General features: G+C 68.8%; 189 protein-coding genes, 2 tRNA genes, 1 rRNA gene and 1 riboswitch. Of the genes, 110 read left to right on the top strand and 82 right to left on the bottom strand.

The features are described 5' to 3' along the window. The 3 genes from rrf to AC1DB8_RS13340 form a co-directional block, all read left to right on the top strand. Positions 1–86 (top strand): 5S ribosomal RNA (gene rrf / locus AC1DB8_RS13350); the annotation flags it as partial. 221 nt (positions 87–307) lie between these two features. After that, positions 308–1156: an SDR family NAD(P)-dependent oxidoreductase gene (locus AC1DB8_RS13345; RefSeq protein WP_476893287.1), complete on the top strand. Its 849-nt coding sequence runs from the start codon at positions 308–310 to the stop codon at positions 1154–1156. A gap of 92 nt (positions 1157–1248) precedes the next feature. Continuing rightward, entirely contained in the window at positions 1249–1551 is a 303-nt protein-coding gene (locus AC1DB8_RS13340; protein ID WP_476893286.1) for an excalibur calcium-binding domain-containing protein, read from the top strand. 210 nt (positions 1552–1761) lie between these two features. Here AC1DB8_RS13340 and AC1DB8_RS13335 read toward each other — a convergent pair whose 3' ends face one another. The 8 genes from AC1DB8_RS13335 to AC1DB8_RS13300 form a co-directional block, all read right to left on the bottom strand. Then, positions 1762–3585 (bottom strand): putative bifunctional diguanylate cyclase/phosphodiesterase, encoded by a 1824-nt coding sequence (locus AC1DB8_RS13335; protein ID WP_476893285.1) that lies wholly within the window; start codon positions 3583–3585, stop codon positions 1762–1764. A gap of 187 nt (positions 3586–3772) precedes the next feature. After that, the gene (locus AC1DB8_RS13330) at positions 3773–5932 is read right to left on the bottom strand and encodes a putative bifunctional diguanylate cyclase/phosphodiesterase (protein ID WP_441418556.1); all 2160 of its coding nucleotides are present in this window, start codon (positions 5930–5932) and stop codon (positions 3773–3775) included. Between the two features lie 35 nt (positions 5933–5967). Continuing rightward, positions 5968–7755: a putative bifunctional diguanylate cyclase/phosphodiesterase gene (locus tag AC1DB8_RS13325; RefSeq protein WP_476893284.1), complete on the bottom strand. Its 1788-nt coding sequence runs from the start codon at positions 7753–7755 to the stop codon at positions 5968–5970. Positions 7756–7964: 209 nt separating this feature from the next. Continuing rightward, a complete protein-coding gene (locus AC1DB8_RS13320) occupies positions 7965–9353 on the bottom strand; it encodes a UDP-glucose dehydrogenase family protein (protein ID WP_476893283.1) in 1389 nt (462 codons plus the stop codon). Then, positions 9350–10531, bottom strand: a complete 1182-nt coding sequence (locus tag AC1DB8_RS13315; protein WP_476893282.1) for a glycosyltransferase family 4 protein — start codon at positions 10529–10531, stop codon at positions 9350–9352. Before AC1DB8_RS13315 ends, AC1DB8_RS13320 begins: the two co-directional genes overlap by 4 nt. A 463-nt stretch (positions 10532–10994) precedes the next feature. Next, on the bottom strand, positions 10995–11243 hold the full coding sequence (locus tag AC1DB8_RS13310; protein ID WP_476893281.1) for a hypothetical protein: 249 nt from the start codon (positions 11241–11243) through the stop codon (positions 10995–10997). After that, positions 11236–12684, bottom strand: a complete 1449-nt coding sequence (locus AC1DB8_RS13305) for a flotillin family protein (protein ID WP_476893280.1) — start codon at positions 12682–12684, stop codon at positions 11236–11238. The genes AC1DB8_RS13310 and AC1DB8_RS13305 overlap by 8 nt, the downstream gene beginning before the upstream one ends. 202 nt (positions 12685–12886) lie before the next feature. Beyond that, entirely contained in the window at positions 12887–13354 is a 468-nt protein-coding gene (locus AC1DB8_RS13300) for a DUF4383 domain-containing protein (RefSeq protein WP_441418550.1), read from the bottom strand. A gap of 201 nt (positions 13355–13555) precedes the next feature. Between AC1DB8_RS13300 and AC1DB8_RS13295 the strand changes: the two genes are divergently transcribed. Next, positions 13556–14878 carry a cell division protein PerM gene (locus tag AC1DB8_RS13295; protein ID WP_476893295.1) on the top strand — a complete coding sequence of 441 codons (1323 nt, stop codon included), beginning with the start codon at positions 13556–13558 and terminating at the stop codon, positions 14876–14878. Between the two features lie 34 nt (positions 14879–14912). Here the strand turns inward: AC1DB8_RS13295 and AC1DB8_RS13290 are convergent, their stop codons facing one another. Continuing rightward, positions 14913–15344: a hypothetical protein gene (locus AC1DB8_RS13290; RefSeq protein ID WP_476893279.1), complete on the bottom strand. Its 432-nt coding sequence runs from the start codon at positions 15342–15344 to the stop codon at positions 14913–14915. 39 nt (positions 15345–15383) lie between these two features. Between AC1DB8_RS13290 and purN the strand changes: the two genes are divergently transcribed. After that, positions 15384–15950: a phosphoribosylglycinamide formyltransferase gene (gene purN / locus AC1DB8_RS13285; RefSeq protein ID WP_476893278.1), complete on the top strand. Its 567-nt coding sequence runs from the start codon at positions 15384–15386 to the stop codon at positions 15948–15950. 56 nt (positions 15951–16006) lie between these two features. On the opposite strand, the gene AC1DB8_RS13280 is transcribed toward purN, so the two are convergent. Then, a complete protein-coding gene (locus AC1DB8_RS13280) occupies positions 16007–17359 on the bottom strand; it encodes an MFS transporter (RefSeq protein ID WP_441418546.1) in 1353 nt (450 codons plus the stop codon). Positions 17360–17519: 160 nt separating this feature from the next. Here AC1DB8_RS13280 and purH point away from each other — a divergent pair, with 160 nt between their 5' ends. Beyond that, positions 17520–19205: a bifunctional phosphoribosylaminoimidazolecarboxamide formyltransferase/IMP cyclohydrolase gene (gene purH / locus AC1DB8_RS13275; RefSeq protein WP_441418545.1), complete on the top strand. Its 1686-nt coding sequence runs from the start codon at positions 17520–17522 to the stop codon at positions 19203–19205. Between the two features lie 514 nt (positions 19206–19719). Here the strand turns inward: purH and AC1DB8_RS13270 are convergent. Further along, a complete protein-coding gene (locus tag AC1DB8_RS13270; protein ID WP_476893277.1) occupies positions 19720–20694 on the bottom strand; it encodes a trypsin-like serine peptidase in 975 nt (324 codons plus the stop codon). A 270-nt stretch (positions 20695–20964) separates the two neighbouring features. Between AC1DB8_RS13270 and AC1DB8_RS13265 the strand changes: the two genes are divergently transcribed. After that, positions 20965–23184 carry an NADP-dependent isocitrate dehydrogenase gene (locus tag AC1DB8_RS13265; protein ID WP_476893276.1) on the top strand — a complete coding sequence of 740 codons (2220 nt, stop codon included), beginning with the start codon at positions 20965–20967 and terminating at the stop codon, positions 23182–23184. A gap of 130 nt (positions 23185–23314) precedes the next feature. On the opposite strand, the gene AC1DB8_RS13260 is transcribed toward AC1DB8_RS13265, so the two are convergent. The 8 genes from AC1DB8_RS13260 to AC1DB8_RS13225 all read right to left on the bottom strand — a co-directional run bounded on the left by AC1DB8_RS13260 (position 23315) and on the right by AC1DB8_RS13225 (position 34325). Further along, the gene (locus AC1DB8_RS13260) at positions 23315–23905 is read right to left on the bottom strand and encodes an SRPBCC family protein (RefSeq protein WP_441418542.1); all 591 of its coding nucleotides are present in this window, start codon (positions 23903–23905) and stop codon (positions 23315–23317) included. 166 nt (positions 23906–24071) lie between these two features. Next, positions 24072–24593: a mucin-associated surface protein gene (locus AC1DB8_RS13255; RefSeq protein ID WP_476893275.1), complete on the bottom strand. Its 522-nt coding sequence runs from the start codon at positions 24591–24593 to the stop codon at positions 24072–24074. Next, entirely contained in the window at positions 24590–25873 is a 1284-nt protein-coding gene (locus tag AC1DB8_RS13250) for a serine/threonine-protein kinase (protein WP_476893294.1), read from the bottom strand. Before AC1DB8_RS13250 ends, AC1DB8_RS13255 begins: the two co-directional genes overlap by 4 nt. Positions 25874–27746: 1873 nt before the next feature. Continuing rightward, a complete protein-coding gene (locus tag AC1DB8_RS13245; RefSeq protein ID WP_441418540.1) occupies positions 27747–28817 on the bottom strand; it encodes a Gfo/Idh/MocA family protein in 1071 nt (356 codons plus the stop codon). A 152-nt stretch (positions 28818–28969) separates the two neighbouring features. After that, positions 28970–30070: a substrate-binding domain-containing protein gene (locus tag AC1DB8_RS13240; protein WP_441418539.1), complete on the bottom strand. Its 1101-nt coding sequence runs from the start codon at positions 30068–30070 to the stop codon at positions 28970–28972. Positions 30071–30133: 63 nt separating this feature from the next. Next, a complete protein-coding gene (gene mmsB, locus AC1DB8_RS13235; RefSeq protein WP_441418538.1) occupies positions 30134–31402 on the bottom strand; it encodes a multiple monosaccharide ABC transporter permease in 1269 nt (422 codons plus the stop codon). Between the two features lie 45 nt (positions 31403–31447). Beyond that, the gene (mmsA, locus tag AC1DB8_RS13230) at positions 31448–33004 is read right to left on the bottom strand and encodes a multiple monosaccharide ABC transporter ATP-binding protein (RefSeq protein ID WP_175323572.1); all 1557 of its coding nucleotides are present in this window, start codon (positions 33002–33004) and stop codon (positions 31448–31450) included. Positions 33005–33134: 130 nt separating this feature from the next. Further along, positions 33135–34325, bottom strand: coding sequence for an ROK family transcriptional regulator (locus AC1DB8_RS13225; protein ID WP_441418537.1), 1191 nt, complete (start codon positions 34323–34325; stop codon positions 33135–33137). A 240-nt stretch (positions 34326–34565) separates the two neighbouring features. Here AC1DB8_RS13225 and AC1DB8_RS13220 point away from each other — a divergent pair, with 240 nt between their 5' ends. After that, positions 34566–35384 carry a nitrilase-related carbon-nitrogen hydrolase gene (locus AC1DB8_RS13220; RefSeq protein ID WP_476893293.1) on the top strand — a complete coding sequence of 273 codons (819 nt, stop codon included), beginning with the start codon at positions 34566–34568 and terminating at the stop codon, positions 35382–35384. On the opposite strand, the gene AC1DB8_RS13215 is transcribed toward AC1DB8_RS13220, so the two are convergent. Beyond that, positions 35363–37114, bottom strand: a complete 1752-nt coding sequence (locus tag AC1DB8_RS13215) for a PucR family transcriptional regulator (protein ID WP_476893274.1) — start codon at positions 37112–37114, stop codon at positions 35363–35365. The genes AC1DB8_RS13220 and AC1DB8_RS13215 overlap by 22 nt on opposite strands. Positions 37115–37274: 160 nt before the next feature. Between AC1DB8_RS13215 and AC1DB8_RS13210 the strand changes: the two genes are divergently transcribed. Further along, the gene (locus tag AC1DB8_RS13210; RefSeq protein WP_441418535.1) at positions 37275–38813 is read left to right on the top strand and encodes an amino acid permease; all 1539 of its coding nucleotides are present in this window, start codon (positions 37275–37277) and stop codon (positions 38811–38813) included. Next, on the top strand, positions 38810–40534 hold the full coding sequence (locus AC1DB8_RS13205; protein WP_476893273.1) for a flavin monoamine oxidase family protein: 1725 nt from the start codon (positions 38810–38812) through the stop codon (positions 40532–40534). Before AC1DB8_RS13210 ends, AC1DB8_RS13205 begins: the two co-directional genes overlap by 4 nt. Before the next feature lie 67 nt (positions 40535–40601). On the opposite strand, the gene AC1DB8_RS13200 is transcribed toward AC1DB8_RS13205, so the two are convergent. Continuing rightward, on the bottom strand, positions 40602–41120 hold the full coding sequence (locus AC1DB8_RS13200) for a gamma carbonic anhydrase family protein (protein WP_441418533.1): 519 nt from the start codon (positions 41118–41120) through the stop codon (positions 40602–40604). 106 nt (positions 41121–41226) lie between these two features. Here AC1DB8_RS13200 and AC1DB8_RS13195 point away from each other — a divergent pair, with 106 nt between their 5' ends. Beyond that, positions 41227–41715, top strand: a complete 489-nt coding sequence (locus tag AC1DB8_RS13195) for a DUF2231 domain-containing protein (protein ID WP_441418532.1) — start codon at positions 41227–41229, stop codon at positions 41713–41715. A gap of 91 nt (positions 41716–41806) precedes the next feature. On the opposite strand, the gene AC1DB8_RS13190 is transcribed toward AC1DB8_RS13195, so the two are convergent. Together AC1DB8_RS13190 and purU are read right to left on the bottom strand one after the other, a co-directional pair. Next, positions 41807–42220 carry a class I SAM-dependent methyltransferase gene (locus AC1DB8_RS13190; protein ID WP_441418531.1) on the bottom strand — a complete coding sequence of 138 codons (414 nt, stop codon included), beginning with the start codon at positions 42218–42220 and terminating at the stop codon, positions 41807–41809. A gap of 66 nt (positions 42221–42286) precedes the next feature. Beyond that, on the bottom strand, positions 42287–43147 hold the full coding sequence (gene purU / locus AC1DB8_RS13185; protein ID WP_441418530.1) for a formyltetrahydrofolate deformylase: 861 nt from the start codon (positions 43145–43147) through the stop codon (positions 42287–42289). A gap of 31 nt (positions 43148–43178) precedes the next feature. Beyond that, a riboswitch (ZMP/ZTP riboswitch) is annotated at positions 43179–43264 on the top strand. A 171-nt stretch (positions 43265–43435) separates the two neighbouring features. On the opposite strand from purU, the gene glyA reads away from it, so the two are divergent. From glyA to AC1DB8_RS13130, 11 genes are all read left to right on the top strand, one after another. Next, complete coding sequence (gene glyA, locus AC1DB8_RS13180) at positions 43436–44737, top strand: serine hydroxymethyltransferase (RefSeq protein ID WP_441418529.1); 1302 nt, start codon at positions 43436–43438, stop codon at positions 44735–44737. 4 nt (positions 44738–44741) lie between these two features. Next, positions 44742–45683 (top strand): bifunctional methylenetetrahydrofolate dehydrogenase/methenyltetrahydrofolate cyclohydrolase, encoded by a 942-nt coding sequence (locus tag AC1DB8_RS13175; protein WP_441418528.1) that lies wholly within the window; start codon positions 44742–44744, stop codon positions 45681–45683. Positions 45684–45855: 172 nt separating this feature from the next. Beyond that, positions 45856–46806 (top strand): ABC transporter ATP-binding protein, encoded by a 951-nt coding sequence (locus tag AC1DB8_RS13170; RefSeq protein ID WP_441418527.1) that lies wholly within the window; start codon positions 45856–45858, stop codon positions 46804–46806. Beyond that, the gene (locus tag AC1DB8_RS13165) at positions 46799–47665 is read left to right on the top strand and encodes an ABC transporter permease (protein WP_441418526.1); all 867 of its coding nucleotides are present in this window, start codon (positions 46799–46801) and stop codon (positions 47663–47665) included. Before AC1DB8_RS13170 ends, AC1DB8_RS13165 begins: the two co-directional genes overlap by 8 nt. After that, entirely contained in the window at positions 47662–48522 is an 861-nt protein-coding gene (locus tag AC1DB8_RS13160) for an ABC transporter permease (protein ID WP_476893272.1), read from the top strand. Before AC1DB8_RS13165 ends, AC1DB8_RS13160 begins: the two co-directional genes overlap by 4 nt. 40 nt (positions 48523–48562) lie before the next feature. Then, complete coding sequence (locus AC1DB8_RS13155) at positions 48563–48919, top strand: VOC family protein (protein WP_476893271.1); 357 nt, start codon at positions 48563–48565, stop codon at positions 48917–48919. 87 nt (positions 48920–49006) lie between these two features. Beyond that, positions 49007–49579, top strand: a complete 573-nt coding sequence (locus tag AC1DB8_RS13150; protein ID WP_441418523.1) for a hypothetical protein — start codon at positions 49007–49009, stop codon at positions 49577–49579. A gap of 10 nt (positions 49580–49589) precedes the next feature. Then, positions 49590–50423: an exodeoxyribonuclease III gene (locus tag AC1DB8_RS13145; protein ID WP_441418522.1), complete on the top strand. Its 834-nt coding sequence runs from the start codon at positions 49590–49592 to the stop codon at positions 50421–50423. A 16-nt stretch (positions 50424–50439) separates the two neighbouring features. Then, positions 50440–51561, top strand: coding sequence for a tryptophan--tRNA ligase (trpS, locus tag AC1DB8_RS13140; protein ID WP_476893270.1), 1122 nt, complete (start codon positions 50440–50442; stop codon positions 51559–51561). Positions 51562–51565: 4 nt separating this feature from the next. After that, positions 51566–52243: a 2'-5' RNA ligase family protein gene (locus AC1DB8_RS13135; protein ID WP_441418520.1), complete on the top strand. Its 678-nt coding sequence runs from the start codon at positions 51566–51568 to the stop codon at positions 52241–52243. Next, positions 52188–53351, top strand: coding sequence for a YihY/virulence factor BrkB family protein (locus tag AC1DB8_RS13130; RefSeq protein WP_476893269.1), 1164 nt, complete (start codon positions 52188–52190; stop codon positions 53349–53351). Before AC1DB8_RS13135 ends, AC1DB8_RS13130 begins: the two co-directional genes overlap by 56 nt. Here AC1DB8_RS13130 and AC1DB8_RS13125 read toward each other — a convergent pair. From AC1DB8_RS13125 to sdhC, 5 genes are all read right to left on the bottom strand, one after another. Further along, positions 53308–54078, bottom strand: a complete 771-nt coding sequence (locus AC1DB8_RS13125) for an alpha/beta hydrolase family protein (protein WP_476893268.1) — start codon at positions 54076–54078, stop codon at positions 53308–53310. The two genes, AC1DB8_RS13130 and AC1DB8_RS13125, sit on opposite strands and share 44 nt — an antisense overlap. A gap of 92 nt (positions 54079–54170) precedes the next feature. Continuing rightward, positions 54171–54953, bottom strand: a complete 783-nt coding sequence (locus AC1DB8_RS13120) for a succinate dehydrogenase iron-sulfur subunit (protein ID WP_138770016.1) — start codon at positions 54951–54953, stop codon at positions 54171–54173. Position 54954: 1 nt separating this feature from the next. Continuing rightward, on the bottom strand, positions 54955–56754 hold the full coding sequence (gene sdhA, locus AC1DB8_RS13115; protein WP_441418517.1) for a succinate dehydrogenase flavoprotein subunit: 1800 nt from the start codon (positions 56752–56754) through the stop codon (positions 54955–54957). Between the two features lie 123 nt (positions 56755–56877). Next, complete coding sequence (locus AC1DB8_RS13110) at positions 56878–57342, bottom strand: succinate dehydrogenase hydrophobic membrane anchor subunit (RefSeq protein WP_175323591.1); 465 nt, start codon at positions 57340–57342, stop codon at positions 56878–56880. A gap of 3 nt (positions 57343–57345) precedes the next feature. After that, positions 57346–57726 carry a succinate dehydrogenase, cytochrome b556 subunit gene (gene sdhC / locus AC1DB8_RS13105; protein WP_412882392.1) on the bottom strand — a complete coding sequence of 127 codons (381 nt, stop codon included), beginning with the start codon at positions 57724–57726 and terminating at the stop codon, positions 57346–57348. 269 nt (positions 57727–57995) lie between these two features. On the opposite strand from sdhC, the gene AC1DB8_RS13100 reads away from it, so the two are divergent. From AC1DB8_RS13100 to AC1DB8_RS12985, 24 genes are all read left to right on the top strand, one after another. After that, positions 57996–59153, top strand: a complete 1158-nt coding sequence (locus tag AC1DB8_RS13100) for a mannose-1-phosphate guanylyltransferase (RefSeq protein WP_441418516.1) — start codon at positions 57996–57998, stop codon at positions 59151–59153. Between the two features lie 84 nt (positions 59154–59237). Then, positions 59238–60437: an amidohydrolase gene (locus AC1DB8_RS13095; protein WP_441418515.1), complete on the top strand. Its 1200-nt coding sequence runs from the start codon at positions 59238–59240 to the stop codon at positions 60435–60437. A gap of 301 nt (positions 60438–60738) precedes the next feature. Further along, positions 60739–61131, top strand: coding sequence for a MarR family winged helix-turn-helix transcriptional regulator (locus AC1DB8_RS13090; protein ID WP_441418573.1), 393 nt, complete (start codon positions 60739–60741; stop codon positions 61129–61131). 76 nt (positions 61132–61207) lie between these two features. Beyond that, positions 61208–61639, top strand: coding sequence for an organic hydroperoxide resistance protein (locus AC1DB8_RS13085; RefSeq protein WP_441418514.1), 432 nt, complete (start codon positions 61208–61210; stop codon positions 61637–61639). Then, positions 61636–62661 (top strand): NADP-dependent oxidoreductase, encoded by a 1026-nt coding sequence (locus AC1DB8_RS13080; protein WP_476893267.1) that lies wholly within the window; start codon positions 61636–61638, stop codon positions 62659–62661. The genes AC1DB8_RS13085 and AC1DB8_RS13080 overlap by 4 nt, the downstream gene beginning before the upstream one ends. A gap of 306 nt (positions 62662–62967) precedes the next feature. Then, positions 62968–64077, top strand: a complete 1110-nt coding sequence (locus tag AC1DB8_RS13075; protein ID WP_441418512.1) for a BMP family lipoprotein — start codon at positions 62968–62970, stop codon at positions 64075–64077. A 170-nt stretch (positions 64078–64247) separates the two neighbouring features. Continuing rightward, positions 64248–65861 (top strand): ABC transporter ATP-binding protein, encoded by a 1614-nt coding sequence (locus tag AC1DB8_RS13070; RefSeq protein WP_441418572.1) that lies wholly within the window; start codon positions 64248–64250, stop codon positions 65859–65861. Then, a complete protein-coding gene (locus AC1DB8_RS13065; protein ID WP_476893266.1) occupies positions 65854–67278 on the top strand; it encodes an ABC transporter permease in 1425 nt (474 codons plus the stop codon). The genes AC1DB8_RS13070 and AC1DB8_RS13065 overlap by 8 nt, the downstream gene beginning before the upstream one ends. Next, positions 67275–68612 carry an ABC transporter permease gene (locus AC1DB8_RS13060; protein ID WP_441418510.1) on the top strand — a complete coding sequence of 446 codons (1338 nt, stop codon included), beginning with the start codon at positions 67275–67277 and terminating at the stop codon, positions 68610–68612. The genes AC1DB8_RS13065 and AC1DB8_RS13060 overlap by 4 nt, the downstream gene beginning before the upstream one ends. A 2-nt stretch (positions 68613–68614) precedes the next feature. Beyond that, complete coding sequence (locus tag AC1DB8_RS13055; protein ID WP_441418509.1) at positions 68615–69058, top strand: cytidine deaminase; 444 nt, start codon at positions 68615–68617, stop codon at positions 69056–69058. Then, positions 69055–70389: a thymidine phosphorylase gene (locus AC1DB8_RS13050; protein WP_476893265.1), complete on the top strand. Its 1335-nt coding sequence runs from the start codon at positions 69055–69057 to the stop codon at positions 70387–70389. The genes AC1DB8_RS13055 and AC1DB8_RS13050 overlap by 4 nt, the downstream gene beginning before the upstream one ends. A gap of 151 nt (positions 70390–70540) precedes the next feature. Then, a complete protein-coding gene (locus tag AC1DB8_RS13045; RefSeq protein ID WP_476893264.1) occupies positions 70541–71191 on the top strand; it encodes a DedA family protein in 651 nt (216 codons plus the stop codon). 182 nt (positions 71192–71373) lie between these two features. Then, complete coding sequence (locus AC1DB8_RS13040; RefSeq protein WP_441418506.1) at positions 71374–72090, top strand: DedA family protein; 717 nt, start codon at positions 71374–71376, stop codon at positions 72088–72090. Positions 72091–72122: 32 nt separating this feature from the next. Beyond that, a complete protein-coding gene (locus AC1DB8_RS13035; RefSeq protein WP_441418505.1) occupies positions 72123–73304 on the top strand; it encodes an adenosine deaminase in 1182 nt (393 codons plus the stop codon). 76 nt (positions 73305–73380) lie between these two features. Next, positions 73381–74058, top strand: coding sequence for a MazG nucleotide pyrophosphohydrolase domain-containing protein (locus tag AC1DB8_RS13030; RefSeq protein WP_441418571.1), 678 nt, complete (start codon positions 73381–73383; stop codon positions 74056–74058). Between the two features lie 128 nt (positions 74059–74186). Beyond that, on the top strand, positions 74187–75467 hold the full coding sequence (gene eno, locus AC1DB8_RS13025) for a phosphopyruvate hydratase (RefSeq protein ID WP_441418504.1): 1281 nt from the start codon (positions 74187–74189) through the stop codon (positions 75465–75467). A 123-nt stretch (positions 75468–75590) separates the two neighbouring features. Continuing rightward, positions 75591–76340 carry an FtsB family cell division protein gene (locus tag AC1DB8_RS13020; RefSeq protein ID WP_476893263.1) on the top strand — a complete coding sequence of 250 codons (750 nt, stop codon included), beginning with the start codon at positions 75591–75593 and terminating at the stop codon, positions 76338–76340. A gap of 123 nt (positions 76341–76463) precedes the next feature. Then, a complete protein-coding gene (locus AC1DB8_RS13015) occupies positions 76464–77156 on the top strand; it encodes a DUF501 domain-containing protein (protein ID WP_441418570.1) in 693 nt (230 codons plus the stop codon). Beyond that, positions 77153–78103, top strand: a complete 951-nt coding sequence (locus AC1DB8_RS13010; protein ID WP_441418502.1) for a Ppx/GppA phosphatase family protein — start codon at positions 77153–77155, stop codon at positions 78101–78103. The genes AC1DB8_RS13015 and AC1DB8_RS13010 overlap by 4 nt, the downstream gene beginning before the upstream one ends. A 119-nt stretch (positions 78104–78222) precedes the next feature. Beyond that, entirely contained in the window at positions 78223–79638 is a 1416-nt protein-coding gene (locus AC1DB8_RS13005; RefSeq protein ID WP_441418501.1) for a S8 family serine peptidase, read from the top strand. 38 nt (positions 79639–79676) lie between these two features. After that, on the top strand, positions 79677–81131 hold the full coding sequence (locus AC1DB8_RS13000) for an NAD(P)/FAD-dependent oxidoreductase (protein WP_441418500.1): 1455 nt from the start codon (positions 79677–79679) through the stop codon (positions 81129–81131). Positions 81132–81266: 135 nt separating this feature from the next. After that, the gene (locus AC1DB8_RS12995; RefSeq protein ID WP_441418499.1) at positions 81267–82244 is read left to right on the top strand and encodes an N-acetyltransferase; all 978 of its coding nucleotides are present in this window, start codon (positions 81267–81269) and stop codon (positions 82242–82244) included. 31 nt (positions 82245–82275) lie between these two features. Continuing rightward, positions 82276–82349 (top strand) — tRNA-Leu (locus AC1DB8_RS12990). Positions 82350–82632: 283 nt separating this feature from the next. Next, on the top strand, positions 82633–83985 hold the full coding sequence (locus AC1DB8_RS12985) for an ABC transporter substrate-binding protein (protein WP_441418498.1): 1353 nt from the start codon (positions 82633–82635) through the stop codon (positions 83983–83985). A 538-nt stretch (positions 83986–84523) separates the two neighbouring features. Here the strand turns inward: AC1DB8_RS12985 and AC1DB8_RS12980 are convergent. From AC1DB8_RS12980 to AC1DB8_RS12965, 4 genes are read right to left on the bottom strand one after another with little or no spacing between them, the layout of a single operon-like run. After that, positions 84524–85297, bottom strand: coding sequence for an ABC transporter ATP-binding protein (locus AC1DB8_RS12980; protein WP_175322834.1), 774 nt, complete (start codon positions 85295–85297; stop codon positions 84524–84526). Then, positions 85294–86430, bottom strand: coding sequence for an ABC transporter ATP-binding protein (locus tag AC1DB8_RS12975; protein WP_441418497.1), 1137 nt, complete (start codon positions 86428–86430; stop codon positions 85294–85296). Before AC1DB8_RS12975 ends, AC1DB8_RS12980 begins: the two co-directional genes overlap by 4 nt. After that, positions 86427–87395, bottom strand: a complete 969-nt coding sequence (locus AC1DB8_RS12970) for a branched-chain amino acid ABC transporter permease (RefSeq protein ID WP_476893262.1) — start codon at positions 87393–87395, stop codon at positions 86427–86429. Before AC1DB8_RS12970 ends, AC1DB8_RS12975 begins: the two co-directional genes overlap by 4 nt. A gap of 9 nt (positions 87396–87404) precedes the next feature. Next, positions 87405–88700, bottom strand: a complete 1296-nt coding sequence (locus AC1DB8_RS12965) for a branched-chain amino acid ABC transporter permease (RefSeq protein WP_441418495.1) — start codon at positions 88698–88700, stop codon at positions 87405–87407. 511 nt (positions 88701–89211) lie between these two features. Here AC1DB8_RS12965 and AC1DB8_RS12960 point away from each other — a divergent pair. Further along, positions 89212–90135 (top strand): Bax inhibitor-1/YccA family protein, encoded by a 924-nt coding sequence (locus AC1DB8_RS12960; RefSeq protein WP_476893261.1) that lies wholly within the window; start codon positions 89212–89214, stop codon positions 90133–90135. A gap of 107 nt (positions 90136–90242) precedes the next feature. Here the strand turns inward: AC1DB8_RS12960 and galK are convergent, their stop codons facing one another. Both galK and galT read right to left on the bottom strand, forming a co-directional pair. Continuing rightward, entirely contained in the window at positions 90243–91403 is a 1161-nt protein-coding gene (gene galK / locus AC1DB8_RS12955; protein ID WP_476893260.1) for a galactokinase, read from the bottom strand. Beyond that, positions 91400–92563, bottom strand: a complete 1164-nt coding sequence (gene galT, locus AC1DB8_RS12950) for a galactose-1-phosphate uridylyltransferase (RefSeq protein ID WP_476893259.1) — start codon at positions 92561–92563, stop codon at positions 91400–91402. Before galT ends, galK begins: the two co-directional genes overlap by 4 nt. A gap of 83 nt (positions 92564–92646) precedes the next feature. On the opposite strand from galT, the gene AC1DB8_RS12945 reads away from it, so the two are divergent. The 4 genes from AC1DB8_RS12945 to AC1DB8_RS12930 all read left to right on the top strand — a co-directional run bounded on the left by AC1DB8_RS12945 (position 92647) and on the right by AC1DB8_RS12930 (position 96931). Then, a complete protein-coding gene (locus AC1DB8_RS12945) occupies positions 92647–93651 on the top strand; it encodes an aldose 1-epimerase family protein (protein WP_441418491.1) in 1005 nt (334 codons plus the stop codon). Positions 93652–93745: 94 nt separating this feature from the next. Further along, entirely contained in the window at positions 93746–95089 is a 1344-nt protein-coding gene (locus AC1DB8_RS12940) for an AI-2E family transporter (protein WP_441418490.1), read from the top strand. Between the two features lie 3 nt (positions 95090–95092). Continuing rightward, entirely contained in the window at positions 95093–96331 is a 1239-nt protein-coding gene (gene ilvA, locus AC1DB8_RS12935) for a threonine ammonia-lyase (protein WP_441418489.1), read from the top strand. A 9-nt stretch (positions 96332–96340) separates the two neighbouring features. Then, complete coding sequence (locus AC1DB8_RS12930) at positions 96341–96931, top strand: rhomboid family intramembrane serine protease (protein WP_441418488.1); 591 nt, start codon at positions 96341–96343, stop codon at positions 96929–96931. A gap of 78 nt (positions 96932–97009) precedes the next feature. Here AC1DB8_RS12930 and greA read toward each other — a convergent pair whose 3' ends face one another. Both greA and AC1DB8_RS12920 read right to left on the bottom strand, forming a co-directional pair. Further along, positions 97010–97504 (bottom strand): transcription elongation factor GreA, encoded by a 495-nt coding sequence (gene greA / locus AC1DB8_RS12925; protein WP_138769984.1) that lies wholly within the window; start codon positions 97502–97504, stop codon positions 97010–97012. 224 nt (positions 97505–97728) lie between these two features. Further along, positions 97729–98187, bottom strand: coding sequence for a DUF4307 domain-containing protein (locus AC1DB8_RS12920; protein ID WP_476893258.1), 459 nt, complete (start codon positions 98185–98187; stop codon positions 97729–97731). A 96-nt stretch (positions 98188–98283) separates the two neighbouring features. Here AC1DB8_RS12920 and mca point away from each other — a divergent pair, with 96 nt between their 5' ends. The 4 genes from mca to AC1DB8_RS12900 all read left to right on the top strand — a co-directional run bounded on the left by mca (position 98284) and on the right by AC1DB8_RS12900 (position 102462). After that, on the top strand, positions 98284–99189 hold the full coding sequence (mca, locus tag AC1DB8_RS12915; RefSeq protein ID WP_441418486.1) for a mycothiol conjugate amidase Mca: 906 nt from the start codon (positions 98284–98286) through the stop codon (positions 99187–99189). A gap of 81 nt (positions 99190–99270) precedes the next feature. After that, positions 99271–99615 (top strand): hypothetical protein, encoded by a 345-nt coding sequence (locus tag AC1DB8_RS12910; RefSeq protein ID WP_476893257.1) that lies wholly within the window; start codon positions 99271–99273, stop codon positions 99613–99615. Next, positions 99593–101788 (top strand): thioredoxin domain-containing protein, encoded by a 2196-nt coding sequence (locus AC1DB8_RS12905; protein WP_476893256.1) that lies wholly within the window; start codon positions 99593–99595, stop codon positions 101786–101788. The genes AC1DB8_RS12910 and AC1DB8_RS12905 overlap by 23 nt, the downstream gene beginning before the upstream one ends. Next, on the top strand, positions 101785–102462 hold the full coding sequence (locus tag AC1DB8_RS12900) for an HAD family hydrolase (RefSeq protein WP_476893255.1): 678 nt from the start codon (positions 101785–101787) through the stop codon (positions 102460–102462). Before AC1DB8_RS12905 ends, AC1DB8_RS12900 begins: the two co-directional genes overlap by 4 nt. Before the next feature lie 139 nt (positions 102463–102601). Here AC1DB8_RS12900 and trhA read toward each other — a convergent pair whose 3' ends face one another. Beyond that, positions 102602–103243, bottom strand: coding sequence for a PAQR family membrane homeostasis protein TrhA (gene trhA / locus AC1DB8_RS12895; protein ID WP_441418569.1), 642 nt, complete (start codon positions 103241–103243; stop codon positions 102602–102604). Positions 103244–103499: 256 nt separating this feature from the next. Between trhA and AC1DB8_RS12890 the strand changes: the two genes are divergently transcribed. Further along, positions 103500–104261, top strand: coding sequence for an isoprenyl transferase (locus tag AC1DB8_RS12890; protein ID WP_346959534.1), 762 nt, complete (start codon positions 103500–103502; stop codon positions 104259–104261). Between the two features lie 235 nt (positions 104262–104496). After that, on the top strand, positions 104497–105939 hold the full coding sequence (locus AC1DB8_RS12885) for a PhoH family protein (RefSeq protein WP_476893254.1): 1443 nt from the start codon (positions 104497–104499) through the stop codon (positions 105937–105939). Positions 105940–106161: 222 nt separating this feature from the next. Here the strand turns inward: AC1DB8_RS12885 and AC1DB8_RS12880 are convergent, their stop codons facing one another. Further along, the gene (locus tag AC1DB8_RS12880) at positions 106162–106809 is read right to left on the bottom strand and encodes a GNAT family N-acetyltransferase (protein WP_476893253.1); all 648 of its coding nucleotides are present in this window, start codon (positions 106807–106809) and stop codon (positions 106162–106164) included. Positions 106810–106905: 96 nt separating this feature from the next. On the opposite strand from AC1DB8_RS12880, the gene AC1DB8_RS12875 reads away from it, so the two are divergent. The 3 genes from AC1DB8_RS12875 to AC1DB8_RS12865 all read left to right on the top strand — a co-directional run bounded on the left by AC1DB8_RS12875 (position 106906) and on the right by AC1DB8_RS12865 (position 108752). Next, entirely contained in the window at positions 106906–107478 is a 573-nt protein-coding gene (locus AC1DB8_RS12875; protein WP_476893252.1) for a prepilin peptidase, read from the top strand. Between the two features lie 9 nt (positions 107479–107487). Beyond that, positions 107488–107958 carry an NUDIX hydrolase gene (locus AC1DB8_RS12870; protein ID WP_441418479.1) on the top strand — a complete coding sequence of 157 codons (471 nt, stop codon included), beginning with the start codon at positions 107488–107490 and terminating at the stop codon, positions 107956–107958. Positions 107959–108083: 125 nt separating this feature from the next. Then, the gene (locus AC1DB8_RS12865) at positions 108084–108752 is read left to right on the top strand and encodes a VWA domain-containing protein (RefSeq protein WP_476893251.1); all 669 of its coding nucleotides are present in this window, start codon (positions 108084–108086) and stop codon (positions 108750–108752) included. A 115-nt stretch (positions 108753–108867) separates the two neighbouring features. Here AC1DB8_RS12865 and AC1DB8_RS12860 read toward each other — a convergent pair whose 3' ends face one another. The 3 genes from AC1DB8_RS12860 to AC1DB8_RS12850 all read right to left on the bottom strand — a co-directional run bounded on the left by AC1DB8_RS12860 (position 108868) and on the right by AC1DB8_RS12850 (position 111673). Continuing rightward, entirely contained in the window at positions 108868–110304 is a 1437-nt protein-coding gene (locus AC1DB8_RS12860) for a class II fumarate hydratase (RefSeq protein WP_441418477.1), read from the bottom strand. A 64-nt stretch (positions 110305–110368) separates the two neighbouring features. After that, positions 110369–110983: a carbonic anhydrase gene (locus tag AC1DB8_RS12855; protein ID WP_441418476.1), complete on the bottom strand. Its 615-nt coding sequence runs from the start codon at positions 110981–110983 to the stop codon at positions 110369–110371. A gap of 9 nt (positions 110984–110992) precedes the next feature. Then, positions 110993–111673: a DUF4245 domain-containing protein gene (locus AC1DB8_RS12850; protein WP_476893292.1), complete on the bottom strand. Its 681-nt coding sequence runs from the start codon at positions 111671–111673 to the stop codon at positions 110993–110995. A 221-nt stretch (positions 111674–111894) separates the two neighbouring features. Here AC1DB8_RS12850 and glpX point away from each other — a divergent pair, with 221 nt between their 5' ends. Together glpX and galE are read left to right on the top strand one after the other, a co-directional pair. After that, complete coding sequence (gene glpX / locus AC1DB8_RS12845) at positions 111895–112917, top strand: class II fructose-bisphosphatase (RefSeq protein WP_175322845.1); 1023 nt, start codon at positions 111895–111897, stop codon at positions 112915–112917. A 115-nt stretch (positions 112918–113032) separates the two neighbouring features. Further along, complete coding sequence (gene galE, locus AC1DB8_RS12840) at positions 113033–114007, top strand: UDP-glucose 4-epimerase GalE (RefSeq protein WP_476893250.1); 975 nt, start codon at positions 113033–113035, stop codon at positions 114005–114007. Positions 114008–114009: 2 nt separating this feature from the next. On the opposite strand, the gene AC1DB8_RS12835 is transcribed toward galE, so the two are convergent. From AC1DB8_RS12835 to AC1DB8_RS12815, 5 genes are all read right to left on the bottom strand, one after another. After that, a complete protein-coding gene (locus tag AC1DB8_RS12835; protein WP_476893249.1) occupies positions 114010–114969 on the bottom strand; it encodes a lipid II:glycine glycyltransferase FemX in 960 nt (319 codons plus the stop codon). A 3-nt stretch (positions 114970–114972) separates the two neighbouring features. Continuing rightward, entirely contained in the window at positions 114973–116238 is a 1266-nt protein-coding gene (gene manA / locus AC1DB8_RS12830; RefSeq protein WP_476893248.1) for a mannose-6-phosphate isomerase, class I, read from the bottom strand. A gap of 69 nt (positions 116239–116307) precedes the next feature. Then, complete coding sequence (locus tag AC1DB8_RS12825; RefSeq protein WP_476893247.1) at positions 116308–117939, bottom strand: LCP family protein; 1632 nt, start codon at positions 117937–117939, stop codon at positions 116308–116310. Between the two features lie 11 nt (positions 117940–117950). Further along, positions 117951–118475, bottom strand: a complete 525-nt coding sequence (purE, locus tag AC1DB8_RS12820) for a 5-(carboxyamino)imidazole ribonucleotide mutase (protein WP_476893291.1) — start codon at positions 118473–118475, stop codon at positions 117951–117953. A gap of 74 nt (positions 118476–118549) precedes the next feature. After that, complete coding sequence (locus AC1DB8_RS12815) at positions 118550–119743, bottom strand: 5-(carboxyamino)imidazole ribonucleotide synthase (protein WP_476893246.1); 1194 nt, start codon at positions 119741–119743, stop codon at positions 118550–118552. Between the two features lie 214 nt (positions 119744–119957). Here AC1DB8_RS12815 and AC1DB8_RS12810 point away from each other — a divergent pair, with 214 nt between their 5' ends. After that, on the top strand, positions 119958–120530 hold the full coding sequence (locus AC1DB8_RS12810; RefSeq protein WP_476893245.1) for a GtrA family protein: 573 nt from the start codon (positions 119958–119960) through the stop codon (positions 120528–120530). Positions 120531–120562: 32 nt separating this feature from the next. Here the strand turns inward: AC1DB8_RS12810 and AC1DB8_RS12805 are convergent, their stop codons facing one another. Continuing rightward, the gene (locus tag AC1DB8_RS12805) at positions 120563–121291 is read right to left on the bottom strand and encodes a TIGR03089 family protein (RefSeq protein ID WP_476893244.1); all 729 of its coding nucleotides are present in this window, start codon (positions 121289–121291) and stop codon (positions 120563–120565) included. A gap of 372 nt (positions 121292–121663) precedes the next feature. Here AC1DB8_RS12805 and AC1DB8_RS12800 point away from each other — a divergent pair, with 372 nt between their 5' ends. The 3 genes from AC1DB8_RS12800 to AC1DB8_RS12790 are packed head-to-tail and all read left to right on the top strand — an operon-like array spanning position 121664 to position 127399. Then, positions 121664–122209, top strand: coding sequence for a WhiB family transcriptional regulator (locus AC1DB8_RS12800; protein WP_175322802.1), 546 nt, complete (start codon positions 121664–121666; stop codon positions 122207–122209). 29 nt (positions 122210–122238) lie between these two features. Then, positions 122239–125667, top strand: coding sequence for a glycosyltransferase family 2 protein (locus tag AC1DB8_RS12795; protein ID WP_476893243.1), 3429 nt, complete (start codon positions 122239–122241; stop codon positions 125665–125667). Further along, positions 125660–127399 carry a DUF5719 family protein gene (locus AC1DB8_RS12790; protein ID WP_476893242.1) on the top strand — a complete coding sequence of 580 codons (1740 nt, stop codon included), beginning with the start codon at positions 125660–125662 and terminating at the stop codon, positions 127397–127399. The genes AC1DB8_RS12795 and AC1DB8_RS12790 overlap by 8 nt, the downstream gene beginning before the upstream one ends. Before the next feature lie 30 nt (positions 127400–127429). Here AC1DB8_RS12790 and AC1DB8_RS12785 read toward each other — a convergent pair whose 3' ends face one another. Continuing rightward, positions 127430–127930, bottom strand: a complete 501-nt coding sequence (locus AC1DB8_RS12785; RefSeq protein WP_441418466.1) for a metallopeptidase family protein — start codon at positions 127928–127930, stop codon at positions 127430–127432. A gap of 165 nt (positions 127931–128095) precedes the next feature. On the opposite strand from AC1DB8_RS12785, the gene AC1DB8_RS12780 reads away from it, so the two are divergent. The 5 genes from AC1DB8_RS12780 (at position 128096) to AC1DB8_RS12760 (ending at position 133095) form a co-directional block, all read left to right on the top strand. Next, a complete protein-coding gene (locus tag AC1DB8_RS12780; protein WP_476893241.1) occupies positions 128096–128485 on the top strand; it encodes a DUF3499 domain-containing protein in 390 nt (129 codons plus the stop codon). Between the two features lie 82 nt (positions 128486–128567). Then, positions 128568–128816, top strand: a complete 249-nt coding sequence (locus AC1DB8_RS12775) for a Trm112 family protein (RefSeq protein ID WP_441418465.1) — start codon at positions 128568–128570, stop codon at positions 128814–128816. 119 nt (positions 128817–128935) lie between these two features. Then, positions 128936–130414: an adenosylhomocysteinase gene (gene ahcY / locus AC1DB8_RS12770; RefSeq protein ID WP_476893240.1), complete on the top strand. Its 1479-nt coding sequence runs from the start codon at positions 128936–128938 to the stop codon at positions 130412–130414. A gap of 140 nt (positions 130415–130554) precedes the next feature. Beyond that, positions 130555–131781, top strand: coding sequence for a L,D-transpeptidase (locus tag AC1DB8_RS12765; protein ID WP_476893239.1), 1227 nt, complete (start codon positions 130555–130557; stop codon positions 131779–131781). 66 nt (positions 131782–131847) lie between these two features. After that, positions 131848–133095 (top strand): L,D-transpeptidase, encoded by a 1248-nt coding sequence (locus AC1DB8_RS12760; protein WP_476893238.1) that lies wholly within the window; start codon positions 131848–131850, stop codon positions 133093–133095. Positions 133096–133139: 44 nt separating this feature from the next. On the opposite strand, the gene AC1DB8_RS12755 is transcribed toward AC1DB8_RS12760, so the two are convergent. Then, a complete protein-coding gene (locus tag AC1DB8_RS12755; RefSeq protein WP_441418462.1) occupies positions 133140–133946 on the bottom strand; it encodes an RDD family protein in 807 nt (268 codons plus the stop codon). Between the two features lie 172 nt (positions 133947–134118). Between AC1DB8_RS12755 and AC1DB8_RS12750 the strand changes: the two genes are divergently transcribed. Next, on the top strand, positions 134119–135111 hold the full coding sequence (locus AC1DB8_RS12750; protein WP_441418461.1) for a stage II sporulation protein M: 993 nt from the start codon (positions 134119–134121) through the stop codon (positions 135109–135111). 124 nt (positions 135112–135235) lie between these two features. Next, positions 135236–136519, top strand: coding sequence for a TIGR01906 family membrane protein (locus AC1DB8_RS12745; protein ID WP_476893237.1), 1284 nt, complete (start codon positions 135236–135238; stop codon positions 136517–136519). A 99-nt stretch (positions 136520–136618) separates the two neighbouring features. Here AC1DB8_RS12745 and AC1DB8_RS12740 read toward each other — a convergent pair whose 3' ends face one another. Together AC1DB8_RS12740 and AC1DB8_RS12735 are read right to left on the bottom strand one after the other, a co-directional pair. Continuing rightward, on the bottom strand, positions 136619–138448 hold the full coding sequence (locus tag AC1DB8_RS12740; protein WP_476893236.1) for an AMP-dependent synthetase/ligase: 1830 nt from the start codon (positions 138446–138448) through the stop codon (positions 136619–136621). 62 nt (positions 138449–138510) lie between these two features. Further along, positions 138511–140259 carry a dolichyl-phosphate-mannose--protein mannosyltransferase gene (locus AC1DB8_RS12735; RefSeq protein WP_476893235.1) on the bottom strand — a complete coding sequence of 583 codons (1749 nt, stop codon included), beginning with the start codon at positions 140257–140259 and terminating at the stop codon, positions 138511–138513. Between the two features lie 67 nt (positions 140260–140326). On the opposite strand from AC1DB8_RS12735, the gene rsmI reads away from it, so the two are divergent. Next, positions 140327–141244, top strand: a complete 918-nt coding sequence (gene rsmI, locus AC1DB8_RS12730; protein WP_441418457.1) for a 16S rRNA (cytidine(1402)-2'-O)-methyltransferase — start codon at positions 140327–140329, stop codon at positions 141242–141244. 199 nt (positions 141245–141443) lie between these two features. After that, complete coding sequence (locus AC1DB8_RS12725) at positions 141444–142943, top strand: NAD-dependent succinate-semialdehyde dehydrogenase (protein ID WP_441418456.1); 1500 nt, start codon at positions 141444–141446, stop codon at positions 142941–142943. Here AC1DB8_RS12725 and AC1DB8_RS12720 read toward each other — a convergent pair. Genes AC1DB8_RS12720 through AC1DB8_RS12710 form a run of 3 tightly spaced genes read right to left on the bottom strand, consistent with a single transcriptional unit; the run spans position 142940 to position 148008 of the window. Then, complete coding sequence (locus AC1DB8_RS12720) at positions 142940–145477, bottom strand: transglutaminase TgpA family protein (protein ID WP_476893234.1); 2538 nt, start codon at positions 145475–145477, stop codon at positions 142940–142942. The genes AC1DB8_RS12725 and AC1DB8_RS12720 overlap by 4 nt on opposite strands. Further along, a complete protein-coding gene (locus AC1DB8_RS12715; protein WP_476893233.1) occupies positions 145474–146877 on the bottom strand; it encodes a DUF58 domain-containing protein in 1404 nt (467 codons plus the stop codon). The genes AC1DB8_RS12720 and AC1DB8_RS12715 overlap by 4 nt, the downstream gene beginning before the upstream one ends. 15 nt (positions 146878–146892) lie before the next feature. Next, positions 146893–148008 carry an AAA family ATPase gene (locus AC1DB8_RS12710; protein WP_476893232.1) on the bottom strand — a complete coding sequence of 372 codons (1116 nt, stop codon included), beginning with the start codon at positions 148006–148008 and terminating at the stop codon, positions 146893–146895. Positions 148009–148167: 159 nt separating this feature from the next. Here AC1DB8_RS12710 and AC1DB8_RS12705 point away from each other — a divergent pair, with 159 nt between their 5' ends. The 5 genes from AC1DB8_RS12705 to AC1DB8_RS12685 all read left to right on the top strand — a co-directional run bounded on the left by AC1DB8_RS12705 (position 148168) and on the right by AC1DB8_RS12685 (position 154563). Then, entirely contained in the window at positions 148168–149100 is a 933-nt protein-coding gene (locus AC1DB8_RS12705; protein WP_476893231.1) for a TatD family hydrolase, read from the top strand. 282 nt (positions 149101–149382) lie between these two features. Next, a complete protein-coding gene (locus AC1DB8_RS12700) occupies positions 149383–150570 on the top strand; it encodes a ubiquitin-like domain-containing protein (RefSeq protein WP_476893230.1) in 1188 nt (395 codons plus the stop codon). Positions 150571–150710: 140 nt separating this feature from the next. Further along, positions 150711–151619, top strand: coding sequence for a 16S rRNA (adenine(1518)-N(6)/adenine(1519)-N(6))-dimethyltransferase RsmA (gene rsmA, locus AC1DB8_RS12695; protein ID WP_476893229.1), 909 nt, complete (start codon positions 150711–150713; stop codon positions 151617–151619). Positions 151620–151677: 58 nt separating this feature from the next. Further along, complete coding sequence (locus AC1DB8_RS12690; protein WP_476893228.1) at positions 151678–152640, top strand: 4-(cytidine 5'-diphospho)-2-C-methyl-D-erythritol kinase; 963 nt, start codon at positions 151678–151680, stop codon at positions 152638–152640. Positions 152641–152733: 93 nt separating this feature from the next. Continuing rightward, entirely contained in the window at positions 152734–154563 is a 1830-nt protein-coding gene (locus tag AC1DB8_RS12685; protein WP_441418448.1) for an ABC-F family ATP-binding cassette domain-containing protein, read from the top strand. A gap of 454 nt (positions 154564–155017) precedes the next feature. On the opposite strand, the gene AC1DB8_RS12680 is transcribed toward AC1DB8_RS12685, so the two are convergent. Beyond that, positions 155018–155617 carry a TetR/AcrR family transcriptional regulator gene (locus AC1DB8_RS12680; protein ID WP_441418565.1) on the bottom strand — a complete coding sequence of 200 codons (600 nt, stop codon included), beginning with the start codon at positions 155615–155617 and terminating at the stop codon, positions 155018–155020. A gap of 197 nt (positions 155618–155814) precedes the next feature. Between AC1DB8_RS12680 and AC1DB8_RS12675 the strand changes: the two genes are divergently transcribed. From AC1DB8_RS12675 to sufU, 11 genes are all read left to right on the top strand, one after another. Further along, positions 155815–155886 (top strand) — tRNA-Gln (locus AC1DB8_RS12675). Positions 155887–156100: 214 nt separating this feature from the next. Then, a complete protein-coding gene (glmU, locus tag AC1DB8_RS12670) occupies positions 156101–157591 on the top strand; it encodes a bifunctional UDP-N-acetylglucosamine diphosphorylase/glucosamine-1-phosphate N-acetyltransferase GlmU (protein WP_441418447.1) in 1491 nt (496 codons plus the stop codon). 5 nt (positions 157592–157596) lie between these two features. After that, positions 157597–158577, top strand: coding sequence for a ribose-phosphate diphosphokinase (locus tag AC1DB8_RS12665; RefSeq protein WP_175322781.1), 981 nt, complete (start codon positions 157597–157599; stop codon positions 158575–158577). A gap of 293 nt (positions 158578–158870) precedes the next feature. After that, a complete protein-coding gene (locus AC1DB8_RS12660; RefSeq protein WP_476893227.1) occupies positions 158871–159488 on the top strand; it encodes a 50S ribosomal protein L25/general stress protein Ctc in 618 nt (205 codons plus the stop codon). A gap of 100 nt (positions 159489–159588) precedes the next feature. Then, positions 159589–160176, top strand: coding sequence for an aminoacyl-tRNA hydrolase (pth, locus tag AC1DB8_RS12655; protein WP_441418445.1), 588 nt, complete (start codon positions 159589–159591; stop codon positions 160174–160176). Between the two features lie 185 nt (positions 160177–160361). Beyond that, entirely contained in the window at positions 160362–163109 is a 2748-nt protein-coding gene (locus tag AC1DB8_RS12650) for a helix-turn-helix transcriptional regulator (protein ID WP_476893226.1), read from the top strand. A 19-nt stretch (positions 163110–163128) separates the two neighbouring features. Next, on the top strand, positions 163129–165834 hold the full coding sequence (locus tag AC1DB8_RS12645; protein WP_476893225.1) for a helix-turn-helix transcriptional regulator: 2706 nt from the start codon (positions 163129–163131) through the stop codon (positions 165832–165834). A 225-nt stretch (positions 165835–166059) separates the two neighbouring features. After that, positions 166060–168795, top strand: coding sequence for a helix-turn-helix transcriptional regulator (locus AC1DB8_RS12640; RefSeq protein WP_476893224.1), 2736 nt, complete (start codon positions 166060–166062; stop codon positions 168793–168795). A 60-nt stretch (positions 168796–168855) separates the two neighbouring features. After that, positions 168856–171498, top strand: a complete 2643-nt coding sequence (locus AC1DB8_RS12635) for a LuxR C-terminal-related transcriptional regulator (RefSeq protein ID WP_476893223.1) — start codon at positions 168856–168858, stop codon at positions 171496–171498. Between the two features lie 791 nt (positions 171499–172289). Further along, positions 172290–173603: a SufS family cysteine desulfurase gene (locus AC1DB8_RS12630; protein WP_476893290.1), complete on the top strand. Its 1314-nt coding sequence runs from the start codon at positions 172290–172292 to the stop codon at positions 173601–173603. A gap of 12 nt (positions 173604–173615) precedes the next feature. Next, positions 173616–174086 (top strand): Fe-S cluster assembly sulfur transfer protein SufU, encoded by a 471-nt coding sequence (gene sufU, locus AC1DB8_RS12625; RefSeq protein ID WP_441418440.1) that lies wholly within the window; start codon positions 173616–173618, stop codon positions 174084–174086. 43 nt (positions 174087–174129) lie between these two features. Here sufU and AC1DB8_RS12620 read toward each other — a convergent pair whose 3' ends face one another. The 4 genes from AC1DB8_RS12620 to AC1DB8_RS12605 form a co-directional block, all read right to left on the bottom strand. Continuing rightward, a complete protein-coding gene (locus AC1DB8_RS12620) occupies positions 174130–174546 on the bottom strand; it encodes a VanZ family protein (protein ID WP_441418439.1) in 417 nt (138 codons plus the stop codon). A gap of 146 nt (positions 174547–174692) precedes the next feature. Then, on the bottom strand, positions 174693–174914 hold the full coding sequence (locus AC1DB8_RS12615; RefSeq protein WP_441418438.1) for an SCO4848 family membrane protein: 222 nt from the start codon (positions 174912–174914) through the stop codon (positions 174693–174695). Between the two features lie 3 nt (positions 174915–174917). After that, the gene (locus AC1DB8_RS12610) at positions 174918–175415 is read right to left on the bottom strand and encodes a DUF2505 domain-containing protein (protein ID WP_441418437.1); all 498 of its coding nucleotides are present in this window, start codon (positions 175413–175415) and stop codon (positions 174918–174920) included. 48 nt (positions 175416–175463) lie between these two features. Continuing rightward, positions 175464–176987, bottom strand: a complete 1524-nt coding sequence (locus tag AC1DB8_RS12605) for an SDR family oxidoreductase (RefSeq protein ID WP_476893222.1) — start codon at positions 176985–176987, stop codon at positions 175464–175466. Between the two features lie 210 nt (positions 176988–177197). On the opposite strand from AC1DB8_RS12605, the gene mfd reads away from it, so the two are divergent. Both mfd and AC1DB8_RS12595 read left to right on the top strand, forming a co-directional pair. Beyond that, the gene (mfd, locus tag AC1DB8_RS12600) at positions 177198–180836 is read left to right on the top strand and encodes a transcription-repair coupling factor (protein ID WP_441418435.1); all 3639 of its coding nucleotides are present in this window, start codon (positions 177198–177200) and stop codon (positions 180834–180836) included. A gap of 6 nt (positions 180837–180842) precedes the next feature. After that, the gene (locus tag AC1DB8_RS12595; RefSeq protein ID WP_441418563.1) at positions 180843–181670 is read left to right on the top strand and encodes a metal-dependent hydrolase; all 828 of its coding nucleotides are present in this window, start codon (positions 180843–180845) and stop codon (positions 181668–181670) included. Positions 181671–181812: 142 nt separating this feature from the next. Here AC1DB8_RS12595 and AC1DB8_RS12590 read toward each other — a convergent pair whose 3' ends face one another. The 6 genes from AC1DB8_RS12590 to nirB form a co-directional block, all read right to left on the bottom strand. Continuing rightward, positions 181813–182037 carry a hypothetical protein gene (locus AC1DB8_RS12590; protein ID WP_175322755.1) on the bottom strand — a complete coding sequence of 75 codons (225 nt, stop codon included), beginning with the start codon at positions 182035–182037 and terminating at the stop codon, positions 181813–181815. A gap of 64 nt (positions 182038–182101) precedes the next feature. Next, positions 182102–182830 (bottom strand): deoxyribose-phosphate aldolase, encoded by a 729-nt coding sequence (gene deoC, locus AC1DB8_RS12585; RefSeq protein ID WP_441418434.1) that lies wholly within the window; start codon positions 182828–182830, stop codon positions 182102–182104. Between the two features lie 115 nt (positions 182831–182945). Next, the gene (locus AC1DB8_RS12580) at positions 182946–183821 is read right to left on the bottom strand and encodes an FAD-dependent oxidoreductase (protein ID WP_476893221.1); all 876 of its coding nucleotides are present in this window, start codon (positions 183819–183821) and stop codon (positions 182946–182948) included. 148 nt (positions 183822–183969) lie between these two features. Then, positions 183970–185058, bottom strand: coding sequence for a uroporphyrinogen-III synthase (locus AC1DB8_RS12575; protein ID WP_476893289.1), 1089 nt, complete (start codon positions 185056–185058; stop codon positions 183970–183972). A 110-nt stretch (positions 185059–185168) separates the two neighbouring features. Continuing rightward, positions 185169–186203 carry a uroporphyrinogen-III C-methyltransferase gene (gene cobA, locus AC1DB8_RS12570; protein WP_476893220.1) on the bottom strand — a complete coding sequence of 345 codons (1035 nt, stop codon included), beginning with the start codon at positions 186201–186203 and terminating at the stop codon, positions 185169–185171. Between the two features lies 1 nt (position 186204). Then, positions 186205–188928, bottom strand: coding sequence for a nitrite reductase large subunit NirB (gene nirB / locus AC1DB8_RS12565; protein ID WP_476893219.1), 2724 nt, complete (start codon positions 188926–188928; stop codon positions 186205–186207). Between the two features lie 295 nt (positions 188929–189223). Between nirB and nirD the strand changes: the two genes are divergently transcribed. Continuing rightward, on the top strand, positions 189224–189601 hold the full coding sequence (gene nirD / locus AC1DB8_RS12560) for a nitrite reductase small subunit NirD (protein WP_441418430.1): 378 nt from the start codon (positions 189224–189226) through the stop codon (positions 189599–189601). On the opposite strand, the gene AC1DB8_RS12555 is transcribed toward nirD, so the two are convergent. Further along, complete coding sequence (locus AC1DB8_RS12555; RefSeq protein WP_476893218.1) at positions 189598–191346, bottom strand: phospho-sugar mutase; 1749 nt, start codon at positions 191344–191346, stop codon at positions 189598–189600. The two genes, nirD and AC1DB8_RS12555, sit on opposite strands and share 4 nt — an antisense overlap. 244 nt (positions 191347–191590) lie before the next feature. Here AC1DB8_RS12555 and AC1DB8_RS12550 point away from each other — a divergent pair, with 244 nt between their 5' ends. Beyond that, positions 191591–192076 carry an RrF2 family transcriptional regulator gene (locus AC1DB8_RS12550; protein WP_441418428.1) on the top strand — a complete coding sequence of 162 codons (486 nt, stop codon included), beginning with the start codon at positions 191591–191593 and terminating at the stop codon, positions 192074–192076. A 53-nt stretch (positions 192077–192129) separates the two neighbouring features. Here AC1DB8_RS12550 and AC1DB8_RS12545 read toward each other — a convergent pair whose 3' ends face one another. After that, positions 192130–192948 carry a purine-nucleoside phosphorylase gene (locus AC1DB8_RS12545; RefSeq protein ID WP_476893217.1) on the bottom strand — a complete coding sequence of 273 codons (819 nt, stop codon included), beginning with the start codon at positions 192946–192948 and terminating at the stop codon, positions 192130–192132. 82 nt (positions 192949–193030) lie between these two features. On the opposite strand from AC1DB8_RS12545, the gene AC1DB8_RS12540 reads away from it, so the two are divergent. The 4 genes from AC1DB8_RS12540 (at position 193031) to AC1DB8_RS12525 (ending at position 196484) form a co-directional block, all read left to right on the top strand. After that, complete coding sequence (locus AC1DB8_RS12540; protein WP_441418426.1) at positions 193031–194446, top strand: NAD(P)H-quinone dehydrogenase; 1416 nt, start codon at positions 193031–193033, stop codon at positions 194444–194446. A 150-nt stretch (positions 194447–194596) separates the two neighbouring features. Then, on the top strand, positions 194597–195169 hold the full coding sequence (locus AC1DB8_RS12535) for a TetR/AcrR family transcriptional regulator (RefSeq protein ID WP_441418425.1): 573 nt from the start codon (positions 194597–194599) through the stop codon (positions 195167–195169). Continuing rightward, a complete protein-coding gene (locus AC1DB8_RS12530; RefSeq protein WP_476893216.1) occupies positions 195166–196002 on the top strand; it encodes an oxidoreductase in 837 nt (278 codons plus the stop codon). Before AC1DB8_RS12535 ends, AC1DB8_RS12530 begins: the two co-directional genes overlap by 4 nt. Then, positions 195999–196484 carry an SRPBCC domain-containing protein gene (locus AC1DB8_RS12525; RefSeq protein WP_476893215.1) on the top strand — a complete coding sequence of 162 codons (486 nt, stop codon included), beginning with the start codon at positions 195999–196001 and terminating at the stop codon, positions 196482–196484. Before AC1DB8_RS12530 ends, AC1DB8_RS12525 begins: the two co-directional genes overlap by 4 nt. Before the next feature lie 112 nt (positions 196485–196596). Here the strand turns inward: AC1DB8_RS12525 and AC1DB8_RS12520 are convergent, their stop codons facing one another. Next, entirely contained in the window at positions 196597–198054 is a 1458-nt protein-coding gene (locus AC1DB8_RS12520) for a benzaldehyde dehydrogenase (RefSeq protein ID WP_476893214.1), read from the bottom strand. A 169-nt stretch (positions 198055–198223) separates the two neighbouring features. Between AC1DB8_RS12520 and AC1DB8_RS12515 the strand changes: the two genes are divergently transcribed. After that, on the top strand, positions 198224–198763 hold the full coding sequence (locus AC1DB8_RS12515) for a flavodoxin domain-containing protein (RefSeq protein ID WP_476893213.1): 540 nt from the start codon (positions 198224–198226) through the stop codon (positions 198761–198763). Here the strand turns inward: AC1DB8_RS12515 and AC1DB8_RS12510 are convergent. Next, the gene (locus AC1DB8_RS12510; protein ID WP_476893212.1) at positions 198760–199398 is read right to left on the bottom strand and encodes a hypothetical protein; all 639 of its coding nucleotides are present in this window, start codon (positions 199396–199398) and stop codon (positions 198760–198762) included. The two genes, AC1DB8_RS12515 and AC1DB8_RS12510, sit on opposite strands and share 4 nt — an antisense overlap. A gap of 242 nt (positions 199399–199640) precedes the next feature. Between AC1DB8_RS12510 and AC1DB8_RS12505 the strand changes: the two genes are divergently transcribed. From AC1DB8_RS12505 to AC1DB8_RS12495, 3 genes are read left to right on the top strand one after another with little or no spacing between them, the layout of a single operon-like run. Continuing rightward, the gene (locus AC1DB8_RS12505) at positions 199641–200462 is read left to right on the top strand and encodes an amino acid ABC transporter substrate-binding protein (RefSeq protein ID WP_441418419.1); all 822 of its coding nucleotides are present in this window, start codon (positions 199641–199643) and stop codon (positions 200460–200462) included. A 36-nt stretch (positions 200463–200498) separates the two neighbouring features. Continuing rightward, a complete protein-coding gene (locus AC1DB8_RS12500; protein WP_476893211.1) occupies positions 200499–201164 on the top strand; it encodes an amino acid ABC transporter permease in 666 nt (221 codons plus the stop codon). Further along, positions 201151–201975: an amino acid ABC transporter ATP-binding protein gene (locus tag AC1DB8_RS12495; RefSeq protein ID WP_476893210.1), complete on the top strand. Its 825-nt coding sequence runs from the start codon at positions 201151–201153 to the stop codon at positions 201973–201975. Before AC1DB8_RS12500 ends, AC1DB8_RS12495 begins: the two co-directional genes overlap by 14 nt. A gap of 9 nt (positions 201976–201984) precedes the next feature. Here the strand turns inward: AC1DB8_RS12495 and AC1DB8_RS12490 are convergent, their stop codons facing one another. From AC1DB8_RS12490 to AC1DB8_RS12480, 3 genes are read right to left on the bottom strand one after another with little or no spacing between them, the layout of a single operon-like run. Beyond that, positions 201985–203541, bottom strand: a complete 1557-nt coding sequence (locus tag AC1DB8_RS12490) for an FAD-dependent oxidoreductase (protein WP_476893209.1) — start codon at positions 203539–203541, stop codon at positions 201985–201987. Further along, positions 203538–205748 carry a molybdopterin oxidoreductase family protein gene (locus tag AC1DB8_RS12485; protein WP_476893208.1) on the bottom strand — a complete coding sequence of 737 codons (2211 nt, stop codon included), beginning with the start codon at positions 205746–205748 and terminating at the stop codon, positions 203538–203540. Before AC1DB8_RS12485 ends, AC1DB8_RS12490 begins: the two co-directional genes overlap by 4 nt. Beyond that, entirely contained in the window at positions 205749–207194 is a 1446-nt protein-coding gene (locus tag AC1DB8_RS12480; RefSeq protein ID WP_441418415.1) for an MFS transporter, read from the bottom strand. It lies immediately after the preceding gene. 286 nt (positions 207195–207480) lie between these two features. Between AC1DB8_RS12480 and AC1DB8_RS12475 the strand changes: the two genes are divergently transcribed. Then, on the top strand, positions 207481–208893 hold the full coding sequence (locus tag AC1DB8_RS12475; RefSeq protein WP_441418414.1) for an MFS transporter: 1413 nt from the start codon (positions 207481–207483) through the stop codon (positions 208891–208893). A gap of 141 nt (positions 208894–209034) precedes the next feature. Here the strand turns inward: AC1DB8_RS12475 and AC1DB8_RS12470 are convergent, their stop codons facing one another. The 6 genes from AC1DB8_RS12470 to AC1DB8_RS12445 form a co-directional block, all read right to left on the bottom strand. Continuing rightward, complete coding sequence (locus AC1DB8_RS12470) at positions 209035–209766, bottom strand: glutamine amidotransferase (RefSeq protein ID WP_441418413.1); 732 nt, start codon at positions 209764–209766, stop codon at positions 209035–209037. Between the two features lie 34 nt (positions 209767–209800). Beyond that, positions 209801–211612: an acetyl/propionyl/methylcrotonyl-CoA carboxylase subunit alpha gene (locus tag AC1DB8_RS12465; protein ID WP_476893288.1), complete on the bottom strand. Its 1812-nt coding sequence runs from the start codon at positions 211610–211612 to the stop codon at positions 209801–209803. Between the two features lie 191 nt (positions 211613–211803). Further along, positions 211804–212499 (bottom strand): Maf family protein, encoded by a 696-nt coding sequence (locus AC1DB8_RS12460; RefSeq protein WP_476893207.1) that lies wholly within the window; start codon positions 212497–212499, stop codon positions 211804–211806. A 108-nt stretch (positions 212500–212607) separates the two neighbouring features. Next, on the bottom strand, positions 212608–215157 hold the full coding sequence (locus AC1DB8_RS12455) for an MMPL family transporter (protein WP_476893206.1): 2550 nt from the start codon (positions 215155–215157) through the stop codon (positions 212608–212610). A 1-nt stretch (position 215158) separates the two neighbouring features. Beyond that, the gene (locus tag AC1DB8_RS12450; RefSeq protein WP_476893205.1) at positions 215159–215866 is read right to left on the bottom strand and encodes a TetR/AcrR family transcriptional regulator; all 708 of its coding nucleotides are present in this window, start codon (positions 215864–215866) and stop codon (positions 215159–215161) included. Between the two features lie 46 nt (positions 215867–215912). Further along, positions 215913–216281: a YbjQ family protein gene (locus AC1DB8_RS12445; RefSeq protein WP_476893204.1), complete on the bottom strand. Its 369-nt coding sequence runs from the start codon at positions 216279–216281 to the stop codon at positions 215913–215915. Positions 216282–216475: 194 nt separating this feature from the next. Here AC1DB8_RS12445 and AC1DB8_RS12440 point away from each other — a divergent pair, with 194 nt between their 5' ends. After that, the gene (locus AC1DB8_RS12440) at positions 216476–217054 is read left to right on the top strand and encodes a hypothetical protein (RefSeq protein WP_476893203.1); all 579 of its coding nucleotides are present in this window, start codon (positions 216476–216478) and stop codon (positions 217052–217054) included. Between the two features lie 77 nt (positions 217055–217131). On the opposite strand, the gene AC1DB8_RS12435 is transcribed toward AC1DB8_RS12440, so the two are convergent. The 4 genes from AC1DB8_RS12435 to AC1DB8_RS12420 all read right to left on the bottom strand — a co-directional run bounded on the left by AC1DB8_RS12435 (position 217132) and on the right by AC1DB8_RS12420 (position 222448). Then, complete coding sequence (locus AC1DB8_RS12435; protein ID WP_441418407.1) at positions 217132–218583, bottom strand: dicarboxylate/amino acid:cation symporter; 1452 nt, start codon at positions 218581–218583, stop codon at positions 217132–217134. Positions 218584–218856: 273 nt separating this feature from the next. Next, on the bottom strand, positions 218857–220566 hold the full coding sequence (locus AC1DB8_RS12430; RefSeq protein ID WP_476893202.1) for a DUF885 domain-containing protein: 1710 nt from the start codon (positions 220564–220566) through the stop codon (positions 218857–218859). A 53-nt stretch (positions 220567–220619) separates the two neighbouring features. Then, on the bottom strand, positions 220620–220868 hold the full coding sequence (locus AC1DB8_RS12425) for an acyl-CoA carboxylase subunit epsilon (RefSeq protein WP_476893201.1): 249 nt from the start codon (positions 220866–220868) through the stop codon (positions 220620–220622). After that, complete coding sequence (locus AC1DB8_RS12420; RefSeq protein ID WP_441418404.1) at positions 220865–222448, bottom strand: acyl-CoA carboxylase subunit beta; 1584 nt, start codon at positions 222446–222448, stop codon at positions 220865–220867. Before AC1DB8_RS12420 ends, AC1DB8_RS12425 begins: the two co-directional genes overlap by 4 nt. A 346-nt stretch (positions 222449–222794) precedes the next feature. On the opposite strand from AC1DB8_RS12420, the gene AC1DB8_RS12415 reads away from it, so the two are divergent. The 5 genes from AC1DB8_RS12415 to AC1DB8_RS12395 all read left to right on the top strand — a co-directional run. Next, entirely contained in the window at positions 222795–223700 is a 906-nt protein-coding gene (locus AC1DB8_RS12415) for an SDR family oxidoreductase (RefSeq protein ID WP_441418403.1), read from the top strand. 184 nt (positions 223701–223884) lie between these two features. After that, the gene (locus AC1DB8_RS12410) at positions 223885–224802 is read left to right on the top strand and encodes a biotin--[acetyl-CoA-carboxylase] ligase (RefSeq protein ID WP_476893200.1); all 918 of its coding nucleotides are present in this window, start codon (positions 223885–223887) and stop codon (positions 224800–224802) included. Beyond that, the gene (locus tag AC1DB8_RS12405) at positions 224795–225391 is read left to right on the top strand and encodes a PH domain-containing protein (RefSeq protein WP_476893199.1); all 597 of its coding nucleotides are present in this window, start codon (positions 224795–224797) and stop codon (positions 225389–225391) included. The genes AC1DB8_RS12410 and AC1DB8_RS12405 overlap by 8 nt, the downstream gene beginning before the upstream one ends. Continuing rightward, positions 225381–226736: an adenylate/guanylate cyclase domain-containing protein gene (locus AC1DB8_RS12400; protein ID WP_476893198.1), complete on the top strand. Its 1356-nt coding sequence runs from the start codon at positions 225381–225383 to the stop codon at positions 226734–226736. The genes AC1DB8_RS12405 and AC1DB8_RS12400 overlap by 11 nt, the downstream gene beginning before the upstream one ends. Positions 226737–226881: 145 nt before the next feature. Continuing rightward, a partial coding sequence (locus AC1DB8_RS12395; protein WP_476893197.1) for a hypothetical protein occupies positions 226882–227167 on the top strand: 286 nt, incomplete at its 3' end.

The following is a 227167-nucleotide window of genomic DNA, read 5'->3' as shown; positions in this document are numbered from 1 at the left end:
GTCCCATCCCGAACCCGGAAGCTAAGACCCACAGCGCCGATGGTACTGCACCCGGGAGGGTGTGGGAGAGTAGGTCACCGCCGGACAACCATTACAGCCAGGCCCCGACACACAGTGTCGGGGCCTGAGCCTTTTAACACCCCAAACACAGAGCTGAAGGCTTCCATAGCAGCCTGTGGAAGTGCGGGAGCGTGGGGGAGGAACGTGCCACATCTGCGGGAGTGTTGGGTGGGGAGGAACACCTGCCGGCGCTTCAGCGTTGATTACTCTTGAGTAGCTTCAATTAAAAACCAACTCGGGAGATCCCATGACTGCACGGACCATCGTCATCACCGGCGCCAGCGACGGGATCGGCGCGTCCGCGGCCCGGACCCTCGCCGCACGAGGCGAGAACGTCGTCGTCGTCGGGCGTTCGGCCGAGAAGACCGAACGGATCGCGAACGAAATCGGCGCGGACTACTTCGTCAGCGACTTCGCCGACCTGGCGCAGGTGCGCCGGCTCGCCGCGCAGCTGCGGGAGAAGTACCCGCGGATCGACGTCCTGGCCAACAACGCTGGCGGCATCATGGGCACCCGGGAGCTCACGGTCGACGGTCACGAGAAGACCTTCCAGATCAACCACTTGGCACCGTTCCTGCTCACCACCGAACTGCTGGACACCCTGACCGCCAGCAAGGCCACCGTCATCAACACGTCCAGCGCCGCCAATTCGCTCTACGGCCGGCTGGACATCGACGACCTGGAGCTCGCGAACAAATACTCCGCCAATCTGGCCTACGGTAACGCGAAGCTGGAGAACATCCTCTTCACGGCCGAGCTGCACAACCGCTACCACGCAGCCGGCATCTCCACGGCGGCGTTCCACCCCGGCGTAGTGGCCACCAACTTTGCCGCGGACACCACCAGCCCGTTCCGCTTTATGTACCGAAGCTTCCTCAACCGGTTCATGCTGTCCCCGGAGCAGGGCGCTGACACCCTCGTGTGGCTTGCCACGGCCGTCCCGGGGCAGGAGTGGGTCCCGGGCGCCTACTACGCCAAGCGGGCGCTGGCGAAGGCCAACAAGCAGGCCTACGACGCGGAACTCTCCAGGGAACTGTGGGAGCGCAGCACCGCCATGGCGGCCCAGGACTCCGACAGGCTCGACCCCCGCGGCTGAGCCTCCTCCCAATGAACGGAATCGTGGGATAGTCTTTCCCTGCCCCTCGCCGACACGCGGCCGAGGGCTTCATATTGGGGGAGTGCTCGAAGGTGCGCCTGAAGAAACTGATGATTGCCTCGCTGGCTGCCAGCGCCGTCATGCTGAGCGGCACCGCCGTGCCGGCGTCTGCCGCGCCGGCGCCGAAGTCATACAAGAACTGCACGGAGCTGAACAAGGTCTACCCGCACGGCGTGGGCCGCAAGGGCGCCAAGGACAAGACCACCGGCAAGCGGGTCACCACCTTCCGCGTGGACAACACCCTCTACGGCTACAACGACGGCGGCGCCGTCCGGCACCGCGGCGAGTACGACCTCGACCGTGACAACGACGGCATCGCCTGCGAAAAGCGCTAACCCGACCTTTGCGCCGGGGCCCCGCCAGGCGGTGGGGGTCCCGCTGCTGACGTTCCTGCCCGGTTCTTAGGTCGGCCACGGGATGACTCCGCGCCAACCCGGGCTACACCGGGCTGCCGGAGTGCTGCCGCAGGTTAGAACTGGGCGGGAACGTCGGCCGCTGTGCTGCGGGAGCGTCACGTGCGCCGCCGGAGCTGCGGGAGCCGGAGGCTAGCCTGCGGCTTCGACCTTGTCGATCGCCGTCAGGGCGCTTTCCATCGTCCCGGCGAGGTCGCTGGCCGGGGCGGGCTTAGCAAACAGGTACCCCTGCAGCGAGTCGCAGCCCAGATCCATCAGGTACTTGGCCTGTGCCGGCGTCTCGATGCCCTCGGCCGTGACCTTCAGCCCGAGGTTTTGCGCGGCGTTGATCATGGTGCGGAAGAACGGCAGGTGTTCCTTGCCCGTCTTGATCATCGCCACGAAGGAACGGTCGATCTTGACCTTGTCCAGCGGCAGTTCCTTAAGCCGGCCCAGCGTTGAGTAACCCGTGCCGAAGTCGTCCATCGCGATCCGGACGCCGGCCTCGCGCAGCTGCGCCAACTGCCGGAGCACGTCCGAATCGGCGTCGAAGAACACGCTCTCGGTCAGTTCGAGCATGAGCTGGCGCGGGTCCACCCCGGTGGAGGCGACAATGCCCAGCACGTCGGTGGCGAAGTCCCGGTGCTGGAACTGCAGGCCGGAGACATTCACGGCCACGCTGTACGCGGCGTCGCCGGCCAGCCAGGGCCGGATCTCGGCACAGGCGCGGCGCATGACCTCGTCGCCGATCTCGCGGATCAGGCCGCTCTGTTCGGCCACCGGCAGGAACTGGTTGGGCGGCACCAGCTTGCCGTGCCGCTCCCAGCGCGCGAAGGCCTCGAACTGCACCACGGCGCCGAGCCCGGGGGACACCACCGGCTGGTAGTGGACCGAGATCTGCCCCAGTTCCACCGCCTGCCGCAGGCCGGTCTCGCCCTGGGCTTTGTTGGCGGCCGTGTTCAGCATCTCCGGCCGGAACTGCAGCCAGGTGTTCTTCCCCGCCGCCTTGGCCGCCGTCATGGCCGAGTCCGCCTGCCGCAGCAGTTCAGCGCCGTCGTGGGTCTCCGGCGTCTTGGCCGCCAGTCCCATGCTGACCGCGGGCCGCACCATCGATCCGCCGATCCGTGCCGGGACGTACAGGGACTCGGAAATCCGTTTCGCCACGGCTCCGGCATTGAGGCACTCGGTCAGCAGCACCACGAATTCGTCGCCGCCCAGCCTGGCCACGGTGTCGTGCGGCCGGACGCAGTTGCGCAGCCGGCTGGCCACCTCCACGAGCAGCTCGTCCGCGGCGGAACGGCCCAGCATGTCGTTGTAGCTCTTGAAATCGTCCACGTTGATCAGCAGCACGTCCACCGGGTCCGGCCGGCGCAGCGCCGCGGCGAGGCGCTCGTTGAACAGGGTCCCGTTCGGCAGCCCGGTCAGCGTGTCCCGCAGCACGGCCGCCTTGAGCTGGTCGTCGTGCTCCGCGGGAGTGAGACGGGGAAGCACGCCGGTGGTGCCGGGCACCAGTTCTGCCTCCAGCGAGCCGAATGTCCGACGGCGGGGAGCGGCTGCCGCCGCGGCGGCACCCGCCGTGGCTCCGCCGTCGTGCGGGGTTGCGGGTGGTGTGGCGCCGGGGCGGGCCGGGACTCCCGGGCGCACGGAGACTGCGACGGTCCCGGCCGTGCCGGGCGCTGCCGGAAGCGCGGCGCAGGTGATTTGGACCGGGAACTCGGAGGCGTCGCCGCGGCGGCCCGCGCCGGTGAAGGGCGTCCGCCCGGCGCCGCCTTCCAGTCCGGCGAGGACCTTGTGGAAGTCCTCCCGTGCCGACTCGGCAAGCAGCATGCTGTAGTCGGCGCCCAGCAGTTGCGCCCGGGAATAGCCGAAGAGCTGCTCCGCGGCAGTGTTCAGGAAAGCGATGGATCCATCCGGGCCAAGCAGCAAGAGGGCGTCGGGGCTGTGCTCCAGCACTGTCTGTGCAAACGCTGCGTCCATGATGTGTACTGCCCCCAAAAGCGATGGATCTGTGAATGGTGCCGCGCACCGCCGGGAACCGGATTGGGTTCGCCGCGGCCGCGCCTGCTGAAATCATATGTGGTCGCTAGCACAGTCTCATGCCGCCCCGACAGTAATCGTGAAAGCGTGCGAATATGTCGTCCGGTCGCCCAGACAAGGGGCCGAACTAGAGCGCCACTGCCGGCTCCTGCAGGGCCGTGATGGCCTCCGCGGACTGTGCGACGGCCGCCGCCCGGCGTGCCCCGGGCACGGGGCGGGAGAAGAGGTAGCCCTGCAGGGCGTCGCACTCGTGTTCCATCAGGTACCGGGCCTGGGTGGGCGTCTCGATGCCCTCCGCCGTCACCCGCAGGCCCAGGCTGTGGGCCATGTGGATCATGGACGTCAGGATGGGAAGCCGCTCCTCGCCGGTGTGCAGCATGGACACGAACGACTTGTCGATCTTGACCGCGTCCACCGGAAGCTCCTGCAGGCGGCCCAGCGAGGAGTAGCCGGTGCCGAAGTCGTCCAGCGCCACCCGGATGCCCGCGGCGCGCAGGGTGATCAGCTGCTGGATGACGTGGGAGTCGGCGTCGAAGAACACGCTTTCGGTGACCTCCAGGACCAGCTGGTGCGGATCAACCCGGCTCCATGCGGCGATGTCCAGCACCCGCTCGGCGAAGTCCTTGTGCTGCAGCTGCACGCCGGAGACGTTGACGGCCAGGGTCCGCCCGGGGTCCTCCGCCAGCCAGGACTGCAGCTCGGTGCAGCTTTGCCGGAGCACCTCGGCCCCGATGTCGCGGATCAGGCCGCTGCGCTCCGCGGTCTGGATGAAGGCGTCCGGCGCCATCAGCACCCCGTCGCGTTCCCAGCGGGCCAGGGCCTCAAACTGGATCACCTCGCGGCGGTTCGTGGAGATTACGGGCTGGTAGAAGACGGTGATCTGGCCGAGTTCGACGGCGCGGCGCAGCCCCGCGGTCAGCTGCGTGCGTTCCAGCAAGGTGGCCAGCATCTCCGGCTGGAAGTGCACGTAGCAGTTCTTGCCTGCCTCCTTGGCGGCGTACATGGCCACATCGGCCTGCCGCAACAGCTCGGAGGAAGACATGTCCTCGGTGCCGCGCGTCGCCACGCCCAGGCTCAGCCCCGGGCGCATCAGGGTGCCCTCGATGGAGACCGGGGCGTTCAGCGTGGCCACGATCCGCTGCGCGACCGCGTCCGAATCGCCGCAGCCGACCAGCAGCACCACGAATTCGTCGCCGCCCAGGCGGGCCACGGTGCCGTGCGGGCCCACGCAGTTTTGCAGCCGGCGGGAAATCTCCACCAGCATCTGGTCCCCGGCGTGGTGGCCCAGGATGTCGTTGACTTCCTTGAAGTCGTCCAGGTCCAGCAGCAGCACCGCCACCGGTCCGGGGGACTCCAACGCGGCGGTGGCGCGTTCGTTGAACAGCATCCGGTTCGCCAGCCCGGTCAGCGGATCCTGGAACGCGAGGGCCTTCAGCTGATCAGCCTGCTGTGCCAGCTCGTCGAGGGCGCGGCGGGCCTGGTCCTGCGCCACGGTGCGGGAGGTGACGTCGCGGAAGTTCCAGATCCGGCCCACCACCTCATCGGCGACCTTCTGCGGGCGGGAATACAGCTCCACGGTGCGGCCGTCCTGGAACTCGAGGACGTCGTGGCTGTGCAGCTCGTGGTTGGCGTAGAGCTCGGCGACCTTGGCCTTGAAGCAGTCCGGGGCAACCAATTTCTGGGCGATGAATTTGACCAGGGCGTAGGCGTCCTCCTCGGCGAGGATCTCCCGCGGCATGTCCCACAGCCGCAGGTACTGTTCGTTGACGCCGGTGATCTGGCCGGTGTTGGACACCACCACGATGGCGTCCGCCGTCGTCTCCAGCGTCGCGTCCAGGAGCGAGACGGCGCTGCGCCGGCCGGCGTCGTGGTCCTGGCGGTGCGTGGTGTCGCGGACTGCGACCGCCACCGACGTTCCGGCCGGCGTGGTCACGAGCGAGCAGGTGATTTCCAACGGCAGTTCGCGGCCGTCGCGGTGCAGCCCGAGGCCGGGGAAAGGCCTCGTCCCCGACGTCCCTGCGCGGCCGAGCCGGCTCAGAACCCGCAGGAAGCCGCCGCGGTCGTCCTCCACCAGCAGCCGGTTGTGCGCGACGCCGATCAGCTCCTCGCCGGAGTAGCCGAACAGGCGCTCCGCCGCGGGATTCAGATAGGAGATGACCCCCTCCGTGGTGAGTTGCAGCAACGCGTCAGGGCCCTGCGTCAGCAGGGTTTCCGCCAATCCTTGTTCCACGTCGATGCCAGCCCCCGGGCGTTCGTCACTCGAATCCACCGGCAGGGCGGTGGTCATTAAACTTCAAGCATCATAGGGCCATGAGACCCAAATCACAGCACCGACTGCGTTTGGGCGGCAGTGTCGTGGCGCAATGCGGTGATGGTCCGGGCCGACGCCGAGAGCGCAGCGGGCAGACCGGTCGCCGGTTGGGGCCGGGAAAACAGGAAGCCCTGGAGGGAATCGCATCCGCGTCGCATCAGGTACTCGGCCTGTTCCCGGGTCTCGACGCCTTCAGCGGTGACGGTCAGGCCCAGGCCGTGGGCCATGTCGATCATGCAGTTCAGGATGGGGAGCTCCTCGGTACCGGCGTGGATCAAGGCGACGAAGGACTGATCGATCTTGAGCGTGTCCACCGGGAGGTCCTGCAGGCGGCCCAGCGAGGAGTAGCCGGTGCCGAAGTCGTCCAGCGCCACCCGCACCCCGGCGCCACGGAGCTGCACCAGCTGGCGCTGGACCTGGCAGTCGTCGTCGAAGAAGACACTCTCGGTGACCTCCACGACCAGCTGGTGCGGATCCACCCCGCGGGAGCCCGCGGTCGCGAACAGCAGCTCCGGGAAGTTGCCGTGCTGGAGCTGCACACCGGAGACGTTGACGGCGAGGGACCGGGTGGGGTCCGCGGAAAGCCAGGGCTCCAGCTCCGTGCAGCCGCGCAGCAGGACCTCGGTGCCGATTTCGACGATCAGGCCGCTGCGCTCCGCGGCGGGAATGAACTGATGCGGCGGGACGAGGGCACCGTCGCGTTCCCAGCGGGCCAGCGCCTCGACCTTGACAACGGTGCCCAGCCGGGCGGAGACGATTGGCTGGTAATGCACCGCGATCTCCCCGCTGTCGACCGCGGTGCGCAGCCCGGCCTCCAGGTCGGTGCGCTCCAGCAGTGCGGTCATCATTTCCGGGCGGAAGCGCAGGTAGCGGTTCTTGCCGGCGGACTTGGCAGCGTACATGGCGATGTCGGCGCGGCGGAGCAGCTCGGAGGCATCGACGGCGTCTTCGCTGATGGACGCCAGCCCCAGGCTCAGGCTGGGCCGCAGCATGGTGCCATCAATCCAGACCGGCAGCTTGAGGGATTCGACGACCCGCGCGGCGGCCGCGTCGGCGTCGAGCGACCCGACCAGCAGGACCACGAATTCGTCGCCGCCCAGCCGTGCTACAACGTCGTTGGGCCGGACGCAGGCGCGCAGCCGGCGGCCGACCTCGATCAGCATCTGGTCCCCGGCATGGTGGCCGTGGATGTCGTTGACTTCCTTGAAGTCGTCCAGGTCCAGCAGCAGGACGTCGACGGCGGTCCCGTAGGGTCCGGCCAAGGCGTGCGCCAGACGGTCGTTGAAGAGCTGGCGGTTGGAGAGCCCGGTCAGCGGATCCTGGAACGCGAGGGTCTTCAGCTGGCTGGCCTGCTGCGCGAGGTCCGCCATTGCCTGGTTGATCTGGTCCTGGGCTCGCCGGGCCGCGGTGACGTCTCGGAAGCTCCAGACGCGGCCCACCACGCGGTCCTCGACCTTCTGCGGGCGGGAATACCGTTCAAAGGTCCGCCCGTCGCGGAAGCGCAGCACGTCGTGGCTCTCGGCTTCCGGATCGGCGTAGAGGGCCGTGACCTTTGCGAGGAACTGCTCGGGGTCCGTGAGCTGGCCCAGGACGAAGCCCATCACGGACTCGTCGTCGCCGGTGTCCACGAGTTCGCGGGGGATGCCCCACATCGAGAGGAACTGGTTGTTGACGGAGGAGATCCGGCCCTCGGCACTGACCACGAGGATGCCGTCCGCGGTGGATTCCAGTGTGGCTGAGAGCAGGGACATGGCTTCGCGGAGCCGGGCGTCCTCCTCGGGGCGCGCTGAAGTGCTCACGCGGCCGTAACCGGACAAATCTGAGACCAACGATGCTGCATTCTGAATCCTCCCCTCAGAAATCATAGGGGGCGAAGCGCGGGCCCAGCGCCACGGCGCGGGCGTCCGGCGGGTTGCCGCGCTCCTGCTGGGGCCGGGCCGCTTAGGCCGGGCCGCTGGGTCCGGGCTGGGGCCGGACCGCTCAGACCGGGCCGCTGGGGCCGGGCCGCTCAGTCGGCGGTGGCCAGTCGGCCGGCGGCGGCCGCGTCCGCGCCAATTCCGGCGTCGGCCCGTCCCAGGCCCCGCACCGTCCACCCCGCCGCGGTCCAGGCGGCGGCGTCGAGGGCGTTCCGGGCGTCCAGCACCGTCCGGCGTCGGACCAGCTCCCCGGCCGCGGTCGGGGAGAGCGAGCGGTAGGCCTCCCACTCGGTCAGCAGCAGCACCAGTTCGGCACCGTCGAGCGCCTGCTCGACGGCGGCCTCGAAGCGCAGCTGCGGATAGCGCAGCCAGGCGTTGTTGATCGCCGCCGGATCGGTGACGGTGACATGCGCCCCCGCTTCGGCCAGTTGCTGGGCCACATCCAGGGCGGGGGAGTCGCGGATGTCGTCGGTGTCCGGTTTGAAGGCCGCCCCGAGCACGGTTACCCGCCGGCCGCCCAGCTGGCCGCCGCACAGCTCCCGGGCAGCCTCCACGGTGCGGGTGCGCTGGCCGCGGTTGATGCCGTCCACCGTGGCCATCCAGGCGTCCACCGAGTCCACACCCAACGCGGCGGCCTGCACCCGGAGGGAACGGATGTCCTTGGGCAGGCAGCCGCCGCCAAAGCCGAGGCCGGCATGCAGGTACCGGCCGCCGATCCGCGGATCCAGGCCCATCGCCTCGCCCAGCTCCGTCACGTCCGCGCCGGATGCCTCGCAGAGTTCGGCCATCGCATTGATGAAGCTCAGCTTGGTGGCCAGATATGCGTTCGACGCCGATTTGATCAGCTCAGCGGTCGCGAAGTTGCAGACGAGCCGGGGGATGCCGGCGCAGAGCAGCGGCCCGTAGACCGTGTCCAGGGCGGCGGTGACGGCGGCGCCGGCGCTGTTCGGGTGCCGCGCGGATTCCTTGCCGCCCGGCACGCCGTACACCAGCCGGTCCGGCACCAGGGAATCCTTCACCGCCGTGCCCTGGCGCAGGAACTCGGGGTTCCAGCCGAGGAGCACATCCGGGCGCCCGGCCAGCACACCGCGGAGCATGTCAACCGTGCCCACCGGCACGGTGGACTTGCCGACGACAGCGGCATGGGGCGCCAGGAACGGGAGCAACGCTTCGGTGGCGGAGACCAGGTAGCTCAAGTCGGCGCCGTCGGAGGTCTTGGACTGCGGTGTTCCGACGCAGAGAAAATGCAACTGCGCGCCGGCGGCGTCGGCGAAGCTGGTGGAGAAGGCGAGTCGGCCGTTGGCGCGGCCGTCGCGCAGGAGTTCGTCCAAGCCCGGTTCGTAGAACGGGGCGGCGCCGCGGTCCAGCTGGGCCACCTTGGCGGCGTCGACGTCGATCCCCACCACGGTGTGCCCCATCGAGGCCAGGGTGGCGGCGTGCACGGCGCCGAGGTAGCCGCAGCCGATCACAGAAATCTTCACAGGGTTGCTCCTCTGGTGGTTGAACGGGGGCTGGTGGAGCCGGTGCGGGCGGAACCGGGGCTGGCGGAACCGGTGCGGACCGCTTCGTAGTGCCGCACGAGCTCCTCGCCCAGCGCGTGCCAGGTCCGGCCCTGCACCGAGGCGTGGGCCGCGGCGGCGAAAGCGCGGCGCTTGGCGTCGTCGCCCGTAAGGTCTGCCACCCGGGACCGCAGGGCCGCGAGATCACCCGGTTCGTAAAGCCAGCCGGTCCGCGAATTCTCCACCAGGTCCAGCGGGCCGCCGCGGCCGGTGGCGACCACCGGGACGCCGGAGGCCATAGCCTCCTGGATGGTCTGGCAGAAGGTCTCGAACTCGCCGGGGTGGACGAACAGATCGAACGAGGCGACGGCCCGCGCCAGTTCCTCGCCGCCGAGGAACCCGGTGAACACGGCGTCCGGGAGCGCGGCTTCGAGGGTTTCGCGCTGCGGCCCGCCGCCGACGATCACCAGCCGGGTGCCGGGAATATCTGCGAGCACGGCCAGGTCCTCCACTTGTTTCTCGACGGCGAGCCGGCCGACGTAGCCGATGATGCGCTCGCCGCCGGGGGCGACCGAAGCCCGCCACGCGTCGTCGCGCTTCTCCGGGCTGAACCGCCGGGTGTCCACGCCGCGGCGCCACATGTGCACCCGGGGAATGCCGCGGCCCAGGAACTGGTTCCGCGCAAAGGTCGACGGGACCAGGGTGCGGGTGGCGAGCAGGTGGATCTGCTCCACCCGGTTCCAGGCCCAGTTTTCCAGGAACGGGACGCCGTAGCGGCCCGCGTAGCCGGGGACCTCGGTCTGGTAAACGGCGACGGCGGGGATGCCCAGCTGGTGCGCGGCCTGGGCTGCCCGCCAGCCGAGCACGAACGGCGAGGCGAGGTGGACGACGTCGGGGGCGTAGTCGGCAAGGATTCGCTTGACCCGGGCCACACCGCCCAACGCCACCCGAACGTTCGTGTAGCCGGCCAGCGGCACTGACGGGAGCCGGTGCACCCGCGCGCCGTGGACCTCGCCGGGGACCTCGGGGTCCTGCGTGGATGGCGCGATCACCAGCACCTCGTCGCCGCGGTCCTGCAGATGCTCCAGAACCCTCAGGATGGAGTGCGTGACCCCGTTCATCTGCGGCAGGAATGATTCGGCGACTAGTGCGATCCTCACGCCTCCACCGTGGCCGCGGTGGCTGACGGCGCGGGGTCCCCGGTGTGGCCTGCGGGGGAAGAGTGGGTTAACAGGCGTGGGTGGGCCGCGGGTTCCGGGGCCTGGCGGGCCCTTTGGTGTCCCACCGGGCATGCCCGTCGGCCGGACGCGTGTCCGGACATCATCCCAATACGCGCGCTCGCTGCCGCGCCGAATGACGATTATCCAAAAATGGCCGCCAACCAGCTGCCCAGGCGGCCGCTTCTGGCAAATGGATGGTGCCGGAGCGCGCTGGTTCCCGTGGTCCTTCCAGTCCAGGGCCGCCCGTTTGCCGGAGATGGCCGCTAAGCCGGGCCTCGGAGCGGCCACCTCCGGCAAAGGGGCGCGGTTCGCGCTCGGGGCCAGAGTGCTCGACGCCCAGGAGCTCCCCGGAGTGCCCGGTGCCCGGGAATGCCCGCAGTGCCCGGCGCCGCGCCGGCCAGCGTCAGCGGCGCGGCTCGTGCCGCAGCACGTCCGGGAGTTCGTCCACGTAGACCGTCTGGGGCGGCTCGTAGTAGATGACCAGCACCTCGTCCCCGACGGCGAAGACGCTCTCCTTGTCGAACGGGTGGGCATGGAAGGCACTCGTCCCGCCGCGGAACGGCAGCATGACCTCCCCGATGGTGCCGGGCCCCACCCGCCCCGTCACCCGGCCGATCCGGCCGGTCAGGCTGCGGTCGACTTCCTTATGCATCCGGGGCTTTCGGTGGCTGCTTGGCTGCCTGCCGGCCGTCCTGCCGGCCATCTTTCAATGCCGTCCGCAGCGCGGGAAGGTAGTCGCCGACCTGCGCCAGGATGCCGCCGATCATCCGGTTGATGCCCTCCCCGCCGTTGAGGACGGTGAGCTGCCCGACGTGGGCGAACGGCTCCGCGGCCGCGGCGATGATGGCCGGCATGTTCTCGGCCAGCTGCTGCGAGATGACCGCGTCCTGGTTGGTGCCGAGGGCTTCGCCGCGCGCCTTGATGCCGTCGGCTTCGGCCAGCGCTTTGGCCTTGATCGACGACGCCGTCGCGTCACCGCGGGCCTTCGTGGCGGCGGCCTCGGCTTCACCGGTGACGCGGGTGGCCCCGGCGGCGGCCGCGGCAGCTGTCGCATTGGCCTGCGCCTGGAGCTCGGTGCGCCGGGCGTTGACCTGCGCCTCGAGTTCGGTCCGGCGGGCCAGCGCCTCGGCCGCGCTGATGTCCGCGGATTTCTGCCCCTCGGCCTCGGTGCGCTTGGCGTAAGCCTTGGCGTCGGCGGGCTTGCGGATGGTGGTCTGGAGTTTTTGTTCCTCACGGTCCGCCTCGAGCTTGGCGACCTCGGTTTCCTGCACCACCACCTGCTGCCGCGCGGTGGCCTCGGCCAGCGGTCCGGCCTGGGCGGCGTTGGCCCGGGCCCGTTCGGCGTTGGCCTGCGCCTCCGACTGTTTGATCGCGGAGAGGCTCTGGGCGTCGGCGATTTGCGCGGCCGCCTCCGCCTCCCGCTCGGCCGCCTCACGGTTCCGGGTGGCCTCCGCGATCCGGGCTTCCATCTTCACCTGGGCGATGTGCGGCTTGGCGATGTTCTGGATGTAGCCGGTGGGGTCCTGGAGGTCCTTGATCTGGAGCGAATCCACCACCAGGCCGAGCTTTTCCATCTCCACCCCGCTGGCGCTGCGGACCTGCGAGCCGAGCTTGTCGCGCTCGCGGATGATCTCCTCCACGGTCATGCTGCCGATGATGGAGCGCAAATGTCCCTCGAAGACGTTGTAGACCTGGCTCTGCATCTTGGGCTGCTGGCCGAGGAAGCGGCGCGCAGCGTTCGCGATGAACGGCGGCGCGTCGCCGATCTTGTAGATCACCACGCCCTCGACGATCACCTGGATGCCCTGGGAGGTCACGCAGGAGACCTTGAGCTCCGTCTCGTTCAGGGTCAGGGACAGGGTCCGCACGGTCTGCAGGCCGGGAAACACGAGCGCCCCCTTGCCGGTGACGATCTTGAAGTCCATGCCGTCCCGCGTCTCGAGGGTTCCGCGGGTCAGGCCGGAGATGATCAGGGCCTCGTTCGGTTCGGCCACCTTCCACATCAGCTTGATCGCAATCCAGATCACGGCGACGACGACGAGTGCCCCGGCGAGGACCGCGAGGAACGGGATAAAAGCTGAGAAGTCCGGCATGGAAACTCTTTCAGGTCGTTGGGTCAGGCCAGTCTGGGGTGCTGCCGCCGAATAAGTCCAGCATTTGGCGGAACGGCTGGGGCAAAAGAAAGCTGGTGCGGACACCCATGAAGCTCCAGGCGCCCGCACCAGCAGGTAGTACGAATTTGTTGGATTACTGAGAATCGGTCCTCATTCGCGGCTCCCTTTTCCCGGTGTTCGCTTACCGGGTTTGTGCGTCATCGGCCAGATGCCTCGAGAGCAGCCAGCCGGCGCCAATCATTGCCACGCCCAGCACCATGTGGGTCCAGTTGTCCATGGTGTTGAACGCCAGGAAATTGGCCGCCGACCCCACGCCGACGATCAGCCCGTAAACGCTAAAGACGATGTACAGCAGGCCGAAGCCCATGAGGAAGTTCCGGGCTCCCATGCCGTTGCGGGACATGGTCAAGCCCGCGGCGCCAATGGCCAGCTGAACGATGTTCAGCAGCATGGACACCTGGAACAGGCCAAGGAACATGGCCCTGGAATCTGGCCCGAAGAACCTCAGCTCGCTGTACTGCGTGGTGATGCCCGGGATGAACCCCAGGACACCCACGACAAGAAGGACAATACCCACACCCATGCCGACGTTTTGGACATCAGTCCGTCCGAAATGTACGCCGTGTGCATGTGGGGATGCGGTAGTCATTTTCTGCCTCCAACCACTGATTGCGGACACCTTAAATTTTACGGCGGGGTAGCGGAAAAAGCGCCGCCGCAGGGCCACCTGCGGTGGTGCGCTCGGGGCGCGGCGGGCGGCGACGGCAACGTTTCCGGCCGGCTGAAATCGGGGGCCCAAGAGCCTGTCGGAACCCGGCGGAAGGCCCCGCACGTGGCACCATGGAAGACGATGAAACTGCGCGCTGATCAGACCGGGAACCGTGGCCTTCCGATGCCTCTATGGCTGCAGGGGGCGCTGGAGTCCGCGCAGGCCGCCGTGATCTCCGCACTCGTCGTGATCGCACCAATTATCGCGGTCTGGGCCACGGCCGGATTCCGCGAGGGCGGCTTTGAATTCCTCGCCCGGCTGGCCGGCCAGGCCTGGCTGCTGATCCACGGCGTCCCCTTGCTGCTCGAAACCGTCGGCGCCGGAACCGCGGGACGGCCCGAATCCGGCACCCTGTCGCTGATCCCGCTGGGCCTCACGCTCCTCCCGTTCCTGCTCGCCTGGCGCGCGGGGCGGCGGCTGGCCCGCGCCTCCTACACTGACCAGCTCTGGCAGGCGCTGCTCGGCTCCTGGATGATGTACGGCGCCTTCGGATTCGCCACCGGTTTCGTCTGCCGCACCTCCGAGGTCGGTGTCAGCCTGTGGTACGCCTCCATCGTCCCGTTGATCCCCTTCGCGCTCGGCATGGTGATTGGTGCCCGCCGGGAAGCGGGCTCCTGGAGCCGGCTGATCGGCGTCGACGCCGTCGCCTGGCTCTCGCGCACCAGCCAGCACTCGCGCTGGGCAGGCTCCTACCTTGGCTCCGCCGTCAAGGCCGGCTTCGTGGCCGTGATGGCCAGCCTGGCCATGGCTGCCGCCCTCCTCACCGTGGACCTCATCATCCACTGGAACCTCATCATTGCCGTCTACGAGGCGCTCGACGCCGGCCCGGTGGGCGGCGCGGCGCTCACCATCGCGCAGTTGGGCTACCTGCCCAACCTGGCCGTGTTCGCGCTGGCCTGGACTTCCGGCTCCGGGTTCGCGCTCGGCGTCGGATCGCAGGCCGGGCCGCTGGCCACCGCCGTCGGGCCGCTGCCCTCCATCCCGGTGTTCGCCGCGCTGCCCGCCGGTGCGCTGGAGTACGGCTTCGTGGCCCTCGTGGTTCCTGCGCTCGCCGGGCTCCTGGCGGGCTGGTGGTTCCTGCGCGAAGGCGAAAACCACTTCGACGAATGGCTCTCCATCAAGGTCAAGGCGCGCTGGTTCACGGCCACCGTCTCCACGCTGGTCCTGGGCGCCATGATCGGCGCCGTGGCAGGTCTGCTCGCGGCGGCGCTGGCTTGGTTGGCCCGCGGTTCCGCCGGCATCGGACGGCTCACGGAGATCGGCCCGGACCCCCTGACAACGGCGTTGTTCGTGGCAGCTGAAACGGGCATCGGCGTCGTGATCGGCTACGCGGCCGGGCCGTGGCTGGAACGACGGCAGAAACTGCACGAAGCGGATCTGGAACTGGCCGCCGAAGCCGATTAAACGGCGACGTTCCGGGCCTGGCGGGTGGCCGGCGCTAGCGCAGCTGCGTGGGCAGCGAATTCTCCAGCTGGGTCCGGCACGCCGAGGCAGCCTGCTGGGTCAGGGCATGGCGGGCGCACTGCTGGTAGTCCCGGATCTGGTTGAAGAACACCGCGGAGGCCAGCACCATCAGCACCATGACCGCGGAGACCACCAAACCGGAGATGGTGCCGAACAGCACCAGGCGGGATTCCTTGAGCTTCGCCGCACGCACGAGCAGTACGATGCCGAGCACCAGTGCGGCCGCGGTAAGGATTGCGGTGAGCCAGAGGTAGCTGACGTCCAGCTGGAAGACGAAGAACGCCCCAAGCACCGTGACGATAAACGCGCGGAACAGGTTGTGCGTCCGGAGCAGCGATGCCTGGGCCGCTTCGCTCCGGGGATTCTGTCCCCGCTGGGCTCCGCCGGGGTCCTGGGGGGAATTCATATTTTCCAGCGTACGCGAGTGGCCCCATAAGCTAAGTCAATGCGCATAGTTGTCCTCGTCTCAGGCACCGGCTCCAATCTCCAGGCAGTCATCGACGCCGTCAGGGCCGGCGAGCTGGACGTGGAACTCGCCGCCGTTGGCGCCGACCGGCCCGGAACGTACGGGGTGGAGCGCTCCGCGGCCGCTGGGATCCCGACCTTCGTGGTGGATTTCAAGGCCTACCCGGACCGGGCCGCGTGGAATGCCGCGCTTATCGAAGCCGTTGCCGCCTACCGGCCCGACGTCGTCGTGTCCTCCGGGTTCATGCGGATTGTCAGTGCCGACTTCATCGACGCGTTCGGCGGCAAGTACCTGAACACCCATCCGGCGCTGCTGCCGGCCTTCCCCGGCGCGCACGGCGTCCGCGACGCCCTGGCCTACGGCGTGAAGGTCACCGGGTGCACGGTGCACTGGGCGGACGCGGGCGTCGACACCGGCCCGATCATCGCCCAGGAAGCCGTGAGCGTGGACGACGGCGACACCGAGGACACCCTGCACGAGCGCATCAAGACGGTAGAGCGGCGGTTGCTGGTGTCGACGCTGAAGTCGCTCGCCGCTGCGGAGTAGTCCGGCCGCCCAACGGCCTCAGCTGCGAGTTAGTTGGGGGAGCGGTGGCGGGAAAGCTACTCCAGACGGCGCTGCTTGGTTTCCGGGGCAAAGAACGCCATCCACAGCACCGAGATCAACACCAGGCCGCCGGCCAGGGCGAAGGACGTGGCCAGCCCCAGTTCAGGCCACAGGAACGTGGCGAAGATCAACGGCCCGAACCCGGCGCCGAGCCGGGAGAACGTCGAGGCCCAGCCGAAGCCCGAGCCGCGCAGCTCGGTCGGGTAGAGCTCCGACACGTAGGCGTACAGCACCGGGATCGCCACCTGCACCACGAAGCCGAACACCAGCAGCCAGAACACGGCCGCCGTCGGGATGTCCACGACGACGGCGACAATCACCAGCGTCAGCGCCGACAGCGGGCCGGTGATGGCAAGGATCCACTTGCGGCCCGTCCGCTCCACCAGCAGCGCGGCGACCACCACGCCCAGCAGGCCGACGGCGGCCATCGACGCCGTCGTCAGGAACGCCTTGTACTCCTCGAAGCCGGCGCCGATCAGGATCCGGGGCATCCAGGTCAACGACAGGTAATAGACCAGCAGGATGCTGAAGAACAAAGCCCAGGCCGCCGTCGTAATCTTCCAATTGAACTGCCAGAGCGCGCGCAACTGGGTCCAGGCGCTGCCGGCGGAAAGCCGGGGCGCGTCCTGGGGTTCGGGCAGGCTGTAGACCCGGGCCTCGGCGCCGGTGGCCGCGACCAGGTCGTCGATCACCCTGGCGGCTTCCTCGCGGCGGCCCTTGCGGATCAGGAACAGCGGCGACTCCGGGACGCTGCGCCGGATCCAGAACACCAGCAGCGCGGGCAGCACCATGATCAGCATGGTCAGCCGCCAGTCGGCGAAGGCGGCGATCAGCCCGGCCGAGACGAACCCGCACAGCGCCGCACCGATCGGCCACCAGCCATCCATCGCGGTGAGGACCCGGCCGCGCTGCTTGCGGGGCGTGAACTCGCCCACCAGTGCGTAGTCCACCGGGATGCAACCGCCCAGGCCGAAGCCCGCCATGAACCGGAACGCCACGAACCAGAGGAAGTCGGGGGAGAACGCGCCCAGCACCGTGAACACCGAGAAGATCAACAAGGTGGCGGTGAAAGCCTTCTTGCGCCCGATCGTGTCCGCGATGGTGCCCCAGACAAAGGCGCCCACGGCCATACCGATCAGGTTGGAGGTGCCGATCCAGGCCGCGTCGCCAGCGGTCAGGGACCAGTGCTTTGACAGCAACGGAATGAGGATCCCGTTCAGCGTGACGTCCCAGGCATCGAACATGAAGCCCAGGCCGCCGATCAGGAAAATCCGGCCCTGGACCTTCCACCGCCACGGCAGTTCCTGGACCACCTGTTCGCCGCTGGGCACAGTGGTGTAAGTATTCATCTCGCCTCCTGGGAAAACTCTACGTCCCGGCGCGCGCCAGCGGTGAAGCTTCACACTCGGGCGCGCTGGCTCCCGGCGGGGATGCAGAGAGCCATGACGCGATAAACTGGCCGCATCCCCACCACCCGCGGCCGCGCCGCGATATAAGACGGAGACTTTTGTGAGCTTTACGCAGCTTGAGCGTGTATCCATCGACCGTGTTCCCATCCGCCGGGCCCTCATCTCGGTCTACGACAAGACCGGTCTGGAGGAGCTCGCCAAGGGCCTGCACGAAGCCGGCGTCAAGATCGTCTCCACCGGTTCCACCGCCAAGAAGATCGCCGCCGCCGGAATCCCGGTGCAGGAAGTCGAAGAAGTCACCGGCTCCCCGGAAATGCTGGACGGCCGCGTCAAGACCCTGCACCCGCGCGTGCACGGCGGCATCCTCGCCGACCGCCGCGTCCCGGCGCACATGAAGACGCTCGAGGACATGTCGATCGAGCCGTTCGACCTCGTCGTCGTGAACCTCTACCCCTTCGTGGAGACCGTAAAGTCCGGCGCCGCGCAGGACGACGTCGTCGAGCAGATCGACATCGGCGGCCCCGCGATGGTGCGGTCGGCCGCGAAGAACCACGCCGCCGTCGCGATCGTGGTGGACCCGGCCTCCTACGGTTCCGTCGTGGAGGCGGCCTCCTCGGGCGGCTTCGACCTGAAGACCCGACGCCGGCTCGCCGCCAAGGCGTTCGCGCACACCGCGTCCTACGACACCGCCGTGGCCACCTGGACCGCCAGCCAGTTCCTGGATGAAGACGGCGACGGCGTGATCGACTGGCCCGCCTACGCCGGCCTGGCCCTGGAACGCTCCGAGGTCCTCCGCTACGGCGAAAACCCGCACCAGCAGGCCGCGCTGTATGTGGACAAGGCTGCCCCGGCAGGTATCGCCCAGGCCGACCAGCTGCACGGCAAGGCGATGAGCTACAACAACTTCGTCGACGCCGACGCCGCCCTGCGCGCCGCGTTCGACTTTGCCGAGCCCGCCGTTGCGATCATCAAGCACGCCAACCCCTGCGGCGTTGCCGTGGGTTCCGCCGCCGCGGCGGACCCGATCGCCGACGCCCACGCCAAGGCCCACGCCTGCGATCCGGTGTCAGCGTTCGGCGGCGTGATCGCGGCCAACCGCACCGTCACCGCCGGCATGGCCCGGACCGTGGCCGGGATCTTCACCGAGGTCGTCATCGCGCCGGGCTTTGAGGACGAGGCCGTGGAGATCCTTGTCAAGAAGAAGAACATCCGCCTCCTGACCCTGCCCGAGGGCTACGGCCGCTACCCGACCGAGTTCCGCCAGGTCTCCGGCGGCATGCTGGTCCAGGCCACGGACAAGGTCGACGCCGAGGGCGACGACCCGGCCAACTGGACGCTCGCTGCGGGAGAGGCCGCCGACGCCGCCACCCTGGCCGACCTTGCCTTCGCCTGGACGGCCTGCCGTGCGGCCAAGTCCAACGCGATCCTGCTCGCCGCCGACGGTGCCGCAGTCGGGATCGGCATGGGCCAGGTCAACCGGCTCGACTCCTGCCGTCTCGCCGTCGAGCGGGCCAACACCCTGGGTGTCACGGTGGAGTCCGATGTGGAAGGTGCCGGCGGGGCATCTAACACCGATGCCGCCGGCGCTCCGGAACGGGCCCGCGGCGCCGTCGCAGCCTCGGACGCGTTCTTCCCGTTCGCTGACGGCCTGCAGATCCTGATCGACGCCGGCGTCCGCGCCGTCGTGCAGCCCGGCGGATCCGTCCGCGACGAGGAAGTCATCGCCGCAGCCAACGCCGCCGGCATCACGATGTACTTCACCGGAGCTCGGCACTTCTTCCACTAGGGGACATGCTCAACCGCTGCCACCAAGAATGGACATGCCCTTCCTTTCCGGGAGGGCATGTCCATTTTTGTGCTGTCTTTGGTGTGCTTCGGGGTCCAGGGAGCTGAGGCGGCGGGACATGCTCATCCTGCGCGCCAAGGAGCGGGCATATGGGGATTATGTCCACTGGCCGGCGCGTGCGGCGGGCATGTCCACTCGGAGCGCCAAGGAGCATCGCCGACGGGCATGTCCATCCTTCGCAGTTCGGACCGGGCATGACCTCCAGGCCTGACGGACATGCCCATCCTTGGAACCCACGAATGGACATATGGGGGTTATGTCCGGCGGGTGGTCTGAGCGATGGGCATGTCCCTCGGGTGGTCTGAGCGATGGGCATGTCCGGTGGGGGCCAGGCTCAGGAACCAGCACACAGCAACGCGGGGTCACTTGCCGCCCTGTCGAGGGGGAGGGTGGCAAGTGACCCCGCGTTGCCCTATTCCTTTCCTAGGGTGTGGGCGTATTGGGGGTGGGGTTCTTAGGCGGCTGCGGCGGTGCTGTAGGCCTGCTGGATCACCGAGCCCCAGTACGGGCCGTACATCACGGTGGAGCGGCTGCCGTAGCCGTAGCTGTTGATGGAGTTCTGGTAGCCGGAGGAGCTGGTACCGATGAACCAGGGGCCGCCGGACGATCCACCGGTCATGTCGCAAGGGATGCCCTGGGCGTTGAACTGGGGATTGTTGGGATCATCGGAGGCCGGGCCGGTGCAGCTCTTCAACGACTGGCCGTCGAAGGGCGCCGCGGCCGGGTAGCCGTAGGACTTGTAGGTGAGGCCGCGCGCTGCGTTGAACTGGACGCCGGAGGCGCCGACGACGTCGGACAGGTTCTGTCCGTTCAGCGGGGACACGACGGCGAATCCGGTGTCGTACTGCATGTCGCCGGCCGAGCTCCACTGGGTCGTGGTGTAGAGGGCCTTGGCAGCCCACTTGCCGTACGGGGCGGCGCCGTTGAGGTAAGCGGGGACGAAGACGAAGTTGGTGGCGAAGGCCCCCGGACCCTCGTTGACGCAGTGTCCGGCGGTGGAGACGGTGCTCTTGTTGGTGGAGGTTACCGAGTTGCCGGAGCAGACGTAGTTGCTGCCGCCCATCGTGAAGAACACTTTGCCGATGTTGGAGATCGGCGACTCGTCGGCGTGCAGGGTGGTCTTGCCCTTGGCGGCCTTGCCGGAGATCTGCGTGCTGGCACCCTTCTCCACGGTGGCGGCGGAGGACTTGTTCCCGCGGGCCAGAGCCTTGTCCGCCAGCACGTCGCCCGGAATGGCCGACTTCATCCGCTCGGGCGTCCAGTAGTCGGCGGCCCGCGAGCCGTCGACGGACTGGCTGGCCACTTGGGGAGCCTTCTTGTCCTGTGCCGCAACGGTCGAGGCGGTGGCGCCGCCGGCCGCGCAGATGGCCAGGAGCGCCGCGGCGGAGAGGCTGAGCAGGCTGGTGGCCAGAGTCTTGGGTGTTCTCATGGGTGTCCTAACCGGGAGGAATGCGGGGCGGCCTGCGGGTGCGGGCCGCTGTGATGGGTTAGAAACTACGTCAACTTGACGAACATGTAAAGAACTTTGTCAACAACTGTCACAGCAGATTCGCGCAGGGTTAGGCCGGCTGCACGAGTCACGGGGGCGCCGGAGCCCGTCCCGGATAGGCGCCAATGGGGCCACCTCGGGTAAGTTAGAGCCGTTGAGATAACACAAGATTTCCGGATATCCGCAGACTTTCAGGGAGACGCCCGAGCAATGGCCAAGATTATCTATACCCACACCGACGAAGCGCCGATGCTGGCCACCTATTCGTTCTTGCCGATTGTCGAGGCATTCGCGTCGACGGCCGGTGTGGAAGTGGAGACCCGCGACATTTCGCTAGCCGGCCGCATCATCGCCGTCTTCGGCGACTACCTCACCGAAGAGCAGCGCGTCAGCGACGCCCTGGCTGAACTGGGCGCGCTCGCCAAAAAGCCCGAGGCCAACATCATCAAGCTGCCCAACATCAGCGCCTCCGTGCCGCAGCTGAAGGCCGCCATCGCCGAGCTCCAGGGCCAGGGCTACGCCCTGCCGGACTACCCGGACAACCCGGCCTCGGACGAGGAGACGGACATCCGCTCCCGCTACGACAAGATCAAGGGCTCCGCCGTGAACCCGGTCCTGCGCGAAGGCAACTCCGACCGCCGCGCGCCGCTCTCGGTCAAGAACTACGCCCGGAAGAACCCGCACAGCATGGGCGCCTGGACCCCGGAGTCCAAGACCAACGTCGCCCACATGGATGCCGACGACTTCCGCTCTAACGAGAAGTCCGTGGTCATTGAGGCGGATACCAACCTCAAGGTCCAGCTGGTCAAGGAAGACGGCACGGTCAAGGTCCTGAAGCGGGCGTTCCCCGTGCTGGCCGGCGAAGTCATCGACGGCACCGTGATGCGCGCCGCCGCCCTGGACACCTTCCTCGCCGCCCAGGTTGCCCGGGCCAAGGAAGAAGGCGTGCTCTTCTCCGCACACCTGAAGGCCACCATGATGAAGGTCTCCGACCCGATCATCTTCGGCCACGTCGTCAAGGCCTACTTCTCGGACCTCTTTGCCACCTACGGCGATCAGATCGCCGCGGCCGGCCTGAGCCCCAACAATGGCCTCGCCTCCATCCTCAACGGCCTCGAGGACCTCCCGGAAGAGATCCGCGGCGACGTCGAAGCCGCGATCCAGAAGGGCCTTAACGACGGCCCCGAGCTGGCGATGGTCGACTCGGACAAGGGCATCACCAACCTGCACGTTCCCTCCGACGTCATCGTCGATGCCTCGATGCCGGCGATGATCCGCAGCTCCGGCCACATGTGGGGCCGCGATGGCCAGGAGGCCGACACCCTCGCCGTCCTCCCGGACAGCAGCTACGCCGGGATCTACCAGGTCGTCATCGACGACTGCCGCGCCAACGGCGCCTTCGACCCGACCACCATGGGTACGGTCCCGAACGTCGGGCTGATGGCCCAGGCCGCCGAGGAATACGGCAGCCACGACAAGACCTTCGAGATCCAGGCCGCCGGCACCGTCCAGGTGGTCGACGACGCCGGCACCGTCCTGATCGAACACCAGGTTGCCCCCGGTGACATCTGGCGCGCCTGCCAGACCAAGGACGTGCCGATCCGCGACTGGGTCAAGCTCGCCGTCACCCGCGCCCGCGCCTCCGCCACCCCGGCCGTGTTCTGGCTGGACAAGGGCCGCGCGCACGACGCCCGGATGATCGCCAAGGTCGAGGAATACCTCAAGGACCACGACACCGAGGGCCTGCAGCTCGAAATCATGTCCCCGGACGAGGCCACGGCCTTCACCCTGGCCCGACTGCGCAAGGGCGAGGACACGATCTCGGTCACCGGCAACGTGCTCCGCGACTACCTCACGGACCTGTTCCCGATCCTTGAGCTCGGCACCAGCGCCAAGATGCTCTCGATCGTTCCGCTGATCAACGGCGGCGGCCTGTTCGAGACCGGCGCCGGCGGCTCGGCCCCGAAGCACGTCCAGCAGCTGCTCAAGGAAAACCACCTGCGCTGGGACAGCCTGGGCGAGTTCCTGGCCCTCGCCGTGAGCTTCGAGCACCTGGCAACCTCCACGGGCAACGCCCGCGCGCAGGTCCTCGCGGACACCCTGGACCGCGCCACCGGCACGTTCCTGCTGGAGAACAAGTCCCCGAAGCGCAAGGCCGGCGAGCTGGACAACCGCGGCAGCCACTTCTACCTGGCCAAGTTCTGGGCCGACGAGCTGGCACGCCAGAGCGACGACACCGAGCTGGCCGCGGCCTTCGCCGCCGTCTCGGACGCCCTGGCCGCCAACGAGGAAACCATCGTTGGCGAACTGCTTTCGGTCCAGGGATCCCCGGTGGACATCGGCGGCTACTACCGTCCGGACGAAGCCAAGGTCTCCGCCGTGATGCGGCCCTCGGCCAAGTTCAGCGAAGTGCTGTCCCTGCTGGGCTAGCCCGCACAACGCGAACGGCGCACCGGGAGCTCCCGGTGCGCCGTTCGGCGTTTAAGCACCGGCCGGTCCCTGTCCGGCCGACGACGGCGGTGCGTCCCGCCGTCGTCGGACCGTGGCGGCCGGCGAGTGCCTAGCGGTCGGAGATCCTCCGGTCGCCGCCGGCCTCGCTGGCCGGTTCGGTTGCCAGATCCGGGTCCGCGTCCAGCGGCGCTCCGGTCCCCAGCACGTCGTACTCCGGGTCGGTCACCGGCGTCAGCCCGCCCGCTTCCCCGCTGTTGACCCGTTCGCGCCACGCGCCGGTCTCAAAGTCGCGGCCCTCAATGAACTTCTTGAACCGCTGCAGATCCGCCCCCACCTGCCGGGAGTCCAGCCCGACCGCAGCGCCGATTTTCTCGGTTGCAGTGCCGGGCTCCCAACTGAGTTCGACGTCGACCCGGGTCTCCGCCGGTCCCAGCTCCGCGAAGCGCACGGTGCCGGCGTTTCGGGGGCTGTCCAGGCTTTCCCAGGACACCTGCCGGTCGGGGTCCTGGCTGGTGATCCTGGCGTCGTAGTCGCGCTTCACCCCGCCGATGCTGGTCTGGAAGTGGACGGTGGTGTCATCGAGCTGCTGGACGGCGTCGACGCCGCTCATAAACTGCGGGAAGTCTTCGAACTGGGTCCACTGGTTGTAGGCCTGGCTCAGGGGGACGTTGACGGCGATGGATTCCTGGACTGTTGCCATGCTTGCTTTCACTCCTTCGGCTGGCAGGCTGCGGCCTGCGCGTCGTTGCAAGGGACGGATACAAGGTTGGTACAAGTGCTCGGACAGCGGTTGGGTCAGTCAGGCCGTTTCCGGCCTGACTGACCAAGCTAGCCGGATCCGGCTAATTGTGAAAGTCCGCGCGCCGTCAGTGGCCGCCCTTGCCCTTGCCCTTGGGCTTGCTCTTCACTACGGGGACAGGCGCCACGGGAGCCGGCGCCGCCGCTGCCTTGGCCGCGGCGGCCGCCTTCGCGGCTGCTGCTGCCGCCGCTGCCTTGGCTGCCGCCGCAGCCTTATCGGCTGCTGCCTTCTTGGCCGCCGCCGCATCCCGGGCGGCTTTGTCGGCCGCCGCCTGCTTGGCCGTGAGGTCGGCGCGCACGGCATCGATGGCCGCCTTGATGCTTTGGTGGCGTTTGAAGGACACTTGTCCGTCCGCTGCCGCCGCGTCGAGCCTGGCCGTCAGTTCGTCCAGCAGTTTCAATGCGCCGGCGGAGTCGTTGGTGGCTGCGGCCTCGGTCACTGCCAGGACCTGGGACTGGAGCTGACGTGCAGCCGTGCCGTCCAGCTCGGGAGGAGCGCCGCATCCGGTGAGCGACCCTGCGATCAGGGCAGCGGTGAGCAGCGGACCGGCTATGGCCAGGTTCCACCGCGGTTTGCCAGTGGCATTCATGGTTGCACGCTCTTCTGCAGTTGCTTCAGGTGCTCGCCCAAATCGCCGGAGACGGCCGGATAGGGCACGACGGCGGGCGGCTGGGGGACAGTGAGGGAGACGGCGACGGCGGCTGCCGCTAGGAGCGCCACCAAGGCGAGGACGACGGCGATCCTCGTGCGGAGTCGGGCCTGCCGGAAGCGTGCGAGCGGGCGGGCCAGCACGCCTGCGCGGCGCGCCGGGGCGTCGTCCGGGGTCAGTGCGTGGTGCCGGCGGGTTCCGGGCCTGATGCCCGGGGCCTGGCCGGCCGAGCCCGCCGCTGTGTTTTGGACAGGGTCCTGAGCTGTGTCCTGGACAAAGCCCCGAACTCCCGTCGCCGAGCGCGGCGGCCTGGCGGGCGGTGCGGGCAGTACCCTGGTCCGTTCTTCGGCTAGCAGGCCCGGCAAGGAGTCGGGGGAGACCAGGGCCTGGCGCAACGCAGCCTCCAGGTCGGCCGCCGCGGGCCGGTCCAGGGGGTCCAGTGCGGTCATGGCCCGGATCAGCTGGGCCCACTCGGCCGGCACCGCGTCAGGAATAACGGGGGCGCGGTGCAACCGGGCCACTGCCGACTCGACGGCGCTTCCCGGGTACTCCACGGAGCCCTTGATGCACTCCAGCAGGACCAGTCCCAGCGAGTAGATGTCGCTGGCCGGGCCCATGTCGGCGCCGCGGGCTTGCTCCGGACTCAGGTAGGCGGCCGTTCCCACCATCGTTCCGGTGGCGGTGAGCCTGGTCCCGTCGACGATCCTGGCAATGCCAAAATCGGTCAGCTTTGGCCGCAGCGGTTCTCCGGGTCGGACCTGCACCAGCAGGACGTTGGCCGGCTTGATGTCGCGGTGGATGATTCCGAGGGAGTGGACGTAGGCGAGGGCATCCGCGAGTCCCGCGCCGATCACGGCAAGCTCGTCGAAAGGGACCGCGCTGTGCCGGATCCGGCTCCGGAGGTCCTGGCCCTCCACCAGTTCCATGGTCAGGAAGGGCCTGGGCTCGTCCGGGATCCGGGTGTCTGTGCCAGCGTCGAAGAGCGTTACGAGGCTCGGATGGTTCAGTGTGGCCAGGAGTTCGATCTCGGCCTGCTGGCGCTTGAGCTCATCGGCCTCCGCGGATTGCGGGGCGAAGAGCTTGAGCGCGACGTCCCGGCCCAGGTTCTGGTCCCGGGCAGAGTACACGGACGCCATGCCGCCCCGGCCGATCACTTCGCCCAGACGGTAGCGGCCGCTCAGGATCTCGGTCGTGACCTCACTGGGTAAAGCGTCCACGATGTTCCCCGTCTTTCGTCCTGGCGCCGCGGTGGCGTCCCTAAAGAATAATACGGGTGCGGGTATCGGGTTCCGGCACGGGCCGCATCGTTCAGCTGTCGTCTGTGGTGGCGGTTTCACCTTTCTCGCGAAGGGAGGGGGTGCCGCCGGAGCCTGCGAGGCCGTTGAATCCCCCAGCGGACCCAACGACTTCGCTCCGGCGGCAATAGACCTGGACGGGAGCGGCCACGCGTTACGGTGGCCGTCCCGCGGGCGGAGCTTGCGCCGGCGTCGGGCGCAGCAGCCGGCGTGGGCATTGCCGCAGGGATGCGCGATGGGTGGGGGCCGGACCGGACGCGAGGAGCGCTGAGACGGCGCGCCTAGGCGAAGCGTTGGTGCCGGGTATCCGGTCGCGGACGGTGGTGTCCATGGGGAAATCTCCTGAATGACTGGTGGCGGGCGTGCGTGGCAGCCCGAAGGACCGTGCTCTGCGCAGGAAAGTGGCAGAGGACGGCCCTACTAGTCAGGAGAAGATCCGGGATCGGCGGCGACAGCAGGATGGACGTGCTGTAGCGGGCCGCTGATGGGGTCGGTGCCCATTGGTGGGATGAGGAAGAACGCGCTTGGCGTCCACGCAGCAGCGCCGGAAGGCCCGCTGGACGTGGAACCGCTGCCGGACCCCGACCCTGGGGTCGGCGGGAGCGCAGCGGGGGCAGGCAGCCCGGTGTCGCCGCCACGGGGCCGGGGCGCGTCATTGCCGCCCGTGGGCGCCGCGGGGGCACCGTCTCCGGTCGACCGGGGGCTCGCAGGAGTTCGGTTTCCTGCCGCCAAGGCACCCGGCAGGCTGCCGCGGGCCGGGACGTCCGGCAGGGTCAGGGAGGGAACGTAGCCGTAGCCCGCCGCAGGGTAAACGGCCTGAAGGCCGCGCGGCCGGTCCACAGCCGCCGGGCTTTGCTTCAGCAAAGGATCAGCGCTTGCCGGGGTAACTGCGGCGGTCTTTCGTGGCGGGACAAGCGGTGCAGGGCCGGCCCCGACCTGGCCCGGGACGACCACGGGGACGACTACCGGCACCGGTACCACCGCAGGCGGGGTGGCCGGGGGTACCGTGCCGGGGACGGATCCGCTCACTGGGGGCGCTGGCTCGGGAGCGGACGGGACAGCCGGGAGGTCTCCGGCGCCGGTGTCGGGAGCGGTGACCGGAACAGCCGGGTCCGTAACGGGTGCCGGATCACTGGAAGGGGCGGGCGCAGGCTCTCCGGGCGGGACCGGGGCGGGAGCCGGGGTGGGCTCGGCCGGGGGACTGGCGACCGGCTCACTGACCGGTGGGACGGGGGCCGGAGTCTCGGTAACCTGGGAGGCCGGTTCGGGCTGGGCAACAGGCAACACCGGTTGCGGGACGACAGGAGGTGCGTCGGACTCCGCAAGCGGCACAACGGGTTGCACGACGGCGGGCGCCGCGACAACTGGCGCCGGGACAGCCGGCACAGGTACAGCCGGAGGCGAAACCGGCGCCGAAACCGGAGCCGGGGTGACGGCAGGCGCAGTCGGGGCCGGAGCCGACGGTGCCGGGCTTACGGGTGCTATCGGGTCATCGGCCTTCGGGAATTGGATCATGGTCACGACGGCCGAACCGGGGGCGGGTGGAACTGCGCTGGAGACCTTGAGTTCGTCGGCGTTGGCCGAGGCGGCGGAGAGCGCCAGCCAGGACAGTCCGGCTCCCAAGGCCAGCAGCCCCCGTCGCAGGAAGCGGCGCGCACGGGGACGGCTGGCTGCAGATTCCATGCGCAACACACCTCCCCGAAATCCATCGACGATTGGCCTACAGAGTAAGTCCGGGGGCCGGGGCGAGTCCATAGCCCACGGCAAACTTGGGCCCACAAAGCCCGGAAATTCCGGGTCAGCGCACGTCGTTCGGGTAGCTCACTCCCAGCTGGGCGCGGACGCCGTCGAACAGCCGCATGGTGTTGAGGGAGTCCTCCAAGGGCATCACCGGACTCTCGGTGAGGCCCTGCTGGATGCATCGGGTGACCTCGCGGAGTTCGTAGCTGTAGCCGCGCCCCACAACGCTGAACTGTTCGGTGCGCGGCTCCTCGAAGCCGACCCGCACGACGAGTTCCGTGGGGTTGTTGACCGAGCCCAGGCTCTGCAGGAACCCCTGGCTCCCGGCCACCGTGGCGGCGCGCGGCCCATGGGCCAGAAGCGAGGAGGTCAGCTGCGCCTGCGCCCCGTGGTGATAGCCCAGGGTCAGCGCGTTTTGGGCGTCCACGCCGTCGTCATTGATCCAGCCGGTGGCACTGACCGTCTGCGGGAAACCCAGCGTGCCCAGCGCCCACAGCAGCGGATAGATGGTGATGTCCAGCAGGGCTCCGCCGCCGTCCCTCGGAGCCCACAGCCGGGAGGTGGGGGAGTAGGGGGCCGGGAAGCCCAGGTCCGCGCCGACCCACTTGACCTCACCGATCTCACCCGAAGCAGCGATCTCGAAGGCCCGCTGCATGCTGGGCAGGAACCGGCTCCACATTGCTTCCATCAGGAACAGGCCCTTGTCCCGCGCCAGCTCCACGAGCTCGGCCGCCTCCCGGGCGTTCACGGTAAGGGCCTTCTCGCACAGCACATGCTTGCCGGCCCGCAGGGCCGCCAATGCGATTTCGTGGTGGTGGGCGTGCGGCGTGGCGACATAGACGACGTCGACGGCGTCATTGGCCAGCAGCCGGTCGTAGCCGGCCACGCCGTCGTGGTCCCCGTAAGCCCGGGCAAATCCATAGTCAGCCGCGAACGCATCGGCCGCTGCCTGGCTGCGCGAGCTCACCGCGTAGAGCTCCGCGTCCGGGAGGAGTTCGAGGTCCCGGGTGACGGCGGCGGCGATCCCGCCGGTGGCGACCACACCCCACCGCAGCCGGGCGCCGGTGGCCGTCCGCGGGTCCTGGTCGGGTTGGTTGGACAGCCACGGCTTCGCGATAGGGGCAGACATGCTGCCATCTTCTCACCCGGTTGCGGGAGGGGCGGGTCTTTGGCGGCGCGAGCTGCGGGAGGGGCGCGGTTTTGGGGTACAAAAAGGCCCCGGCCCTCCCGCGGTGAACTGGTCACTGCGGGAGAGCCGGGGCCCGGTTTTAGAGCGTCAGACTACTTGGTGATCGGTCCGAGTACCGGATCGTCGACGTAAGCGGTCTTAACGTTTTCCTTGGTCACGATGACCGGCTCCAGCAGGTATGCCGGGACGGTCTTGACCTTGTTGTTGTAGGACTTGTCATCGTTGATCTCAGGCGTCTTGCCGGCCTGGATGTCCTTGACCATGGTGATCGCGTGCTCGACGAGCTTGCGGGTGTCCTTGTTGATGGTGGAGTACTGCTCACCGGCCATGATGGACTTCACGGACTCAACTTCGGAGTCCTGCCCGGTGACGACCGGCAACGGCTTGCCTGCGGCCTTGACCGAGGTCAGGATGGCGCGGGCCAGCGTGTCGTTCGGGGACAGCACGCCGTCCACGGAGGCGCTGCCGTAGGTGCCGGCGAGCAGGGTGTCCATACGGCGCTGGGCGTTCTCAGCCTTCCAGCCCTGGGTAACGGCCTGTTCGAAGGTCTTCTGGCCCGACTTGACCACGAGGGTGCCGTCGTCGATCTTCGGCTGGAGCACCTTCATGGCGCCGTCGAAGAAGACCTTCGCGTTGGCGTCATCGGGGGATCCGGCGAACAGTTCGATGTTGTACGGGCCCGAGGGCTTCTTGGCCTTCATGCCGTCCAGCAGGGCCTGGCCCTGCAGCTCGCCAACCTTGAAGTTGTCGTATGCCACGTAGTAGTCCACGTTGGGGGTGTTCAGGAGCAGACGGTCGTACGCGATGATCGTGGCGCCGGCGTCCTTGGCCTGCTTGAGCTGGGTACCCAGCTGGGCGCCGTCGATGGCACCCACGATGATGACCTTGGCACCCTTGGTGACCATGGCGCTGATCTGGTTCTGCTGTTCCGAGACGCCGCCGTTGGCGAACTGCACATCTGCCTTGAAACCGGCACCCTTGAGGCCGTCGTTGAACAGCTTCTCCGCCAGCACCCAGTTTTCACTGGTCTTCTGGGGGAGTGCGACGCCGATCGAGGAGTCCTTGGGGAACGCCTCGGCGCCGCTGCTCGCGCCACCGGACGTTCCGCTGTCGGAACGGCCGCAGGCTGTCAGCGCCAGTGCCGCAATAGCAGCGATCGCTGCTGCCTTTCCTGCTTTACCAATCATTTGCATTGCTTGGTTCACTTTCTATAGATGGTGTTCGGAGAATCAGGGGTATCGGGGCCAAGAAACCGGTCAGGCTTCCTTGGCAATGACCTCTTTGGTGGAGGTGGTTTCGTCGGGCTTGATCTCGTTGCCGCGGCCGAAGTTCTTCATCATCATGCCGATGATCGACCGCTTGCCCTGGGACTTGTTGTAGACGTCGAAGGCGACGGCGATCAGGAGCACCAGGCCCTTGATGATCTGGGTGAGGTCGGCGCCGACGCCGAGCAGCTGCAGGCCGTTGTTCAGTACGGCCATCACGAGGCCACCGACGATCGAGCCGATCACGGTGCCGACGCCGCCGGTGACCGCGGCGCCGCCGATGAAGACGGCGGCGATCGCGTCAAGTTCCCAGCCGACGCCGTCGAACGGGCCGGAGGCGGTGGAGCGGCCGACGAAGATCATGCCGGCGAGGCCGGCCAGGATGGACATGTTCATCATGACCAGGAAGTTGATCTTCTTGGACTGCACGCCGGACAGCTCGGCCGCGTGCCGGTTGCCGCCGACGGCGTAGACGTGGCGGCCCACGATGGTCTTGGAGGAGATGAAGCCGTAGACCAGGACCAGTACGGCGAGGATCAGGCCAGGGATCGGGAACGAGGTGCCCGGACGGCCGGTCGCGAACAGGTACGTGGCGTAGAGGATGGCGCCGCAGATCAGGACGAGCTTGGTGACGGTCACCCAGGCTTCGGGAACCTCGGCGCCCAGGGCCTTGGCCTTCCGGCGGGAGCGGATCTCGCTGACGATGACGAATGCCACACCGGCCAGCCCCAGCAGCAGGGTCAGGTTGTTGTAGCCGGTGACCGGCCCGAATTCAGGCAGGTAGCCGGAACCGATGTACTGGAAGTCGGCGGGGACCGGGATGGTGTTGGACTTGCCAACGAACTGGTTGAAGCCGCGGAAGAGCAGCATGCCGGCCAGGGTGACGATGAAGGCCGGGATGCCGACATAGGCGGTCCAGAAGCCCTGCCAGGCGCCGATCAGGACGCCGAGCAGCAGGCCGAACAGGATGCCGAGGTACCACGGGATGCCCCAGTCCTGAATCATCAGGGCGACGCTGACACCAACGAATGCCGCGACCGACCCTACGGAGAGGTCGATGTGGCCGGCGATGATCACCAGCACCATGCCGATCGCCAGGATCAGGATGTAGGAGTTGCCGTTGAAGAGGTTGATCACGTTGCCCGGGGTGAGGGTGTTGCCCCCGGTGGCGATCTGGAAGAAGACGATCAGTGCAACCAGGGCGAAGATCATGCCGAATTGGCGGGTATTGCCGCCAAAGAGCTTCTTGAGCGCGTTCATTTTGTCAGTCCTTGTTGTCCGGAATGTTCTGGATGGTCCAGAGGGTCAGGCAGTCTTGCGGGCGGAAGTCATGAGTTTCATGAGGCTTTCCTGGCTGGCTTCCTCTTTGTTCAGCACGCCGGTGATGGCGCCTTCGAAGATGGTGTAGATGCGGTCGGAGAGCCCCAACAGTTCAGGAAGCTCCGAGGAGATCACGATGACGCCCTTGCCCTGGTTGGCCAGTTGCTGGATGATCCCGTAAATCTCGTACTTGGCGCCGACGTCGATCCCTCGGGTCGGCTCGTCCAGGATCAGCAGGTCCGGGTCGGTGAACATCCACTTCGCCAGCACCACCTTCTGCTGGTTGCCGCCGGACAACTTGGCGACGCCTTCCTCCACGGACGGCGTCTTGGTGCGCAGCGACTTGCGGTACTGCTCGGCGACGGTGAATTCCTTGTCGGCGTCGACGACGTTGTGCTTGCTGATCTTCTTCAGCGCCGCCGAAACCGTGGTGGCCTTGATGTCGTCCAGCAGGTTCAGCCCGAGGGACTTGCGGTCCTCCGTGACGTAGCCGAGGCCCGCGTCGATCGCCTGCTTGACGGTCTTGAGGTGCAGTTCCTTGCCATCCTTGTAGACCTGGCCGGAGATGAAGCGGCCGTAGGAGCGGCCGAAGAGGGAGCGGGCGAGTTCGGTGCGCCCGGCGCCCATCAGGCCGGCGAAGCCGACGATCTCGCCGCGGCGCACGAAGAAGTTGGAGTTCTTGCAGACCAGGCGGTCCTGGATCTGCGGGTGCCCCACGTTCCAGTTCTTGACCTCGAAGAACGTCTCGCCGATCTTGGGTTCGTGCTCCGGGAACCGGGATTCCAGGGTCCGGCCCACCATGCCCTTGATGATGCGGTCCTCGTCGACGCCGTCAGCCTTGACGTCGAGGGTCTCGATCGACTTGCCGTCGCGGATGATCGTGATGGAGTCGGCGATCTGCTCGATCTCGTTGAGCTTGTGCGAAATGATGATCGAGGTGATGCCCCGGCCCTTCAGGCCCAGGATCAGATCCAGCAGGTGCTGGGAGTCCGATTCGTTCAGGGCCGCGGTGGGCTCGTCGAGGATGAGGAGCTTGACCTTCTTGTTCAGCGCCTTGGCGATCTCGACCAGCTGCTGCTTGCCGACGCCGATTTCCTTGACCGGGGTGTCCGGGTCCTCGCGGAGCCCGACCCGGGCGAGCAGTTCGGTGGAGCGGATCCGTGCCTCGGCCCAGTCGATCACCCCGCGCCTGGTCGGCTCGTTGCCCAGGAAGATGTTCTCCATGATGGACAGCTCCGGGATGAGGGCCAGTTCCTGGTGGATGATCACGATGCCGGCGTGCTCGCTGGCCCGGATGTCCTTGAACTGCTGGACTTCGCTCTGGTAGACGATGTCGCCGGTGTAGCTGCCGTAGGGGTAAACGCCCGAGAGCACCTTCATGAGGGTGGATTTTCCGGCGCCGTTTTCGCCGCAGATGGCGTGGATTTCGCCGGCCTTCACCCGCAGGTTCACCTCGGCCAATGCTTTAACGCCGGGGAACTCTTTGGTGATGGAGCGCATCTCGAGAATTATCGGATCGCTGTGCGTGTTGAGGGACGTCATCTGCCCTTACGCCTCCAATGCATGACTTCGTTGTCCGCCCCTGCAAACCGCAGGGCCGTCTGATGGAAAAGTAAACTGGATCACGCCGTTGTCGTCAAGTCTTTAACGCAACGGGTGGGTAACGGCTGCTTTAGTTTCGCCGTATTCCGGCATGTTGGAAGACCAGCGCGGTGGCGCCAAGGGCCTCGGCACGGTCGCCAAGCGAGGACATCGTCAGGGTGGTGGTTTCACCGATGACGGGGACCGCGTGGCGCACCAGGCCGCGCCGGATCGGGTCCAGCAGCAGTTCGCCGAGTCCCGCCAGCGGGCCTCCCACCACGATCACCTCCGGGTTGATGAGGTTCGCGACGTTGCCCAGCGCGCGGCCGACGGCGAGCCCGGCGTCGTCCACCACCCGGAGCGTTGCCGAGTCCCGGGCGCGTGCCTTGCGCACGATGTCCTCCGGGGTCAGCGGTGCGTCCTCGCCCCGGCCCAGCAGCTCGATCATGGTGGTGGTGGAGGCGATGGTTTCCAGGCAGCCGCGGTTCCCGCAGCGGCAGACGAGGCCGTGCTCGTGGATGGTGGCATGGCCGATTTCGCCGGTGATCCCGACGTTCCCGTAGTACGGCATTCCGTTCAGGATCAGCCCGGCGCCGATGCCCGAGCCGATCTTCAGGAAGAGCAGGTTGCTGATGCCGGTGTGCGGGCCCCACGTCACCTCGGAGAGCGCGCCCAGATTCGCGTCGTTGTCGACGAATACCGGCAGATCCAGCGCTTCCTCAAGGCGTTTGAGGATGTTGATGCCCACCCACTCGGGCAGGATGGCGCCCTGCGCCACAGTGCCGGTACGGCGGTCGATAGGGCCCGGGATGCCGACGCCGGCCCCCACCAGGGCGCTGCGTTCCACGCCGCTATTGGCCAGCAGCCGGTCGAGCACCCCGACGGCGGCGGTGATGCCCTCCTCGGCGTGGTGGCCCAGTGGCAACAGGACCGATTCCTCCGCCACCACGTGGTAGCTGAGCGAGGCCAGGACCACCCGCAGGTGGCGGCGGCCGAAGTCGATGCCGACGGCGACGGCACCGTTGCTGTTGAGCCGGACGTTCAGGGCGCGGCGCCCGGAGCTGGTGATCGGTTCGGTGGACGCCAGCCCCGCGTCCTGCATGATCTTGACGATGTTGGAGACCGTGGCGGTGGAGAGTCCGGTCTGCCGGGCCAGTTCCGCCTGGGTGGAAGGGCCGGCCAGCAGGCATTCAATGATCCGCTGCTGGTTCAGATGTCGAAGCGCGGACTGCGACCCGGGGTTTTTAGTGCGGCTCCTCGTTGAGCGCGTTGGTGAGGGCATGCAATGAAGAGTGCCGCATCCGGGGCTTGTAGTCAAGAAGTTAACGCATGGAGTGCGGCGCTACGGGATTCCGGCGGCGCCGCGGGGTGCCACCGGCCTGCGCCCCGCCGCAGGGACGTTCCGCCCTGACCGCCCTCCGACCGGGCGGATTTGCACCAGCCCGGTCTTTCCGGGCCGAGGCTAGGCTGGAACAGAGTCCGCGGCAGGCCTGCGGAAAGTCCGGAGAATCTCGAGGTGGTAATGGTGCTGCTGGCCCTGATGCAAGCGAACTCGGCCGTGCTCGACGTGGCGGCGAACGTGGCGGCGGTCGAGGAGGCTGCGCGTGCAGCATCCGCCGAGGGCGCGCAGCTGCTGCTGACGCCGGAACTCTTTCCGGTCGGGTACGCGCCGATCCGGCTGCGTGCGGCCTTTGATCCTGCCGCGCTGCCGGCGCTCCGCGCGGCCCTGGCCGGGGTGGCCCGGCGGAACCGGATCGCGCTGGTGTACAGCCTGCCCGCCGTGACGCCGGCAGGGGAGTGGCGGATCTCCGCCACCCTGGTGGATGAGTCCGGCGAGGAGTTGCTCCGCTACGAAAAGGTGCACTTGTTCGGCCCCGATGAACGGGAAGCGTTTGCTGCCGCCAGCGAGTCCCCGGATGTCGTGGAGTTCCACGGGTTCAAGACCTCGCTGGTCATTTGCTACGACATCGAGTTTCCCGAGTCCGCCCGGGCCGCCGCCCTGCGCGGCGCCGAACTGCTGCTGGTGCCCACGGCCCTCGCCGGCGGATTCGACGCCGTGCCGGAGGTGCTGGTCCGGGCCCGGGCGCTGGAGAACCAGCTGACCGTGGCCTACGCCAACCACACCGGCGTGGAGGCGGGCTGCGAGTTCCGGGGCGGCAGCATCGTCGCCGGCCCGGACGGTTCCGTCCTGGCCGCGGCCGGACCCGGCGTGGAGCTGCTGTTCGCCGACGTCGGTGTGCCGGCGGACGCCGCCGAGGACGCCGCGGAGCACGGTGCCGACGCCGCGGTGGCCTATCTGCGCGATCGCCGCCCGGAGCTCTACCGTGCCTGGGGGATCTGAGCGGCGGACGTCCGTCCGGCGGAGGTTGAGGCTGCCGGGGAGTCGGTAGCGGCGGCCGCGAAGACAGCCGGGACGGTGGCGCCGACGCCGGCGTCGGCCAGCTCCGGGCCGCCCAGGTACTGCAGCGCAACCCAGAGCTCTGCGCGGGCCTGGGCCTGGTTGAGATCCAGGCCCAGCAGGTCAGCAATGACGCCGAGCTGCCGGCGGACGCTGTTACGGTGCAGTCCCGTGGCCTTCGCGGTGGCGTCCCAGCTGCCGTTCTCGCCAAGCCACGCGCGCAGGATGCCAAGCAGGCTGTCGCGGCGCTCCGGTTCGAGGGCGAGTACGGGTGCCAGCAGGCGCCCGGCCAGCAGGGTGCCGGCCTCGGGGCCGAGCAGGCCCGTCACGGACCAGGTGACGTCGTCCTCCCGCACGCTCCGGCGGCCGGTGAGGACCTGGTTTCGCAGCGAGGAGGCGCGCTGGTGGGCGCCGGCCAGGCCCTCGAAGTCGGTGCCCCCGCCGATCACCAGGCGCCAGCCGAGACGTTCCACCTCGGCGAGCAGCGCGTCGTCGACCCTGAGCCGGGTAATGGCGGCAAAGCCGTAGTCGGTGAGCTCCACAAGTTTGGTGTCGAAGAGCCGGCGCCATTCGAGCAGCTCCCGCACCGGGGCTTCGCCTGTGCGGCGCGGACCGTCCGCCGGCCGGGCGCCCCCGGCGGCGGCGCCGACCCGGACTCCCTGGACGACGCGCAACTGCCCGGACCGGGTGGAGGAAATGCTCTGCGCCAGCAGGTCCTTCAAGCCGGTGACGTGCCGTGCCGTTCCGGAGGCCACGGTCTCCGGATGCAACAGCAACGCCGTGGCCAGCTGGCTCGGGGCCAGGGAACCGCTTGTGCGCTGGCGGACCAGCAGTTCCAGCAGCCCGACGGCGGTGGAGACGACACTGTTCTGGGCCGGGGTCAGCGGTGCGTCCGTGCCGAGGACAAGGGCGCCGAGGTTGGCGTCCCGGGTGCTGCGCAACGGATACCCGAAGACCAGCGAGGAGCCTGCGGCGTCGAATGAATCCATCTCCACCCGGGGACCGCTGCCGGCGAGCAGCCGGGTCAGCAACGGCTGCAAAGCGGCGGAATCGACTCCCGCTGCGGCGCCGGCCTGGAGCCCGGCGGAACCGGCCGCACCGCGGGCCCGGACTCGTCCGTCCGCGCCGAACAACACGGCCCAGACCGGGACGCGCTGCACGAGGGCCGCGAGGAGTTCATGTTCGGGACGCGCAGACAGGACCGCGCGCATCAGTTGCCGGTTGGTGTCGGCCAGTTGGCGGAAAGTCTTGGCGTTGTCGGATTCGAGGAGCCGGGAGAATTCGAGTCCCAGGGCGGCGAAGGGGAGGCTGCCCGGGATGGACACCAGGGTCAGCCCGTGCCGCCGGCAGGCCGCGACCACAGCGTCCGGCACGGCCTCGAAATAAGGTTCCAAGCCGAAGCCGAGCGCCCCGACCCGGGCCCGGACCAGGCGCTGCACGTAGGCATCCACCGCCGCCTCGCTGCCGCCGACGCCCTCGAAGGGAAGGCCGGCGGTAAGCAGGAACTCGCCGTCGAGCAGGTAGGGGGTCGGGTCGGCCAGCTCGCTCGGCTCGACCCAGCGTAAGCGCTCGTCCCCGTTGCCGGCGTCGTGCAGGACCTCCAGCGCCGGGAGCTGGCGCAGGAACTGCGCTAGCGTGACGAAGCCGAAGCGCTCGGCGTCCTCAGCAGCCACGGCCGGGGCCTTTCCGGCGGCGGCCCGGCGCGCCGTGTCCCGGTGCAATATGTCTCATGACTGAAGACTATAGGTCATTTTGCACAACGGTGAGAGGTGGCTCACAGCCCTAGGGTTGGTCTGGGGAAACCGACTACTACTGAAGATAAGGACGTCAACGATGACTGTGCCAACTCTGCTCGGGGAACGCCCACCGGCCGCCGCCAGCCGCCCCGGGCTCGCCGCCCAGCTCCTGCGCCGCAAGCCGATCGGACAACTGGTCCGCGAGGCCGAAACCGGGCACGGCGGCACGCGGCTGGTCCGCAGCTTCGGTGTGTTGCAGCTGACCATGATCAGCGTCGGCGCCACGCTCGGCACGGGCATCCTGGTGATCCTGGGCGAATCGGTCCCGCTGGCCGGCCCGGCCATCTGGATCTCCTTTGCTATCGCCGGCTTGGCGGCCTTGCTCTCGGCCGTGTCGTACGCGGAGATGGCCGGCCTGGTGCCCGCCGCCGGGTCAAGCTACTCCTACACGTATGCCACGATGGGCGAGGGCATGGCCTGGATCTGCGGCTGGTGCCTGGTGCTCGAATACGCTGTCTCCGTGGCCGCCGTCGCGGTCGGTGCGGGCCAGTACGTCAACGAGGCCCTGGCTGTCTTCGGCCTGACGCTTCCGGACACTGTTTCGCAGCCGCCGGGAGCAGGCGGCGTGCTGAACCTGCCCGCGATCGTCATAGTCGTCCTGGCCATGGTGCTCCTGGTCCGCGGCGCCAAGGAAAGCGCCTGGATCAACACCGCGATCGTCCTGGTCAAGGTCGGCATCCTGCTGTTCTTCTGCGCCGTGGCCTTCACCGCCTTCAACGGCGGGCACTTCGAACCCCTGATGCCAATGGGCGCCGCCGGAGTGTCGGCCGCTGCCTCCCGGGTCTTCTTCTCCTACATCGGCTTCGACGCCGCCTCCACGGCCGGCGAGGAAGCCCGCGATCCCAAGCGCGACCTTCCGCGGGCCATCCTGCTCTCCATGCTGATCGTCACCAGCATCTACGTGCTGGTGGCCGTCGCCGCGATCGGCGCCCGGCCCTGGGGCTGGTTCGACGGCACCGAAGCGGCGCTCGTGAAAATCCTGGAGGAAATCACCGGCCAGCCGTGGGTCGGTGTGCTGTTTGCCGTCGGCGCCGTGCTCGCCATCGCCAGCATCGTGCTGACCGTCCTCTACGGACAGACCCGGATCCTGCTGTCCATGTCCCGCGACGGCCTCGTTCCCAAGGTCTTCGGCCGGGTCTCGGCCCGGACCGGCACCCCGGTTGCCGGAACCCTGATCGTGGGCACCGCCGTCGCGCTGACCGCCGGCCTGGTACCGCTCGGCGCCCTCGCGGACGCCACCAGCATCGGCACCCTCTTCGCGTTCGCGCTGGTCAACGTGGCCGTCATCCACCTGCGACGCAGCCGGCCGGAACTCACCCGCAGTTTCCGCGTCCCGCTCTTTCCGCTGACACCGGTCCTCGGCGCCATCATGTGCGCCTACCTGATGGCCAACCTCGGTGCCGAGACCTGGGCGGTCTTCGCTGCCTGGATGCTCGTGGGCCTTGCCGCCTACTTCGGCTACGGCCGGAAGAATTCCAGGGTGGCAGCCCTGAGCCACGAGGAATACCGTGAACTATCCGGCCGCCAACCCGCAAACACCACCCCGACCCAGGAAGTGAAGGCAGAGATCTCATGACCACCGCCACCGAACTGCCGCCGCCCGGTCCGGCTTCCACCCCGGCTCATGTCCCGGCCGGGGACGGAACGCCCGCGGCGCCCATCACCATGCTGAATCCGGATTTCCCGTTCAGCTACGACCACTACCTGGCCCACCCGGACGGCCTGGGATCCGTGCCGCCCGAACTGTACGGGACCGAAGTCGCCGTCGTCGGGGCCGGCCTGTCCGGGCTGGTGACCGCCTACGAGCTGATGAAGCTGGGGCTGCGGCCGGTGGTCTATGAGGCCGACCGGATCGGCGGCCGGCTGAGGACCGCCAGTTTCCCGTCCGCCCCCGGCGTCGTGGCGGACCTCGGCGGCATGCGTTTCCCGGTCTCGGGCAAGGCTTTCTACCACTACGTCGACCTCCTCGGCCTGCAGACCCAGGAGTTCCCGAATCCGCTGGCGCCGGCGACCTCCAGCACCGTGATCGAGCTCGCGGGCCAGAAGTACTACGCCGAGACCGCCGCGGACCTGCCGCCGTTCTTCCTTGAGGTGGCGGACGCCTGGAAGGCGGCCGTGAACGACGGCGCCGCGTTCGCCGAGATGCAGGAGGCCATCCGGGCCCGGGACACGGCCCGGATCAAGGAGCTGTGGAACGCGCTGCTCCCCGAACTGGACGAGCAGACGTTCTACGGCTTCATCGCCGGCAGCGACGCCTTCAAGCAGGCCGGCTTCGCCCACCGCGAGGCGTTCGGCCAGGTGGGCTTCGGTACCGGCGGCTGGGACACCGACTTCCCCAACTCCATCCTCGAAATCCTTCGGGTGGTCTACACCGACGCCGATGATCAGCACCGGCTCATCGCCGGCGGCGCGCAGCGGCTCCCCGAGGCGCTGTGGGAGCACGCGCCGTCGGGCATGGCCCACTGGCCGGACGGCACCTCCCTGGCTTCCCTGCACGCCGGCGCCCCGCGGGGCGCCGTGGACCGCATCGCGCGGGACGGCGACGGGGACTTCCGGGTCCGGGAACGCTGGGGGCGCGAGGCGGCGTACCCGGCGGTGGTGACCACGTGCCAGTCGTGGCTGCTGTCGACGCGCATCCACACGGACGAGTCCCTGTTTCCGGCGCAGCTGTGGACCGCGATCGAGCGCTCGCACTACATGCAGTCCTCCAAGACCTTCGTCATGGTCGACCGGCCGTTCTGGAAGGACATCGACGCGGAGAGCGGCCGTGAGGTCCTGTCCATGACGCTGACCGACCGGCTGAACCGGGCCACGTACCTGCTGGACAACGGCCCGGACCAGCCGGCCGTGATCCTGCTGTCCTACACCTGGAACGACGACGCGCTGAAGTGGCTGGCACTCGATGCCGAAGAACGCGTGAAGCTCATGCTGCACTCGCTCGAGCAGATCTACCCGGGCGTCGACACTGCCAGCCACATCGTTGGCCAGCCGATCACCGTCTCATGGGAGGCCGACCCTAACTTCATGGGCGCGTTCAAAGCCAACCTGCCGGGGCACTACCGCTACCAGCAGCGGCTCTTCACCCACTTCAAGCAGGATGCCCTGGCCGCCGAACAGCGCGGCATCTTCCTCGCCGGCGACGACATTTCCTTCACCGCCGGCTGGGCGGAGGGTGCCGTGACCACCGGTTTGAACGCGGTCTGGGGCGTGGTCAACCATCTCGGCGGCCGGAGCGCCCCGGGGAACCCGGGACCGGGAGAGCTGCTCTCCGAACTGGGCCCGATCGCCCTGGACTGAACGGACTGGACGGAGTGGGTCCGGACTGAACGGCCCGGGTCCAGCCCCCGCGCTGGCACCCGGGCGGTCAGGCGTGCAGTTCGCGGTGGGCGCGGGCTAGCTCCTGGTAGTGGGCGGCGTTGTGCTTGACGCCCTCGAACTCCTCATCGCTCAGTTCGCGGCGGACCTTCGCCGGCACCCCTGCGACGAGTGACCGGGGCGGCACCACGGTGCCTTCCAGGACCACCGCGCCGGCGGCCACGAGCGAGCCGGCGCCGATCACCGCGCCGTTCAGGATGGTGGCGCTCATGCCGATCAGGCAGTCGTCCTCGACCGTGCAGCCGTGCACCACGGCGCTGTGGCCGACACTGACCCGGGCGCCAATGGTGCAGGGGAAGTCCGGGTCCGCGTGCAGCACGACGTTGTCCTGCAGGTTGGTGCCGGCACCCACGGTGATCGCGGCGGTGTCGGCCCGGACCGAGACGCCGTAGAAGGCGCTGGAGTTCTCTGCCAGCGTGGCCCTGCCAATCACCGAGGCGCTCGGGGCAACGAAGGCGGATTCGTGGACGGCCGGGGTGTCACCGGCGAAAGCGTAAACGGGACTCATGCCTCCAGCCTAGGACACCGGCCTCTTGCGGGCAGGGCGGCGCTGAGTAGTATCGGGGCCATTCCAACGCACACCCCTGGAGGTGGCCGAGATGTTCCTGCAGTTGATGAAACGTTTGGAAGGCGCCGATGTGCTCGACCCGGCCGTCCGGGCCGCGGAGCCGCTGGCCTCCCGCCTGATCGCCGACGCCCGGCTCCGGCGCTTCTTCCGCGGCGACGCCACCGGCATCCCGCCGCACGTGATCCTCACCGATGTACCCTTCGGGGCGTGGTTCATGGCGATCTTCCTGGACCTCTTTCCGGACGAGGGCAGCCGACGCGCCGCCCGCCGGCTGGTGGGCCTCGGCCTCCTCGCAGCGGCGCCGACCGGACTCAGCGGCTGGGCGGAATGGGCGCGGGCCGACCCAGCCACGCGGCGCGTCGGCGTCGTCCATGCCGCCTCCAACCTCGCTGCGACGCTGCTCTTCCTGGCGTCTTGGCGCGCGCGGCGCAAGGACCGCCACCGGCTGGGCGTGCGCCTGGCACGGGTGGGCGCCGTCCTGCTGGTTGCGGGCGGCTTCCTGGGCGGCTACATGCGCAGCGTCCGACGCCCCTGACAGACAGACGCTCCCGCGGATCCGGCGGAAATCGGCGGAACGCTCCCGCCACACGTGCGGGAGCGTGTGCTGGAGACGCCGGGGGCGCTGCTCAGGCGGGGGAGCGGAGGACCGTGAAGCCGCGTCCGAGGCCGGGGTGCCCGGGTTCGGGCACGACGACGGCGACCGGCGCCCCGGGTTCCGCCACCCGCCGCAGCTCACGGACGACGTCGTCCCACTCCGACGGCGGCGATCCCGCCAGCGCGTCCACCGCCCAGACGGCGGGGAAGGCTGCATCGGCAAAGGGCAGCGCACGGCCGGTCGCGACGGAGGCGGAGAGCCCCCTGGCCCGGGCGGCATGGATGTTCTCCTCGGAGGCGTCCACGCCGGTGAAGTGGATCCCGGCGCGGACAAAGAGCAGCCCGTCCGCGCCGGAGCCGCAGTCCAGGCCCAGCACGCCCCGCCGGCCCTCGGCCTTGAGGAGGGCGAGAAAACCGGAGAGATTGTCCTGCCGCGTTGATGCCATGGCTCCAGTTAAGGGCGGAGCCGGAGTGAAGACAAGCCCTGGCTGAACGCCCTTAGCTGGACGGCCTTAGCTGAAAACAACGGTCCGGTTGCCGTCCAGCAGCACCCGGTGCTCGGCGTGCCACTGGACGGCCTGGGCGAGCGTGCGGCCCTCGACGTCGCGGCCCATCTGGACAAACTGCTCGGCGGTGCGCCGGTGGTCCACCCGGATGACTTCCTGCTCGATGATCGGCCCCTCGTCCAGGGCTGCGGTGACGTAGTGAGCCGTGGCGCCAATAAGCTTCACGCCGCGGGCATGGGCCTGGTGGTACGGCTTGGCGCCCTTGAAGGACGGCAGGAAGGAATGGTGGATGTTGATGGCCTTGCCGGTGAGCTCCGTGCACAGCTCGTCGGAGAGGATCTGCATGTACCGGGCCAGCACCGTGAGCTCGATGTCGTGCTCGGCCATGAGCTTCCGCAGCGCGTCCTCGGCCTCGACCTTGGTCTCGCGGGTGACGGGGATGTGGTGGAACGGGATGCCGTAGAACTCGGCCAGGCCCGCGAGATCCCGGTGGTTTGAGACGATAGCCGGGATCTCGATCGGCAGGGTGCCGGAACGCTGCAGGAACAGCAGGTCATTGAGGCAGTGCGCCGAGGTGCTCGCCATCAGCAGGGTACGGACCTTCCGCCCGGCCGGGTTAAGGCTCCATTGCATGCCGAAGGCCTGGGCCACCGGTTCAAGCGCGGCGTGCAACTCGGCCGGCGCGGCCGCCGTCGTCGCCTCGACCCGCATGAAGAACGTTCCGGTGCCCTGGCTGCCGTACTGCTGCGAGTCCGTAATATTGCAGCCGGCCACGAGGAGGGCGCCGGCCACGGCGTGCACGATCCCGGGGCGGTCCGGGCAGGAGAGGGTCAGAACGTAGGAGGCAGTCAGCTGGTCTTCAGTCACGAAAGACAGCCTACCCGCGGCTGGGATAGTCTGGACCCGTCGCAACTGGCGTTGGGTGGCTAACCACCAGGGAGCGGCACGCACGCAGACCACGGATCGTACGCCTGGGCCGAGGGTCATGTTTTTCCGGACGGCAGCCACGCTGCCGTCCCGCCGACGGCATCCCCTCAGGGTGCTGCGCCTGCAGTATGGGCCCCGTTTCGGGTGCCCGTAATTTAGCGGCGCCGCGGCGGGCCAGCCGGTAACCTGACCTTAAAGCAGTGACCGTTGCCAAGCCAGGAGTTCTTCGTGACTACTTCCCTTAGCCTTTCCTCAGCAGCCGTGAGCAACCAGCCGCTCGCTGAACTCGACCCCGAAATTGCCGCCGTCCTGGCCCAGGAGCTCGGCCGCCAGCGCGGCACCCTGGAAATGATCGCCTCCGAGAACTTCGCGCCGCGCGCCGTGATGGAGGCACAGGGTTCCGTCCTGACCAACAAGTACGCCGAGGGCTACCCGGGACGCCGCTACTACGGCGGCTGCGAGTACGTCGACATCGCCGAGCAGCTCGCGATCGACCGCGTCAAGGAGCTTTTCGGCGCCGAGTTCGCCAACGTCCAGCCGCACTCCGGTGCGCAGGCCAACGCCGCAGCGCTCTCCGCCATGATCACCCCGGGAGATAAGATCCTGGGCCTCTCGCTGGCCCACGGCGGCCACCTCACCCACGGAATGAAGCTGAACTTCTCCGGCAAACTGTACGAGGTCGCCGCCTACCAGGTCGAGGAAGACAACTTCCGGATCGACATGGACAAGCTCCGCGCGCAGGCCATCGCCGAGAAGCCCAAGGTCATTATCGCCGGCTGGTCGGCCTACCCCCGCCACCTCGACTTCGCGGCCTTCCGCTCGATCGCCGACGAGGTCGGCGCGCTGCTCTGGACCGACATGGCGCACTTCGCCGGCCTGGTGGCCGCGGGACTGCACCCGAGCCCGGTCCCGCACTCCGACGTCGTCACCTCCACCGTGCACAAGACCCTCGCCGGTCCCCGCTCCGGCGTGATCCTGGCCAAGCAGGAGTGGGCGAAGAAGATCAACTCCAACGTCTTCCCCGGCCAGCAGGGCGGACCGCTGATGCACGTCATCGCCGCGAAGGCCGTCGCCTTCAAGATCGCCGGCACGGAAGAATTCAAGGAGCGCCAGGAGCGTGTGCTGGAGGGCGCCCGGATCATCGCCGACCGCCTGAACCAGTCCGATCTCTCCGACGCCGGAGTCTCCGTGCTGACCGGAGGCACCGACGTGCACCTGGTCCTCGTGGACCTGCGCAACTCCCAGCTGGACGGACAGCAGGCTGAGGACCTCCTGCACTCGGTCGGCATCACGGTCAACCGAAACGCCGTTCCCTTCGACCCGCGCCCGCCGATGGTCACCTCGGGCCTGCGCATCGGCACTCCGGCCCTGGCCACCCGAGGCTTCGGCGCCAAGGAATTCACCGAGGTCGCGGAGATCATCGCCACCGCGCTCAAGGCGGGTTCCGCGACCGACGTCGAAGCGCTCCAAACCCGCGTGGACAAGCTTGCCGAGGACTTCCCGCTGTACCCGCAGCACGAGCAGTGGTGATCCGATGACCGCCACTGACTCTGTCCCCGCAGGCTCCGCACCGACGCAGGCGAACACCGCCCGGGTCCTGGACGGCAAGGCGACCGCGGCCGCGATCAAGGCCGAGCTTACCGAACGCGTCGCCGCGCTGAAGACGCATGGGATCGTTCCGGGCCTCGGCACCATCCTGGTCGGCTCCGACCCGGGCAGCACCTGGTACGTGGGCGGCAAACACAAGGACTGCGCCGAGGTGGGGATCACCTCGATCCGCCGCGACCTGCCGGAAGAGACCAGCCAGGAGGAGCTGCTGGCCGTGGTGCGGGAGCTCAATGAGAACCCGGAATGCACGGGCTACATCGTCCAGCTGCCGCTGCCGGCGCACATTGACCAGGACGTCATCCTGGAGGCCATGGATCCGGAGAAAGACGCCGACGGCCTGCACCCGATGAATCTGGGCCGGCTCGTGGCTAACGTCAGCGGGCCCATGAAGTCCCCGCTGCCCTGCACGCCCAAGGGCTGCGTGGAACTCCTGACCCGGCACGGCATCGACCTCAACGGCAAACGCGTCCTCGTGGTGGGCCGCGGTGTCACGATCGGCCGCCCGGTGGGCCTCCTGCTCACCCGCAAGGACGTCAACGCCACCGTCATCCTGGCCCACACCGGCACCGTGGACCTGCCCGCCGAACTCCGGCAGGCCGACGTCGTGATCGCTGCGGCCGGCCAGCCGCACATGATCAAGGCAGAGGACCTCAAGCCCGGCGCCATCGTGCTCGACGTCGGCGTCAGCCGCGTCGACGACGGCACCGGCAAGGCCGTGGTGACCGGGGATGTCGAGCCTGCCGCGGCCGACGTCGCCGCCTGGCTGTCGCCGAACCCCGGGGGAGTGGGGCCGATGACCCGCGCCATGCTGCTGGCCAACGTGGTGGAAACCGCGGAACGCCAGCTGGCAAGCGGGCCCGCCGCCTAGGCGTACTGAGCGCGCAGGGCGCCCCTCCTTCGGGAGCGGGCGCCCTGGCCGTTTAAGCCGGACATCACGGATTGGCAAACGTCTGGAATATTTTACGAAGAGACTCTTTCATAGTTTGCCGGGATCGACTACCGTGTTTCGGGTGTCTGAACTTGTCTCGAAAGAATCCCCTGTGAGCAGCCCCGAAGGATCGGGCTCTCCCCAGTACGTCATTACCGCCGAAAACCTCACCAAGAAGTACGGTGACATCACCGCCGTCGACGGCATCTCCTTCCGCGTGCCCGCCGGCGAAGCCTTCGGACTGCTCGGGCCCAACGGCGCCGGCAAGTCCACCACCATGAAGATGATCGGCGGAGTTTCGCAGCGCACCTCCGGCAGCCTCAGCATCATGGGCCTGGACCCGGAGCAGCACGGCCCCGAAGTCCGCGCCCACCTCGGCGTGGTGCCGCAGCAGGACAACCTGGATGAGGAACTGAAGGTCCGGGACAATCTGCTGGTCTACGGCCGCTACTTCGGCCTGCCGATGAGCTACCTCAAACCCAAGGCGGACGAACTGCTCGAGTTCGCGCAGCTGACGGACAAGGCCAAATCCAAGGTCGACGCGCTCTCCGGGGGCATGAAGCGCCGCCTCACGATCGCCCGTTCCCTGATCAACGAACCGCGGATCCTGCTCCTGGACGAGCCCACCACCGGGCTTGACCCGCAGGCCCGGCACATCCTCTGGGACCGGCTGTTCCGGCTCAAAGAGCAGGGCGTCACCCTGATCCTCACCACCCACTACATGGACGAGGCCGAGCAGCTCTGCGACCGCCTGATCGTGGTGGACAAGGGCAAAATCATGGCCGAAGGGTCCCCGGCGAGCCTGATCCGCGAATACTCCACCCGCGAAGTCCTGGAGCTGCGCTTCGGCTCCGAGCGCAACGCCACGGTCGGCTCCGAGCTCGAAGGCATCGGCGAACGGATCGAGACCCTGCCGGACCGCGTGCTCATTTACGCCCATGACGGCGAGGCCGCCCTGGAGCAGGTGTCCGCCCGGGGACTGCACCCGGTCACCTCGCTGGTCCGCCGTTCCTCGCTGGAAGACGTCTTCCTGCGCCTGACCGGCCGGAGCCTCGTTGACTAATTCAATTAACGCCGCGGCGGGGACGACGGCACCGCCCGCCCTGCGCGCTCATTCGCCGGCCGTCTCGGCAGCCCGCGCCCGCCGCTGGGGCGCCTTCTACTACGCCGAGCAGGTCCTGCGGGTCATGAAGGGCTACGGCTGGACCATCGTCATGTACGGCGTCGGCCAGCCGGTGGCCTACCTCTTCGCCATGGGCGTGGGCCTGGCCACGCTGGTGGACACGAACTCCACGGCGGCCTTCGGCGGCGTCAGCTACCTGGCCTTCATCGCGCCCGCCCTGCTAATTTCCGCCGCCGTGATGACCGCCGCCAACGAGTTCACCTTCCCGGTGTTGGACGGCTTCAAATGGCGCCGGGTCTACTACGGTCCGCACGCCTCGCCGCTGACCCCGGAGCAGATCGCGGCCGGGCAGATCATTGCCGTCACGGTGCGGTTCGTGCTGCAGTCCGCCATCTACTTCGGCGTCGTCGCACTCTTCGGTGCGTCCCCGGGCGCCTGGGGCTGGGTCTCGATCCTGGTGGCCACGCTGGCCGGGCTGTCCTTCGGTCTGCCGCTGATGGCCTACGCGGCCACCATCAAGAACGACAGGGGCCAGTTCGCCATGGTCATGCGCTTCATTGTGATGCCGCTGTTCCTTTTCTCCGGGACCTTCTTCCCGCTGGACACCCTGCCCCTGGCGGTCCGCTGGATCGGCTGGATCTCGCCGATCTGGCACGGCACCGAACTGGGCCGCGTCTTCAGCTACGGCTATCAGGAAGCGCCACTGCTCACCGTGGTCCACGTCGTCTTCCTGCTCGGCCTCGCCGTTCTCGGCTGGGTCCTGACCCGGCGCCAGTTCGCCAAAAGGATGGCATCATGAGCGTACTCGCCGGACACCGCGATCCGGGAAATCAGGCGGGCGGCCAGAGCGTCACCGACGCCGCCCGCAACCGCCGCTTCGGGCCGCTTTACTCGCGCAACGTGCGCGCCGTCGTCGCCCGCGGGCTGATGGCAACCAAGAGCAGCAACTGGATGGTCATGGTCTCCGGATTCTTCGAACCGGTGCTGTACCTGATCTCGATGGGCGTGGGGCTGGGCGCGATCGTCGGCGCAGTGCAGGGTCCCGGCGGGCAGCAGATCTCGTACGCGGCCTACATCGCCCCGGCCCTGCTGGCGGTTTCGGCGATGAACGGCGCCGTCTACGACTCCACCTGGAACGTCTTCTTCAAGATGAACTTCGCGAAGCTGTACCAGGGCATGCTCTACACCTCCCTGGGACCGATCGACGTCGCGATGGGCGAAATTTTCCTCGCCCTGCTCCGCGGACTCATGTACGCCACCGGCTTCACCGCCGTGATGGGCGTGATGGGCCTGATCACCACGCCGTGGGCCATCCTGATGATCCCGGCGTCGGTGCTGATCGCGTTCGGTTTCGCGAGCTTCGGCATGGGCATCACCAGCTTCATGAAGACCTTCCAGCAGATGGACTGGATCAACTTCGTGATGCTGCCGATGTTCCTCTTCAGCGCCACCTTCTACCCGTTGAGCGTGTACCCGCAGTGGATCCAGTGGCTGATCCAGGCGATGCCGCTGTGGCACGGGGTGGAGCTGCTGCGCCAGATCAGCGTCGGCGTGTTCACCCCCGCCACCGCGGTGCACATCGGCTACTACCTCGCCATGATCGTGCTCGGCGTGGCGTTGACCACCGGCCGGCTCCGCAAACTGTTCCTGAAGTGACACAACCGGTCGTCACAGGCCCGGCGCAAAGGAGAACCCCATGATCGGCAAATGGCACGCCCTCGTCATCGACTGCGAGCAGCCGGACACAGCCGCGACCTTCTACCAGCAGCTGCTCGGCATGGTCCGGGTGGACGAGGATGCGGACTGGATCACGATCGGCGACGCGGCCGACCGCCCCGCGCTCGCTTTCCAGCGGGTCGAGCGGCTGGTCCGGCCGCAGTGGCCGGACGCGGACCACCCGCAGCAGATGCACGTGGACGTGATGGTGGGGGACCTCGACGCCGCGGAGGGCGAGGTGCTGAAGCTCGGCGCCACGAACCTGTTCGCCGGCGGAGAGTCCTTCCGGGTCTACTCGGACCCCAGCGGGCACCCGTTTTGCCTGGTGCTGTCCTGACGACGAAGTGACGGCGTAGTTCCCCCGCGCCGTTCGCCCGGGGTGGAAGCGCAACCCCGGGTCCGGCCGGTTTGCGATAATAGGCACATGCGATCTCTGGACAACCCTTCTGCCAAGCCGTCCGCGTTCAACGCGGCCACCGGAAAATTCTCGATGTTCCGCATCGGCGGTCTCGGGATGACGGTCTTCATCATCGCGTTCCTGGTGGCCGTCATCTTCGCGGCGAACCAGAACGACGTCGTGGGCTGGGTTGTCGCGGTCATCGCCGCCTTTTGGCTCGCTCTGGCGTCGTTCGTGGTGTTCAGCATCCAGCGGGCTGCCAAGAAAGCCGGCGCCAAGCTGAACGAGGCGCAGAACGCGTTCAACTCCGCGGTGGGCCGGGCGCCGTCGTCCGGCAGCGCCGACCACGGCGGCACCCGCCTTGTCGGCGACCGCCGCGGAGCGGACGAGGTCCGCGACATGAAGCTGGACCACTCCTTCAAGATTGTCCAGGTGCAGGTCCGCGTGGTGGAGCAGGAACAGGCCAAGGGCGGCGCCGCAGACCAGGACACCATCCGCCGGGCGCTGGAAACCATCGAGATCACGGCCACCAATGCACGGGACATGATCAAGTCCGCGGACGGCACCGACCAGCCGGTCCACGGAACCATCATCGACTAGAGTGGAACGGGTGAGCTCGGCATTGAAGAAGGACCACCTTCGCATCGCATCGGTTAACGTCAACGGCCTCCGCGCCGCCTACAAAAAAGGCATGGCGGAATGGCTGGCGCCGCGTGAGGTCGATATCCTCTGCCTCCAGGAAGTGCGCGCGCCTGATGCGATCGTCCACGAGCTCCTCGGCGAGGGCTGGCACATCCTGCACGCCGAGGCCGAGGCCAAAGGCCGGGCCGGCGTCGCCATTGCCTCCCGTACCGAGCCCGTCGCCACCCGTTCCGGCATCGGCGACGACTACTTCGCGACGGCCGGCCGCTGGGTGGAAGCCGACTACATTGTCCGAGACGCCGCGGGTCAGGCCTCTCAGTTGACCGTGGCCAGCGCCTACGTGCACTCCGGCGAGGCCGGCACCCCGAAGCAGGATGACAAGTTCCGTTTCCTGGACGTGATGGCAAACCGGCTGCCGGAGCTGGCCAAGCACAGCGACCATGCCCTGGTGGTGGGCGACCTCAACGTCGGCCACACCGAGCTGGACATCAAGAACTGGAAGGGCAACGTCAAACGTGCCGGCTTCCTGCCCGAGGAGCGTGCCTACTTCGACCGCTTCTTCGGCGAGGAAATCGGCTGGAAGGATGTTCACAGGGGCCTGGCGGGTAGCGTCGACGGCCCCTACACTTGGTGGTCGCAGAGGGGACAGGCCTTCGACAACGACACCGGCTGGCGCATTGATTACCACATGGCCACGCCCGCTCTCGCCGCCGCGGCGGTGTCAGCAGTTGTTGACCGGGCGCCGTCCTGGGACACACGCTTCTCCGACCACGCCCCGCTGGTAGTGGACTACCGGCTCTAGTCTTAAGGTTCCTCCCATGACCTCTCCTTCAAACGCGTCGACTCTGGCCGGCGTCGACGCCGGCGTCGCACTGGACGCTGTCGTCTCACCCGCCGGACAGGCTCCGGCGGTTCCCGGTGCCAGGCACCGCATTCTCTCCGGCATGCAGCCCTCCGCCGACTCGCTGCACCTCGGCAACTACCTCGGGGCCCTCGTCAACTGGGTGAGGATGCAGGACGAATACGACGCCGTCTTCTTCATCCCGGACCTGCACGCCATCACGGTGCCGCAGGATCCTGCCGAGCTGGCCCACCGGACCCGCGTCACCGCCGCGCAGTACATTGCCGGCGGCGTCGACGTGGACAAGTGCACGCTCTTCGTCCAGTCCCAGGTCCCGGAACACGCCCAGCTGGCCTGGGTGCTCAACTGCATCACCGGCTTCGGCGAGGCCTCCCGGATGACCCAGTTCAAGGACAAGGCCCTGAAACAGGGCTCGGACCAGGCCAGCGTCGGACTCTTCACCTACCCGATCCTGCAGGCCGCGGACATCCTGCTCTACCAGCCGCACGGCGTGCCGGTGGGGGAGGACCAGCGCCAGCACGTGGAGCTGAGCCGCGACCTCGCGCAGCGCTTCAACTCCCGCTTCGGTGAGACCTTCACGGTGCCCCAGCCCTTCATCCAGAAGGAGTCGGCCAAGATCTACGACCTGCAGCACCCGACGGCGAAGATGTCGAAGTCCGCGGAGTCGCCGGCCGGCCTGATCAACCTGCTGGACGACCCCAAGGTGATCGCCAAGCGGATCAAATCCGCCGTGACGGACGCGGAAACCGAAATCCGCTTCGACCGCGAGAACAAGCCCGGCGTCTCCAACCTGCTGACGATCTACTCGGCCATCAGCGGGCAGAGCGTGGAGCAACTCGTCGCCGCGTATAAGGGCAAGATGTACGGCCACCTCAAGGTGGACCTCGCCGAGGTGGTCACGGAACACCTGAGCCCGATCCGGGACCGGGCGAACCAGCTGCTGGACGATCCTGCGGAGCTGGACCGGCTGCTCGCCCTGGGCGCGGACAAAGCCCGGGAGATCGCCTCGGTCACCCTCCGGGACGTCTACGCCAAGGTCGGCTTCCTGCCCTACGCCGGAGCACGGGGAGTCCACTAGCGCAATGTCCTCTGCCAGCAAAGTCACCGCCAACGACACCGGGCGCGCCGTCCACCACAGCGCACGCAAGGGTTCAGGCGCCGCACCCCACCAAAGTGCGGCGGCCGGCAACGGACAGACCCCGGATGAGGGCATCAGCATCGGCGTCATCCTCGGTTTCCCGCGGGAGATCGCCGAGGAACTGCAGCGTTGGCGGGCCTCCTTCGGGGACCCGATGGCCGCGTCCATACCGGCGCACATCACCCTGGTCACCACCACCATGACGCAGGACTGGGAAGCAACCCGCAACCACGTCCGCGAGGTGGCGCGGGGGCAGGAGCCGTTCACCGTGACGATCGCCGGCACCGGGTCCTTCCGCCCGGTATCGCCGGTGGTCTACCTGAACGTCGAGGCCGGTTTCGGCGAGTGCGTCAGGCTGCACCAGCAGCTCCAGACCGGGCCGCTGGAGCGCGAACTGCCGTTTGCCTACCACCCGCACGTCACCGTGGCCCACGACGTGGCCCCGGAAAGCCTCGACGAGGCCGAGACGGCGCTGAAGAATTACAGGGCCAGCTTCCCGGTGGCTAGCATGGGACTTTACGAGCACGACGACAACGGCATCTGGCAGCTACGGGAAGAGCTTGACTTTGGCACCGAACCTGACGACCACCGAGGCGCGGCCGGCGCAACAGGCGCCCGCTGAACCTCCGCTTCCCACCGACCTCGCCCAGCTGAGGCTGGAAGTCATCCGGAAAAGGGTGGACTGGGGCAAGGCTCGGCGCTCCGCCGGCGGAGGCCTGGCCGCGCCGCTGGCCATGGTCCAGTGGCTGCTCGCTCGGCTCAACGTGTTCCGGCCGATGCGGGCCTTCCGGCATTACAACCTGCAGCACGGCCCGCTGATGGGCGCCGGCATCGGCTTCAACATGTTCTTCTCCATCACCGGCCTGCTGGCCACCGGCTTTTCGATCGCCGGGCTGTTGCTGCGCGGCCAGCCGGCGCTGCTGGACAAGGTCGTCGGCAGCGTCGCCACCAGTGCCCCCGGACTGCTCAAGGTCGGCGGCCGGGAGGGGCTGGTGGACCCGCAGGAGCTGCTGAACCCCAGCGGCCTCGGCTGGACGGCGGTGATCGCCGCCGTCGTCACCGTGGTGACCTCGCTGGGCTGGATTGCCGGCCTGCGTGACGGTCTGCGCGGCGTGCTGCGGCTTCCCCCGCTCAAGGTCAACCCGGTCCTGTTGAAACTGCGCGACACCGGCACCCTCCTGCTGCTTGGCGTCGCCCTGGTGATCAGCGCCGGTGCCTCGCTCGTGTTCGGCACCGCCGCCGGCTGGGTGGCCGAACAGCTCCACCTGGACCCGCTGGTGGCCGGCCCGCTGACCACGTCCATCAAGATCGCGGTGCCGCTGGTTCTGGGCTGGGTGACCGCGCTGATCATGTTCCGGCTCGCCGGCGGGCTCAAACTGCAGCGCCGGGCCCTGCTGGAAGGCACCATCCTGGCCGCGGTGGGCACCAGCGTCCTGCAGATCTTCAGCGCCGAACTCCTCGCCAGCGCCGGCAGGAACCCTATCCTCGCGCCCTTCGCCATCATCATCGGCCTGCTCATCTGGTTCAACCTGGTCAGCCAGGTCTACCTCGTCTCGGCCGCGTGGTCAGCGATCCGCGAAGAGGACGCCACAAGCGCCCCGTCCGCCAGGACTGCCGGCTGGGGAGCGCGCCAGGTCCAGCCCGGGAAGACGCCGGCCGAGCAGCGGGAGCGACGCCGCCCGGCGGCTAGCTTCCGGCGTCGAGGTACTGATCGGCCCACGCCGAAATAATCCTGGCGGCGCGGGCTGCCTGGCCCTTGCCGGTGAGCAGGTGATCGGAGCCCTCGAGCGAGACGAAGCTGCGCGGGTGCCGCGCGGTCTGGAAGATGCTGCTGGCATTGTCGATGCCCACCGTGTTGTCGGTGGGGGAGTGCAGCACCATCAGGGGCTTGTGCAGCCGCCGAATGCAATCGGTCAGGTCCGCGTTTTCCAGGTCCTCGACGAAATGCCGGCGGATCTCCACCCGCTTGCCGCCGAGGTCCACCTCGGCGCTGCCCTCGCTCAGGATGCGGTCCAGCGCGGCGTCAAAGACATGCGCGACGTGCTTGGGCGAGAACGGTGCGCCTACCGTGGCGACGGCGTCGAGTTCCGGGATGCTCCCGGCGGCCGCCAGCACCGCGGCCCCGCCGAACGAGTGACCCACGAGCAGCGAGACGGCGCGGCCGGAGTCGCGCATGAACTCGGCCGCCCGGACGGTGTCCGCCACCTTGTGGCTGAAGGACCCCTCGGACCAGAGCCCCGCGGACTCGCCCAGGCCGAGATTGTCGAAGCGGAGCATGCCCACCCCGTTGTCCGCCAGCGCCTTGCACATCCGTGAGGCCGAGGGGCTGTCCTTGCCCAGCGTGAAGCCGTGGGAGAACACGCCCCAGCCTTTTACCGGACCCTCGGGGAGGTCGATGACGCCGGAGAGCAGCTCGCCGGTGGAACCTTCGAAGGACACTTTTTCGGAGCGGGACACGGGGGCCCTTTCATTTAGGGGGCTTACGACGGCGGCGCCCCCACCGGAGGGTGGGAGGCGCCGTCGTCGTTGGAGCTGGTGGCAGGTGTGCGCTAGATCTTGCGGGCCAGGATGGCCTGCTTGACCTCGGCGATTGCCTGCGTGACCTGGATGCCGCGCGGGCAGGCCTCGGTGCAGTTGAAGGTGGTGCGGCAGCGCCACACGCCTTCCTTGTCGTTGAGGATCTCCAGGCGCATGTCGCCGGCGTCATCACGGGAATCGAAGATGAAGCGGTGCGCGTTGACGATCGCGGCCGGGCCGAAGTACTGGCCGTCGGTCCAGAACACCGGGCAGGACGAGGTGCACGCGGCGCACAGGATGCACTTGGTGGTGTCGTCGAACCGTTCGCGGTCCTCGGCGGACTGCAGGCGTTCCTTGGTCGGCTCGTGGCCGCGGTTGATCAGGAAGGGCATGACTTCGCGGAAGGACTGGAAGAACGGCTCCATGTCCACGATCAGGTCCTTTTCCACCGGCAGGCCCTTGATCGGCTCGACCGTGATGGGCTTGGAGGTGTCCAGGTCCTTGAGCAGGGTCTTGCAGGCGAGGCGGTTGCGGCCGTTGATGCGCATGGCATCGGAACCGCAGACGCCGTGGGCGCAGGACCGGCGGAAGGAGACGCTGCCGTCAATCTCCCACTTGACCTTGTGCAGGGCGTCCAGGACACGGTCCGTGCCGTACATGGTGACGTGGAAGTCGTCCCAGGTGGACTCGTCGGAGACCTCCGGGTTGTAGCGGCGCACCCGCAGGTGGACGTCGAAGGACGGGATGTCCCCGCCGCCGCCGACGCCGGCGGGCAGTTCGATCTTGGAGGCTGGCTCAGCGAGTTCAGCGGTCATCTTAGTACTTCCTCACCATCGGCTCGTAGCGCGTAAAGACCACCGGTTTGGTGGCAAGCCGGATGCCGGCAATCGACTCGGCGGAACCGTCCGCCGGTGCGTGGTCATCCTTGTACGCCATGGAGTGCTTCATGAATTTTTCGTCGTCGCGCTCGGGGAAGTCCTCGCGGAAGTGTCCGCCGCGGGATTCCTCGCGGTGCAGGGCCGCCACGGTCATGACCTTGGCGAGCTCCAGCAGGAAGCCCAGTTCCACGGCCTCGAGCAGGTCCAGGTTGAAGCGCTTGCCCTTGTCCTGGACGTTGATGCGCTGGTACCGCTCCTCGAAGGACGCGATGTCCTTCAGGACCTGGTTGAGCGTCTCGGCGGTGCGAAACACCTGCATGTTGGCGTCCATGGTGTCCTGCAGTTCCTTGCGGATCTGGGCCACCTTTTCGGTGCCGTCAGAGGTGCGGACGTGCTCCAGCAGGTTCAGCGTGTAGGCCTCGGGATCCGCGGGCAGTTCCACGAAGTCCGCGGTCTTGGCGTATTCGGCGGCGGCGATGCCCGCGCGCTTGCCGAAGACGTTGATGTCCAGCAGCGAGTTGGTGCCCAGCCGGTTGGAACCGTGCACCGAGACGCAAGCAACCTCGCCCGCCGCGTAGAGGCCCGGGACGACGGTGTCGTTGTCCTGCAGGACCTCGGCGCTGATGTTGGTGGGGATGCCGCCCATGGCGTAGTGCGCCGTCGGGAAGACCGGAACCGGCTCCGTGTACGGCTCCACACCCAGGTAGGTGCGGGCAAACTCGGTGATGTCCGGGAGCTTGGCGTCGATGTGCGCCGGCTCGAGGTGCGTCAGGTCAAGCAGGACGTAGTCCTTGTTCGGGCCGCAGCCGCGGCCTTCACGGACTTCGTTGGCCATGGAGCGGGCCACGATGTCGCGCGGGGCGAGGTCCTTGATGGTGGGTGCATAGCGCTCCATGAAGCGCTCACCCTCGGAGTTGCGCAGGATCGCGCCTTCGCCGCGGGCGGCCTCGGAGAGCAGGATGCCCAGGCCGGCCAGGCCGGTCGGGTGGAACTGGAAGAACTCCATGTCCTCCAGCGGGATGCCGCGGCGGAACGCGATGCCCATGCCGTCACCGGTGAGGGTGTGCGCGTTGGAGGTGGTCTTGAAGACCTTGCCGGCGCCGCCCGAGGCGAACACCACGGACTTGGCCTGGAAGACGTGCAGTTCGCCGGAGGCGAGGTCGTAGGACACGACGCCGGCAACGCGCTTCTGCTTGTACGCCGTGCCGTCCTCGCGGACTGCGTCTTCCTCGACGGTGAGCAGGTCGAGGACGTAGTACTCGTTGTAGAACTCGACGTTGTGCTTGACGCAGTTTTGGTACAGCGTCTGCAGGATCATGTGGCCGGTGCGGTCCGCGGCGTAGCAGGCACGGCGGACCGGAGCCTTGCCGTGGTCGCGAGTGTGGCCGCCGAAGCGGCGCTGGTCGATCCGGCCCTCGGGCGTGCGGTTGAACGGCAGGCCCATCTTCTCAAGGTCCAGGACGGCGTCGATCGCTTCCTTCGCCATGACCTCGGCGGCGTCCTGGTCCACCAGGTAGTCGCCGCCCTTGATGGTGTCGAAGGTGTGCCACTCCCAGTTGTCTTCCTCGACGTTGGCCAGGGCTGCACACATGCCGCCCTGTGCCGCGCCGGTGTGGGAGCGCGTGGGGTAAAGCTTGGTCAGTACTGCTGTTCGCGCACGCTGACCGGATTCGATCGCGGCGCGCATGCCAGCGCCACCGGCACCGACAATGACGACGTCGTACTTATGGACCTGCATACCAGATGCTCTTTCTCTCAAAATTCGCTGTAAAACACCGCCGGCGGAGCCTGCGCAGTGAAGTCTCGTGATCCCTGTGTCCCGCGCGGGCAGGCAAGGATCAGCGCCCGGAGGCCCGGGCCGCTACGGAGCGGGGCAGAACCCGCCGGGCAGCTGCACGCCGTCGACCACTGGGCACGGGTTGAAGGTGAAGATCACCAGCGTGCCGAGGATGATGATGGCTGCGGCCGCGGCATAGAGCACGATCTTCAGCCAGAGACGCGTCGCGTCCTTTTCGGCGTAGTCGTTGATGATGGTGCGCACGCCGTTGGTGCCGTGCAGCATGGCGAGCCACAGCATGGCCAGGTCCCAGACCTGCCAGAACGGGTCGGCCCACTTGCCGGCCACGAAGCCGAAGTCGATCGCGTGGATGCCTTCGCCCACCAGCAGGTTGACGGTCAGGTGGCCGAAGATGAGGACCACGAGGACGACGCCGGAAAGCCGCATGAAGAGCCATGCCAGCATTTCGAAGTTGCCCTTGGACGAACCGCTGCGGCGGTACTGCGGCGCAATCTTGCCGCTGCGCGGACTCTGAATGGTTGCACTCATGGCTTAGTGACCTCCGAGGGCGAGGGACAGGTGGCGGATGGAGAAGCCGACCATGACGATGACCCAGAGGGCCAGGACGGTCCACAGCATCTGGCGCTGGTACTTCGCGCCCTTCTTCCAGAAGTCGACGGCGATGATCCGCAGGCCGTTGAAGGCGTGGAATACGATCGCTGCGACGAGGCCCGTTTCACCCAGGGCCATAAGGGGGTTCTTGTAGGCACCGATCACGGCGGTGTAGGCCTCGGGGGACACACGCACCAATGAGGTGTCCAGCACGTGGACCAACAAGAAGAAAAAGATCACTACACCGGTAACGCGGTGTCCAACCCAGGACCACATGCCTTCACGGCCGCGGTACAAGGTGCCAGCTGGTTTTGTCGGCACTGAATAAACCTCCCTGCAACACAGCGGCGCTGGCATGGGATCCACGCGGGGGGAACGCCTGCTGCGAGAGCACTCGTAAGCTCAAGCCTAAATCTAGGCTTCGCCCTCAGCTTATTCAATTCAGCGGATCGATGGTGACGGCGCCCGGCGCGGTTTTTGACCGCTTTTGAGACGAACGCCACATTTGCTTGCGCCGCCGTCGACTCCGTTTGCGTGCGTTGCGTGCCAACTCCGGGGTGTGCGGGCGGCGTTCCGCTAAAGTAGCCGTGATGACTACAGACAATATGGCCAGCCATGACTCACCCCAGGACGCTGCGGCGGACTCCCCGCTGCGGCGTTTCATCGCGGTGATTCCGGCAGGCGGTGTGGGGACCCGGCTCTGGCCGCTGTCCCGGGCCGCCGCCCCCAAATTCCTGCACGATCTCACCGGATCCGGCAGCACGTTGCTGCGCGCCACCTACGACCGGCTGGAACCCCTCGCCGGCAGCCGCGTGCTGGTCGTCACCGGAACGGCGCACCGCGAGGCCGTGTGCCGCCAACTGCCCGAGGTGCGCGAGGCGGACCTGGTGCTGGAGAGCGAGCCCAAGGACTCGGGTGCGGCCATCGGCCTCGCCGCGGCGATCCTGTTCGAGCGCGATCCGGAAACGATCATGGGTTCCTTCGCCGCGGATCAGGTCATCAGCCCCGACGCACTGTTCCAGGACGCGGTCCGTGAGGCCATCCACACGGCGGCCGCCGGCAAGATCGTCACCATTGGCATCAAGCCCACGCACCCGTCCACCGGCTTTGGCTACATCCGCGCCGGCGACAAGTTGAGTGTGCCCGGCGCCCCGAGCGCCCACACAGTCGTCGAATTCGTCGAGAAGCCCAGCGAGGAAGTCGCCCAGCAGTACGTGGACAGCGGCGAGTACGTCTGGAACGCGGGCATGTTCGTCGCGCCGGTCTCGCTCATGCTCAAGCACCTGGAGGCCAACCAGCCGGAACTCTTCGCGGGCCTGCAGGAGATTGCCAAGGCCTGGGACACCCCGCTGCGCGACGAGGTCACCTCCCGCGTCTGGCCAACCCTGCCCAAGATCGCTATCGACTACGCGGTCGCCGAGCCCGCCGCGGCAGCCGGGGACGTCGCCGTCGTGCCCGGCACCTTCCGCTGGGACGACGTCGGGGACTTCGCCTCCGTGGGCCGGCTCAACAGTGCCAAGGAAGTCGACGACGTCACCGTGATCGGCGAGGGTGCCCGGGTCTTCACTGAGAACTCGAGCGGCGTGGTGGTCTCCGACACCAAGCGTGTGATCGCCCTGATCGGCATCGAGGATGTGGTGATCGTGGACACCCCCGATGCCCTGCTCGTGATGACGAAGGCGCATTCGCAGCGGGTCAAGGCCGCCGTGGACGCGCTCAAGGCCAGCGGCGACACGGACGTCCTCTAGTCCCCTTCAGGTAAGCGGGACTGTACTGCCGTAACCGTCCGACTGCGATGCCGCTATTTTTCTGACTCTCGCTAGAGTGATTGTGTGCGCAATTACACTACTGAAGCTGAGCCAACCACCCTGGTGGGGCCGTGGCTGGAGCCACTCCTGCCGGAGCTGATCGCCTTCCGCCGCGACCTGCACGCGCACCCCGAGCTGTCCTTCAAGGAGTTCCGCACCACGGATAAGCTGGCCAAGCGGCTTGAGGCTGCCGGCCTGACCCCGCGCCGGCTCGAGGGTACCGGGCTGACCGTGGATGTCGGCGAGGGCCCCATCGCCACCGCGCTCCGCGGCGACATTGACGCCCTGCCCATCATCGAGGAGACCGGACTGCCGTTCGCGTCCAAGAACCACGGCGTGACGCACGCCTGCGGCCACGACGTCCACACCACCACGATGCTGGGCATCGCCCTGATCCTGCAGCGGATGCACGACTCCTCGCCGCTGGGCGGCACGGTGCGGATCATCTTCCAGCCGGCCGAGGAGACCATGCCCGGCGGCGCGCACGCGTGCATCGAACAAGGTGTGCTGGAGGGGGTGCCGCGGATCCTGGCGCTGCACTGCGACCCCCGGATCGAGGTCGGCAAGATCGGCACCCGGATCGGCGCCATCACCTCGGCGTCGGACACCATCAAGATTGAACTGAGCGGCCGAGGCGGCCACACCTCGCGCCCGCACCTGACCGAGGAACTCGTCTTCGCCCTCGCGCAGATCGCCATCAACGTCCCGGCCGTGCTCTCCCGGCGCGTCGACGTCCGCAGCGGGGTGTCCGTGGTCTGGGGACACATCTCGGCTGGCTCCGCACCGAACGCCATCCCGGCGAGCGGCTACATGGCCGGCACCATGCGCTGCCTGGACCGGGATGCCTGGCACAGCGCGGGGGAGATCCTCGACGAGGTGGTGCAGCAGATCGCGGCGCCCTACGGCGTCGACGTGCACCTGGAGCACACCCGCGGCGTGCCGCCCGTAGTGAACTCCGAACACGAGACCGCGCTGATCGAGGCTTCGGCCCGGGCCGAAATCGGCGAGAGCTCCGTGGTGCTGACGCCGCAGTCGATGGGCGGCGAGGACTTCGCCTGGTTCCTCGCGGACCTGCCCGGCGCGATGATGCGGCTGGGCACGAAAACCCCCGGCGGCGAGGAGTACGACCTGCACCGCGGCGACTACATCCTGGACGAACGCGCCCTGGGCCTCGGCATCCGGGTGCTCACGGCGGCGGCCCTCCGCACCCTCCGCGACCTCTAGGGCAGGCGCCGGCCGACGCTCCGGAGCCGCACCTTCGCCTGCTCAAGGGCGGGCGTGCCCGCGGAAATTCCCCACCTTTCCCTTCGCGGGGCCGGGACGCGCCAGCGCTGCCTGCGGACACGCCGTCGGCGCCCCTTGAAGTTGGGGAAATCCGGCGGGCGGCTGCACCGGTAAATGCGTTGTGCACAACTCAGTTGTGCGCAACTTAGTTGTGCGCTAAGGTTTTTAGGTGAGCAAAACTGATTCCCCTGCGTCCGCCGGGACCGACGCCCCCCGCCTGGACAGGCAGGTGTGCTTCGCCATGTACTCGGCTTCGCGGGCCGCTACCGCCGTCTACCGGCCCATACTCGAGGAACTCGGACTGACGTACCCGCAGTACCTCGTGATGATGGTGCTCTGGGAGGACCAGCCCCGCAGCGTCCGCGAGCTGGGCGAGGAACTCGGGCTGGACTCCGGAACCCTCTCGCCGCTGCTCAAGCGCCTCGAGTACCTGGGATACGTGGAACGACGGCGGTCCGCGGCGGACGAACGGCGCGTCGAGGTCTTCCTCACTGAGTCCGGCGCCGCCCTCAGCGCCCGTGCCACCGGAATTCCGCAGCGGCTCGCCGATGCCGCCGGACTCTCCGCTAACGAGCTCGACCAGCTCCGCGAGACCCTGGGCCGGCTCACCGCCGCGCTGCAGTCCGGCCGCTGACCGGCCCCGCCAATTGCGGGCTGCGGCCGCGCGGCAACCCCACAAGCTTCCCTTCCCCCAACAGATTGGAATCCCCATGAAGACCCTCTATACGGCCGAAGCACTGGCCTCCGGCGAAGGCCGCGACGGCAACGCGCAGACGTCCGACGGCAAACTCAATGTCACCCTGGCCAGCCCGGTTGAGCTCGGCGGCAACGGCGAAGGCACCAACCCCGAGCAGCTCTTCGCCGCCGGGTACGCCGCCTGCTTCCACTCTGCCCTGCGCCTGGTGGGCCGCCAGCAGAAGGCGGACCTGACCGACTCCGCCGTCGCCGCGAAGATCCACCTCGGCGCCCTCGACGGCGGCTCCGGCTATGGCATCGCCGCCGAACTCGAGATCGCGCTGCCGGCCGTGGACCGCGAAACCGCCGAAGCGCTCGTCGCCAAGGCCCACGAGGTCTGCCCCTACTCCAACGCCACCCGTGGCAACATCACCGTAGACATCACCATCCTGGAGGTCGCCGCATGAGCACCGAGAACAGCACCCTTCCCGCCACCACCCGAGAGATCCAGCTGGCCTCCCGCCCGCACGGCCGCCCCGTGCCGGAGAACTTCCGGCTGGCCGAATCCCCGCTGCCGGAGCTCCAGGACGGCCAGGTCCTGGTCCGCAACCTGTTCATCTCCGTGGACCCCTACATGCGCGGCCGGATGAACGACGTGAAGTCCTACTCCGCGCCGTTCGCCCTGGACGCCGCCATGGAGGGCGGCGCCGTCGGCGAGGTCATCGCCTCCCGCTCGGCCGACCGCGCGGTTGGGGACACTGTGGTGCACAGCCTCGGCTGGCGCGAGTACGCCGTCCTGGACGCCGCCGCGACGACGCCGGCCCGCACCGACCTGGCCCCGGCGTCGGCCTTCCTGGGTGCCCTCGGCATGACCGGCCTGACCGCCTACGCCGGACTGCTCAAGGTCGCCGAGTTCAAGCCGGGCGAGGCCGTCTTCGTTTCCGGCGCAGCCGGCGCCGTCGGCTCGCTGGTGGGGCAGATTGCCAAGGCCATGGGCGCCTCCCGGGTGATCGGCAGCGCCGGCACCCCGGAGAAGGTGGCCCGCCTGCTGGAGCTCGGCTTCGAGGCCGCCTTCAACTACCATGACGGCCCGGTCCGGGACCTGCTGAAGGAGGCCGCGGGGGAGAAGGGCATCGACGTCTACTTCGACAACGTCGGCGGCGAGCACCTCGAGGCCGCGCTGTCCGTGCTCAACGTCGGCGGCCGCGTCGCCATGTGCGGCGCCATCTCTCAGTACAACTCCACCGAGCCGACGCCGGCCCCGCGGAACCTCATGCTGGCCATCGGCAAGCAGCTGACCCTCAAGGGCTTCCTGGTGGGCGGTTACTGGCAGTACATGGGCGAGTTCGTCGAGAAGCTCTCCGGCTGGCTGGCCGACGGCACCGTCCGTTACGACGAGACCGTGGTGGACGGGCTGGAGAACGCACCGCAGGCCTTCATGGACCTGCTGGAGGGCGCCAACACCGGCAAGATGCTGGTCCGCCTCTAAGCTAACTCCGCCTCCAGCGCAGGCGCGAACGTTGCCCCTGGGGCCCCGATTTCCACGATTTCGGGGCCTCACGCGTACGGTCGCGCGGGAACGGCGCAGCGCTTGGTAACAAGTTCTCAACAATCTGTGAAATGGCTGTGAAGTGTGTTACTCGACGTGTTCCATGACACTAAAGTAACTTGCATCAGTGCGCCTCGGCGCAGTGCTGCGAATCCGTCAGTGACAACAGTGTTTCGGGGGAAAACCGGAAGCAGACACTCATTGAACTCCCGTCGTAGCGCCTATCTCTTTCTTCCTGGAGGAACTTTGACGAACTCACTGCGCGCAACTTTCAAGCGCGGTTCAATGGCCGGCGTCGCCACCGCAGGTGCGGCCGCTTTGCTGCTCACCGGTTGCGGGGCTGCCCCGACCGCCAGCAGCACCGCCAGCGCAAGCGCCAGCAACTACACCGGCTGCATCGTGTCCGACTCCGGCGGATTCGACGACCAGTCGTTCAACCAGTCCTCCTACGAGGGCCTGAAGAAGACCGAGAAGGATCTCGGCATCAAGGTCAACCAGGTCGAGTCGAAGACCAACAACGACTTCGAGCCGAACCTGCGCGCCATGGTCACTGCCGGCTGCAACCTGACCATCACGGTCGGCTTCCTGCTCGGCGACGCCACCAAGGCCCAGGCCACGGCGAACCCGGACAAGCACTTCGCGATCATCGACTTCGGCTACGACAAGCCGATCGCCAACGTCAAGCCGATCATCTATGACACGGCCCAGGCTGCCTTCCTGGCCGGCTACCTCGCCGCGGGCACCACCAAGACCGGTACCGTCGCGACCTTCGGCGGCATCAAGATCCCCACCGTCACCATCTTCATGGACGGCTACGCCGACGGCGTGAAGTACTACAACGAGAAGAAGGGCAAGAACGTCAAGGTTCTTGGCTGGGACAAGGCCAAGCAGGACGGCTCCTTCACCGGCGACTTCGAGAAGCAGGACAAGGGCAAGCAGTTCACCCAGAACTTCCTGGACCAGGGTGCGGACATTGTCATGCCCGTCGCGGGTCCGGTCGGCAAGGGTGCAGGCGCAGCGCTGAAGGAAGCCAAGGCAGCAGGCAAGGACGTCAAGCTCATCTGGGTTGACTCCGACGGCTTCCTGACCGCCCCGGATTACAAGGACATCATGCTCTCCTCCGTGATGAAGCAGATGGGCGAGGCCGTTGAGACCGTCGTGAAGGAAGACACGGAAGGCAAGTTCACCAACACGCCTTACGTCGGCACCCTCGCGAACGACGGCGTCCAGCTGGCTCCGTTCCACGACCTGGACTCCCAGGTTCCGGCCGAACTGAAGTCCGAGCTGGACCAGATCAAGAAGGACATCGCCGACGGCAAGCTGAAGGTTGAGTCCGCAGCCAGCCCGAAGGCGTAACTTCCGCCGCTAAGCGCCACGGCCCGGACGGTCCCAGACCGCACGGGCTGTGGCGCTTTTCGTTGCGGCTACTCTTGGCCGCAGCGCTGGCGGCAGGCACTAGGCTGGTTCTGCAGCCCCATCACCCCGTCCGGTCGTGACCCGGACACACTTCGAGATTGGTCAGAGTTTTGAAACTTGAACTCAAGGGGATCACCAAACGCTTCGGCTCCCTGGTAGCCAACGACCACATTGACGTGGTCGTTGAACCCGGGCAGATCCACTGTCTGCTCGGCGAGAACGGCGCCGGCAAGTCCACGCTGATGAACGTCCTCTACGGGCTCTACGAACCCACCGACGGCGAAATCCTCATCGACGACAAACCCGTCAGCTTCCGCGGCCCGGGGGACGCGATGGCGGCAGGCATCGGCATGGTGCACCAACACTTCATGCTGGTCCCGGTCTTCACGGTCGCCGAAAACGTGGCCCTCGGGGCGGAAACCACCAAGGCCGGCGGCTTCCTCAATCTCGATGACACCCGCCGGAAGATCCAGGAGATCTCCGACCGGTACGGCTTCGACGTCGACCCCGACGCCCTGATCGAGGACCTGCCGGTCGGCGTCCAGCAGCGCGTGGAGATCATCAAGGCCCTGGTCCGCGACGCCAAGGTGCTCATCCTCGACGAGCCCACCGCCGTGCTGACCCCGCAGGACACCGACGAGCTGCTGGACATCATGCGCCAGCTCAAGAGCCACGGAACCTCGATCGTCTTCATCTCGCACAAGCTGCGCGAGGTCAAGGCCGTCTCGGACACCATCACGGTGATCCGGCGCGGCAAGGTCGTCGGCACGGCCAGCCCCACGGCCTCGACGACGGAACTCGCCTCCATGATGGTGGGCCGGGCAGTCAACCTGACCCTGGACAAGGCCCCGGCCCGGCCGCAGGAGACCACGTTCCAGGTCAAGGACCTCACCGTGATCGCACCGAGCGGCCAGCACGTCGTGGACGGGATCAGCTTCGACATTGCCCGCGGCGAGATCCTGGCCGTCGCCGGCGTGCAGGGCAACGGGCAGACCGAGCTGACCGAGGCGATCCTCGGCCTGCAGGACCGGGTCCACGGCTCCATCCTGCTCGACGGCGAGGAGTTGGTGGGCCGCAGCGTCAAGGACGTGCTGAAGGCCGGCGTCGGCTTCGTGCCCGAGGACCGCTCGGTGGACGGTCTGATCGGAACGTTCTCGATCGCCGAGAACCTGATCCTGGACCGCTACGACCAGGAACCGTTCGCGAAGGGCATCAGCATGAGCCCGGCGAAGGTGCTGGAAAACGCGAAGACCCGGATCGACGAGTTCGACGTGCGCACCCCGTCCGGCTCGCTCGCCGCGGGCACCCTGTCCGGCGGCAACCAGCAGAAGGTGGTCATGGCTCGCGAGCTGTCGCGCCCGCTGCGCCTCTTTATCGCGTCCCAGCCGACCCGCGGCGTCGACGTCGGCTCCATCGAGTTCCTGCACAAGCGGATCGTAGCGGAACGCGACCACGGCACCCCCGTGATGATCGTCTCCACCGAACTCGACGAAGTGATCGAGCTGGCGGACCGGATCGCTGTGCTTTACAAGGGCAGGCTGGTGGGCATCGTCCCGGCCGGCACCGGACGTGACGTCCTGGGCCTCATGATGGCCGGCCTGTCGCCCGACGAGGCCCACGCCGACAGCACCAAGACCCCGGCAACCGCAGCCGCCGCCCCGGCCGCCGCCGCCCAGCCCGCACAGGAGTCCACCTCCGGCGCCGTAGGAGAGCACCATGACTGAAACCAACCGGCCACGCCACGCGGCTGAATCCGATCCGGCGAAAACCGCGGGAACCGCAGCCCAGCCAACCGCGACGCCGAACACCCCCGACGTCGAAACCGCCGAAACCACCGACGCCACGGACGCCACCACCGCCACCTCGCTGGACACCGCTGGCGGGGCGATGCGCCCCTCGGCCGTCCCGGTCTCGGGCCAGAGCGGCATCGTCCCCGGCGGCCCCGACTCGCTCATGCGCAGAATCTTCACCGGAAGCGGCATGGTCTCCGTGCTGGCCGTGCTGCTCGCGCTGATCCTCGGCGGCCTGCTGATCGCCAGCACGGACAAGGCCGTCAGCGCGAGCGCGGGCTACCTCTTCGCCCGGCCCAGCGACTTCTTCTCCGCCGTCTGGTCCGCCGCTACCCGCTCCTACGTGGCGCTCTTCCAGGGCTCCGTGTTCAACCCCCGCGGCACCGGCGCGGCCGGGCAGTTCGCCCCGCTGATGGAAACCCTCACCATCGCCACCCCGCTGATCACCGCCGGCCTCGGCGTCGCCCTGGCCTTCCGCGCCGGACTCTTCAACATCGGTGCTCAGGGCCAGATCATCATGGCCGGCATCCTCGCCTCGTGGGTCGGCTTCGCCCTGCACCTGCCGATGGGCCTGCACCTGCTGCTGGTCCTCGTGGCCGGCATCCTCGGCGGCGCCCTCTGGGCCGGCCTGGTCGGCTTCCTCAAGGCCCGCACCGGCGCCCACGAGGTGATCCTGACGATCATGTTCAACTACATCGCGCTGTACTTCCTGCGCTACCTGCTCAACACCCCCGCGTTCCAGCGGCCGGGCGAGACCAACCCGATTTCCCCGATCCTGGACCCCAGCGCCGTCTACCCGCAGATTTTGGGCACCCAGTACCGGCTGCACCTGGGCTTCATCCTGGCCATCGCGGCGACCGTCTTCGTCTGGTGGGTGCTGAACCGCTCCACGATCGGCTTCGAATTCCGGGCCGTCGGCGCCAACCCGAAGGCCGCCCTGACCGCCGGCATCAACGTCCCGCGCGCCACCATCCTGGTGATGGCCATCGCGGGCGCCCTCGCCGGCATGTCCGGCGTCGCCCAGGTGGCCGGCACCGAAAAGGTCCTCACCGACGGCGTCGCGGCCACCTACGGCTTTGACGCCATCACGGTTGCGCTGCTGGGACGCTCGACGCCGTGGGGCACCTTCGCCGCAGGCCTGCTCTTCGGCGCCTTCCGCGCCGGCGCCGTCCAGATGCAGATCCAGACCGGAACCCCGATCGACATCGTGCTGGTGGTCCAGTCGCTGATCGTGCTCTTCATCGCCGCCCCGCCGCTGGTGCGGGCGGTGTTCGGCCTGAACCCGCGCAAGAAGAAGGCCGTCAAGGCCAACAAGTCCAAGACGGCAGCAACCACCGGAGTAGCAGCATGAGCACAACAGCAACGTCGCCCCAGCCGGGGAAGCCGCAGCCTGCACCCCTGGACGGAGCTCCCGCGGCCAAGCACCACCACACGGCCGTGACCGCCAAGCCCGTGACCTGGAAGCTCCCGGTCACCCTGCTGGTGCTGGCCATCGTGGCGTTCGTCTTCTTCGGACTGATGGGGCCGCACCAGACCGCCAAGTTCGGAATCTCCACCGGGAGCGACTTCTTCCAGCTGCCGGCCCTGGAGGTTCAGGCCTTCCTCGGCGGCATCGTTCTCTCGGTGATCATGCTGGCGCTGGCCGGCTATGCCGTGTTCCTCAAGACCCGGAACCGCAAGGTCCCGGGCTGGGTCACGATCGCCTTCATCGCGCTGTTTGTCGCCGCGTTCCTGATCTGGGTGGTCGGCGGGGCCCGCACCACCAGCATTTCCCTCGCCGGGCTGATCGCAGGGTCCGTGACCCTGGCCGTGCCGCTGGTCTTCGGCTCCCTGTCCGGCGTGCTCTGCGAACGCGTCGGCGTCGTGAACATCGCGATCGAAGGCCAGCTCCTGGGCGGCGCCTTCACGGCCGCGATCATCGCCACCCTGACGCACAACCCCTTCCTGGGCCTGCTCGCGGCGGCCATCGCCGGGGCCCTCGTCTCCATGATCCTGGCCCTGTTCAGCATCAAGTACGTGGTCAACCAGATCATCGTCGGCGTCGTGCTCAACGTCCTCGTCTCCGGCGTCACCGGCTTCCTGTTCAGCACGGTCATGCAGGCGGACAAGGAGAAGTTCAACTCTCCCGCGCACCTGGATCCGATCACCATCCCGGTTTTGGGCGACATCCCGCTGATCGGCCCGATCCTGTTCAAGCAGTCCTTGATCGGCTACCTGATGTACATCGCCGTGATCGTGGTCTGGGTAGGGCTGTTCAAGACCAAGTGGGGCCTGCGCGTCCGCGCCGTCGGCGAACACCCGCAGGCAGCCGACACCATGGGCATCAAGGTCAACGCCACCCGCTTCTGGAACGTCACCCTCGGCGGCGCCATCGCCGGCATCGGCGGTTCCTTCTTCACCCTCGTGGCGATCGACAGCTTCACCAAGGAAATCTCCGGCGGACGCGGCTTCATCGCCCTGGCCGCACTGATCTTCGGCCGTTGGAACCCGATCGGCGCCTTCTTCGCGGCGCTGCTGTTCGGCTTCGCCGACAACCTGCAAAGCATCGTGACGATCATCGGCACCCCGGTTCCGAGCCAGTTCATGGCGATGCTGCCGTACCTCGTGACGGTGCTCGCCGTGGCCGGGCTCGTCGGACGCTCCCGGCCGCCGGCGGCCAGCGGCATCCCGTACGTGAAGGGCTGACCATGGCTGATCACATTAGCGGGAACGGCAGCCCGGCAGCGGTCCCGGCCGCCGGCGTGGACTGGGCAGCCCTCGAGGCCGCCGCGGTCGCGGCGATGAAGAACGCCTATGCGCCGTATTCGAAGTTCGCGGTGGGGGCAGCGGCCCTCACCGCGGACGGCCGGATCGTCAGCGGCTGCAACGTCGAAAACGCCAGCTACGGGCTCACGCTGTGCGCCGAGTGCACGCTGGTCGGCAACCTGCACATGAGCGGCGGCGGCCTGCTGCGCGCCTTCTACTGCGTGGACGCGGACGGCAACGTGCTGATGCCGTGCGGGCGCTGCCGGCAGCTGCTCTACGAATTCCGGGCCCCGGACATGGAACTCATGACCACACAGGGCATCAAGACGATGGACCAGGTGCTTCCCGACGCATTTGGCCCCCAACACCTGGAGGAAACCCGGTGACACAGACCACCAGCACCACTGCCAGCGGCACTGAAGCCTTCGACGCCGTCGACATCATCCGCATCAAGCGCGACAAGGGCGTGCTCAGCGCCGCCCAGATCGACTGGACGATCGACGCCTACACACGCGGCGCCATCGCCGATGAGCAGATGGCCGCGCTGAACATGGCCATCCTGCTCAACGGAATGGACCGCGCGGAGATTTCCCGCTGGACCGCGGCGATGATCGCCTCCGGCGAGCGGATGGACTTCTCCAGTCTGCGCCGGCCCGACGGCGGCGTGAAAGCCACCTCTGACAAGCACTCCACCGGCGGGGTGGGGGACAAGATCACCCTTCCGCTGGCACCCCTCGTGGCCGTGTTCGGCGTCGCCGTTCCGCAGCTCTCCGGCCGCGGCCTCGGCCACACGGGCGGCACCCTGGACAAGCTCGAGTCCATCCCCGGCTGGCGCGCGGCGCTGAGCAACGAGGAGATGCTGGCCCAGCTGCAGGACGTGGGGGCCGTCATCTGCGCCGCCGGCGCCGGCCTGGCCCCGGCGGACAAGAAGCTCTACGCCCTGCGTGACGTCACCGGCACGGTCGAGGCCATCCCGCTGATCGCCTCCTCGATCATGAGCAAGAAGATCGCCGAAGGCACCGGATCGCTGGTCCTGGACGTCAAGGTGGGCAGCGGCGCGTTCATGAAGGACGAGGCGCGTGCCCGCGAGCTGGCCGAGACCATGGTTGCGCTGGGCAAGGACGCCGGGGTCAACACGGTGGCGCTGCTGACCAACATGAACACGCCCCTGGGCCTCACCGCGGGCAACGCGATCGAGGTCGAGGAATCCGTGGAGGTCCTCGCCGGCGGAGGCCCCGAAGACGTCGTCGAACTCACCGTCCGGCTGGCCGAGGAGATGCTGGCCTGCGCCGGCGTCCACGACGCCGATCCGCGCGCCGCGCTCCGGGACGGCCGCGCCATGGACGTCTGGAACCGGATGATCGAGGCCCAGGGCGGCGATCCGCGCGCCAAACTGCCGGTGGCCAAGGAATCCGAGACCATCTACGCGCCGGCCGACGGCGTGCTGGTGGAACTCGACGCCATGGCCGTTGGCGTCGCAGCCTGGCGCCTCGGCGCCGGCCGCGCCCGCAAGGAGGACCAGGTCCAGGCCGGCGCCGGGGTGCGGATGCACGCCAAGCCGGGCGCCACGGTCCGCGCCGGCGAGCCGCTGATGACCCTGCTGACGGACACCCCGGAGAAGTTCGAACGTGCCAAGGAAGCGCTCGAGCACGCCGCCGTGATCGCCCCCGAGGGCTCCCGCCCGGCCCAGCAACTCATCATCGACCGCATCGCCTGAGGCTCCGGCTGCCGCCTTGCCCTATCACTCCTGGTCCCCAACCCCCGGGGGTTGGCAGCCCCAAGTGATAGGGCAACGGCGCCGGGTCCGGCAGTACACTGGCACCACAGTATTCCGGGAGAAACCGGGCACCGCCGTGCGTTAGGAAACCGTGCAGGCAATCAACGACTTCATCCTGGCCGCCGCAGGCCAACCCTGGGTCCTGTTCCTCGTGTTCGCGTGCTGCCTGATCGACGGGTTCTTTCCCCCGGTTCCCAGCGAATCGGTGGTGGTGGGCCTGGCCGCCGTCGCCGCGGCGGCCGAGGTGCCCAACCCGCTTCTGCTGGTGGCCGTGGCCGCCGCCGGGGCGTTCTCCGGGGACAACATCGCCTACCTGATCGGGCGGGCCACCGGGACCGGACGCTGGGCGTGGATGCGCGGATACCGGGCGCAGCGGGCCTTCCTCTGGGCCGGCGGCGAGCTCCGGAAGCGGCCCGCGTCGCTGATCATGGTCGCCCGGTTTGTCCCGATCGGCCGGGTGGCCGTCAACCTGACCGCCGGCGCCACCAACTATGCGCAATCCCGTTTTGTGGCCCTGACGGTGCTTTCCGCGATGCTGTGGTCCGGCTATTCGGTGGGAATCGGCCTTTTCTTCGGGCAATGGTTCGAAGACAACCACCTGCTCGGCGCCACCATCGCGATCATCTGCGCGATCATCCTCGGCATCGCCGTCGACCTCACCCTGAGCAGGCTTCGCGGCCGTGCGCCGGGGGAGCTGGTCCCGGACGACCCGGACCGGCCCGCGCCGCCGGCCGACGGCTAGGACCGTGCCGGGAACGCCCGCGCCACGGCCGGAAACATCGCTGCGGTGCGTAGCGCAGGACGCCCGGCCCGTGGGACACTTAGGTGCGATTCACGTCACGTCCGTGCCGTGTGCGCCCAGCTGTATCTCATGTCCGTCCCGGGTACGTCCCACCCCTTCAGTTTTCTAGGAGCACAGCCCGCGTGGAGTTCATTAATGAGGCAGTCCTCCATGCAGCAGGCCAGTGGTGGATCTACCCCCTCCTGCTGGTGTTCTTCTTCGTCGACGGCTTCGCCATGGTGGTCCCCAGCGAGACGCTGATTGTCGCCCTCGCCGCGTACTCCCGGCACAGCGGACAGCCCAATCTGTGGATTCTCGGCCTCACGGCGCTCATCGGCGCCATCGCCGGCGACAACATGGCCTACCTGCTGGGGCGCAAAATCGGGATCGAACGGTTCCGCTGGATGCGCAAGCCCAAGGTCCAGCGGGTCTTCGCCTGGGCCCGCTACGAACTGGAAAAGCGCGGCGCGGTGCTGATCTTCACCGCCCGGTACATCCCGTGGGGCCGCGTGGCCGTCAACTACGTCGCCGGCACCACCGGGTTCCCGCACCGCAGGTTCTTCCTCCTGGACGCCTTCGCCTGCGTCACCTGGGTGATCTACTCGCTCGGGATCGGCATTCTGGCCAGTTCCTTCCCCTGGCTGCACCACAACCCGCTCCTGAGCGCCGGGATCGCCGTCGTCTTCGCTATTGTCCTCGGCGTGGCCGTTGACCACCTGCTGCGCTGGTGGCACAAGCGCCTGGGCCGGCACGACGAGCCGGAAGCCGCGGAGGCCGACGCGGCGGACGATGCCGCGGCTTCCGGGTCCGAGCCGGCGCTGACCGCCTGGTCGAAGGAGACCGACGCTTCCCGCAAGTAGCGCGGGGAGCCGTCCGACCCTATGGTTGGAACGTGACTGAGACTATTCTTGACGCTGCCCCTGACCTCGAATTCGACCTGAAGGGCCTTCCCAAGGTTTCCCTTCACGACCACCTGGACGGCGGACTGCGTCCGGCCACCATCATTGAACTTGCCGAAGCGGTCGGCCACACGCTGCCCTCCACCGACCCGGTCGCGCTGGGGGAGTGGTTCCGCGAATCCGCCGACTCCGGTTCGCTGGTCCGCTACCTCGAGACGTTCGACCACACCATCGCCGTCATGCAGACCAAGGAAGGCCTGTTCCGCGTCGCCAAGGAGTTCGTTGAAGACCTCGCGGACGACGGCGTCGTGTACGGCGAAGTGCGCTGGGCCCCGGAACAGCACCTGCAGCAGGGCCTGTCGCTGGACGACGTCGTTGAGGCCGTCCAGGCGGGCCTCGATGCAGGCGTCGACGCCGTCGCCGAGACCGGCCGCGAGATCCAGGTCGGCCAGCTGATCACCGCCATGCGCCACGCCGACCGCGGCCAGGAAATCGCCGAACTGGCCGTCCGGCACCGCTACAAGGGTGCAGTCGGCTTCGACATCGCCGGCGCCGAGGACGGCTTCCTGCCTTCCCGCTTCAAGGACGCCTTCACCTACCTTGCCCAGCACAACTTCCCGGCCACGATCCACGCCGGCGAGGCCGCCGGCCTGGAGAGTATCCAATCCGCACTCGTTGACGGCCGGGCCCTGCGCCTGGGCCACGGCGTTCGGATCGCCGAGGACGTCACCGTCGAGTTCGAAGAGGCCGACGCCGCCGACGCCGACGATGTCTCCGATATCAACGCCGACAGCGACGAGGTCGACGACAACATCGGCCTGGTAACCCTCGGCGAGCTCGCCAGCTGGGTCCGGGACCGCGGCATCGCACTGGAGATCTGCCCGTCCTCCAACCTGCAGACCGGCGCCATTGCCGGCTTCGGCGAGGGCATCGAAAGCCACCCGGTGGACATGCTCTACCAGCTGGGCTTCAACGTCACGATCAACACGGACAACCGGCTGATGAGCGGCGTGACCCTCACCGACGAGTTCGAACTGCTCGTGGAGACGTTCGACTACGACCTGGACGACCTGCTCGAGCTGACCCTGAACGCAGCCGAAGCCGCGTTCCTGCCGCTGGAGGAGAAGGAAGCCCTGGTCGAATACATCAACGAGGCCTACGCCGACCTTGGCTAAGGACTCCAACCCGGTGGACGCGCCGCTCAGGGATTTGTTGCGAACCATCGCCGAGCTGCGCGTCCACTGCCCCTGGATGGGCGCCCTCAGCCACGAATCCCTCGTGGAATACCTCCTCGAGGAGGCCTATGAGGTGGCTGAAACCATCGAGTCAGACGGCGGCGACGCCGAGCTGCGGGCGGAACTAGGCGATGTCCTGCTGCAGGTGGTGCTGCATGCCCGGCTCGCCGAGGAGCGCGGCGCCTTCGACTTCGACGACGTCGCCCGCGGCCTGCGGGACAAGATGGTCCGGCGCAATCCGCACGTCTTCCGCGCCGACGGCTCCCTGCAGGACTCCTTCCCGGCCACGGTCCAGGAGATCGTGCTGAAGTGGGATGCGGTCAAGAAAACCGAAAAGCCCGGCCGGGGCCACGCCTTCGACGGCGTCCCGGCCGCGCTGCCGGCGCTGGCCCGGGCGCAGAAGCTCCAGGACCGGGCCGAACGGGCCGGACTGCCGACTGCGTTGGAGCCGGCGCCCGCGATGGAGGCCCCCGCCTTGGAGGCCGCCGCCTCCGCACCCGCCGCGGGACCACCCGCCCCGGCGACCGAGCGGGAGCTAGGCGAGCTGCTGTTCGGCATTGTCGCGGCCGCCCGGCGCAACGGCCTGGACGCCGAACGCGCCCTGCGCGCGGTCAACCGCCATTTCCAGGAGAGCCAGCCCGGCAGCGAGCCCGGCGGCACCGGCGCGGGAGCACCGAGTCCGGGGACTGGATAGCTTTCCGTAACTTATCCCACTCTCGACTAGGCTAGGGGCGACGAGGACGTCGGTTTCCAGCTTGATCCACCGCTAGATTTCCAGCAGTCAGATTCCCAGCAGATCGCTTCACCCAAAGGAGCATATTCATGGCGCTTATCGATGCCATCCACGCCCGCGAGATCCTCGATTCCCGCGGCAACCCGACCGTAGAAGTTGAAGTCCTGCTCTCCGACGGCCAGATCGGCCGCGCAGCAGTTCCCTCCGGCGCCTCCACCGGCGAACACGAGGCCGTGGAACTCCGCGACGGCGACAAGGGCCGTTACCTCGGCAAGGGCGTCCAGAAGGCCGTCGACGCCGTCATCGACCAGATCGCCCCGGCCCTCATCGGCTTCGACGCGACCGACCAGCGCAGCATCGACCAGGCCATGATCGACCTGGACGGCACGGCCAACAAGGGCAAGCTCGGTGCCAACGCGATCCTGGGCGTGTCCCTCGCCGTTGCCAACGCCGCGGCCGCCTCGGCCGACCTGCCGCTTTACAAGTACCTGGGCGGGCCCAACGCGCACGTCCTGCCGGTGCCGCTGATGAACATCCTCAACGGCGGCTCGCACGCCGACTCCGACGTCGACATCCAGGAGTTCATGGTTGTCCCGCTCGGCGCCGAGACCTTCTCCGAGGGCCTGCGCTGGGGCGTCGAGGTTTACCACGCGCTCAAGGCGGTGCTGCAGTCCAAGGGCCTGGCCACCGGCCTGGGTGACGAGGGCGGCTTCGCCCCGAACCTGCCGTCTAACCGCGCGGCCCTGGACCTGATCCAGGAAGCCATTAAGAACGCCGGCTACACCCCGGGCAAGGACATCGCGCTGGCCCTCGACGTCGCCTCCTCCGAGTTCTTCAAGGACGGCGCGTACCAGTTCGAAGGCAAGGCCCTCAGCTCCGCCGAGATGAGCGCCTATTACGCCGAGCTGGTGGCGGACTACCCGCTGGTCTCCATCGAGGACCCGCTGGACGAGAACGACTGGGAAGGCTGGAAGGCCCTCACCGACTCGATCGGCGACAAGGTCCAGATCGTGGGCGATGACCTGTTCGTCACGAACCCGGAGCGCCTCCAGACCGGCATCGATTCGAAGACCGCCAACTCGCTGCTGGTCAAGGTCAACCAGATCGGTTCGCTGACCGAGACGCTCGACGCCGTATCCCTCGCCCAGCGCGCGGGTTACACGACCATCACCTCGCACCGCTCCGGCGAAACCGAGGACACCACCATCGCTGACATCGCCGTTGCCACCAACGCGGGCCAGATCAAGACCGGTGCCCCGGCCCGCTCCGAGCGCGTCGCCAAGTACAACCAGCTGCTGCGCATCGAAGAGGAACTCGACGACGCCGCACGCTACGCCGGACGCAGCGCCTTCCCGCGTTTCAAGGGCTAGTACCCGCAAGAATCAGGTACCGGTGGCTATGGTGGAAAGACCATGGCCACCGGTTCTGTTTTGGCCCGTTCTTTTTTGGCGGCCTGTTTTGGCCGGTTCGATTGGCCTGTTTGAAGGAGTGACATGGCAACCCGCCGTCCCAAGGTTCCCCGGGCCGCTGCTGCGGCCCCGAAGTCTCCGGCCTCCGGCCGGGGGGAAGCCGACGGCGGCGACGTCATCAGGGCTGATTTCGGCAGCCCGCGGCACGGCATCGAACCCGCCGGCCGGACAGCCGGCCACGACGCCGGACGGCCGGCGTCTGAAGCGCCGGGAACCGGCAAACCCGGCCCCGTCGGCGGAACCGCTGCGCCCGCCCGGACCGGAGCTGCAAAGACCGGCGCTGCGAAGACCGGCGCACGCGAGACCGGGCCAGCCACGCCGGCTGCGGGCAGCGGAGCCGGCACGAAGTCCGGACAGCCCGGGCAAACCGACGGGCTCGATCCCGTCCCGGCCAAGGCCTTCTCCGGACGACTGCTGGCACTCGGCGTCGTGATGATCGCCATCACGATCATGCTGGCGCCCACGGTCAGGATCTTCCTTGAAAAGCGCGCCGAAATAGCTGACCTGGAGGCCGAAATTTCGGCCCAGCAGGCGAAGCAGACGGACCTCAAACGTGAGGTCTCGCGCTGGCAGGACCCGAACTACGTGAAACAACAAGCCCGTGACCGCATTAACATGGTTATGCCCGGCGAAACCGGCTACTGGGTTTACGGCAGCGATCTTCCTGCCGCAACGTCCGGTTCCGGCGCCGCATCAGGAACAGCCACAGACCCGGCCAATCTGCCGTGGGTGGATTCCCTTTGGGACTCCATCAGGCGGTCGGCAACAGACTAGGAGCGGCGCCCGCCGCCGGATTACCGCAACCCGGTAATTCCAACAGGGCAGGAAGGTGCCGCGCCAGTGGACGAGAACCGAGCGGACGATCCCCGGACCGGGAACCCCATCGACGCGACCCCCATGGAAGGGACCCCGGCGACGGGGGATTCCCGCCAGCCGTCGGCCCGCGACCTTGACGTGCTCAGCCGGCAATTGGGGCGGCCGGTGCGCGACGTCGTCGAGATCCCTGCCCGCTGCGTCTGCGGCAACCCGCTGGTGGCGGCCACCTCGCCGCGGCTGAGCAACGGGACGCCGTTCCCCACCACCTTCTACCTGACCCATCCGGTCATCACCTCGGCCGTGTCCAGGCTGGAGGCGGCCGGGTTGATGAATGAGATGAACGAACGGCTCGGTGCCGACGAGGCGCTGGCGGCGGACTACCGTGCCGCGCATGAGGCGTACCTGCAGTCCCGCGCCGAGATCGGCGCCCGGTCCGGCATCGGGGCCGTCCCGGAGATCGACGGGATCTCCGCAGGCGGCATGCCCACCCGCGTGAAGTGCCTGCATGTCCTGGTGGGCCACTCGCTCGCTGCCGGTCCCGGAGTCAACCCGCTCGGCGACGAGGCCGTAGCCGGCATCAGCGAGTGGTGGACCCCGGACCGTTGCTACTGCGACGGCGCGTGGGACACCGGCGGAGAGGCCCCTTCCCAGGACCTGAGCCGGCACGGTCCGCAGGGTCTGCCCGAAATCGTCGGCCGGCCGGCCCCGGTGCGGAAGTCCCGAACCGGGCATGACGAGAACGGCGCCGATATCGCCGCCGGAGCCGGGCAGTGAGCCGCGTGGCCGCGATCGACTGCGGCACCAACTCCATCCGCCTGCTCATCGCAGATGTCGCCGCGGGCGGCGATACCCTGCCGAAGCTGACCGACGTCGTGCGCGAGATGCGCGTCGTCAGGCTCGGCCAAGGCGTCGACGCCACCGGCGAATTCGCCCAGGACGCGCTGGACCGCACCCTCGAGGCCACCCGTGACTACGCCGAGCTGATCCGCCGCCACGGCGCCGGGAAGGTCCGTTTCGTGGCAACATCCGCAACCCGGGACGCCCGGAACCGCCAGGTCTTCATCGACGGGGTCCGGGAACTGCTCGGCGTCGAACCGGAGGTGATCAGCGGCGACGAAGAAGCCGCCCTGTCCTTCGCCGGCGCCAGCAGCGTGCTGCCCTCGCGGGGCAAGGACCCGGTGCTGGTGGTGGACCTGGGCGGCGGCAGCACGGAGTTCGTGCTGGGCGACGCCGACGGCGTCATCGCCGCCAAATCGGTCGATGTGGGCTGCGTCCGGATGACCGAACGGCACTTGCAGGACGACCCGCCCACGGCGGAACAGATCGCCGCGGCGGAAGCCGACGTCGACGCCGCCATCAGCCACGCGGCGCTGACGGTGCCGCTGGAGCGCGCCACCGCCGTGGTCGGCGTCGCGGGGTCAGTGACCACAATCACCGCCCACGCCTTGAAGCTCACCGAGTACTCGCCGGCCGCCATCCACGGCACCGAACTTGGCCTGGACACTGCCCGGGAGGCCTGCACCTCGCTGCTCGAAATGACGCGGGACGCCCGCGCCGCCCTGCCCTACATGCACCCGGGCCGGGTGGACGTGATCGGCGCCGGCGGCCTTGTCTGGCGGCGCGTGCTCGAACGCATGGCGGACGTCACAGAGGGCCGCATCACGTCGGCCGTGACGAGCGAACACGATATTCTGGACGGTATTGCCCTGAGCATCAGCTAGCTCCGCGCCGGCACCAACCCACTCCCGGCCCTGTCCGGCAGCGCCGGCAGGAGCAGCCGCCACCCCTGCCGCGCGCCCGGAACGGTCGCGGCCGCAGCCACACCGCCGATTGGACCCGAATGACCAGAGCAACAGCCCGGCGCCGCCGGACCGCCTCCGCGTTGATGGCCCTGGCTCTTGCCGGCGGCAGCGTCGCGGGAGCGCTGTCGGCTGCCCCCGCTGCACACGCGGACAGCACCCGGGACAAGGAGTACTGGCTCGCCGAGTCCGGCATCAAGAAGGCCTGGGCCGTCTCGAAGGGCGCCAACGTTAAGATCGCCGTCATCGACAGCGGCGTGGACGGCAAACATCCGGACCTCAAGGGCGTGCTGACCGGGGGCACGGACGTGTCCGGGGCGGGAGCCGCGGACGGCAGGAAAAGCATCGGCGCCAAACCCGAGCACGGCACCCTGGTGGCGACCATGCTCGCCGGCCGCGGACACCAACCGGCAAAGTCGACAAAATCCACCGCCCGGCCCTCAGCCACAGCCGGAGTAGGCCCCGACGGGATCGTCGGCGTCGCCCCCGAAGCCGAGATCCTCTCCGTCTCCACCTGGCTCGGATCCGCTAACCCGGGCGGAAAGAGCGACCAGGACCAGATCCCCGCCGCGGTCCGCTGGGCCGTCGACAATGGCGCCCGGGTCATCAACATCTCGCTCGGCAGCACCTCCCCGGAGTGGCCGCAAAGCTGGGACGCGGCGTTCCTTTACGCCGAGCAGAAGGACGTCGTCATTGTCGCCGCCGCCGGCAACCGGGTGGGCGGCAACATCCAGGTGGGCGCCCCGGCGACGATCCCCGGCGTGCTGACGGTGGCCGGCCTGAACCGCAAGGGCGTCGCCAGCATTGACTCCTCGTCCCAGGGCATCAGCATCGGCGTGGCGGCACCAGCCGAGGACCTGGTCGGCGGCCTGCCCGGCGGCGGCTACGCCGAGTGGGCGGGCACTTCGGGCGCAACCCCGATCGTTGCCGGCGTCGCTGCCCTGATCCGCTCGAAATGGCCGGAGATGTCCGCCAGCCAGGTTATTAACCGGATTGTCAGCACCGCGAAGGATGCCGGGCTGCCGGGCAAGGACCCGCTGTACGGCTTCGGCGTGCTGAACGCCGAGGCTGCACTGAAGGCCGATGTGCCGGAAACCACCCTCAATCCGCTGGGTTCGATCTCCGATTGGATCCGTGTGCACCGGCGGGGAAACCCGGTGAGTCCCGCCCCGGCAGCCGAACCCAGCCCCTCGAGTGCGGCGCCGACCCTGCCCGAAGCCACCCTTCCCGTCGCGGAGGCCCCGTCGCCGGCCGACAGCGCCGTCCCGGCAATGGTGGTCCTCGGCTTCGGCGGGCTCTTCGTCTGCATCATCGCCGGGGCCGCCATCCAGCTGCGCCGTGCCCTCCGCGGGCCCGGCACCGCACCCGTGCCGGGCACCGATCCAGGCACCGCCGCGGGCCCCCGCGACCCGGGGGCAGCGGTGCCGGATTCGGTGCAAGACCAGGCCCCGCAGTAGTTAGTGAAGTTTTTCACAAACTACGGTATTCTTGATCCATGGCATCCACCCCTCAGCTCCAGGACCGTCCCAGGGTACTCGTCGTCGGCGGCGGGTACGTCGGCCTGTACGTAGCCCTCAAACTGCAGAAAAAGATCGCGAATGCCGGTGGCATCGTCACCGTCGTTGATCCGCTGCCCTACATGACTTACCAGCCCTTCCTGCCGGAAGTGGCCGGCGGAAACATCGAGGCGCGTCACGCCGTCGTCTCGCACCGCAAGCACCTCAAGCAGACCGAACTGATCCAGGGCCGCGTCACCTCGATCGACCACGCCAACCGTACGGCCGTGGTGGCGCCGGCTGACGGCGGCGAGAACTTCGAGATCCCCTACTTCGACGTCGTGCTGGCCGCCGGCGCGATCACCCGCACGTTCCCGATCAAGGGCCTCGCGGACAAGGGCATCGGCCTGAAGACGATCGAGGAAGCCGTCGCCCTGCGCAACGGTGTCCTGGAGCGCATCGAAACCGGCTCGCTGATGACCGACCCGGCCGAGCGCGCCCGCGCCCTGACGTTCGTCGTCGTCGGTGGCGGCTTCGCCGGCATCGAGTGCATCACCGAAATGGAAGACCTGGCCCGCGCCGCGGTCAAGAAGAACCCGCGCATCAAGCAGGAGGAAGTTCGCTTCGTCCTGGTCGAGGCCATGGGCCGCATCATGCCCGAGGTCACGGCCAAGCAGGCCGAGTGGGTCGTCGAGCACCTGCGCAGCCGCGGCATCGAGGTGCTGCTCAACACCTCGCTGGACAACGCCGAGGGCTCCCTGAAGCTCATCAACCTGCCGGACAAGACCCCTGCCCAGGAATTCGAATCCGACACCCTGGTTTGGACTGCCGGCGTGCAGGCCAACCCGATGGTCCGCTCCACCGACTTCCCGCTGGAACCCCGCGGCCGTGTCCGTGTTCTCCCGGACCTGCGCGTCTCCGGCGACGAAGGCATCATCGAAAATGCCTGGGCCGCCGGCGACATCGCGGCCGTGCCGGACCTCACCGGCAGCGGCCTGCCGGACGGCACCTGCGTCCCGAACGCCCAGCACGCGCTGCGACAGGCCAAGCGGCTTGCCAAGAACCTGTGGGCCTCCCGCTGGGACAAGGAGCTCAAGGACTACAAGCACAAGAACCTGGGCGCCGTCGCCGGCTTCGGCGAATGGAAGGGCGTTGCCAACATCAACCTCGTCGGCCGCATCGGCCTCAAGGGCCCGCTGGCCTGGCTCGCACACCGCGGCTACCACGGCCTGGCCATGCCGACGGTCGAGCGCAAGATCCGCGTGATCTCCGGTTGGTTCTGGCAGCTCTTCCTGGGCCGCGACACCACACAACTGATGGACCTGGACAACCCGCGCGGGGCCTTCGTGGCCGCGGCGACGCCGGCTCCGAAGCCGGCGGCTGCTCCGGCTCCGGCCGCCGATAAGCCGGCCGAAGCGCCTGCGAAGGAAGCTGCCCCGGCCAACTCCAAGTAGCCGGCAGCAAGCCGACGACGGCGGCCGTTCCCCTTCGGGGGAGCGGCCGCCGTCGTCGTTGGTGCCGCCGCCGGCACCGCCTGGATTGCCGGTCGGATTGGCCGTGGGACGGGCCGACCTGCCTAGACTGGGCCCATGACTCCCGCTGAGAAGGACCTGAACACCTTGCTGGCGACCATGCGGCCGGTGGTGCGCGAGGGCGAGTACGTCTATGCGCTGTGGCCGCACGGCAAACCGCTGGCCGGCCACATTGCGGCCGCGGTCCGGGAGGCCGAGGGTTTGACCGTGGTGCTGCCGCGGGCCGACGCCGATGCCCTGGGCCTCAAGTACGACTTCGTGGCGGCCTGGATCACCCTGCAGGTGCATTCCTCGCTCGAAGCGATCGGACTTACTGCTGCCGTCAGTGCCGCCCTGACCGAGGCCAAGATCAGCTGCAACGTGCTGGCCGGATTCCACCACGACCACCTGCTCGTTCCGGTGGCCGATGCCGAACGCGCCCTCGAGGTGCTCCACGAGCTCTCCGCGGACAGCCGCAGCGCGAACGGCGGCGGGCAGTTGCCGGTGCCGAAGCTGGTCCTGCGCGGCGAACAGCCCGAGGACCGGCCGGCGCTCCTGGCCCTCACCGCAGCGGCCTTCTCCATCTCGCCGGTCACGGGCCTGCCGGTTGAAGGGGAGCCGGAGGAAGTGGACCTGCTGCGGCGGCTCTTCGATTGCGGGGAGTACCTGCCGGATTTCAGCATTGTCGCCGAGCTGGATGGTGAGATCGTGGGCCATGTCATCAGCACCCGGGGCAGGGCGGGGGAGCTGGAGCTGCTGGGGCTGGGCCCGATCGGGGTGGTGCCGCGGCTGCAGCGGCACGGAATCGGATCGGCGCTGATGAAGGAAACCATCGACCGTGCGAATGCCGCGGGGGAGCGGGGCATTGCGTTGCTCGGCAGCCCGGAGTATTACGCCAGGTTTGGCTTCGTGCCTTCCACCTCGCTCGGCGTGCAGGCGCCGGATCCGTCCTGGGGCGACCATTTCCAGCTGCTGCCGCTGGCGCTTTGGCCCGGCGGGGTCAGCGGGACGTTCCGCTACGCCGAGCCCTTCGACGGGGTGCCGGCGGCGTCGTAGGGAGACGTGGCCGGGATACCATTGACCGGGCGCCCCAGTAGCCCAATTGGCAGAGGCAGCGGACTTAAAATCCGCGTGTTGTGGGTTCGAGTCCCACCTGGGGCACTTCATAATTGCCGCACTGCGCGCCACAATTGCTGCTCGCGGCCCCGGCAGGCGCCTTGGGGCGCCGGGGGTGGTGGGCCCTGGCGTGGCCTCCCGGGCCGCCCCCAAGCCAATCACCGCGCTTTTCCCGCACGCTGATTTCCTCTATGCAACGAGTGTTATAAGGATGTGACCGTAGTCACTTATTTTCGGGCGGAAATTGCATTAGCTTGAATCTAAATCAGGAACACCTGATCTTTCGCATCAAAGGCCGTTCGCACCTTTAGATCGAGGAGATTTCTCTATGACTTCACTCCCCCAGGTGGCGCCGCGCATCGCTAAGCTCACAGTGCTTAGCCTCGGCGTCGCCCTTCTGGCTACGGCTTGTGGCGGTACGTCCACCGCGCCGGCGTCAAGCGGCTCGGCATCCGCCCAGGCCGCCGGCATCGCTTGCCCGGCCCCGAGCGCAACCGGAGGCTCCACCAGCTCGGCCAGCGCGGCAGGCTCCGTGCCCGCGTCCTCGACCACCACGGATACCCCGCTCAAGATCGGCTCGCTCCTGCCGACCACCGGTTCCCTTGCCTTCCTCGGCCCGCCCGAAATCGCAGGCGTGAACCTTGGCATCAAGGAAATCAACGACGCCGGCGGCGTCCTCGGCAAGCCGGTCCAGGTCATCCACCGCGACTCGGGCGACACCAAGACGGACATCGCCACCCAGTCCACCACCGCGTTGCTGGGCCAGGGTGTCAGCGCCATTGTCGGTGCCGCCTCCTCGGGTGTTTCCAAGACCGTGATCAACCAGATCACCGGCGCCGGAGTCATCCAGTTCTCGCCGGCCAACACCTCGCCGGACTTCACCACGTGGGACGACAAGGGCCTCTACTGGCGCACCGCTCCGTCGGACGTCCTGCAGGGCAAGGTCCTCGGCAACTACATGGCCACCTGTGGCGCCCAGACCGTTGGCATGATCGTATTGAACGACGCTTACGGCACGGGTCTGGCAAAGAACGTCAAGTCGGCCGTTGAATCTGCCGGCGGCAAGGTTGTGGCGGAAGAGCTCTTCAACGAAGGCGATTCCCAGTTCAGCAGCCAGGTGGACAAGGTCCTCGCGGCCAAGCCGGATGCCATCGCCCTGATCACCTTCGACCAGGCCAAGAGCATCGTCCCGCTGATGACGGGCAAGGGCATCAAGCCCACCCAGATCTTCATGGTGGACGGCAACATGTCCGACTACAGCAAGGATTTCAAGGCAGGCACCCTGAAGGGCGCCCAGGGCACCATCCCGGGCACCTTCGCCAAGGATGACTTCAAGAAGAAGCTCCTCGCCATCGATCCGGCGCTCAAGGACTACAGCTACGCAGGCGAGTCCTACGACGCCGTGAACCTGATCGCACTGGCTTCTGAAGCCGCCAAGAGCACCAAGGGCGTGGATATCGCCAAGCAGCTCAAGGCGGTCTCTGAAGGCGGCGAGAAGTGCAACAACTTCGCCTCCTGCGTCACCCTGCTCCGTAACGGCAAGGACATCGACTACGACGGCCAGTCCGGCCCCGTAACGTTCTCCGACGCCGGTGACCCGACGGAAGCCTACATCGGCATCTACGAGTTCCAGGATGACAACAGCTACAAGCCCGTCAAGGAAGAATTCGGCAAGCTGTAAAGCCGCTCTCCAAGACAAACAAGAGACCCCCGTCCCCTCCGGACGGGGGTCTCTTGCGTGCCGGAAGCAGGGAGGGGAGCGGGGGCGAAGGACGCGACCGGGCCTAGGCGTCACGCAGGTCAGTCCTTCGGGCCGCCCCGTTCAGTTCGACCCCGCAGAACCAGCCCAACCCGCCGGGTGGAGGCCCAAGACTCTGCTGCGCGTGACGCCGTCGCATAGCCGGGGAGGGGTTCCGACGGCGCGCTGTGGCCGCCGGGGCTAAAGCAACGGATGGAGGCTACGGAATCGGACAAAGGCTGCTCGGATCCGGGCTGCGTCTGTCCGGAACCGCCGCGGAAACCTGGCTTGGGTGCCGCAGAGCGTTCGGCGAGAGTCACGCAGAGGGTGACGGGGGCAGGCGCCGAGCAAGTGGCTGTCGCCGGAGCCCTGCGGGGACCCTGGGCGCCCGGGACGGCACCCACGGGAACCGGACACGCGCCGGGCATGCAGAAGGGCCGCCACCGGCTGGTGACGGCCCTTCTGGACAGCGATGGCCGGACTAGTCGACCGTGTCCGCCAAGGTGCCCAGGTACAGCTGGATGACCTTGGGATCCTTCATGAGTTCCCGGCCGGTTCCCGTGTACGCGTCCTTGCCCTGGTCCAGGACGTAGCCGCGGTCGCAGATCTGCAGGCAGCGGCGCGCGTTCTGCTCCACCATGATCACGGAGACGCCGGCCCGGTTGATCTCGTGCACCCGCAGGAAGGTTTCGTCCTGCTTGACGGGGGAGAGGCCTGCCGAGGGCTCGTCGAGCAGCAGCACGGCCGGGTCCATCATCAGGGCCCGTCCCATGGCGACCATCTGGCGCTCACCGCCGGAGAGCGAGCCGGCGCGCTGGGCCCGGCGCTTGGCCAGCTCCGGGAACAGCTCCGCGACGAAGTCGAACCGCTTGGCGAAGTCCTTAGGGCGCTGGAACATGCCCATCTGGAGGTTCTCTTCGATGGTCAGGGCCGCGAACACGTTGTTAGTCTGCGGGACAAACCCAACGCCCCGGCTGACCAGCTTGTTGGCCTTCAGCCCGGTGATGTCCTGGCCGCGGACCACCACGGAGCCGGAGTGGACCTTGACGAGGCCGAACATGGCCTTCAGCAGGGTCGACTTGCCGGCGCCGTTGGGACCGATGATGCCAATCAACTCACCCTTGCGGGCCTCGATGCTGCAGCCGTTGAGGATGTTGACGCCCGGGATGTAACCGGCCACCAGGTCGGTGACCTTGACGACCGAATCGCCCTCGTATGCGTTCTTCGCGGCGGTGGCCGCACTCGTGGCGCTCATTCTGTGTCCTTCTCTGTCCGGTTCGGCTCAACGCGGTTCGGCTCTGTCCGGTTCGGCTCGCCGAGGCCCGGTTCCTCGGCACTTCGCCGGCCGTGCGCCGCACCGTTGGCGGTGTCGTGCCCGGGCGCCTCCGTCACGAGCACGTCGGCGGAGATGATGCCCGCGTTCTCGGTGCCGACGATTGATTCCTCGTCCGCCTCGAGTTCGGCTGCGAGCACCTTGATGCCTTCCGAATCGCCAAGATCCACGTCGTGGTGGGCGCCCAGGTAGGCGTCAATCACGGCCGGGTTCTTCATGACCTCAGCGGGCGGCCCCTCGGCCACGATCTTCCCCTCGGCCATCACCACCACCCAGTCGGCGATGTGGCGGACCATGTGCATGTCGTGCTCGACAAACAACACGGTCATGCCCTCGGCCTTGAGGTTCTTGATGTGGTCCAGCAGGGACTGGGTGAGCGCCGGGTTGACGCCTGCCATCGGTTCGTCCAGCATCACGAGCTTCGGACGAACCATCAGCGAACGGGCCATTTCGAGGAGCTTGCGCTGGCCGCCGGAGAGGGACGCCGCGTAGTCGTCCTTCTTGGCGTCGAGCTTGAACTTCTCCAGCAGCACGTTGGCTTCTTCGGTGATCTTCTTTTCCTGGCCGCCCCAGATCCCCTTGAACAGGGCCTTGGAGAGCTTCTCACCGGATTGGTGTGAAGCGCCCAGCCGCATGTTTTCCATGACGGTGAGCTTGCCCATGACCTTGGTCAGCTGGAAGGTGCGGACCATGCCCATGCGGGCCACCTTGTAGGAGGAGACGCCGGCCAGGCTGTTTCCTTCGAACTGCCATTTGCCCGTGTTCGGCGTATCGAAGCCCGTCAACAGGTTGAACAGGGTGGTCTTGCCGGCACCGTTGGGGCCGATCAGGGCCGTGATCTTGTGCCGCGGGATCTCGAGGTATTCGACGTCGACGGCGTTGATGCCGCCGAAGCTGCGGGTGACATTTTCCGCCACCACAATCGGGTCGCGCTTCTTGCAGCCGGGAGCAATCTCGCCGGCCGCAATCGGACGCGTGTCCGTCATGTAGTCGATGCCCTCCGCGGTCTCGGTGGACCCGAGGCCGGGCTTTGGTTCTTCGCTGTGCATGCTCATGCGAACGCCAGCTCCTTCTTATTGCCGAAGACGCCCTGAGGCCTGAAGATCATCAGCAGCATCAGCGCGATGCCGACCAGGATGTAACGCAGCTGGCCGGCCTGGACCGTGTTCAGCCACGTGACCGCGCCCGATTCGATCAAGCCGTACAGCACGCCCTGGGTGAGCGACAGCACGACCCAGAAGATCATCGCCCCGACGACGGGTCCCAGCACGGTGCCGAGACCGCCGAGCAGCAGGCAGGTGTAGAGGAAGAAGGTCAGCTCGGTGCCGTAGTTGGCCGGCTGCACCGCACCGCGGGGGAGGGTGAAGACCATGCCCGCGAGGGCTCCGAGCACGCCGCCGATGACGAGGGCCTGCATCTTGTAGGAGTAGACGTTCTTGCCGAGCGAGCGGACGGCATTCTCGTCTTCACGGATGCCCTTGAGGACGCGGCCCCAGGGGCTGCGCATCAGCAGCCAGACCAGCAGGCAGCAGACGATCACCAAGGCCCAGCCGACGACGCGGATGAAGAAGTCGCGGTTGTTCATCCCGAAGTAGGACCCTTCGGGGAACGGGTTCATGGCGTAGAAGTCGCCTTCGAAGGCGGCCAGGCCGTTGGCGGAACCGGTCAGCGAGGTGAGCTGGTTCGTGGTGACGATGTAGCGGACGATTTCCGCGGCCGCGATCGTCACGATGGCGAGGTAGTCGGCCCGCAGCCGAAGTGTGGGGATGCCGAGCAGCAAGGCGAAGATCGCCGAGCAGACGACGGCGATCAGCAGGCCCACGAAGAACGGCACGTGGAACGTCAGGGTGGAGATGGCGAAGCCGTAGGCTCCCACCGCCATGAAGCCGGCCTGGCCGAAGTTCAGCAGGCCCGAGTAGCCGAAGTGGACCGCCAGGCCGAGCGCGGCAAGCGCGTACGCCGCCGTCGTCGGGCTGAACAGCTCACCGGCAGCGCTGGAAAGAATAAATCCGAAGTCCATGTCTGTCTCCTAACCCACGCGCTCGCGGCGGCCCAGGATGCCCTGAGGCCGGAACAAGAGGACAACGATCATGATGAACAGTGCTCCCACGTACTTGAGGTCGGCGGCGAGGCCGAAGACGGTGGTCAGCTCCACGAAGATGCCGACGATGATGGATCCGAACAGGGCGCCCCAGACGGTGCCGAGGCCGCCGAGGGTCACGCCGGCGAAGATGAGCAGCAGGATCTGCGAACCCATATCGAAAGTGACGCCGGGACGGTAGTACGCCCAGAGAATGCCGCCGAGCGAGGCGAGCATGCCGCCGGTGACCCAGACGATCCGGATAACCGCGTCGACGTCGATGCCGGAGGCCGCGGCCAGTGCCGGGTTGTCGGCGACCGCGCGGGTTGCTTTGCCCAGCCGGGTCTTGAGCAGTACGACGCCGAGGACGGCGATGACCACGACGCTGATGAGCAGGGACCAGAGGTTGTTGGGCGAGATGGAGACCGGCCCGATCTGGATTTCCGCGCTCTGGGCGAAGGGCAGCTGCTGGGTGGCGCCGCCGAAGTAGAACTGGATCACGTAGCGGACGGCCAGGGCGAGGCCGATGCTGACGATCATCATCGGGACCAGGCCGGTGCCGCGGCGCCGCAGCGGCTTCCACAGCCCGGCGTCTTGGACGTAGCCGAAGAGCCCGCCGCCGAGGAGGGCGAGGATGATGGAAAGCCAAAACGGCAGGTTCATGGCGTTGAAGCCGAAGACGAGGACGGCGCCAAGCGTGACCATCTCGCCGTGGGCGAAGTTGGTCAGGCCGGTGGTACCGAAGATCAGCGACAACCCCACCGACGCGAGGGCGAGCAGCAGGCCGAAGCTCAGGCCCGCCACCAGGCGGTTAAGCAGGTTCTGGCCGAAGTCTTCCTGCTGGACCACGATGCCCTTGCCGAAGGCGAAGATCACCGAAAGATTGGATGTCTGGCTGAAGCTGACCTTGCGGGGGTTTTCCTGGCCCTCGGCGAGCTTGATGCCCTGGGGCAGGGTTTTCACGTCCAGTTCGACCTCGTAGGTCCCCTGGGTGGGGACGCCGATGGTCCAGGAACCGTTGGGACCCGATTTGGTTGTTCCGGTAAAGTCGCCGCTCTTAGCGGTGATGCTGACACCGGCGAGCGGGGCGCGGTCATCACCGCGGAGGAAGCCGCTGATGCTGTTTTGGAACGAGGTGCTCGACGGGGATGGTGTCGGCGAGGGGGTCGCGGCCTGGGATGCCGGGGCGACGACGAGCAGAAGGGCGGCCACGGCGGCGAAAAGGGCCCCCACAGCTTTCAGCATTCTGCCGCGCCGTCGCTGCGACAGGCCTCTCGGTGTGCTTCTCAAATTGAAAACCTCCACATGGGGGTGGTCTGGGTTGCGCCATTGCAACCGCTGCGAACGGTCAGGGGACGAGGGTAGAGCGGATACTTCGATGCGATGGAGCGGTTCTTGCTTGTGATGTTCGTCACCCTGTTGGGCCAATGTTACAGGCCGGGCGGGGTAACTAATGCCGCTGCGAGCAGGCAGAACGTCGCGATCGCGTAACAACCGTGAAGCCGGCGCCCAAGCGGGATTTAGCCGAGCTAAAGAAAACTTTTGTTGTTCCCGAGGATTCCTAAACATTCGGCGAAGAAGCGCTTCACCGGGGCGGAAGCAGGGCGGGGGCGGGCCGCCCCAGATCACGGTTTTGTTGCGGCGGGAACCCGAAGGGAACTATCCCTGCCTGCCGGGCGTGGGAATTGGTAGCGTGAGTCATAACGATCCTCACCACCGATCATCACCTACCCCCTTAATTTGGAGGACACCAGCAATGGCACTTGGCGGAAACCCGATCTTCAACGGAAAGAACTTCCGTGGAGCCACCCAGGCACCGCCTGCCCCGCAAGCGCCGTACGGGCAGAGCTACGGCCAGAACAAGTACGGCCAGAACCCGTATGGCCAGGGCCAGTTCGGCCAGACCCAGGCCGGCTGGAACCCGTCGCAGCAGGCGATGAGCAGCGACCAGCTGCAGGACATGTACAACCGCCCGGCGGCCGGACCGGCCGACAGCGGCCGCATGACCTTCGATGACGTCATCATGAAGACGGCGGCCTGCCTCGCCGCCGTGATCGCCGGCGCGGCCGTCACCCTTGTGGTGGCGCAGGGCCTCGCCTCGATGCTGATGATTGTCGGCGCGCTGGGCGGCTTTGTCCTGGCCCTCGTCAACACCTTCAAGAAGCAGCCCTCGCCGGCGCTGATCCTGGCCTACGCAGCCCTTGAGGGCCTGTTCCTCGGCGGCCTGACCCGGATCCTCGACGGGATGTTCCCCGGCGTCGGCCTCCAGGCCGTGATCGGGACGCTCTCCGTCTTCGCCGTGACCCTGGTGTTGTTCAAGAGCGGCAAGGTCCGCGCGACGCCCCGGGCCATGCGCTTCTTCATGATCGCGATGATCGGCTACGCCGTCTTCGCGCTCGTCAACATGGTCATGATGTGGACCGGCGCCGTGCAGACCCCGTTCGGCCTGCGTACCCAGGTGGAGCTCTTCGGTATCCCGCTGGGTGTCTTCATCGGCCTGCTCGCGATCGGCCTCGCCGCGTTCTCCCTGATCATGGACTTCACCAGCATCGAAGCCGGCGTCCGCAGCGGCGCCCCGCAGCGCTTCTCCTGGACCGCGGCGTTCGGCCTCACGGTCACCCTCGTCTGGCTCTACGTCGAGATCATCCGCCTGCTGGCCATCCTGCGCGGCGACGACTAGCCGGCAGCCGCACAACAGCACGACTTACGAAGCGGGCCCCGCCGGATGGCGGGGCCCGCTTCGTGCCTTCCCCCTCGGGCCGGCCTCGGGCCGGCTTCAGGCCGGCTTCAGTCCAGCCTGCGGGCTCCCGCCGCGGGGCGGACGCGGAAGACCTCCGGGGCGGCGTAGCCGGCGCGCCCGAAGGCCCGCCCGACGTCGGAACGCACCCGCTGCTCCGCGCCTGCCGGGGTAAGGGCGATCGCGGCTCCGCCGAAGCCGCCGCCGGTCATCCGGGCGCCGATGGCGCCGCCGGCGCGGGCTGTGTCCACCGCGAGGTCCAATTCGGGGCAGGAAATTTCGAAATCGTCCCGCATCGAGGCGTGCGAGGCGTCCAGCAGCGCGCCGATGGCCTGCGGCCCTTCGCCCTCGAGGCGTTCCACCGTCTGCAGCACGCGGTCGTTCTCGGTGACGACGTGGCGGACCCGATGGAACGTTTCCGTGTCCAGCAGCCCGGCAGCCTCCTCGAGATCCCCGACCCCGACGTCGCGCAGCGCCCGGACGCCGAGCACATCGGCGGCCAGCTCGCAGGACGCGCGCCGGGCCGCGTAGCCACCGCCGGAATGCGAGTGCGAGACCTTCGTATCGATCACCAGCAGCACCAGGCCGGCTGCCTCGGCGTCGAACGGCACCAGCCGGACGCTCTGGTCCCGGCAGTCGAGGAACACGGCACGGCCCGCGGCGCCCCGGAGCGAGGCCGACTGGTCCATGATCCCGGTGGGGGCTCCGACAAAGTCGTTCTCCGCGCGCTGGGTGGCCAGGACCATGTCCTCCACGCTGAGCCCTGCGCCGGTCAGCTCGTTGACGGCCAGGATGATGGCGCATTCGATGGCATGCGAGGAGGACAGCCCGGCTCCCCGCGGCACGTCGGAGTCCAGCAGAAGGTCCAGTCCGGGGACGGCGATACCGCGCTGCTCGAGGGCCCAGAGCACGCCGAGCGGATACTTGGTCCAGCCCCTGGCCGTGGCCGGGTCCAGGACGCAAGCGTCCGCCGTCGTCAGCCCTTGGTTTCCGAACGTGGACAGCATCCGCAGCGTGGAGTCGGGCCGGAGCCGGACGGCCACCCGGGCGGTCCGGTCGATGGCGAACGGCAGCACGAACCCCTCGTTGTAATCCGTGTGTTCGCCGATCAGGTTGACCCGCCCCGGGGCCTGCCAAACGCCGTCCGGTGCGGCCCCGAAGACCTCCTTGAACCGCGACCGAAGTTCCTTGGTGCCCGGCGGGGGGTTCATAGGGTGCTGCTTTCCGTGGGGACTGGGTAACCCGTGGCGGCTGCGTCGCGCAGCCGGGCCGCGACGGCCTCCGGCGTGGTGTCGTTGATGAATGCCCCCATCGCTGCCTCCGAGCCGGCCAGGTACTTGAGCTTGTCCGCGGCGCGGCGGGGCGAGGTCAGTTGCAGGTGCAGGTAGCCGGCGGGGCGTAGCAAACTGTCCAGCGGCGCCTGCTGCCACGCGGCGATGTACGGGGTGGGGGTGGGGTAGAGGGCATCCAGGCGCCGCAGTAGGTCCAGGTACAGCTGTGCGAGTTCGTCCCTCTCTTCGCCGTCGAGGGCGGCGAGGTCGGGGACCTGCCGATGCGGGACGAGGTGGACTTCCATCGGCCAGCGGGCGGCGAAGGGCACGTAGGCGCTGAAATGCCGGCCCTCGAGGACCATCCGGCTGCCGTCCGTGCGCTCGGCGCGCAGCAGCGATCCGGTGAGCGTGTCCCGGCCCCCGGCGTCGTCGTAATGTTTCCGCGCGGCGACGGCCAGCACGGCCGCGCGCGGCGGCAGGTAGGGGTAGGCGTAGATCTGGCCGTGCGGGTGGTGCAGCGTGACACCGATTTCCGCGCCGCGGTTCTCGAACGGGAACACCTGCCGGATCCCGGGCAGCGCGCTGAGCGCCGCAGTGCGGACGGCCCAGGCCTCCACCACGGTACGGGCACGCACCTCGCCGAGGCCGCCGAAGGAACCGGTATGGTCCGGGGTGAAGGAGACCACCTCGCAGCGCCCGCACGCCGGCACGCTGGTTCCCCATGCCGGCTGCGCCGGGAGCTGGCCGAGGTCGGGGCCCAGCGAGGGGAAGCGGTTTTCGAAGACGACGACGTCGTAGTCCGGCGCCGGGATTTCCGAGGGGTTGGCCGAGGTGCTCGGACACAGCGGGCACTCATCGGCCGGCGGAAGGTGCGTCCGGGACTGGCGGTGCGCGGCGATCGCCACCCATTCGCCGGTCAGCGCGTCGAAGCGCAGCTCGCCGGCGGCGGCCCGTCCGTCCAGCTCCCGGCGGTCGTCGTGGGCCCGCGGCCGACGCCGCCGCGTGCCTGAATCGGCGGCTGCCTCCCCGGCGGCATCATCGAAGTAATAGAGCTCCCGGCCGTCGGCGAGGGTGCCTTGGGTGATGCTGTTGGCGCGCATTCCATCATTCGATCAGACTTCACGACTTTCCGGCAAAGCCCCGCCGTGTACGGGCGGGCGCACGGTTCGGTACCGTGGTGCCCATGGACCTCCCTGCTTCCCCGGCCTCCCCAGACCCTTCCGTCGCCGCAGTTTCCGCTGCCGCAATTTCCGCCGCAGGCGGACCGGGCACCTCCACCCGGCGCTACGCGAGCGGCAGGCAATACGAACTGCGCCGGGGCGACGCCCTGGCCGTGGTGACCGAACTCGCGGCCGGCCTGCGGCTCTACAGCCGTGCGGGCACCCAACTGACCGAGAGCTACGGCGACGCCGACATCCCGCCCGGCGCCACCGGGATCACGCTGGCGCCGTGGGCAAACCGCGTGGAAGACGGCATCTGGTACCTCAACGGGAAGAAACAGCAGCTCGATATCACCGAGGTGGCCAGAAACAATGCCAGCCACGGGCTGCTGCGGAACGCCTCCTACGAGTTGGTGGAGGAATCGGAATTCTCCGTGACCCTTGAGGCGGCTGTGTTTCCGCAGCACGGCTACCCGTTCCTGCTGCGGCACCGGGTGCGCTACGAACTGGAGGAGGACCTGGGGCTCACCGTCCGCCAGACGCTGATCAACGATTCGCAGGAGCCGGCCCCCTTCGTCCTCGGCGCGCACCCGTACCTGCGGCTGGGGGAGGTGCCGAGCGAAGAACTCACCGTGACCGTCAGCGGCCGCACCCGGCTGGTGACCGACGAGCGCCTGATTCCGCGCAGCACCGAGCCGGTCGCCGGCGACTTCGACCTCCGGGCGGGCCGGCTCGCCGGGGACCTCGACCTGGACTGCGCGTACACGGACCTGGACTTCGACGGCGGCCTGGCACGCAGCACACTGCGCGCCGCCGACGGCCGCAGCGTAAGCCTCTGGCAGGACGAGCACTGCCGCTACGTCCACGTCTTCGTCACCGGCAAGTTCCCGGGCCGGACCACGGCCGTGGCGCTTGAGCCCATGACCGGACCGGCCAACGCCTTCAACAGCGGCGACGGCCTGGGCTGGCTGCCTGCGGGGGAGTCCTTCACGATGAGCTGGGGAATTACTGCCTCCCTCGGCAGCTAGCCGGCCAAAGCCCCGCTGCCCGTACCCTTGCCCGGATACCCCGGCTCGTTCCGCGCCGTTTCCTTTGCGCGCCGCACTAGGGAATTATGGGGCTATGACGCCAGCTGAGGACGCCACCCAACGACCCGACTCCGAGCTCCCCGGATATGCCGCGCCCGGCCTTTCCGCCCCTCCTGCCGGCCCCGCCGCCGGCGTAGCTGCCGGAGTGCCTGCCGGCCCGGTGCCGGGCGCTGCCCCGACGGCACCGCGGGCCCGCAGCGACCGGGAACTGGACGAGGACATCCCCTACGGCGTGCGGATTGCGGCGTCGTGGGCGTGGCGGATCGGCCTGATCCTGCTTGTCACCGGCGTGCTCGTCTGGCTGCTCAGCAAAATCAGCTTCCTCATCATCCCGGTGATGGTCGCCGCCCTGCTGGCCGGACTGCTCAGCCCGGTCACCCGCTGGCTGCGCAGGCGCCGGGTGCCCAACGGCGCCGCCGTCGCCATCACCCTGCTCGGCTTCATCGGGGTTATCGCCGGCGCGCTCGCCCTCGTCGGCCGCCAGCTCACCGCCGGCTTCGGCGAGCTCTGGAGCCAGGCGCTTACGGGCCTGCAACAGGTCCAGACCTGGCTGGCCGACGGCCCGCTGCACCTGACTGCCGCCCAGATCGACACCTACGTCAAGGAAGGAGCCGACGCGCTGCAGAAGAACAGCAGCAGCATCCTCAGCGGCGCGCTGACCTTCGGCAGCACCGCCGGGCATTTCGCCGCCGGGCTCCTGATTGCCTTGTTCGTCACGATCTTCTTCCTGCTCGAAGGCGAACGGATCTGGGGGTTCCTGGTCCGGCTGATGCCGCGGAAGGCCCGTCCGGCCGTCAACGGCGCCGGCCGGCGCGGCTGGACCTCAATGGTCAGCTACACCCGGATCCAGATGTTCGTGGCCTTCGTGGATGCCCTGGGGATCGGTGTCGGAGCAGCGATCATCGGCGTCCCGCTGGCCCTGCCGCTTGGCGTGCTGGTGTTCATCGGTTCGTTCATCCCGCTGGTCGGCGCACTCGTCACCGGCGCAGTAGCCGTGCTGCTGGCCCTTGTGGCCAACGGCCTGGTCAACGCCCTCATCATGGTCGGTATTGTGCTGCTGGTCCAGCAGCTGGAAGGCCATATCCTGCAGCCCCTGGTCATGGGCAAGGCCGTCTCGCTCCACCCGGTCGCCGTCATCCTGTCCGTCGCCGCGGGTTCCTACCTCGCCGGCATCCCGGGCGCCCTGTTCTCCGTGCCGATCCTCGCCGTAGCAAACTCGGCCATTCGGTACATTGCGGCCAGAACGTGGGAACATGATGGAGAGCTGGCAGCCGCAAGCCCGCAGGGAGCCCCTGCCCTTGCCGGCGCCGGCCAGGACCCGGGCTTCAGGGAGGTCCACCGCCCTGGCGCCGACGCCGGAACCCCTAAAGGAGACTAGTTCGTGAATACCCTCGAGAGCCTGCCCGTCACGTTGGACGATGTCCTGGAGGCGCAGAAGCTGCTCGACGGGATTATTACGCGGACCCCGGTGGAGTCCTCCCGGGCGCTGGGCAGCATCGCCGGCGGCGACGTCTACTTCAAGTGCGAGAACCTGCAGCGCGCCGGTTCCTTCAAGGTGCGCGGCGCCTACGTCCGGATGGCCAAGCTCTCCGCCGAGGAGAAGAAACGCGGCGTCGTCGCGGCCTCGGCCGGCAACCACGCCCAGGGCGTGGCCGTGGCGGCGAAGTCCCTCGGCATCAAGGCCCGCATCTACATGCCGCTCGGCGTCGCCCTGCCCAAGCTTGCCGCGACGCGCAGCCACGGCGCCGAGGTGGTGCTGCACGGCCACAACGTCGACGAGGCGCTGGCCGAGGCCAAGCGCTACGCGGACGAATCGGGCGCCGTCTTTGTGCACCCCTTCGACGACGTCGACGTCGTGGCCGGCCAGGGCACCGTGGGACTGGAAATCCTCGAGCAGATCCCGAACGTGGACACCATCCTGATGGGCGTCGGCGGCGGCGGCCTGCTGGCGGGCGTCGCGGTGGCAGTGAAGGCAAGGGCCAAGGAACTCGGCCGGGAGATCCGGATCATTGGCGTGCAGGCCGAAAACGCCGCCGCCTACCCGCCCTCACTCGCCGCCGACGCCCTCGTCCCGCTCAAGCGCGTCTCCACCATGGCGGACGGCATCGCCGTCGGCCGGCCGGGGCAGCTGCCCTTCAGCATCATCCGCGAGCTCGTCGACGACGTCGTCACCGTCAGCGAGGACGCGCTGGCCCGGGCGCTGATCTTCCTGCTGGAACGGGCCAAGATGGTGGTCGAACCGGCCGGCGCCGTGGGCGTGGCCGCCCTGATGGAAGGCAAGATCGAAAACCCCGGGACCACCGCCGTCGTGCTCTCCGGCGGCAACATCGATCCGATGCTCATGCTCAAGGTCATCCAGCGCGGCCTCTCCGCTGCCGGCCGCTACATGACCGTGCGGATGATGCTGGACGACCGGCCCGGCTCGCTCGCGACCATCGCCCGGATCATCGCCGAAAACGACGCGAACGTGACCGGGCTGGACCACACCCGGGTGGGCGGCTCGATCAGCATGGGCGACGTCTCCATCACCGTCAACCTGGAAACCAAGGGCCACGAGCACTGCGAGCAGGTCCTCGGCGCGCTCCGGGCCGAAGGATTCCAGCCGATCGTGGTGCACTAGGCGGCCGCCGTGCTGGAAGCGTCCAAGGCCGAGCGGCGGGATACCCCCGCTGCCCGGGCCCGGCTGGGCCTGCTGGTGGTGGGCTCCTTCGTGCTGTTGCTCTACGCGATCGAGATCGTCAACTCCCTGACGATGCATTCGCTGAACGCCACCTTCGGACTGCGCCCGCGCTCCGCCGACGGGCTGCTGGACATCCTGACCTTCCCGCTGCTGCACGCCAACCTGGCCCACCTGCTCTCCAACACCCTGCCGCTGATCATTTTCGGGTTCCTGGTGTTCCTGTCCGGCGTGCGGGTCTTCGCCACGGCGCTGGCCTCCAGCTGGCTCGGCTCGGGAGCGGCGGTGTGGCTGATCGGCGGGTTCAACATCACGGTGGGAGCGTCCGGGCTGGTCTTCGGGCTCTTCGCGTTCCTGCTGGTACGGGGCTTCTTCAACCGCCACTGGGGCCAGATCCTGCTCTCGCTGGTGCTCTTTTTGGCCTACGGCGGCATCCTCTTCGGCATGCTGCCCATCGTGGCGGGCTACGTCTCCTGGCAGGCGCACCTGGGCGGGGCCGCCGGCGGCGTCGTCGCGGCCCTGCTGCTGAGCCGGCGCCGGTAGTTAGAGACGATGCGGTAATTAAACGGCGACGCCGGCCTTCCCGTTGCAGGGGAGGGCCGGCGTCGAGCACTGGTGCCGTTAGCCGACGTACGGCTTGGCGGAGATGATCTCCACCGTGATGTCCTTGCCGTTCGGGGCGGTGTAGCTGAGCTTGTCGCCTTCCTTGTGGCCGACGATGGCGGAACCCAGCGGGGACTTCTCGCTGAAGACGTCCAGCTCGGAGTCGCCGGCGATCTCGCGGGAGCCCAGCAGGAAGGTCTCTTCGTCCCCGGCGATCTTCGCCACGACGATCATGCCGGCCTCGACAATGCCGTCGTCGGCAGCGGCCTCGCCCACGTGTGCATCGCGGAGCAGCACGGTCAGCTGGCGGATGCGGGCCTCGATCTTGCCCTGCTCTTCCTTGGCCGCGTGGTAGCCGCCGTTCTCCTTGAGGTCGCCTTCCTGGCGGGCGGCTTCGATCTTCTGAACGATGTCTGCACGCCCGGCGCCGGAGAGGTGGTCCAGCTCTGCCTTCAGGCGGTCAAAAGCTTCCTGGGTAAGCCAAGCTGCAGTTGCGCTGTTGGTGGTCGACACGGACTTCTCCTTTTGATGGTCAAACAAGCTGGTCAAACAAGCAAAGACCCCGCCACGGTGGCCACTTATGGATCTCAGTAACCAGCTCAGCGGGGCAGGGGTATTGATCCATTGTAGTCAATGCTGTGGATAAACCCAAGAACCGCTGCGGCGCAGATCACACTGTGTTACGCCTTGAGCCCTGCCCGGGCCCGGGTTCCGGGCCCGATTCCTTCGGGATGCGGCTACTTCGAGGCGTCCGGAATCCAGCAGTTGTCCACGACGGCGGACACGGCCTGCGATTCGGTGCGGATGGTCACCCGGTGCACGGTGGTGCGGCCGCCGTCGGCGCCGGCATCGACGGCGTTGGGACCGACGTCGACGACCTTCCAGCCGACGACGGCGAATTTGGCATCCAGGGCCTTGACGGCGCACTTGGCGGCCGTGGCCGGATTCTTGGTGACCTGGAAATCCGCCTCGGCCACGGTGGCGTCGGGCGTGCTGTAGCCGATGTCCTTGAAGCTGACGGATTCGGTGGAGGCCGACGTCGAAACCCAGGCCATGAAGCCGATTCCGGCCGCGAGGGCAGCGATCAGGATGTTGCGCTTGGTCCTGCCGCCCAGTGTGCGCTTTTGGCCGCCGTAGCGATTGGCTAGGCTGGTAGGTGCCGGCGCGGGCGCGGCAGGCTGCTCCTCGGAAGTCACCAGTCCAGTTTAGTGTGGATCGGGCAGGGGAATTTCCGCACCGCCGTTCCGCCCGCGCAGCACCGACCCCGCAGAAGAAAGAGGAGCCGTCCAACGATGACAGCGTCCCCCAGCCCGTCAGCCAAGCTTCGGCTGCTCGCCGTCCACGCGCACCCCGACGACGAGTCCAGCAAGGGCGCCGCGACGATGGCCATGTACGCCGCCTCCGGCGTCGAAGTCATGGTGGCCACCTGCACCGACGGCTCCCGCGGCGACATCCAGAACCCGGCGATGGAGAGTGCGCCGCACCCCAAACGGGACATGGCGGGCGCCCGCCGGCTGGAGATGGACAACGCGGCCAAGGTCCTCGGAATCCGCCAGCGCTGGCTGGGCTTCGTCGACTCCGGCCTGCCCGAAGGCGACCCGCTGCCTCCGCTTCCGGTCGGCTCGTTCGCCACGCTGCCGCTGGAGCGGGCCGCCGCCCCGCTGGTCCGGCTGGTCCGCCACTTCAAGCCGCAGGTCATCCTTAGCTACGACGAGAACGGCGGCTATCCGCACCCGGACCACATCATGGCGCACCGGGTCGCCGTCGAGGCCTTCGAAGCCGCCGGCGACCCGGCACGCTACCCCGGAACCGGCGAAGCCTGGGCACCCAGCAAGCTCTACTACGACCGTGCGTTCAGTCCCGAACGCTTCCGCGCCCTGCACTACGCCCTCGAGGAAGCCGGCCTGCAGTCGCCGTACGCCGAGCGGCTCGCGGCCTGGCTTGAGGCGGACGCGGAAGGGCACACCCCGCCCGCGCCCACGCACCCCACCACCACCCAGATCGAGTGCGGGGACTTCTTCGAGGCCCGCGACGACGCCCTGCGCTCGCACCGCACCCAGATCGATCCGGAGGGCTTCTTCTTCGCGGTGACGCCGGCAATGCAGCGGCAGACCTGGCCGTGGGAGGACTACTCGCTGATCCAGTCCCGGGTCCCCACCGACGTGCCCGAGACGGACTTCTTTGCCGGGCTAAGATAGTTCCAGCAGGGACTTCTATGCCGCGTAGAAGAGTGGTACCGGAAGACCCGCAAAAGACGTTCCCCACAGAAGGTTCCCACCGTGCATTCCTTGTTCATCGCCCTGGCGGCTTCCCCGGCACCGACACCGACGCCGTCGCTGCGCCCGGGACTCGACCAGGACCAGGTCACCCCGGGCCTGCTGGGTTTCCTGCTGACCGCGTTCATCGTGGTGCTAACGGCGCTGCTGATTGTGGACATGGTGCGCCGGATCCGTCGGGTCCGTTACCGGGCGCAGGTGGAGGAAGAGCGGGCCGCCGCCGAGGAAGCCGGACAGGTCCAGGCCGGGCAGCCCGGGGGCGGCAGCCTGGGGGGCTACCCGCAAACCGGCGACGGCGCGGACATCCGGCCGGAAGCCAACGGTGATGCAGGTTCCGGGAACCGCTGACCGCGGCGCCTCCGATGCCTCACCCTGGGCGGCCAACGCCCTGGGCGGGGAACCCTCCGCCTATCTCCGCCAGCACGCCGGCAACCCCGTGCACTGGCAACCCTTCGGCGACGAAGCGTTCGCGTTCGCCGCGGCCCGGGACGTTCCGGTGTTCCTGTCGATCGGCTACGCCGCCTGCCACTGGTGCCATGTCATGGCCGGCGAGTCCTTCGAAGACCAGGACACCGCCGACTTCCTGAACGCCAACTTCGTCCCCGTGAAGGTGGACCGGGAGGAACGCCCCGACGTCGACGCCGTCTACATGGCCGCCACGCAGGCCATCAGCGGCGAGGGCGGCTGGCCGATGTCAGTCTTCCTGCTGCCTGACGGCCGGGCCTTCCACGCCGGCACCTACTACCCGCCGCGGCCGATGCCCGGCAGGCCCTCCTTCCGCCAGGTGCTGGAAGCCGTCCGCGAGGCCTGGCTGGAACGCCGCGACGCCGTCGAGCAGAACGCCGCCACGCTGGCGCGCGGCATCGCCGCCGCGCAGTCCGCGTCCGCCGTCCGCTTGGACGCGCCCGCGGCCGTCCTCGACCCGGCCCTGATTTCCGCGGCGGTGCGCGCGCTGGCCCGCTCCGAAGATGCCGCGGGAGGCTTCGGCGCCGCGCCCAAATTCCCGCCGTCGGCCGTCCTGGAGTTCCTGATCCGGCACGCAGCCACGGCCTCCGACACTGCGGAGGCGGCCCGGGACGTGGCGGGCCGCACGCTCGCCGCCATGGCGCGTTCGGCACTGTTCGACCAGCTCGACGGCGGCTTTGCCCGCTACTCCGTGACGCGCGACTGGTCCGTGCCGCACTTCGAGAAGATGCTCTACGACAACGCCCAGTTACTTCGCGTCTACGTCCACTGGGCCCGTCTCGGCGGCACGGACGGGTACCCGGCCGCGGAGGCCGCCGCCGTCGCGGGCAGCACCGCGGACTGGATGCTCGACTCGCTGGGCCTGGCCGGTGCGGCGGCGCAAGCTAGCCAAGGCGGCGCCGAAGGCCCGGCGGCGCTTGCGTCGTCCCTCGATGCGGACACCGTGGTGGACGGGGTGCACTCCGAGGGCGCCAGCTATCTGTGGACCCCCGGAGAACTGGCGGAGCTGCTGGGGCCCGCGGACGGCGCCGCCGTGGCCCGGCTGATGCATGTCTCCGATGCCGGCACCGTGTCCGAAGCCGGGTCGCCGCTGCATCCCGGCCACGCGCTGGACGGCCCGGAAGGCGCGTTGTGGCAGCGGGTCCGGCCCGTGCTGCGGCTGGCCCGCGCGGCGCGGCCGCAGCCTGCCCGGGATGACAAGGTGGTGGCCGGCTGGAACGGGCTGGCCCTCGCGGCGTTGGCCGAGGCCAGTGCCGTGCTGGACCGCCCCGAATTGCTTGGCGCGGCCGAGCGGATCGCCGGCTACCTGGAACGGGTGCACTGGACCCCGGGTCAGGGCGGGGAGCCCGGCCGGCTGCTCCGGGTGTCCCACGACGGGTCTGCCCGCGGGATCGGCGGCCTGCTGGAGGACTACGCCTTTTGCGTGGAGGGCCTGTTCGCGCTTTACGCCGTCTCCGGGCGGACGCGATGGTATGCCCTGGCCGAGGCCATCCTGGCGTCCGCCTGCACCCGGTTCGCGGCCGGTGGGGCGCTGCGAGACGCCGCCGGGGAATCAGCACAGGTCCTCAACGCCCAGGGGGGCCGGGCCGGAATGGATCCCTTCGACAACGCCACCCCCAGCGGTGCGGCCGCATTTGCCGGGGTCCTGCTGTCCTCTGCCGCGCTGTCCGGATCCTCGGAGCGCCGCGCCATGGCCGGAAACATCCTGTCCCTGCTGCCGCCGCTAGCCACCAACGCACCCCGGGTGGCCGGGTGGCTGCTGGCCACGGCGCGGGCCGCGCTGGCGGGCCCGGTGGAAGCCGCCGTCGTCGGGGCCGACACGCCGGAGCGGACGGCGCTGCACCGCGCGCTGCTGCTCTCGCCCAGCCCGGGACTGGTGATTGCGCTCCAGGACCCGGCAGGGGACGCCGGGGGCGGCCAGGTCCCCCTGCTCCGCGGCCGCACTGCGGGGCCGGGCGGGTCGCCGCAGGTCTACCTGTGCCGCGGCATGGTCTGCGACCTTCCGGCGGGTTCGGTCGCCGCGCTCCGTGCCCGGCTGGCTACCATGGCGGAATGACATTTGCCCCGGGGGACCAGGCTCCCTTTGACCTGGTGGTCTTTGACTGCGACGGCGTCCTGGTGGACTCGGAGGTGATCTCGGTCCAGGTGGACCAGCGGGTCCTGGCCGACCTTGGCTGGGAGCTGGAGATCGAGGAAATCGTGCGGCGCTTCGTCGGCCGGAGCGAGGCCAACTTCATCGCCACCGTCGAACGGGAACTGGGCATCGAACTGGCCGAAGGCTGGGACAGGACCTACCAGACGTGGTACCACGATGCCTTCGAACGCGAGCTCACCACCGTCGACGGCGTGGAGGAGGCCCTGGACCGGCTCCGGCTTCCGCACTGTGTTGCCTCCAGCGGCAGCCACGCGAAGATGCGGCGGACACTGGGCCGGACCGGGCTGCTAGACCGTTTTGCCGGCCGGATCTTCAGTGCCACGGAGGTGGCCAACGGCAAGCCGGCCCCGGATCTTTTCCTGCATGCGGCCGGGGTGCTCCGGACCGCGCCGGAGCGCTGCGCCGTCGTCGAAGACAGTGCCTACGGGGTGCAGGCGGCGCGAGCCGCGGGGATGCACGCGTTCGCCTATGCGGGCGGAGTGACCCCCGCGGAATGGCTCGCCGGCCCCGGCACCACGGTCTTCCACGACATGCGCCAGCTCCCGGAGTTGATTGCCGCGGGCCGGCCGGGCTGAGGGTGGCGCCGGCGCTGGATTTCCCCAACTTTGGAGTGGGCGCCCGGTGTGTCGGGCCGGAACCCCGGCGATTCCCGGCGTCTGGAATTCAAAGGCGGGGAGAATTCAGTCGGGCCGGCGGGCCGGCCGGGCTCAGCGGTCAGCCCAGGACGGCGATCGCGATCGCGATGTAGTGCGCGGCGAAGGCAAAGACCGTGAAGGCATGGAATAGCTCGTGGAAGCCGAAGTGCTCGTAGCTGAAATTCGGCTTCTTCAGCGCGTAGAACACGGCGCCGGCAATGTAGAGGGCGCCGCCCACGCAGATCAGCACGGCGGCGGGGGCGCTGGCGGCGAAGAAATCGGGCAGGTAGAACAAGGCCCCGCAACCCAGGGCGATGTAGATCGGCACGTAGAGCCAGCGCGGGGCGTGGGTCCAGAACAAGCGGAAGAGCACCCCGAGCACCGCGCCGGACCAAATCACCCACAGCAGCAGCACGGCCTTGGGCCGGTCCAGGAGCGCCCAGGCCAGCGGTGTGTAGCTGCCGGCGATCACCAGCATGATGTTCGTGTGGTCCAGCCGCTTCAGCACGATTTTGACCCCGGGGGACCAGTTCCCGCGGTGGTAGACAGCGCTGACGCCGAAGAGCAGCACCCCTGTGAAGGCATAGACCGCCGAGGCGGTCTTCAGCTCGGCGGTCGGGGCCAGAAGTACCAGCACCAGGCCAGCGGCAAAGGCCAGTGGCGCCGTGACGGTGTGGATCCAGCCGCGCCATTTCGGCTTGATCATCAGGAGTTCGGCGATCCTGACGGCGGCGTCGTCCACCGGGCTGCTTTCCCGGCCCTTGGGGCTGTTTTCGCTGTGCGCGGACCGCTCGGATCCGGGCTCCGGACTGGTGCTCTCCATGCCGCAATAATAACCTACGGTCCGGTAAGTTACCCGCGGGTAACAAGGTCCGCGGAGGAAAATCGCGACCGCGGTGTGCGCGGTACCTGCCCTCCGGCGGGTAGCCTAGGAATGCACTGACGTCAGACCTCAAGGAAGCCAGGTGAATCTCCGGATGGAACTGCCCGGGTTCCTGTATGGCTTCTACGAGCGCAGCCTCCAACGGTCCCTTGACCCGGAGCGCGTCCCCAAGCACATCGGCGTCATGGTCGACGGCAACAGGCGCTGGGCCCGGCAGTTCAACGCCCCCACCAGCCAGGGCCACCAGGCCGGCGCGGACAAGATCCACGAATTCCTCGGCTGGTGCCAGGAGCTGGGGATCAAAGTCGTCACGCTCTACATGCTCTCCACGGACAACATGAACCGCTCCGGCGAAGAGCTGGACCTGCTGATGGGCATCATCGCCAACACCCTGGACCGCCTCGACGAAGACGCCGACATCTCGGTGCACGCCATGGGCGCCCCGGAACTGCTGCCGGACTACCTCGCCGAGCGGCTCAACAAGCTCACGGCCCGCACCCCCGTGCACGAAAAGATCCACGTCAATGTCGCCGTCGGCTACGGCGGCCGCCGGGAGATCGTCGACGCCGTCCGCGAACTGCTGCACGACGCCGTCGCCCGCGGCGCCGACATCGGCAAGCTGGCCGACGAACTCAGCGTCGACGACATCTCGCGTTTCCTCTACACCCGCGGCCAGCCCGACCCCGACCTCGTGATCCGCACCTCCGGGGAGCAGCGGCTGTCCGGCTTCCTGATGTGGCAAAGCGCCTACAGCGAGTTCTACTTCTGCGAGGCCCTGTGGCCGGCGTTCCGCAAGGTGGACTTCCTCCGCGCGCTGCGCGACTACGCCGGCCGGCAGCGCCGCTTCGGTTCCTGACACGGTTCATCCGGGCTTCACCTGATGTCTTCAAGAATCGCCGAAAAATAGATCGGCAATGCGCGGGCCATGGACGTACGTTAATCCCATCAGCGGGCAAACCGCCGGCTGATCGGGGAGGCCAGTACATGGAGCGGAAGTTCGCACCGGATGTATGGGAGGCCGCGTCCGGCCTCGAGGCCGAGCCGCCTCACCAATAACAATTCCGGGCCAGCGGCCCGGGGCTGGAGTCGATGTGGCTATTTCTGCAGAACTGCCCGGCGTCATTTCCGACCAGGGCAAGAAAGCTACCTCTCGCGCCAAGCGAGCCACTTCCAAGACCGGCGCAGCGCATTCCGACGCTGCCGCCGGTCTTGCTGTTTCCGGGGAAGGAACAGCAAGCCGGGAGGCCGCCCGAAGCTACGTGATCGACACCTCCGTGCTGCTTTCGGACCCGCGGGCGCTGCTGCGCTTCGCCGAGCATGAGGTGATCCTGCCGATCGTTGTCATCACCGAGCTTGAAGGCAAGCGGCACGACCCGGAACTGGGCTACTTCGCCCGCAAGGCGCTGCGCCTGCTCGACGACCTCCGGGTGGAGCACGGCGGCCTGGACCGCGCGATCCCGCTGGGCAACGACGGCGGCACCCTGATGGTCGAGATGAACCACATCTCTGCCGAGGTGCTCCCGGCCGGATTCCGCGGCGGCGACAACGACAGCCGGATCCTCGCCGTCGCCAAGAGCCTCGCCAACGAGGGCCGCGACGTGACCGTGGTGTCCAAGGACCTGCCGATGCGGGTCAAGGCCTCCGCCATGGGGCTGCTCGCCGACGAATACCGCAATGAGCTCGTCAAGGACTCCGGCTGGACCGGCATCGCCGAGATCGACGCCGCCGAGGACGAGCTGGCCACGCTCTACGGCCACGAACCGGTCTTCATCCCGGCCGCGGCCGAACTTCCGGTGAACACCGGCCTGGTGCTTCTCTCCAACCGCGGCTCCGCCCTGGGCCGGGTCGGAGCCGACAAGCAGGTCCGCCTGGTCAAGGGGGACCGGGACGTCTTTGGCCTGCACGGACGCTCGGCCGAGCAGCGGCTCGCGATCGACCTGCTGATGGACCCGTCCGTGGGCATCGTGTCCCTCGGCGGGCGGGCCGGCACCGGCAAGTCCGCGCTGGCCCTGTGCGCCGGCCTGGAAGCCGTCCTGGAACGGCGGGAGCACCGCAAGGTAATCGTGTTCCGGCCGCTCTACGCCGTCGGCGGCCAGGAACTCGGCTACCTGCCCGGCTCCGAGTCCGAGAAGATGAACCCCTGGGCGCAGGCCGTCTTCGACACCCTGGGCGCGTTGGTCAGCGAGGAAGTGGTGGAGGAGGTCATGGACCGCGGCATGCTCGAAGTCATGCCGCTCACGCACATCCGCGGGCGTTCACTCCACGACGCGTTCGTGATCGTGGACGAGGCGCAATCCCTCGAGAAGAACGTCCTGCTCACCGTGATGAGCCGGATCGGCCAGAACTCCAAAATCGTGCTGACCCACGACGTCGCCCAGCGCGACAACCTCCGGGTGGGACGGCACGACGGCGTGGCAGCCGTCGTCGAAACCCTCAAGGGCCACCCGCTCTTCGGCCACATCACCCTCACCCGTTCCGAGCGCTCGCCGATCGCTGCGTTGGTGACGGACATGCTCGAGGGGGCGGAGATCTAGGCCGGCTTTCTTCGGGCCGTGGTTGGGTTCGCCGTGGTTGGGTTCGCCGTGGTTGGGTTGGCCCGCCACGGCCCTTTCGCCGTCGCTTAGACACGTCCCATCGGCCCCGACGGTCGCGGGCGACCTCTGGGGGCCGATGTGCCGCGATGCGCGACTACGCGAAAGGCCCGCGGCGCGGCTGGCGAGCTTCCCATCTGCGCGGGGCTGCAAATTCGCCTCGGGTTATCCGATGCCCAGGAACTTCGCGGTGGGGTCGTGGCCTTGGACTTCCAGGGTCCAGTCGGGGCGTTTGAAGGTATCGGGGGTGAGGCGGACCCGTTGGGAGTCCTGGAGTTTGCCGCCCCAGTTGGCGCGGGTGATGCCGTTGAGCTCGTAGCCGAGGGAGCGGGAGACGCCGAGCGACCGCTGGTTCCAGGCCGCCGCCTCGGATTCGGCGACTTCGGCGCCGAGCCAGTCAAAGGCGTAGAGGGCGACGGCGGCCCGCATTTCCTTGCCCAGTCCGCGGCCCTGGACGCTTTGTCGGAGCCAGGAGCCGGTGCTGACCGTCTTCAGGGTGGCGAAGTCCTTGGCTTCGACGTCCTGGCAGCCGACGAACTCGCCGTCGTGCCAGACGCCTAGCAGCAGGGTCCATTCCTGCGGGGACATATTCCCGCGGCAGCGCCAGTACCACTGCGCCATGTTCGGGCCGAGCTCCCGGGCCGGCATTTCCGCCCAAGGCCGGCTGAACGGGCTGCGGCCTGGTTCGTGGACGCCGCTCAGGGCTGCCTGCACCGCGGCCGGGATGTCCTCGTCGCGGATGGGCCGGAGCGTGAGGCGGGGCGTGGCCAGCGAGAGGGCGAACGGGGGCCAGTAGGAGTCGGGCGCGGTCATCCCGGAAGCCTAACGGCGGGGCGCGGTGGCCGCCAGTCACACGCCGACCCTGGCGGGGAGCGGCACGGACACGGCAAAATCCAGTAGCATCCGAGGGTGATCCATCGACTCGGCGAACTTGGGGGAGCCGCCCCGCTGGCCTTCTGGCTGGCGCTGCTGGCGTGCGCGTACTTCGCCGTCATGGCTGCCCGGCTGACGGTCATCGACGTGCGGCACCACTTGCTGCCCAACCGGATCATCTTTCCCTCCTACGCGGTCGCGGGCGTGCTCCTGCTCGGCGCAGCCGCGGCGCAGGCGGTGGCGGGGGTCCCGGCCGCAGCGTCAGCGTCAGCGTCAGCGCAGGACGCCGGGGCCGGGCTGTTCGGCGTGCCGGGGCTCCGGGTCGTGGCCGGCGGGGCCGTCCTCTGGCTGTTCTATTTCATCCTGCGGGCCGTCTATCCGCCGGGGATGGGCTTTGGCGACGTCAAGCTCGCCGGCGTGCTGGGCATGTACCTCGGGTTCCTCGGCTGGGGGCAGGTCTTTGCCGGAACGTTTGCGGCGTTCCTGTTCGGGGGACTCTGGAGTATGGCGTTGCTCGTTTCGCGGCGCGGAACGCTGAAGTCGGACATTCCGTTCGGCCCCTTCATGCTGGCCGGGACTGCGGCCGCGATGCTGCTGCCCGGAGGTTAGGCTGGCGGGATGGCCACCCCTGAATTCATCCTGAAACTGCGTGAGAAGATCGGCCAGGAACCCCTCTGGATTCCCGGCGCCTGCGCCGTGGTCTTCGACGACGCCGGCCGGGTCCTGCTCGGCCAGCGCGCCGACAACGGCCGGTGGGGCCTGATCACCGGGATCCTGGAACCGGGCGAGGAGCCCGCGCCGGGCCTGCTGCGCGAAGTCCTGGAGGAAACCGGCGTGGTGGCCGTTGCCGAAAGGCTGGTCTCGGTGGACGCCGTTGGTCCCACCACCTACCCGAATGGCGACGTCTGCCACTTCCTGACGCTCGTGTTCCGCTGCCGTTATGTCTCCGGGGAGGCGCGAGTCAACGACGACGAATCCCTCGCCGTGGGCTGGTTCCGGCCCGAAGAATTCCCCGAGCTGATGCCCGGGCATCTGGAATCGATCGAACAAGCCCGGGATCCGGACGGCGCGGCGCACTTCCGGAGCTGACGTAGGCCGGTCCGCCCGGCCGGACCGCGGACATGATTGTCAGAGCCCGGCCATAGCCTGATTCCATCCAGCTCTCCCAGCTGGCGACAGTGGCCCGGGCACGCCCGGGCCGGGAACGGGGAAGCATGACAGATTCAGCACTGACGCACGTATATGTCCTCCTGGACCGCTCCGGTTCCATGGGCTCCATCGCCGATGACACCGTGGGAGGCTTCGCGGCTTTCGTCCGCGAGCAGCAGGCGGTGGCGGGACGATGCAAGCTTTCGCTGGCGCAGTTCGACGACGTCTACGAGCGGGTCTACGCCGCGGTGGACATCCGGGACGTTCCGCCGCTGGTGCTCCAGCCGCGCGGCAGCACGGCCCTGCACGACGCCATGGTCCGGCTGATCGGGGAGGCCGGCGCTGAGCTGGCGGCGCTGCCCGAACCGGAGCGCCCGGGCACCGTGCTCGTGGCCGTGCTCACCGACGGCCACGAAAATGCCTCACGCGAGGCCAGCGGTGCCATAGTCAAGGCCCTGGTCGAACGCCAGCAGCACCAGTGGGGCTGGCAGTTCACCTACCTTGGGGCCAACCAGGACGCCGTCCTGACGGCGCACGGGCTGGGCATCCGGGCCGAGGACGCCCTGACGTACGCGGCCGGCAAGGTGGACGCCGCCTTCTCCGGCCAGTCCGCCAAGACCCGGCGGCTCCGGGAAGCCCGCATGGCGGGTGCCAGCCTGGACGAAGCCGCTGCCTACTCTGCCTACACCGCGGAGGAACGCCGCGCCGCGGGAGGAGAGGTGCCGCTGGAGTAGCACCGCCCGCCTTTCGGATGAGCGCCGTGCCGGCTAAACGCACGACGGCGGCCGGCGCCTTCCGCTGGGAAGGCGCCGGCCGCCGTCGGACGCTACGGGCCGCGGAGCCCGGCGACTAGGCCTTGTGCGGCGGACGCGTCATGGACATGACGTCCAGGGCGGTGTCGAGCTGCTCTTCGGTCAGCTCGCCGCGCTCCAGGAAGCCCATGGCCACGACGGTCTCGCGGATGGTCAGGCCCTCGGCAACTGCCTTCTTGGCGATCTTGGCGGCGTTCTCGTAGCCGATGAACTTGTTCAGCGGCGTGACGATGGACGGCGAGGCTTCGGCGAGGAAGCGGGCGCGCTCCACGTTGGCGGTGATGCCATCGATCATCTTGTCCGCCATGACGCGGCTGGTATTGGCCAGCAGGCGCACGGATTCGAGCAGGTTGGCGGCCATCACGGGGATGCCGACGTTCAGTTCGAAGGCGCCGTTGGTGCCGGACCAGGCGATGGCGGTGTCATTGCCGATGACCTGGGCGCAGACCATGATGGAGGCCTCGCAGATGACCGGGTTGACCTTGCCGGGCATGATCGAGGAGCCGGGCTGCAGGTCCGGGATCGCGATTTCGCCGAGGCCGGTGTTGGGGCCGGAGCCCATCCAGCGGAGGTCGTTGTTGATCTTCATGAAGGAGATCGCGATGTTGCGCAGCTGGCTGGACGCTTCGATCAGGCCGTCGCGGTTTGCCTGGGCCTCGAAGTGGTCGCGGGCCTCGGTCAGCGGCAGTCCGGTGTCGGCGGCGAGGAGTTCGATGACGCGCTCCGGGAAGCCTGCCGGGGTGTTGATGCCGGTGCCGACGGCGGTGCCGCCCAGCGGGACCTCGGCGACGCGGGGGAGGGAGGCGTTGATGCGTTCGATGCCGTAGCGGACCTGCGCGGCGTAGCCGCCGAACTCCTGGCCGAGGGTGACAGGGGTAGCGTCCATGAGGTGCGTGCGGCCGGACTTCACCACGTCCTTGAACTCGATCGCCTTGCGGTCCAGCGAGTCGGCGAGGTAGCCCAGCGCCGGGATCAGGTCGTTGATCAGCGCCGAGGTGGCAGCCACGTGGACCGAGGTCGGGAAGACATCGTTGGAGGACTGCGAGGCGTTGACGTGGTCGTTCGGGTGAACCACCTTGTCGCTGCCGGCTGCCTTGAGCGCGCGGGACGCGAGCTCGGCGATGACCTCGTTGGTGTTCATGTTCGAGGAGGTTCCGGAACCGGTCTGGAAGACGTCGATCGGGAAGTCGCCGTCGTACTTGCCGGCGGCAACCTCATCGGCGGCGTCCGCAATCGCCTGGGCAAGCTCGCCGTCGAGCACTCCCAGCTCTGCGTTCGCCTGGGCTGCAGCCTTCTTGACACGGGCGAGGGCCTCGATGTGGGCGCGCTCCAAGGTCTTGCCGGAGATCGGGAAGTTCTCGACCGCGCGCTGCGTCTGTGCCCGGTACAGGGCGTTCACGGGAACGCGGACTTCGCCCATCGTGTCGTGTTCAATGCGGAATTCTTCAGTGTTCAAGTCTGCTGTGGAAGTCATGGGCCTAGCTTATTCCGCCCAAGCGTCGCACCGAAAACCATGAACCGGCACTGAAACGAGGCCCCTAGAGCTCACCGATCCCGGAGACCAGGTCTGCCCGGCCCTCGGCGAGGCTGTACGCAAGCCCGATCACGGCGGCACGGCCGCTTCCGACGGCGTCGGAAATCACCCGGGAACTGTCCACCAGGCGCTGCGAGGTCTGCTTGACGTTCTCCACCACCATGTCGTTGACCTCGTGCTGGTCGTTGCGCAGCGAGGTCAGCACCGACGGCGTGATCCGTTCGACCAGGCTCCGCATGAAACCAACCGGCATCTGGCCGGTCTCCACGGCGTCCTTGGTGGCGATGACGGCACCGCAGCTGTCGTGGCCAAGGACCACGATCAGCGGCACACCGAGCACGCTGATGCTGTATTCGAGCGAGCCGAGCACGGCGTCGTCGATCACCTGGCCCGCGGTCCGGACGACGAACGCGTCGCCGAGGCCCAGGTCGAAGATGATTTCGGCGGCCAGGCGCGAGTCGGCGCAGCCGAAGATGACGGCGAACGGATGCTGGTTCTCCACCAGGGAGGACCGCCGCGAGGCGTCCTGGTTCGGGTGCGAGGATTCGCCGGCGACGAAACGGTCATTGCCTTCGCGCAGGCGGCGCCAGGCGAGGGCGGGAGTCAGGTAAGTAGCCACGGCCCTACCTTACGACGCCGGGGTGGCCGAGGGGGAAACCGTGGCTGCCGCGTTACCTTCCAGCGACTTAACAACCGCCGCGGCGAGCACCGAGAATTCTTCCAGCTGCGCGGGCCCGGTCAGGATCACTGTGGTCCCGCGGTAATCGAGCACCATGGACTTCTCGCCCTTGCCGGTGTCGCGCAGCTGCCAGTCGCGGCCGCCGGCGGTCCGCGTCCCGGTCACCGGCGCGTTTTTCGTCTGCTGCAGCAGCCAGGTCGGGTTGGCCTGCCGGGTCTGAACCAGCCCGATGAAGGACTCCTTGGGCGTCAGGTAGCCGACCTCCCAGGTGGCCACGCCACTGCCGGAACCGGACTCCCAGCGGGCGTAGTTCGAGCGGAATGTGTCGCCGGTTTCCGGGGTTACCGGTGTGAATCCCGCCACACCCGCGGCGTTTTGCGCGATGGCGCTGACGTTGATGTCCGGACGGTACCCATCGCTCTTGGGCGAAGGGTTCATCAAGACCACCGGCAGGAACGCGCCAATGCTCAGGGCCAGCGCGATGATCATACCGATCACCGAGGCGTTGGCCCGCTTTGCCGCTGCGGCGCGGATGACGGGCTTGACGGGCTGTTCGCCGGCGGCGCTTTCGCCGTCCGGCGTTGCACCAACGGAGGGCGATCCGGGGGCCTCGGGCGACGTGTCCTGCAATTCATTCACCCCTCTATAGTCGCCCATTCCGGACCGATCTCACATTCGGCGGGAGGGCGCCTGCCGAATTCGGGCAGGTTCACGGTTTGGTCATTCCATGACCGATGGAGGCCGCCGCGACTATGATCAGTACCAGACGAATCACCGCGGTGGCCGGAGACCCGATGCCGCGGGTTCAATGATCGCCACTCGAAGAAGAGGTTCACGTGTCACCAGCGTCCATGACCCAGAAGTACTCCACGCTTTCCCCGTCGCTCGCCGTCGGCATCGACGAGCCTGACCGCAACCTTGCCTTGGAGCTGGTCCGCGTCACGGAGGCCGCGGCCATCGCCGGCGGCCACTGGGTCGGTTTTGGCGACAAGAACAAGGCCGACGGCGCCGCCGTCGACGCCATGCGTTCCTTCCTGCAGACCGTCCACTTCAACGGCGTCGTGGTCATCGGTGAGGGCGAAAAAGACGAAGCCCCGATGCTGTTCAACGGCGAGCGTGTCGGCGACGGCACCGGCCCCGAGTGCGACGTCGCCGTCGACCCGATCGACGGAACCCGGCTGACCGCCCTCGGCATCAACAACGCCCTGGCCGTCCTGGCCGTGGCCGAGCGCGGCTCCATGTTCGACCCCTCCGCCGTGTTCTACATGGAGAAGCTCGTCACCGGTCCGGAAGCCGCCGACATGGTGGACCTGCGCCTGCCGGTGAAGCAGAACCTGCACTTGATCGCCAAGGCCAAGGGCGTCAAGGTCAACCAGCTCAACGTGATGATCCTGGACCGGGACCGGCACCGCCCGCTGGTCGAGGAAATCCGCGAGGCCGGCGCCCGCACGAAGTTCATCATGGACGGCGACGTCGCCGGCGCCATCGCCGCGGCCCGTGCCGGTACCGGCGTCGACGCCCTGATGGGCATCGGCGGAACGCCGGAAGGCATCGTCGCCGCCTGCGCCATCAAGTCCCTCGGCGGCGTCATCCAGGGCCGGCTCTGGCCCACCAGCGACGAAGAGAAGCAAAAGGCCATCGACGCCGGACATGACCTGGACCGGGTGCTCTCCACCAACGACCTGGTCTCCAGCGACAACTGCTACTTCGCGGCTACCGGAATCACCGACGGCGACCTGCTCAAGGGTGTCCGCTACTCCAAGGACAAGGTCCTCACCCAGTCCATCGTGATGCGCTCCAAGTCGGGCACCATCCGCTTCGTGGACGGCGAGCACCAGGCCAGCAAGTGGGAAGGCTACGCCCGCAAGAGCTAGCACCAGCGGCACTCAAGAGATCCCGGGACGCGCCCTGCGTCCCGGGATTTCTTATTTGTGCGGCAGTCCGACGTCGGCTTGCCGGGCTCTCGCCGGCATTGGATAGGGTGGAGCCATGACTTGGCTTGTTACTGGCGGCGCAGGATATATCGGTTCCCATGTGGTCGCGGCTTTGCGCGCGGCGTCGATGCCATCGGTGGTGGTGGATTCACTGTCCAGCGGGCACCGGGAATTCGTCCCGGACGGCGTGCCCTTTGTGCACGGGAACATCCTCGATGCCGAGCTGATGGCCCGCACCATGCTCGATCACGGCGTGACAGGGGTGATCCACCTTGCCGGCTTCAAGTACGCCGGTGTCTCCGTGCAGGAGCCGCTGCTCACTTATGAGCAAAACGTCACCGGAACGGCGGAACTGCTCAAGGCGATGGAGCTCGCCGGAGTCGACAAACTGGTGTTCTCTTCCTCCGCAGCCACGTACGGCACCCCGTCCGGGGACATCGTCACCGAGGACACGCCCACCCGGCCGGAATCCCCGTACGGCGAGAGCAAGCTCATCGGCGAGTGGCTCATCCGGGACCAGGGACGGGCCCGGGGACTGCAGCACACCTCGCTGCGTTACTTTAACGTCGTCGGCTCCGGATCACCCGAGCTTTACGACACGAGCCCGCACAACCTTTTCCCGATCGTGCTGCGGGCGCTGACGTCGGGGAAGACCCCGAAGATCTACGGCACCGACTACAACACCGAGGACGGCACCTGCGTGCGCGACTACGTCCACGTCGCCGACCTCGCGTCGTCCCACGTGGCCGCGGCCCAGGCCCTCGCAGCGGGCCGGACACTGGAGCGTGTCTACAACCTCGGATCCGGCGACGGCCTGTCGGTCCGGCAGATCATGACGGCCATGGCTCAAGTGACCGGCATCGACTTCGAGCCGGAGATCGGGCCGCGCCGGCCCGGGGATCCCGACCGGATCGTCGCCGACGGGACCCTGGCCGGCCGAGACCTTGACTGGAAGATGCGCCACTCTGTCGAGGAGATGGTCGCCAGCGCCTACGAGGCGCAGAAACGCGCGGTTTCGGCCGGAAGCTAGCGCTACTTACCGAGCCTGGCGCGCAGGCCCTTGAGGAGCTGGGCGGCCTTGCGGGCGAGCTGGTACGCGCCGTAGCGGACCTTCTTCACCGGCAGGTCCCAGGTTCCGGGGTACGCAATTTCACGGCCGCCAAAGGATTTCTTGAACGCCGTGAATCCGGCCCACTTATGGTCGGGCTGGTCCGCGGGGGCCACGCCCCAGAGGTCCACGTGCGCCAGGCCCTTGTCCTTGGCATCGGCCATCAGCGTGACCAGCAGCGGAATACCCGCGCTGAGCTTCCGGTGCGTGTCATCCAGGGCGGCGTGCGCATAGGTGCGGGTGTCCGCGGAGTCGTAGGCCAGGGCCGCAGCGATCGGCTTGCCCTCGAGTTCGGCGATGAAGAGCGTGGCGGCGCCGGCCGGCATCAGCGAACGTGCAACCTGGGTCAGGTACTCGTCACTTTGCGGCTTGAAGCCGTTGCGTGCCGCGGTCAGGTGCAGGAACTCCAGCAGCACGGAAATCTCCGCGGGATCCTGGCTGGACCGGAAGGTCACACCCTTCTTATGGATGTTGCGGTACAGGTTGCGGTTGACCGGCTTCATGTCCGCCAGGACGCCCTTGAAGTCGCGGTCCAGGTCCACGATCCAGCTCAGTTCGGGCTGCAGGTTCGCCGGCGCGGGCCGCAGGCCGCGGCTGCGCAGCACGGTGCCGGCGTCGGCGGCCGCGAACCCGGCGCTGACCGGTTCCAGCCGGATGCACACCGCCCCGCACCGTTGCGCCAGCGCCGTCAGGGACTCCAGCGCGGCGTCGAAGGCGGCTAGGGACTCGGCCAGCGGCCCGTACGGCACGTACAGCACCTTCCCGGCAGGGTTGCGTTCCTCGACGGCGAGGAAACGCCAGCCCTCCCCGGCCTGCTCGTGCACGGTGCGGCCCAGGGCGCGCTGGACGTCGGCCCAGTGCGGGCCCTGCAGGAAGTAATCCACGGTTCAGGCCTTCATTCCGGTAGAGACGGCAAAGGCCACGGCGGGCCCGGTGGCACCCGCGACGGGGTGCACGTTGACCGGCGCCTCGGCGGCCGGGAGGAATGCCGAAGCGCCCCGCTCCAGCTGCAGATCGCCCTTGGGGGAGTCCAGCAGGATTGCGCCGGACACCACGATGATGACCGCGGCGCCGGCCTGCGCCAGCGGCACGGGTTCCGCGCCGGGGCGCAGTTCCACCCGCTGCAGCGCGAATTCCTGGAACGGCGGCCGATAGATCTCCTGGCCGAGCATCGTCGTCTCCGCGCTGAGCGCCGGCACGCCGACGGCCTCGAAGGCGATCGTCTTCAGCAGTTCCGGCACGTCCACGAATTTCGGTGTCAGCCCGCCGCGCAGCACGTTGTCCGAGGACGCCATCACCTCGATGCCGAGCCCGTGCAGGTACGCGTGCACATTGCCGGCGGGCAGATACACGGCCTCGCCGGGGGCGAGGGAAATCCGGTTCAGCAGCAGCGAGATCAGCACGCCGGGATCCCCGGGGTAGTCCTGGTTGAGGTTCACCACCGTGGTCAGCTCCGCCCCGTGCGATGCCATGGGCGCGCCGGAGACCAGCGCGGCGACGACGGCGGCCGTCGCGGCGGCGACGTCCTCGCCGCCGGCGATCAGCCGCTCGAAGGCTGCCCTAAGGGCCGCCGGTTCGTCGGACCGGGCCAGGTCTTCAAGCAGCCGGGGGAGCAGGGCCGGGACGTCCAGGCCCGCGACCTCAAGGCACTGCACCAGGTGTAGGAACACGGTCCGCGACTCTGCCGCCGGCCGGAACCCGCAGAGGGCCTCGAACGTCGTCAGGGCGAAAATCATCTCCGGCTTGTGGTTGTCGTCCTTGTAGTTCCGCTCCGTGGCGGCCCGGTCGACGCCGGCAGCCTCCTCGCGGGCGAACCCGGCCCGCGCCTGCTCCAGCGTCGGATGCACCTGCAGGGACAGCGGGCGTTCGGCGGCAAGAACCTTGAGCAGGAACGGCAGCCGCGGACCGAAGCGGGCCACGCTTTCGCCGCCCAGATGGTGCTCCGGGTCGCTGGCGATCAGCTCGTCCAGGGCCAGCCGGCCGCCGTCGCCGTCGGCGGCTGCTGCGGTGACTGCCAGCGACGGGGAGTCCGGGTGGGCGCCGATCCAGAGCTCGGCCTCCGGGCCGCCGGAGGCCGGCCGGCCGAGCAGACCGGCGATCGCGGTGGTCGATCCCCAGGCGTAGGGCCGGAGGACGTTCTCAAGTTCGTACACGGAATACCTATCTGCTCATGGCGAGCTGGTGGCTGGAACCTGCTGGAGGGACGGAACAACCGTCCGGACCTAGAGTGGCGCGCACTGGCCGTTGGTGGCCACCAGATTGCGGATGGACTGCTCATCGCCGTTGCGTTTGAAGTCGTTGAGCATTTTCTCCGTGATCGGCTCGCCCTCCGGCGTGGTGGTCACGGGGGTGAAGTCCGACGACGACGGCGACGGCGAAGGCTCGGTGGCTGAGAGTGCTCCGGCCGCGGAGAGCGGTCCGGGCACCAGGGCCGGCTGGCGGATGGAGTCGTCGGCTGCCCCGGCCGCGGGAGCGGGGCCGAGCAACTTGTCCACCGCCTGGTGGATCTTGTTGAAGTCCGGCACCGTGGAGAAGGAGGCGTCGAAGTCCGGCGGCCCGATCGTCAGCCGGCTTACGGGCTGGCCCTTGGACTTCATCGCGAGGTCCACGAAGCTGCCGAGCTGGCTGGCGGAAATGTTGGAGTCGACCACCTTGGTGCCGGCCTTGACGATCCCCTCGAATTTCGCGAGCAGCGTCGCGGGATCCATCTGCTTGAGCATCGCCTGCTGGACGCACTGCTGGCGGGCGATCCGGGCGTAATCGTCGACGAATTCTCGGGAGCGGCCGTACCAGAGGGCGTGATAGCCGTCGAGCTTGTTGTCGCCGGCCGGGATCCAGCCCAGCGGCATGCCGTGGATTCCGTTGGCTTCGTCGATGGTGGGGCCGCTGATCGGGACCCACCCGCCGGCCTTGATCCGGATGCCGCCCATGGCGTCGATGAGTTTGGCGAAGCCGTCCATGTCCACCAGCACATAGGCCTGGACCTTGATGCCGAGGGTGCCGGAAACCGCCTCGAGGGTGGCTTGGGCGCCCGGGTCCTGCACGCCGGGGTAAAGATCCTTGTACTTGTTGGTGACCTCGGTGTTGATGGCGTTGATGAGGCACTCATTGCCGCAGTCGTAGCCGTCCGGGTAGATCTTCCGCATCGGGGAGCCCTCGCTGAACTGCGCGTTCTGGAGGTTGCGGGGGATGGAGATGATCGCCGCCTTGCCGGTCTTGGCGTCCACGCTGATCACGGACAGGCTGTCCGGGCGGCGGCCGGTGCGGTCCGCCCCGGCGTCGCCGCCCATCATCAGGAAGTTGTAGCGGCCTTCGGACGGCTCCATGGCCGGGCCGTTGGCGAAGATCGTGCCGATGGCGTCCCGGCCGACGTTCAGCAGGTACGCCGCGTAGCCCAGGCTGCCGCTGCTGAGCAGCATGGCCAGCACCAAGGTGGCGACGACGGCGGTGCGCGTCCCGGTCTCAAGCAGCACCGGGCGGACCAGGCGCAGCGTATTCAGGAACAGGGCCGCCCAGCCGAGGGCGAGCAGCGCAAGCACGATGACCAGCACCAGCGAGGTGGGGGGATTGGCGATGAAGTTGATCAGCGTCGGGCGGGACACCACCAGCAGGACCAGGGCCGCGATGACCAGGACCCATGCGGTCAGGGTGACGCGGAGCGCGAACCGCCCCAGCCGGCGGTTGCCCGCGACGGTCTGGGCGCTGCCGGGGACCAGCAGCGTCATCAGGATCAGCAGGAAGGCGCGCTTGGCCAGGACCGGCGACGCCGCTCCGGAGGGGTAGCGGACCGGGTCCGTCAGGGCGCTCCGTGGCGGCTGCGACTTTTCCTGCGCAGCGGCGAAACCTTTGCTCATGTGCTGGACCCCTACCGGCCGCCCCGCGTGACGCTGTTTTCGTCCGAGAAGACTTCGGCCACCTTGCTGCGCAGGTTCGCACCCTTCCGGGTGGCGGCGTCGTTGAGTTCCTGGGCAAACTGCACCAGTTCGGACCGCAGCTGGTCCGCGAGGGCGTCCGTGCCCGAGGCCAGCATCCGGACCGCGAGCAACCCGGCGTTGCGGGCGCCGGCGATCGAGACCGTGGCCACCGGCACACCGGCGGGCATCTGAACGATGGACAGCAGCGAGTCCATCCCGTCCAGGGTCTTCAGCGGCACGGGCACGCCAATCACGGGCAGGGGAGTCACGGAGGCGAGCATGCCGGGGAGGTGTGCTGCGCCGCCGGCGCCGGCGATGATCACGCGCAGGCCGCGTTCATGCGCGGTCTGCCCGTAGCGGATCATCTCGGTGGGCATGCGGTGGGCGGAGACGACGTCGGCTTCGAAGGGGATACCGAATTCGGCCAGCGCCTCGGCGGCGGCCTCCATCACGGGCCAGTCGGAGTCGGACCCCATCACGAGGCCCACAATCGGGGCGGCCCCGTTGCCGGAGTTCCGGGAAACGGAGTCTTGGGCTTCGGTGCTGGCGTTCACGCGTTCTCCTCGGGGTTCCCCGGGGCGGCGGCATGCGCCCGTCCGTCCCGGATGATGTTGGCGACGGTCGCGGCCCGCTGCCGGACGGAGTCGACGTCGGCGGCAGAGGCCCCGACCAGATTGACGTGCCCGATTTTGCGGCCAGGCCGCACGGCCTTGCCGTAGCAGTGGACTTTGGCGGCCGGCTCACTGGCGAGGGCCGCGGGGTAGGCGGAGAACAGGTTCTGGTTCGCGCCGCCGAGGAAATTCTTCATGACCACCACAGGTCCCAGCAGGTCGGTGGCTCCCAGCGGCAGGTTCAGGATGGCGCGCAGGTGCTGTTCGAACTGGCTTGTGACCGAGCCGTCCTGCGTCCAGTGGCCGGTGTTGTGCGGACGCATGGCGAGTTCATTGATCAGGAAGCCGGCGCCGACCCCGGGGGTTTCGAACATCTCCACGGCCATGACGCCGGTGACGCCGAGCTCGTTGGCGATCCGGACGGCGGCGTCCTCGGCCGCGGCGGCAACCTCCAGCGGGATGTCCAGGGCGGGGGCGATGACTTCGTCGCAGACGCCGTCGACCTGGACGGTGTGGACCACTGGCCAGGCCCGGGATTCGCCGTCGGGCGTCCGCGCGACCATGGCCGAGAGTTCACGGCTGAACTCCACTTTGGCCTCGGCCAGCAGCGGGCTCATCGCCTCGAACCAGTCGGCCGCGTCCGCGGCTTCGTCGGCGGAGGCGACGATCCGCACGCCCTTGCCGTCGTAGCCGCCCCGCGGCGTCTTGAGCACCACCGGCCAGCCGGCGTCGTCCCCGAAGGCAACCAGATCCTGCACGTCCGCCACGGCGGCCCAGCGCGGGTTGGGAAGCTCCAGCCGGTCGATCGCTGCGCGCATCACCAGCTTGTCCTGGGCGTTGACGAGGGCATCCGGGCCCGGGTGGACGTTGACGCCGGCCTCGATCAGGGCGCGCAGGTGCCCGGTGGGGACATGCTCATGGTCAAAGGTCAGCACGTCCAGGCCGCGGGAGAACTCCAGCAGGTGGTCAAGGTCCGTGTAGTCGCCGACCGGAGCCTTGGCCACGGCCGCGACGGCGGAAACGTCCTCAGCCTCGGCGAGGACACGGAGTTCGAAGCCGAGGGCGGTCGCGGCAGGGGCCATCATGCGGGCAAGCTGGCCGCCGCCAACCACACCGATTACAGGAAAAGTCACATCTCCCAGCCTACCGAACACCTGCGCGGAACCGGCCTTCGCACGCCCGGGCCGCCCAAACAGCCCTCTAAACAGCGGCGTTTTCGGCGCGGTTTGCCGGGCGCCGCCGCGGATTGGGGCCGGCTGGGGGCGCACACCCGGGAAACGGCGCTAAAATGGGCCGTTGGCCATGTGGCCGCCAGATTCCACCAGATTCAAACGGCCATGGAGGGTCATGATTAACACACTTGCAGATCGTGCGCGTGGGCTTGCCTCGCTCTTCTGGCGCGAAGTGGCCAAGTTCGGCGCCGTCGGCGGTGTCGCCTTCATCATCGACAACGGCCTGACGTACTACCTGATGCACGGCGCCATGTCCGACAGCGAGGCGAAGGCCCGCTTCGTCGGCGCAACGGTCGCCACGATCTTCTCCTGGATCGCGAACCGCTTCTGGACCTTCCGCCACCGGCGCCAGGAAAACGTGCTGCGTGAATTCGCCATGTTCGTCCTCATCAACGGCATTGGCATCGGCATCTCCACCGGCCTCACCGCCCTCGCCAAGTACGGCATGGGCATCACGGACAAGAACATGCTTTTCTCCGCCGGCATCGTCGGCATTCTCGTCGCCACGGTGGTGCGGTTCTTCGCCTACCGCTTCCTGGTTTTCAACAAGGAACTCGACGACGAGCCGGAGTTCTCGCACGACCACGAAATCATCGAACGGCACCCGCACGGCCAGGACGCCGTCAGGGTTCCCGGGCAGGGCGTCCAGGACCCGGACGTTCCCGGAGCCGAACCCGACCACCGCTGATCCGGTCCCTCCGCTGACAAGGCCGGCCCGGGTCAGCTCCGGCTGACGCGCTCGTCACTGAGCAGCCGATCGGTCACCGCAACGTGCGGGTGCACCAGCACCACGGAACCATCGCGCTGCCACGCCCCGAGGGACTGCGCCAGGACCGATTCGAGGCCCTCGGCGCCCCGGACCAGCAACCGCTCCCCGCCCTCCGCGGACTCCGCCGCAGGGGCCTTCGCCGGGGCGGCAAAACCCTGCAGCAGCTCGGCGTGGCTGTACGCCCCGCCCGCAGCACCCTGCACGGCCCGGCGGCCGGCTTCCGGGTCCACGTGCGGCATGAAGAAGTCGCCATGGGAGCGCACCTCGGCGGCGTAGTCCACGACGCCGGAAGGCAACTCGCCCAGCCAGCGCATCGCCAGCGCCGGCAGCGCGACCGCCACGACGGCGTCGAACGCACCTTCCGCGGCCGCCGGCCCCGGTTCCGCGGTGGCGAGCAGCTCGGCTTCCGCGGCGTCGAGCACCACCTCCATGCCGAGCTGCCAGGCGGCCAGCGCGAGCACCACGGATTTCCAGTGCGCCGGCAGATCCAGTCTCAACCGCGTTCCCGGCTCAGCGTCCAGCTCGTCCTGCAAGAGATTGCTGGTCTTGGCCACCCAGTTGTCCAGCACCCGGCCTGAGAGTTCCACGCGTTCGGCGTCGGGCCCGTACCAAGTCAACCGGGGCGAGGTCGACTGGCCGGATCGCAGGGCTGTCATCAGTTCGATTGCCGGGATGCTCATGCCCTCATCTTGCCACGGCGGCGGGGGCGTGATCTCGGTCACAGGCGGAGCGGGGACCCGTCCTGGAGGGTGGCAGGGCGGTGGAGGGCGGCGCCGGAAAATCAGCGTAAACGCAGGAGAATCGCAGAAAAAGCACAAGAAAGTGGTCAGCAGGCTGTCAATTCCTTGCCAGCGGGCGGACGGAGCGCGAAAACTCCCGGGCGTGGCGTGCCCCGGCATTCTGACGGGAATTGATTATTATCTCCGCTGCGGCTTGACTCCCGGATACTTACACACGTGTAATTAGGTATCGAAAGCCAATGCGCATCAGGCGGCACACAACCGAGTGTCCGAGGGTCAGGCAAAGGCTGCAAAATCAGAGAGGGAACGCCAATGGGGCTTGCAGAGCGTATCCATGAAGATGAAGTTGTCGCCGGCCAGGCGACGGCAAAATACCGTTCACGCGGGGTGCCGAGTGACTGGTACGTCGACCCGGCCGATCCGGACGCCGCGGAGCGGTACAACGAACACACCCAGGATTCGCTGCAGGACCAGGCCACGGCCTTCCTCGCAGCCCATGAAGCACTTCTGGCGGGGAATCCGGAGCAGGACAATGATCCGCTCGACCCGCCAATGGAACTGCAGACCCTGCACTCCGGAACCACCGCCCAGCCGGTGTGGATCGGGTTGCCGTCCCGGCAGGACTTCGATGACGAAGGCGAGCTCGGATGGCAGACAGACGCACTCTGCGCGCAGACCGACCCGGAGGCCTTCTTCCCTGAAAAGGGAGGCTCCACCCGCGACGCCAAGAAGGTGTGCGGTGCATGCAATGTACGCTCACAGTGCCTGGAGTACGCCTTGTCCAACGACGAGCGCTTCGGCATCTGGGGCGGCCTCTCCGAGCGGGAACGCCGCCGGCTTAGGAAGCGGGCAGTCTAATTCTTCAAGAAGTACGAGTCACCGCCGTTGTGGTAGCCCACAACGGCGGTGACTATCTCCCCAGGACCCTGGCGGCATTGGCGGCGCAGACCCGTCCAGCGGATGCAGCCATCGGGATCGACACCGGATCACGCGACCACTCGGCGGCACTGCTTGAGCAGGCGCTCGGCAAAGCCAGCGTCACCGTCTTCGACCAGGCCAGGACCGGTATGGGCGGTGCCGTCCAGGCCGGACTGAAGGCGCTCGCGCCCTGGCGCGGGGACGCCGGGCACGCCGCCTCCGAGTGGATCTGGTTGCTGCACGACGACGCCGCGCCGGCTCCCGAGGCCCTCGCCGAGCTCCTGCACGCCGTGGAGCGGGCGCCATCGGTCACCGTGGCCGGCTGCAAGCAGCTGGACTGGCACGCAGGCCGACGGCTGATCGACGTCGGACTTTCCACCAGCCGCTGGGCCGAGCGCCTGACGCTGATCGAAGCCGACGAACTCGACCAGGGCCAGTACGACGGCCGCAGCGATACCTTCGCCGTCAACTCGGCCGGCATGCTGGTGCGCCGCGACGTCTGGGAGGAGCTCCGCGGCTTCGACCCTGCCCTTCCGGGCAGCGGCGACGACGTCGACTTCTGCTGGCGCAACCGGCTCGCCGGCCACCGCGTAGTGGTGGTCCCGAGCGCCCGGATCTTCCACGTGTCGCACCGGCCGCACGCCCAGGGCAACGCGACGGCGGCCCGCAAGGCCCAGGTCCACCTGCGGCTCAAGCACGCCTCGGCCTGGAAGGTTCCGCTGCACGCCGTCGGCGCCCTGCTGGGCAGCCTCTTCAAACTTGTCCTCAGCATCGCCGTCAAGGACCCCGGCCACGGATTCTCCCAGCTGCTGGCAACCCTTGGCGCCCTCGGGAGGCCCGCGGCCGTGTACCGCGGCCGGCGCAACGCGGCCCGCACACGGCGCATCCGCCGCTCCGTCATCAAGGGGCTGCAGACGCCGCGGCGCGAGGTCTGGGCGCACCGGCGTTCGCTGATGGAGGCGCTCGGATCCGACGATACCGAGGCGTCGTCCAGGCACGACCCGCTGGCCGAACAGCCGAGCGGTGATTCCGCCGACGACTTCGCCGCCCTGGACACCACCGGGCGCGGCTGGGCGGGAAACGGCGCCCTGCTGGCGCTGCTGCTCACCGCCGCAGCCTCCCTGATTGGCCTGCTGAGCCTGTTCCGCGCCGACGCCGTCACCGGCGGGGCGCTGATCCCGGTCTCGGCCCGCCTCGGCGACATCTGGAACCATGCCTCTGGCTGGTGGATTGCCCTCGGTGCCGGCCTGCCGGGCCACGGCGACCCGTTCGGCTACGTGCTCTGGGGGCTGGGCGTCCTTGGCGCCGGCAACACCAACGGCGCAGTGGCCTGGCTGCTGGTGCTGGCCATGCCGTTGTCCGCGCTGGGGGCCTGGTTCGCCGCCGGCGCCCTGACGCGCCGGCGCAGGCTGCGTCTTGTTGCCGCGCTCATCTGGGCCGGCGCTCCCGCCCTCCAGGTGGCACTCAACCAGGGCCGCCTCGGCGCGCTCATTGCGCACGTGATGATGCCGTTGCTAGTCATGGCCCTGCTCCGCGCCACCGGCTCCGTCCCGGGCCGCGGACGCTACGCCGTCCCCGCGCCGGGCGAGCGGCGCTTCACCGAGGCGCCTCCCGTCAAGCCCGGAATCAACGGCACGCCGTCCTGGACCGCGGCGGCCGCGGCGGGACTGGCGCTGGCAGTCGTTACCGCGGCGGCGCCGTCGCTGCTGCTGCCCTCCTTCACCGTCGTCATACTGTGCGGCGTGCTGCTGCGAGGCCGTGGGCGGACCGTCTGGTGGTCGCTGCTTCCCAGCCTTGCCCTGTTCCTTCCCTTTGCCCTCTCTGCCCTGGACCGGCCGCGGGCCCTGCTGGCCGACCCGGGCCTGCCGCTGGGCTTCGATGCCGCGCCGCTCTGGCAGCAGGCGCTGGGGCAGCCGCTGCGGTTCGAGTCCGGCGCCGGCCTGGCCGGACTGACGGTCTTCGGGCCGGGGGCCGTGCCGTGGGCGCTGCTGCTGGCACTGCTGCTCGGCCTGCCCCTCCTGCTGCTGGCCCTCACCGCGCTGTTCCTCCCGGGCCGGCGTGGGACGGGCCGGCGGCCGCGGCTGGCCCGCAGTTTCTGGGCCGCCGCCGTGCTGATGCTGGCGGGCGGCTGGCTGGCCGGGCACGTCGCCACCGGCGCCAGCGCCGACGTTCTGGTCTCCCCTTTCACCGGGCCGACGGTATCGGCGGCGGCGTTCGCGCTGCTGGGGGCGGCGCTGCTCGGCGCCGAAGCCGTCCTCGACGCCGCAGACGCGACCGCTACGGCCGCGCCGGGCCGGGCGTTTTTGGTTCGCAAAATCCTCATCCGGGGCTCCGCCGTCGCCGCAACGGTGCTCCTGCTCGCCGGGCCCCTGGCCGGGCTCGCCGCGTGGGCCGCGCACAACGTGCTGCAGTCCGACCCGCCTCCGGCCGCCGCGGCCGCCCCGGGCGGGGACGCGTCAGATGCCGCCGCCGGCAGCATCGCGGGGGCGGATGCGGACACCAACGCTGACCATGGCAATGGTGCGCTCGGCACCCGCCGGCTGGTCCAGGCCGGCAAGGCCCGCACGCTCCCGGCGACGGCCATCGACCGCGGCGAGGGATCGGAACAGACCCGGACCCTGGTCCTCTCCGCCAAGGAGGACGGAACGTTCGCGGCCGCGCTCATGCGGGGCGACGGTACCAGGTTGGACGAGCTGTCCGCCGTGGCCTCCGCCCGTCAGGTGATGGGCGAGCCGGGCAAGGAAACGGTCCGGGACGACGACGCCGTCGCGGCTTCCCTGCGCAGCGTGGTCGCCACGATTGCCGCCGGCCAGGGCGTGGACCCCCGCCGGCAGCTCGAGCAGCTCGGCGTCGGGTTCGTCGTCCTGGAGGCCAGCGACAGCTCGGCGGAACTGACGGCCAGCCGGATGGACGCCGTTCCCGGCCTCGTGGCCGTCGGCCAGACCGACGTCGGCTGGTTGTGGCGGATCAGCCCGCTGAGCGAGACGGCTGCCAAGGCCGCCGACGTCGCGCACCGCGTGCGCGTCGTCGACGCTGCCGGCACCACCGTCGGGCTGCTGCCCGCCGGGGTGGTCGCCGCCGACGCGGCCGTGCCTGCCGGGCCCGAAGGCCGGCTGGTGGTCCTCGCCGACCGCGCCGATCCGGGCTGGAGCGCCTGGCTCGATGGCCGGCGCCTGACCGCCACCACCGCCGACTGGGCGCAGGCGTTTACCCTGCCGGCCCAGGGCGGCCAGCTCAGCATCCGCTACGAAAACCCGTGGGCCCTCTGGGCCGGAATCGTCCAGGCCGTCGTGATCGGCCTGACAATCCTGCTGGCCATTCCGATGCCTGCCCGCCGCCCGAACACCGGGCTCTCCAGGGACGAAGGCTCCCTGCGTAAGGAACATCAGCATGCATGACAACCATGGGGCCCCAACGCCTCCGGAACGGCCCGAACCGGCCAAGCAGCCCCAGACACCGGCGGTTGAGAGCCGGCGGGACAGAAGCGCACGCGGCGCCCAGCCGGACACGGCCCACACCGGGGTTACCGCGTTGGCCCGGCTGAAGAGCCTCTCGGGGGCCGTCGGCGGAGTTCTCTCCGCCGCAGTGCTCGTCGCCGCCGGCGGCGGGCTGGTCGCGGCAGCCGCACTCACCCCGCAGGTCACCGGCAGCCGGCCGCTGGAGGCGCCGCTGGCCGCGGTTCCGGCCGGCAGCAGCGTGGGCATCTGCCCCGGACCTGCACGGCTGCTCGAAGGCACGCCCGTCGGCACCGACCCGCAGTTCAGCCCGGAATCGGCGACCGCCAAGAGCGCGGTCAGCGCCGTCGTCATCAGTTCCAGCACCGGCGCACTTCCCGGAAGCCGGCTCGCCGCGCTGGCCGGCAGCCGGCTGGTGGAACTTGCCAAGGCCACCCCTGCCACCGCGGGGCCGGCCGCAAGCCCCGCCCCGGGCGTCCCTTCGGCGCTGCGGGCCGGCGTGGTGCCGCAGCGCGCTGTCGACGCCGTCAGTGTGCTCAGCGCGGATGCCCAGGGAAACCAGCAGCCCTCTGCCGGGGCCGTGATGAGCTACACGGCCACGGACGGGGATCTGCGCGGCACGGCTGCCGCCGCCTGCCAGCGTCCGGCCAACGACCTGTGGCTGGTCGGGGCGAACACCGCCCTCGGCCGGACCGCCGTGCTGAACCTCAGCAACGCCTCCGGGACGCCGGCTACCGTCAGCCTGGATCTCTTCGGCGCCAAAGGCCCCATCCAGGCCCCCGGCAGCCGCGGGCTGCTGGTCGCGCCGGGCAGCACCCGGTCCATCATCCTGGCCGGCCTGGCGCCCGGGCAGGACCAGCTGAGCGTGCGGGTGCGCAGCACCGGCGGCCCCGTCGCAGCCGTCATCCAGCAAAGCGTGCTGCGCGGGCTGACCCCCGGCGGGGTGGATTTCATTTCGCCGGGAACGGCCCCCGCGACCCGCCAGGTCATCTCCGGCATTGATATCCAGAACCCGGACGCCCTGGCGGCGCTGGCCGCCAAAACCGGCTTTGCCGACGCCAAACCTGCCCTGCAGATCACCGTCCCCGGCGCCGCGGACGCCGTGGTGGAAGTGAAACTATTCGGGCGCGACGGCCAAAAGGCCCTGCCCGGCGGCGGCGTAGTCACCGCCAAGTCGGGCGCCGTCACCGAGGTCTCCCTCGCGGGCGTCCCGGCGGGGCACTACACGGTGGCGGCCAGCTCGGACGTTTCCTTCGCCGCCGCGGCCCGGGTCACCCGTGGGCTCAAGGCCGAGGAAGCCGCCGATTTGGCCTGGGCGCCGTCTTCGGCGAGGCTCGGAAGCCAGCACGTCGTTCCGGTGCCCCGGACGGGCGAGCGGTTCCTGATGTTCGGCGCGCCGGAAGGCCGCGCCAAGATCTCGTACACGCCGATCACTGCCGACGGCAAGGTCCGGGCCGCGGCCACAATGGACATTGCCGGCGGAACCACCGCCTCCGTCAGAATTCCCGGGGACGTGGGTGGCTCGCCGCTGGTGGGGTACCTGGTCTCGGCGGCGGGGGATGCGGCCTACGGGGCCGTCATGCTGCAGCAGGGCGGCAGGTCCGACATCGCCAGCATCCCGGTTCTCCCCGGGGCGGCCGGCCAGGAACAGATCCCGGTCACCCTCGGGTACTAATCGCGACGGCCGGCGCTCAGCAACGGCGGCCTAATAGCGGCGGCGGTACACCGGGTCCAGCGACTCGGGCGGGACGCCGAGCATCTCCGCGGTACGCTCCACCACCACGTCATGCACGAGGTCCTGGAGTTCGTCGCGGCTGCCGCAGGCCTGCTCGACAACCCTCCGGTAAAGCGTGATCACGGGGCCCTCCTCCGCCGTCGCCGGTGTGTAGGAGCCCATCGGCGCCGGGGTGCCGTCGGCTACGAGCTTCTCGAGTCCGGGCGGGATTTCCTCGACCGCAAAACGGACCCCGTCCAGCGGCTTGCCCCAGATATCGTGCAGGCGCTGGGCCGAATCCAGGACAAAGTCATCGAAGCGGTCCGAACGTGTCCGGTAGCCGGGCAGCGTCGGGAGCATCAGCTCGCCGCGCAGGCCGCGGCCGTGCCGGTTCCTGCGGCGTTGCCGGAAGCTCTTCCCCTTGGCGGCGCCGCCGTCGCCGGGGTCAGCCAACCGGACCGTAAAGCCGGGATCATGGTGCGATGACTGCATATCTTGACTCTAAACCCGGCGCCTGATTTCTGCGATATGGCGGCCGCCGCGACCCGCCGTCGGAGCCCGCCCGACGCCGTCGGCCGCCCTGGGCGCGGCGTCCCGGGGCCGGACGGGCGTTTCAATGCGCGGGAGCGGGCAGGTGGGGGAGTAGTCTGTGATGTCGTGGGTGCAATTCGTCAGTGTTCAAGGTCAGCCTGCCGCAATTCGGCGGTGGCTACTTTGACGTACGTGTATGCCGACTCCACCGCGGTGCTCGGCCCGCTGGCCACCTACGCCGAGCCGCACTGCTACGACCTTTGCGAACAACACGCCGGTACCCTGACCGTGCCGCGGGGCTGGGAAGTCCTGAGGCTCGCGATGCCGGCCACTCCGGCCGGTCCCGGGCCCGATGACCTGCTGGCCCTTGCCCATGCGGTCCGCGAGGCCGCCGCCCGGCCCGCAGCCGCAGAGCCCGCCCAGGGCCAGCGTTCCGCGCATCCGGCCCTCGAAGCCCCGGCCGCCGCCGACGGTACGCGCCGCGGGCACCTGCGCGTCCTGCGCGAACCCTCCTGAGCCGCGAACTGGCGGTAGGCTGGGAACTGAAATTTCCGTACGCCACCGGCGCCAGCGGCGTCGCCCCCAGGGAGCCTTCACCATGCCACTGATCAGTCCCGAACTGTTGTCTGTCCTGCGCTGCCCCGTGACCGGCTCAGCCCTGGTACAGGAGGGCGAAGAGCTCGTCGCCGCGTCGCCCGACTCGAACGGGCAGAAGCTGCGCTACACGATCGAGGACGGCATCCCGCTGCTGCTGCCGCCGGAGCTGCTGGCCGCGGCCACCGCCGCCTCCTCCGATCAGCACGACGGCGGCCGTCACGACGGCGCGCCCCGCCACGCCGCAGAGTAGCCCCGTCCTCCGGTGCGGGCGGCGGACGGAACAAGCGCCGCCGACCCATCGGAGGGCGCCTCGGCGCCGAACCACTTGCAGTCCCTCCAGCTATATTCCGGCTACCCCAAAGGATCCCCATGACTTTCGACTATAAAATTGCCGACATTTCGCTGGCCGAGGCCGGCCGGCACCAGATCCGCCTCGCAGAGCACGAGATGCCCGGGCTGATGTCCCTGCGCGAGGAGTTCGGCGCGAGCCAGCCACTCAAGGGTGCCCGGATCGCCGGCTCCCTGCACATGACGGTGCAGACGGCCGTGCTGATCGAGACCCTCACCGCCCTCGGCGCCGAGGTCCGCTGGGCTTCCTGCAACATCTTCTCCACCCAGAATGAGGCCGCAGCCGCCGTCGTGGTCGGCCAGGGCACCGTCGAGGACCCGCAGGGCGTTCCGGTGTTCGCCTGGAAGGGCGAGACGCTCGAGGAATACTGGTGGACGGCCGAGCAGATCCTGACCTGGCCCGGTGCGGACAGCAACCCGGACCTGGGACCGAACATGATCCTCGACGACGGCGGCGACGCCACCATGCTGGTGCACAAGGGCGCGGAATTCGAGGCCCTGGGCGCCGTGCCGGCGGCAGGCGACGATGAGTCCGAGGAGGGCCGCGTCTTCCTCGAGGTGCTGCGCGCCTCGCTGCAGAAGGACCCGCAGAAGTGGACCCGGATCGGCTCGCGCCTGCTCGGCGTAACCGAGGAGACCACCACAGGCGTCCACCGTCTCTACCAGCTCGCCGAGCAGGGCAAGCTGTTGTTCCCGGCGATCAACGTCAACGACTCCGTCACCAAGAGCAAGTTCGACAACAAGTACGGCATCCGCCACTCGCTGCCGGACGGCATCAACCGCGCCACCGACGTGCTGATGGGCGGCAAGGTCGCCGTCGTATGCGGGTACGGCGACGTCGGCAAGGGCGCCGCGGAGGCGTTCCGGGGCCAGGGCTCGCGCGTTATCGTCACCGAAATCGACCCGATCTGCGCGCTGCAGGCGGCGATGGACGGCTACCAGGTGGCCACGCTCGAGAGCGTGCTGGCTGAAGGCCACATCTTCATCACCACCACGGGCAACAAGGACGTCATCATGGCCGAGCACATGGCCGGGATGCGCGACAAGGCGATCGTGGGCAACATCGGCCACTTCGACAACGAGATTGACATGGCCGGGCTCGCCCGGATCCCCGGCATCACGAAGGTCGAGATCAAGCCGCAGGTGCACGAGTGGGTCTTCGATGCCGGGACCGCGGAAGAGCGCTCCATCATCGTCCTGTCCGAGGGCCGGCTGCTGAACCTCGGCAACGCGACCGGGCACCCCTCCTTCGTGATGAGCAACTCCTTCGCCAACCAGACCATCGCGCAGATCGAACTGTTCACCAAGGCGGGCCAGCCGGAAGGTGAGCGCAAGTACGAAAAGCAGGTTTACGTGCTGCCGAAGATCCTCGATGAGAAGGTGGCCCGGCTGCACCTTGGCGCCCTCGGCGTGCAACTGACCGAGCTGACCAAGGAACAGGCTGCCTACCTGGACCTCGACGTCGCCGGCCCGTACAAGCCGGAGCACTACCGCTACTAAGCGCGACACTGCGAGCAAAAGGGGCCCTGGACTTAGCGTCCGGGGCCCCTTTTGTGACCGTATCGTGGCGCTGGCAACGGCGGGCCGCACCAGAAATTCACATATGCTTTCAAGGTAACGTCTGGAAGGACCCGAGTATTGTGATCGCCCCGAAAAGCTGGAGCACCGGCCGGAAAGCCGCCGTGCTGGCAGCCGTATGCGCCCTGGCAGCCGGCGGCGGAGTCTTCGCCGCGGCAGGACCCCTGGCGCACGCCTCCTTTGCCTCCGAAGCAGGATCGCCGGAGCGATCGACCCAAGGCCTGGCCTTCCCGGTGGTGCCCCCGCTCCAGCTCGCCGTAGCGCCCGCCGACGCCGCCGTCCAGGTCAACCCGGCCGCCCCGGTCACCCTGAAGGTGGGCAACGGCCGGATTGAGCGGGCGGCGCTGACAAGCGAGACGGGCCAGTCCGTGGACGGGAAGCTCAGCGCCGACGGATCCAGCTGGGCCGCCACCGGGCCGCTGGAATTCAACACCCGCTACAGCTACAGCTACTCAGTGGTTGACGGCGCGGGACGATCGACCGAGAACACCCGCAGCTTCACCACGGTGACCACCGCCAACGAGGCGGACGCTGCCATCTATCCGCTGGACGGCATGAAGGTCGGGGTCGCGCAGCCGCTCCAGCTCACCTTCAGCGAGCCGGTACTGAACCGCGCCGCCGTCGAAAAGGCTATCAAGATCAGCTCCACCTCGGGCCAGGTCGGGGACTTCCACTGGTTCAGCAACACCATGGTCCGGTACCGGCCGCAGAATTTCTGGGCGGCCAACAGCACCATCACCATGGACATCAAGCTCTTTGGCGTCAATCTGGGCAAGGGCCAGGTCGGCAACTTCAATAAGTTGGTCACGGTCCACATTGGCGACAAGAAGGTCGCCGTGGCGGATGCCAAGGCGCACACCTTCACGGCCTCGATCAACGACCGGCAAGTCGGGCGGTGGCCCGCGACCATGGGGGACACCCGGTTCCCGTCGGCGCGCGGCTACCTGGTGCTGATGGAGAAATACCGGGTGGAGCACATGGACGCCCGCACCATCGGCCTCAAACCGGGCGACCCGGCCTACTACGGGCAGCTCGACGTCAATTACGCCACACGACTGACCCCCAGCGGCGAGTTCATCCACCAGGCCACGGCCTCCGCGATGCCCTACATCGGCAAGGTGAACCTCTCGCACGGCTGCGTCGGCCTGGGACCGGCCGGCGCCAAGTGGGTCTTCGACAACATGACGACCGGGGACGTGGTCCAGGTGGTCAACACCGACGGCGACTATGCGGCGTACGACGACGGCTTCGGGGACTGGAACATCCCCTGGGCGAAGTACGCGAACTGAGCCGGGGCGCCTGGCAAGGCGCCGGGGGATTTGCACAATGGGGGAATTGCAGTTGGGGGATGCGGGATGGCCAAGACGGTAAGGCAAGGCAAGAGCGGTCGAAGTACCGGCAAGATGCTGGCAGTAGCCGGGATCTGCCTCGCCATCTGTGCCGGCGGAATCGGCGTCGCCACCGGCCCGGTCTGGGCGGACAGCGACCTGCCCTCGGAAGCGGGGTCGCCGATGCGCAACGTCTCGGGCCTGGTTGCGCCTGTCGTGAAGGCCGTTGAACTCGGGGTAACGCCGACCGACGGCGCCCGGGACGTCAACCCGGCCGCCCTGCCGTCGGTCAAAGCCGTCAACGGCGTAATAAAGGACGTGGTGCTGCGGCCCGAACCCGGCGGCGCCCCGGTCCCCGGCACCACCAGCGCGGACGGCTCCACCTGGACCGCCGGGGACCCCCTGGAGTTCGACACCCGGTACCACTACAGCTTCACGATCGTGGACCTGGCCGGCCGGGAGACGAAGAAGGTCCAAAGCTTCTCGACCGTCGCCACGGCCAACGAAGCCGACGCCGCGGTCTATCCGCGGGGCGGCAGCACCATTGGCGCCGGGCAGCCCATTGAGATCGTGTTCAGCGAGCCGGTCATCAACAAGGCGGCCATGGAGAAGGCCGTGAAGGTTACCGTCTCCTCCGGTCAGGCCGTCGCCTGGCGCTGGTACTCGGACCGGCGCGTCCGGATCCGGCCGGAGCGCTTCTGGGCCGCCAACAGCCGGATCACCGTGGACCTGAAACTGTTCGGCGTCGACTTCGGTAACGGCATGGTCGGCAACTCGAACGTCCCGGTGTCCTACAAAGTGGGGCCGCAGCGGCTCGCCGTCGTGGACGACGTCACGAAGACGATGAAGGTCTACTTCGACGGCCGGCTGGTCAAGACCGCACCGGTCACCCTCGGCGGCGAGGACTGGCTATCGCCCTCCGGCTACGCCGTCATCATGGAGCAGGAACGCCGCTCCAAATTCAACGCCGGCAGCATCGGCCTCAAGCCCGGCGACAAAGGCTACTACCCGCCGCTTACCGTCGAGTACGCCAACCGGCTGACGACGTCGGGCGTCTACGTCCACCAGGCACTGGAGTCCGCGTGGGGCGCGGTGGGCCGGTTCAACGTCTCTCACGGTTGCGTTGGACTGCTCCCGGCGGACGCCCAGTGGTTCTTCAACAACATGAGGACCGGCGACGTGGTGCAGACCCTGAACACGGGGGCGGCGCCGGTGGAGCCGCTGGAAGGCTTCGGTGACTGGAACATCCCCTGGGCCCAGTACGGCAAGCGCTGAGCCCGCGCGGCCGGCAAACGCCGAGCCCCGCGGCCGGACCACGGTCAGCGGGCCCGCTGGTGCGGCAGCCGCCCAAGCCGTGCGCCGAGGCGCGCGTTGCGTTCCCGGGTGAGCCGCAGACGGTCCAGCTCGCGGCGGCTCCGCTCGCCCAGCACCGCGGCCAGGTATTCCTCCGGCCCGGTTCCGGCCGGCGGCGGGGGAGCAACGTGCGCCGCTAGCTCGGTGGCCAGCGACTGCGCCATCGCCACCCGGGAGCCGGGGGACATGCGGTGGGCCTGGCGGATGAAGAGCGAGGCGCGGCGGGCCGCGGCGTCCGGAATCCGGCCAATGTCCGCGAGCGACACCCAGGGCTGGAGGTGGAACGGCACGCTGTGCAGCACGGGAGCTTCGGCCTGCACCCGCCGTCGCAACGCATAGGTGCCGGCCACCAGGTCACCGAGCCGCTTGGACTTCCCGTTGAAGAGCGCGACGGCGATCGCCAGTCCGCCCAGCGTCGTGTAAATCTCGAGGAAACCTATCAGCCCCCGGATCAGGGCATGCCGGAAACGGATCGCACCGCCGTCGTCGCGCACGATCCGCAGGCCGGTGGCCAGCTTCCCCAGCGACAGGCCGCGGCTGAGGGTCTCCACCGTGACGGGCAGCACCACGAAGCAGAAGACGACGACGACGGTGACCAGGGCGCCCATGGCGGCACGATCCAGCTCGGGGGCGGCGGCGCCGACTACCACCAGCAGGCCCCAGAGCACGGCGGTGTGTGCCAGGACGTCCAGCAGCAGGCCCAGCGCCCGGGCGGCGAACGACGCCGGCCGCAGCTCCAGGACGACGCCCTCGCCTGTGATGATGGAACTCAACCCGGACCCCCGCTCGTCTGCCAGTCAGGCACAGTCTAACCATCGTCAGGTGCCGGTCCTGAGCGCGGACAGACCTTTGCCGCCACGTTTTCCGGGGCAACCGGGGCCGGAACTGCCCGTTCGCGCCGTGGTGGGGCCGCAACTGCCCGTTCGCGGGCGCTAGGGTGGTGCCGTGGACATCGAGGCGTTCTCCCTGGTGAACGGGGACAAATGGGCGCGGCTGCACGCGCTGGCGCACCAGCGCAGGCTCAGCGGGACCGACGCCGACGAGCTGTTGCGGCTCTACCAGGGCGCATCGGCCGACCTTTCGCTGCTGCGGTCCGTGGCCCCCGAGAGCGGGCTGTCCGCCGCGCTGTCCGCCAGCCTCGCTCAGGCCCGCACCCGCTTCACCGGCGCGAGATCCAACTTCATGGAGGACCTCGCCCAGTTCTTCGTCGTCGCACTGCCCGCCGCCCTCTACCGGATCCGCTGGCTGACCGCCTGGTGCGGGCTCGCGTTCTGCCTGATCGCCGCCGCCTATGCGCTCTGGATCGGCAACTCCCCGGAGGCCCTGCGCGCCCTGGGCTCGGATGCCGAGGTCCGCCGCTACGTGGAGCAGGACTTCATCAACTACTACTCGGAGAATCCCGCCGCGTCCTTCGCCGGCCTGGTCTGGACCAACAACGCCTGGATTGCCGCTCAGGCCGTGGCGCTGGGCATCACCGGGTTCTGGGTCCCGATGATTCTGATCGGCAATGCCCAGGGTGTCGGTGTCGCCGCCGGGGTCTTCGCCGGCGCCGGCAAGCTCGACGTGTTCTTCAGCTACATCCTCCCGCACGGGCTGATGGAACTGACGGCGGTCTTCGTGGCCTGCGCGGCAGGGCTGCGGATCTTCTGGGCAGTGGTGGCGCCCGGGCCGCGCCGCCGCTCGCAGGCGCTCGCCGCCGAGGGCCGCTCGCTCATCACCGTGGCCCTCGGCCTGGTCCTGGTGCTGCTGGTCTCGGGCGTGGTTGAAGGCTATGTGACGCCGAGCGATCTGCCGGTGTGGGCCAAGATCACCATCGGCGCCGCCGTCCTGGCCGCTTACTGGGCGTACGTGCTGGTGTTTGGCGGGCGGGCGCACCGTTCCGGCGCCACCGGTGACCTCGGCAGCGGGGACGCCGGTTACGCCGAAATTTCCGCCTGAATCCGCCCGGCCACGGGGTGGCACCTCGCCGGGGCTGAGGCCCTGACGGTAGGCTCGGTGTCAGATATGTGGCGTTGCCGGCCCAAGGCCCGGCGGCGCGGAACCCTATGGAAGCGAAGCTGCAGTGACCGAAAAAAGTCCCACCCCTCCGAATCGGCAGGATCCGCACCTGGATTCTGCCGACGACGCCGGCGAGCCTGCCTTCGAGTGGATGAAGCCGGCCGGCGCGGGCAAGCGGTCCGACGCGGCGTCCGGAGCTCCCGAGACTGAGCGGACCGCCGCGGCGCCGGACGCTGAGCCCACCGCCGCGGCGCCGGACGCTGAGCGCACGGCCGCGACGCCGGTTCCGGTCGATCCGGCCGGAACCCCGGCCGCCGGTGAACGCCAGGGCCGGCGCGCCGAACGGAAGGCAGCCGACGACGCCGCGGCCGGCGCTGCCGGGACCGAAGAATTCAACGAGTCGCTGCCCACCTCGGCCCTGCAGGTCCGGCCGCCGCGCGAAGAGGTGGAACGCCGCAACGCCGAGCGCGAACATGCCGCCAACGCCAAGCCGGTCGCCCCCCGGGTGATGCAGGTCCTGCTCGCGGTCTGCTACCCGGTGATCCTGCTGGTCCTGGCCGTCCGCGCCGTGACCAGCCCGCTGTTCCTCTGGGTGGAATACAACCGCCCGGGCTTCCCGGGGGACGGCTACGGCTTCAACACCGACGACCGGATGACGTACGGCTCCTACGCTGTCGACTACCTGAGCAACTGGTCCGGCCCGCGCTACCTCGGCGAGCTCGTGAACCGCTCCGGCGAGCCGCTTTTCAAGGACGGCGAAGTCAGCCACATGGCCGACGTCAAGCTTGTCATCCTCTCCGCCTTCGGAGCCGGTGCCTTGCTGGTGGTGCTCAGCCTGGTTGCCATCCTGTACCTGCGCCGGCGCAGCACCGGGGGAGTGCGCCGCGGCCTGTTCGCAGGTTCCATTGTCACGCTCGTGATCATCGTCGGCCTGGGCGTACTCGCGGTGCTGGGCTGGGAGCAGTTCTTCACCGAGTTCCACCGCGTCTTCTTCGTCAACGGCACCTGGACCTTCTCCCTTCAGGACACCCTGATCCGGCTGTTCCCGGGCCAGTTCTGGGTTGACGCCGGGATCGTGATCGGTGCCCTCGTCCTGCTCGCAGCCCTGCTCACGCTGATCCTCACCTGGCCGACCCGCAAACGCCGCGGACTGCCACCCCGGGTCCGGAATGCCTCCGCCGCCGAGGACGCCGGGGACGTCGCCGCGGACCCGGCCGAGCTCAAGGGCCGCCGCTTCAAGCGCAGCCGGAACGGCGCCGTCGACGGCCCGGCCGGCCGCGACGCAGACGCCGGAACCGACGCCGGCAGCAACGAAGCGGCAGCCGCCCGCCGCGAGGGCGCCTCCTAAGCCTGGAGACCCGGAGACCCACAGACCCGGAGAGACAAAAAGCGGCCGGCACGAGAGTGCCGGCCGCTTTTGCGTGCGCCGCTGCCGGGCGCCGCGTCCCTAGCCGTAGATCCGGTCGATGTGGGCCTGGAAATCACGCACAACGGCGGAGCGCTTGAGCTTCAGTGACGGCGTGAGGTGCCCGGACTCGACCGTGAAATCGGCGTCAAGCACCACGAAGGTGCGGATCGACTCCGCCTTGGACACCAAGGCGTTGGCGTCGTCGACGGCGGCCTGGATGGCGGCCCGGACCTGGTCGTTGGCCGCCGCCTCCGTGGCGCCCATGACGGGGATGCGCTGCGCGGCACACCAGTTCTCCAGGCCCTCCGGGTCCAGGTTGACCAGGGCTGACACAAACGGCCGCCCGTCACCGACCACCACTGCCTGCGCCACCAGTTGGTGCTCGCGGATCTTTTCCTCCAGCGGTCCGGGTGCCACGTTCTTTCCGCCCGCGGTGACCAGCAGGTCCTTCTTCCGCCCCGTGATGGTCAGGAAACCGTCGGCGTCCAGGGAGCCGAGGTCGCCGGTGCGGAAAAACCCGTCGACGAACGCTTCGGCGTTGGCCGCCTCGTTGGCGTGGTACCCCTTGAAGACACCGATGCCCTTGACCAGGATCTCGCCGTCGTCGGCGATCCTGATGGTGGTGCCGGGCACCGGGATGCCCACGGTCCCCACTTTGGTGCGGGTCGGGGTGTTGGCAGTGCACGGCGCCGTCGTTTCGGTCAGGCCGTAGCCTTCGAGGACAGGGACGCCGGCGCCGCGGAAGAAGTGCGCATCGTGGGAACTGAGCGGGCTGGCCCCGGAGACGGTGTAGCCGGGGCGGCCGCCGAACGCCTGCCGCAGTTTCGGGTACAGCACCCGGTCGAAGACGCCGTGCTTGGCGCGTAGGAGCCAGCCGGGCCCGGCGCCCTCACCGCGGGCGGCGGCGTCGAGCGCCTTTGAGTAGTCGACGGCGACGGCGGCGGCCGCCTCGAAGAGGCGGTCCTTGCCGGCCAGCGCCGCTTTGTGCGCGGCGCCGGCATAGACCTTCTCAAAGATCCGGGGCACCACGAGGAGGAAGGTGGGCTGGAACGTGCCGAGGTCCTCCAGCAGTTCCTTGGCATTGGAGGTGTGGCCCAGCGTGGTCCCGGCACTGAGGCAGATCACCTGCACGGCGCGGGCCAGGACGTGGGCCAGCGGGAGGAACATCAGCGTCCGGGTGGGGGGCTGCAGCAGGATCTCCGGCAGGAACAGGACGATGTTCTTCGCGACGAGGGCAAAGTTGCCGTGCGTGATTTCGCAGCCCTTGGGCCGGCCCGTGGTGCCGGAAGTGTAGACCAGGGAGGCCACATCGGCGAGGCCGGCCGCCGAGCGCTGCCGCTCCAGCTCTGCGTCGCTGACGCCGGTGCCGGCGGCAGCCAGGCTGGCGAGGTTCGGCGCCGCGCCGTCGTAGTCCATCCGGACCACGCCGAGCACCCGGCCCGCCAGCAGCTCCGAGCCGTCCAGCACGCCCTGTACCAGCGTGGCCTTCGCCGCGTTTTCGACGAAGACGCGGCGGGCGCCGGAGTCGTGCAGGATCCACTCGACCTGGCTGGCGGAGGAGGTCTCATAGATGGGGACGGTGACGCCGCCGGCGAACCAGATGGCGAAGTCCACCACGGTCCATTCGTACCGGGTGGCGGACATGACCGCGACCGTCTCGCCCGGGGTAAGTCCGCCGGCGATCAGCCCCTTGGCCAGGGCCGTGACCTGGTCCAGGAACTGCTGGGCCGGAATGTCTGTCCAGCCGGCGGGGCCCTTGCGGGCATAGAGCGCATGCACCGGATCCTTGGCGTGCTGCTCCAGCAGCAGGTCCGTGACATTGCTTTCCGGATCCAGCTCGACGAGCAGTCCGGTGCTAGCTTCTCTCACAACCCGTGTCTCCCGTTCCGGTCCGCGGCCCCGCGGACGCGGGCTCCGCTAGTAATCCTGCCCTAGATCCAGGACGGCATCCACATCCGCAGGCGCCAGTCCTGGTACGTAATCAGCTCCGCGGTCCACACCGGGTAAAAGAACGCCGAGAGCAGCACGGTCGCGACGACAAACAGCGCGACGAGTAGGAGGCCGGAGCGGCGCCGCCAGAGCGGGTCGGTGCGCCGGCCCAGGACCAGCCCCAGGCAGTACACCAGGGCCAGCACCAGGAACGGCTCGAAGGACACCGCATAGAAGAAGAACATGGTGCGTTCCGGGTACATGAACCACGGCAGGTAGCCGGCGCCCACGGCGGCCAGGATGGCCCCGGCGCGCCAGTCGCGCCGGCCCGCCCACCAGAAGAGCAAGATGCCGAGGCAGACCGCCGCGCTCCACCAGATCAGCGGGTTGCCGACCGAGAGGATGGCCGAGGTGCAACTGGGCAGCTCGCAGCCGGCCGTTCCCTGCTTGGACGACTCATAGAAGAACGACGTAGGCCGGCCCAGCACCAGCCAGCTCCAGGCACTCGCCTCGTAGGGGTGGTCCGCGCTCAGGCCCTGGTGGAACTTGTAGGCCTCGAGGTGGTAATGGGCCAGCGAACGGAGTGAATCGGGCAGCCAGCCCCACTGGGCCGAGGGGTTGGTTTCGGCCCAGTGCCGGAAATAGGCGTTGCTGGAGCGGAACCAGCCGGCCCAGGTGGCCGTATAGACCAGTGCCGCGACCGGGACGATGCTCAGGAAGGCGCCGATGCCGTCCTTGAGGATGCCGCCCGTGATCCAGCCATGCACGCCGGCGATCCGGCGCGCGCTGAGGTCCCACAGGACCGTCATCAGCCCGAAGCCGGCCAGGAAGAACAGGGCGGACCATTTGGTGCCGACCGCGAGACCGAGGCAGACACCGGCGGCCAGCCGCCACCAGCGGATCCCCAGCCACGGCCCGGCCGCAAGCTGCAGCCGGGAGGGGCGCCCCTCGGCGGAGGCCGCGGCTTGTCCGCCGAGCCGCTTCGCGAGCCGGCGGCGGCCGTCGTCGCGGTCCATCAGCAGCGCGCCAAAGGCCGCGAGGATCCAGAACATCAGGAAAATGTCCAGCAGCGAGGTGCGGGACATCACCAGGTGGTGGCCGTCCACCGCCAGCAGCACCCCGGCCACGGCGCCCAGGGTGAGCGAGTGGAAAAGCTTCTGCGCAATCAAGGCGAGCAGGAAGATCGAAAGGGTGCCGGTCAGGGCGGCCCCGAAGCGCCACCCGAACGGGTTTTCCGGGCCGAAGAGCCACATCCCGGCGGCGATCATCCACTTGCCCACCGGCGGGTGGACCACGTACTCGGGGCTGTCCAGCAGTACCCCGGGGTTGCCAGCGATGAAGGAGTCGTTGGCCTTGTCCGGCCAGGCGCGCTCGTAGCCGCTGACCAGGAGGGAGTAGCCGTCCTTGACGTAGTAGGTTTCGTCGAACACCAGGTTGTGCGGGGTGTCCAGCCGGACGAAGCGCAGGATTCCGCCGAGCACCGCGGTGAGGGCCGGGATGAGCCAGAACCACAGGCGCAGCGAGGGCGGATAGTCGCGCCAGCTGCGGATGTTGCCGATCAGCCGCTCTGTCAGGTCCTCGGCGTCGAATGCCTTGCCGGGACGGCTGATCCAGCGGTGCCCCTCGAGGTTGCGTCCGGTGCCCGGCAGGTCCGGCCTCCGGGCGTGGTGGCGGGTGCTGTCCGGGCTGCCGTCGGCGGGCACGGCCTCGGCTGAACCGGCCTCGGCAGGCCGCATGGGGGTCTGCGTCACGTTGCCATGCTACCTTTCGCGGCCGCGATCGTCGGTCCCGCGCGCCCGCCGGCAGTAGGCTTATGGGGTGGATCCCGAACAAAGCACCTCCCAAGGCAATTCCCCGGCACCCGCCTCCGCCGACGCCGTTCCGGCAGCGGGGACGGCCGCCGGACCGGGCCGGATCGTGCTTGCCGCCACCCCGATCGGCAACGTCGGCGACGCCTCCGCCCGGCTGATCGGGCTGCTGGAAACGGCGGACATCGTCGCCGCCGAGGACACCCGGCGGCTGCACCGGCTGGTTCAAAGCCTCGGCATCACCGTGGCGGGCCGGGTGATCAGCTACCACGAGCACAACGAGGCAGCCAAGACCGGCGAACTCCTGGACCAGGTCCGCTCCGGCAAGACCCTGGTCATGGTGACCGACGCCGGCATGCCCTCGGTCTCGGACCCCGGCTTCCGCCTGGTCGAAGGCGCCGTCGCCGCCGGGCTCACCGTCACCGCCGTTCCGGGCCCGTCCGCCGTACTGACCGCGCTCGCCCTGTCCGGGCTGCCGACGGACCGCTTTTGTTTCGAGGGCTTCCTGCCGCGGAAGGCCGGCGAACGGACCTCGCGGCTCGCGGACCTCGACGCCGAGCGTCGCACCATGGTGTTCTTCGAGGCGCCGCACCGGCTGGAGCCCATGCTCCGGGCCTTGCACGAACGCTTCGGCGCCGACCGCCGCGCGGCCGTCTGCCGGGAACTCACCAAAACCTACGAAGAGGTCATCCGCGGGACCCTGCGCGAACTGCTCCGCTGGGCCGAAACCAACGAGGTCCGTGGCGAGATCGCCGTCGTCGTGGGCGGTGCGCCCGAGCGGGAGCCGGGTAAGCCGGAGGACCAGGTCGCGGCCGTGAACGCGCTGATCGCCCAGGGCATCAGGCTGAAGGAGGCCGTCGCCGCGGTGGCCGATGACGCCAGGGTCAGCAAACGCGAACTCTATTCCGCCGTTCTCGCCGCGCGCTGACGCGGGGCTCCGGCCGCGGGCTGCGGGGCCGCGCCGCCGTTGTGCAGCTGCACAGCAGATCCGGCTTGGTCTAGTGCGCAGATGCGTAGACACCCCGGAGAGCCCGGCAGTACCGTGGCAGTAGTCCAGGCCCGCGGCGCAAGCCGGTGCGGGGCTGATCAGAAAATTTTCCGAACCCATTGCTGACGAGGGAGTCATTGTGACTGTAACTGCCCAGCCCACCGTTACCGCGGAGCGCGAGGCCGCACTGCTGGCGTCCGTGCCGACAGGCCTGCTGATTGACGGACAGTGGCGTCCGGCCGCGTCCGGCAAGACGTTCGACGTCGAGGATCCCGCCACCGGCAAGGTGCTGTTGAGCCTGGCCGACGCCGGTCCCGAGGACGGCGCCGCCGCCCTGGACGCGGCCGCCGCCGCGCAGGAGTCCTGGGCCAAGGTCCCGCCGCGGGAGCGCGGTGAGATCCTGCGCCGCGCCTTCGAGCTCGTCACCGAACGGGCCGAGGACTTCGCGCTGCTGATGACCCTGGAGATGGGCAAGCCGCTGGCCGAAGCCCGCGGCGAAGTCACGTACGGCGCCGAGTTCCTGCGCTGGTTCTCCGAGGAAGCCGTCCGCGCGTTTGGCCGCTACTCGGTTTCCCCGGACGGCAAGTCCCGGCTCCTGGTGACCAAGAAGCCGGTGGGGCCGTGCCTGCTGATCACGCCGTGGAACTTCCCGCTGGCCATGGCCACCCGCAAGATCGCCCCGGCCGTCGCCGCCGGCTGCACCATGGTGCTCAAGTCCGCGAACCTCACGCCGCTGACCTCGCAGCTCTTTGCTGCCGTCATGCTGGAAGCCGGCCTGCCCGCGGGCGTGCTGAACGTGATCCCGACCTCCACCGCGGGCGCCACGACCGGCCCGCTGATCAAGGATTCCCGGCTCCGTAAGCTTTCCTTCACCGGCTCCACCGAGGTGGGCCGCCGGCTGCTCGCGGACGCCTCCGAGACGGTGCTGCGGACCTCGATGGAACTCGGCGGCAACGCCCCGTTCGTGGTGTTTGAGGACGCCGACGTCGACGCCGCGGTAGCCGGAGCAATGCTGGCGAAGCTGCGGAACATGGGCGAGGCCTGCACCGCGGCGAACCGCTTCATCGTGCACGAGTCCGTGGCCGACGAGTTCGCGGAGAAGTTCGCCGCGAAGATGAAGGACATGACCACGGCCCGGGGCACCGAGGCGGACTCCAAGGTCGGCCCGCTGATCGACGCGAAGAGCCGCGACAAGGTCCACGAGCTCGTCACGGACGCGGTGAACGCCGGCGCTGTGACAGTGCTGGGCGGCGCCGCCGTCGAGGGTCCGGGCTACTTCTACCAGCCCACGATCCTCAAGGGCGTCACCGAGGGCACCCGGATCCTGTCCGAGGAGATCTTCGGACCCGTCGCCCCGATCATCACCTTCGACACCGAGGACGAGGCCGTCCGGCTCGCGAACAACACCGAATACGGCCTGGTGGCGTACGTCTTCACCAAGGACCTCAACCGGGGCATCCGGATGGGCGAACGCCTCGAAACCGGCATGCTGGGCCTGAACGCCGGCGTCGTGTCCAACGCGGCAGCACCGTTCGGCGGAGTCAAGCAGTCCGGCCTGGGCCGCGAGGGCGGCCTCGAAGGCATCGAGGAATACCTCTACACGCAGTACATCGGCATCGCCGACCCCTACGCCGGCTAGCTTCGGCGAAGCCTGCGGGCGGCGTCGCGGACCCTGGACCAGGATTCCGCGGCGCCGCGTCCGGCTGCCCTGGCCGGGACCGAAACGGCCCGCAGCGGTGTCCATGCCCGGCGCCGCCAGCCGGCCGTGAGCGACGGCGGCAGCCAGATGGCGCGCCAACGGGTCCACCACGAAGCGTGGGCGCGCAATGCGTCCCGGACCTGTTCGACCCTGTCCGCGGGAGAGTCCGGCAGGGAGCCCGGCAGGGAGTCCGGCCGGGAGTCCGGCCGGGAGTTGCCCGCCGGGGAGTCCGGGCCGGGGCGGCCGTAGCGCTGCCGTTCAAAGTCGGCGCTCAGGGAGGCCACGGCAGCGTGGGCCGGGGCGTCCACGCCGCCCGGCTCGCCGAGCGCCGCTGAACCGCGCAGCCGGGCGGAAAAATGCCGCGGCGTTTCGCTGCTGCGCGGCGGGATCCCGAAGTCCGTGGCCAGGTCCCGCAGCTCCGCCCAGGCCGGGGCGGCTGCCCCCGACAAGCCGGAGGCCTTGAGCCGCCGCCGCCGGACGCCGCCGCGCGCCAGCGCCGGGGCCGACAGCAGCAGGAGCACCAGCAGCAGCCCGCCGGAGCCGTACAACAGGGGGGCCAGGCTGCTGCCGGACCCGTCCCCGCCCGCGGTTGCGGGCAACGGCAACGGTGCGGGCGCAGGGGCCGCCGTGGGTTTGAGGTCATCCTCGGGGATCAGGCCATCGTTGTTCTCGTTGGTGCTGGCGCCGCTGCGCGCCGCCGGCTCGGTGGCGTAGCCCGGCACCACGCCGCGCGAGGGCGTCGGCTCGAAGGCCACCCAGCCGACGCCCTGGAAGTACAGTTCGGGCCAGGCATGCGCGTCACGGGCGTCCACCTCATACTCGGGCAGCGCCCCCAGGCCCGGGATCGTCACGGTGGACCCGGTGGCGCGTCCGGGAGCGTAGCCGACGGCGACCCGGCTCGGGATCCCCTCCAGCCGCGCCATCACGGCCATCGCCGAGGAGAAGTGGATGCAGTAGCCGCTCTTCTGGGCCAGGAAGTCCGCCAGCACGGACAACCCGTTGCCGTCGTAGCCACCCTGGACGGGGGACTGGAGCGAGTAGCTGAACTCCGCGGAACGCAGGTACTGCTGGATCGCCATGGCCTTGGCGTAGTTGCCGCGGCTTCCCGCCGTGACCGTGTCCGCGGTCTGCCGCACGATCTGGGGGACGTTGGCGGGGACCCGGGTGAAGGTGTCCGGCACCGCCTGCGCCCTGTCCGGGGAGTCAGCCAGCACGGCCCGGGTGAGCTTCGGCGCCACCGACGCCACAACGTACTGCTGGTTGCGCGAGTTGGTGTCCAGGCCCTTGATGCTCAGCGTGGCCGGATCCCAGCTCCACCGGCCGGTCAGGCCGTTCACCGACTCGGGCGCGTAGGGGGCGGGCAGGTACGGGCTCGTGAACTGGCCCGTGTTGACGGCCGTGACCACCCGGACCTGTTCTTCCACGCTGGGGGCGGGCCCCGGGTCCATTCTTCCGGTGCCCGGCTGCCGGCTGGCGTCACGGTCGTCCGGCGCCCACGCATCGCCGTCGAAGCTGTCCACGGTGACGGAGCGCAGGTACGGCGCCTGCGAGGCGTTGGTGGCGTAGGTAATCCGTCCGTCGCCGGTGGGGCTGCGCAGGCTGTTGCCGAGGCTGATCATAGGGTTCAATCCGCTCGCGGATCCCCAGGGATTCAGCCGGGATCCCTGCGGAAAGATGCCCTGGTCGAAGCCCGGGATGGCCAGCTGGAACAGCAGCGTCAGGACCAGCGCCACCGCCCCGGTCAGGGAAGCGCGTTTGAGCTGGCCGGGATTGCGCGCCGTGTCCGCCCGGGTCCGGGAGTTGGGGTGGAACCAGTGGCTGCTGGCCAGGATCATGAGGTAGCCCGCCGCGGCGCCGGTGAAGCCCAGCCAGCCGACGCTCTGCGGTTTCACCATGGCCGGAACCACCAGGATGGCCAGGATCCCGAGCCCGCTGGTCGCCGGCAGCGCGAGCGGGACGGCGAGGGCGTCGACCAGGACCACCACCAGGCCGAGCACCCCGCAGATCAGCAGGACGATGCCGGCGTTGGGCGCCACCGGTGAGCTCTCGGCGAGCACGGTCTCGCTGGCCCGCCGCAGGTACCGCTGCAGCTGGGCCATGGTGTCGCCGGACGGAATGAATCCGGCGATGCTGTGCTGGCGGAAGAAGGTGAAGGTGAGGACCAGGGCCAGCACCACGAAGCCTCCCGCGCCGACCAGGACGCCGTGCAGCCGCAGGGCCCGGAGCCCCGCCATCGCCAGCGCGACGGTGAAAACCGTGGTGAGCACCGCCGGGTACCAGGCCCAGCCGCGCAGCACGCCGTTGAGCCCCAGCGCCGCGCCGGCGACGGCCACCGCGACGGCGAGCCCCATTGCCCAGGGCTCGACACCGGCACCCTTCGGCCCGGCGGCCGCGCCCGGCACCGGGACGGAGGGCCGTCCGGGCTCGGCCGCGGACGGTCCCGGGACCCTGTTGCGCTGCGGGGTCAGGGTCATCGCCGGCCTCCCGCGACGGGCCGGGCTCCGTCGGCCGCCGCTGATCCTGCGGCCGGCGGAAGCCCGGCGGCGCCGTCCTGGTCGAAGGCGGACCAGGCGGCCGGCAGCGGGGTAGCCGCGGAGACGGCGACGGCGCGCCAGCCGCCGCGGCGCAGGATCTCCAGGACCGGCCCGGTGTCAGCCGCGCGGTCCGTGACCAGGAGGGCGAAGGCATTCGCGCCGAACCCCGCCGCCGGGGCCAGCGCGCGCGCCTCCGCCGGCGAGAGACGGCCCAGGATCGCCAGGATCGGCCCCCGCAGGCGGTGCGCGGAGAGCTTGTCCATCAGCCGGTCGTCGAAAGGCTGCGGCCCGGCGTCGGCTGCGCCGTGGCGCGGACCGCTGAGCGCGATGGCGGCCAGGCTCTCCGCAATGGACTGCAGGCCGCCGGTCCCGGCGTACTCGTCGGCCTCCGGCTCCGGCGCCGACGGCGAATTCAGGAAGGCTGGATCCCCGGCCGGGTCCAGGCAGCGCAGCGCGTAGTTGCGCTCGCCAAGGTGGGTGCTGATGGACATCGCGGCCGTGACGGCCCATTCGAAGGCGTCGCTGGTGACCAGTTCATGCCCGTCCGCGGCCGCGCCGCCGGAAACATAGCCTGCGCCCTGCGCGTAGGCCTGGAAGCGCTGGTCCAGGATGATCGTGGCTTCCGGAGTCGTGACCGATTCCTCCTGCCGCACCATGAGGGAGCCGTGCCGGGCGGTCGCCGCCCAGTGCACGCGTCGCATCGGATCGCCGTGCCGGTACTCGCGGGTCATGACGTCGTCGTCGCTGGGGTTCGCGCGGATCCGCGTCGCGGTGACGCCGTCGTGGCCGCGTGCGCCCGCGAGCCCGGTCGCGGGGAGCTCGACGGCGGCGGGGGTCACCGTGAGGACGTCGCCGGCGTCGATCGCGTGGCGGTGCACGGAGAGCCCGAAAGGGTCGCTGAATTCGGCCGTGACCGGCCCGATCAGGAACTGGCCGCGTTTCGCGCTCCGAAGCTGGTATTCGTAGCGGCTGGTTCCCGCGACGGCGGTCCGCGCCGGGAAGCGGAACACCGGGGACTGCCCGAACCGGGACGGCAGCTGCTCCTCCATCAGGGCCAGGCCGTTGCCCGGACCGGTGCGGGCCACCGCCAGCCGGACGGTGGTCGTCGCGGAGGTCTCCACCGGGGATGGGTTGAACTCGCGGTAGACCCGGAACCGGGGTTTCAGCACGCGCGTGCCGGCAAGGGACAGCAGCGGGAGGACCAGCAACAGGAGCGCCAGCGCCAGCAGGTCGCGGCGGCCCAGTATTTGAGCGGCCAGCAGGGACAGGACGCCCGCTCCCAACAGGCCCCAGCCGCGCGAGCTGAAGATGTGCCTAGGGAACCGGTCCAGCACCGCCACGGCCGCCTCAGCCCCCTAGCGGCCGGTGGGGAGGGCCGACGGCCGCGCGGCGGAACGGCCGCCGTCGCCGTCGGTGCGGGTCCGGGCCTGCGCTGGCGCCGTTTCCTGCCCGACCGGCACCCGCGCGAGGATGGACCGGATGACGCTCTGCGGCGTCTCTCCGGTGCTGGCGGCCTTGCGGTCCAGGATGATCCGGTGGGCCAGCACCGATTCCGCCACGCTCACGACGTCGTCGGGCAGCACGAAGTCCCGGCCCTCCAGTGCGGCGGTGGCCTTCGCAGCACGCAGCAGCTGCAGCATGGACCGGGGGCTCGCGCCAAGCCGGAGCATGGCGCTCTCCCTCGTGGCGCGGCCCAGGGCCACCGTGTATTCCTTGATCGGGCGGGATACATAGACCTGCTGGACGGTGGCGATCATTGACGCCACCTCGTCCGCGGTTACCACGGCCGTCACCTTGGTCAGCGGGGACGTAGCCTGGTGGGTCTCCAGCATCTCCATCTCGGCGTCGCGGTCCGGATAGCCCATCGAGATTCGGGCCATGAAGCGGTCGCGCTGCGCTTCCGGCAGCGGATAGGTGCCTTCCATCTCGATCGGGTTCTGCGTCGCCACCACCATGAAGGGTTCGTCCAGTTTGTAGGATTTCCCGTCCACCGTGACCTGGTGCTCCTCCATGCACTCCAACAGCGCGGACTGGGTCTTGGCGGAGGCGCGGTTGATCTCGTCGCCGATCACGATATTGGCGAACACCGCGCCGGGGCGGAACTCGAACATCCGGGAGGCCTGGTTATAGATGGACACGCCCGTGACATCGGAGGGCAGCAGATCCGGGGTGAACTGGATCCGGCTGACGGAACAGTCGATGGTCCGGGCGAGGGTCTTGGCCAGCAGCGTCTTGCCCACGCCGGGAACGTCCTCGAGGAGCAGGTGGCCCTGGGCGAGGAGCACAGTCAGCGCCAGCTTGGCGGCTTCGGCCTTGCCGTCGATCACCGTGTTGATGGCCCGCAGGATGCGCTCGCTGGCGGCGTGGAATGCCGCGGCCTCCATCGGCGCCGGAATAACGCCGGCTCGCGCCGGGAGGCCCTGCGGCTCCGGCAGCGCTTCGTCAACGGAGGTACGTCGGTGGTAGTCCATCGGCAGCCTTTCAGCCCTGGTGCGGTCCGGGCGGAGCGGCGCGAAGGCCGGGCCCCCACTGCTGCACGCCTGTCTTGGTATCAGCGTACTAACACAACTGACAAAGCAGACAGAGAGTTCCGGGTAATTCTCCGCCCGGCCCGCAGCTAGGCTGGAAGGATGTGCAATCCGCTGATCCCCGCACCCTTCCGCGAGACCGGCAGCGACGGAAGCGGCGCCGGCCCGTCCGGAACTGCCCCGTCCGGCCGGAAGCCGTATCCGCCGGCGCCGGAACCGCTGCCCGTCCCGGTGATGGACAACCACACCCACCTGGACTTCCCGGATGCCGATTTTGCCAACGGGAGCCCGGCAGTCAGCATCAAGGATGCCCTCGACGCCGCCGAGGCCGTGGGGGTCCGGGGCGCCGTGCAGGTGGGCTGCGACCTTGAGTCATCCCGCTTCACCGTGCAGGCGGTGGAGGAGGACTCGCGGCTGCTTGGCGCCGTCGCGCTGCACCCCAACGACGCCCCGGCCTACGCGGCCCGCGGCGAACTGGAGGAGGCGCTGGCGGAAATCGAGGCGCTGGCCTCCCACCCGCGGATCCGTGCCATCGGCGAGACCGGCCTTGATTTCTTCCGCACCGAGGGGGAGGGGCTCGCCCAGCAGCGGTACTCCTTCCGCCGCCACATCGATATCGCCAAGCGGCTTGGCCTGACTCTGCAGATCCACGACCGCGACGCCCACGACGACGTCGTACAGGTGCTCCGGGAGGAGGGCGCTCCGGAACGGGTGGTTTTCCACTGCTTCTCCGGCGGCGAGGAGCTCGCCCGGACCTGCAACGCCGAGGGCTGGTACATGTCGTTCGCCGGGACGGTGACCTTCAAGAACGCGGCGAACCTGCGCGCGGCCCTGGCCATCGCCGAGCCCGGACGCATCCTGGTCGAAACCGACGCCCCGTTCCTCACTCCGCACCCGCACCGGGGGAGGCCAAACGCCAGCTACATGATTCCTTACACGGTTCGGGCGATGGCGGAATTGACAGGCCGCGAGCTCTCCGCGCTGTGCACGCAGTTGGCCGAAAATACCCTGCAGGCATACGGATCCTGGGACTAAAGGCAGCACCCGCCGTCACTCTGGCAACATACCGGGTATGTACAAAATCTTGGTTGGTTTATAACGCTACGGTTACAGTGGACAACTATTAGCCGGGGTCGGGGAAGGCCTTCGGAGAATTTCACTACCTCAGGGCGCGCATTGTGGCAAAGGATCCACGTGTGCGCTCTCGTTTGGAAGTGTGGCGGTGCCCGCGTTTTCCGCAAATATCCGGAGCTGCTCCGGAGCTGCCCTTGGGGGTGTTTGCGCCGGGGAAACGTGTGCGCTTTTCCCCGTGCCCGGATGGTCCAAAAGATATGGGCAATCGTGGTCAAGTTCTTCACATCGGACGGCAAGTTCAGCTTCGTCAAGGTCGGCGCGCAACTCGTGGTGCTCGTGGCACTCGTGCTCGGCCTGGTCGCCTTCGTTGGCAACAACAAGACGGTCACCCTCAACGTCGACGGACGAGTGAGCTCCGTGCAGACCTTCGGCGGCACCGTCGGCCAAGTGGTCCGCGGCGCCAAGGTCGAGCTGCAGGCCGCCGACAAGGTGTCGCCTTCGGCTGAATCCCATGTGCAGGACGGATCCGTCATCAACGTCAACCTCGCCAAGGCCGTGAAGGTCAGCGTGGACGGCGCCGAGCGGACCATCACCACCACCGCGCCCACCGTCGAAGGGCTCGTGACGGAACTCGGCGTCGCCTCCGCCTCGAAGATCTCCGTTCCGAAGGACGCGCAGCTGGCCGTCTCCGGTTCCTTCGTCAGTATCTCCACGCCGAAGGCCGTGACCCTCGTGGCCGACGGCAAGGCCACCAAGACCATGACGACGGCGGCGACCGTCGGCGGCGTCCTCGCCGACGCCGGCGTCAAGCTCGGCGCCAGCGACCGCACCTCGCAGCCCGGCAACGCACCGGTCGTCAACAACATGGTGGTCAAGGTCTCCCGCGTTGACACGTCCAAGACCGCGGCCACCACCGAAGCCGTACCCTTCGAGACGCTGACCGCCGAGGACGCGGCGCTGCCGAAGGGCGAGCAGAAGGTCATCCAGGCCGGTGTGGCCGGCAGCATCAGCAAGAGCTTCAAGCTGGTCCTCGTGGACGGCCGTATCGCCTCCCGGACGCTCGTGGCCCAGAAGGTCACGCGCGAGCCGGTCACCGAAAAGGTCAGCATCGGCACCAAGGAGAAGCCCAAGGTGGAGGCTGCCGCCCCGGCCGCCGCAAACACCGGCGCCGCGGCCCCGGCGATGATGAACGTGGGCATGTGGGACAAGATCGCGCAGTGCGAGTCCGGCGGCAACTGGTCCATCAACTCCGGCAACGGCTACTACGGCGGGCTCCAGTTCGACGTCCAGACCTGGCTCGGTGCCGGCGGCGGCGCGTATGCCCCCAACGCCAGCCAGGCCAGCAAGGCCCAGCAGATTGCCATTGCCAACCGCGTCTACGCTGAGCGCGGACTGTCCCCGTGGGGCTGCGGCTGGGCGGCCTCCAGCTGACACCCCATTCCGGCCCGCGTGGCCGGTCAGGCAACCACGGTTGCCGCATCGGCTGACCACCGCCGCGGCGCACCTTCGAAGGCCGGTCCCGGATCCCGGGACCGGCCTTCGCCGTTGCCGCCGCGGGATAGGATACCTAGGTGACTGAACCGACCCCCTCCGCCCCCGTCGAGCGCTCCGCGGCGACCGCCGGTGCCCCAGCGCAGCTCCTGGGCGCCTCCGACATCCGCAGGCTGGCCGAGGAAATCGGGGTCCGTCCCACCAAGACCCTGGGCCAGAACTTCGTCATCGACGGCAACACCATCCGGCGCATCGTCGCCGCGGCGGACATCAGCGCGGACGAGACCGTGCTGGAAGTCGGCCCGGGCCTCGGCTCGCTGACCTTGGGCCTGCTGGACGCCGCCACCTCGGTCGTCGCCGTCGAAATCGACCCGGTCCTCGCCGCCAAACTGCCCGACACCGTGGCACGCTGGCGCCCCGGCGCCGTCGAAAATTTCCACCTGGTCCTCGCCGACGCGATGAAGGTGACCGAGCTGCCGGTGCAGCCCACGGCGCTGGTCGCCAATCTTCCCTACAACGTGGCCGTCCCCGTCGTGCTGCACCTGCTGCAGCATTTCCCGAGCCTGCGGCACGGCCTGGTCATGGTCCAGGACGAGGTGGCCGACCGGCTCGCCGCCGGCCCGGGTTCCAAGACCTACGGCGTCCCCTCGGTCAAGGCAGCCTGGTACAGCGGCATGCGCAAGGCCGGTGTGATCGGGATGAACGTCTTCTGGCCGGCGCCCAAGATCCATTCCGGGCTCGTCGCCTTCACCCGGCGGGAACCGCCGGCAACCTCCGCCACCCGGGAAGAGGTCTTCGCCGTCATCGATGCGGCCTTCGCCCAGCGGCGCAAGACCCTCCGGGCCGCTCTGGCGGGCTGGGCCGGAAGCGCCGCCGAAGCCGAACGCTGTCTCCGGGCCGCCGGCGTCGACCCCACCGCCCGGGGCGAAGTGCTCGATATCACCGCCTTCGCCCGCGTCGCCGAAGCACACGCCCGGCCCGCCACCTGAGCGCCGCGGCCGACGGTTCTGCTTGGAGCCTCAGCCTGCCATGCCATAGCGTGGAGCCATGAACGCAGTGAGAGGGCGCTTTGCCGCCAGGACTGTCCGGGTCAAGGCACCCGGCAAGGTGAACGTCTCACTGGATGTCGGACCGCTACGCCCGGACGGCTACCACTCGGTGGCAAGCGTCTACCTTGCCGTATCCCTGTATGAAGAGGTCGCCGCCACCAGCACGGACACCGGCGAGATAACGGTCAGCATCGGCCCGGCCAGCACCCTTGACCTGGACGGCGTCGACATCCCGCTCGACGAACGCAACCTTGCGTACAAGGCCGCGGCCATCATGGCCGATGTCTCGGAGCACTCCACCGGCGTGCACCTCGAAATCATCAAGCGGGTTCCGGTCGCCGGGGGCATGGGCGGCGGCTCGGCCGACGCCGCGGCCACCCTGCTGGCCTGCGACGCGCTGTGGAACAGCGGGCTCTCCCGGGACGAACTGGCCCACCTCGCTGCCGAGCTGGGGGCCGACGTGCCGTTCTCCCTGCTGGGAGGGACTGCCGTCGGACTGGGCCTGGGCGACGAGCTCTCCCCGGCGCTGGTGAAGGCTCAGACGGACTGGGTGCTCGTCACCGCGGATTTCGGTCTGCCTACCCCCGCGGTCTATAAAACCCTGGACCGGCTGCGCGCGGACGAAGGGGTGGAAGTCGAGGAGCCCACCGCCGTCGATCCCCGCGTCCTCGCCGCGCTCCGCAGCGGCGACGCCGATGCGCTCAGCCGGGTCTTGGTCAACGATCTGCAGCGCGCCTCGATCGAGCTGGCACCCGGGCTCCGCGACGTCCTGGGGCTGGGCGAATCCTGCGGCGCGATCGCGGGAATCGTCTCCGGCTCCGGCCCCACGGTGGCGCTGCTGGCGCACAGCCCGGCCGCGGCCGAGGGACTCGCCGAAGACCTGCGCCACCACGGCCTCGACGCCCTGGCGGTCCACGGCCCGGTGCACGGCGCCCGGATCATTTCCGATACGCTCCTTTAGTAGCTTTGACCGTATATACGTCATATACGTCAGAGCTGCGTCAGCTAAGCAGCGTCTTTAGCTCGACCATTTCATCTAGGAAAGCAGTTCCCAGTGGCACACCTGCTCGGCGGCGAGAACCTCACGGTCTCGTACGCAACCCGTACCGTCCTCGATGGCATCACCCTCGGCCTTGAAGAGGGCGACCGGATCGGCATGGTGGGCCGCAACGGCGACGGCAAGTCGACGTTGATGCGGCTGCTGGCCATGCGTGCCACCCCCGACTCCGGCCGGGTGACCAAGCGCAGCGAGGTCAACATCGGCTACCTGGACCAGAGCGACGTGCTCGACGGCGACCTCACCGTCGGCGCCGCGATCGTCGGGGACCAGGCCGACTACGAATGGGCCCGCAACCCGCAGATCCGCGAAATCATGGGCGGACTCGTGTCCGACGTCGACTGGCACGCCAACGTGCACGCGCTCTCCGGCGGGCAGAAGCGCCGTGTGGCGCTGGCCAAGCTGCTGATCGAGGACCACGATGTCATCATGCTCGACGAGCCCACCAACCACCTCGACGTCGAGGGCGTCGCGTGGCTGTCACGGCACCTGAAGACCCGCTGGCGGCCCAACCAGGGTGCGTTCCTCGTGGTCACCCACGACCGCTGGTTCCTCGACGAAGTCTGCAACAAGACCTGGGAAATCCACGACGGCATCATGGACCCGTTCGACGGCGGTTACGCCGCCTACGTGCTGGCCCGCGCCGAGCGTGACCGGGCTGCCTCCGTGACGGAGGGCAAACGCCAGCAGCTCGTCAAGAAGGAACTAGCCTGGCTCCGGCGCGGCGCCCCCGCCCGCACCGCGAAGCCCAAGTTCCGGATCGAGGCAGCCAACGCCCTGATTGCGGATGTCCCGGAGCCACGCGACTCGACGGCCCTGAGCAAGATGGCCACCGCCCGGCTCGGCAAGGACGTCCTGGACCTCGAGAACGTCTCCCTCGACTTCCTCGGCGGCGAGCCCGGGCAGAAGCTCTTCGACAACATCACGCTGCGGCTCGCGCCGGGCGAGCGGCTGGGACTCGTGGGGGTCAACGGTGCCGGCAAAACCACCCTGCTGAAGCTCCTCAACGGCGAAATCCAGCCCACCTCCGGGAAGGTCAAGCGCGGCAAGACCGTGGTCACCGCGGTCCTGACCCAGGAGGTCAAGGAGCTCGACGACGTCAAGGACCTGCGCGTCATCGAAGTGATCGAGCGCGAGAAGCGATCGTTCAACGTCGGCGGCAAGGAGTTCACCGCCGGGCAGCTCGTGGAGCAGCTCGGCTTCACGAACGAGAAGCAGTGGACCCCGGTCAAGGACCTCTCCGGTGGCGAACGCCGCCGCCTCCAGCTCCTGCGCCTGCTGGTGGGGGAGCCGAACGTCCTGATGCTTGATGAGCCCACCAACGACCTCGACACGGACACCCTCGCCGCCGTCGAGGACGTGCTGGACGGCTGGCCGGGCACGCTCGTGGTGGTCAGCCACGACCGCTATCTGCTGGAACGCGTCACGGACCACCAGATGGCCCTGCTCGGTGACGGCAAGATCCGCGCCCTGCCGCGCGGCGTGGACCAGTACTTGGAACTGCGCGAGGCTGCGCTGGCAGGCTCCACCATCACCGGCGGCGGCAACCCGGTCACCTCCTCCAGCGCCGCTGCGGCCCCGGCTGCCACCGGACCGTCCGAAGCCGAAAAGCGCGACGCCCGCAAGGCCAAGAACCGGATCGACCGGCAGCTGGGCAAACTCAAGCAGCAGGAAGACAAGATCCACGCCCAGATGACCGCCGGCGCCGGTGACGCCTCCAAGTTCGACGAGCTGGCTGGCCTGAACGCGAAGCTGCAGCAGCTCTCCGCCGAACGCGAGGCCCTCGAACTCGAATGGCTCGAAGCCCTCGAGGTCCTCGGCGAGTAAAGCCCAAGGCGGAGTCTTCTCCGGACATGTTCCGTGTGCAGGGTCAGGAATGGGCATGCCCGCTGCAGCCCTGCAGGACTCACGGACATGTCCGTCGTTCGGGCCCGGGAATGGGCATGCCCGCTCCAACCCTGCAGGACTCACGGACATGTCCGTCGTTCGGGCCCGGGAATGGGCATGCCCGCTCCAACCCTGCAGGACTCACGGACATGTCCGTCGTTCGGCCCCGGGAATGGGCATATTGGTGATATGTCCATTGTCCGCGAGCAGGGACGGGCATGTCCCTCGGGTGGGCGTGAAGCGGGGCCGCCGGGCATGTCCCTCGGCCCGCGAGCAGGGACGGGCATGTCCCGCGGGTGGGCACACGGAGGATTGCTTGTGGCTCCCGTTCCGGGCTCAGGGCCGCTGCGCCGCGTAAGTGACCGCTGGGCAACCAACCATTGGGCGGGGTTGCTCAGTCCTCGCTGCGGAGTCCCGGGTCCTTTTGCAGGCCGGTGAGGCCGTTCCAGGCGAGGTTGACCAGGTGCGCGGCGACTTCGCGTTTGTCCGGGGTCCGGCTGTCCTGCCACCACTGCCCGGTCATCGCGACCATGCCGACCAGCATCTGGGCGTACATGGCTCCGTCGGCTGCGCTGAAGCCACGGTGGGCGAACTCGTCGGCCAGGATGTACTCGACCCGTGCCGCCACCTGCGAGAGCAGGGTGGAGAACGCGCCTTCGGGCTGTGACGGCGGGGCGTCGCGCATCAGGATGCGGAAGCCGTCGGTCCGGTCCTCGATGTAGCCCAGCAGCGCCAGGGCGGCCCGCTCCACCAGGACGCGGGGCTTGGCCTCCTCGGAGAGCGCGTCATTGATGGAGCCGAGCAGGATCCGGAATTCGTGCTCCACCACCTGGGTGTAGAGGCCTTCCTTGGAGCCGAAGTGTTCGTAAATCACCGGCTTCGAAACGCCGGCTGCGGCGGCAATCTCTTCGAGGGTGGTGCCGTCGAGGCCGCGGAGGGCGAAGAGTCCCCGGCCGATGCCGATCAGCTGGGTGCGCCGCTGGGGCCCGGTCATTCGCGACCTGGGGATGTAGCCGGAGGCCCGCACCGGCCTGCCGGTGCGGTGGTCCGCCCCTCCGGACACGCCTGCGCTGTTGCTCACAGCACCATCATGCCTTACAGCGGTGCCCATCCCCGGGCGTTGTGTCGCACGAGCAACATCCTTCGTGGCAGAATTGTCTCTTGTGCCACCGGCTCGCTGCCGTGGCATGGTCCGCTCTGGTGTAATGGCAGCACCCCGGCCTTTGGAGCCGTGGAGTATAGGTTCGAGTCCTATGGGCGGAACTGTCGTGGGCGCCCGCAGCCGGAGGAACCGGTCCGGGCGGGCGGGGGCCGGCGGAAGTCCAGTAGGATGAAGAGCATGCCGCGACCGGATTGCGGTCCGGCACGGCCGCGCGGAGCCGGCAACAAGGTGGACCACCTGGCTGTCGCCCCGGGTCAACCGAGATCGACCGAACAGCGGCACTGAGTCAGGCCACTGAGCAAGGAGAGCCCGTACGTGAGCCCCGAGAACACCGGCCCCGCCGCCGTCATCGTCCTAGCTGCAGGCGCCGGTACCCGGATGAAATCCCGTACCCCCAAGATCCTCCACGAGATTGGCGGTCGCTCCCTCGTCGGCCACGCCCTCAACGCCGCCCGCGCCATCCGGCCCCGCGAGCTGGCCCTCGTGGTCCGCCACGAACGCGACCAGGTCGCCGCGCACATCGCCGAAATCGACCCGCAGGCCTTGATCGTCGACCAGGACGACGTCCCCGGCACCGGCCGTGCCGTCGAAGCCGCCCTCGAGGCCCTCGACGCGCTCCACCCCGAAGCCCGGCTGAGCGGAACCGTCGTCGTCACCTACGGCGACGTCCCCCTGCTCACCGGCGAACTGCTTTCCGAACTGGTCGCCGTGCACGAGGCGGACGGCAACGCCGTCACCGTCCTCACCGCCGTCCTGGACGATGCCACCGGCTACGGCCGCATCCTCCGCGGCGTGGACCGCACCGTGACCGGCATCCGCGAACACAAGGACGCCAGCGACGTCGAACGCGAAATCCGCGAAGTCAACTCCGGCATCTACGCTTTCGACGCCGGCGTGCTGCGGGACGCCCTGGTCCACGTCACCACGGACAACGTCCAGGGCGAGAAGTACCTCACCGATGTCCTCTCCCTGGCCCGCGCCGCCGGGGGACGGGTCGCCGCCGTCGTGACCGAGGACCGCTGGCAGGTCGAAGGCGCGAACGACCGCGTTCAGCTCTCCGCCCTCGGCGCCGAACACAACCGGCGCATCGTCGAGGCCTGGATGCGCGCCGGTGTCACCGTCGTCGACCCGGCCACCACTTGGATCGACGCCACCGTGACCCTCGACGAGGATGTCCGCCTGCTGCCCAACACCCAGCTGCACGGCTCCACCACCGTGGCGCGCGACGCCGTCGTCGGCCCGGACACCACGCTGACCGACGTGCGGATCGGCGAAGGCGCCAAGGTGGTCCGCACCCACGGGGCCGGCTCCACCATCGGCGCCAACGCCAGCGTCGGCCCCTTCACCTACCTGCGCCCCGGCACCGTCCTGGGCGAGACCGGCAAGATCGGCGCGTTCTACGAGACCAAGAACGTCACCATCGGCCGCGGCTCGAAACTCTCCCACCTCGGCTACGCCGGCGACGCGGAGATCGGCGAGGACACCAACATCGGCTGCGGCAACATCACGGCCAACTACGACGGCGAGAAGAAGCACCGCACGGTCATCGGCTCCGGTGTCCGCACCGGATCCAACACGGTGTTCGTGGCTCCGGTCCAGGTGGGCGACGGTGCGTACAGCGGAGCGGGCGCCGTGATCCGCAGCGACGTCCCCGCCGGAGCCCTGGCCTTGACCATCGCCAAGCAGCGGAACTCCGAAGGCTGGGTCCTCTCGCACCGCCCGGGCTCCATCTCCGCCGCGCTGGCGGAAGCCGCCGGCGCCACCTCATCATCTTCCAGTACTCCGGCATCGACAGAAGAGGGCTAGCAAACATGAGCGAAATTACGGCACACGGGGAGAAGAAGCTGGTGCTCGCCGCCGGGCGGGCACACCCGGAGCTGGCGCGCGAGATCGCCAAGGAGCTGGGCACCGAACTGCTGCCCCTGGACGCCTACGACTTCGCCAACGGCGAGATCTACGTCCGGGCCGGCGAAAGCGTCCGCGGCACCGACGCCTTTGTCATCCAGGCGCACCCGGCACCGCTGAACAACTGGCTCATGGAACAGCTGATCATGATCGATTCGCTCAAGCGGGCCTCCGCCAAGCGCATCACCGTGGTCTCGCCGTTCTACCCGTACGCCCGCCAGGACAAGAAGGGCCGCGGCCGCGAGCCGATCTCCGCCCGTCTGGTCGCGGACCTGTACAAGACCGCCGGCGCCGACCGCATCATGAGCGTGGACCTGCACACCTCGCAGATCCAGGGCTTCTTCGACGGCCCCGTGGACCACCTGATGGCTATCCCGCTCCTCGCGGACTACATCCGCACCCGCGTCGGCTCGGACAAGATCACCGTCGTGTCCCCGGACACCGGGCGCGTCCGCGTGGCCGAGCAGTGGGCCGAACGCCTCGGCGGCGCGCCGCTGGCCTTCGTGCACAAGAGCCGTGACCTGACCGTGCCCAACCAGGCGGTCTCCAAGACCGTCGTGGGCCAGATCGAGGGCCGCACCTGCGTGCTGATCGACGACATGATCGACACCGGCGGAACCATCTCCGGCGCCGTCCAGGTGCTCAAGAACGCCGGCGCCAAGGATGTCATCATCGCCGCGACCCACGCTGTGTTCTCCGACCCGGCGTCGCAGCGCCTCGCCGAATCCGGCGCCCGTGAAGTCGTGGTCACCAACACCCTGCCGATCTCCCCGAGCAAGCACTTCCCGCAGCTCACCGTGCTGTCCATCGCTCCGCTGATCGCCCGCGCGATCCGCGAAGTGTTCGACGATGGTTCCGTCACGAGCCTCTTCGACGGCAACGCCTAGCGGCTAAGCAGCAACACCCAGCCGCGTGCCCGTCCGGGCACCCGGTACCCGGTGCCGGGCCCCGTTTTCGCTAAACGGGGCCCGGCACTGCTAAACTCGTTCCGATACCTTGGCGAGGGAGAGCACCGGTAAACCGCTTGCACGGAAAATGTGCGCGGTTGGCTGTACTGCTGGTCTCCGTAATCGACTGGGTCTGAATCTCCCTTCTGAAGGGCGGCCCGGCCGCCCGGCGTTGAAGGTCGCTGACAGACCTCCGCCCTTGCTGAACACCGTTCGTCCCAGAGGAGATATCCATGTCTGAGCAGAAGCTCGCAGCAGAAGTCCGCACCGAATTCGGCAAGGGCTTCGCCCGCCGCGCCCGCATGGCCAACCTGATCCCGGCCGTCATCTACGGCCACGGCGCAGAGCCGATCCACATCACCCTGCCGGCCAAGGCCACCACCCTGGCCGTCCGCACCGCCAACGCCCTGCTGTCCCTGGACATCAACGGCGAAGAGCACCTCGCCCTGGTCAAGGACATCCAGCGCAACCCGATCAAGCAGATCATCGAGCACCTCGACCTGCTGACCGTCCGCAAGGGCGAGAAGGTCACCGTTGACGTCCCCGTTCACGTCACCGGCGACGTTGCCCCGGGCAACGTCCACAACCTCGAGATGACCACCGTCTCGCTCGAGGCCGAGGCAACCCACCTGCCGACCGCCGTCGAGGTCAGCATCGAAGGCCGCGGCGCCGGCGAGCACATCCACGCGTCCGACCTCGTGCTGCCGAAGGGCACCCTCCTGCTGGCAGACGCCGACGCCCTGGTTGTCAACATCTCCGAAGCCGTCGAAATCGTCGAGGAAGAAGAGACCACGGAAGAGGCTGCTCCGGCCGCCGAAGCCGCAGAGTCCTCCGAGGCTGCCGCCGAGTAATTCCGGCGCATTCTCAGGTGGCCGGGTCCCGACGGGGCCCGGCCGCCGTCGTCTCCGCCCCCCGCCGCACCTGGCCCGACGCCCCAAGAAGGATTGATCCATGACTGACAGCTGGCTGATCGTAGGCCTCGGCAACCCGGGTGCCGAATACGCCCACAACCGGCATAACGTGGGTCAGATGGTGCTCGATGAACTCGCGCACCGGGTCGGCGGCGGCTTCAAGTCGCACAAATCCCGCGCCCAGGTCCTCGAGGGCCGGCTCGGTATCGGCGGTCCCCGCGTGGTGCTCGCCAAGCCCCTGAGCTACATGAATGTCTCCGGCGGGCCGGTCTCCGCGCTGGCGAAGTTCTACGACATCGAGCCCGCCCGCGTCATTGCCGTCCACGACGAGATTGACATTCCTTTCAACACCGTCAAGCTCAAGATCGGCGGCGGCGAGGGCGGCCACAACGGGCTGCGCGATATCTCCAAGGCGCTGGCCACGAAGGACTACCTGCGGGTCCGCGTGGGCGTGGGCCGGCCGCCCGGCCGGATGGACACCGCCGATTTCGTGCTGCGGGACTTCGCCGCGCCGGAGAAGAAGGAACTCCCGTTCCTGATCGACGCGGCTGCCGACGCGGTGGAGGCACTGGTCCGTGACGGACTCCAGTCTGCCCAACAAAAGTTCCACCCCGCGAAAGCCGAGTAGCCGCCCTCGCCCTGCCGAGGCGGCGGGAGCCCAGTGACACCCGCCCCGTCTCAAGGGCCGGTCTTCCTTTCCAAGCGTCCCGGCTTGCCGTTATGATCTGTCTACTTGTCGGGGGATAGGGTTACGCTACTTCTAGGCGGACGGTTTCAGGTTTGCCGTCCGCACAGCGGTACGAAGGAAACTAGATGTCGAGGGATTCACTGGGCTGGGGGAATGTTTCCACTGCATTGGCACCGGCCGAAGTTCGAGAGGCCGCGGGGCCGGTGAATAGACACGCGTGGTCCGGTCTGGCACGCGGCGCCGATGCCGACCGCGTGCGGGCCGCCCTGACCGCGCCCGACAGCATGGGTGTGGTCATCACGGGGGACCGGGGAGTCGGCAAATCCCTCGTCGGACGCAGTGCCCTCGCCGGCTTCGGTCCGGACGTCTTTACACTCCAGCTCCGAAGTTCCGGGTCCGGCTCCGCCACGCCCTACGGATGCCTCGCATTCACCCTGGCCCGGCTCCCGCAAAGCGCCCTCGGATCGCCCACCGCGATCCTGCACGGCATCACCTCGCTGATCCGCAACGACGCCGCCGGCCGAAAGTGCGTGATCCTGCTGGACAATGCGGGCTCCCTCGACGAACAAAGCACCGGGGTGCTGCTGAACCTGCTGCAAACCGGAACGGCCAGGCTCGTCGCCACCGCACAGCGCGCCACCGACCTGCCGCCCGACTTCTACTGGCTCATCACCTCCGGACAGCTCGCCGAGGTCCGGCTCGACACCATGACCGAGATCGAAACCCGGGAAGTGCTCCAGGCCGCGCTCGGGCACCGGGTCTCAACCGCCCTGGCAAGCCAGATGCACGAACTCGTCGGCGGCAGCCCCACGCTCCTGCAGGCCGTCGTGTCGGAGCAGATCGAACGCGGCAATCTGGTGCTGTCCGGCTCCGTGTGGACGCTGGTGGACGAGGTCGTGCTGGACGGGAAGACGGCGCTGGAGGACATCGTCAGGGCCCGGTACGCCAGGGAATCGCCGGAGGCGCGGGAAGTGATCGAGGTGCTTTCCTGCGCACGCTGCATGTCCCTGTCCCGGCTTGCCCGGATGTACGGCCCGGGACTCATCGCTGACATGGAGGATGCCGGGCAGATCGTCGTCGACCGCACCGACCAGCACCTCGTAACGCTCGGGGACCGGTACCTGGGCGACATCGTCCGGAACTGGCTGAGTGTCGAGCGCCGGCTGGAGCTGCGCGACAAGGTTCCCGGCCACCAGGAACATGAACTGGCGGAACTGACCGTCGAGGACCTGCTGGCCTACGCGGCCTGGACGCACGACTGCCACGCCGAGCTGGCGCCGGCCCACGCGCTGGCGGCAGCCCAGGCCGCTGTCCGCCTCTTCGACCCGAAGTTCGCGCTCAAGTGCGCCGGCAGCATCAGCTCCGGCGACGGCGAATGGCCCGCCGGGCAACTGCAGAAGGCCGCCGCGTACCTGCAGCTGGGGCTTCCCCTGCAGGCGATGTCCGCGCTCGACGACATTTCCGAGGCACAGATCAACGGGCTGGAGCCGGAGACCTTCGCCGAGCTGGTTGCGGCCAAGGCCGATTGTATGGCGTGGCTGGAGGACCGCAGCGGGAAGGTGCCGGAGCTTATCCGGCAGGCCCGGCTGCGGCTGCAGGAATTCCGGCAGGGCGACCCGCCGGCCGGCGCTGAAGCACTGGCCCGCGCCGGCCTGTGCCTGGACCTGTGCGAGTTCAATTACCTGTCCTTCATCGGCGACTACGAGCCGATGATGGACCGGCTCCGCGCCGCCGCCACGGCCGCCGACGCCGACGCGCTGGACCCGGTGCACCGGCTCCGGACCTCGATCATCCTGATGGAAGCCCTCTGCGTGACGGGCAAGGAACTCGAGGCCCGCCAGCTGATGCGCGAGATCGGCGGGAAGCTGGGCGACTGGTCCAACGTCCCGCGTATCCGCGAGAACTTCGCCTGGCGGGCCTTCAACGTCCTGCTGCTCTCGGGCCAGTGGCGCCAAAGCATCGACATGCTCAAGGACGCCAGCGGGCGTGCCGGGCACGGCCTGCATTCCGGCAGCGCCGCCACCGACCTCGCCGTCGGGCTCGCCTATGTGTACGCGGGCCGGGGCTACCTGGCCCTTGACCCGCTGCTGGCCGCGATCGCCCAGCTTGAAGTCAGGACCAGCCTGCATGCGCTGCGGCAGGCCTACGCCGCAACGGCCTTTGCGTACGCGCAGATGGGCAATTCAGTGCAGGCCACCGTCTACCTGGACCGCGCACGCTCCGCCGACGGGCCGGCACGCTTCGTGGTCAGCAGTTCGACCGAGTTCTGCATGGATATGGCCTCCCGGTGGCTGGGCGACCCCGAAGCGAAAGACCGGCTGGTTCACGCCGCCGAGCGGCACTTCCGCAACGGCCGCTACACCCTGGCCGGGATCTGCATGCTGGGCGCCACGGTCAACGGCAGCGTCAAGGACTTCCAGTTCATGGAAGACATCGCAGCGCTCCGGCAGGGCCCGCTCGCGGAGCTGTCCCGGGTGGTGGCGGTCGGAAGCCGGAAGAAGGACGCCGTCGTGATGCTCGAGGCCGCCGGACAGGCGGCCGCGCTGGAGCTCGACGCCGTCCAGGCCAGGTGCGCGGCGCTCGCGTTCGACTTTGCCAAGGCGGCCGGGCTGGCGGGGACCGCGACTGCGGCGCACAACATGCTGGAGGTCCTGTCCGAATCGGTGCCGGCGCTGCCAATCGTTCCCCGGACCAAGGGGCCCCTGCTGACGGAGCGGGAGCGGCAAATTGCGGCCCTCGCCGGGAATGGAGTTTCCAACAAGGACATTGCCCTGGAAGTGGGTATTTCGGTTCGAACGGTGGAGGGGCACTTGTACCAGGTATTCACGAAACTCGGGGTGTCCTCGCGGAGTGATCTGCTTGGACTCATCTAGGGCCCGGGCGGAAGCGCCTGTGGAGGAGGAGAACCGCGTCCTGACGGGGCGCTCGGAGGACGTAAGCTCCGCGGTGGAGGCACTCCAGGGCGGCACGCGGGTCGCCGTGCTGCTGCTCGGGGACCACGGGATCGGCAAGTCAACGGTGATGGAGGCCGTCGCGGCCAAACTCAGCGGCGAGGTGACGCCGGTGCGCCTGCACGGCAGCCCGGCCCTGAGCCACGTGCCGTACGGCGTCCTGGCGCCGTTCATCGTCGACTTGCCCGTCGAGGACGCCACCTCCCAGCTGGCCGTTTTGCGGATCTTCTGGAGCTACCTCGAGGGGCAGCGGCGGGCGACCCAGAAACCTCTCCTGCTGATTGTCGACGACGCCCATGACCTGGATGAGGCGACGGCCGGTGTCCTCGTGGAACTCGCCGCCGCCGGCTGGGCAAAACTGCTCGTCAGCGCGGCGGCCCGCCCGGGACTGCCGGAGCCGCTCCTCCAGCTTTGGTTCGAGGGCATTGCCGAACGTCACGACCTGCGCCCGCTCACCCGGGAGCAAACGACCGAAATCCTGGTGCACCAGCTGGGTCCCCAGGTCCTGCCCAGCGTCGCCGAGGTGCTCTGGGAGGCGTCCGCCGGCAACCCGCTGCTGCTCAGCTGTCTGGTCGACGACGCGAAGAATGACGGTACGTTGCTCCAGCGCAACGGGGTGTGGCTGCTCACCCGCCCGCTGAACAGCCACGGGGAACGGCTGACCGACGTCGTCCGGCGCCAACTGCTCCGGCGCTCGGCCGACGAACGCAAGGCCCTGAACCTTGTGGCGCTGGCCGAGCCGGTGTCCCGGACGCTGATTGAAGCCTTGGTGGACGAAGCCACCGTGGCGGGGCTGATCGAAGAGGAGCTGGTCCGGGTTTCGGACGCCCCCCAGCCTGAACTGCGGCTGTGGCATTCGGTCTACGGCGACACTCTCCGGAACCTGATCTCCCCGGCACGCAGCCTCCAGCTCCGGCAGAGCCTGCTGCGGCTGATGGACCGGGAACCGGCGTCGGCCGAGGGCCTCCTCCGGCACGTCAGCTGGTCGATGGAATGCGGCGTCGAGGTCGAGGACCGGCAGCTGCTCCGGGCCGCGGTGCTCGCCAGCAGGCTCTTCGAGGACGACCTCGCCCGCAAGGCCGCGTCCCAGGTCAAGGACCCGGAGCTGCAGATCGCGGCGCGGTCGGTGATAGCACGCACGCACTACAACACCTCCAACCATGCCTCTGCCCGGGACATCCTGGAGGCGGATTTCGCCAAGGGACGCACGGTGACGAGCCTGCTCACCGGGTCCCTGCTGTGGGCGGCGGTCCTCTCCGCGCTGGGCCATTCCCCGGCCGACATCATTAAGCGCGCTGACGCACTGCTGCGCGCCGGCGAGCGACTCGCCGCGGAGAACCCCGGCGACGCCGACAGCATCCTTACCGCCACCCGCGACCGGGTGCGGACCATCCGCAGCATGGTCCTGGCACTCGCGGGCTACGGCGAGGGCGCGGCGGCCGCCGGAGCCCCGGACCGTGAAACCGGCGGCAGTGTTTCCGGCGGCGACGATGACCGGCCGCCAGCCGCCAACAATCTTGACAGGGCCTTCAGCCTGGCGCTCCAGTCGGAGCAGCTGCTGGTTCAGGGCAAACCTGACAGCGCCTTCGCGGCGGCCACGGCAGCCTTGGAAGCAGCCGGGGCCGACCACGGCGAACTGTATTTCCTCTCCGACTTCCTGGTGGTCCGCGCCGTCACAGCGGCTATCCACGCAGGGGACTGGACCGCGGCGGAAAGCCTGCTTGGAGGGTTCGTGGCGGCCTTTGGACCAAGCCTGATCTCGTTCGGCGGCGGGGTGCACGCGGGCACCGGCATCATCCTGCTCTACCAAGGCAAGGCGGCGGAGGCCAAACGGACGCTGCGTGCGGCGCTTGAGGCCCTGCGGGTCGCGGATCCCCAGCAACTGTTTTCCCTGACGGCGGCCATGGCCTTCGCCGCCGCTGCCGAGATCGGTGCCACGGAGAAAGCCGCAGGGTTGCTGGCGGACTACGAATCCGCCCGGCCGGCTGTCTCCAGGTACCTGCGGACGCTCTCCGAGATGGCAGTGGTGTACGGCAAAGCCAGGCTGGGCGGCCACCGTCGCGCGGCGGAGGAGCTGGAAAAACTGGGCAGGCCCGACGGCGCCGGCGACACCGCGGGACTGGAGTTCGACGCCCTGGCCTTCAGGCTGGCCCTCGGCGATACGGATGCCGCCGTGCGGCTGCGGGAGCTCAAGCCGGTACTGGAGGGCCGCCGGGCCGCGGCCGTCTGCGGCTACGCCGAGGCGCTCGGCACGGAGCAGCCCGCGCAGCTGATTGACGCCGCCAAGAGCTGCGAGGAAGCCGAACTTTGGGGCTTCGCGGGCCTGGCGTACGGCGCCGCCGCGAGCGCCTACCACGCCGCCGGCGACACGCTGCGGGAGCGGATGGCAGTCTCGCAGCAGCAGCGCTGCCGCGATCGTGCCGAGAGCCTGCCGGGGCAGGAACCGGCCGGGCCGGACGACACGCTCGGACTGCTGACCCGCCGGGAACGCGACATCGTGGCGCTGGCCGTCCGCGGCCTGAGCGACCGTCAGATCGCCGCGGAACTGCAGGTCTCGGTCCGGACCGTTGAGGGCCACCTGTACCGCAGCTACGCCAAGTTGAACATCAGCGGACGCGACGAACTTCGAAGGGTGGCCGGGGAGTAGGTGTTTCCTGCTTCGCCGGAGCGCACCACACCGGCGGCACTCGTAGACCGCCGGCGACTACTTGGTTTGCGGCCCGGGGGCGCCTCGGGGTTTCCGAGTACAGCCACGTAGACCCGGGATCGATACCCGCACCGCAATCGAGTACTACCTACGGATGCCTTTGCCCGGGGTAGTCCATACCGTGGAGATATCACTGGTTAAACATTGATTGCGAAGGTCTCTCCCATGTTTCAGCAAGAAGCCGGCGTGCCTGCTGGCAGCGGTAAAACGGACGCGCTCTTAGCAATACACCGGCCAACCCAGGGGCGGCAGGATAAACCCTTCACCCGACAACAGACCGTTTCGGAGATCGTCGAAACCCTGACCTCAGGAGCAGGCTGCGGCGTTGTGCTCGTGGGCGAACACGGGGCCGGGAAGTCCTTCATCGCCCAGCGCGCCCTCGAACAGCTCGGCGATGACTACCTGGTTGTCCAGGTCCGCGGGAGTTCCATAGCCTCAAAGCTGCCCTACGGCGCCCTGAGCGTACTCCTCAATGACCTCGATGCCTCGCACCTGGAACACCCCCTCATGGTGCTGCGCGGACTCACCCACCTGCTGCAGACCAAAGCCCAGGGCCGCGGCGTCGTCCTGTTCGTGGATAACGCCCACGACCTGGATGACCTGTCCTGCATGATGGTGGCCCAGCTCAGCGCCGGAGGGCACGTGACGCTGCTCGCCGCCAGCGTGGACCTGCACCATGTTGGCGGGGACATCATGGGGCTCTGGAAGGACGACCTGCTCCGCCGCGTGGACCTGGAACCCTTCGACTTCGCCGAGACCTCGGCCACGCTCAACCAGGAGTACGGGGGACACTTCTCGCATTCCGCCGCCCGGGCGCTCTGGACTGCCAGCGGAGGGAACGCGCTCTTCCTGCATTCGCTGGCCCGGGAGCAGATCAAGCTCGGCACCGTCGTCCGGCAGGACGGCTCGTGGATCCTGGACGGACGCCCAATCGCGCTGACCGGTGAGGTGCGGGACGTCGTCAAGGCCCGGCTGAACCGGCTCAGCCCGGGCCAGCGCGACGTCTTCGAACTGTTGGCGCTCGCCGGCGCCGTCCCGCTGCAGACGCTCATGAGGATCTTCAATCCGCAGGACATGGACAACCTGCAGGAGCGCGCCCTGATCCAGGTCAGCCACGACCACCCGCCGATGGTCAGTGTCGCCAACGCGGTCACCGCGTCAATCGTCGCCAGCGTGGTCCCTCCGGGCCGCAGCGCGGAACTCCGGCGCCGGCTCACGGCCGTGCTGTCGGACACCGAACAGGCCAAAGCCGGCGGAGCCACGGACCTCGCCTGGGCGCTCGACTGCGGGGAGCGGATCAGCGCGGAAACCGCCGTGGCGGCCGCACGCCAGGCCAACAACGCCTCGGATCCCACTTCGGCGCTGAGGTTCATCCACGAAATCGATGGTTGCGGGGCGCTCGCCGGGGCGGTCGTCGAAACGGTGAAGGCCCATATCTCGTTCAACAACAACGAGTCCGCGCGGCGGATCCTCCACGGACTCGATGATTCTGCCGCCGAGGAGTACCCGCTGACCGAGTGGGTCGCCCTGCAGCTCCTTCGGGCCGAGCTGGACCACCGGAGCGCGGCCACCGCAGCCGAAGCCCCGGCCAGGTTGCGGATGGTCCGCGAGCGCCTTTACGGGCAGCCCGCGGAAGATCCGGCCGAACTGGAATGGGCCCGCGGGCAGCTGCGCCTCGCCGAAGTCAAACTTGCCGCCTTCGAGGGCCGCTATGACGACGTTCTGGCAGTCCGTGCCGATCTTGACCCCGAACTGGGCAGCGAAACAGGCATTCTCACCGCGAGCCTGCTCTGCGAGACCATGGCCGTCAGCGGAAATGTCCTCGGCGCCATGGCGCTGGGCAAGCAGATTATGGCGGCGGCCGCGACCGTCCCGCTGGCAGACACCACCGTGCGCGACATCAGGGGACGCTTCCTGCTGCTCCTGCTCCTTTCCGCGAAGTTCCGGGAGGCGTCTGCCTTCATTGCGACCGCGACCGGCACGGCCGAGCCGCACGCCCGCCTCGGGGGGATGTTCGAAATCGGCCAGGGTGTCATCGATCTTCATGCCGGGCGCCTTGAGAGCGCCATTCCCTGGCTGGAGGCCGGGATGTGGCAGCTCCGGACCCAGGATCCCGACGGGTTGTCCGGCCTGGCCACGGCCGCATGTGCTTATGCGGCAGGGCTCGCCGGCGACGAGGAAAAAGCCAGCCTGCTGCTCGCCGAAGTTGCGCAGCCGCAACGCCACGGTTCCTGGCTGGTTGGCCGGGTGACGCGCTACTTTGAGCTTTGCGCGCTGGCTGAACTCGGCCAACGCGCAGCTGCCATCCGCACCCTCCTCGCCGAGGCGGCGAGCGAGGCGGACGCCGGCTCGCCGGCCACCGGGCTGCTCTTCCTGTCCGCGGCGGCACGGCTCGGGGACCGCCAGCTTTGCCAGAAGCTTGCCGGCCTCGCCGCCCAGGTCACCGGGCAGTTCGCCCAGCTGTGCCTGCGCCTGGCAGAGGGAGTGAAGGACGGCGCCAGCGAGCAGCTGCTGGCTGTGGCCAAGGATGCCGATGCCGCCGGGAACGCGCTCTTTGCCCGCGATGTGGCCCGGCGGGCGGTCTACTGCGCCAATGAAGCCGGGAACCGGATCGCGCTCCGCATCTCGCAGCGCACGGAACAGTCCCTCGATGACAGGTTCGGAAGCCCCGGAAACGGCCTGCATTCGCTGACCACCTCCACGCTGACGGCCCGCGAGTGCGAAGTGGCTGTCCGGGCGGCGGCCGGAACATCCAACCGCAAGATCGCGGAACAGATGCACGTTTCGGTCCGCACGGTGGAAGGCCACCTTTACCAGGTGTACTCAAAACTCCATGTCGCGAGCCGATCGGAGCTGAAGGATGTCATCTCGGCACCGGCGGCCAGCGCCCGCATCGGCTGACCGGCGCAGGGGCAGACCCGGCACGCGGGGCTCGGTCGACGACGGTGCGAGGGGCCCGCTGTGGAAGGCCTGACCGATGCGGCCACCCTGATCGGCCGATTCGGCGTCGTCCGGGACGTGATCCACTGCCTGCGCGAGGAGGGCAGGGCCGGGGCCTTGATTGTCGGGGGAGCGGGGTCCGGGAAAACCGTCGTCATCAAGGCCGTGCTGGCGGAGCTTCGGCCGCAGGGAGCGGTGATCCGCCTCGCCGCCACGCCGGCGCTCGCAGCGGTCCGCTTCGGAGCGCTGACGCCCTACCTGGCGGGCCTGCCGGACCACGATCTCGATTCCTATGCGGCCGTGCTGGGGGCGGTGACTGCCAGCCTCAGATCCGAGCCGGCCCTCGCGCTGTTCGTGATCGACGACGCCCAACACCTGGACCGGGGGACTATCCAGCTGATCGCGCAGGCGGTCGCCACCGGCGCGGCGCGGCTGCTCGCCGCCTGCCGGCCTGGTCCGCTGGTCCCCGAGGAGTTCCTGGCGCTCTGGGGCGACGGCCTCATCTCGAAGTTTGACCTGGCCGCCCTGAGCCGGGGTGAGGTGCACCAACTCTGCGAACAGGTGCTGCGGGCGGACGTGTCTCCGTGGGTGAGCGAACTGTTCGCCAAAATGACCGCGGGCAATCCGTTCATGCTGATGTCGCTGATAGACCATGCTCGGGACACGGGCGCGATCGGAAAGCGCCGCGGAACGTGGTTCCTCCTGGCCCCGCCGGACCTCGGCGATGTCCCGGCAGCGGATCTGGTGGACCACCAGCTCCGTTCCATGTCAGCGGAGGAAAAAACCGCCGCCGCCATCGTCGCCCTGGCCGGGCCCCTGTCGCTGGGCCAGATTCTCCGGTTCAGCAGCCCCCGTGCCGTCGACGCCCTTGAAATGGCCGGAATCATCACGGTCTCGCGGGACCTGGACCGCATCGTCAGGCCGGCCAGCCCGCTCATCGGCGAAATCATCCGCCGCCGCGTCCCTGCGGGCCGGAGTGTCAGCCTCAGGTCCAGCCTCCTGGCCCTTCCCTGGGTGGGCGCCGTGCACCCGGACGCATTCCTGAACCAGGTGCGCTGGTCGCTGGATTCCGGCGCGGAACCAGCGTCCCCGGAGCTGCTCGCGGCTGCCACGGCCGCCAACGCGGGCCTGGACGCCGCGACGGCGATCCGGGCCGCCGGGGCGATCCAGGAGGACCGGTTCATGTCGGAGGCCAGGATCCAGCTGGCCTATTCCAGCTATATCCTCGGCCGCCACGGGGAGGCGGCCGACTTTCTCGAGGCCGCGCAGCCGTGGCGGTACGGCCGCGCGTCCTATCTCGCCGCACTCCTGTCTGCCCGGCTCGGGAACTTGGTGGCAGGCGTCGATGTGCCGCGTGAGGCTGGCGCCGGGGAACCGATTCCCGGCATCCGGGATGAGCCGGCGTGGGCGGAGGCAAGCGTGGGCCTCGCCACCGCACTCTTGCTGGAGGACTGGGAGGGCAGGACCACGGAGCTTCAGGAGAGGCTTCGGGAGCTGATCACCGCCGCCGACGCCAACGCGGAAATCCGTATCCCGGCGATGTCGCGCCTGGCCGAGGTCTGGACCGCGCAAGGCCGGGTGCTGGAGGGACTGGGTCTCGGCCGGGAGGCCTGGCGCGACGTGCAGGAGGACGGCCTGGTGTTTCCCCTCGTCCACGAGGACGTCCTGGCGCGGTACTGCCTGAGCCTGATCCGGGCCGGGGAGTGGGAGGAACTCGCTTCGGTCCTGGACGACTATTCCTCGAACCTGGCCCCGCGGCTGGTGTACAGCGGCGGACTGCTGCACGTGATGCGCGGCTACTCCCGGCTGCGGCAGGGGCGGGTCCCGGAAAGCCTGGCGGAGCTGCTGCTCGGCGTCGAAGAACTCCTGATCGCCGACCCCTGGGAACTGTCCGCCTTCGCCCGTGCGGTGACAGCCTACGCCGCCTCCGCCGTCGGGCATCCAGGCGAGGCGGCAGAGCAGGCGCAAGCCTTCCGCAGCGCCGCCTACCGGGCGCCGGGGACACTGCGGCTGCTCGCAGAGGCTTACTGTACCGCCGCCGAACAGGCCTCCGGCGGGGACGCGAACGACGCGCGCCGCGAGCTGGGCCGGCTCGCGGACGAGGCGCAGCAGCAGGGGCTCAGAGCCGTCGAGACCGACATCCGCCGGTTGGCCCTCCGTGGCGGGGACACTGCAGCCGCCGCGGCGCTGGCGGCCAGCAGCGGCGCCGTCGACGTGCCGGAGGCGCGCCTGCTGCGCGCCTACGCGCTCGCCGTCACGGCCGCGGATTCGACGGCGCTCACGGCGCTCAGCGACCAGGCCGTGAACGCGGGGCACCTGCTGCTGGCGCTCGAAGCCGCGCAGCAGGCCGCACGACTGCTGGAGAACGACCCGGAAAAATGGAAGCTCACAGCCGTGCAGCGCAAGGTGCACCGCCGGATGGTCGCGGCCGGCATGTCCGGTCCATTGAACAACGCCCAAGGTGAACACCGTGCCGAGTTGACCGCCCGCGAATCCGAGATCCTGAAGCTGGTGACGGCCGGGGACACGAACGCGGAAATTGCCGCCAAACTCACCGTTTCCCAGCGGACCGTCGAGGGGCACCTGTACCGGATCTTCGGGAAGCTCGGCGTCAGTCGCCGCGGCGAACTCATGGAAATCCAAAAGGATCTTGATTTGCCCTAGCCTCCAGACCGACACTAACCAAGGCATCGAGGGCGCCCAGTCCCGCAGTTACAGGCGTCCCCCGGTGGCCTGCGTATCGAGCGAGTGACACCAACGCCGGACGAGTATGGCCAAGTAGTTCCGCAGCCAGGAAAGAGGGAGAAGTCGGGTAAATCCTACTCGTGTGCAGATCCGGCCCCCGCGATTGACTTAAGTCAGTCCCGGGAACGACTCAAAAAGTCCTAAAATTAGTATTTAGAGGGCGGTATTGGAACGCGGGCAACCGCAGCAGCCACCGGAAACGCTGGCTGCGTAGACACCTCCCACACCCGAACTCCTTCATTGGAACGGTACGGTGCCGCAGGCGGCAGCCGTACCCCAAAGACGGAGCCGGCGGCGTCAGAGCCTTCTGAGACCGAGGCTCTCCCCCCAGCCGCCGCCGGCTCCCTTTTTACGGTCTGCAGCACGGAAAGTCGGGGGAACTGCCGTAGACGCGGCAACGGACACCGCGCCCGCCCTAGTAGGCGAGGCAACGGTTCGGATCAAAGCCCCGCCAGGGTGCCACGGCACCCGGCGGGGCATTTGACGTTCCGGAACCGTTTCGGGACATGTGCCGGCTTCACCGCGGAGCACAATCCGGCGGGCCGCCAGCGGTACGGATGTCCTGTGGCCCGCCTGGCCCGGCTCAACGGCCGGGCCGAAACCGGGCGCCGCCGGAACGTGGGATAATTAGGTCTAATCTGCGTGACGTAATAGGACCAGCCCGGCCGGGCGCCCCCGCTACGCCCCAGCGAAAGCCGATCCAGGAGTTACTGCCCATGGTTGCCACACCAGCCCATCTCCTCCGCTCAGCCACGGCGCTGGGCAACGAGGAGGTCCTGCGGATCCGCAACGACTTCCCGATCCTGCACCGGTCCGTCAACGGGCACCCGCTCGTCTACCTGGATTCCGGTGCCACGTCACAGAATCCGCTCAGCGTGCTGGAAGCGGAGCAGGAGTTCTACGAACAGCGGAACTCCGCGGTGCACCGCGGCGCGCACTACCTCGCGGTGGAGGCCACCGAGGCCTTCGAGGACGCCCGGGAGACCGTGGCGGGCTTCATCGGCGCGGACCCGGACGAACTGATCTGGACGTCCAACGCCACCGAGGGCCTGAACCTGCTCAGCTACTCCTTCCTGAACGCCTCCCTGCCCGGCGCCCCGGCGGAAGCTGCCCGCTTCGCGCTGGCCGCCGGCGACGAGATCGTGGTCACCGAGATGGAGCACCACGCCAACCTGATTCCCTGGCAGCAGCTGGCGGACCGGACCGGCGCCGTACTGAAGTTCATCCCCGTCGACGATGCCGGCGCCCTGGACCTCGACGCCGCCGCGCGCCTGATCGGCGGCCGCACCCGCGTGCTGGCCTTCACCCACGCCTCCAACGTCCTGGGGACCATCAACCCGGTGTCCACGCTGGTCCCGCTGGCCCGCGCCGTCGGTGCCCTCGTCGTGCTGGACGCCTGCCAGTCCGCCCCGCACCTGCCCCTCGACGTCAAGGCCCTGGGCGTGGACTTCGCCGTTTTCTCGGGGCACAAGATGCTCGGCCCCACCGGAATAGGCGGACTCTACGGGCGCTCGGAACTGCTCAATGCCATGCCTCCCTTCCTGACCGGCGGCTCCATGATCACCACTGTCACGATGGAGCGCGCCGGTTTCCTGCCCAGCCCGCAGCGGTTCGAGGCCGGCACCCAGAAGATCTCCCAGGCCGTGGCGCTCGCCGCCGCCGCCAACTACCTCAGCGAAACCGGCCTGGCCCGGATCCACGCCTGGGAAACGGAACTGGGCCAGCGGCTCGTGGCAGGCCTCGCGGCCATCCCCGGGATCCGCGTGCTGGGCCCGGCGGCGGGGGAGGAACGGATCGGCCTGGCCGCGTTCGACGTCGCCGGAGTGCACGCGCACGACGTCGGGCAGTTCCTGGACAGCCGCGGGATCGCCGTCCGCGTGGGCCACCACTGCGCCCAGCCGCTGCACCGCCGGCTCGGACTCACCGCGAGCACGAGGGCCAGCACCTACCTGTACAACACCACGGACGACGTCGACGCGTTCCTCGACGCCGTCGCCGGGGTCCGCGGATACTTTCAAGCCTGAGGACGGCACTGCATGAGTCTTGACCAGCTGTACCAACAGATCATCCTGGAGCACTCCAAAGCACGCCACGGCAGCGGCCTGGCCGGCGCCGGAGTGCCCGAAGGGGCCAGCAGCGGCCAGTCGCACCAGCTCAACCCGGTCTGCGGCGACGAAATCACGCTGCGGGTGTCGGTGGCAGGCGGAAAGGTCAGCGAGCTGCGCTGGGACGGCGAGGGCTGTTCGATCTCGATGGCGTCGGCCTCCGTGCTGACCGACCTCGCCGAGGGACTGGATCCGGACGAGCTGCGCAGCGTGATCGACAGCTTCCGCGAGGTGCTGCGCTCCCGCGGCAAGGTGCCCGCCGACCCGGAGATCCTGGGCGACGCGGCGGCCTTTGAAGGTGTGTCCCGCTACGCCGCTCGGGTCAAGTGCGCGATGCTCTCATGGGTCGCTGCCGAGGACGCCCTCGGCCAGGCGGTCGCGGCCCAGAACCGTACCTCCTAGGTCCGTACCTCTTAGGACCCAAGCGGCCAGGACCGCAGGGGCCTCAAGGGGCCCAGCGGCGCCGCCGGACCAGCAATGTGAGCAGGGCGCCGAGGACGGCCCCCAGGGTGTTGGCCAGGACATCGGCCATCGTGGGATAGCGTCCGGGCAGGAAGAGCAACTGTGCAAGTTCGATGGCGCACGAGATCAGGAGCCCGGCGGCCGCGCCGACCCACCAGTAGCCACGGCCGATGATCAAGGCCACGAGGGCGCCCAGCGGAACGAAGAGCAGCACATTGGCGGCGGACTCCACAAAGCCGTAGTCGACCCAGCCGGGAATGCCTCGGCCGTGCAGCCACCTCAACGCCGCGCGCAGCAGCCCGGCGACCGGGCGGTCCACCGGCTGCGGCCACAGGGCGACGGCAGCCAGCACCGCGACGTAGGCGATGAGTCCCCACGTGGCCACGCGCTGCGGCCGCAAGGCATCCCCCTTCGGCAGTGGACAGGCATTTTCCTGAGTCTAGCCCCGCCGCCGCCGCGGGGTTAACCCAACTGGCTCGCAGTTGTTGTCGTTTTGAAGAGTCATAACGTCAACAACTGCGAGCCAGTTGGCCGGGGGAGAGCCGGTCAGTTCAGCAGGCCCGTGATCCCGATCGCCGCCGTCGCCGCGCCGAGCAGCATCGAAATGCTGACCAGCACGACGTGGACGGTGAGGAAGCGGGTGGCCTTGCCGCCGGCGTCGCGCGCCCGCGGGTCCTTCATGACCCGGCGCAGGAACTGGGGCCAGACGGCCAGGGACCAGACGCCGGCCACGATCAGGACGGCGGCCAGGGCACCGGGCAGCTCCATCGCCTAGTGGCTTTCGAGCCAGGCCTGGGCCTGCGTGGACTGGATGTTGAGGGCCTTGCCGACCATCGGCTCGGCCGCGTCGGCGATCTTCCCGCCCAGCAGCGGCACGGACGAGGTGACCGTTCCCTCCAGCTCGATCCGGGTGCTGCCGCCGTCGGCCACGAGGCGCTGCACGGCGTTGACGTCCAGCGGGGCGCCGGCGACCTTCAGCGAGATGTTGCTCTGCCGCGAACCGTCGGCCTCCGGGGCGCCCCAGCTCTCCAGCTGCGTCACCTTCAGGCTCTCACCGACGAACTTACGGGCCAGGTCCGGCATCCGGGTCGTGGGGATGGTGCGGACCGTCGTGGTGTTGAAGGCGCCGGAGGGGTCGCCGTCGACGGTAAACGATTCAAGGGTTCCGCCGACGAGTTCGCTGGTGTGGCGCAGGAAGTCCTCGTTGACGAAAACTGCCGTGACGCTCTCAACGCTGTGCGGAAGGGTGGTGGATGCACTCAGGGCCATTGGGGGTCCTCCATGGGGTGGGGCTGGACGTTTCGGGCTCCCAACATCCTACGCGGTGGGCCCCGCCGGTTCCGATTCGGCGGCTGGCTCCGTCTCTGCGAGGCGCTGCGCCGCTGCCGCGATATTCCGCGACATCGCGGGGAAAATGAGGCTGTGGAACGGCAGGACCGCGAGCCAGTAGAGCTTGCCGCTGAGGCCCTTCGGGAAGAAGATGGCCCGTTGCCGGTAGCGGCTGCCGGTGCCCTCGGGTTCGACCGAAAGTTCCAGCCAGGCCCGGCCGGGTGCCCGCATCTCGGCCCGCAGCCGGAGCAGCCGGCCGCGGTCGATCCGCTCGACCCGCCACCAGTCCACCACCTCGCCTTCGGCCAGCAGGTGCGGGTGCCGCCGGCCGCGCGCCAGGCCCGCGCCGCCGGTGAGCTTGTCCAGCCATCCGCGTACGCTCCAGGCCAGCGGCAGCGAATACCAGCCGTTGCGGCCGCCGATGCCTTCGATGATGGTCCAGACGTGTTTCGGGTCCACCGCACTGGAGTAGCTGCGCTCGTCGAGGTAGACGCGGTGGCCGGCCCACTCCGGATCGCTCGGCAGCGGATCGGCGTCGGCTCCGGCGCTGGCCCAGGTGGTCTCCACCTGGCCGTCCCGTTCCTTGCCCAGCGCCAGGGCGACGGCCCGCCGGTAGGGGGTGAGGCCGCCCTCCGGCAGCGGGATGTAGGAGTCGATGTCATGCTCCCGGGAGACGGCGTCGTGCTGCAGCGACTCCACCAGGGGCAGCGACATGGACAGCGGGATCGGCGTGGTCAGCGCGACCCACATGCCCGCGAGCTTGGGCGCGGGGATGGGAAGGGCAAGCACCACCCGGTGCGGGAGTCCGGCCTCCGCCGCGTACTCCTGCATCATCCCGGCGTAGCTGAGCACCTGCCGTGAGCCGATGTCGAAGGTGCGGTTGATCTTGCCCTCCAGCGACGCCGCACCGACAAGGTAGTACAGCACGTCCCGCACCGCGATGGCCTCGATCTTGTTCCGTACCCAGCTTGGGGCGGGCATCACCGGCAGGGTCTCGGACAGGTGCCGGATCATTTCGAAGGAGGCCGAGCCGGAGCCGATCACCACGCCGGCCTGGAACACGACCGCGTCCACCGGGCCGTCGAGGAAGACCTTGCCCACGGCCTCGCGGGAGCGCATGTGGGTGGAGAGCTCGGCGCCGGAGGGGTGCAGCCCGCCGAGGTAGACGATCCGGTCCACGCCGGCCCCCGCCGCCGCCTGCGCCGCCGTCTCGGCCATCGCCTTTTCCTTCGCCTCGAACCCGGCGCCGCCGGCCATCGAGTGGACCAGGTAGTAGAGCACGTCGACGCCGTCCAGCGCCTCCTGCAGCGCCGCGCCGTCGTCGAGGCTGCTCTGGACCACCTCGACCTGCTCCAGCCAGGGGACGCCGGCGATTTTGGCCGGGGTGCGGACCAGGACCTTCACCCGGTGACCGGCCTCAAGCAGCCGGGGGACCAGCCGGCCGCCGATGTAACCGGTGGCGCCGGTCACGAGCACGGTCTTCGGGTTCGTGGCGTTGGGGGTGCCGTTCATGGGTGGCTCCTTCATCATTGCGGATATAAGCCATTCGGAGCGCCGGCCGCGCTGGACTGCAGCCTGGACGGCCGGATCCCCGTCCTGCCAGCTTAGTCCCGGGTGCCGGCCCGCCTCCGGGTCGCGGTAGGCTGGAAGTACCCGGGATTCTTGCGAATTTCGGGTATTCGTGTTGCCTGCATGCCCGTGATCACCCCAGGAGTTCCCGCCATGAGCCTCAACGGCCCTTCTCTCACCGGTCTGCGGCGTGTCCTCGCCGAGGACACGTCCTTTGCCCGGGTGCAGGCCGAAGCGTCCCGGCCGTTCACGGCCCGCAGCGAGGACTACCAGATCAGCGCCCCCGCCGGGCTGCGCGCTGCGCTGCTCGCGGAGATGGCCGACGGCCTCGCGTCCGACGGCGGGGCTGCCGACGGCGCCGCCGCCCCGGTGGTGCTGGCCGTCACCGCCACCGGCCGCGAGGCCGAAGACCTTGCCGCCGCGCTGGGCGCCTTCCTGCCGGCCGGCACGGTCGCGGAATTCCCCAGCTGGGAGACCCTGCCGCACGAGCGGCTCTCGCCGCGCTCGGACACCGTCGGCCGCCGGCTCTCCGTGCTCCGCCGCCTCGCGCACCCCGAGGCCGGGGGCGCCCTGCGCGTCGTCGTCGCCCCGGTCCGGGCCGTGGTGCAGCCGATCGTGGCCGGGCTCGGCGAGCTGGTCCCGGTGACCCTCAAGCTCGGCCAGGAGGTCCCGTTCGGCGACGTCGTGAAGAACCTCGCCGACGCCGCCTACGCCCGGGTGGACATGGTCACCCGGCGCGGTGAATTCGCGGTCCGCGGCGGCATGCTGGACGTTTTCCCGCCCACCGAGGACCACCCGATCCGGGTGGAATTCTTCGGCGACGAGGTCGAGCAGATGCGCTGGTTCGCCGTCGCCGACCAGCGCTCGCTAACCGCGCCGGGCGTGCACCACCCCACCGAACTGCACGCCCCGCCCTGCCGCGAAATCCTGATCACGCCCTCGGTGATGTCCCGGGCCGCGACGCTGAAGTCCCAGCTGCCGGCCGCGGCGGACATGCTGGAAAAGATCGCCGGCGGCATCGCCGTCGAGGGAATGGAATCCCTGGCCCCGGTGCTGGTCGATTCCATGGTGCCCTTCCTGGACCAGTTCCCGGAGGGCTCCATCTCGGTGGTGATTGAACCCGAAAAGGTCCGCACCCGCGCCCACGACCTCGCCGCCACCAACGAGGAGTTCCTCGAGGCAGCCTGGTCCACGGCCTCCGACGGCGGGACCGCCCCGCTGGATTTGAGCTCCGCGGCCTCGGAGGCCCTGCACTCGGCGAGCTTCCGCTCGCTGGGCGAGACCCGCAGCACAGCCCTCGCGCACGGAGTCTCCTGGTGGTCCATCACCTCGCTCGCCAGCGACGAGGAACTGCTGCCGGAGATCGACGTGCTGAACCTGCACGCCCGCGAACCCCGCGGCTACCAGGGCGACGTGGCCGAGATGATGGACTTCATCGGTTCGCACGTGCGGGACCAGTGGCGGATCGTCGTCGCCACCGAGGGCCCCGGCCCGGCGCAGCGCCTCGCCGAACTGTTCCACGACAACGACATCCCGTGCGCCCGGGTGGAAACCCTCGACGCCGACCCGCAGCCCGGCCTGATCGAGGTGACCACCGCCGCCGTCGGCCGCGGTTTCGTCCTTGACCGGCTCAAGGTGGCCCTGCTGACCGAGGCCGACCTGCTGGGCCGCACCTCCGCCGGGTCCACCAAGGACATGCGCCGGATGCCGTCCAAGCGGCGCAACGCCGTGGACCCGCTGCAACTGCTGGCCGGCGACTTCGTGGTGCACGAACAGCACGGCATCGGCCGGTTCGTGGAGCTGATCCAGCGCAAGGTCGCGGGCGGGGGAGACGGCGTGCGCGAATACCTGGTGCTCGAATACGCGCCTTCCAAGCGCGGTGCCCCGGGTGACCGGCTCTTCGTCCCCACCGACCAGCTGGACCAGGTCACCCGCTACGTCGGCGGCGACACCCCGGTGCTGAGCAAGATGGGCGGCTCGGACTGGGCCAGCACCAAGTCCAAGGCGCGCAAGGCCGTCAAGGAGATCGCCGGCGAACTGATCCGGCTGTACTCGGCCCGGATGGCCTCCCGCGGCCACGCCTTCGGCCCCGACACCCCGTGGCAGCGCGAACTCGAGGAAGCCTTCCCCTACGTGGAGACCCCGGATCAGCTGACCACCATCAACGAGGTCAAGGCGGACATGGAACGGGAGATCCCGATGGACCGCCTGGTCTCCGGCGACGTCGGCTACGGCAAGACCGAGATTGCCGTCCGGGCGGCGTTCAAGGCGGTCCAGGACGGCAAGCAGGTGGCCGTGCTGGTGCCCACCACGCTGCTGGCGCAGCAGCACTACGAGACCTTCACCGAGCGCTTCTCCGGCTTCCCGCTGCGGGTCAAGCCGCTGTCCCGCTTCCAGGGCGCCAAGGAGGCCAAGGAAACGGCCGAGGGAGTGAAGAACGGCTCGGTGGACGTCGTGATTGGCACGCACCGGCTGCTGTCCAAGGACTTCGCGTTCAAGGACCTGGGGCTCGTGATCGTGGACGAGGAGCAGCGCTTCGGCGTCGAACACAAGGAAGCGCTGAAGAAGATGCGCACCAACGTGGACGTCCTGGCCATGAGCGCCACCCCCATCCCGCGCACCCTGGAGATGTCGCTGACCGGCATCCGCGAAACGTCCACGCTGGCGACCCCGCCGGAGGAGCGGCACCCCGTGCTCACCTACGTCGGCCCTTACACGGACAAGCAGACGTCGGCCGCGATCCGCCGCGAGCTGATGCGCGAAGGACAGGTCTTCTTCGTGCATAACCGGGTTTCCACGATCGAACGCACCGCCGCGAAGATCCGCGAACTGGTCCCGGAAGCCCGCGTCGAGGTGGCGCACGGCAAGATGTCCGAAAGCCGGCTGGAACAGATCATCGTGGACTTCTGGGAGAAGCGCTTCGACGTCCTGGTCTGCACCACCATCATCGAGACCGGGCTGGACATCTCCAACGCCAACACCCTGATTGTCGACGGCGCGGACAAGTACGGGCTCTCCCAGCTGCACCAGCTGCGCGGGCGCGTGGGCCGCGGCCGGGAACGGGCCTACGCCTACTTCCTCTACCCCTCCGAAAAGCCGCTGGGCGAGGTGGCGCTGGAACGGCTCAAGGCCGTAGCGACGCACAACGAACTCGGCGCCGGCATGCAGCTGGCCATGAAGGACCTCGAGATCCGCGGCGCCGGCAACCTGCTCGGCGGCGAGCAGTCCGGCCACATCCAGGGCGTCGGCTTCGACCTCTACATCCGGCTGGTCGGCGAGGCCGTGGCGGACTACCGGGGCGAGGCCGAGGAGAAGGCCGCGGAGATGAAGATCGAGCTGCCGGTCAACGCGCACCTGCCGCACGACTACGTACCCGGTGAGCGGTTGCGCCTCGAGGCCTACCGGAAGCTGGCCGCGGCACTGAGCAATGAGGCGATCGAGGAGGTCGAGGCCGAGCTCGTGGACCGCTACGGGGAGCTGCCGCTGCCGGCGAAGAACCTCATCGCGGTGGCCCGTTTCCGGGTCGGGGCGCGCGAGGCCGGCCTCACTGACGTCGCCCTGCAGGGCAACTTCATCAAGTTCTCGCCGGCCCAGCTGCCGGAGTCCAAGCTGATGCGGCTGGCCCGGATGTACCCCGGCTCGCAGGCGAAACCGGCTTTGGACGCGGTGCTGATCCCCAAGCCCAAGACGGCCCGGATCGGCGGCCGCGACTTGCAGGATGCCGAGATCCTGGCCTGGGCCAACGGCGTGATCGAGGCGATCTTCTCCGACGTCCCGCTCTCGGTGGGCTAAACCGTGATGGGAGGACACCACGCCGCGTCCGGGGCCGCGGCGTGGGTGGCTATTGCCTCGACCGGGCCCTACGCGCTGGGCTGGTATCCGCTGGATGCAACCGGCATCGTGATCGGCGGGATGGCAACGGCCGGGACTGCGCTGGTCTGCGACTGGGACCACCGCTCCAGCACGGTGGCGCATGCCCTGCCGCCGCTCTCGAACATGATCGCCGTGGGGATCGAGAATGCCTCCGGCGGCCACCGCCAGGGCACCCACTCGGTCCTCGGCGCCGCGTTCTTCGTGCTGCTCGCGGCCATGGCCGGGCAGGCCCAGCTGCAGACGGACTGGGGGCTGCTCTCCGTGGGCGCAGGGCTGCTGTGCATGTTCATGATCAACATTGCCGCAAAGGCGCTGAAGCTGTTTCCCAAGTACGGCTGGATCAGCAACTGGATCTTCGCCCTGACTATGGCGGGCCTGGTGACCTGGTTCGCGCCGCACCAGTGGTCCTGGCTGCCGGTGTCGATGCTCACCGGCGTCCTGGTGCACATCGTGGGCGACATGATCACCACCGGGGGAGTGCCGCTGCTCTGGCCGTTGGTGGTCAAGCCGCCGAAGTTCCTGCGCAGGCTGCCGTTGGTCAAGGACGTCTGGAAGGCCAACGGGGCATTTTCCATCCCGCTGCTGGGCCGGGCCGGCTCGCGGCGCGAATGGTTCGTGCTGATCCCGGTCAGCGCGTACGCCATGGTCGGGATGTTCTCCGCCGTGCTTGCCCTGGCCAAGGGGCACTTCCCGGCCGCCCTCGCGCTGGGGACCGCGCTGGTCAGCCGCCTGCTGGCCGTCGTCGGCGGCTAGGGCCGCCGCGCTTTTCCGCTGCGGTTCCGGACGTGCGCGGCCCGGATCCCGGGTGCCTTAGCCCGCATCCGCCGCGCTTGTCCGGACCGGCCGCTTAAACAACTGAAGCCCCGGAAAACCGGGGCTTCAGTTCGAAGCGTGGTTAGCTCTCGCCTGCGGAGTCGGAGCGGCCCGTGATGGTCTGCGGGATCCAGAATGCCAGGGCGAACAGGATGAGGCAGGCGGCCATCGGCCAGGGGTTGCCCAGGCTGAGGAAGGACAGCGAATACAGGGCGCCGAAGAACAGGGCCATCATCAGGACAAACAGCACGACGCTGGATGCCAGGCTGTTTTCGCCGCGCTGGGTCTTGGTGGTGTTGCTGGACATTCGTTCCTCCTCGGCCCCGCGGGGCTCAAAAACTGTGGCGGCAGCGGCTGTGACCGGTGCACGGTCAGTACGCGGACGAACCCTGTTCGCCCTTGACGATCGCGATGCCGGAGCTGGCGCCAATACGTGTTGCACCTGCAGCAATCATAGCCTGCGCGTCGGCGAGCGAACGCACGCCGCCCGAGGCCTTGACACCGAGCCCCGGACCCACGGTGCGGCGCATCAGGGCGACGTCCTCGGCCGTGGCTCCGCCGCCGTTGAATCCGGTGGAGGTCTTCACGAAGTCCGCGCCGGCCTCGACGGCGGCCTCGCAGGCGAGGACCTTCTGGGCGTCGTCGAGCAGTGCGGTCTCGATGATGACCTTCAGGATGGCGCCGCCGGAGTGGACGGCCTCGGCGACGGCGCGGATGTCATCCACCAGGGCGCCTTTGTCGTTTGCCCGTGCCGCGGCGATGTTGATCACCATGTCGATCTCGTCGGCGCCGTCGAGCACCGCGCCGCGGGCTTCGAAGGCCTTGACGTCGCTGGGGGTGGCGCCCAGCGGGAAGCCGATCACGGAGCAGCTCAGCACGCCGGAACCCCTGAGCGCGGTCTTGACGGTCTTGACCCAGATGGGGTTCACGCAGACGGACTTGAAGTGGTACTCGGCCGCCTCGGCGCAGACCTTCAGGACCTCGGCCTCACTGGCCTCCGGCTTGAGCAGGGTGTGGTCGATGTACGAGGCAATGTTGCCCGCAGCGCCCTGGTTGTCGGTGCCGGCGGCGTCGGTGGCCGTGTTGGCTTCGTTGCTCATGATGGTCCCTTTCCTGGCGGACCTGGTTCATGCCCGGTCCGGCGTGCTGACACGGCGTGTGTCGTGGCTTCTCAGTGCACCATCTTGCCATAACGCCACCCGGCCGGCGTCGGGCCTACGCCGCCTGCGCGAGGGGCTCTGAGAGGGACGCCTGAAGCAGCGCCGCGGCGCAGACGCCGGCGGCGGAACCGGCGGCGACCAGCAGGCCCAGCCGTACGCCGTCGTACGCCGCCGCGTCGCCGATGGCCCAGATCCCCGGCACGGAGGTGCGGTAGTCCGTGCCCACCACGATGCCGCCCTGCGGCGCGGTGGCCAGGCCGGCGGTGCGGGCGAGGCTGTCGCGGGAAACGCGCTCTTCGGCGAGGACTACGAGGTCCCCGCTCATGCTGGAGCCGTCATCGAACACGATCCCGGCGGCGGGCAGCGCGGAGCCGGCGAGGGTGGGGACGGCGGCGGACGGGCGCAGCGTGGTGCGGACGGGCCGGACGCCGCGCGCCCGGAGCACCGCCTCGGCCTGGCCCGCGGCGGTGCCGGTGCCCACCAGGATGCCCAGCGGCCTGCGGCCCAGGACCCGGGTGACGTCCTTGACGGCGTCGCCCAGGCGGGTGGCGTCATCAATCGTGGAGTAGCTGAGGCAGCGGCCCGCACCCTCGATCGGCGCGAGGGCCGGCGTCGAACCGGTGGCGATTACCAGCTGGTCGTAGCTGAACTCGAGGCCGTCCGCGGTGGTGACCCGCCGCTCCGTCGCGTCGATGAAGCTGGCAGGCTGCCCGAAGCGGACCGAGACCTGGGGCAGGGCGGCGAGTTCCAGCAGCTCCTCCGGGGCATCGTCGCGGTTGCTGAGCACGGTGATGCCGCCGGCGAAAGGGGTGCGCGTGAGCTGGCGGACCAGCGCCTGGGCGGCCGGACCGGCCCCGGCGACGACGATCCGCGGCCGGGTTTGGGCGGTGGCGGACACGGTGGAGATGGCGGACGCTTCCGTAACGGACATGTGCTGGCCCTTTCGCTGGTGGGCCGGATGTGGCCCGTGTTCTTGATGTTCCCCAGCGTAGGGGGCCGGCTTTTCGCGGAGGTTTCCGCGGTGTTGCAGTATTTTCGCGGTTCGTTCGCCAGTTGTTACCAGCTGGTAATGCCGTGGGTCACACCCGGATACGGTAGCCGCGCTTGACCACCGTCTCCACCAGGCTGCCGTCCGGCAGCGCGGAGCGGAGCCTGCTGACGGTCATGTCCAGGGCGTGGACCGATCCGCGCAGCTCCAGCAGTTCGGAGAGCGCGTCGCGGGACAGCACGGCCCCACCGGCACCCAGCAGCGCCCGCAGCAACAAGAGCGGCGCCGGGGCCAGCTCCACGGCCTCGCCGTCGATCCGCAGCGACCTGCCGCGCAGCTCCACCGCGCCCGAGGCGGTAGCCAGCCGCCGTACATGGTTCAGGGCCAGGTGTTCCACGACCAGCCGGATCAGGGCGCCCATCCGAAACCGTTCCGGGATCAGCGGCTGCACCCCGGCGTCGAGCAGCGGCTGGGCGGTGATGGGCCCGACGACGGCGGTGGCCACCGTGGTCTTCAGGCTCTCCACAAGCTGTTTGTAGAGGCCCATCTCGTGCGCCGTGCTCCACAGCGCATCGACGGCGGGGGCGCTTGTGAAGGTCAGCACGTCCAGGTTGCCGCCGCACGCCGCCTCGATCAGTTTCGGCAGCCGGTCCGCGCCGTCGGGCTTGACCCAGCGGTACGGAGTGACGGTCATGACGTTGGCGCCGGACATCCGCAGCCGCTCCAGCTGCCGGACATCGGTGTAGCCGTGCAGCTGCACGGCGACGGTCTTGCCCCGCACCCCCTCGGCCAGCAGCATGTCCACCAGGGTGGAGGTGGTCTCGTCGCTGCTGATCCCGACGTCGGCCAGGCCGGCCGCGCGGACGGCGCCGCGGGCCTTGGGGCCGCGGACGAACATCCGGGTGGCGCCGAGGGTTTCCAGCAGCTGTTCGCCGATGCCGAAGGTGTCCGCCGCCTCGCACCAGCGGCGCATGCCGTAGGCGGTGGTGGCGATGCAGAGCTCCGGCCGGGCCTCGATGATGGCGCGGGTGTCCTCGATCAGCCGCAGGTCTTCCTGGACCGGGGCGATCTTCAGCGCCGGGGCGTGCAGCACCTCCGCGCCGCGCCGTTCCAGGGCCTCGATCAGGTCCTGGGAACGGCGGTGCGAGGTGACCCCGATCCTGAAGCCCTCCAGCGGCAGCTCAGCCTTCTCCGGCGCTTCATCTGTGGCGGGTGCCCCGGGCGAGGGTGCTCCGGCGGCCTGCGCTCCCGGGCCGGCGGCGGCAATGGCCTCCAGCGCGCTCACGGCGCTCACGCTCCCACCAGGGACGCGGCGAGGCGGTCCAGTTCGGCTTCGGCTTCGGCACAGCCGCGGTTGGCCTCGGCCACCCTCACCACCTCGCCGATCACCAGCACGGCGGGGTTGCTGCAGTCCGCGGCCGCCGTCGTAATGCTGCCCAGTTCGGCGATGGTGGTCCGCTGGCCCGGGCGGTAGCCGCGTTCGACGACGGCCATCGGCATGTCCGCGCGCATCCCGGCGCGCCGCAGTCCCGCGGCCAGCTGGTGCAGGGTGCCAATGCCCATCAGCACCACGATGGTGCCGCCCAGCCCGGCCAAGTGCGTGTGTTCCTTCTCGGTCAGCGGGGCGTGTCCGGAAACCACGGTGAACATGTGGCTGACCTCGCGGTGCGTGACCGGGATCCCGGCCGCGGCGGGGACGGAGATGGCGCTGGTGACCCCGGAGACCACCCGCACGGGCACGCCCGCCTTCACGCAGGCGGCCACTTCCTCGCCGCCCCGGCCGAAGACGTACGGGTCCCCGCCCTTGAGCCGGACCACGTTCTTCCCGGCCAGGGCTGCGTCGACCATGAGTTCCTCAATGCCGGACTGGCTGACGGGGTGGTGGCCGGGCCGCTTGCCCACATCCACGAGCTCCGCCGTCGTCAGTGCGGGCAGTTCCTGGTAGGGGGCGAGCCGGTCATAGAACACGACGTCGGCGTCCCGCAGCGCCTGGACGGCCGCCACGGTCAGCAATTCAGTGGTCCCGGGTCCGCCGCCCACCAGGGTGACATGGCCGGCGGGGCCGGCGGCGGGCTCTGTCGCGACCGGGATGCCGGTCTCGTGGCAGCGCTCCAGCAGGGCCGCCCAGCCCGGCTGGCCGTCGTCGACCGCGGCGACCAGGAAGGGCCGCTCCGGCAGCGCGCCGTCGTGCGCCCCGCCGTCCGGGCGGCTGAGCCGGGACACCACGGCCCCGGCCGCCTGGTAGCGCCGGACGGCCTGGCGGGCGGCGGTGTCCGCGCCGGTGACGAGGACTTCGCGGCCGCTGAGATCGATGCTGAGCTGCATGTTAGGCCTGGCTTTCGGTAGGGGCAGACGAGACGGCGGGGCCGGCAGTTGCGGGGCCGCTGTCGGCGTCGGCGGGACGGACCGGGATGCTGGCGGCGATCAGCACCGGCTGCTGCCCGGCCTGCGCCTTCTCCTCCGCGGTGGCGGGGCGCATCTGGCCGCGCTCCGGGACGAAGGAGATCGAGTCGTCCTTTTGGTCCGGGGCGTTGACGAAGGAGCGGAAGCGGCGCAGCCGTTCAGGGTCCTTGAGCGTCTCGGCCCACTCGTCCTGGTAGGTGTCCACGTGCTTGGCCATGGCTGCCTCAAGGTCCGCGGCGATGCCGAGCGAGTCGCGCACCACCACGTCCTCGACGTGCTTCAGGCCGCCGTCGAGCTCTTCCTGCCAGCGCGCGGTGCGCTGCAGCCGGTCCGCGGTGCGGATGTAGTACATCAGGTAGCGGTCGATGTACTTCAGCAGGGTCTCCTCGTCCAGGTCCTGCGCGAGGAGCTGGGCGTGCGCCGGCTGGAAGCCGCCGTTGCCGCCGACGTAGAGGTTCCAGCCCTTGTCCGTGGCGATCACGCCGACGTCCTTGCCGCGGGCCTCGGCGCATTCGCGGGCGCAGCCGGAGACGCCCATCTTCAGCTTGTGCGGGCTGCGCAGTCCGCGGTAGCGCAGCTCCAGCGTGATCGCGAGGGCGACGGCGTCCTGGACGCCGAAGCGGCACCAAGTGGACCCGACGCAGGACTTCACGGTGCGCAGCGACTTGCCGTAGGCCTGGCCGGACTCGAAACCCGCGTCCACGAGTTCCTTCCAGATGTCCGGGAGCTGTTCCAGCCGGGCGCCGAACATGTCGATCCGCTGGCCGCCGGTGATCTTGGTGTAGAGGCCGTACTTCTCGGCGACGGCGGCGATCACGCCGAGCTTCTTCGGGGTGATCTCGCCGCCCGCGATCCGGGGAACCACCGAGTAGCTGCCATCCTTTTGCATGTTGGCCAGGGCGCGGTCGTTGGTGTCCTGCAGGGTCCCGCGGCCGGCGTCGAGCACGTAGGCGCTGTGCTGGCTGGCGAGGATGTTGGCGATGGTGGGCTTGCAGATGTCGCAGCCGGTGCCGGTGCCGTAGCGGGCCAGAATGTCCTCGAAGGAGGCCAGTTCCAGGACCTTGATGGCGTCGAAGAGTTCCTGCCGGGAGAGTTCGAAGTGTTCGCAGAGGGCCTTGGAGACGGCGACGCCGGACTTGGCCAGTTCGCCTTCGAGCAGCTTCTTCAGCATCGGCACGCAGGAGCCGCACTGGGTGCCGGCACGGGTGCAGCCCTTGAGGTCGCCGAGGTCCTGGACCGGGGCGTTGCCCTCGCAGGCGCCGCAGCCATTGACGGCGTCGCGGATGGCTCCGGCGGCCACGTTGTTGCAGGAGCACAGGATGGCGTCGTCCGGGAGGCTGGCCTCCAGGGCTTCGCCGCCGCCGGCCGCGGTGAGGTAGGCGCCGGGTTCGGCGGCCAGTTCGCGGCCGAGCATGGGGCGCAGCGAGGTGTACGGGGTCGCGTCGCCGACGAAGATGCCGCCCAGCAGGGTCTTGGCGTCGTCGGTGGTGACGATCTTCTGGTACACGCCGCGGGCCGGGTCCGCGTAGACGATTTCGAGGGCGTGGTCCGTGCGGGCGAAGGCGTCGCCGAAGCTGGCGACGTCGACGCCGGAGAGCTTGAGCTTGGTGGCGGTGTCGAAGCCCGGGAAGGTCGCGCCGCCGCCGTGCAGCCGGTCCGCGACGATCTCCGCCATGGTGTTGGCGGGGGCCACCAGGCCCAGGCACATGCCGCCGAAGTTGGCGACCTCGCCGATCGCCCAGACGCCGGGCACCTGGGTCTGGCAGCCGTCGGAGATCACGACGCCGCCGCGCGGGCCGAGTTCGAACTGCTGCTGTGCGCCCTCGCCGGCCCGGAACAGTTCGTCGCGGGGGCGTACGCCGATTGCGACGATCACAATGTCGGCCTCCACGGTGCGGCCGTCGGCCATCAGCACGCCGGTGACCTGGCCGTCGTCGTCGGAGAGGACCTCGGCGGGGAAGACGCCGCCGTGGACGGTGAAGCCCTTGGCCTCGATCAGTCGGCCGAGCGCCTGCCCGGCGCCCTCGTCCAGCTGGGTGTTCATCAGCCAGGGGGAGCCGTTGATGACGATCGGCACGGCGCCGAGCTGTTCGGTGCCGGCCGCGGATTCGAGGCCGAGCAGGCCGCCGCCGATCGTGACGGCGTTGACCTTCCGGCCCAGCTTGGCGGTGAGTTCCGCGATCGCCTGGTTGATGGCCCGGACGTCCTCGAGGGTGCGGTAGACGTGGGTGAGTTCGGCGCCGGGGATGGGCAGGCGGGCGGCGTCGGAGCCGGTCGCGACGACCAGTTCGTCGTACGGGTAGACGGTGCCCGCGGCGGTTTCCACGGTTTTCGCGGCGGTGTCGATGCCGGCGACGCGCTCGCCGGTCCTGAGCGTGAGGGCGTCGTGGTCCCACATTGAGGCGCTGCCCAGGGTGAGGTCCACATCCGCATCGGTGAGCGCCTTGCTGAGCGCGACGCGGTCGTAGGGGAGGTGCGCTTCCTCGGTGAGGACGGTGACCTGCCAGCCGTCGAGGCCGCGGGCGTGCATGGCGTCGGCGAAGCGGTGCGCGGCGGGTCCGCCGCCGGCGACGACGACGCGTCGGGGGACCTGCCGGGATTCCGTCCGGGAGCGTTCGTTTTCGGGGCTGGCGGTCTGTCCGGTCACGGGTGGCCTTTCGTTGGGCCGCAGGCGGTGCTCTGCAACGGTTAGATCCAGCTGCTTCGATCGGCCCGTGCTGTCGGCGGCATCGATCGGCTGGTCCGTTCAGCCTAGGGACCGGCAGTTTCGCTTCAGTTTCCCTTTTGTTTCGTGATCTTAACTTCTGCATCACGGCTGCGTTTCGGGCTGCGTGAGGTCTCTTTTACCGGCCGGACACATTGGCAGCACGCCGTTGAAACACCCCGCTCCTAGCGTGGAGCCATGGCCGCAGCTGTGGCCAGAAACTTTGAGAGGGGCCGACATGACTGCCGTACTGGAAAGCGCAGCCCGCAGCTTTGTGGAGCGAACCGCCGACGAAAGCGGCTGGCACCGGGTGTGCGCCGTGGAAGACCTGGAGCCCGGCTGGGGCGAGGCCGCGCTGATCGCCGGACACCAGGTGGCCTTGATCCGTACCGCGGCCGGTGAGGTGTTCGCCGTCGAGCACGCCGATCCTGCCACCGGCGCCCATGTCATGGCCCGCGGCATCACCGGCTCCCGCGGTGCGCGCCCCACGCTGGCCTCGCCGCTGCACAAGGAGGTCTACGACCTCGGGACAGGGGAGTGCCTCGGCACCCCCGAGCTGCGCCTGGGCACGTACGCCGTCCGGGTGACGGACGGCTTCGTCGAGGTGGCGCTCTAGAGCCCGAGCGCCTCGCGCACGTCGGCCAGGACGCCGTCCAGGGCCGCACGGGCTTCGAGCCGCGCCTGCGGCAATTCGGCGGCGGATCCGACGCTGCGGATCACCTCGAGGTAGCACTTGAGCTTCGGTTCCGTGCCGCTGGGGCGGATGATGACGCGGCTGCCGTCCTTCGTCAGGTAGAGCAGTCCGTCGGTGGGCGGGAGCTGTTCGCTGCCCTCGGCCAGGTCCGCCGCGGTCTCGACGGCGGAGCCCCCGAAGGAGTCCGGCGGGCTGACCCGCAGCCGGTTCATCATGGCGTCCAGCAGGCCCAGGTCCGCAACCCGGATGCTGAGCTGGTCGCTCGCGTGCAGCCCGTGCACCAGGTACAGCTCGTCCAGGGTGTCGAAGATCGTCTTGCCCTCGGCCTTCGCGGCCGCGGCGAGTTCGGCGATCAGCACCGCGGCCGAAATGCCGTCCTTGTCCCGCACCAGCGACGGCGCGACGCAGTAGCCCAGCGCCTCCTCGTAGCCGTAGAGCAGGCCGGGCACACGGGCGATCCACTTGAATCCGGTGAGGGTTTCCTCGTGGGCGTAGCCCGCGGCGGCGGCGATGCGGGCCAGCAGCCGGGAGGACACGATCGAATTGGCGAAGACGCCGGCAGCGGCACCCCCTGCGGCCCCGTCGGTGGCCAGCCGGGCCACGACGTGTGCCCCCAGCAGGGCGCCCACCTCGTCTCCGCGCAGCATCCGCCAGGCGCCGGTGTCCGGGTCCTTCGCGGCAACTGCGGCGCGGTCGGCGTCGGGGTCGTTGGCGATCACAATGTCGGCGTCCACCCGGGCCGCGGTTTCCAGCGCGAGGTCCAGCGCGCCGGGCTCCTCGGGGTTGGGGAAGTTCACGGTGGGGAAATCGGGGTCAGGGTCTGCCTGCTCGGACACCAGCGTGACGTCGGTGAATCCCGCGGCTTTGAGTACCGCCACGGCAGTCTCGCCGCCCACACCGTGCATGGGGGTCAGGACGATCTTCAGCTCGCGGGCCGGGAAGCGCTCCGGCACGGCGAGGGCGGCGACGGCGGCCTCGTAGTCGCTGGCGATGGAGGGATCAAGCACCGTCCAGCCCCCGGCGGCCAGGGCAATCGAATCCAGTGCGCCGACGGCGTCGATCTCCGCGGCGATCAGCGCATCGTAGGGCGCCACGATCTGGGCGCCGCGTCCGCTCTCCTCGACGGCGTGGCGGCCAAGGTAGACCTTGTAGCCGTTGTCCTGCGGCGGGTTGTGGCTTGCCGTGACCATCACGCCGCCGTCGCAGTCCAGGGCGCGGACCGCGTAGGCGAGCAGCGGCGTGGGCAGCGCCGCCGGCATCAGGAACGTTTCGATGCCGGCGGCGGTGAAGATCGCGGCGGTTTCTTCGGCGAAGATGTCGGAGTTGTAGCGGGCGTCGTAGCCGACGACGGCGCGCGGCCGGGTCCCCGGCGCGGCCTGCGCAACAGCGCTGCCGAGGAAGGCCGCCAGGCCCGCGGCGGCGCGGCGCACCACGACGCGGTTCATCCGGTTCGGCCCGGCGCCGAGGGCCGCCCGCAGGCCCGCGGTGCCGAACTGGAGCGTGCCGCTGAAGCTGTCCGCCAGTTCCTGCCGTGCTCCCGCTGCTCCCTCGTCGGTAAGGCGGACCAGCTCGGTCAGGGCGGCGGCGGTCGCGGGATCCGGGTCCTGGGCCGCCCAGGTGCGGGCGTCGCTCAACAGTCGGGTCAGTGCGGCATCGGAAGACGTCATGGGTACCAAACTAGCGTCAAAGCTGGGCCGGGCGCGCCCCGACAAGCGCGGGCGGGGCTTACAGTTCCATCACACCCGGGCGGCCAGGGGCGCGCGGGCTGGCACATCACGGCAGTGTTTTCCGGCCGGTGCTGCCGCGAAGGGTCGGCTCGGCGCAGGTCTTCCGAAGGATCGGCTCAAGACCGCGGCGAAGGCAGTGGCGGGTCATTGACACGCATTTTTCCGGACACGTAACGTCTGGAATATGAAAATGGGGCGTGGGGTGGAATGGGCCGTGCACTCGTGCGTCAACATGGCCTGGACGCCGCCGGGGGAGGCCGTGAACAGCGCCAGGCTTGCGGCCTTGTACAAGCTCCCCGCGGCGTACCTGAACAAGCAGCTCCAGGCCCTGGTCCGCGCCGGGATCCTGACCTCGGTCTCGGGCCCGCGCGGCGGCTTCCACCTCGCGCGCAGGCCGGAGAACATCACCGTGCTGGATGTGGTCCTGGCCCTGGAAGGGCAGGAGCCGGCCTTCCGCTGTGAAGCCATCCTCGGCGACATGCCGGAGGCTGACCGGCAGGAGAACTTCGTCCGGACCTGCCTGATCTCCCAGACCATGCGGCAGGCGGAGTTGGCCTGGCGGCAGGCGCTGGCACGGCAGACCATCGCCGGGATCGCCGACTCGATGGAGCGTCGGCTTCCCGGCGGCCGCGACAAGGCCGTCCGCCGTCTCACCGCAGGCCTGGGCTAGGGGCGCTGGGGGCTTTAGGGGCCCCGGCCCGCGCCCGGCCTGCAGGGGCCGGCTTAGAGCTTGGCGATGATCTCCGCGAGCAGCTTGGAGATGCGCGGACCCGCGGCCTGGCCGGCCTCAAGGACCTCCTCATGGCTCAGCGGCACCGGGCTGATGCCGGCGGCAAGGTTGGTGACCAGCGAGATGCCGAAGACCTCCATGCCCGCATGGCGGCCGGCGATGGCCTCCAGCGCGGTGGACATGCCCACCAGGGACGCGCCGATCCGCTTGGCGTACTGCACCTCGGCCGGGGTCTCGTAGTGCGGGCCGGTGAACTGCGCGTAGACGCCTTCGTCCAGGCTGGGATCTACCTCACGGGCCAGGCCGCGGATCCGCGAGGAGTACAGGTCGGTGAGGTCCACGAAGGTAGCGCCCTCGAGGGGGGACGTGGCGGTGAGGTTGATGTGGTCGCTGATCAGCACGGGGGTGCCCGGCGCCCAGTCCTCGTTCAATCCGCCGCAGCCGTTGGTGAGGACCAGCGTCTTGCAGCCGGCGGCGGCCGCGGTGCGAACGCCATGCACGACGGCGCGGACGCCCTTGCCCTCGTAGTAGTGCGTGCGGGCGCCCAGGACCAGGGCGCGCTTGCCTTCCCGGGTCAGCACCGAGCGGATGGTGCCCACGTGGCCCACCACGGAGGGGGAGGAAAAGCCGGGGACCTCGTCCGCGGAGAGCGTGGCGGTGGTCTCGCCGATCAGTTCGGCAGCGTCGCCCCAGCCCGAGCCAAGCACCAGCGCGACATCGTGGCTGTCGACGCCGGTCTCTTCGGCAATGTAGTCGGCGGCGGCGCGGGCGGCGTCGAAGGGGTCCGTGTTCAGGAATTCTGTATTACTCACTGGTACAAGCTACCGTGCCCGTGCCGCACCGCACAGCATCTTTATTGGTGGCGCCGGTCCGGATGATGGACAATGGATGATTGTGACTACGCATCCCGATTTCAGTGCCCCCCGGATCGCAATTCTTGGCGGAGGGCCCGGTGGCTACGAAGCCGCCATGGTCGCCGCATCGCTGGGAGCGCAGGTCACCATTATTGAGCGCGCCGGACTCGGCGGATCGGCGGTGCTGACCGACGTCGTGCCGTCCAAGACCTTGATCGCGACGGCGGACCTGATGACCCGCGTGGGGGAGGCCGGCGAGCTGGGTGTGAAGTTCGACCTCGACGGCGGCGACTGCAGCCCGACGATGCGTGCGGACCTCAAGCACATCAACGACCGCCTGCTGGGCCTCGCCCGGCAGCAGTCCGCCGACATCCAGAAGGGCCTGGAGGGCCAGGGCGTCCGCATCCTGCTCGGCTCCGGCAAGATGCTGGACAACCACACGATCGAGGTCCTCACTTCCGAGGGCACCGAGACCATTGAAGCCGACGCCATCCTGCTCGCCGTCGGCGCCCACCCGCGCGAACTGCCCACGGCCCGGCCGGACGGCGAGCGCATCCTGAACTGGGCACAGATCTACAACATGGACGAGCTGCCCGAGGAACTGATCGTGGTGGGCTCGGGCGTCACCGGCGCCGAATTCGCCTCCGCCTACAACGGCCTTGGCTCCAAGGTCACCCTGATTTCTTCCCGCGACCGGGTGCTGCCCGGCTCGGACACGGACGCGGCCGAGGTGCTGGAAGGCGTCTTCGAACGCCGCGGCGTGAAGGTGTTGTCCCGGGCCCGCGCAGAGACCGTGGAGCGCACGGAGGGCGGCGTCGTGGTCACCCTCGGCGACGGTTCCAAGGTCACCGGCAGCCACTGCCTGGTGGCCGTCGGCTCCATTCCGAACACCGCCGGGATCGGCCTGGAGGAGGCCGGCGTCGCGCTGACCGAGAGCGGCCACATCAAGGTCGACGGCGTCTCGCGCACCACCGCGCCGAACATTTACGCCGCGGGCGACTGCACCGGCGTGCTGGCCCTCGCTTCGGTCGCGGCCATGCAGGGACGCATCGCGATCGCGCACTTCCTCGGCGACAGCGTCACCCCGCTCAAGCTGCACCAAGTGGCCTCGAACATCTTCACCTCCCCGGAGATCGCCAACGTCGGCGTCTCCGAGGCGGAGATCGACTCCGGCAAATACCAGGGCGACGTCGTCAAGCTCTCGCTGCGCAGCAACGCGCGCGCCAAGATGCGCAACCACAAGGACGGCTTCATCAAGATTTTCGCCCGCAAGGGCTCCGGCACTGTGATCGGCGGCGTCGTGGTGGGGCCGAACGCCTCCGAACTGATCTTCGCGATCTCCCTCGCGGTGACGCAGAAACTGCACGTCGACGACGTCGCCAGCACCTTCACGGTGTACCCGTCGCTCAGCGGCTCCATCTCCGAAGCGGCACGGCGGTTGCACGTCCACATGTAGCTGGCCGAGAGTTCCTTCGGCCGCGAACAGTCAGCACCGGCGCCCCCCAGGGCGCCGGTGCTTGGCTTTAAGCCCGGTGCGTTGGTTTGAGCAGGGAAGCCATCTTCCGTGCCGGTTTACATTCTGACATTTCATGCATATATTGTCAGAATGAATAGCCGTCCAGACGCCATCATCGACGCGGCCTACGTGTGCTTCACCCGACACGGTGCCCGCCGGACCACAATGCACGACCTGGCGGAGGAAGCCGGCATGTCCCGGGCGGCCCTGTACCAGTACTTCCGCAACAAGGAAGACGTGTTCCGGGCGCTGGTCGAGCGCCTGCTGGCCGGTGCCCTCGCCGCCTCCGAACACGCGGCGGAAATGGAAGGGCTCCCCGAGGCGCGGCTGGCAGGGATCCTGTCGGCCAAGCTCGGTCTGGTGATGCAGATCTGGCGGGACAGCCCGGCACATGCGGCAGAACTCCTTGGCGTCGACACACGCCTGAGTTCGGACGTGCTTGGACGCTACGACGAGGCAATGCTCGGTCTGCTGACGCGGACAGTTCACGATTCATACCCGGCGGCGGACGCCCCGGAAGCGGCCGAGATCCTGCTGGCCTTCACCCGCGGCCTGGAGGCGGGCGTTTCCAATCCAGCCGCCCTGCCCGAGCGCCTGCGTCGGGGCGTCGAAGTCTTCGTCACCGGTCTCAACAGCCTCACTCCTACGAAGGAACAACCATGACCACAGCAGTACTGATCACCGGAGCCTCCTCCGGCATTGGCCGCGCGACAGCCGAACGGCTGCTCGCCCAACCCGGGTTCACCGTCTACGCCACCGCGCGACAGCCTGAGGCGATTGCCGATCTTGGGCGTGCCGGAGCCAAAGTCCTGGCGCTCGACGTCACCGACGAAGCATCGATGGTCGCGGCCGTTGGCGCCGTCGAGGAACAGCACGGCAGCGTCGGAGTCCTCATCAACAATGCCGGTTACGGCGAGTACGGGACGATCGAGGAAGCCGAGCTGGATGCGGTCAGGCGTCAGTTCGAGACCAACGTTTTCGGCTTTTCCCGGATGATCCAGCTGGTGCTGCCGGGGATGCGGGCCGCCCGGGCCGGGCGGATCGTCAACATCGGTTCGATGGGAGGCCGGGTCACGTTCCCCGTCGGCGGCTACTATCACGCCACTAAGTACGCCGTGGAGGCCATCACTGACGCGCTCCGCTTCGAGACCGCGCCCTTCGGCATCCACACCTCCCTGATCGCCCCGGGCCTGATCCGCACCGGCTTTGGTGCCACCGCCTCCCGGACCCTGGCCGCCTCCGGCAAAGCGGCAGGACCGTACGCGGCCCTGCGGGCTGCCGCGGACGAGCAAATGGCCACCTCCTACGCCTCGCCGGTCCTCGCTGCCGAACCCGACGCCGTCGCCAGCGCGGTTGAGCACGCAGTGACGTCCCGCCGGCCCCGGCCCCGCTATACCGTCACCCCGGCCGCCAAAGCCATCGTCCAGTCCCGGCGGTTCCTGGGCTCGGGACTTTTCGATGCCTACCTCCGCCTGCAGTTCAAGAGCAAGAAATGAAGCCCACCGACAGTTGGCCCGCACCCTTCGACCCCTCGACGGCGCGGGTTTACGCCTACAACGAGATCCGCACCCACCTGCCTGCCGAACTGCTTTGGCAGGTGCTCATCGAAGCGGCCGCGTGGCCCCGGTGGTACCGCAATGCCCGCGACGTAAGCATTGATGGCGGAGGGCAACAGCTGACCAGCGCATCGACCTTCACCTGGACCACCTTCGGCCTCCGCGTGGCCAGCACAGTCCGGGAGTTCGCCCCGCCCAGCCGGCTGGCCTGGGAGGGCGCCGGGCGCGGGTCCTCCGGATACCACCGCTGGGATCTGCAGCCCACCCCCGACGGCGGCACACTCATTGTGACCGAAGAGGTCCAAAGCGGAATCATCGCGCGGCTTCTCGGACCGGTAGTGAAGCGGAGCATCGAACGGCAGCACCAACACTGGCTCGAGGCCCTGGTCGAGACAGCGGAAGCCGCGACGGTCAGGCCGTAGGCCACGTCGACCCCAGGGACGGTGCACCTTACCGACTCGCACCGGCGGAAAAGGGAGGGACCGGCGGAAGTTTCCGCCGGCCCCTCCCTTTTTGTTCCGCTCAGGCGGCTGCTTAGAACGGGTACGGCGCGATGTCCGGGCGCATCGTGAGCCACTGGATCTCCGTGAAGGACTCCATGTTGGCGTGGTGGCCGCCGATCCGGGAACCGTTGCCGGAGTTCTTCGTTCCGCCGAACGGGGAGTTCGCCTCGTCGGAGACCGTCTGCTCATTGATATGGACCTTGCCGGAGTCGAGCCGGTCCGCGATGGTCATGGCCATGCCGACGTCGCCCAGGATGCCGATCGACAGGCCGTATTCGTTGTCGTTGGCCAGCGCCACGGCCTCGTCAAGGGTGGAGAACTTCATCACCGGCGCCACCGGGCCGAAGATCTCGTCCTTCCACGCCGGGCTGTCCTCCTTCAGGTCCACCAGCACGGTGGGCTGGTAGAACCGGCCGTCGTGGGTGCCGCCGGCAGCCAGCCGGGCGCCGGCCTGCACCGCGTCCTGGACAATTCCGTCCACCCGGTGCAGCTGGCGTTCGTCGATCACCGGGCCCAGTGCCACGGTGCCGCTCTTCGGATCCCCCACCGGCAGGTGGCCGGCCTTCTCGGCGAGGGCGGCGACGTAGTCCTCGTAAATGTCCTCGTGCACTATGTGCCGGCCGGCCGCCATGCAGATCTGGCCCTGGTGCATGAACGATCCGAACGCCGCCGCGGAAGCCGCCTTGGCCAGGTCGGCGCCGGGCAACACGATCAGCGCGTTGTTGCCGCCCAGCTCGAGGTGGGCACGCTTGAGCAGCCGGCCGGCGGTTTCGCCGATCTTGCGGCCGGCCGCCGTCGAGCCGGTAAAGGCGATCACCCGGACTTCGGGAGCTTCGACTACGGCGGCGCCGATGTCCGCGCCGCCGGGCAGCAGCGAGAGCAGTCCCTGCGGGAGTCCGGCCTCCTCGAAGATCCGCATCAGCGTCACCCCGCCGCAGACCGCGGTGCGGGGGTCCGGCTTGAGCAGCACGGCGTTGCCGAGGGCGAGGGCTGGGGCGACGGCGCGGATCGAGAGGATCAGCGGGAAGTTGAACGGTGCGATCACCGAGACCACGCCCACCGGCCGGCGTCGGGCGAAGGACCAACGGTTTTCGTTGGAGGTGAGCACGTCGCCGGCCGGGAGTGAGGGCAGTGCAGAGGCGTCATAGCATTCGTTGGCGGCGATGTGCGTTTCCAGTCCGGCCTTGGGCGGGATGCCGCCGGATTCGCGCACGATCCAGTCCTGGATTTCCGCGCCGTGCTCCTCCCAGAGCTGCCCGGCACGGCGCAGTACGGCCGCGCGGTCCTCGGGATTGCGGGCGGCCCATTCCTTCTGTGCCTTGGCAGCGGCCGTGGCGGCCTCCCGGACATCCGCAACGGAGGCGACACCGTAGCTGCCCAGGGTGTCGCCGGTGGCTGGTTCGACGGCGTCGGCGGTCCCACCGCCGCCGGTGCGCCAGCCGTTGAGGTAGATCTTGCCCTCCCAGAGGGCTGAGTCGAGCAGGGACATGTCTGTCCTTTCATCGTGGGGCTGCCTGAGGCAGTCTGGTGCGGCCGTACGCCGGGCCGAAAGCGTACGGGCCGATCCCGTCCATCACATGCTGTGCCGGCGCCGCCGTCAAGACCCTCGGTGACATTCGGCCCTAGCCCGGCGCTAAACGGTGCTCGCACAGTGGACCATGGCCAACATTTACCTTCCGTTCGGGACCGTCGAGGGCCAGACGGCCCGGATCGCCGAGTACATCGCCTACGTCATCCGTGAGCACGGCCACGAGGCACGGACCGCCGACCTGCAGACCGCCGGCGACGCCCTCCCGGATGAGTACGACGCCGTCATCGTCGGCGCCTCGGTCCACATGGGCAAGCACGAGGGGGTCGTCACAGACTTCGTCCGCGCGAACAAGGCCGCGCTGGAACGTTTGCCTTCGGCGTTGTTCTCGGTCAGCCTCGCCGTGGTCGGGGACGAGGGACGGGCGGAAAGCTATGTGGAGAAGTTCGAGGAGGAAACGGGGTGGCGGCCGGCGCACGTCGGCTTGTTCGGCGGGGCCCTGCTGTACAGCGAGTACGGCTTCCTCAAGCGGCACATGATGAAGAGGATCGTCAGCGGACAGGGTTCCCCGGACACGGACATGTCCCGCGACTACGTCTATACCGAGTGGGACGGCGTCCGGCGCTTTGCGGAGGACTTCCTGGCCGGCTTGCCCGCCGCCAGCGCCTAGACGACCGCGGCCCGAACGCTTCCCGACGCCGAACTGCCCCTGGCCATCCGGGCCGCCAGCAGGTAGACGGCACCGGTGATCAGCGGGACCGCGCTTGCCGCCGCGAGCGAGGCGATCGGGCCCGACCGGCCGAGCACCGTGATCAGCAGCGGCAGCGCACCCAGGGCCAGCAGCAGCCAACCCGCCAGGGCGGTCCGCTTCAACCCGAGGATGGCGGCCGGGAACGCCAGGGCGACGACGCCGACGGCCAGCACCGGTCCGTTCACTTCCTGGAAGCTGCGCGCCATGGTCGAGTCGACGGCAAACCACACGCAAAGCGCCACGAAGGCCGCCGTCAGTGCCACCAGCAGGGGAGCTGCCCCCGCCGGCCAGAACCAGGCGAGGGCCGCTAGGACCAGCATCGGAATCGCCCAGGCCAGGAGCACCGTCAGACCGGACGACCCGCCCGGTTCCTCCAGGGCGTAGCCGCCGATGAATGCCGCGCCGAACACGGTGAAGACCGTCATCAGCACCGCGCCCGTCCGGGTCAGCGCGGTCGCGCGCCGCTGCGGATCCTTCTGCCGGTTGAGCACAACTCCGAGCACCACGGCGACCACGACGACGGCGGCCACGGCCAGGATGATGGGGACCGACATGGGTGCCTCCCAGGGGCGGTGGGATCCTGTGCTTATTGAAGCCCAGCGGGGAAGCGCGGCCAAGGGGAGAAAGGCCTGATGGGGCGAACGAGTGCAATCGTCAAACCTGTCTCAGGCCGGGCCGTCATACGCCGTCATTTGGGGTCTTCCATCGAGGAGCGGTCTTGCTATCGTCGCAAGTAAGAATGCCGCCACGCGGCCAAGCTGGCGAGCCCTTGCCGGCTCCTCGACGAAGGACCACCATGAAGCGCACACGACTTTCCGTTATCGGCCTCATCGCAGCCGCAGGACTCGCCCTGGCCGGATGCGGTTCGGCGTCCACAACGCCTGCCAGCTCCGCACCGGCAGGCGGCCCGGACACCTCGTTGAGCGACGTCAAGAGCGCCGGGGTGCTCAGGGTCGGAACCGAAGGCACCTACAAGCCCTTCTCCTTCCACGCCAACGGCAGCGGCGAACTGACCGGCTACGACGTGGAGATCATCACCGCCGTCGCCGGCAAGCTCGGCGTCAAGCCGGCCTTCCAGGAGACGCAGTTCGACGCCATCTTTGCCGGACTCGAAGCCAAGCGGTTCGACGTCGTCGCCAACCAGGTCTCGATCACGGACGAACGCAAGGCGAAATACGACTTCTCCACCCCGTACACCGTCAGCACCGGCGTCATTGTCACCAAGTCCGACAACGGGGACATCACCTCCTTCGACAGCCTGAAGGGCAAGACCACGGCGCAGTCGCTGACGAGCAACTGGTACAAGCTGGCACAGCAGAGCGGAGCCAACGTGCAGGCGGTTGAGGGCTGGGCACAGGCCATCACGCTGCTCAAGCAGGGCCGCGTCGATGCCACCATCAACGACAAGCTCACGTACCTTGACCAGCAGAAGACGGCCCGCGATGACAGCATCAAGATTGCCGCCGAGACCACGGACAAGTCACTCAGCGCCTTCGCGTTCCGCAAGGGCTCGACCAGCCTGACCGCCGCCGTCGACAAGGCCCTCACCGAACTGCAGGCCGACGGTACCCTCAAGAAGATTTCGCAGAAGTACTTCAACGCCGACGTCACCAAGTAGCCGGATGGAAACCGTCGAAGAACGCGGCTCCCGATCATGACGATCAACTGGGATCTCGTCTGGGGGTCGCTGGGACCGATCCTGATGGGGGCGATCACCGGCACCATTCCCGTGGCGTTGGCCTCGTTTGCCCTGGGGCTGCTGCTTGCCCTGGTGGTCGCCCTGATGCGGCTCAGCCGCAATCCCGTCCTGTCGGCGATCGCACGGATCTATATCTCCGTAATCCGCGGCACGCCGCTGTTGGTTCAGCTGTTTGTCATCTTCTACGGGCTGCCGTCCATCGGCATCACCATCAGTCCGTGGCCCAGCGCGATCATCGCCTTCTCCCTGAACGTGGGCGGCTACGCCGCCGAAGTCATTCGGGCGGCCATCCTGTCCGTTCCCAAGGGCCAGTGGGAGGCCGGCCACACCATCGGCATGTCGCGGCGCCAGTCACTGGTGCGGATCATCCTGCCGCAGGCCGCGAGGGTCTCGGTCCCGCCGTTGTCCAACACCTTCATCAGCCTGGTCAAGGACACCTCGCTGGCCTCGCTGATCCTGGTGACCGAGCTGTTCCGCCAGGCGCAGCAGGTGGCGGCCTTCAGCCAGGAATTCATGCTGCTGTACCTGGAAGCAGCCGTCATCTACTGGATCATCTGTCTGGTCCTCGCCGGCGGCCAGTCAGTCCTCGAGAAGAGATTGGACCGCTATGTCGCCCACTGAATCCGATCTCCCGGACGGTGGCCTCCCGGACGCAACACCGGACGCCACACCGGACGCCACCCCGCTCCTGTCCGTCCGCGGACTCCGCAAGGCGTTTGGAAAGCACGAAGTGCTCAAATCCATTGACGTGAACGTCCGCCGGGGTGAAGTGGTCACCCTGATCGGGCCCTCCGGGTCCGGCAAGACGACGGTCCTGCGGTGCCTCAACGGCCTCGAAGTTCCCGACGCCGGCGTCGTGGAGTTCGACGGCGACCTCTCGGTCGACTTTTCGGCGCAGGTGTCCAAGAAGCAGCTGGCGGCCATGCGGGACCGCAGCGCGATGGTGTTCCAGCACTACAACCTGTTCCCGCACAAGACCACCCTGGAAAACGTCATCGAGGGCCCGGTCCAGGTGCAGAAGCGGCCCAAGGCCGAGGCCGTCAAGGAGGCCCGGGAACTGCTCGCCCGGGTCGGGCTTGCCGACAAGGAAAACAGCTATCCCTTCGAGCTCTCCGGCGGCCAGCAGCAGCGGGTCGGCATCGTGCGCGCCCTGGCCCTGCGGCCGCAGCTGCTGCTTTTTGACGAGCCGACGTCGGCGCTTGACCCCGAGCTGGTGGGCGACGTCCTGACCGTCATCAAGGAGTTGGCGGACGAGGGCTGGACCATGGTCGTGGTCACCCACGAGCTCGCCTTCGCCCGCGAGGTTGCCGACGAAGTCATTTTCATGGACGGCGGGGTGGTCGTGGAACGTGGGCACCCGGATACGGTGCTGCGCGCCCCCCGGGAGGAGCGCACCCGGCAGTTCGTGGACCGGCTGCTGAATCCGTTCTAAGGCAGGTCCCTAGGCCACCGCGCCTTGGAAGTGCTCCTCGATGAGCCCCTTGATGTCCTCGTGGCAGCCGCCGCAGCCGGTGCCGGCGCGGGTGGAGGCTGAGACCTCGGCTATCGTCCCGCAACCGGAGGAAACCGCGGCGGTAATGGAAGTCCCGCTCACCCCGGCGCACCGGCACACCGTGCGGTCCGGATCAGTAGCAGTAGGAGCAGCTTGGTCCGGGCCGTCCAGGCGCAGCAGCAGCGACCGGTCCGCGGGGAGCTCCGCGCCGCGCTCGAAGAGCTGCACCAGCTCCGCCCCCGTGCGCGGCATCCCCACCGCCACGAGGCCCTCAAGCACACCGGCGCGAGTGCTGATCTTGACGTAGCGCCTGTGCTCCGGGTCGGCCCACTGGGCCACCTGCAGCCGGGCCCGGCCGCCAACGGCGCCCGCGGTCAGGGCTTCCTCGTCCCACGGATCCGCGGAAACATCCCCGGCCACGGACATGGTCAGCCCGCGGGCCTTGAGCACCAGCACGCCCGGCTGTTCCGCCGGCAGCGGCGGCAGGGTTTCCGCCCCGGCCGGGGAGCCGGAGGCCAGCAGTGTCAGGTATTCGGCGAGCCATTCGGCCTGCCGCCAGCCCGGTCCCACCAGCCCGGACGGGCCCCGGGCGCTCCGGCAGTCCAGGCAGTCCGGGTCGGGGCAGCGGACCTCGGCGCAGTCGCCGATCGCGAAGATGTGGGGTTCGTGGTGCGCCCGCAGCCGGTGGTCCACCAGGATGCCGGCCGCCGTCGACAGTCCGCAGCCCTCGGCGAGTTCGGTCCGCGGCCGGACGCCGCAGGAGAGGACCAGCAGCTCGCCGTCGATCGCGGAACCGTCCTCCAGCAGTAGTGCGGAGAAGCCGCCGTCGGGCGCGTTGTGTTCAACGGCGACCGAGCGCGCGTTGCCGGCCACCTTCACGCCGCAGTTCCGCAGCGAAGCTGCCAGCACGGCGCCGCCGCCGCGGTCGATGTTGCGCCCCAGCGGGTGCGGGCCGTTGTGCACGACGGTCACGGCGGCGCCCTCCTCGGCTGCGGCCAGCGCGGTCTCGAGTCCAAGGACGCCGCCGCCGAGGACCACCACGCGCTTTCCGCCGGCTACCGCCGCCTGCAGCGCCGCGGCATCCGCCAGGTCCCGCAGCGCCGTCACGCCGGCGGGCAGCACCGGGGCGGCCGGATCCGGGTTCAGCCCGGTGAGGTTGGGGATTACCGGACGGGAACCGGTGGCGAAGACAAGCCGGTCGTAGCCGGGGGAGCTGCCGTCGCTGAGGAGGACCCGCTGCCGGGCGCGGTCGACCCGGCGGACCCGGGTGCCCAGCCGGACATCCACGCCGTCGGAGACCAGCGCCGCAGCATCGGCCAGCGCCATGGCGCCTGCCGTGGTCCGGCCGACGCCGAGGTCGGCCACCAGCACCCGGTTGTAGGCCGCCTCCGCCTCCTCGCCGACCACCGTCAGTTCCACCAGGCCTCCCCGCACCGCGGGCAGCAACTCGTCGATCAGCCGCGCCGCCACCGGGCCGAAGCCCACCACCACAATCCGTTCCGTCATGATGCACCTTCCATCTGGAGGACTTCGGCCTGCACTCCTTCGACCCGGGAGCCTGCCGCAGCCGGCCGCAGCCACACCTTGCTGGTCTTGAATTCCGGCATCCCGGAGACCGGGTCCGTGGCGGCCTCGGTGAGCCGGTTCGCGCTCTCCCATCCTGGGAAGTGGAACGGCAGGAACACCGTCTCCGGCCGGATCCCCGCGCTCAGCTCCGCCCGGCAGAGGACCTCGCCGCGCCCGTTGGCGACAGCTACGACGTCGCCCTCGGCGATGCCCTGCGCCGCGGCGGCGGCCGGGTGGATCTGCAGCCGCGCCTCGGGCTGTGCGGCGGCGAGGGCGGCCACCCGGCGGGTCTGGACGCCGGACTGGTAGTGCTCCAGCAGACGCCCGGTGATCAGGGTCATCGGGGTGCCCGCCGGGTCGGCGCCGCCCGCCGCGACCGGAAGCGTTCGACGGCGCGGCGCCACTGGAGTGAACACCGCCCGGCCGTCCGGATGGGCGAAGGAGTCCAGGAACAGCCGCGGCGTCCCGGAGCTCCCGGCCGGGTAGGGCCAGTAGGCTTCCTCGCCGCGGTCCAGCAAGGCGTAGTCGATCCCGGAGTAGTCGGCCAGGCCGCCCGCGGAGGCGAGCCGGAGCTCCTCGAACACGGTCTCCGGATCCTCGCTGAAGGTCGAGGGCGCGTCCAACAGCGCGGCCAGCCGGGTCATGATCCAGAGTTCGCTGCGCACACCGGGCGGGGGATTGATGGCCCGCCGGCGGCGCAGCACCCGGCCCTCGAGGTTGGTCAGGGTGCCTTCCTCCTCCGCCCACTGGGTCACCGGCAGGACCAGGTCCGCCTCGGCCGCGGTCTCGGACATAAAGAAGTCGCAGACCACCAGGAAGTCCAGGCTGCGCAGCCCGGCGATCACGGCGTTCGCATCCGGGGCGGAGACCGCCACGTTGGCGCCGTGAACGAAGAGGCAGCGGACGCCGTCGGGCCGCCCCAGGGACTGGAGCAGTTCGACGGCGGGGACGCCGGGACCGGGGATCGAGGATTCGGGGACACCCCATACGCCGGCGACGTGGGCGCGGGCGGCGGGGTCGGTGATCTTGCGGTAGCCGGGAAGCTGGTCCGCCTTCTGGCCGTGCTCGCGGCCGCCCTGGCCGTTGCCCTGGCCGGTGAGGGTGCCGTAGCCGCTGCGCGCCGAGCCCGGCAGGCCCAGCAGCAGGGCGAGGTTGATGGCGGCGGTGGCCGTGTCCGTGCCGTCCACGTGCTGCTCCACGCCGCGGCCGGTGAGGATGTAACTGCCGCCCTGCCGCGCACCTTCGGCCAGCCGCCGGGCGGTGTCGCGGACCAGTCCGGCCGGGACCCCGGTGAGGGACTGCACGCGCTCCGGCCAGTAGGGGCCGACGCTGCGGAGCAGGGCCGGGTAGCCGGTGGTCCGCTCCGCGATGTAGGCGCCGTCCGTCAGGTCCTCGTGGATGACAACGTGGGCCAGGCCCAGCAGCAGGGCCAGGTCGGTGCCCGGCAGGGGCTGCAGGTGCAGGCCGCCGCCGTCGGCAGTGAATGCCGCGGTGGCGGAGCGCCGGGGGTCGACGACGATCAGCCCGCCGGCGTCGCGGGCCCCTTGCAGGTGCTGGACGAACGGCGGCATGGTCTCGGCGACGTTGGAGCCCAGCAGCAGGACGGTGCTGGCGGAACCCAGGTCCGCCAGCGGGAACGGCAGGCCCCGGTCCAGGCCGAAGGCCCGCATCCCGGCCGCGGCGGCCGAGGACATGCAGAACCTGCCGTTATAGTCGATCCGCGAGGTGCCCAGGGCCAGCCGGGCGAATTTGCCCAGCTGGTAGGCCTTCTCGTTGGTCAGGCCGCCACCGCCGAACACCCCGACGGCGTCCGGCCCGTACGCGGCGCGGGTATTTTTGACCGCGGCGGCGGTGAGCTCCAGGGCCGTGTCCCAGCTGGCCGGTCGGTGCACGCCGTCGGGGCCCCGGAGCAGCGGCTCGGTGACGCGCCCCGGGTGCTCCAGCAGCGACGCCGAGGTCCAGCCCTTGCGGCACAGGCCGCCGCGGTTGGTGGGGAAGTCCCGGCCGGCCACTTCCAGCGGAGCGTCCGGCCGTGCCGGAGCTGCAGCCGCCGGAACTGCCGACGCGGGTTGCACCTCCGGAACGGTCAGTGTCATGGCGCACTGGAGCGCGCAGTACGGGCAGTGCGTGGCGGCGCCGTCGCTCATTTAGACGTGTCCTTTTCCGTGGCGGGTGGCGGGGCGCAGGTAGCAGGTCCAGCAGACGGCCAGCATCACCAGGTAGGCCGCGACGAAGCCGTAAAAGGCCGGGGTGTAGGAGCCGCTGGCGGTGTTGGAGGCGTTCAGGACCTGCGGGATGACGAAGCCGCCGTAGGCGCCGATCGCGGAGATCAGGCCCAGCGCGGAGGACGCCAGCCGCTGGGTCGCCACGGTGCTGGCCCCGGACAGGGCTGCCCGGCTGTGCAGGGCGAAGATCACCGGGATCATCCGGTAGGTGGCCCCGTTGCCGAAGCCGCTGGCGGTGAACAGCGCCAGGAACAGGGCCAGGAAGAGCCAGAAGTTGCCCAGCGGCAGGGTCCAGACCATGGTCAGGGTGATGACGGCCATCGCGGCGAACGCGGTCACGGTCATCCGCGCGCCGCCCAGCCGGTCCGCCATCCTGCCGCCGTAGGGCCGGGCCAGCGAGCCGACCAGCGGCCCGAGGAACGCCAGGGACAAGGCCACGGTCCCGACGCCGATCGAGGAGAAGGCCGGGAAGTAGTCCTTGATGAGTTTGGGGAACACGCCGGCGAAGCCGATGAAGGAGCCGAAGGTGCCGATGTAGAGCAGCGCCATGATCCACAGGTGCGGTTCCTTGACCGCGGCGAGTGAGCCGGCGACGTCGCCCTTGGCGCTGGTCAGGTTGTCCATGTACTTCCAGGCGCCGAAGGCGGCGAGCAGGATCAACGGGATCCACATCAGCCCGGCCACCGGCAGGTTCACGGTCCCGGCGGCCAGCACGGTAATGGCGACCGGCACGGCGAGCTGGGCGACGGCGGCGCCCAGGTTCCCGCCGGCGGCGTTCAGCCCCAGCGCCCAGCCCTTTTCGCGGGCCGGGTAGAAGAAGGTGATGTTGGCCATCGAGCTGGCGAAGTTGCCGCCGCCGAATCCGGCCAGGGCGGCCACGAGCAGCATGACGCCGAACGGGGTGCCGGGGTTTCCGACGCACAGGGCCAGCCCGGTCGAGGGGATCAGCAGCAGCATGGCCGAGACGATGGTCCAGTTCCGGCCGCCGAAGCGGGGAACCATGAAGGTGTAGGGGATCCGGAGCGTCGCACCCACCAGGCTGGGCATCGAGATCAGCCAGAAGATTTCGTTGGTGGAGAAGCGGAAGCCGGCCCCGGGGAGCTGGACCACCACTATCGACCAGAGCTGCCAGACCACAAAGCCCAGGAACTCGGCGAAGATGGACCAGTTCAGGTTCCGCCGGGCGATGCCGCGGCCCAGGGACTCCCACTGGGTCTTGTTCTCGGCGTCCCAGTTGGCGATCCAGCGGCCCGGGCGGTACTCGAGCGCGGGGCCGGCGACGGCGGTGCGCTCGGCGGCGGGTGCGGCATCGGCGTCGTGGTTGGGGGAAACGCCGGTTGCGGCGTCGGCAATGCGTTCAGCAGTCACGGGGACCTCCTTCGGGGTTGTCCCTCAAAACTAGGGACGCCGCATTTCCGGGACGCTCGCGCTTTGTTAACGTGCTGTGACGTTTGCCTATCGGCTCCTTTGTGACGGCGTGAGGCGGCGTGGGCGCCGCAGCGGGGGCGACCAACAGGTGGGACGACACGAATTGTCCAAATAGTGGAACATTTGTCCATTGCGTGGACACGAGGAACTAATATCAGACATATATCCATTCCTTAGCCGGACGCCTCTCCGCAGAGCGATCCGGTCTTCATGAAAGCGTCACTACATGTCATCCACTGCCACTTCGACGGAGCATGGGTCCGCCAAGCAGGTGAACTCGCGCGGCCGCGTGATCGTCGCCAGCTTGATCGGCACCACCGTTGAGTTCTACGACTTCTACGTCTACGCCACGGCCGCCGTCCTGGTCTTCCCGAAGCTCTTCTTCCCGGGCCAGAACGAGACCACCCAGCTGCTGAGCTCTTTCGCCGTCTTCGGCGTTGCCTTCATCGCCCGCCCGCTCGGCTCGATCGTCTTCGGCCACTTCGGTGACAAGTTCGGCCGCAAGGGCACCCTGGTCGCCTCGCTGCTCACCATGGGCATCGCGACGTTCCTGATCGGCTGCCTTCCGACGGCCACCGTTCCCGGCTGGACCTTCTGGGCCCCGGCCCTGCTCGTCGTGATGCGCTTCGCCCAGGGCCTCGCCCTCGGCGGCGAATGGAGCGGCGCGGCCCTGCTGGCCACCGAGAACGCCCCGGCCAACAAACGCGCCATCTACGGCACGTTCCCGCAGCTGGGCGCGCCGATCGGCTTCATCATCGCCAACGTGATCTTCCTGGTCTTCAGCTACACCCTGAGCCCGGCGGCCTTCGAAGCGTGGGGCTGGCGCGTGCCGTTCCTGCTCAGCGCCGTCATGGTCATCATCGGCCTGTACGTCCGGCTCAAGCTGATCGAAACCCCGGCCTTCACCAAGGTCATCGAATCCAACGAGGTCGCCAAGCTGCCGCTGGGCCGGGTCTTCAAGAGCAGCTGGCGCCAGCTGATCCTGGGCACGTTCATCATGCTCGCCACCTACGTGCTCTTCTACCTGATGACCACGTTCACGCTGACCTACGGCACCCGCGCATCCAGCCTGGACGCCGCCAAGGCCGCCGCCGAGAAGGCCGGCAAGCCGATGACCGAGGCAGCAGCCGCTGCCTTTGTCCCGGGCCTGGGCTTCACCCGCAACGACTTCCTCTGGATGCTCATTGCCGGCGTCGTGTTCTTCGGCATCTTCACCCTGGTCTCCGGCCCGCTGGCCGAAAAGTACGGCCGCCGCAAGATGCTGATTGCCGTGACCGCGGGCATCTTCGTCTTCGGCCTGCTGTTCGTTCCGCTCTTCAGCGGCGGCTTCGTCGGCACCATGGCCCTGCTGATCATCGGCTTCTCCCTGATGGGCCTCACGTTCGGGCCGATGGGCGCGCTGCTGCCGGAGCTGTTCCCGACCAACGTCCGGTACACCGGCTCGGCCATCAGCTACAACGTCTCCAGCATCCTGGGCGCGGCTGTGGCACCGTTCATCGCCGTCTGGCTCTGGGAACTGGCGAAGGGCAGCCCCGTGCTGGTGGGCGTGTACCTTACCGCCATGGCCGTGCTGACGCTGATCGCCCTGTTTGTGAGCAAGGAAACCCGCGACCTGGATTACGAGAACAACGTAGCCTGACGCTCCAGCCCGGATATTGGCTGAAATGCCCGGTGTGTTCTGTGGACACGCCGGGCATTTCCGTGTCCCGGGGCGGTGGCGGCTGAATAACTGGGCAGGAGCGCGACGACGGGGCCCCGCGACGGGCCTGCGGCGGGGCCCTTACCGGGCGTAGCGCTCGACGAAGTTGCGCAGGATGGCCATCGGCTCGGTGACGTTGTGGTGCCGGGCCTGGGCCATCAGCTCCTCGGCGGAGTCGGGTGGGAAGTAGCCGGCGTGGCGGTAGATGTCGATCCGTGTGGTGAGGCCGTCGGCGTCGAGCTCCGGGTGGAACTGGGTGGCGTACAGGTTGGAGCGGATCCGGAACATCTGCACCGGGCAGGTCTCGGAACTGGCCAGCAGCACGGCCCCGCCGGGCAGCACAGTGCAGGCCTCCTTGTGGCCCACGAACGCCGTGAACCGCTCCGGCAGGCCGCGCAGAAGCGGGTCCTGCTGCCCGGCGGAAGTGATGCTGACGGTGACGCCGCCCAGGCCCTCGCCGTAGGTCCGGTCGATCACGGCGCCCTGGTGCAGTCCCAGGGTGCCGACGCCGTAGCAGGCGCCCAGGAACGGGAAGTCCTCGGCCACGATCCGGTCCAGCAAGGCGAACAGCTCGCGCTCCACCCGGTGCTGGACGTCGCTCTTATGCTCCGCGGGGTCGCTGGAGGTAAACGGGCTGCCGCCCACAATCACGCCGGAGTACTCGCTGAGCTCCAGCCGGGGCAGCGGGGCTGCCTCCATCCGGACCCGGTGCAGCTCGGTCTCGGCGAGCCCGGTGTAGCGCAGGTAGGCGAGGTATTCGTCGTCGGCGGCGGCGTCCTCGGCGCGGGAGGCGAGGAGCAGAAATGGCTTCACGTAACTAAGTCTGCCCCCGCCGCCGGCGATGCCGCTATTCGGCCGGCTCGCCGTCCTCGATCATGGCGATCACGGCGCCCGCGGAGACGGTCTCGCCGGCCGATGCGGAGAGCCCGATCACGATGCCGGCGCGGTGTGCGGTAAGCGGCTGTTCCATCTTCATGGCTTCGAGCACGACGACGAGGTCGCCTTCGGAAACCCGCTCGCCCTCGGCGACGGCCACCTTCACGATGGTGCCCTGCATCGGGGAGGTCAGGGCGTTGCCGCCGGCCGGCGCCGCCGTGCCGGCGCTCCGGGAGCGCTTCTTGGCTTTCGCCGGCTTGCCGCCACCGCCGCCGGAGATGGAGCCGAGGGACGCCGGGAGCACCACTTCGAGGCGCTTGCCGCCGACCTCGACGACGACGCGCTGGCGTTCGCCGGCGTCGGCTGCTTCAGCTGCGGTGCCGGTGGGAGTCCAGGCGGGGATGTCGTTGACGAAGGCGGTCTCGATCCAGCGGGTGTGGACCTTGAACGGGCCTTCGGCGGGGGCGAAGTCGGGGTTGCTGACGACGGCGAGGTCGAACGGGATGACGGTGGGGATGCCCTCGACCACCATTTCCTCGAGGGCGCGGCGGGAGCGCTGCAGGGCCTGGGCGCGGGTGGCACCGGTGACGATCAGCTTGGAGAGCATCGAGTCGAAGTTGCCGCTGATGACGTCGCCCTGCTCCACGCCGGAGTCGATCCGAACGCCGGGCCCGGTGGGGTTCAACAGCTTGGTGATGGTGCCGGGGGCGGGCATGAAGTTCCGGCCCGGGTCCTCGCCGGTGATGCGGAATTCGATCGAGTGGCCGCGGACCTCGGGGTCGCCGTAGCCGAGCTCCTCGCCGCGGGCCAGCCGGAACTGCTCGCGGACCAGGTCGATCCCGGTGACTTCCTCGGAGACGCAGTGCTCCACCTGGAGGCGGGTGTTGACCTCGAGGAAGGAGATGGTGCCGTCCTGGCCGACGAGGAACTCGCAGGTGCCGGCGCCGAGGTAGCCGGCTTCCTTGAGGATGGCCTTGGAGGAGTCGTAGAGCCGCTGGTTCTGCTCCTCGGTGAGGAACGGGGCGGGTGCCTCTTCCACCAGTTTCTGGTTGCGGCGCTGCAGAGAGCAGTCGCGGGTGGACACGACGACGACGTTGCCGTGGGCGTCGGCGAGGCACTGGGTCTCGACGTGGCGCGGGGCGTCCAGGAAGCGCTCGATGAAGCACTCGCCGCGGCCGAACGCTGCGGTGGCTTCGCGGACGGCGGATTCGAAAAGCTCGGGGATCTCCTCGCGGGTGCGGGCGACCTTGATGCCGCGTCCGCCGCCGCCGAAGGCTGCCTTGATGGCGACCGGCAGGCCGAACTTGTCGACGAATTCGAGGATTTCCTCGGCGGAATTCACCGGATCGGCGGTGCCGGGGACCTGCGGGGCGCCGACCTTCTCGGCGATGTGGCGGGCTTGGACCTTGTCGCCGAGGGCGGAGATGGCCTCGGGGGAGGGCCCGATCCAGGTGATGCCGGCGGCGATCACCTTCGAGGCAAACTCGGCGTTCTCGGCGAGGAAGCCGTAGCCGGGGTGGATGGCGTCGGCGCCGGAGCGCTGGGCCACCTCGATCAGCTTGTCCATCACCAGGTAGGACTCGGCGGCGGTGTTGCCGCCCAGGGCGTAAGCCTCGTCGGCGAGCTTGACGTGCAGGGCATCGCGGTCCGGATCCGCGTAGACGGCCACGGAGGCGATGCCTTCATCGCGTGCGGCGCGGATGATGCGCACGGCGATTTCGCCGCGGTTGGCGATCAGCACCTTGCTCAGGCGGTGGGTGCCCGGCGTGGTGGCTGCGGGCACTGACGTTGCGGACTGCTCCGAATTTGCTGACAAGGCGTCTCCTTCTTTCCTTCAGGGAGCCTAGCGCGGTTTTGTGGGTTCCGCCGATATTACTTGCGGATCCCGCGCGTAAACGGCCGATCCTTTGTGGGGTTCCTACAAGGTGGTGCGAAATGGCTCACTCGGCACGGACCGCGGAGGTGCCCCGGAGTTCACTCGGAGCGGATGTCGGCGGGGTCGGCGGCCCCGCCGGTCCAGAGTTCGGTGACATTCACTTTGGCCTGGCCCAGCAGGCTGCGCAGGGTGGAGATGGAGAGCCCGACGACGGTGTGCGGGTCGCCGTCGACCTTGCGGATAAAGGCCCCGCCGTAGCCGTCGATCGTGAAGGAGCCGGCGCACTGCAGCGGCTCGCCGGTGGCGATGTATGTGTCGATCTCGTCCTCGCTCATCTCCATGAAGTGCACCTCCGCGGAGGAGACAGCGCCCAGCGTCGCGCCGGTGCCGGCGTCGTCGTCGTCGTCGTCGTCGTCGTCCGAGGATTTCGTGTCCGTGTCGCGGCAGTCGACCAGCCAGTGGCCGGTGTGCAGCACGCCCATGCTGCCGCTCATCCGGAGCATCCGTTCCCTGGCGACGTCGGCGGTGTACGGCTTGCCGTGGGCCTCGCCCTCGAACTCGAAGACCGAGTCGCAGCCGATCACCAGGGCGCCGTCGGCCTCGGGCAGCGAGGCGACGGCCTCGGCCTTGGCGCGCGCCAGCAGCAGGGCGGTGTCGTGCGGGTCGGTCACACCGTAGCGGGCCTGCACGGCGTCCTCGTCGACGTCCGAGACGAGGACGTCGTGGGCGATGCCGGCGTTGCTGAGCAGCTTGGTGCGGGCGGGGGACTGGGAGGCAAGAATGAGGCGGGTCACGGCTCCAGCCTAGTTGACGGGCGGTACAGCAACGCGGGGTCACTTCGCGCCCATCCGGAGGGGATTTATGGGCGCGAAGTGACCCCGCGTTGCTTTGGTCGGTGCCGGCTAGCGCGCGGCGACTTCCTCGGGCTCGCCGGCGCCGGCAGCGTCGGCATCGGCGTCGGACGTCGGCTTGTGCAGCTTGGCGCCCTCGACGTCGACGTCCGGCAGGATGCGGTCCAGCCAGCGGGGGAGCCACCAGGCCTTGCGGCCGAGCAGGTACATCACGGCCGGGACGATCGTCATGCGCACCACGAACGCGTCCACCAGCACGCCGAAAGCCATCGCGAAGCCCAGCGGCCGCACCATGTTCAGGTGCGAGAAGATGAAGCCGGAGAACACGCTGACCATGATGATCGCGGCCGCGGTAACCACGGCGGCCGCGTGGCTGAAGCCGGAACGGACCGCGTGCTTGGCCGTTTCGCCGTGCATGTAGGACTCGCGCATGCCGGAGGCGATGAACACCTGGTAGTCCATGGCCAGGCCGAACAGCACGCCGATCAGGATGATGGGCAGGAAGCTCAGCACCGCGCCGGGGTTCTCGACGCCGAACACGGTTCCCAGCCAGCCCCACTGGTACACCGCGACGACGCCGCCGAACGCGGCCGCGAGCGAGAGCAGGAATCCGCCGGTGGCCAGGAGCGGCACCACGATGGACCGGAACACCAGCAGCAGCAGGATCAGCGAGAGCCCGACGACGATCGCCAGGTAGGGCGGCAGCGCGGCGCCGAGCTTGCTGGAGACGTCGACGTTGCCGGCGGTCTGGCCGGTGAGGCCGATGCCGACGCCGGTGGCGTCCTGGATCCGGCCCTTTTCGGCGCGCAGATCCGAGACCACCTCGACGGTGCTGGCGCTGGCCGGACCCTCCTTCGGCAGGATCTGGAAGACGGCGGTGCGGCGGTCCTCGCTCAGCGCCAGCGGCACCGCGGCGGCAACGTTGTCCGTCTTGCGCAGGATGTCCGCGACGTCGAACTGCTTGGCCTGCGCCTCGGCGGCACTGAGGCCCGCGGGGAAGTCGCCGACGACGATGATCGGCCCGGTCATGCCCTCGCCAAAGCTCCGCTTGGTGACGTCATAGGCCTTGAACGCCTGCGAGGCGACCGGCTCCGAACTGGCATCCGGCAGGGCGAGCCGGAGCTGGCTGGCGGGCAGGGCCACCACGCCCAGCAGGAGCACGCCGGCCACCAGGGCCAGCCAGGGGTGCCGGGTGACGACGCCGCCCCAGCCGTGGCTGCTGCGGTATTCGTCCCTGGCACGGTCCTCGGTCTCGTGGCCCGGGGCGGCGTTGTGCCGCTCCGCCTTGGCCCAGGCCCGCTTGGAAATCAGTTTGCGGCCCACCAGGGACAGGACGGCCGGCGTCAAAGTCAGGGCGACGACGACGGCGACGGCCACCGTGGCGGCGGCGGAGAGACCCATGACGGCGAGGAACGGCAGCCCCGGCACCACGAGGGCAGCGAGGGCAATGATCACCGTGAGGCCGGCGAAGAGCACCGCGTTGCCGGAGGTACCGGTGGCCAGGGCCACGGACTCTTCGGGATCCATGCCCTTGAGCAGCTGGCCGCGGTGCCGGTTGACGATGAACAGGGAGTAGTCGATGCCGACGGCCAGGCCGAGCATGAGCGCCAGCATCGGGGAAATGGAGCTCATGTCGACGGCGCCGCTGAGCGCGAAGGTACCGCCGACGCCGACGGCCACGCCGACGATTGCCATCAGCAGCGGGAGGCCGGCGGCGACGAGGGTGCCGAGCATGATGATGAGCACCAGGGCGGCGACGGCGATGCCGATGATCTCCGCGGTGCCGAAGATCTCGGAGATGTCCTCGCTGATTTCCTTGCTGGGCAGGGCGGTCACGTTGGCGGCGGAGACCTCCTTGACGATGTCCTGGACTTCCTGCCGCACCTCCGGCTTGAGGCCGTTGATCGAGGTCTTGAACTGCACCTGGGCGATGGCGGCCTTGCCGTCCGCGGAGACAAAGCGCAGGCCGTTGGAGGCCTCAAGCTGGCGCTTGCCGAGCGCCAGCTTGGCGTTGCCGGCCTCGAGTTCCTTGGTGCCGGCGTCGAGCTTGGCCTGCCCGGCGGTGAGGGCGGCCTTCTGCTGGCCGAGCTGGGCCTCGACGGCCGCGGGCGGCAGCCCGGCGGCGGCCATCTGCTGCTCGGCGTCGGCCAGCTGGGCCTTGCCGGCGGCGAGCTCCGCAGCGGCCTTGTCCAGCTGGGCCTTGCCCGCCGCGGCCTTCTGCTCTCCGGCGGCAAGGTCCGTGACGGCCTTGTCCAGCTGGGCCTGGGTGGCGAACGGATCCACGGTCCCCTGGACGTCGGGGAGGGTCTTCAGCTTGGTCAGCGCGGCGGAGACCGCGTCCTTGCCGGCCTGGCTGAACTGCGCGTCGTTGGCTTCAAAAACGATGCTCGCGGAGCCGCCCGAGGAGGACGGGAGTTCCTTTTTGAGCTTGTCCGCCATCTGCTGGGTTTCGGTACCCGGGATCTGGAAGTTGTTGGACAGCGTGCCGTGAAGCGCCGCCGCGGCGCCGCCGACGGCAACCATGACGGCAAGCCAGAGGGAGATGACGAGCCAGCGGTGGCGGTAGGAGAACTTGCCGAGTCGATAGAGCAAAAGAGCCATGTCAGGACCGATCTGGGGAAGGGGCGGCGGGTGGGGTGGCGGCCGGGACGGCTGCGGGGGAGGCAAATCCGGAGCCCAGTAGGCCCATGGAGTCGATCAGGAGTTGGCGCAGGGTGGAGAGCGATTCGGGGGTGAGTGAGCCGCCGCAGCGTGCGAACCAAACATCCATGGCGGCTTTGCCGCAGTAGATGACCGAGCCGGCGAGGGCGCGCAGGTACAGCTCGTCGATTTCGACGCCGGAGCCCCGGGCGAAGCGTTCGCGGGCGGCGTCGATGATCTCGGCGGTGCAGTGGTCCCAGGCCTCGAGCTCGGACCGGTTGAGCTGCGGGTTGGACTGGCCCAGGCTGTAGAGCTCAGCCAGCGGAGCAATGGTCATCGGGTCGGCGAGTTCAACCAGGGCCGCCTGCGCTGATTCCAGGATCGGTTCGTCGGCCGGGCGCAGCCGGAACTGCTGGAGCGCGGTGTCCAGGAACCCGTGGGTTACGGAGGCGATGACCACTTCGGTGCTGCTGAAGTAGTTGAAGAAGGTCCGGCGGGAGATGCCGGCGGTTTCGGCGATGTCCTCCACCGTGAAGTTGCCCGGGCCCCTGGAACGGAGCAGGCCGAGCGCGGCATCCGTAATGGCCTGCCGGGTGGCGGCCTTGTTGAGTTCGCGTCGCGACGGCGGCGCCGCCCCGCCGTCGGGGTCGGAAAGGGGCGGAGTGGGCATGCACTTACACTATGTGCATGTTTGCACTCAGGGCAAGTTTCTGGGCTCAGCTCGTCAGCTGGACGGACTGGCCCGTTGCGCCGGGCTCGCCGGCGCCCAGCGGGATGGCAAACACCGCCGTGCCGTAGGCGCAGATCTCCGTCCAGTTGTTGGCCATGTGGGCCGTGTCGAACCGCATCGCCACGATCGCGTTGGCACCGCGCTGCGCGGCCTCCGCGACCATCCGCGCCATGACCTCCTGCCGGCTCTCGTAAAGCACCTGGGTCAGTTCGCGCAGCTCGCCGCCGGCCAGCGAACGTAATCCCGCCACGACCTGGGCGCCGACGTCCCGCGACCGCACGGTCAGTCCCATGACTTCGCCGAAGACGGCGTCAATCCGGTGGCCGGGGATGTCGTTTGAGGTCACGATCAGCATGACCTGAGCCTAGCCACTTTGCGCCCCGGGACAAGGGAAGGTTTTGGGGAACGGCACGGCCTGGAAGCATTCACAGGAAGATGAAAGGTTCTGGACAGCTCCCGCCGAAGCCCGCGGCACACACTGGAGTCACGTCTTGCGAAAGACCACTGACCGCAGAGCCGTCGCTGTACGGCAGATCCAGGAGAGCGCACATGTCACGTACCAAGAGAATCACGCTAGGCATTTCGGCCGCCGCCCTGGCGCTGGGCGCCGGCGTCGGAGTCGCTGGGATGGCCTCCGCCACCACGACGCCGACCCCAACCCCCAGCTCCACCGCTTCCCCGGACGGCAGCAGCACAAAGGGTGACGGCATGGGAATGCGCGGCGGGCACGGCCCTGGCGGTGAACGCGGCGAACGCGGAGGCTTCGGCGGTGCGCGGGCATCCGAACTCGCGGCCAAGCTCGGCGTGGACGAAGCCAAGGTCACCGACGCGCTGAAAGCCTTCCGCGACGCCCACAAACCGACCGCCCGGCCGGCTGAAGGTACCCGGCCGGACAGGGCGGCCATGGAGGCGGAGCTGGCCAAGTCCCTCGCGTCCTCGTTGGGCATTGACGAGGCCAAGGTTACGGCGGCCCTGACGGAGCTCCGCACCGCCGAACAGGCGGAACGCGCCGCGGCGCTGAAGACCAGGCTGGACAAGGCTGTCAGCGACGGCACCCTGACCCAGGCCGAGGCCGACGCGGTCACCAAGGCCGTCGAGAAGGGCGTTATCGGCGGAGGCGGCCACTAGGGCGCAGCAGCACCAGGACCATAAAAAAGTAGTCCCCGGGAGGAGCACCCCGGGGACTACTTTCGTCAGGCGGTGGCTTAGGCCTTGGCGCCGGCCAGTTCGCGTCCCTCGGCAGCCGGGACACCGCCGTCGGCGTCCACACGGGAGGCGTCCACAACATCGGCGTCCACGACGTCGTCGCTGAACGGGTCACCGTTGCGCGGGGCGTTGTAGAGCGACTCGTCCAGGATGCCCTGGCGCTTGGCCACGATGGTGGGGACCAGGGCCTGGCCTGCCACGTTGACCGCGGTGCGGCCCATGTCCAGGATCGGGTCGATCGCCAGTAGGAGGCCGACGCCGGCCAGCGGCAGTCCCAGCGTGGAGAGCGTCAGGGTCAGCATGACGACGGCGCCGGTGGTGCCGGCAGTAGCGGCGGAGCCCAGCACCGAGACGAGGGCGATCAGCAGGTACTGGGTGAAGTCCAGCTGGATGCCGAAGAACTGGGCCACGAAGATCGCGGATACAGCCGGGTAGATCGCGGCGCAGCCGTCCATCTTGGTAGTGGCGCCCAGCGGCACGGCGAAGGAGGCGTAGGCGCGGGGCACGCCCAGGGAGCGTTCGGTCACGCGCTGGGTCAGCGGCAGGGTCCCTACGGAGGAGCGGGAAACGAAGGCCAGCTGCACCGCGGGCCAGACGCCGGAGAAGTACTGCTTGATGGACAGGCCGTGGCTGCGGACCAGGACCGGGTACACCACGAACAGCACGAGGGCGAGGCCAACGTAGATGGCAAAGGTGAACTTGCCGAGCGAGCCGATGGTGTCCCAGCCGTAGACGGCCACGGCGTTCCCGATCAGGCCGACGGTGCCGAGCGGGGCGATCCGGATGATCCACCAGAGGACCTTCTGGATCACGGCGAGGGCGGAGGCGTTGAGGTTCAGGAACGGCTCGGCGGCCTTGCCCACCTTCAGGGCCGCGATGCCGACGGCGATCGCGATCACGAGGATCTGGAGGACATTGAAGCTCACTGCGGTGGTCGCGACGCCGTCCGTGACGGTGGTGCTCGCGCCGAGGCCCAGGAAGTTCTTCGGGAACAGCCCGGTCAGGAACGCCCACCAGTCACCGGACTTGCCGGCGTATTCGGCCTGCTTGGTGATGCCGGTGCCAGCGCCGGGCTGCAGCAGCACGCCCAGGCCGATGCCGATCAGCACCGCGATCAGCGAGGTGATCGCGAACCAGAGCAGCGTGTTCCAGGCCAGCCGGGCCGCGTTGGAGACGGCGCGCAGGTTGGAGATGGAGCTGACGACGGCGGTAAAGATGAGCGGCACGACGGCGGTCTGCAGCAGCGAGACGTAGCTCGAGCCGATGGTCTGCAGGGTGGCGCCGAGGGCGTTGGGGTTGGCCTTGGTGCTGCCTGTGTATTTCGCGAGCAGGCCAAGGCCCAGGCCCACGATCAGGGCGGCGATGATTTGGAAGCCGAATGAGCCGGCCCATTTGGGCAGCTTGAAACCGGGCTTGCCTGCGGTTGCGGGGGTGCTTGTCTGAGTGGTCACCCGAATACGCTAGGACCGGGCTGCATAACACGGCGAACAAACGTTGAGAAATGTTACGCGTCCCAGATATTCCCCCGCCCACAAGATCCCCGCAAAGACGCCGAAGGACCACCCGTTTATGAAGTTATTCCGGCCCCAGGTGTGGCGATTGTCTCTCCATAGGCCCGGGGGAGCAGGCATCCGGCAGCGTGCGTCTAAGCGAGGAACGAGCGAGCACGCAGAGGATGGCTGCTCCCCCGGGACACCAGGCAGGGTGCCTGCAACAGGCCCGGCCTACCCCAGCAGCGCCCGCTTCAGCGTGTCCAACCCCACGGAGCCCATGTTGAGCGCCTTGGTGTGGAAGGCCTTGAGGTCGAAGCCCGGCCGGGATTCGAGCTCGGCGCGGATCTGCTCCCAGAGCCGCTGGCCCACCTTGTACGACGGCGCCTGCCCCGGCCAGCCGAGGTAACGGGTGAACTCGAACTTCAGCTGGCCCTCGCTGATCGCAAGGTTCTGCTTCAGGAACTCGTACCCCGTGTCCGGAGTCCAGGTGCCCGACCCCCAACGCTCGGGCACCTCCAACTCCAGGTGCACGCCAATGTCGAACACCACCCGGGCCGCCCGCATGCGCTGCATGTCCAGCATGCCCATGTGGTCGCCCGGATCCTTCAAATAGCCGAGCTCCTGCATCAGCTTCTCGGCGTACAGTGCCCAGCCTTCCCCGTGCCCGGAGGTCCAGCAGACGTTGCGGCGCCACTTGTTCAGCAGCTCCCGCCGGTAAGTGGCCGTGGCGACCTGCAGGTGGTGGCCCGGAACGCCCTCGTGGTAGACCGTGGTGGTCTCGGCCCAGGTGGTGAAGGTGTCCTCGCCCGGCGGCACAGACCACCACATCCGGCCCGGCCGGCTGAAGTCGTCCGAGGGGCCGGTGTAGTAGATGCCGCCTTCCTGGGTGGGGGCAATCTTGCACTCGAGCGTCTTCATGGCGTCCGGGATGTCGAAGTGCACGCCGGCGAGGTCGGCCACAGCCTTGTCGGAGAGCTCCTGCATCCAGGCCCGGAGGGCTTCGGTGCCTTTGAGCTCGCGGGCCGGATCGTTGTTCAGGATTTCCTTGGCCTCTTCGACCGTGGCGCCGGGCCGGATCTCGTTGGCCACGCGCTCTTGTTCGGCGATCAGGCGGTCGAGTTCCTGGACACCCCAGGCGTAGGTCTCCTCGAGGTCCACCGTGGCGCCGAGGAAGGAGCGGGAGGCCAGGGCGTAGCGTTCGCGGCCCACGGCGTCCTTTTCCGGGGCGGCCGGCAGCAGTTCGGATTCCAGGAAGCCGGCCAGCCGGGCGTAGGCCGCGCGGGCGGTGGCAGCTCCGGCGTCGAGCTTGGACTGCACGTCTTCGGGCAGCGGACCCTCGGCGGTCTTTGCCTCGGCGGCCAGCTTGGCGAAGAAGCCGTCGTCCGCGGCGTGCTTGGTGGTCTGTTCGATCACGATCCGGACCTGGCGGGCGGCGGAGACCCGGCCGGCGTCCCGGGCGGTGCGCAGCGACACGATGTAACCGTCCAGGGCAGCGGGGACATTGTGCGCGCGGCCGGCGATGTGCTCCCACTGCGCGGCGGTGTCCATCGGCATCAGGTCGAAGATCGCGCGGATCTCCTGGGCCGGGGAGGCGATGTTGTTCAGCTCGGCCAGGTCCCAGCCGGAGTCGTGGATCTCAAGCTGCAGGCCGAGGCGCTCGCGCATCGCGTCCAGGGTGACGGCGTCGACGTCGTCAGCGGGCTCGAGCCCGTCCAGCGCGGCGAGGGCCTCGCGGGCCGCGGCAGCGAACTCCTCATGGCCGGCGGGGGAGAAGTCCGGGTACTCGGTTTCGTGGCCGGGCAGGCCCAGCTCGGTGGCGAAGCTCGGGTTGAGCCGGATCAGGGTGTCCGTGAAGGCGTCAGCGACGGCGTCGATCGCGGTCTGCGGGCGTGCCGGAACCGGATTGTCGGGCGTGGTGTTCTGAGTTGTTTGGGTAGTCACCCGAACGAGACTAGCCGGGCCGCGCCAGTTATGAAAGGGTTACTGAACTTTTCTTAGCCGCGGCTGCGCTTCCACGAGCCCGGGCCCGGCTTCGGCGCCAGTTGCAGCTGCTGCCGCCGGATCCAGTGCCGCACGCCCGGCTTCTCCGCAGCGGCCGTCTCGCCGCTGCCCAGGGAAAGGACGACTGCGGTCAGCGCGGCGAGTTCTTCGGCCGTCGGCTCGCCCTTCACGACGGCGAGCGCCGGCTGCGCCGCCGCCGGGGTGGCTTCCGGCTCGGTCCCCGGTTCGATCGAGGGCGTCACAGCGGGATGTTCCCGTGCTTCTTGGCGGGCAGGCTGGCACGCTTGTCCCGCAGCGCGCGCAGGCCCTTGATGATCTGCAGCCGCGTCTCGGACGGGGCGATCACCGCGTCCACGTAGCCCAGCTGGGCGGCCTGGTACGGGTTGAGCAGCTCCTCCTCGTACTGCCGGATGACCTCGGCGCGCTTGGCCTCGACGTCGCCGCCGGCCTCCGCAACCGCGGCGAGCTCGCGGCGGTACAGGATGTTGACCGCGCCCTGAGCGCCCATCACGCCGATCTGCGCGGTGGGCCAGGCCAGGTTGAGGTCGGCGCCGAGCTTCTTGGATCCCATCACGATGTACGCGCCGCCGTAGGCCTTGCGGGTGATCACGGTCAGCTTCGGCACGGTGGCCTCGGCGTAGGCGTAGAGCAGTTTCGCGCCGCGGCGGATGATGCCCTGGAACTCCTGGTCCTTGCCCGGCAGGAAGCCCGGCACGTCCACCAGCGTGATGATGGGGATGTTGAAGGCGTCGCAGTGCCGGACAAAGCGGGCGGCCTTCTCCGAGGCTGCGATGTCCAGGGTGCCGGCGAACTGCATCGGCTGGTTGGCCACGATGCCCACGGTGTGGCCCTCGACCCGGCCGTAGCCGATGATCACGTTCGGCGCGTAGAGCGACTGCATCTCCAGGAAATGCGCGTCGTCGACGATCTGTTCGATCACCTTGCGCATGTCGTACGGCTGGTTGGCCGAGTCCGGGATGAGCACATCGAGGGCCAGGTCGTCGTCGTCGAGCTCCGGCTGCTGGCTGTGTTCCAGCACCGGGGCTTCGGCGAGGTTGTTGGAGGGCAGGAAGTCCAGGAGTTCGCGGACGAACTCGACGGCGTCCGCCTCGTCGGCGGCGAGGTAGGTGGAGGTGCCGGTGTTGGCGTTGTGCTGCCGGGCCCCGCCGAGGGTCTCCATGTCAACGTCTTCGCCGGTGACGGTCTTGATCACGTCCGGGCCGGTGATGAACATGTGCGAGGTCTTGTCCACCATGACGACGTAGTCGGTCAGGGCGGGGGAGTAGGCCGCGCCGCCGGCGGAGGGGCCCATGATGAGCGAAATCTGCGGCACGACGCCGGAGGCGTGGACGTTGTTGCGGAAGATGTCCGCGAACATGGCCAGCGAGGCGACGCCTTCCTGGATGCGGGCGCCGCCGCCGTCGAGGATGCCGACCACGGGGCAGCCGTTGCGCAGCGCGAACTCCTGGACCTTGACGATCTTCTCGCCGTTGACCTGGCTCAGTGAACCGCCGTAGACGGAGAAGTCCTGGCTGTAGACGGCCACGGGCCGGCCGTCCACGGTGCCGTAACCGGAGACCAGGCCGTCGCCCAGCGGCTTCTTCTTCTCCATGCCGAACGCCGTGGAGCGGTGCACGGCGAGGGCGTCGAACTCGACGAAGGACCCGGCGTCGAGCAGCAGGTCGATGCGCTCGCGGGCGGTGTTCTTGCCGCGCGCGTGCTGTTTCTCGATCGCTTCCGGGCCGGAGGGCTGCTCGGCACGGGCCTGGCGGTCGCGGAAATCGGCAATCTTTCCCGCGGTCGTGGTCAGATCGTGGCTCATCAAGTGTCTCCGGCTCTGTTGTTCGCTGCTGTTCATCGTTACGGCTGTCGCAGGCCTGTGCGGTGGCGCTTAAGTGGATTCCACACAAAAACATGGCCGTGCTGGCAAGTCTAGTGACGGTATTCGTCCGCGCCGCTGTAGAAAACCTACAATTTTCACCCCAAGCTTCACCGCCGGCTGCTGCGCTCCAGCCCAGTTGCCCGCGGCCGCACCGGGGCTGGACCCCGGAATTCCGCGGGTGCGGGCCGTATTTCCGTGTCCGCGCGGGCAATAACCGGGCGGGAACGGCCTGACCGCCCCGCGAACAGGTATGTTACTGGTGAGTAACATCGGCTAAGGTGGGGCTATGACTTCAAGCAACGACGCTTCGGCCGTCTCCCCGGAACCCCGCCAGCCGGAGCCGTACCAGGCCTCGGGTACCCTGGCGGGCCGCACCATCCTGATGTCCGGCGGCAGCCGCGGCATCGGCCTGGCGATCGCCCTCCGTGCGGCCCGGGACGGCGCCAATATCGTGCTGCTGGCCAAGACCGGCCAGCCGCACGCCAAACTCGAGGGCACCGTCTACTCGGCCGCCGAGCAGATCGAGGAGGCCGGGGGACAGGCGCTGCCGCTGGTCGGCGATGTGCGCAACGACGCCGACGTCGCCGGCGCGGTTGCCGCCGCCGTCGAACGCTTCGGCGGGATCGACATTGTGGTCAACAATGCCTCGGCGATCGACCTCTCCAAGACCGACGCCGTGGACATGAAGCGCTATGACCTCATGCAGGACATCAACGTCCGCGGCACCTTCCTGCTCAGCAAGCTCGCCCTGCCGGCGCTCCGCGAATCCACGGCCGGGCAGATCCTCACGCTCTCGCCGCCGCTGAACCTGGACCCCAAGTGGGCCGGCATGCACCTTGCCTACACCATGGCCAAGTACGGCATGAGCCTGACCACGCTGGGCCTGGCCGAGGAACTCAAGGTGGACGGCATCAGCGTGAACTCGCTCTGGCCCTGCACCCTGATCGACACCGCCGCGATCCGCAACATGCCCGGCGGCGAGCAGATCGTCCGCGGTGCGCGCGGCCCGCAGATCATGGCCGACGCCGCCCACGCCGTGTTGACCGCCAGCAATGCCATCCCGGCATCCGGCAGCTGGAGCGGAAATTTCTACACCGACGAAGAGGTGCTGGCCGCAGCCGGCGTCACGGACTTCGCGCCGTACAGCCTGGGCGCGCCGGAAGACCGGCTGGTTCCTGACATTTTCCTCTGAGTTTCCGGCCGCTTTTCGCCGTTCCGGGGCGGTGCGGGCCGCCGAAACTCCCCACCTTTGCGGGTTCGACGCCGGAATGCCGCGGCGTGTCAGTGCAACGCGCCGGCGGCGGCGTCCAAACGTGGGGACGTTCCGCGGTGACCGGGCCGGAGCCGGCGGAGCGGTAACTCGGTAGGATTCAAGCATGCAAGCCGCGCAGGAGACACCGGACCGTCCACCCCTGGACCAGGGCGCCCTCAGCGACGCCGCGTTCCTCTCGGCCAACGGCATCCCGCAACTGACCGTAGTGGAGTCCACCGGCTCCACCAACGCGGACCTGCTGCGCGGCGTGAGCGTGGATCCCGGTGCCTGGCCGGACCTGTCCGTGCTCACTGCTGAGTACCAGAGCGCCGCCCGCGGCCGCCTGGACCGGCACTGGGAAGCCCCGGCCCGCAGTTCCGTTTCGGTCTCGATCGTGCTCCGGCCGGTCAACGCCGAGGGCCGCCCGCTGCCCACCCAGAGCTACTCCTGGCTTTCGCTGCTTGCCGCGCTCGCGCTGCGGGAGGCCCTGCTGGAAACCGCCGGCATCCCGGCCGAACTCAAATGGCCCAACGACGTCCTGGTCCGCGGCCAGAAGATCGCCGGCATCCTCGCACAGCTGGGCCCCATGGGCGACGGCGCCGTTCCCCCCGTGGTGCTCGGGACCGGGCTGAACGTCACTCTCACCGAGGCCGAACTTCCGGTGCCCACGGCCACCTCGGTGCTGTTGGAACACCCGACGACGGTGGACCGGACGGCACTGCTGAAAAGCTACCTCTCCCGCTTCGCCACGCTCTACCGCAGCTTCTGCAACGCCGACGGCGACCCCGCCGCGGGAATGGCTGGCGGTCCTTCGCTGCACAAGCGGGTGGAGCACGTGCTGACCACCCTCGGCAAGCAGGTCCGGGCCCAGCTTCCCGGCGACCACGAGATCATCGGCCACGCCACCAGGCTGGACGACTACGGATCCCTGCTGGTGGTCGATGCGGCCGGGCACGAGCACGTGGTGACCGCCGGCGACGTCGTGCACCTGCGTCCGTGGACCCCTCCCGGCGAGGCCGGCGGCGAAAGCGGCTATGCGTAAGGAGCTCCTCCCGGGCGAGCAAGTGATTGTCGTTACCCGCCCCCAGCCGCGGACACTGATCGTCCCGGGCCTCCTGTTCATCCTGGTCTCCGCCCTCACCGCCTTTGCCTGCGCCTGGATTGTGAAGGGCGGGCCGGCCAAACTCGTCCCGCTCGTCACTCCCGACTGGACGCCGTGGCTGATCGGCGGCTGCCTGGCGCTGGCGGCCTGGGTGCTGGTGGGCTACTGCCTCCCCAGGGTGGTGACCTGGCACGCCAGCCGCTACACCCTGACCAGCCGGCGCCTGGTTGCCCGATACGGCATGTTGCGGCGGCGCGACCAGCAGGTTCCGCTGGCCGCGGTCCGTAATGTGTTCATCGAACAGACGCTGCTCCAACGGACCCTGCGCTCGGGGAATATATCCTTGGATACCGGGTACCCCTCCAGCACGGTGATTCCGGACGTCCCCGAAGTCATGACGTTCCGGAACTTCATTCTCGACGCGTTAGACGAACTTCCGGAGGACGAACTGCTTGAGGCCGACGACACGATGCACGATCCCGGCGAATGGCCCATGGACTTGAGAGAAGGTGGAAGAGATGAACGCTGACAACGTGCACCCCGACACCGGACTCCTGGCCGCCGAACCCTCGGACGTGCCCGAAGCGGTACTCGAAGCGTCCTCCCTCGAAGCCGCCGTGCTGGACTCCCTCGCAGCTTCCGACGCCGATGACCCGGCCGACTTCGACACCGACGCCGGCTCCGACGCCACTGACCCCGCCGACGGTGCTGCTGACCCCGCCGACGGTGCTGCTGACCCCGCCACCGACGACAACGCTGATACCGACGACGACGCCGCCGCCGGCCCGGCTGCCGCCGAAGAGCCGCCTGCCACCCCTCCCACCGGGACCATGTCCGCGGAACGCCTCGCCACCAAGGCCCTCGAGCAGCGGCTGCTGGGCGGCGAACGCAAGCTGCGCCGCCGCGAGGTGGCTGCCGGTGCAGGGCTGTCCCTGCTGTCCGCCCGGAAACTCTGGCGCGCCCTCGGGTTCCCCAACCTCGGCGACGACGACGTGGCGTTCACGGAACGGGACCAGTCCGCGCTGAGCACAATTGTGGACCTGGTCCGCGCCGGCAAGCTCACCGAGGAAGCGGCCATCTCCGTCACCCGCGCCATCGGCCAGATGACGGACCGCATGGTGGTCTGGCAGATCGAGGCCCTGGTGGAGGACATGGTCCACCAGCAGGGGGTCACCGACGCCGTGGCCCGCAAGCGGTTGGTCAGCGAACTGCCCTCGCTCGTGGACGCACTCGAGGAAATGCTGGTCTACTCCTGGCGCCGCCAGCTCAACGCCGGGGTGCAGCGCCTGGCCGTGCGCGCCGAGGCCGGCCTGGCCTCAAGCGAGGAAGGCCGCGAAGGGGACGAGGACGACGCCCCGCTGCCGCTCGCCCGCGCCGTCGGCTTCGCGGACCTGGTCTCCTATACCAGCCTGTCCCGCCGGATGAACGAAAAGACGCTTGCCCAGCTGGTGCAGCGCTTTGAGAACAAGTGCGCGGAAATCATTTCCGTCGGCGGCGGACGCCTCGTGAAGACGGTCGGCGATGAAGTCCTCTACATTGCCGAAACCCCTGCTGCCGGGGCCGAGATCTCGCTGGCCCTCTCGCAGGCCTTCAACGAGGACGAGATCCTGCCGCAGGCGCGCGTGGCCATGGTGTGGGGCCGCATCCTCTCCCGGCTGGGTGACATCTACGGGCCCACCGTGAACCTGGCCGCCCGCCTCACGGCGCTGGCCGATCCAGGCACCGTGCTGGTGGACTCCATGACCGCGGCGGCGCTGGAACACGACGAACGCTTCGTACTGCTTCCCCGCGACGCCGAGAACGTGCGCGGCTTCGGCGAAATCCACCCCGTGGAGCTGCAACGGGGCAGCGGGAGGGGCCTGGTCCTGGATTAGGCGGCCAGGCAGAGACCCTGAACGCCCGCAATAGCGGCGCGCAGGTTTCTCTATTCGATGGTCAATATGTCATAGTCGTGGATATCCGACCACGCCAAGGCACTTCACTGCGTCCAGCGGGCGTGACACTGGGGGACAGCAGGAAATGAAAAACATCCTCGATACCGTGCGGGCAAAAACACGCCCCGGCGTCCGCCCTGCCCGAACCAAAACCGCATCCGCAGCCCGGACAAAACACCGCAAAAATTACCTGACCGCAACCGGCCTTGTGGCTGCTGCTGTGGTGTTGGTGACGGGGGCCATCATCTATCCGGGGTTTAAGACTGCTGAGGTGGAGTTGAACGATGGTGGTGTGTGGGTGGTGTCGAAGGCGAAGAATGCGGTGGGGCGGTTGAATTATCCGTCGCGGGTGTTGGATGGTGCGGTGACGC

Source organism: Arthrobacter sp. 10N410 (genome assembly GCF_056394945.1).
Note: the sequence above shows the minus strand (reverse complement) of the source record. Positions and strands in the feature narration are given on the sequence as shown.

Coding starts and splice junctions, on each gene's coding strand:
- AC1DB8_RS13290 (WP_476893279.1), bottom strand. CDS start 15,344: ATGAATTCCCCCCAGGACCCCGGCGGAGCCCAGCGGGGACAGAATCCC.
- AC1DB8_RS12900 (WP_476893255.1), top strand. CDS start 101,785: ATGACATTTGCCCCGGGGGACCAGGCTCCCTTTGACCTGGTGGTCTTT.
- AC1DB8_RS12515 (WP_476893213.1), top strand. CDS start 198,224: ATGGCCAACATTTACCTTCCGTTCGGGACCGTCGAGGGCCAGACGGCC.
- AC1DB8_RS13220 (WP_476893293.1), top strand. CDS start 34,566: ATGGTGCTGCTGGCCCTGATGCAAGCGAACTCGGCCGTGCTCGACGTG.
- AC1DB8_RS12615 (WP_441418438.1), bottom strand. CDS start 174,914: ATGGAGCTGCCCGGTGCCCTGGCCGCCGTCCTGATCGTGGCCGGCGTC.
- AC1DB8_RS12475 (WP_441418414.1), top strand. CDS start 207,481: ATGTCATCCACTGCCACTTCGACGGAGCATGGGTCCGCCAAGCAGGTG.
- galE (WP_476893250.1), top strand. CDS start 113,033: ATGACTTGGCTTGTTACTGGCGGCGCAGGATATATCGGTTCCCATGTG.
- AC1DB8_RS12800 (WP_175322802.1), top strand. CDS start 121,664: ATGGGGCTTGCAGAGCGTATCCATGAAGATGAAGTTGTCGCCGGCCAG.
- AC1DB8_RS12595 (WP_441418563.1), top strand. CDS start 180,843: ATGGGAGGACACCACGCCGCGTCCGGGGCCGCGGCGTGGGTGGCTATT.
- AC1DB8_RS12485 (WP_476893208.1), bottom strand. CDS start 205,748: ATGAGCGACGGCGCCGCCACGCACTGCCCGTACTGCGCGCTCCAGTGC.
- AC1DB8_RS12415 (WP_441418403.1), top strand. CDS start 222,795: ATGACTTCAAGCAACGACGCTTCGGCCGTCTCCCCGGAACCCCGCCAG.
- AC1DB8_RS12985 (WP_441418498.1), top strand. CDS start 82,633: ATGACTTCACTCCCCCAGGTGGCGCCGCGCATCGCTAAGCTCACAGTG.
- AC1DB8_RS13020 (WP_476893263.1), top strand. CDS start 75,591: ATGGCAACCCGCCGTCCCAAGGTTCCCCGGGCCGCTGCTGCGGCCCCG.
- AC1DB8_RS13200 (WP_441418533.1), bottom strand. CDS start 41,120: ATGAGTCCCGTTTACGCTTTCGCCGGTGACACCCCGGCCGTCCACGAA.
- AC1DB8_RS12945 (WP_441418491.1), top strand. CDS start 92,647: ATGGACCTCCCTGCTTCCCCGGCCTCCCCAGACCCTTCCGTCGCCGCA.
- glpX (WP_175322845.1), top strand. CDS start 111,895: ATGACCCAGAAGTACTCCACGCTTTCCCCGTCGCTCGCCGTCGGCATC.
- AC1DB8_RS13210 (WP_441418535.1), top strand. CDS start 37,275: ATGACTGTGCCAACTCTGCTCGGGGAACGCCCACCGGCCGCCGCCAGC.
- mmsB (WP_441418538.1), bottom strand. CDS start 31,402: ATGAACGCGCTCAAGAAGCTCTTTGGCGGCAATACCCGCCAATTCGGC.
- sufU (WP_441418440.1), top strand. CDS start 173,616: ATGAGTCTTGACCAGCTGTACCAACAGATCATCCTGGAGCACTCCAAA.
- AC1DB8_RS12940 (WP_441418490.1), top strand. CDS start 93,746: ATGACGCCAGCTGAGGACGCCACCCAACGACCCGACTCCGAGCTCCCC.
- AC1DB8_RS12880 (WP_476893253.1), bottom strand. CDS start 106,809: ATGACCGCGCCCGACTCCTACTGGCCCCCGTTCGCCCTCTCGCTGGCC.
- AC1DB8_RS12640 (WP_476893224.1), top strand. CDS start 166,060: ATGTTTCAGCAAGAAGCCGGCGTGCCTGCTGGCAGCGGTAAAACGGAC.
- AC1DB8_RS13205 (WP_476893273.1), top strand. CDS start 38,810: ATGACCACCGCCACCGAACTGCCGCCGCCCGGTCCGGCTTCCACCCCG.
- AC1DB8_RS12705 (WP_476893231.1), top strand. CDS start 148,168: ATGTGCAATCCGCTGATCCCCGCACCCTTCCGCGAGACCGGCAGCGAC.
- AC1DB8_RS13055 (WP_441418509.1), top strand. CDS start 68,615: ATGGCTGATCACATTAGCGGGAACGGCAGCCCGGCAGCGGTCCCGGCC.
- AC1DB8_RS13175 (WP_441418528.1), top strand. CDS start 44,742: ATGACCGCCACTGACTCTGTCCCCGCAGGCTCCGCACCGACGCAGGCG.
- deoC (WP_441418434.1), bottom strand. CDS start 182,830: ATGAGCAACGAAGCCAACACGGCCACCGACGCCGCCGGCACCGACAAC.
- AC1DB8_RS12410 (WP_476893200.1), top strand. CDS start 223,885: ATGCAAGCCGCGCAGGAGACACCGGACCGTCCACCCCTGGACCAGGGC.
- AC1DB8_RS12905 (WP_476893256.1), top strand. CDS start 99,593: ATGCAGGTTCCGGGAACCGCTGACCGCGGCGCCTCCGATGCCTCACCC.
- AC1DB8_RS13015 (WP_441418570.1), top strand. CDS start 76,464: ATGGAAGGGACCCCGGCGACGGGGGATTCCCGCCAGCCGTCGGCCCGC.
- AC1DB8_RS12810 (WP_476893245.1), top strand. CDS start 119,958: ATGATTAACACACTTGCAGATCGTGCGCGTGGGCTTGCCTCGCTCTTC.
- AC1DB8_RS12495 (WP_476893210.1), top strand. CDS start 201,151: ATGTCGCCCACTGAATCCGATCTCCCGGACGGTGGCCTCCCGGACGCA.
- AC1DB8_RS12665 (WP_175322781.1), top strand. CDS start 157,597: ATGAGCGAAATTACGGCACACGGGGAGAAGAAGCTGGTGCTCGCCGCC.
- AC1DB8_RS12555 (WP_476893218.1), bottom strand. CDS start 191,346: ATGACGTCTTCCGATGCCGCACTGACCCGACTGTTGAGCGACGCCCGC.
- AC1DB8_RS13195 (WP_441418532.1), top strand. CDS start 41,227: ATGAAACGTTTGGAAGGCGCCGATGTGCTCGACCCGGCCGTCCGGGCC.
- AC1DB8_RS12500 (WP_476893211.1), top strand. CDS start 200,499: ATGACGATCAACTGGGATCTCGTCTGGGGGTCGCTGGGACCGATCCTG.
- AC1DB8_RS12650 (WP_476893226.1), top strand. CDS start 160,362: ATGTCGAGGGATTCACTGGGCTGGGGGAATGTTTCCACTGCATTGGCA.
- AC1DB8_RS12790 (WP_476893242.1), top strand. CDS start 125,660: ATGCATGACAACCATGGGGCCCCAACGCCTCCGGAACGGCCCGAACCG.
- AC1DB8_RS13310 (WP_476893281.1), bottom strand. CDS start 11,243: ATGCATAAGGAAGTCGACCGCAGCCTGACCGGCCGGATCGGCCGGGTG.
- AC1DB8_RS13110 (WP_175323591.1), bottom strand. CDS start 57,342: ATGAGTGCAACCATTCAGAGTCCGCGCAGCGGCAAGATTGCGCCGCAG.
- AC1DB8_RS12870 (WP_441418479.1), top strand. CDS start 107,488: ATGGCCACCCCTGAATTCATCCTGAAACTGCGTGAGAAGATCGGCCAG.
- AC1DB8_RS13280 (WP_441418546.1), bottom strand. CDS start 17,359: ATGAATACTTACACCACTGTGCCCAGCGGCGAACAGGTGGTCCAGGAA.
- AC1DB8_RS12590 (WP_175322755.1), bottom strand. CDS start 182,037: ATGTCCAGCAACACCACCAAGACCCAGCGCGGCGAAAACAGCCTGGCA.
- AC1DB8_RS12530 (WP_476893216.1), top strand. CDS start 195,166: ATGACCACAGCAGTACTGATCACCGGAGCCTCCTCCGGCATTGGCCGC.
- AC1DB8_RS13260 (WP_441418542.1), bottom strand. CDS start 23,905: ATGGCAACAGTCCAGGAATCCATCGCCGTCAACGTCCCCCTGAGCCAG.
- galK (WP_476893260.1), bottom strand. CDS start 91,403: ATGAACCCCCCGCCGGGCACCAAGGAACTTCGGTCGCGGTTCAAGGAG.
- AC1DB8_RS13335 (WP_476893285.1), bottom strand. CDS start 3,585: ATGGACGCAGCGTTTGCACAGACAGTGCTGGAGCACAGCCCCGACGCC.
- purE (WP_476893291.1), bottom strand. CDS start 118,475: ATGGGGTCCGACTCCGACTGGCCCGTGATGGAGGCCGCCGCCGAGGCG.
- AC1DB8_RS12700 (WP_476893230.1), top strand. CDS start 149,383: ATGGTCCAAAAGATATGGGCAATCGTGGTCAAGTTCTTCACATCGGAC.
- AC1DB8_RS12890 (WP_346959534.1), top strand. CDS start 103,500: ATGGAACTGCCCGGGTTCCTGTATGGCTTCTACGAGCGCAGCCTCCAA.
- AC1DB8_RS12720 (WP_476893234.1), bottom strand. CDS start 145,477: ATGACCCTGACCCCGCAGCGCAACAGGGTCCCGGGACCGTCCGCGGCC.
- AC1DB8_RS13330 (WP_441418556.1), bottom strand. CDS start 5,932: ATGACCACCGCCCTGCCGGTGGATTCGAGTGACGAACGCCCGGGGGCT.
- AC1DB8_RS13265 (WP_476893276.1), top strand. CDS start 20,965: ATGGCCAAGATTATCTATACCCACACCGACGAAGCGCCGATGCTGGCC.
- AC1DB8_RS13190 (WP_441418531.1), bottom strand. CDS start 42,220: ATGGCATCAACGCGGCAGGACAATCTCTCCGGTTTTCTCGCCCTCCTC.
- AC1DB8_RS13080 (WP_476893267.1), top strand. CDS start 61,636: ATGAGCACCGAGAACAGCACCCTTCCCGCCACCACCCGAGAGATCCAG.
- mfd (WP_441418435.1), top strand. CDS start 177,198: ATGAGCCTCAACGGCCCTTCTCTCACCGGTCTGCGGCGTGTCCTCGCC.
- trpS (WP_476893270.1), top strand. CDS start 50,440: ATGACCTCTCCTTCAAACGCGTCGACTCTGGCCGGCGTCGACGCCGGC.
- sdhA (WP_441418517.1), bottom strand. CDS start 56,754: ATGCAGGTCCATAAGTACGACGTCGTCATTGTCGGTGCCGGTGGCGCT.
- AC1DB8_RS12440 (WP_476893203.1), top strand. CDS start 216,476: ATGTCACGTACCAAGAGAATCACGCTAGGCATTTCGGCCGCCGCCCTG.
- mmsA (WP_175323572.1), bottom strand. CDS start 33,004: ATGACGTCCCTCAACACGCACAGCGATCCGATAATTCTCGAGATGCGC.
- AC1DB8_RS12680 (WP_441418565.1), bottom strand. CDS start 155,617: ATGACCGGGCCCCAGCGGCGCACCCAGCTGATCGGCATCGGCCGGGGA.
- AC1DB8_RS12605 (WP_476893222.1), bottom strand. CDS start 176,987: ATGAACGGCACCCCCAACGCCACGAACCCGAAGACCGTGCTCGTGACC.
- AC1DB8_RS12610 (WP_441418437.1), bottom strand. CDS start 175,415: ATGGCCCTGAGTGCATCCACCACCCTTCCGCACAGCGTTGAGAGCGTC.
- AC1DB8_RS12450 (WP_476893205.1), bottom strand. CDS start 215,866: ATGCCCACTCCGCCCCTTTCCGACCCCGACGGCGGGGCGGCGCCGCCG.
- AC1DB8_RS12400 (WP_476893198.1), top strand. CDS start 225,381: ATGAACGCTGACAACGTGCACCCCGACACCGGACTCCTGGCCGCCGAA.
- AC1DB8_RS12660 (WP_476893227.1), top strand. CDS start 158,871: ATGTCTGAGCAGAAGCTCGCAGCAGAAGTCCGCACCGAATTCGGCAAG.
- AC1DB8_RS12805 (WP_476893244.1), bottom strand. CDS start 121,291: ATGAGCATCCCGGCAATCGAACTGATGACAGCCCTGCGATCCGGCCAG.
- AC1DB8_RS13090 (WP_441418573.1), top strand. CDS start 60,739: ATGTACTCGGCTTCGCGGGCCGCTACCGCCGTCTACCGGCCCATACTC.
- mca (WP_441418486.1), top strand. CDS start 98,284: ATGACAGCGTCCCCCAGCCCGTCAGCCAAGCTTCGGCTGCTCGCCGTC.
- AC1DB8_RS13135 (WP_441418520.1), top strand. CDS start 51,566: ATGTCCTCTGCCAGCAAAGTCACCGCCAACGACACCGGGCGCGCCGTC.
- AC1DB8_RS12975 (WP_441418497.1), bottom strand. CDS start 86,430: ATGAGCATGCACAGCGAAGAACCAAAGCCCGGCCTCGGGTCCACCGAG.
- AC1DB8_RS12510 (WP_476893212.1), bottom strand. CDS start 199,398: ATGTCGGTCCCCATCATCCTGGCCGTGGCCGCCGTCGTCGTGGTCGCC.
- AC1DB8_RS13245 (WP_441418540.1), bottom strand. CDS start 28,817: ATGTCTGCCCCTATCGCGAAGCCGTGGCTGTCCAACCAACCCGACCAG.
- AC1DB8_RS13100 (WP_441418516.1), top strand. CDS start 57,996: ATGACTACAGACAATATGGCCAGCCATGACTCACCCCAGGACGCTGCG.
- AC1DB8_RS13005 (WP_441418501.1), top strand. CDS start 78,223: ATGACCAGAGCAACAGCCCGGCGCCGCCGGACCGCCTCCGCGTTGATG.
- AC1DB8_RS13085 (WP_441418514.1), top strand. CDS start 61,208: ATGAAGACCCTCTATACGGCCGAAGCACTGGCCTCCGGCGAAGGCCGC.
- AC1DB8_RS12965 (WP_441418495.1), bottom strand. CDS start 88,700: ATGCTGAAAGCTGTGGGGGCCCTTTTCGCCGCCGTGGCCGCCCTTCTG.
- nirD (WP_441418430.1), top strand. CDS start 189,224: ATGACTGCCGTACTGGAAAGCGCAGCCCGCAGCTTTGTGGAGCGAACC.
- AC1DB8_RS12505 (WP_441418419.1), top strand. CDS start 199,641: ATGAAGCGCACACGACTTTCCGTTATCGGCCTCATCGCAGCCGCAGGA.
- AC1DB8_RS12525 (WP_476893215.1), top strand. CDS start 195,999: ATGAAGCCCACCGACAGTTGGCCCGCACCCTTCGACCCCTCGACGGCG.
- AC1DB8_RS12760 (WP_476893238.1), top strand. CDS start 131,848: ATGGCCAAGACGGTAAGGCAAGGCAAGAGCGGTCGAAGTACCGGCAAG.
- AC1DB8_RS13065 (WP_476893266.1), top strand. CDS start 65,854: ATGACTGAAACCAACCGGCCACGCCACGCGGCTGAATCCGATCCGGCG.
- AC1DB8_RS12455 (WP_476893206.1), bottom strand. CDS start 215,157: ATGGCTCTTTTGCTCTATCGACTCGGCAAGTTCTCCTACCGCCACCGC.
- AC1DB8_RS13060 (WP_441418510.1), top strand. CDS start 67,275: ATGAGCACAACAGCAACGTCGCCCCAGCCGGGGAAGCCGCAGCCTGCA.
- AC1DB8_RS13240 (WP_441418539.1), bottom strand. CDS start 30,070: ATGCAAATGATTGGTAAAGCAGGAAAGGCAGCAGCGATCGCTGCTATT.
- AC1DB8_RS12825 (WP_476893247.1), bottom strand. CDS start 117,939: ATGAGCAAAGGTTTCGCCGCTGCGCAGGAAAAGTCGCAGCCGCCACGG.
- AC1DB8_RS12860 (WP_441418477.1), bottom strand. CDS start 110,304: ATGACTTCCACAGCAGACTTGAACACTGAAGAATTCCGCATTGAACAC.
- AC1DB8_RS12580 (WP_476893221.1), bottom strand. CDS start 183,821: ATGTCCGTTACGGAAGCGTCCGCCATCTCCACCGTGTCCGCCACCGCC.
- AC1DB8_RS13255 (WP_476893275.1), bottom strand. CDS start 24,593: ATGAATGCCACTGGCAAACCGCGGTGGAACCTGGCCATAGCCGGTCCG.
- cobA (WP_476893220.1), bottom strand. CDS start 186,203: ATGCAGCTCAGCATCGATCTCAGCGGCCGCGAAGTCCTCGTCACCGGC.
- AC1DB8_RS12550 (WP_441418428.1), top strand. CDS start 191,591: ATGAAAATGGGGCGTGGGGTGGAATGGGCCGTGCACTCGTGCGTCAAC.
- AC1DB8_RS13030 (WP_441418571.1), top strand. CDS start 73,381: ATGGGCGCCCTCAGCCACGAATCCCTCGTGGAATACCTCCTCGAGGAG.
- AC1DB8_RS12960 (WP_476893261.1), top strand. CDS start 89,212: ATGGCACTTGGCGGAAACCCGATCTTCAACGGAAAGAACTTCCGTGGA.
- AC1DB8_RS12520 (WP_476893214.1), bottom strand. CDS start 198,054: ATGTCCCTGCTCGACTCAGCCCTCTGGGAGGGCAAGATCTACCTCAAC.
- AC1DB8_RS13345 (WP_476893287.1), top strand. CDS start 308: ATGACTGCACGGACCATCGTCATCACCGGCGCCAGCGACGGGATCGGC.
- AC1DB8_RS13300 (WP_441418550.1), bottom strand. CDS start 13,354: ATGACTACCGCATCCCCACATGCACACGGCGTACATTTCGGACGGACT.
- AC1DB8_RS12980 (WP_175322834.1), bottom strand. CDS start 85,297: ATGAGCGCCACGAGTGCGGCCACCGCCGCGAAGAACGCATACGAGGGC.
- AC1DB8_RS13270 (WP_476893277.1), bottom strand. CDS start 20,694: ATGAGAACACCCAAGACTCTGGCCACCAGCCTGCTCAGCCTCTCCGCC.
- AC1DB8_RS12865 (WP_476893251.1), top strand. CDS start 108,084: ATGACAGATTCAGCACTGACGCACGTATATGTCCTCCTGGACCGCTCC.
- ahcY (WP_476893240.1), top strand. CDS start 128,936: ATGACTTTCGACTATAAAATTGCCGACATTTCGCTGGCCGAGGCCGGC.
- AC1DB8_RS12970 (WP_476893262.1), bottom strand. CDS start 87,395: ATGGACTTCGGATTTATTCTTTCCAGCGCTGCCGGTGAGCTGTTCAGC.
- AC1DB8_RS13155 (WP_476893271.1), top strand. CDS start 48,563: ATGATCGGCAAATGGCACGCCCTCGTCATCGACTGCGAGCAGCCGGAC.
- AC1DB8_RS13225 (WP_441418537.1), bottom strand. CDS start 34,325: ATGCCCTCACCAACGCGCTCAACGAGGAGCCGCACTAAAAACCCCGGG.
- AC1DB8_RS12490 (WP_476893209.1), bottom strand. CDS start 203,541: ATGACGGAACGGATTGTGGTGGTGGGCTTCGGCCCGGTGGCGGCGCGG.
- AC1DB8_RS13295 (WP_476893295.1), top strand. CDS start 13,556: ATGAAACTGCGCGCTGATCAGACCGGGAACCGTGGCCTTCCGATGCCT.
- purN (WP_476893278.1), top strand. CDS start 15,384: ATGCGCATAGTTGTCCTCGTCTCAGGCACCGGCTCCAATCTCCAGGCA.
- AC1DB8_RS12785 (WP_441418466.1), bottom strand. CDS start 127,930: ATGCAGTCATCGCACCATGATCCCGGCTTTACGGTCCGGTTGGCTGAC.
- AC1DB8_RS12775 (WP_441418465.1), top strand. CDS start 128,568: ATGCCACTGATCAGTCCCGAACTGTTGTCTGTCCTGCGCTGCCCCGTG.
- eno (WP_441418504.1), top strand. CDS start 74,187: ATGGCGCTTATCGATGCCATCCACGCCCGCGAGATCCTCGATTCCCGC.
- AC1DB8_RS13160 (WP_476893272.1), top strand. CDS start 47,662: ATGAGCGTACTCGCCGGACACCGCGATCCGGGAAATCAGGCGGGCGGC.
- galT (WP_476893259.1), bottom strand. CDS start 92,563: ATGCGCGCCAACAGCATCACCCAAGGCACCCTCGCCGACGGCCGGGAG.
- AC1DB8_RS13150 (WP_441418523.1), top strand. CDS start 49,007: ATGCGATCTCTGGACAACCCTTCTGCCAAGCCGTCCGCGTTCAACGCG.
- AC1DB8_RS13000 (WP_441418500.1), top strand. CDS start 79,677: ATGGCATCCACCCCTCAGCTCCAGGACCGTCCCAGGGTACTCGTCGTC.
- AC1DB8_RS12420 (WP_441418404.1), bottom strand. CDS start 222,448: ATGAGCCACGATCTGACCACGACCGCGGGAAAGATTGCCGATTTCCGC.
- AC1DB8_RS12690 (WP_476893228.1), top strand. CDS start 151,678: ATGAACGCAGTGAGAGGGCGCTTTGCCGCCAGGACTGTCCGGGTCAAG.
- pth (WP_441418445.1), top strand. CDS start 159,589: ATGACTGACAGCTGGCTGATCGTAGGCCTCGGCAACCCGGGTGCCGAA.
- AC1DB8_RS12535 (WP_441418425.1), top strand. CDS start 194,597: ATGAATAGCCGTCCAGACGCCATCATCGACGCGGCCTACGTGTGCTTC.
- AC1DB8_RS12710 (WP_476893232.1), bottom strand. CDS start 148,008: ATGGACTACCACCGACGTACCTCCGTTGACGAAGCGCTGCCGGAGCCG.
- AC1DB8_RS13120 (WP_138770016.1), bottom strand. CDS start 54,953: ATGACCGCTGAACTCGCTGAGCCAGCCTCCAAGATCGAACTGCCCGCC.
- AC1DB8_RS12405 (WP_476893199.1), top strand. CDS start 224,795: ATGCGTAAGGAGCTCCTCCCGGGCGAGCAAGTGATTGTCGTTACCCGC.
- AC1DB8_RS12445 (WP_476893204.1), bottom strand. CDS start 216,281: ATGCTGATCGTGACCTCAAACGACATCCCCGGCCACCGGATTGACGCC.
- AC1DB8_RS13305 (WP_476893280.1), bottom strand. CDS start 12,684: ATGCCGGACTTCTCAGCTTTTATCCCGTTCCTCGCGGTCCTCGCCGGG.
- AC1DB8_RS12995 (WP_441418499.1), top strand. CDS start 81,267: ATGACTCCCGCTGAGAAGGACCTGAACACCTTGCTGGCGACCATGCGG.